The organism is Bacteroidia bacterium, assembly GCA_027493955.1.
Lineage (GTDB): Bacteria > Bacteroidota > Ignavibacteria > SZUA-365 > SZUA-365 > JAOSJT01.
The window spans coordinates 3,171,935-3,402,620 of sequence record JAOSJT010000001.1; the positions used below are offsets into that span (position 1 = coordinate 3,171,935).

Here is a 230,686-nt window from a genome sequence, read left to right on the forward strand (position 1 = left end):
AGTTTGCCGCGTTCGTCGAAGCGGCGCATCGCCTGGGCATGCGTGTGGTGATGGAGTTCGTGTTCCGCACCGCCTCGAAAGACAGCGACTGGATTCCCGAGCATCCGAACTGGTTTTACTGGATAGACGAAGCCATTCCGGATCGCGACGGGGGCGCCGGGCATGAGGATGGCTACGGCAATCCGCGCTTCAGCAGCGAAGAGCTGAACGTGATCAACTTGCGCGTGAAGCGCAACGACACCAGCAGTCTGCCGCCACCGGGCATGGCGTACAGGCAAATGTTCCGCAGCGCTCCGGAGGAAGTCGTCAAGGAAGGCGACCGCTACATCGGCATACTCGGCGACGGCACACGTGTGCGCATACCGGGGGCTTTCGCGGACTGGCCACCGGACGACGTGCAGCCGCCCTGGAACGACGTGACCTATCTCAAGCTCTTCGATCATCCGGGCTTCAATTACATCGCCTACAACACGATTCGCATTTACGATTCCCGGCTGGCGACGGTGGAACATGAAAACCGGGGCTTGTGGAACAACATCATCAACATCATTCCGCATTTTCAGAAAAATTTCGGGATTGACGGCGTGATGATTGACATGGGCCATGCGCTTCCCAAGAGACTCAAACAGAGCATGGTGGAGCGGGCCAGGAAAATCGATCCGGACTTCGCGTTCTGGGAAGAGAACTTCGCCATCTCCGTCAAAAGCCGTCAGGAGGGATACAACGCCACCGTCGGCTACTTGTGGAGCGACGAGCATATCCCGGCCAAGCTGCGCGAATTTCTGCACATGCTTCAATCGCAGGACGTACCGGTGCCCTTCTTCGCAACGCCGGAGACGCACAACACCCCGCGGGCGGCCACGCGTCCGGGCGGTCTGCATTTTTCACGCCTGGTGACGGCGGTGAACGCGTTTCTCCCGGCGGTACCGTTCATCCATCAGGGCTTCGAGCTGGGCGAGACCTTCCCGGTGAACACCGGCCTCGGCTTCACGCCCGAGGACATCGCCGCGTTGCCGTCGCATACACTGCCGCTGTTCTCCCAATCCGCATTGTGCTGGGACAACGGCGGGCAGATCAGCGATTACATCGCACGTGTGATGACGCTACGCGAAGCATGGAGCGACGTGATCGTCAATCCCTCGGCGCGCAGCATACAGGTGCTGGAGTGCGGCAATCCCTCACTGCTGTGCTTCCTGCGGATGTCGCCGGCGCGCGACAGGACACTTGCCATAGTCGCGAACATGGATGTGCATGCCGGTGCGCATGTCGCCCTTTCCCTCGATACAGATTTTACGGTATTGAAAGACGAGCTCTCCGGCGCAGAAAGTACGCGCGGGGACGGAGGGTTCCATTTCGATCTCGCGCCCGGGCAAGTCCTGGTATTCGAACTGCGTAAGCCCCACACGCAGATCGAGGAATTTCCGGTGGAGGGACACGGATAGCATGAATCCTGCGGCCAGGCGATGATCTTTTTTACATAACGGGTATCAGTATCGGATACAACACAGCGGGCGCTCCTTTCGGCAGCGCCCGCTGTGTGAAGCCGGCAAAGGAATGCCGGGACGGTATATCCCTCCCTCTGCCGTATGCACCCCGGAAATATCCGGCGGAGAGAGAGGGCTCCGGGTGTACGTCAGTCCTGTAATTCGGACACGACACCCACGGGTTTTTCATTTTTCCGCAGCACATCCGCAAAGGTCATGCCGCCCATGTCTTCGCGCGGCTGTCGCGGATTGCGCCACATCTTGTAGATGGCAAGCACCAGCGGGAGCACGCCTGCGACGATGAACACCGTGTCGGGAAGCATGCGCAGCCACAACAGCGTGTGCACCACGGGCTGATAGTAGAAATCAATAGTGCGCACGAACCAGTAGCCGTTTTCTATGCCCTGAAAGAGCTGCATAAAACCGACGGGCAGCAGGGTGATGAGAATCATACCCATCAAGCCGCCATTGAGACCCCAGAACGAGTACTTCAGCAGTTTGTCCGCTTTCTCATTGGATATGGTGCGCATGCTGAAAAGCATCAGCGCGATGCCGAGCATGCCGTACACACCCATGAGCGCGCCGTGTGCATGTGCCGAGGTGAGGAAGCTGCCATGCGAGAAGAAATTGACGGAAGGGAGATTGATCAGGAAGCCCAGAACGCCGGCACCGAAGAGATTCCAGAACGCCACGGCCACGAGGAACATGAACGCCCACTTGTACGGGAATTCCTCACCGCCGCGTTTCATGTAGCGGTAGTGTTCGTAGGCCTCGACGACCAGCAGCGTGAGGGGAATGACTTCCATCGCCGAGAACACGGAACCCAGCGCAAGCCACATTTCGGATACACCTATCCAGTAGTAATGATGTCCCGTGCCGATGATGCCGCTGCCCAGAAGAATCGTGAGCTGGAAGTACAGCGCGCGGAGCGTGGAGCGTTTGGTCACCAGGCCCATGTTCACCATAAGGAAGCCGATGACCACCACGGCGAACACTTCGAACATGCCTTCCACCCAGAGGTGAATCACCCACCAGCGCCAGAAATCGGCCATGGTGATATGCGAACCGGGGCTCATGAAGAACGCGAATCCGTAGAACAGCGGTATGGAAATGGTGGCGTAGAGCAGCAGATGCGTGAGTCCGCCCTTGTCGCTTTCTTTCCGCAGCGCGGGTTTGATGCCGCGATACACGATGACCAGCCACAGAGTGAGACCGACGACCAGGATGACCTGCCAGAAGCGGCCGAGGTCGATATACTCCCAGCCCTGATGGCCGAAGAGGAACCAGTTGTCGCCGAAATCGCCGCGAACACCGAGGTATTCGCCCGCGAGGCTTCCGCCCACGAGCGCCACCAGAGCGACGAACAGCGCGTTGATCAGCAGCTTCTGATGCTTCGGTTCGCTGCCGCTGATCATCGGCGCCAGAAACATCCCCATGGCCATCCACGCGGTGGCTATCCAGAATATTGCGAGCTGCAGATGCCAGGTGCGTGCGATGTTGAACGGCAGTATCGCCGCCATATCAAAGCCGTAGAATTTGTTGCCCTCGATGTAGGTATGGGCCATATAGCCGCCGAGCACGGTTTGCAGGAGAAAGAGCAGCGTCACGACCACGAAGTACTTCCCCACCGCACGCTGTCCCGGCGTGAGCATGAGGCGGTTCATGTTGAAGGCGGGAAAGCTGCTGAAGGCTTCCTCCGATTCGAGCCGGTATTTCTTCCACACGAAGAGCAGCACCGCGGTCATGAAAATGAGCAACGTGACGCTTACCCCGCTCCACACGAAGGAGTTGGCGGATTGCTGATTTCCCGCATCGGCGTCGAAGGGCCAGTTGTTGGAATAGCTGCTCGTTGTTTCCGGCCGTATGGCAGTGGAGAGCCAGGACGTCCAGTAGAAAAAGTCTGCCATGTGCTGGGCCTGATCGCCCGCCATGAACCATCCCTGCGTCGTTTCGCGAGTGCGGATAATCGCATTGGCCTGCAAACCCGCGCGGTCATCGGCTTTCGAAAACATCTCACGATAATGCGCGCGTACGGCTTCCAACGCCGCCGCTTGACCGTCGGTGAGCACAATGCGATCCGTTGCGGCATCGTAGCCATTGTGCTTGAGTTCGCGTTTTACCTGCGCCGCGATCGCGTCCTGCAGTGCGATGTCGAGAGCGGCATATTCTTTGCCATGGAGAGTGTGCGCATAATGGTCGCGCATGGTGGTGGTAGTGATATGCAGAGATTGCGCGGTGAAATCCGGTCCGAGATAGGACCCGTGGCCCATGGTGCTGCCGTACTGCATCAGCCCGTGGCTCTGGTACACGGCCTGTCCGGCCATGATAGCCTGATAGGTGGTGAGGACGTTGCCGTTGTTGTCCACAATTTCGGCCGGGCGCGGGGCGGCGTCTTCATAGACCCAATAGCCGCCGATGAGCAGAACGGTAAAGCCGAAGAGCATGGTCAGGAGCAGAACGTGCTTCCAAATGCCGGAGCGAGGTTCTTCGTGTTTCATATCGGAATTCCTTTGAAGTGCTTCAGAGTGTTGAGGTGGAGTGTGCGTGGATCAATGGATCGCGAACAGTGCTTCCTCCATCGCGATGGCGCGGGGATGGAGCACGTTGTTCTCGAGGTGAATGTGCATGTGCAGATCCTGTTCGAACTCACGCAGTTCGTTGTAGAGCAGTGTAAAGGTGGTGCAGGCATCGGGAGGAATTTCCAGACCGTTGGTCAACGCATGGATGCGTTCGTAGGCGCGGCCGACGTTTTCGTGTTCCGCTTCCATGACCGAGATGGGGCCCATGACGGATCCGAGTCCACCGCCGGTGTTCGGCATATCGCCGCGCTCGATGGCGGCGAGACGCTTGATGTAAGGGAAAAGGATTTGCTCCTCCTTGACCATGTGCGATTCCAGTTCCGCACGCACGGCGCGGAAAATCCCTTCGACCTCGATGGTTTCGGGATGCGATTCACCGTGACGGTAGGCCACTTTTGCCGCATGTTCGCTGATGGGCTGCAGCATCGTGCGTACGTACTGATGATGCGTATTCACGATGTAGTCAATGAGGAATTCGACGGACCAGGCGGTCACATCGGGCGATCCGTTGCGGGGAAGATTCGCAACCTCATCGAGAATCGCGCCGGCATCGAGACCCCGCTGGGCGCAGGCTTCGGCAAGGGGAATTTTTCCGCCGCAGCAGTAGTCAATCCCGTACGATTCGAACACCAGGGCTGCCTGTGTATTTTCGCGAACGATGTCGCCGACGGTTTGCGCTGTTGTATTCATGTCACATCTCCTGTGCTGATTGGTGATTGCTCCTGCATGCAATCTAGACACCAGTTGCCGGGAGAAATTTGACACAGATCAGATTTTGGAGGATTTGTATTTTTTTATGCCATCCGGCGCTACAACTGCCTTCGCACGACCAGGCGCAGGCCCTGTCCCGCTCCTGCGGGTGGTCACATATCGTTCGAATTCTGCTATTTTACCCTATGAACGACGACACCCTACTCGATATCGTCAGAACCATTCCGCTCTTTTCCGAGCTCGATCTCGACGACCTCATCGTCCTGATGGAATCGTGCACGCTGAAGGATGTGAAAAAGGGGACGCTGCTGTTCGAGGAGGGCGCGCCGTACAGGGGGATGTACGTAGTGATCGAGGGATCGGTAAAGGTGTTCCGCATGACCGCCGAGGGAAAGGAAACGGTGTTGCATCTGCTTTTCCCGACGCAGACGCTGGCGGAAATCCCCATGTTTGCCGGCAGCGGCTATCCGGCGCATGCGGAGACTCTGGAGGATTCCCGTCTGTGCTTCGTGGAGAAGGATGGCTTCCTGGCGCTGATCAACCGGGATCCGGAACTCGCACTGAAGATGCTTGCGGGTCTGTCCAAACGCCTGCGCGCCCTTGCCTCGCAACTGGAAGATCTGACGGCGCTCGATGTGCGTACGCGCCTGTTGCGGTATATCGTGGACGAGCATTCCCGGCAGTCGCACTCCGTGCTGATATCGCATATCCGACTGCCGGTATCCAAGTCCGTGCTCGCGGCAACGCTGGGTATGTCGCTGGAAACTCTGTCCCGTACCTTCCGCAAGCTCGAGGACGAAGGACTGATACACATCAAGGGGAAGATCGTCGCTTTCGACGACGCGCAGCGCCTGCGGGATGCATTGCGGTAGGAGGCGTTAAAGGAGGTGTCGCCCTTCGGGCTGAAGCCCGGGGTCAGAGGCCCCGGGCTGAAGCCCGGGGTCAGAGGAGGTGTCGCCCTTCGGGCTCGGGATCCCTTTACTCTTTACCCTTCACCCTTCACCCTTCACCTCTCCAGTGGCGCCCTTCGGGCTCTTCACCCTTCACCTCTACAGTGTCGTCCTGCGGGCTCAAGGCGTCGTTTAACTTTTAACGTTTCACGTTTAACTCTTCACTTTTCGCACTACCCCTCTACCCGTTCTTGAGGAGGTAGCGGATAAAGGGAGTCATGGCGGTGAAATGCTCGACGAGTATATCGGCAAAGCCGCCGTCGTCGAGTGATTTGCCCGGAAGTTCGGCCCATGCGAGGAATTGTTTGCGCATGAGGAGATCGGCGGCAGGGTGATCCTTATCGAATCCCTGGGGGACGCGGGTGAGAGATTCACCCGTCAATCCGCCAAACAATCGTGCGAATTTTTTATCTGCAAGAATGGCGCGGAACTCGTCGGGATTCGCGGCGATTGCGGGCCGCAGCTTTTTGAGCTGGTCGCCGGACGGTGCGTACAAGCCGCCGCCCACGCCGACCTCGCCGGGCATGATGTGGAAATAATATGCGGCGTCCACTTTTCTGTCGTAGCCGCGCAGGGTAAAGGCGGCGGCGGTGTTTGTTTTGTACGGCGATTTGTCCGCGCTGAAGCGCACATCACGGTTGATGCGGTACAGCGCTTTCCTGGGATCGATCTCGATATCGCTGTCCACGGCACGAAGACGATTTGCCAGGTCGTCGAGGAGACTGAGCATGGGCTCCCGTACGCTCTCTTCATAGCGTTTCTTGTTTTCGAGAAACCATTCGCGGGTATTATTCGCCTTCAATTCCTTGAAAAAGCGCAACATGTCCTTGGGAAATCCCGCGAACGGCGGTTGTACATGCTCATCGAACGGATTGATTTTCTTTGCCATGGAAGCTCCTCGGTGCGGTGGAAAAGTGGAAAGTAGTATTCCGGTGGGATTCGGCCAAATATGGTATTGCCTGATGGGATCTTCGCTGCGTCAGAGAACCATGCGGATGACATCGCGCAATGTGGAACGATGATCACTGTGATGGCTGGTACTTGAGCGAGTTTCGGCTTCGCTCAACTGTAGCCGAAGGGCGGTCCCTTCGGCAGTGGTCGGGCGGCCCTTCGACTACGCTCAGGGACCGCCGGAACTACCCTCATGAACCGTCGGAACTACGCTCAGGGACCAATGCGAGCAGATATCATCCACGAATTGGACCGCTACCCTCGGCGAAGGGCTGCCGGGAGAAGCGGGCATTGAAGCGTCGGTGAAGATTCTTATCCTCGTGGGGATCTTCATCGGCGGCAAGGTCGGCAGCAGTGTAGCAGGAAAACACGTCGAACACACGAACCCGTCGGTTCTCGTGCCAGAGCTCGAACGCGATGCGCCAGGTGCGGCGGGCCAGAACGTAACGGTGGTCGTCGGCATCGCCAAGCGCTTTGATGCGTTTGCGCTTGGACCGCACCGGATTGACCTCAAGCTGGAGCGTGATAAAGGGACGCAAGTCTATGCCGCCTTCCTGCCGCAGCCAATCGAGACGTTCGCGTGCAGACGGTGTGATCTCGATGGTGTACGACTCTTCGTCGTTACGCACCCAGCCTGTCGAGGCGTCCGGGAAAGCGTCGGCATACGGTAAATAGGGCTTGATATCCAGCACAGGCGTACCGTCGAGAAGATCACATTCCGCGAGACGGAGTTCGAGCCCGTCCACCGACAGAAGGCGCACACAGCTGAGTCCGATCGGATTCGGACGATAGGGTGCGCGGGTGGCGAACACCCCAACCTTATCGCGTCTGTGACGCGGGACGTTTACGCGCGGTTTCCAGCCTGTGTTCAGGTGAAAGACATAGAGCACCCACACACGTTCGACACCGAGGAGATCGCCGACCGCCTGCTCAAAATTATGACCGGGCAACAGCCGCAGTACCGCTTCACACGCGGACGACAGCACCCCCTGACGCGGCGCATCGTAGCGTGCCAGCGCGTCGGACGTGATGTAGCCGATCGGTGTAAAGCTGTACGTTTCCTGCGTGTTCATACTAACAACATAGGAAAATGCGTGCTGTGCCGCGCGATACCTCTGACAAGAATCGCGGCAGCGTGCCGTCGGGATGAGCGGGCGCTTTCCGTCCGCGTCTCGTAAATCATGCGCTTTCTTCCTAAATTCAGGAAAGGAAATCCGGCCGGGAGCTGTGCGGCGGCCGTTGAACACAGCACAGGGGTGCTATTACCGGAGAATGTCATGACGACCACTGGTCGCTTTGAATCGACCGCGCTGCGGGTCAATCTCGAGAAAACGCGGACCGAGGAGCTCACGCTCCCCGGTGAGCATCAGTTTCTCGTGGACGCCGCCGCGTCGCATTATGGCATTCAGCGGCGGCTCGTGCAGTTTCTCGCGGAGCTGCACCATCGCTTCCCGAATCGCGAGGTGCTTATCGAAGGCCTCCGGCAGATCGCGTTACAAGATCTATGGTTTTATGCCGGACATGACGATGCGCCCGCGCTGCTCCGCACCCTGCTTTCCCTTTTTCGCGAACAGCTCGCCGAGGAATATCCCCTTCCGCTACAGAAACGGAGTTTACAGACGCTGCTCGAATTTCTTGAGCATCTCCGCGAGCGTGAGGATCATGACCGCTTTCTTGGTGATATAGAAGCAGGTCTGGCGCTCATACGAGAAATGCTGGAAGGGAACGAGAAACTGCACGTAGCGGCATCGGGGTTGCTGCGCGCTCTGCTTCGTCACTTACCCGGGGATGCAAGATTCCGCCCGGGCCTGTCCGATCTGCTCAAGCGCTCACTGGAGTTGTCGCTCGATTACTGGAGCAATCAGACCGATGTCGAACGCTGGCTGACGGAGCGCTCAACCCTGTTCCCCGGCAATTATGATCACATCATTGATTTTGCCGGACAGCCGTTTTTCCAACGCGAGCGCGCCGTGCTGCGCAACGCGCGGGAGTGGGATGATCTTGTGCGCGTGGCGGACTTCAACGCCACGGCCGACCGTATCGTCGCGGCGTCGGAATTGTTTGCGTCGCCCCTCGAACGCCTGTCCTGGCTGTTCATCGTCATCCATCAGGAGAGCATGGACGGCATGCGCGAGCAGTTGCTGCGGGACATCAACCGCGCGCTGAAGCTGCTGCGCGACGCCTGTAGCGAGGACGAGCTGCTGGTGTTTTTCGGCAAACTCTTCACGATGTTCGGGGAGTTGCGGAACAGGCATATGTCCAGCATACTCGACTGCGTGCTCACGCTCGGCCGCGAAGTGCATGCAACGGAATCGCAGCGACTGATAGACGCGTTCATCGAGCATCTGGTGGATTTCGGCTTTGTCACCCCGAAACTCTCCGGGGTCACGGACGAATGGCAGGTGAGCGTCGACCGCAATCACATCAAGAACATTCGCGTGTGGCTTGCGCTTATCCAGTTGCATCCTGCGTCGTGGCGCCATCTGCTTTCGGCCCTGCTGATCAATCTGAAGCTCGGCGGCGTGTTCATTTCCGATACGGATCTGTTTCAGCGCGACGTGACCGCACTGCTGAATGCCGACATCGGTCCCGTGTACTACCTCGTCAAACAGCTCGCGATGCTGTTTCCCGTGTACTTCAACGAGATCGGCGCCGAAGGCGAGTTGCGCGACACCAGTACGGTGATTGACGAGCTGTCGCAGCGCCACGACCGCCTCATTCATTTTCTCAGAAAGCAGGTACACGCCGAGAGCAACAACCTCCATATCAAGCTCACAGACGGCATTCTGCGGTATTGGTTCGATGGCGACAGCGAGGCGCTGCTCCCGTATCTCCCGCTGGACGTGGCCGAGGGACTGGAAGCGGAGGGGCACTGGTACGACGATGTTCACCACACCGTACGCACGCTGTGCGCCACCCTGCAGCTCCCGCCCGAACTTCTCTCGACCATACCCCTCCGCCGTATCGAGGCGCTGTTGGATGCCATGACCGAGGTGCCGAGCATGCACCGCGCCCGTGTGCGGCATCTCGTGCGCATCAAGCAATTGCTGACGGAGAAGTACACCATAGACGTGCATGACATCGTGCCGCACATGGAGAAACTGGCGGTATTCCGACGTCACGATATTGACGAACTCGAACGTCTGCTTGCGTCCGGTGACGCGATGAAGGCCCTGACCTTTGTGCTCGACGCCATTCGTCGCCTGCGGAATGTGATTCTCGATGCAGAGCAGACGACCGGTATCGAAGACATCTACTACAAACGCCATATCGCGGCGGGTATCCCTTCGATGTACGGGCGCTATCTGGAGCCAAAATTCCAGGCCATGGGTCTCACCTTCCGCTTCGAGGCGCTGGCCTCGCAGCTGATCGAAAAGCTCATCGCGGAAACGAATCTCCGATACATCACCGCGCCGACGCTCAAACGTATCGCGCTCATCCTTTCGGCACTCACCGAAAGTCTCGAGATCGAGGGTCTCTCCGATGTCGGTTTCACGAGCACGCTGGAGATGTTCCGCTACAGTCTCACGACGTGGACGTTCACCATCGGGCAGTTCATGAATCTGTTCCAGTTCATGGCCTCGAACGTCACCGGTATCATCACGGAAAACTTCATTCAGCCGCATGACGCCATGCTGACACGCCTCGTGCGTGCGATGCACCAGGACATTCAGGTACAGCAGCTTCATGCCCTCTCCGAGCAGTTCTATCGGGATCTGATTGCCGGCAGTTTCCCGGTGCCGCAGCTGGACAATTTCATCAGTTCCGTGGTGGCGTCGCTGAACGAGATGATGCGGCATCTGCCTTCGGATGCGGCGCAAAGCGCCCTGACCTACGAACCGCGGCTCATCACCACGCGCTTGTATCAGCAGAACAGCGATATAGACAATCCGGTGTTTCTCGGGGCCAAGGGATACTATCTCAAGAAAATGACGCAATTCGGCTTTCCTGTTCCGCCCGGCTTTGTGCTGACCACGGAGCTGTTCCGCCGGAGGACCATGCTGACGCGTCACCCGGATATGAGTGCGGAAGTGGATGCGATAATCATGGATCGCGTGCACGATCTGGAATTGATCACCGGCAGGGGCTATGGTGATCCGGACAATCCGTTACTGCTTTCCGTCCGTTCCGGGGCCGCGATTTCCATACCCGGAGCCATGAACACCTTTCTGAATGTGGGATTGAACGACAGCATTGTCGAGCGATTGAGCACGAAGCATAATTACGGGTGGACCTCGTGGGATTGTTACCGCCGCTTCCTTCAGGGTTGGGGCATGGCCTACGGCATTGACCGGGATTCCTTTGACGGCATCATGATGCGTTTCAAGGAGGAGTATGGCGTTACACAGAAAATCATGTTCACTCCGGCGCAGATGCGGCATATCGCCTTCACCTACAAGGATGTGCTGCAAGAGCATGGTGTGCGCATCGAGGAGGATCCGTTCCGCCAGTTGATCCAGGCCATTCTCTCGGTGCTCGATTCCTGGTACACGGACCGTGCAAAGGTGTATCGCAGCAAATTGAGTATCGCCGAGGATTGGGGCACGGCGGTGGTCGTGCAGCAGATGGTACTGGGAAATCTGAACTACGACTCCGGGACCGGCGTCTTGTTCACCAGGGATCCATTCTCCCGCGAACCCGGCATACACCTCTACGGCGACTTCACCATCTGCAGTCAGGGTGAGGATATCGTGGGCGGGCTGGTGCATGTGCTTCCCATTTCCGAGCAACAGCGCAAGCGCTCCAATACCCCGCAGGAGTTGTCGCTCGAGAGAAACTTCCCGGAGATATTCGCGAAGCTGCACACGTACGCCCGGGAACTCGTGTACGACCGCGGTTTCGGACATCAGGAGATAGAATTCACCTTCGAGACGAAACAAGCGGAAGATCTGTACATATTGCAGACACGCGATCACTCTGTGTTGCACGAAAGCGAAATGCCGGTGTTCGACAGTCCCCCGGGCACCTTGCACCCTGCGGGCACCGGGCTCGGCATCGGCGGCGGCGCAATGGTCGGGATCGTCTGTTTCGATATGTCGGATCTCGAGGAGCAGCGACATGTGCATCCCGAAGAGCACATGATACTGGTGCGGCCGGACACCGTTCCGGACGACATCGGCATGATCTTCGAATGCGATGGCTTGCTGACCGCCCGCGGTGGTGCCGCTTCGCACGCGGCGGTGACAGCGGTACGCTTGCGCAAGACCTGCGTGGTGGACTGCCGTGATCTGATCGTCGACGAGACGAAAAAAACCTGTTCGATTGGTCCGCATCGCTGGGCCGCCGGCGATTCCATCGCAATTGATGGACGGCTCGGCTTTATTTTTACGGGGACGCACCCCATTTGCTATGAAAAAATCCAATTTCCCTGACAGGAGGTCAGTATGAGCAGCGATGTCCGCCGCGGGAATCTTCTCGGCATCAACGGTCTCGGCCGCATCGGCAAAATGCTGTTGTGGTTTTTTGTGCACAACAAGCACTTTGACGGCATCGTCATCAACACGGGTCGTGAAGTGGGTCGCTCCCTCGAGGATCTCGCGCATCAAATCGGGGCCGACTCCACGTACGGACCGATGGAGATGTTCCTCTTCGGCCTCTCCGGCAAACGGGACATACGCATCGTCGACGAGCAGAGCGGTGTAATGGAAATCCACGGCCTGCCGATTACGGTATTGCGCAACGCACGGAATCCGAAGGACATCGACTGGAAGGGCATGGGCGTGCAGGTCGTCATTGACTGCACCGGCGTCTACCTCGATCCCACCATCCCGATGGACGACGCGAAGGGCAGCATACGCGGCCACCTCGCCGGCGGCGCACGCGTAGTGCTGGCGAGCGCGCCGTTCAAGATCAAAGACAAGGCGGCAAGCATGCCCGACGACAGCGCGATGATGATTTACGGCATCAATCACACGAACTTCGACACGCGCAAACATGCCCTGATTTCAGCGGCATCCTGCACCACCACGGGACTGGCGCACATGATGAAGCCTCTGCTCGAAAACGAGGAAACATCGCGCATCCTTACCGCGTCGCTTTCGACCATTCACGCGGCGACGAACACGCAGAGCGTTCTCGACGCAGTGCCCAAGTCCGGTGCGTCCGACCTGCGCAAGACGCGTTCGGTGTTCAACAACATCATTCTCTCCTCCACCGGGGCAGCGAAGGCACTGGAACTCGTTCTCCCCGAGATCAAGCGCGTCGGCTTCATGGCGGATTCCGTCCGCATTCCGACCACAACGGTGTCGCTTATCAATCTCAACCTCACGTTTCACTCGCCGTTGAACGACAAAGGGGTGCCGACCATCAACCGCGCATTTCTGAACAATCTCTACAAGCAGGCGGCGGCCGGTGCGCAGAAGGATTTGCTCGTTTTCAGCGAGAAGCAAAACGTGTCGGCCGACCTGCTGGGTGTCCCGGCAGCGGTGGTGATCGAGGGCTTCGACACGCATACCCGGACGGGATTCATTGATTTGCCGACAGACATTCTCCGCACTTCCGGCGTACAGAGCGATCAACCGATTCAGGTACCCGTGACGCACGCCAAGCTGTTCGGCTGGTATGACAATGAGTTCGGGAGTTATGTGACGTCGCTGGGCAAGCTGGCCATGTATGTAGATCGCACGCTTGCCAGCTAACCACAGACCACAGACCACAGACCACAGACCACAGACCACAGAAAGAACAGAAAGAACAGAAAGAACAGAAAGAACAGAAAGAACAGAAAAGGACAGAAGGAAGAAATTCGAATACCGATGATGAGGCGGGAGAAGCAGGGCTGGAGGGGGTCGGGCGAGCTGTTGATTGTGTGTGGCAGCGCAATAGGCCTGGGCGATATCGTGCTGTTGTTTTGGCTCGACGGCGACGATCTGTTTCCGGCACACTGTTCCGGCACACGCATTTCGATTCAGCTCCGTCCATCTGTATGAAAGCGAGGAAGTGAGATGAATCCCATACTTGAGGCAGCGCAGGAAATCTGCGATTTCATTCACACGGAGGGTTGGCGATGCTGTATTATCGGCGGGCTTGCGATACAGCATTGGGGAGAGGCACGAACAACACTTGATGTTAATATTACCGTGCTCTCGGGTATCGGAATGGAGGAACAGTACGCCAACGCGCTCCATGCTCGCTTTGAGGCCCGGATCGATAGTGCGCTTGAATTCGCTGTGGCCAACCGTGTCTTGCTGCTCCGAAGCAGCAACGGTATTGATATCGATATAGCATTGGGCGCTCTGCCATTCGAGGAGGAAATGATGGACAGACTGGTCAACGTGGAATTCGCTCCCGGCATACATCTTCCTTGCTGCACAGCAGAGGACCTCTTTATCATGAAAATGTTTTCTGACCGAAGAAAGGACAGATTGGACGCCGAGAGCATCGTCATACGCACTGCGTCCCTTGACACCGGATATATTTATCGCCAACTTGAGCAGATATTTCTTATCGCGGACTCCCCAGATCTCTTACGGCAGGCGGAACAACTGCTCGGAGATTCGGCATGAAGCAGTTGAGTCTTGAGCAGCAGCGCGAACTTGTGCGTATTCGCCGGCGGGGCGAAGAAGAAGCGGCCCGGCTTCGCAGGGAGCGGCTGCACGGTATGCCGTACAATTGGGAACAGGTCGTCGCGTTGCTGGATCTGGGCCTGTTGGCAAAGCTCCCGTCCAGAAGCAGCAGCGGTCTCGTCGAAATGCAGAGGCGCCTGTGGAAAGCGTATGGCCGGAGCATCGACGACTGAATTACGAGCGGATGTTTTCATCTCATTTTCCCCTTCGCCGTACAATGTGTAAATTAGAGGCTGGGCGCAGTGTTACGCGCTGTATGAACACGAAGGAGCTGCCGTCGGGCAGTACAGCACTATGAGTCTTGCCGAAAGGATTGTATCACGGGGGGATATCCCGCGCGATTACCGGTTTGAGGAAACGCACATCACCGAGGTTCTGGCGGGCGGCCGCATTGCCTGGAAGGGCGAGACGGTTCCGTCGCAATCGCCCGTCCCCCTGCGGCGCAACGACGGTCTGGCGGCCTACGCCCTTCCGGGAAGCTTCCCGGCATGCGACGAGGAGCACGCCATGCTGGCCCTCGATGCCGCGCTGGAGGCCTGGGACGAGGGAGACGGAATATGGCCCTCGATGTCCATGGAAGGCCGCGCCATGGTACTCCATGCGTTATTGGAACGCATCCGTCCTTTGCGCGAGCGTATTGCTTCCCATATCATGTGGGGCGTCGGCAAGGCCTGGACAGAAGCGCTCAACGAGTTCGACCGGACGCTGGAGTATGCGGCGGATACCATCCGCAGCGGTATGGAACTGCAGCAGCGCATGCGCACGGATCAATCGCTGCAGCAGGTCACCGGTCGCGCTGAGCTTCAGCCCATCGGTGTGGCGCTGTGCGTCGGGCCATATAATTATCCCTTCTACGAAACACTCACCAACGTCATTCCCGCCTTACTCACGGGAAATACCGTTATCGTAAAAGCCCCGACACGAGGAGAATTACTCTACGCCCCCCTCCTCCCCATTTTCGACAAACTGCTTCCGCAAGGAGCCTTGAACATGGTGTTCGGGGACGGCGAAATGCTGCTGCCTCCGTTGATGCGCAGCGGAAAAATCGACGTGTTTGCCTTTATCGGCACGAGTCGTGTCGCGGACGCGCTCATCGCGGAGCATCCCTGTCCGCATCGCCTGCATTCCATACTCGGGCTCGAGGCCAAGAACATGGCCATGGTATTGCCCGACGCACCGATGGAGCATACGGTTGCCGAAATCGTCAAAGGCGCACTCGCATTCAACGGACAACGGTGCGCGGCGCTCAAGCTCATCGCCGTGCATGAAAGCATCGAAGCGGAATTTCTCGAACAATTGCGTGCGGCGGTTTCACCGCTCCTGCCCGGCATGCCGTGGGAAAACAGCCGTGTGACGCCGGTGATCAGCGCGGATCACGCTGAATATCTGGAGCGCATGCTCGAGGAAGCGGTGCATTTCGGCGCACGTATCGTGAACGAAGACCGACCCGAGCCGGTGATGACCCTGTATCCTCCCGCTCTGCTCGCGGACGTCACGGCGGATATGCGCATTGCACAGGAAGAACAATTCGGTCCCATCATTCCGGTGATGCGGATCACTTCGGCAGACGAAGCGGTCTCCATGCTCAAGTCCTCCCGATACGGACAGCAACTCAGCGTGTTCTCCTCCTCCGCGACGGCGCTGCGCGAGGTGACGCGTACCGTGGCCCGCTACGTGGGACGCATCAACGTCAACGGCAAATGTCAACGGGGACCGGATCACTTTCCCTTCACCGGCAGACGCGACTCGGCGCTGGCCACAGTTTCAATAGAAGATGCCTTGCTCCGTTTCTCTGTCGCGACGGTCACAGCGGTACCGGAGACGGAGGACAATCTTCGGATCTGGCAGGAGATGATGGAGGAGGAAGGGTAGGCTGGTGAAGGAAGCCCCTGTTCCGGAAGGGGTGTCGACGGTACATCCCTGGTACAGGTGTCCGGTGGTCAGCAGGACCAAGGATTCGGGAGCGCGTTGAATGATACGAGGCGATGGGCCGCGCTATAATCCCAAATGTTGCTGGATCTGGGAGATGAAGAGACCGGGATTGATGGGCTTCGCGATATGATCGGTGAAGCCATGACGCAGAAGACGGTCGCGGTCGCCCGGATTCGCGAGGGCGGTTACGGCAATGACGTGCAGGCTCTGTCCATGCGGGAGCGTGCGGATGAAGGACAGAACTTCTTCTCCGTGCATGCCGGGCAGCATGATATCACAGAGGACGACGAGCGGCTCATTTTCCCGCAGCCATTCGCAGGCGGTCTCTCCCGTATCGAACGTAGCGACCTCGTAGCCCGCTTTTCTGAGAATTATCGAGAGCAGCTTGGTGATCGAGCCGATATCCTCGATCACGACGATAGTGTTCGATTTTTTGTTGACGCTCATGAATAGTGGTCTGTCGTTGTGTGACTCTGTATGGATTCCGGTGGACGTGCTTCGCGCGAGAGTTCCGGTAGGTTCAACAACTGCCGCGAGCGGGATACCCCGACTGGCGGTTCACGGTGCGCCCGTCGCAAGGTTTTCATCGAGCGCATCCTTCGCCGGCCTGCGAAGAGGGTGAGTCTGCCGCAGCTGCCTGTGGAACAATGACATCGGCAAGGTACAGAAATCGCCGAAACGAAGGAAACCATGAGCCGTGCTTCAGAGAAATCCGAAGCGGAGGCTGTGGGTGGCACAATGTACACAGATGCGCTCATGGAAGTCGGAACTCTACGGTATAGTTTTTCGGAAGCACCAGCAGGGCCGCATCCCCGAGATCCGGACGCTCGGCATCGAAATTGAGCGTGGCCTTGTACACACCCGGCGGCATGGTTTTACCGGGAATGTCGAAGCGCTTGCTTCCCGTTTCGTACACGGAAATCGGCATTTTCTCCTTGAACAGCTCCTTCCCTTTGGCGTTGCGCACAACCAACGCGAGATTCCCGTGATAGGCGGAATTCCCGAGCTGCTGCAACTCGAAGTTCAGCCGCACGGTCTCCCCGTCCCGAATGATCTTGGTCCCCGCGAGCTGCACATCCGCATAGGTATCGCCTTTGCGATAGGCCAGGGGAATTTCGGCGACTACCGGTCGTTCCACCGTGGATCCCCCCTCCCCATTCCGTACGATAACGCGCCCCCAGTATTCTCCGTCTTTGAGGCCGGCCGGCGGGGCGGCCGTGATTTCGACGGTTGCGGATTGCCCGCGCTCGAGCTCCAGTGCGGACGGCTGACAGCGCACCCATGCGGCGCAGGACTTCGCCTGCCTTGAAGACTCCGGCGTGTCCGTGGCCGCAGGCGTCATTCCGTCAAACCCATAAATCACCGACAAATGCAGCGCAGCAGTTTGCGTTGATGCGGATGTGAATGTCACCTGCAGAGACTGTCTGCCATCATGGAGGTACACCGAAGCCGGGCTGATGCGTACACTCTCCTGCGCAAACCCGGTGGCGCGGGAGAGCAGCAACAGCATACACATGGCAAGCTGCGTGAACAGGCGGGTACTTGAGGTAGTGAAAGACGGCATGGGAACCCATACTGGGTGATCAATCAACAACATCGGATCGGCACAACGGAACGACGCGGCTTTTGCCTCATGTGTTCCGTTTCTGTACGGGAAGCTCTGCTCCGCGAGCGGGGCAATCAGGACAGGTACTGCATCATGAGTGCGCGAAGCTGTGTCCATTGAAACGGCTTCGAGACATAATCGTCGCACCCCGCATCGAGACTGCGTTTGCGATCTTCCGGAAACGCATGCGCCGTCAGAGCGATGATGGGGACGCGCGGGTCCTTCGCCGCCACACGGATGCGTCTGGTGATCTGCAGCCCATCATCCCCGTTGCGGAGTGAAAGGTCCATAAGAATGAGATCGATTTTCTGGTTCATGATGATGTCCCAGACCTGTTCACTCGTCGCGGCTATGGACACGTCGAATTCTTTCGACAGAAGTATGCTCATGTACTTCTGGCTTTGTTCATCGTCTTCAACGACCAGTACGGATTTCCTTTCATCCGCCATACATTTCTCCACCTGATTCATTCGCGGTGTCGGGAGTAACAGTGCAATATATCATGACAATAGATAAGAAACGAACTATTCGATCTTGTCATCGGACAACGGCCGGGGACAAGCAGAGGCTTGCTGCATCGTCGGCCACCGTCCGGCACCGTGCGACCTCGCATCGGCCACAGTATGCATACCGGGCCGCCGGGCCGCTGTTCTAAAGCACGGAAGACCGCACGTACTCTCTCGGTACGCGGGTATTGATCATGGTGAGCACTTCATAGGGTATCGTGCCGCACAGTGCCGCCAGGTCCTCCACCGTAATGCGCGCGTCACCCTGCGTACCGATCAAAACCACCTCATCGCCATTGTAGGCGGAATCCTGCCCGATATCCACCATGCACTGATCCATGGAAATGCGGCCGACAATCGGGTAGTGCCGCCCGTGAATGAGCACGGAACCGGCGTTCGAGAGACTGCGGGCGTACCCGTCGCCATAGCCCACCGGGAGCGTCACGACGCGCGTATCAGCCGGAGCCGTCCACGTATGGTCGTAGCCGATGGAGGTTCCGCCGCGGACGACTTTGAAATACACGACGCGCGTTTTCATGGAAAGCACGGGACGAAGTTCGACGCTGCGTTGCACATCCTCTCCGGGATACACTCCATAGAGCATGATGCCCGGACGCACCATATCGAGCCAGGAAGCGGGGTGCTGCAGTACAGCCCCGGAATTGGCGATATGGCGGGTGGGCATGGGGTGTCCGTGTTTGGGGAAATATTCGATCGTCTCGAGAAAGAGCTCGAGCTGACGCTGCGTATAGGTAAAATCCGCATCGTGCGACGAAGCGAAATGCGAGAACACGCCCGTAATTTCGCAATGTCGCGCCCGCAGCGCCGCTTCGAACAACTGCGGGGCGTGCTCGGCCCGGATGCCGATGCGTCCCATGCCGGTATCGATCTTGAGCTGTACGCGCGCCGTGCGGCCCATGCTGCGCGCGGTTTCGTCTATCTGCTGCAGTTTATAGACGGATGATGCGGTGATGTCCAGGTCGTATTCGAGAAAATGCGCGATCTGGTTTCCGATGATGCCGCCAAGCACGAGGATTGGACTCGCGATCCCCGCGCGGCGGAGAGTGATGCCTTCCTCCAGGAACGCTACGCCCAGCGCATCCGCTCCGCAGGCGAGAAGTTCCTGTGATGTACGTATCAGCCCGTGGCCGTAGGCATTCGCTTTGACCGTCGCCATGATGCGCGACGTCCCCACCCGTTCGCGTACGCGCTGAACATTCCACTGCAGCGCGTCGATATCCACCTGTATGACGGTAGGACGCAGCGCAATGGCCTGGTCATTGAAAACGGATTCGATCACGCGGTTACTCCCGCATCACGTCGCCGGCTGCGTGAAGAGCCACACTTGCTGCGCGTCGTCCGTCACATCAAAAAACAGGGTGACGTTCACGTCGCGGCCTTCGGCGTTTGTGTGGGAAAAACGTATGGCCGATTCCTTTTCCGACAACACCGTGTCCAGCAGGATCTGTGTCGCTTCATTGGCGGGAAACACCTGACGCGCAGGATTTCCGACTTCACCCTCGAGACACAGCAACTCGACAGCACCGGGACTCAGAATCTCGGTACGACCCTCGTTGAGGAATCGCTGTATGCGGGTACCGAGCTTGCTTCGCGGACCGAATTTCGGATAGGTCACGGAGACCACGCCGCATTCGTGTGGCGGCGCCTGCGTCACGCCGCCGAGAACGGCGCTCTCGCTCTGTGTCGGTATGGCAGCCGCCCCTTCGTGCTTCCAGGCAAGGTAGAGGAATTGCTCGTCGCCGTCCTTTTCCGAATGCGGCGTGAGCGACCACGACCACAGCGTCTGCTGACCCTGCCAATCCGTGAACACATCGTGCGACCGCGTAACCAGATCTCCGGCTTCCACTGCTTCGACAAGACGGTCGTACAAATCCCGATGGTAGAGTGAATAGATGAAATCGCTCAGGAGTTGACCTTCGACGCCGCGCGACCGAAAAGGTTCGTCGAGTATCTCGGAAAACGTATCATTGACGCTGACGCAGCGGAACGGCTCGCGTGCGTCGAACACCGCCACGGCAACCGCCAAGCTGGTCTGATACGCCTCCAGCAGACGCTGTTGCATGGCGGCTTCCGCGATGCGCGACTCGGCGTCCTTTATTCGACGGCGCTGTCCGATACCAAAGGCCAGAATGCGCACGATTTCCCTGAGCCTCTCGTACTCGGGTCCTATAAAATGGTTTTTGTCTCTGGCATACAACACCAGCACTCCCAACTCAGCGCCTTCGTACATCAATGGCAGCGCGGCGAGGGACTGAAAATGTGTTTTCTCGTTTTGGGCTTTCCAGGTCGCGGAATCCGGATCCGCCAGGATATCGGCTACAGTGACCGGTTGACCGGTTTTCAGGGCTTTGCCGATAGGACCACGGCCGAAGGGGCTGTCATCGTAGCGAATCTTGATTTTCCGTAAGTAGTCATGGTCCTTCCCGGCGCTGGCTGACGGGTTGACGCGCATATCATTCTCCCCTGTCACTCCGCGCCAGACGAGGGGATACCCCAGATGCTTCACAAGAATCTCGCACACCGTACGCTCAAGATCATATTCGGAATTGGCTGTGAGCGTTGCGTTCACCACCTCGGCCTGCACCTTCATAAGCGCAATTTCACGTTTCATGGCATCGTTGCGCTCGGCGCTGTCCTCGAAGAGCCGGAAACAGCCAACCGCGCCGAAGAGATCGCCATTCTGCTCGAACAACGGCGACGCGTTGATGGTGATGAAACGTTTCGAGCCATCCGGCTGCAGCATGCCGATTTTTCGATTCAGCACCGGATGCTCTTCCACGAGGGCGATCATGAGCGGGTGGCTCGAAACGGTGAGCGGCTGACCATCGGCATCGATGAAGCGCCAGCGCGGATCTATACAGGAACGGGACGAGAGATCCGCCTTCGTCATGCCCAGAAGGCGATCCGCAATCTGATTGCTTTCCACGATGGTGCCGCGCGTATCGACAATCAGGACCCCGTCGAAGGTGGTCTGCTGCAGTACCTGATCCCGGGATTTCACCGTTGAGACGTTCCCCCCCTCGGTTTCCACACCGGAGCTGCTCCGGCTGACGCAGAGGATATAGTTCTTGCCGCGCCAGGCGATGTAATTGGCGCTGATTGTTTTTGCGCGACCGACCCCGGCGGCATCGAGGAATTCGGTTTCGAACACATCCGGGATACGCTGCTGCTTGAGTTGCGATACGCGATGCAGCCAGGTTGCGCGCGTGTTTCGCGTATCGATGCGCGAAAGCGTCATGGACAACATGGTCGAAAGCGAATATCCAAGATCACGGAGCAGCGAATCGTTTGCATACACGAAACGTCCCGTTTCGGTTACGACAAACAATTCATCTCCTTCCTGTCCGCGCACCATGTCAAACAGCTCGTCTTCGTCGAATTGGCCATTGCTCTCGATTGCGACGGTACTTTCGGCGGGCTGTTCACGCAAACGTTTGAGCTCTTCAATCAGCTCGGCCTTGGTCATTTTTGAAAAATCACTCATGGGGTTTCCTGCATCCTCATTCGATGGATGTCTATGGATGAAAAATTGTACATACGCCGGCTTCTGCCGTCGTTGACCTGCGGCGCATCAGCGCAGAATGGTAAGAATACGGCCTTTGACCACTGTCGCGGTGGTATGACTCCGCATTCCCGACACGATGACGCGGCACAGATAGGTGCCGGGATTGAGAGCGGCGGCAGACCAGTTCAGAGAGTGCTGTCCCTGCTGCAGCGCACCACGAAACACCGTCGCCACGCGTGTTCCGATGAGATCGTACACGGCCGCATCCACAACCGCGTGTTCGTCCAGCGTCAGATACACCGTGCCGTTCGAGCCGTCACCGCCGATGAGGGGATTGGGCCAGAGATCCAGCTTGACGCCGCGTTCCGCCACGGGGAGAGCCTCCGCATGAACCGGACCGCTCTCGATGAGGCAGGTATGGATGGAAAGGCGCCCCTGGTCGAGCTTCGTCCAAATCGGGCGTATGCGTCCGTTGTACGCGGCGATACCGTTGTAATCGCCGAAGAACACCATCGGCGAGGGGAGAAACGCGGCCTGGCTGATACGCTCGTTGCTGAACGTCCGCCCCCCGTCGGTGGAACGCGCGAGATAGACATCGGTGGAATCGGATGCGTAATTCCTGCGATCATAGAACACCACCACGAGCTCGCCCGTGACGGGATCCACAGCGGCCCAGGTGAAAAACTGCTCCTTGCCGTTGCCTATGGCATCGTCGTTGACGCGAACCGGACCGCGCCAGGTTTCACCCTTGTCCGAAGAAGCCAGGATGAACACATCCGTATCCCCGTTGCGCTGATCCACCCAGTTGATGTACACCATTCCCCGGTAAGCCGACGGAGAAATGTCGGTGATGGTGACAGGCAGCCCATTCGAGCGGTTGATGCCCGAAATCTCGATGTCCCAGCCACCCGGCTGATCGGATATGACGCGGTCGCTGCCCCAGGTGACGCCACCGTCGAAGGAGCGGTCGAAGTAGAGACCTTGCGGGCCGGACCAGCAGAGATACACTTCACCATCCGGACCTACGGCGGGCACAGCCCCTTCCACCGTATTGTCGCTGTCGATGGCATCGCCGCCGCGGTCGCTCACGCGCACGAAAGGTTCGAAGCTCTCGCCGCGATTGGTGGAACGGGCAAAGACGATGACGCTGCTGTCGCCGGGTTCCGCGCTGCCGTATTTCGTGAAATCCGTCCAGGCCGCGTAGATATTTCCGCCATGGGGGCCGTCGCTCATATCGGCGACGATCCACTCCTTATCCTGCAGGCTGGACTCGTAGAAGCTTCCCGGTTTCGCGTTCGGAGAGCTTGGCCCGAACAGCTTCACACCGGGCGACCAGGTTCTGCCGCCGTCGTCGCTGTAGCGCACGACAATGGCATCCCACCCGTAGACCAGATTGGCGATATACGCCCGGCCGGTGTTGTCGAACGTGACGCTGGGATCGCCCCAGGTACCGTTGGGAAGCTGCTGTTGCGTCCAGGTTTCACCCCCGTCGAAGGAGTAATAGTAATACCGCAGATTCGAACCGGCGATGATATTATCCGGATTCAGGGGGTTTATGGCGATGGAGACTTCCTCGGGATTGCTGCCGGGTTTATCCATACGGACATTGCGCGGCTGCGCCTGAACCGCGGAGGCCAGACCGAGAGTGAATAGCGCAAATGCCGCCACTCTGAGAGGAAGACTTACTGTCATTGTCAGATTCCCGTAAAAACAGCCGGTTACATCTGTAGATTGTATCGCACTCCGCGGAAGCCGGCACGCGGGTGCGCAGTCAAGACCAAAGAACGGGAGAACGTCGGATTGCCCAGTCAGACGCTGCTGTGCAGATGCTGAAAGATGGTCAGCGTAAAATACACTCCGAATCCGATGATCACAAGGGCAGTAATTGATGACGCCTTGCGGATGAAGGAATCAGATATGGCGTGGCGCCTGCTGCGCATGAAGAGGATCAGGGCAAGGAACCACATCATGCTTCCCGCTCCGACAGCGAGAGAGAACAACACCTTGTGACCGGTGTCATCCACCAGAAGCCCGTGCGCGGTGATGAAGCTGAGCACGGCCACCCAGGAGAAGAACAACGTGGGATTGGCGATGGTCATGGACGCCCCGATGGCGATGTCACCGAACTTGGACGAGAGCTTGCGCAATCTGGGCGGCGTGGCCGGATTGCCTTCAATCGGCTCGTCTTCCGCTACGCCTTTGCGGTCGAAGAGAATCATTTTCAGGCCGTAGCCGATCAGGAAAACGGAAAAAACAATTTGCACCACCGGATTCTGCAGATAGGCATGCAGAAAGGAGATCAGGCCCATGGTGATGACGAGGCAGTAGAAGATATCCGTTCCCACGGCGCCGATACTGACAAGCAGCCCCTTGCGGGCTTCGCCTTTCAGTGCCGAATGAGCGATGTACAGCGATGTCGGCCCGAGCGGAACGGTGATCACAATACCGACCACGATTCCGGTGATAATCGTCATTAGGGCTTGCATGCGGTAAAAACGGCTCTGATAGGCTTGTCGGTAGTGCTCAAACAAAAAAGCTACGAAAAAGCCGGGCTCCGTCAAAACGCCGTTGGGCTGGCTGAACACTGGTTGAACACCAAAGGGAGAGCTTCGATTTTGGAGTCACTCTGTCCTATCTGCTGGAATTCGAGGTGCCCCGTGCTATCTGAATTTCTGGGCACTCGTATTCGTGATCAGCGATGCGAAGACGTTCCGGGATAAAAACAGGCGGCTCCATGAGAAGCCGCCCGCCGGTCGTTGAATATGTGACGTCCGGATTACTGCGCAAGGACTTCTTCGATTTTACCGGTAACGGCGTCGTCGAGGGGATTGACTTTGGTTTCGAAACGGGCGACGACGTTGCCGTCCCTGTCCACAAGAAACTTGGTGAAATTCCATTTGATGTCGCCGTTGAAGCCGCTCTCCTTCGTGAGCCAGCGGTACAGCGGATGCATGTCGTCGCCCTTGACGGAGATTTTCGCGAACATGTCGAAGGTGACGTTGTACGTCGTCGAGCAGAATTCCTTGATCTCTTCATTGCTGCCGGGTTCCTGCGCGCCGAAGTTGTTCGCCGGGAAGGCGAGCACGCGGAAACCACGCTCGGCGTAACGGGTGAACAGTTCCTGCATGCCCTTGTACTGCGGTGTGTATCCGCATTTCGAGGCCACGTTGACGATAAGCAGCACTTCACCCTCGTAGTGATTGAGCGCTTTCTCTTCACCGTCGATGGTCGTCATGGTAAAATGATGTACGTTCATGTCCGAAGCGGGAGCGTCGTCGTCCTGCGCCCGACAGGCGGTGGTGACGCCGATGATGAGCAGAAGCAAGAGAAACGTCTTCATGGGATTGTCCTGAAAGGTATGTTCTACAATTGGTGTTTGCTTTCGTTGTTGTGATTTCCGGGCGCAGCGGCGCGGCCGCGGGACTTGTGTACGACGGCTCGATACACCTCGAGCATGGGATGCGACCAGCCGTGGGCTATCGCGTCGAGAACATCTTCATAAAAACGCAGGGTGCGGTCGCGTCCGCGTGAGAACACACCCCACAGCGCTTCGCCCTGCTGCCTTTCCGCCTCGAGAATGGAGGACAGATTGTGAATCTTGTCCGCGCAGCACACGGCCTTGCCCTGCGGGGATGCTCCGCGTACGCCTTCAATATACGCGCTTTTTCTGGCCTCCCAGCGCAGCGCTTTGTTCTCCGTCACTTCCATGACGATGCGGTATACTTCGTCTCCGAAGTCGGCGGCAAGTTCCTCGGCCGTGTAGGCGGTGTCTTCGATGGAATCGTGCAGCAACGCGGCGATGATGACGTCTTCATCGAAGTCATGCGCGGCCACGATGCAGGCCACATGCACGAGATGTGTGGTGTACGGCAACGTGGGATCGGACTTCCGGCGCTGTCCTTCGTGCAAACGAAAAGCGGTGCGCAGAGCCTGTTCCAACCGCGGAGAATAGGTTTTCATAGGTCGCTTTCAATGTTCAACACACCCAACTTCAGTGCCGCCAGGGTCAGACCCGTCACGGTTTTTCCGTCGGTGATGCGTCCGTCGCCGCACATGCGCATTGCCTCGGCCAATGGTGTGCGCAGCAGGGCGATGCTTTCCTCACCCTGTTCCAGCGCCTGCGCGCCGTCCGTGAGTCCTGTGGCCATGAACAAATGCAGGGTCTCGCTGCAGAAGCCCGGCGTGGTGAGCATGGAGACGAGCGGCAGCATCTCGGCTGCGGTGTAGCCGGTTTCCTCGCGCAGTTCTCTTACGGCGCAGTGCATAGGATCTTCGCCGGGCGAGAGCTTGCCCGCGGGCAGTTCGATGATTTCGCGATTGACGGGATAGCGGAACTGGCGGATCAGCAGCACATCGGGACCCGGCAAAATGGGGACGATGACCGCGCCGCCGTCGTGCCGCACCACTTCGCGTATGCTTTCGTAGCCGCTGGCATGGCGCACCGTATCGCGCTCGATGGTGAAGACGCGGCCCTCGAAAAGGCGTTCATGCGTCAGGATGGTGAATTCGTCAGCCATTCCCGCCTCCGTTGCCGGAAGAACCGCTGTCGGAGCTGCGCGGCGGTTGTTGCGCGAAATGCACCACGCGTTGCGGGAAAGGGATCTCTATGCCGTGTTCACGCAGCGTGTTGTAGATAACAAGCATCAGGTCGCTGCGGCGGCGGGGGATGTTGTTCGGATTGCGGATGCGGCAGAGAAGGGTCGCGTTCACGGAGGAATCCGCCATGGCCTCGATACGGACCTCCGCATGCTCTTTGTCCACAATGTCCTCTTCACGACGGATGCGCTCGAGGATGATCGCCCGCATGGCGTCGAGATCGGTGCCGTACGCCACGCCGAATTTCACGTCGAAGCGCACCACGTCGTTGGGATAGGAAAAATTCTTGATCTGGCTTTTAACGATTTCCGCGTTCGGGGTGATGATCATTACCTGATTGTCGTCTATCACCTTGGTGGAGCGGATACCGACTTCCGTGACATTGCCGATGGTGCCGTCCGGCAGACGGATGCGGTCGCCCACGCGAAAGGGCCGGTCCAGCATGAGCACAAAACCGGCGATCATGTTGGCCAGCGTCTCCTGCGCGGCCAGCGCGATAGCCAGCGAGCCCACACCCAGCGACACCACCAGCGTGCTGATGTTCTGTCCGAAATGATCGAGAATGATGATCACCGCGACGAAGAGAATGAGCACCTTGAGCACGCGGTTGACCAGCGGGGCCAGTTCGTCGTCGAGATGCGTCTGGGTTCTGACGGCGACCGCATGGAGGTACCAGCGAATGACCGTATCGAACAGACGCGCGACGACGAGCGCAAGGTACAGCACGAGCACGATGAACAGCGCTTCCGTGAGCATCACCGCCATACGGTGGATCAGCGGCGGATCGCGGCGTATGCTGAGGAGCGCTTCGGTAAAGGCCCAATACGCGCTGCCCAGCAGCAGGAGTCCGGTAACATGCCTGGCCGCTTCGTTGAGCAGCATGTCATCGAGTTGCGAGCGGGATTTTTTTGCTATCTTTCCCGAGAACAGGAGGAGCAGTTTTTTCAGCAGCGCTCCTGCGAGCCAGGCCGTAATGATGATCACGCCGGTGCTCAGCAGCACGGCGGTATCGTTGTCGCCCAGAAGAAATTCGAAAAAATTCATGTGTTGTTTGCCGCTGTGAGATCGCGGTTAATATAGGAAAAAATCAACTGCGCCTTCGATGATGGACCTTGCCTCCATTACGCGACCGACTCTGCTGCTCGACGAACGCGTCTGCCGTGCGAATATCGCCTTCATGCGCGATCGCGCTGCGGAAGCGGGGGTGCGCTTCCGGCCGCATATGAAAACCGCGCAATCACGGCTGATCGGGCGTTGGTTCCGCGAGGCCGGTGTGAGCGGCATCACCGTCTCCTCCGTGGGCATGGCGCGTTATTTCGCCGATGACGGCTGGGATGACATCACCATCGCCTTCCCGTTCAACCTGCGTGAAAGCGACGCGCTCGACGCCTTCGCCGCAGAAGTACAACTCCACCTCCTGATCGAATCCACCGAAACGGCGAACGTTCTCGGCGGCACCGTGCGCCGGGATGTGAACGTCTGGATAAAGCTCGACAGCGGCTACGGCAGAACGGGCATTCCGCACGACGATGACGCCGCCCTCGACGCTGTGATTTCCGCAATCCGGCACTTCCCGCGTCTGCATCTGCGCGGACTGCTGACGCATGCGGGCATGACGTACACCGCCGGCAATGCGGATGAGGTGCGCGTGTTGTTCGAACAGTCGCGCGCCCGCCTCGTCGGTGCGGCACAACGGCACGGCAATCTACTGTGCTCTGCCGGCGACACGCCCGGGTGCACGCTGGCAGCGAGCTTTGAGGGCCTTGCGGAGATCAGACCCGGCAACATGACGTTTTACGACCTCATGCAGGCAAAGCGGGGAGTGTGCGGCATCCACGACATCGCGGTGGCCGCCGCCTGTCCCGTCGTTGCCGTGCATGAAAAGCGCGGCGAGGCCGTGCTGTACGGCGGCGCGGTATATTTGTCGAAAGAGAGCATCCCCGGCGACGATGGCTATCCGATCTACGGTCTGCTCTGCGAGTTGACGCCCGAGGGCTGGAGCGAGCCCATCGACGGCGGCTGGTTATGCGGCATGTCGCAGGAGCATGGTATTGCGCGACTCCCCGCACCGATACTGCACCGACTCAAACCAGGAGATCTCCTCGCTGTGCTCCCGGTGCACTCCTGCCTTACCGCCGACGCTTTCGGCGGCTATCTGAACCTGGACGGAGAGAGGGTCGACCATTACGCGGCACACATTCACTTCCCGCACGTAATCTGAGGACGACGCAATGCACATTTCGGATACCATCGCTTCCCTGCTCTCCCGCGTTCCCGTCATCGACGTGCACTCCGATTATGCGATTCAGCTGTATCGCGAAATGCGCGACGGCAGACCTGACGCACTCGCCGCGCTGCATCTTCCGATGCTGCGGGAGGGGGGGATTTCCATGGAGGTACATACGGTTGGCGGCGATTTCGATATAGGGGAACTGGATCTGTGGGATTACGAGCTGGTGAAACGCATAAGCGGATCGCTGCTGGAAAGCATTGCGGCGAGTCCTGATCTCTTTCGACTGATCCTGACCGCCGAAGACGTGCGCGGCATGCAACAGCGGGGCGCTCTCGGCCTCATGATGGCTCTTGAAGGTGTGCGCTGTCTGGAGCAGTCGACGGATCGTTTGCACGAGCTGCATGCGCTCGGTCTGCGTTCCGTCATTTTCACGCACAATCATCGCAATGGCGCCGCCGACGGCTGCAGCGAACCGGAGCCGCGCGGACTCAGCGCGTTCGGACGCACGCTCGTCGAGGAGTTGCGTTCGCTCCGCATGGTGCTGGATCTCGTGCATCTTTCGGTGCCGTCGTTCTGGGACGCGCTGGGACGGTGGAATGCCCCGGTGATGGTTTCGCATTCCAATGCCCGGGCTCTCTGTCCGCACGCGCGCAATCTGGACGATGAGCAGATACGCGCCGTCGGAGAAAGCGGCGGCGTGATCGGACTCAATTTCCTTTCGTTGTTCATTGATGAAAACCGCAGCCGTGCTGATCTGGACCGCCTGGCCGACCATGCCGTGCATATCGCGGGCATTGCCGGGGCCGAAGCGCTTGCGTTGGGCCCGGACTTCGCAGATTATTACATGGACGCGATGGACGCGTGGATACGCCGCGACAATCTTCCGGCGGATCTCATGGCCTTCGTGAAGGGTGCGGAGGATGTGCGCGGCGTCCCGGCCTTTCTCGAGACCCTGTACAACCGCGGTTTTACTCTTGAAGAAATCGAGCGTATCGCCGGCCGCAACGCGCTGCGCGTGTATGAGAACTGTTTTACACCTTAACCGGATTGTTGAATGAAATACGTTGTTGCTCCTCTCCTGTTGTTCCTGCTCCTGGTATATCCCGCCACGGCGCAGGATGACGCTACCCGCCTCCGCGAGGTGTTCCGCTCCTTCGGCTACGACGGCACGTTTATTCTTTCGCCCCTCGAGGGCGAGGCTATGGTGCGCGTGAATCCGGAGCGTTGCGGTCAAGCGGTGATCCCAGCATCCACGTTCAAGATACCGAACTCCTGCATTGCGCTCGAGACCGGCGTCATCAACGGCATACATGACACCTTGCGATGGGATGGCAAGAGGAAGAGCTTTCGCTCGTGGGAGGAGGACATGGATATGTCCATGGCCTTTCAGCGGTCCTGCGTCTGGTTTTACCAGGAGCTCGCGCGGCGCATCGGGTCACGGACGATGGGCCAGTGGCTGGACCGGCTCGATTATGGAAACCGGAGCATCGGAGGAGGCATCGACCGTTTCTGGCTGGACGGGAAGATGCGCATTTCTCCGGACCAGCAGATCGCCTTTTTACGAAAGTTGTTCACCGATGCTCTGCCATTCAAACCCGAGGTCATGCGGCAGGTACGCGACCTGATGGTGCTGGAGCGCGGCGAGCATCACATCCTGTATGGAAAGACCGGTTGGGGCATTATTGACAATGTCCACTACGGTTGGCTCGTCGGCGCGGTGGATGTCAAAGGCGGGCTATGGGTGTACGCAACCTTGCTGGTGAAACACAATGCGGACGCATCAACGTTTCCGCAGGCGCGGTATGACGTGACCCGCGCATTGTTACGCGAGGCCAGGTTGTTACCGCGCGAATGACGCACGCGGATCCGTCGCGAGCCACGATACACTTCGGTTCCGGGACTTGCGGCGAGGTTAAAAATTTCCCTTGAATCCCTTCGCCTTGAAATAGGAGGCCACTGTCTCGCGATGGTCGCCTTGAATTTCAATGGTATCGTTTTTTACCGTACCGCCCGAGCCGCAGCGCGTTTTCAGCTCGCGCGCGAATTGCTCGAGGTCGGCGGTGGTATGGAAAAAGCCCTTCACGACTGTGACCCCTTTGCCTTTACGGCCTTTCTTCTCGAGTTGTATCAGCAGCTTTGCGAGGCGCAGGGCCCGGTCAGTCTTCGCTTCAGGTATTGTGTCCGGAGATTCTTGCGGAGCTTCGTAAGCACCCTCCGAAAAAAGTTTACCGAGGTCCGCCAGATCACCGAGAGTGTGTTTCGCCATTGTCCTTATCCATGCCTTGTCCTGCAGCAAGGTAGCATTTTCGTCAGGGAATCGCGAGCGCGGGCGGCGGTGGATGCGATGCGGTATTCCTGCACGCTCACGGCATCGGCTTCGTGCAGCGGGTACTGCGGACACAAATCTCTCACCTTTTTTATGCTAACAGAATCCTGACACAGGTATAGCGGTATCCTTACAGGTCGCTAACATAGCTGTGCCATATTACCGTACCCTCCCAAAAGAGCGAAAAGGTGAGGGGTGGTGTTCAATCAGTGTTTCCTTCCTCTACGCGGCCCCCACCTCCGCACACCGCCCCTCAATTTTTACCCCTCCCTTTGTCAACGCTATTGCGTAATTTCCGGATGTATGCGGGTCAGAACACGTACACTCCACACACTCATCGCCTGTATTGCGTTGATGAGCTCCGGTGCCGCGCAGCAGCATCCGTTCACGCGTTACGGCACATCGGATGGACTCGTCCAAAATTACATCACCGGTATCACACAGGATCACCGCGGCTTTCTGTGGATAGCGACGGGCGACGCCGGATTGTCGCGTTTCGACGGCCGCGAGTTTGTATCCTTCGACGCACACAATGCCGCCGTACCGGGCGTCGTGACGGCGCTGACCACGGATGGGGGTAATCACCTGTTCGTGGCGGGGCCCGACGGCGTGCGCTGTCTCCGTCTGGGTATGGACATGAACGATCAGGCGGACTCGGCATTGAACAGATACCTGCGTCCCGTGCGGGGACCGATTCGGGAAATGTACATGCGCCCGAACCGCGAATTGTACATCGGCGGTGACGACTACGCATGGCTTTTCCGTCTGCGGGATTCCACGCTTCGCCTGACACCGGTATCGCCGCTCCGGTACAGCTATCTCACGCAGGACTATCCCGGCACCGAGGTCCGCGGAATGAGCAGAGACTGCCGCAAGCGCATCTGGCTGGCCACGGACAGAGGTCTCATCATGCATGACGACGCGGGGGGAGTGCGCTACGGCAATTCCAACGGACTTGGGAATGAGAACGTGCTCAGTGTGTTTTGCGACAATGAGGGAAACATCTGGGCCGGCACGGTGGATGGCTTGTTCCGGTTCACGCCGGACCGCATCATCAATTATCTCCCCGGAAAGGAGCTTGACGCGCGAGCGCGCGGCGTGTGGAGCGTGCTGTCCACCCGCGAGCATGTGCTGTGGATCGGCACAATTGGCGGGGGTCTGACGCGGCTGTTCAGCGGAGAGAGCCGCACCTTCAGCGTCAGAGACGGTCTTCCGTCCGATGACGTCTCCGCGCTGCTGGAACTCCCCGACGGCGGCATACTCGTGGGAACGAGCAATGGTCTGGCCCATGTCCGCGGCGACAGAATTGCCTCCATGGATGCGCTGATTCCCCTGCCGGATCACCGTGTGGAGGCAATGTATCGCAGCAGCGACGGCAGATACTGGATAGCGACGCATAGCGGCCTCGCGGTCTGGAACGGCGAGCAGACCAGAGTGTACACCAGGAATGATGGCTTGCCCAGTGATCGTATCAGTTCCATTGCGGAGGATCCCTTCGGCTTCATGTGGATAGGGACGCATTCCGGCGTGGCACGTATCAACCTGCGGAGCGGCAATGTGCTGGCGGTCCGGAGCGTCGGCAGTGTCCATGTCGTATGCCTGTATGTCGATGCACAGGATCGCGTATGGATAGGGACGGTCGGCGCTGGTATTATTTGTCACGATAACAACAGCAGTCAGATCAGCCAGATCAGTCGCGAAGACGGCTTGGCGGGGAACACCGTGTATTTCATAAGCGCCGATGCACACGGGTCGCTCTACTTCGGTACCAACAACGGAATCAGCGTGCTGCCGGCCGCTTCCATCGACTACCTCGTGAATGATGGCACGATGCGATACGGCGGCGGCATAGATCCGGCCATCGTGAAATCCATACTGCGCTCGCAGGCGCTGCATACACTGAACACACGCACCGGTCTCGCCGGGGACGAAATGAATTCCGGGGCCGTGTTTCGCGACACCAACGGCCGCATGTGGTTCGGTGCCATGGGAGGTCTCTCCTGCTTTCAGCCGCAGAAACCACCCAGATTGACAAGCTGGAGCTACCCTGACTGCCGCGAAGCAGCCGCGTCGCGCGTCGCGCAACGCATCTGGATAGTCGAAGTGCAGATCAACGATACGCTCAGCGACCGGCGAGGAAGCATCACACTCGGGCCCAACGATCGCGTGCTCCGCGTCCGCGTTCTGACGCCCGCCTTTCGCAATCCGGGGAGTGTGCGTTTCCTGTACAAACTCGAGGGCCTCGATTACACCTGGCACTCATCCAGTGACGGAGAGATACTCTTCACGGCGATACCGTCTGGCGACTACCGTCTGCTGCTCCGCGCGAACGTCGGTGAAGGACACTGGACGCCGGAGCATGTACTGTTGACGCTTTCCGTCAAGCCGCCTTTCTCCGAAACAGTCTGGTTCTGGCTTCTGCTCCTGCTGCTCGCAAGCGGCCTGGGCGCGGGGATGATGCACTGGCGTTCCCGCAAACAGCTGGAGATGGAAAGGATGCGCATCCGCATTGCATCCGATCTGCACGACGACATCGGCGCATCGCTCGGTACCATCTCGTTGCTGAGCGATCTCGAAAAGAGGCGCGGGGATGCCGACACCAGTGGAAATCTGAGCACCATCGGAATCCTTGCGCGACGCTGTGTGCAGGACATGAGCGACATCGTGTGGTCGGTGAATCCCGCACACGACAGCATGGCGGGTTTTGCCGAACGCCTGCGTGCGACAGCCGATGAACTCTCGAACGCCAGCGGCATCCCTGTCTCAACGGAAACGATGGGAATCCGACCTGATATCCGTCTCGATGCATCCGCACGTCGCGCGCTCATGTTGATCGCGAAGGAAGCGCTGTACAACGCGGTGCGCCATTCCGGGGCAAAGCACATCGCCGTCACTGTGAAAAAACAGCGGCAGCATTGGACTCTCAGCGTGACCGACGACGGGCATGGCTTCGATCCCGCTGCGCAACGGTCAGGGAATGGCTTACGCAATATCGAACGGCGCGCACATGCCGTCGGATGGGAATTCGCGATCGCATCTTCTCCTGTCGGTACAACATTGACTCTGCATTTCGTACTCTAATACCGGAATTCCTATGACACTCGACTCCATCCGCGAACACTTTCCGTATCTGAAATCCGGACGCATCTACTTGAATCATGCGGCGACATCCCCCTGGTCTTCCACCATGGAGCAGGAAGTCCTGCGTTTCATTGATCTGCGCGCCCGCGGCGATATAGAGATCTATCCTGAAACGATGCACATCATTACCGAAACCCGCGCATGGGTGGCGGAAATGATCGGCTGCGACGCAGGGGATCTCAGCTTCGCGCTGAATACCTCCGAGGGACTGAACATCCTTGCCGCGGGGCTCGACTGGAAGCACGGAGATCATATCGTCCTCGTGGATCAGGAATTCCCCGCGAACATTTATCCCTTTCTGAATCTCCGGCGTCATGGTGTTGACGTCAGTATAGTGGCGCAACGGAACGGCAGCGTCGCACTCGAGGACATCGAGGCCGCGATGACAGCGCGTACGCGCCTCGTCGCGGTGAGCTGGGTACAGTTTCTTTCCGGCTCCGTCATCGATCTGGCGCAGCTCCGGGCGCTGTGCGAGCGCCGGGGCGCCCTGCTGAGCGTGGACGCGATTCAGGGTATCGGAGCGATACGTCTCGATCTTCGGACGACACCGGTGGACTTTCTCTCGGCCGGCGTACAGAAATGGCAGATGGGTCCGCAGGGTGTGGGCATCGTGTACACTTCGGCGCGGGTACGGGACATGCTTCAGCAGGCGGTTGTGGGATGGATCAACGTCAAAAACGCCTGGGATTTCTTCGACTACACGCTCGACCTGCTGGATGACGCACGCCGATACGAAAGCGGGACGTACAACTCCATCGGCATCACCGGATATCGCGGCGCGTTGCGCTTGTTCCGTGAGGTCGGACATCATCGGGTGGAAGAACTGGTGCGGGCCAACGCGACGCATGCCTGGCAACGCGCCAGGGAAATGGGTCTCGGGCTCATCACGCCGGAGGAGCCATCACGGCGCGCAGGCATTGTCACCTTCCGGCTTCCGGACGCGGATCGCATACAGCAGCAACTTCAGCAGCGCGGGATCACCGTATCCGCCCGCGTCGGACACCTCCGCGTATCGCCGCATTTTTATAACACCACGGAGGAAATAGACGCATGCTTCGACGCGATCACTGCGTTGATGTGACGCACCGGTCGCAAAGGGAAATGGGTCCGCGGATATCACGGATTGAAGCGGATTCTCGTGGAGGAAGGGTTGAGGGAGATGTAGCAAAAGATTTCCGGTATCAGGCCCCGAACAGTTCCTCCGTGCATATCCACATTCCATCCCTGAAATCTGTGCACCAACGCGGAGCGGATCACCACGATATGTATGGATTGTCACGGATTGATTTTTCGAGACGTTACCCGCGATCGGTCATCCGGCTCTCACACAGGCTTGGCGGATGTGAGCACGTATAGCGGAATTTCTGCCGGACATCCGATGCGATACGGAAACCAGTGTCCGGCCCCCGCCGAAACGAACAACTTCGCGCCATCCTTTTCATACAGACCCCACATATATTTCTCCGGATTGAGTGCGTACAGCACGCTGCGACCGTTGAAGCCGATTTGTCCGCCGTGCGTGTGGCCGGCGAGCGTCAATTCCACGCCCCGTTTCGCGGCGGCATCGAACGCCATCGGGCGATGCGTCATCAGCACTCTGAACGCGCCATCGCCCGCATCGCGCAACGCCGCGTCAATCGAGCGCTCAAAGAACTGCGCGGGCATGCGGCGCATGGACTTCGGATCGTCAATACCTGCGATGTGCAGGCGTGCGTTTCCGACGGTGAGTTCCGTGCCGCTGTTGAACAACAGTGGAATCGGACCTCGTTCGTACGCGCGCAGTATTTCCTGAATCCCGCGAAAGTATTCGTGATTGCCGAGCGTTGCATAGCTGCCGTATGTGGAGGGAATCTGGGCCGCGATACGGAGGGCGTCGAGGTACGTAGCGGCCTCGTCGGAGAAATCGCCGGTGATGAGCACCAGATCGGGCTTCATCGCGGCTGCGTCACGCGCCATGTCCTCCAAATCCTCCAAGCCGATGAAAAAGCCAATATGGACATCCGATATATGCAGGATACGTAAACCTTCCAGCTCCAGGGGCAGAGAGGGATACGGCAATGGTACCACCGGGAAGCGTGGCGGAAGATACCCGTTCGCCAATCCCTTCGCTCCGGCGGAGATGGCAAGAGCGGGAAACACCGCCGCCGTGGTCGTCAGCAGACGCCGACGGCCCGCGAGGACCGGCTCTTCTTTCATCCGCTTGTGCGTCACCCAATGCCGTACTCTGTCCGCAACGTGCAACAATCCGGAGAAGGGCAGAGAAAGCATCAATGCCACCCCGAGCACGAAAATCGCCGCCGCCGCAGTGGCTCCGACTGCGACTATCAGTTCCACCCCGCTCAATATGCCGAGCGTCCAAACCAGCACGCTGATACTGCCCGCGACAGGTACACCCCATGACAACCGCCGCACCCACAGGTGCGCCCACCAGTCGCGGTGCAGCGCACGCAACAAGAAAATCTCGATGAGACTCAGGAGTGCGATCGTGATGGTGGTGAAGATAACCGGGAAAAAAGGACGCATCGGAACTGCTCTTCCAAACCGATAGTACAAAAGAAATGGCCCGAAATACGGGAAAAAGGCGTATTTTTCACAAAAGAGCGGCGTAGTTCTTGATTGGCACCTCTCTTATCACTACCATTGCAAGTGCCCCAAAGCTACGCCCTTCGACCACAGCTTAACGAGAGATAACATGAAACAATTCCTTTCCCTCCTCGCTCTGCTTGTTCTCATCCTCGTGCTCCTGCCTGCGCGCACTGTTGCGCAGAAAACCTACGTGTACGCGGCGCTGACGGACGAAGGCAACATCGCGAAAATTGATCCGGCCATCAATAAACTCATTCAGCGTATTCAGGTTGGTCGTGAGCCCGTCTCCGTTGCACTCAATGCGGACAAAAGCCGCCTCTACGTCAGCAACACCGGCGATATCACCGTGTCCATCGTGGACCTCAAGGACGATCGCGTCGCGCAGGTGCTTCGTCTGCCGGTCAACCGCCGCGGGATTTATTCCGGCGTGCTGATACGCAACTGGGAAGGCACGCGCATCTACGTTGCCGAACGGTCCGAAACGCCCGACACCGACGTGCGCGTGTATGTCATCGATACGCAGAAGGAACTCGTCATCGGTCAGTTCGAGGCGGGGAAAAACATCACCGCGCTCGCCGTCACCGGTGACGGTACGAAAATATACGTCACGAATGCCGGCAGCGGAATCGGTGTGTTCGACGCCCAGACGTATCAGCGCGTTGCGACCATTCCGGCTGTGGACGGTTTCGCGGGCACACTGACCGGCGTGGCCTGTAGTCCCACTGCCAACCTCGCCTATGCGTCCTACGGACCGGCAAACAAAATTCAGATCATCGACACCGGCAGCGACAAGCAGACGAGCGTTCTCGACATGCCCAAGTACCACACCGGGTCGCAGAAGGACATCATTTTCAGTCCCGACGGCCGCTATGCCTTCGTGATCAATCACAAGAATGTGTTCAAGGATATTGACGGTATCAACGTCATCGACGCCGCCAAGAACGAAGTCATCAAAATCTTCAACTCGGGCGAAGTGATGAAAGGGCTTGCAGTGACAGAGGATAACAAGATCGCCTATATCGCGTCGAAGGACCTCAAGTGGTACTCCCTCGTCACCCTCGAGCATATCCGGTCCATCTCCCTGCGCACCACCCTCGGCGGCATTGCTGTCGTCAGCAGATGATTGCTTCGTAGAATCAGCGCACCCCCGGGTACGCTGGAACCGACCATGGATTTCGCGATCGCGGCATGCATAACAGCTGCCTCGATCGCGATTTCATTTTATCCGCCGGGTGCGCGCAAGCTCCTGTTGTATGCGGTGAAGGACTGATCCTTTTTTTATTTCGTTGCGATGCATCGGAAAGCGAAAATGGGTGCTTGTTTTCCATGAGCGCGAGGCACTCCCGTGCGCTTTGGGCCCTGCATGCTTGTCGGGGGGCATGAATTGCCCACCTGTGATGCAAATGTGGAGCTTCATGGAACGCCCACCGTGATATTCAGGGAGTGGAAGCAACGCAAAGACGCAAGGGCGCAAAGACGCAGAGAAAGGATGCGATGCCTGGAATCCTGCAATTTGTGCTGAATTCCTCCCTCACTCAGGCAATATTTGTGCTCTTGCATTGAATGTGGGAGCTTCATGGAACGCCCACTTTTGCAGCATATGTGGGAGCTTCATGGAACGCCCACTTTTGCAGCACATGTGGGAGCTTCATGGAACGCCCACTTTTGCAGCACATGTGGGAGCTTCATGGAACGCCCACTTTCGCAGCACATGTGGGAGCTTCATGAAACGCCCACTTTTGCAGCGCATGTGGGAGCCTCATGAATCGCCCACTTTTGCAGCACATGTGGGAGCTTCATGAAACGCCCACTTTTGCAACACAGTGGGAGCTTCATGGAACGCCCACTAGCACAGTTCATGGAGAATATCTACTGCAGCGGATCTTTCTCAGCGTACTGGAGGATGTTGGAGGAGGTCAGCGAAAATGGGATTGCGATGTAGTACGGGACATGCTATGTTGAACTTTCATCATCGATATATAGGGAAACACTTCATGATGATCTCAAGAACATATTCCACGCATCGCTGTATATGGCATGACTACTCCTCACCAGGCTGGTACTATCTCGAGTTTCGCACGCGTCTGGGCAGGGAAATCTTCGGCGACGGACAAGATCGGAATGCAGATCAGAACGAATGCCGTAGCATCGTGGAGACTGTCGCATCTACCCTACCTGATCGGTATCCTGAGGCTCGAGTCGACACCATTACAGTGTTACCCGCATCAGCGCATATCCTGCTGCAAGTGTTAACGCACCGTAACATCGGACATTGTCAGAATTTCGCCTCGTATGACGAATGGTGGAATCACAGACGAACGATGACGGTACCGTTGATCGCTGGTTATTTCGAGACGCATACCGGAATTTCGATCAATACAATCCATGATACGCCAGGAGAGCGGGTTTGGGAGAGACGGTTTGGTGATCGCATCCTAAAGGATGAGTATTCCGTGTCTCTTGTTAGAGATCTCATGCGTGGTGATCCAGACGGTAGGATAGCCGCGATGTGTTTTAAAAGTTATCGACGAGGCAAGAGCAACAAACCGACGTTGTGGTCTGAATTGCTTGATGCTCTCGTGCGAACAAGAATATGGATACCACCTTTTACCTATGATCCGGATTTATTGGCATCGTATAAAGCCCCGCTAAAACCCTGATGATGGCAGCGATTCCAATCATCGAGCGTTTTCCTGTTGACTAGCAGTCGGTTGCTCGGTGGTAGTACTGTACCTTTCCGCGATATGCATCAACCAGTTGTGTTGGCAACACCCTCGAGGTTTCGCTCCGATATGTTGCTCAGATCGGGTGGGGATCACCGATCACTATCGTCAGAGTGCACCGTCCTCATTGTTATTATCTTTCAGGATACCCATCGTTTCCTCATGGGAGGGCGAGTCATGAAACTCCCATGTTCTTTTTTGTACCTACGTGGATGGTCACAGATGTGTGCGGAGTTTTGGCGGGCTCCATTACTATCGGAGGTTCATGGAGCTCCCACTTTTGCAGCATATGTGGGAGCTTCATGGAACGCCCACTTTTGCAGCATATGTGGGAGCTTCATGGAACGCCCACTTTTACAGCACATGTGAGAGCTTCATGGAACGCCCACTTTTGCAGCATATGTAGGAGCTTCATGGAACGCCCACTTTTACAGCACATGTGGGAGCTTCATGGAACGCCCACTTTCGCAGCACATGTGGGAGCTTCATGGAACGCCCACTTTTGCAGCATATGTGGGAGCTTCATGGAACGCCCACTTTTACAGCACATGTGGGAGCTTCATGGAACGCCCACTTTCGCAGCACATGTGGGAGCTTCATGGAACGCCCACTTTTGCAGCATATGTGGGAGCTTCATGGAACGCCCACTTTTACAGCACATGTGGGAGCTTCATGGAACGCCAACTTTTGCAGCATATGTGGGAGCTTCATGAAACGCCCACTTTTACAGCACATGTGGGAGCTTCATGGAACGCCCACTTTCGCAGCGGATGTGGGAGCTTCATGGAACGCCCACTTTCGCAGCACATGTGGGAGCTTCATGGAACGCCCACTTTTGCAGCATATGTGGGTGGTTCGTGATTCGCCCGGATCCCGCAGGATACGTGCGCGGATGGACACGGATTGGGGCGGAGCTACGCGGGGCTCTTTGATGTAGGTGGTTTATGAATCATCCACTTTTTGTGCACCCGAACGGGCCCTGCGCGATTTCGGCTACGCTCAACGAATACCGAGAGACGCTCCCTGAGCGAGTTTTCGACTACGCTCAACCTCCGCCAAAGGGTGGTCACCGGACGGGCGGCTCCGCTCATGCTCTCCGAATTTTTCCGTACATTAGGATGATGGATGCGATTGAAACACACCGTCTGCTCTCAACCGCACAGCGCGCCGCCCGCGAAGCCGGCCATGTCCTGCTCTCGCATCTCGGCCGCCTGCGCAGCATTGAAACCAAGAACGGACAGCAACTGAATCTGGTCACCGTAGCTGATCGCGAATCCGAGCAGCGGGTCATTGACGTTATCCGCGCGGAGTGGAGCGACCATGCCATTCTCGGTGAGGAAGGCGGGGCACACAGCGGCTCGGCGCCCTACACCTGGATTATCGATCCGCTGGACGGCACAACGAATTTCACGCACGCGTTTCCCCTCTTCAGCGTGTCCATAGCAGTCGAACATCGCGGCGACATCGTCGCGGGAGTCGTGTACGATCCTGTTCGCGACGAGATGTTCCATGCCGTTCGCGGCGGAGGCGCATGGCTCAACGACTCGCGCTTGCAGGTATCGGAAACCGCGGATATCGGACGCGCGATGCTCGTGACAGGCTTCCCGTACAATGTGCGGGAGAACCCGGATTACTGCCGCGAGCGCTTCATCGCCTTCCTCCAGGAGGCGCAGGCAGTGCGTCGGCTCGGAAGCGCGGCGCTCGACTGCGCCTGGGTGGCGGCGGGACGCCTCGACGGATTCTGGGAAGTGGCGCTGCAACCGTGGGACAAAGCGGCCGGTGTATTGCTCATCGAGGAGGCCGGTGGCCGCGTGAGCGATTTTCGCGGCGGACCACATTCCGTGTACGACGCGCCCTTCCTCGCGAGCAACGGCCATATTCACGATACCATGGTGCGGATACTCGCCGAGGCGACATCTATCACCATCACCTTGCAACCGCGGCCCTGAACGCCGCATCATTCCTGTTAACCGGAGAATTTCATGAGTGTTCTGATTGTCGGTTCCGTGGCATTGGATTATCTCGAAACGCCGTTCGGCGTCATGGAGCAGGCGCTGGGCGGCTCCGCCACGTTTTGTTCCGTTGCAGCCAGCTATCTCTGTGAGGAGGTGCGCTTCACCGGCATCGTCGGCGGCGATTTCCCGCAGGCGCATGTCGATTATCTCACGTCACGCGGCGTTGATCTGCTGGGATTGGTGCGCGAGAGCGAAGGGAAAACCTTTTCCTGGGGAGGAAAATATCACGAGGATATGAATACCCGCGACACGCTGTACACGGAACTGGGCGTGTTCGAACATTTCCACCCCGTGATACCCGATGCCTGGAAGCAGAGCGAATTCGTACTGCTCGGCAACATCCACCCCGCGCTGCAGATGGAGGTGCTCGAACAGATAGAGCAACCGAAACTGGTCGTCTGCGATACGATGAATCTGTGGATAAACATCAGTCTGAAAGAACTGAAAAAAGTTCTCAAACGTGTGGACGTGCTCATCCTCAACGACGAGGAGGCGCGCATGCTGACCGGCTTGCGCAACCTTCCCGCGGCGGGCAACGCCCTTCTGCGCATGGGACCGAAAGTGGCCGTCATCAAGAAGGGCGAGCATGGCGCAGTATTGATGACACGTGACTCCTATTTTTCCGCACCGGCCTATCCGCTCGAAACCGTGAAGGATCCCACCGGCGCGGGCGACACGTTCGCGGGAGGCTTTGTCGGTTGGCTTGCGCGCACGGGCGACGTCACCACCGCGAATATGCGCAAAGCTGTGGTGTACGGCAGCGTGCTTGCGTCGTTTTGCGTGGAGGAATTCTCCATCGACGGCATCCGTGCGCTCGATGACGACCGTATCGCGGAGCGCTTCAATCTGTTCAGGAAAATCACCGCCTTCTGATTCACCGGAGTGCATCCATGGCCGCCTACAGAGACAACGTCATCGGGTTGGACGGCGAGGGATTACGCTTCATCGACCAGACCCTGCTGCCGGGAGAGCTGCGCATCGTGCGCACGCGCGATTACCGCGATGTGCTGGAAGCGATACGAACGCTCCGCTTGCGGGGTGCGCCTCTGATCGGCATATCCGCCGCATACGGCGTCGCCCTCGCCGCGAGGGAAATGCATACCGCACAGGCAGTCGACAGCGAGCGCCTGCTTGCGGTATGCAACGAATTTGCGGCCACGCGCCCCACCGCCGTCAATCTCTTCTGGGCTCTGGAAATCGTGCGCACACTGATTCTCCGGAATGAGCCCTCCGCTCTTCCCGTCGTGCTCGAAGAAAACGCACGCGCCCTGCATGCGGACGACGCGCGCCGCTGCGCCGCTATAGGACTGCACGGCGCGGATCTGCTCCCGCGCAACGCCGGTGTGATCACCCATTGCAATACCGGCGCCTTCGCAACAGGCGGAGACGGGACCGCCTTTTCCGTGCTGCTCGAGGCGCATCGCCGGGGTCGCGGCATCCATGTGTATGCGGACGAAACCCGTCCCCTTCTGCAGGGCGCGCGGCTCACTATGTGGGAATTGCGCGAACACGGCATTCCCGCCACGCTGATCACCGACGGCACCGCGGCGATGCTGATGCGTCAGGGCGGCATAGGCGCTGCCATAAGCGGTGCGGATCGCATCGCGGCGAACGGCGATAGTGCGAACAAAATCGGGACCTACGCCCTCGCCATAGCGGCACACGCGCATGGCATTCCCTTTTACATTGCGGCGCCTCTGTCCACGGTGGATCTTTCCGTTTCGGATGGTTCACGCATTCCTATCGAACAGCGTGCGGCGAGTGAGGTTCTGACCTGTCACGGAACGACCATCGCTCCGGAGAACTCGGCGGTCTATGCGCCCGCTTTCGATGTCACGCCGGCGGAGCTGATCAGCGGCATCATCACCGAGCAGGGTGTGTCGTATCCGCCGTATAACGAAACTCTCGCCGGTGTCCATCCGTACAAGAGCGGCTCGGAATGATAGAAAAAACGGAAGCTGTGGTTCTGAAATCCATAAAGTACGGCGATACCAGCCGCATCGTAACCTTATATACAAGGGAATTCGGCAAGATGAGCGTCATCGCCAAGGGTGCACGCGCGGCCAAATCCCGCTTCGGCGCCGCGCTCGACGTGATGAGCCGCAGCGATATTGTACTCTATCGCAAAGAGCATCGCGAATTGCAGCTGCTCTCGCAGGCGGATCTGCTGCAGCAATACAAGAAACTGATCGCGGATCCCCCGCGCCTGATGGCCGGTTTCGCCGTGCTGGAATTCACCCATGCGGCCGTGCAAGGTGAGGAAGCCCATGAAGAACTCTACGAACTCCTCACCTCCGCGCTCGCCCGTCTGGATGAGAGCCGCGAAGACGCGCTGATCACCCTGCTGCGCTTTCTTATCGGTCTCACACACGCCCTCGGCATCGGTTTCGACATGCTGCATTGTATCAATTGCCGGACAGCCCTTTCGGAAGCGGGAGCGCTGCGCGACCGGGCGGCATTTTCCATTGCCCACGGCGGCTGTACCTGTTCGTCCTGCACACCGAAAGCGGACAGCTTCCGCATCGACCTCGGTACCGTACAGCTGCTTCAGGTTTTGCGACCGTCAGCGGAGATTCCATCCGTGAATCCGGACACGCCGCATCGCATCACACAAGAGGGTGTGTACCTGCTGCACAAGCATCTCTCCGCGCATATCGACGGCATGCGACGGGTAAAATCCATGCGCCTGCTCGATGCCTTCGACGAAGGTCGCTGAACAGCCACCGGCACACCCGAAGAGAAGGAGCAGCACGGCGCTATCGTGGACAACAGTCCCGGCATTTTTTCCGCTCCGGCAGTGTTATACAGGAAGTTTGCGATTTTTTTCATATAACGGCATATCACCGTAGTATTCCAGGAGGTAGTATCCATGTCCAAACGAGCAGTTCTCACAGCCATCGTATTAGTCACGACAGGAATCCTTTTCGGGGCGGTGCTGGTCACAAGTTTCAGCGGCATCGGGCTTTCCCTCGCCGGTCCGACGGTTCAGTTCAATACATCGGCCCCGGTGACGCCCTCGGCGAGCGTGGCGGAGCTGAATCAGGCCTTCCGCGACGTTGCCGCCGTGGTTACACCGCAGGTTGTCTTCATTTCTGTGAAGACGAAAGCCGAATCCGCACCGCAGATGGAGTTCTTCCGCCGCTTCGGCATCCCGGAACAGGAAGGGCAGGAGGAAAACCTGCAACAAGGTAACGGTTCCGGTATCATCCTCACGTCGGACGGTTACATCCTCACCAACCGGCATGTGGTTGAAAACGCGGTGGAAAACGGAATCACCGTCACACTCAACGATTCGCGCGAATTTTCCGCAACGGTTATCGGGGAAGACGAGAACACCGACATCGCCGTTATCAAAATCGAGGCCAGCGGTTTGAGCGCCGCAGCACTCGGGAACTCCGACGATGTGCAGGTCGGCGACTGGATCCTTGCCGTCGGTAATCCGCTGGGGTATCTCTCCTTTTCCGTCACCTCCGGTATCGTCTCGGCTATCAGCCGCAACATCGGCGTGATCGGCGACAGACGCAGTGGCCTGGGCATCGAGAATTTCATTCAAACCGACGCCGTCATCAATCCCGGTAATTCAGGCGGACCGATGGTCAATCTGAAAGGACAGGTGATCGGCGTCAACACCGCGATCGCCACCAGCGGTTTCGGCCGCAGCTACATCGGTTACGGCTTCGCGGTGCCTATCAATCTGGCAAAGACCATCGCCAACGTACTGATAAAAGAAGGGAAATTCGTGCGCGGCTACATCGGCGTGAACATTCGCGACATCGACGCCAAAATGGCCGAAGCGCTCGGTCTCGACCGCTACCGCGGCGTGCTCGTCGAAAAACTGGTTGACGGTGGAGCGGGCGAAGCCGCCGGCATCAAGGTGGGCGACGCAATCGTGGAAGTTGACGGTAAACCGGTGGAAAGCGCCAATCAACTCCAGGCACGCGTGGGCATGCACCGACCGGGGGAAACGATCGCTCTCAAACTGATGCGCGAAGGCGTGTACAAAACCATCAGCGTCACTCTCAAGGGTCGCGACAATGAGACCGTTGCCGAGACGAACAATGATAAAAAGGACGAAAAGAAAGACGCCAAACCCGAAACCCTCGATCCGGTGAACTTCGACAACAGCGGCTTCACCGTGCGACCGCTCAATGAGCAGCAGAAAAAGCAGTTCAAAATCGAGAGCGGAGTGCTGGTCGAGCGCGTCAAGCGCAACAGTCCCGCCTGGGACAGCGGTCTGCCGCAAGGCGTGGTGATTTTCGAGGCGATTCGCAAGGGCAAGAAAACACCGATCGAATCCGTCTCGGACCTGAAGAAATTCGTGGGAAGTCTTTCCAAAGACGAATCCGTGCTCCTGCGCGTGCAGCTCCCTGATGGCGAAGCGCGTTTCGTCCCGATGAAAGCGCCCATAGACTAACGCATCGGTGGAGAACGACGCGGGTATAAGAACCGCATCGTTCGTCCGCTCCCGATTTCGACAGAGCCAATACAGGTGGAACGGCGACATCCGTTCCACTTTTTTTTCTCGTCCTCTGCCATCATGCAGCGGAGCGGCGATTTTCTTCTCTGCCTTCCGCATCCTATTTTTTCTCGCATGAAGATACGGAACATCCTTCTCGTCCTGTTACTCTCCTGCCTCACGCGCGCGGCGCTCGCTCAGGTGCACACCGACACCATTGCGGTCAGGAAGCTCACCCACAGCACCTGGCATGCGGCAGTGGATGAAAACGGTAACGGTTTGTATTGCGTTGTCTGGACGCAACGCGGCGAAGGCGTTTCGAAGATCCGGGCACTGTTCCTGCGGCAAGGGCAGCGGGAGGAGATCCGCGTCTTCGATGTAAGCGCTCCGAATCCGGGCTTCGAAGACAGCAAACCCGCTGTCACCTTCCTCAACTGCGATACGGCGATTGTGGCCTGGCAGCGTGGCGGTGATGGGCGACAGCGTGTGCTGTATCGTCTGCTCGCCGGCAATGGTCAAGCGCTCTCCGACGAGGGGTGGATCAGTGACGCGGAGGCGGACGCCATGCTTCCCGCGTTACGACGAACGCCCGTCGGAGCCCTCGCCGTGTGGCAGGATTTTCGCAACCTCCAACTCGATATCTATGCGCGCCCGATGAATGCGGAAGGACTGCCCGAAGGTCACGCGTCCATGCTCAACGACGATGGAGGGAGAGCGCTGCAGGGCCAGCCCAAACTCTCGGCAGGGAGCTGTCCGGCCGCTCTCGCCGTCTGGTCCGACAATCGCGTGGACGGAAAGTGGAAGTTCTATTATCAACTCTGGCGCGCCGGTCCCGTCGGAGAGAATGTGCTGCTCGATTCCGCGCAGCGGAAAAACATGACCACACTGGCCGCCGCTGCGTGGATGTCGCAGGACACGGCCGTGTTCGTCTGGAAGGATTATCGCGAAGGGCATAGTAATATCTACCGGCGCGTTGCGGACATTTCGCGTTCCACGCTCACTCCCGCGCAACGCATCAACGACGACGATGGTGACCGTTGGCAGCGGCTACCCGTTATCGCCGGCGACGGCAGGGGAAATATGGTGATGTGCTGGGAGGACTATCGCAATACGGAGACAAATCAGCAGGGAGATACCTACATGCAGGTCTTCGAGCGGGACGGTTCACCGCGGGGCGGAAATCAGCGCGTGAATGACCGCGACGACAGAATTCCGCGAAAAGCGCCCGTCATCGCCATGGCCGTGGACGGCGTATACCTCATTGTCTGGCATCAGGGTGAGGAGAGCAGCTTCGATCTGGTCGGGCAATGGTTTCGGTATCCGGACGAGCGGCTCGGCGAAAATTTCTGTTTGACATGCAGGGAGAAGAAACAATGAGTATGGATCGCCGTGAATTCATGCGGCTCGGATTCCTCCGACTGCGTGACCGTGCGCATAAGACCGTGCCCGAACCCATTCGCAAGCAATTCGATCCCGTGCGTCTGGACGTGAGTATACTCACCGATCACCCCGACGACGCGGACAGAATTGCGGAGGAATCCCTGCCCGAGCATTTCAGCGGCAAGTTTTTCCGTCTGAAGCAGAGTCAGCTCACTGGTGTGTTCCCCGGCGGCGTGCTGCTCTTCGAGCAGAACACACTTCGCGACTACCGTGACGGGGCTTCGATGTTTTACTCCGCTCTGCGACAGATACACGACGACCTTGAACTGACCCGCCTGCAAAGTGACCCGACCCTGTTGCGCTTCGTGAACATCATACCCTCGTTCAGCCGCACGGCGGAGGTATTCCATAAGAATGTGCGTGTCAACGCCATTCCGTTGTATGAGGATGGTCGCTTCATTATCGAGGGGACTATCGGACAGATGCGCATCGTCGTCGCAAATCAGCGACTCGTTGTCGTGGACGCACCCTGTGCCCATGGCATCTGCAAAGCCCATCCGCCCATCATCACGCCCGGCCAGCGCATCACCTGTGTGCCCAATGAAATCAGTATCGTGATCGGAGTTGGCGATTGACGAAAGACGATTCGGGGGAAAACAGAAGAGGTGAGAAACCATCGTTTCTCACCTCTTCTCACCCTTTGGTTCTCCGTTTTCGCGGACGACGCTACACTTCCATGACCTCTTTTTCCTTGTGCTTGAGCAATTCCTCGACATGCTCGATATGTTTGTTGGTCATGTCCTGTACATCCTTTTCGGCCTTGATGCGTTCGTCTTCGGACACGTGATCATCCTTCTCGGCTTTTTTCAGCTGATCGTTCGCATCGCGACGGATGTTACGGATGGCGACGCGCGTATCCTCACCAAAGCGCTTGACAAGCTTCACGATATCCCGACGCCGTTCTTCATTGAGTGCGGGAATGGGGACGCGGATGAGATTTCCGTCGTTACCGGGATTGAGGCCAAGGTCCGCGCTGCGGATGGCTTTCTCGATGGGATTGAGCGCGGTCTTGTCCCAGGGCTGTATGCCCAGCGTGTGCGCGTCGAGAACGGTCACACTCGCCATTTGTTGCAGCGGGGTCATCGCGCCGTAGTACTCCACTTTTACGCCGTCGAGTAATGCCGTCGTCGCCTTGCCCGTGCGAATCTTGCTGAGTTCCTGCCGCAGGGCCTCGATGGATTTGTCCATACGGTCGGCGGCATCCTTGAGAATATCTTTCATCATGGCAGCAGCTCCGTGCTTGTTGAAGTCGTTGCGGTTGCAGTATCGCTCACCAGTGTGCCGACATCCTCGCCGAGCAACAGCTTTTTAAGGTTGCCTCTGGTGTTGATGTTAAAGACAATAATAGGAAGTTTGTTTTCGCGACACAATGTTATGGCGGTGAGGTCCATCACACGCAGGTCCTTTTGCAGGACGTCGAGATAGTTGATTTCCTGAAAACGGAACGCGTCGGGATTTTTTTCGGGATCGCAATCGTACACACCGTCCACACGCGTGCCCTTGAGAATCACGTCGGCTTCGATCTCGACAGCCCGCAATGCGGCGGCGGTGTCGGTAGTGAAGTAGGGATGGCCGGTACCGGCACCCATGATCACGACGCGGCCTTTTTCCAGATGTCGGATAGTGCGACGGCGAATATAGGGCTCAGCGATCTGATTCATTTCAATCGCGCTGGCGAGCCGCGTATACACGCCACGCTCTTCGAGCATATTCTGCAGGGCCAGGGAGTTGATCATGGTGGCGAGCATGCCCATCTGGTCACCCGAGGCCTTGTGAATACCCTGCGCGGCGGCGGCGACGCCGCGGTAAATGTTTCCTCCGCCGAGTACGATACCGACCTCGACACCGAGCTCGCGCGCGGAGATGATTTCGTCCGCGTACATGCGCAGCGTGTCGGGATCAATCCCGTACTCGCGATCACCCATCAGCGACTCGCCGCTGAGTTTGAGGAGAATGCGTTTGAATTTTGCTTCCATGAGGCGCCTCCGCATAAAAAGAGCCTTCTGGCGATGTCGCCAAAAGGCTCTGCTCAACAAACCGTGAAATTACGCTCCGACCTGGAAGCGCTCGAAACGGACGACGGTCAGAGTGCCGCCGACATTCTTGCCGACCTCTTCGACATGCTCCTTCACCGTCTTCGTGGTGTCGCGAAGGAAGGTCTGCTCCAGCAGGGTGTACTCCTGGAAGTACTTGTTGAGCTTCCCTTCGGCGATGCGGTCCACCATATTCTCGGGTTTACCCTGCTCCAGCGCCTGCTGGCGGTAAATCTCGAGTTCCTTCTGCGTGATCTCCGCGGGCACGGAGCTGCGATCGATGGCCACGGGGCTCATGGCGGCAACCTGCATGGCGAGGTCCTTGCCCAGTGTGGACACGGCGTCACCGGTAGCGCCGCTGATCTCGAGCATTACACCCAATTTGGCACCCGGGTGGATGTAGTCGATGAGCGCGCCGTCAGTGGCGAACGTGGCGAAACGCTTGACTTCGATTTTCTCACCGATTTTTCCGACGAGTTCCTGAAGATAATCGCCAACAGTGAGGTCACCGCTTTTCGCCTGCAGAAGAGCAGCGACATCGGCGGGGGCCTGCGATTTTACGGCTTCAAGAGCGCGATTCGCGAAGCTGAGGAAGTCCTCGCTGCGTGCGACGAAATCGGTTTCGCAGTTCACTTCCACGATAACGCCCTTGCCGTTGTCGATGCTGGTGAGCACGACACCTTCGTTTGCAGTGCGATCCGCACGTTTTTCGGCGGTGGCGGCGCCTTTTTTGCGCAGGTATTCGATGGCCTGCTCCATGTCGCCGTTGGTTTCGTTCAGCGCTTTCTTGCAATCCATCATACCGGCGCCGGTGCGCTCGCGAAGTTCCTTGACAGTGGCGGCTGTGATTTCCATGTGATGTCTCTATTGCGTGTTATAGAAAAAAAATCTTGCGTATTACAAAGAATGGCTGCGGAACAGCCATTCTGATCAACTTACTGCTGCTCTTCTTCCTCGTCTGTCGCATCGGTTTCCTTCGCGATGCGCTCTTCTTCGGCGGCCTGCTCGGCCTTCATGGTGCGGCCCTGCTCTTTGCCTTCGTTGATGGCTTCCACCAACGCTTTGGTCATCAGCTCGATGGTGCGGGCGGAGTCATCGTTACCGGGAATGACATGATCCACATTGTCGGGATCACAATTGGTGTCCACGATGGCGTACACGGGAATATTGAGCAGGTTGGCTTCCTTGACGGCGATATGCTCTTTCTTGATATCCACCACGAACAATGCGCCGGGGAGACGGCTCATATCGACAATGCCGCTCAGGATTTTGTTCAGACGCTCTTTCTCGCGGGAGATCATGAGGCGTTCTTTTTTCGTAATCTGCTCGAAGGTACCGTCGGTCTCCATTTTCTCGATATTGGTGAGACGCTTGATGCTCTTGCGAATCGTCGAGAAATTGGTGAGCATGCCGCCGAGCCAGCGCTCGACAACATAGTGCTGACCGCTTTCGGTCGCGGCCTGACGAACGATATCTTTTGCCTGTTTTTTCGTTCCGACGAACAGGATACGCTTCCCTTCGGAGATGACCTGCGCAACCTTGGCGCAGGCTTCGTCGAGCTGCTCCTGCGTTTTTTTCAGGTCGATGATGTGAATGCCATTGCGCTCCATGAAGATGTAGGGTTTCATCTTCGGATTCCAACGGCGCGTCAGGTGACCGAAATGGGTACCGGACGCGAGAAGACTTTCGAGGGATACTCTGGGCATGATGACTCCTATTGTGTTTATGCCGCTGCGCCCGTCATTCCGTCTCCGATATCCCGCGGGATACACACGGGAGGCGGTCGGAGCGCATGTGTGATAGAGGCGGAAAACGGTGCGCCGGGGCGCACCGTCCGCAGGGAATTAACGTTTGCTGAACTGGAAGCGCTTGCGTGCCTTTTTCTGTCCGTATTTCTTACGCTCGACCATACGGGAGTCGCGTGTAAGCAAACCGGCGCGACGCAGGCGGCTGCGGAATTCTTCGTCCGCTTCCACCAGAGCGCGGGCGATGCTCATGCGGACGGCACCGGCCTGACCGTGTGTGCCACCACCGCGAACGCGGATGTGTGTATCGTAACGGTCGTTTGTTTCGGTGACGGTAAAGGGCAAGCGGACTTCATCGAGCAACAGCTCGGTCGGGAAGTACTGCGTGACGTCTTTGCCGTTGACCGTCATCTTCCCGCTGCCGGGAGTGATGAACGTACGGGCGACTGCCGTTTTCCTGCGCCCGACTGTGATCTTATGATTCATGAGATACCTTGCAAGAAGAATGTATTGTTATCACTGTTCTCTGTCGAAGGTCAGGACTTCCGGCATTTGCGCCTGATGCGGGTGGTTGCCGTCTGCATAGACTTTCAACTTCTTGATGATCTGGCGCCCGAGGCGGTTGTGCGGCAGCATGCCCTTGACGGCGTGCTCGATGACGTAGCGCGGATTGCTCTTGACGAGATCCTTGAACATGCGGGTCTTCGCACCACCAGGATAGCCGGAATGCGTGAAGTACGATTTCTGTTCGAAACGCTTACCCGTCACGCGAACCTTATCCGCGTTGATCACGATGACGAAGTCGCCCGTGTCGACATGCGGCGTAAAGATCGGCTTGTGCTTGCCGCGCAGGATACGCGCGACGTTCGCGGCCAGCCGACCGAGCACAAGTCCGTCGGCGTCGACGACATACCATTTCTTGTCGACCTCGACTTCCTTTGCCTGAAAGGTTCGCTGGGTGGTACGGTTGCTCATATGTAGCCTTTGTAATTCAGTTAAGTGTCGATAAAAATAAACCGATCTACAAAGTAATATCGCTATAGGGAAAAAGTCAAGGTGCAGGAAAATCCTTTTGGCCACACTTCTGTTGCGATACTGCAAACAGGGGGCCAACGCGAGGTGGGTGTGATGAAAATAATTCTGTTCCCGTTGTGCGATTCCATGATCTGTATCGCGGTTCGCAGGAAAAATTATCTCCAAATCCTGGCAGCGTTCCGGAGAGGCCTCCCCGGCGTGAACGTGCACGAACGCGTTTCCCGCCCGATCATGCGCCCCACCCGGATGCGTCGCGCGATGTGTGTACGGGCAAAACGTTGCTGCGAACGACCGGCGCACGATCTGCGCGCAGCCCTTGTACGGCGCCACGTTTTGTTGACTCTCTTCAATCGCGTATTTTTTCAGGCACGTATCTTCAACTTCCGCGACAGGAACAGCGCATGAATCCACTCCTTACCGTCTCGCACCGATGTCACTGGACGCTCAACGACCTCCGCTCGAATATCATGGGCATAGATACCAAGGTGCCGTTGCTGGATGGAAGCAGCGTCGAATATGTGTTCCTGGACAATGGAGCGAGCACTCCGTCGTTCCGCCACGCATACGAAGTCATGGCGGAATTCATGCCGTTCTACTCCGGTGTGCACCGTGGCACCGGCTTCAAGTCACTGCTGGCCACGCATGTGTTTGACGAAGCGCACGACATTGCGGGACGCTTTGTCGGTGCGGACCTTGATCGCAACACGGTCATTTTTCTCAAGAACACCACCGAGGCCGTGAACAAACTTGCGAACCGTTGCGACTGGCGTGAAGGGGACGTCGTCATCACGACGCTCATGGAGCATCACTCCGACGACCTGCCCTGGCGCAAGCATGCGAAGGTCATTCACATCGGCGTGGACGACAAGGGCTACCTGAACATGCAGCATCTGCGAGAAACCTTCGCCGCTCATCGCGGGCATGTGCGATTTCTCGCGGTGACGGGCGCCTCCAACATCACAGGCATCATCAATCCCGTACATGACCTTGCGGCTCTGGCGCATGAACATGGCGCCTACATTTTCGTGGATGCGGCGCAGCTGGCTCCGCACCGCCCCATCAATGTGCTTCCCGACGGCGACGCGGGGCATATCGATTTTATCGCCTACTCGGCGCACAAAATGTACGCGCCATACGGCATCGGCGTGCTTGTCGGACCGCGCGACTACTTTTCGCAGGGTGATCCGGACATGGTCGGCGGCGGCGTTGTGGATATTGTTGAGGAAGATTTTGTCGCATTTTCCGCGCCTCCCGCGCGCGAAGAAGCCGGCAGCCCCAACGTGCCCGGTGCGGTCGGTTTGGCGGCCGCCATACACATGCTTCAGGCCGCGGGCATGGAAAAGATAGCGGAACACGAACATGAGATGGTGTCCTATGCGGTACGCCGTATGAAGGAGGTACCGGGTTTGATACTCTTCGGTCCGACGGAAGAACACGAGCTCGCGAATAAGGTCGGGGTCTTGTCCTTCGAAATGCAGGGAACACCGCATGCGAAAGTTGCGGCCATTCTGAGCGCGGAGGGCGGAATCGGCGTGCGTAACGGCTGTTTCTGCGCGCATCCGTACGTCAAGCGACTGCTGCAGGTGGACGAGGAATCCTCAAAAGCGCTGACGGAAGAGATTCTCGGCGGCGACAGGACCAATCTGCCCGGTATGGTACGCGCAAGTTTTGGCTGTTACAACAACCGCGAGGATGTGGACCGGCTCGTGGACATGCTGCATCGCATTGCACGAGGTGAATTTGCGGACAGTTATGTGCTGGATCGGCGCAGCGGTACGTACTGGCCGAAAGATTTCGACTACGACTTTGCGTCATACTTCCCGCACTTCCAGTTCAAGCCTACGACGGAACTTCGCGAGTTCAGCGAAGCGAGCTGAGACAATACGGATTACTTACGCAGCCTGCCTGTTGCGATAGAGCGAACCGTGTCCATCGGCGGACGGCGATGTGCCGGCGAACGACCGCACACGGCTTCTGTCCGACACGCCTTTGTACCGTCCCGTGCACACGGCACGAATCCTGATGCAACGCTGCGACTGGCCGCGCATCCGGCTCATCGTTCCGGATGATAACGGATAACCTCCACTTTTTCCCTGGTGACCAGACCGCCGCAGCCGGCGATGTCAAACAATCCGTCGAGCACGGAGAGGAAGGCCTCGATACGTTCCTCCTTGTCGACGAATTCGACAACAATCGAAAGATCCGTAGAGAGCCGCAGCAAGCGCGCGGTGTGCAAGCGGCTGGAGGCGCCGTACCCCTCGATACCCCGGAGCACCGTGGCGCCGGCAAGGCCTTCGGCGCGGGCCGCGTTCACGATGGCTTCATACAGGGGTTTCCCCTCATGACGATCGCTTTCGCCGAGAAAGATGCGCAACAGCACCGCTTCACCACTGATATGCATGGTTGCCTCCTGTGTGTCTCAGATGACGCGGGCGAGCAACATACCGAGCCAGATTCCAAGAATGCACAATCCGACGCTCCCGGCGACGTTCAGAAGAGCCTGCAGATAGACGCCGTCGGAAAGCAAGCGCATCGTTTCGTAGCTGAAGGTGGAGAATGTCGTAAAACCCCCGCACAATCCGACGCCGAGAAAGAGACGAAGCATGGGAGCGGCGCTCGTACCGTATTCGGTGGCCTCCATCAGCCAGCCCAGAATCACTGAACCGAGCAGATTTACCGCCAGCGTTCCGTACGGAAAATCCGTCCCGAGCACGCGGTATACCGCGCCGGAGAGCAGGTAGCGCAGGGCGGCACCTATTCCGCCTCCGATGGCGACAGCTAGAACAGGGTAGAATTGTGGCATGACGCGGGAATGTTGAAATCGTCCTTTGTGTTGGCTATCATGGAAAGGTACCTATTGTTTCATACTGAGCAAAGTAACGATGAAATCCATTCTCATACCGGGCGGCACCGGTGCGCTTGGCAGTGTTGTCGTTCAGCGGCTCGTGGCCGACGGCTATCGCTGTGTCGTTCCCTATAATTCCGTTGATGAGGCACAGAAGCTGCGGACGCATTTCGCACCGCAGCAACGTGATCAACTCCTGCTGATCGAAGCGGACATGCTCGACGAGCATGCCGTTGCGCTGGTATTCGACGCCGCGGTGAGCGGAGGCACTCTGTATGGACTCGTGCATCTGCTGGGTGGGATTCGCGGGTTTCAGCATATCGAGGAAACGTCCGTCGAGGACTGGGATTTCCTGCTCAATCTGAACCTTCGTTCGCTGTTTCTCACCGCGCGTCTCGCCATGAAGGAATTTTCCGGCAACGGCAGCGGCCGTATCGTCACCATCGGAGCTATGGCCAGCGTCAAGCCCGCGGCGTCGCAGGCGGGATATGGCGTGGCGAAAGCCGGCGTTTCAGCTCTGACGAAAATCCTTGCGGATGAGGGCAGAAAGAACGGCGTCACCGCCAACTGCATTCTGCCGGGAATAATCGTGACCGAGGCGAATCTGTCGTGGGGAGCGGAGGAAGATATTCCGAAATGGACGCCGCCTTCCGACATTGCCGCGGCGGTGTCGTATTTGCTGAGTGATGCCGCCGCTTCGGTGAATGGCAGCGATATAAAGCTGTTCGGCGGCCTCAACATCTGAACGAAAATATGTGCTAGTGTGAACGAATACCTTGCGGCCGTTGTTTTACTGCTGCTTTCTTCGGATGTTTGTAGAATAGTTGTCTTTTGAACATTGAATATCATCGAAACACAGCAGAACAATACAGCACCTCGCCACGGCAGCATTTCACACGACGAACGCATGAACATTGATTCGGCTGTCAGCAGCATGCCGCGTACGCGAGTCCGCATCGGGGACGTGGAATTCGGCGGTGAGGAATTCATCGTCATTGCCGGTCCCTGTGCCGTCGAGTCGCGCGAGCAGATCAGCAGCGCCGCACAATTGGTTGCCTCCCGGGGCGCCCGCGTCTTGCGCGGCGGCGCTTTCAAGGCCCGCACCTCCCCCTACACCTTCCAGGGGCTGGGCCTCGATGGCGTACATCTGATGCGCGAAGCGGCGGACCAGTACGGCATTCGCATGATCACGGAAGTGCTGTCGGAAAAAGACGTCGAAGAGATGGAACCGTATGTAGACGCGTTCCAGGTCGGTTCGCGCAACATGGACAACACGGCCCTGCTCAAGGAGCTTGGCCATGTGAGCAAACCGGTGATGATAAAACGAGGTTTCGCCGCCACGATAAAAGAGTGGTTGCTCGCCGCGGAATACGTTATCGTCGGGGGAAACGAGCAGGTGATACTCTGCGAGCGCGGCATACGGACGTTTTCCAACGAGACCCGTTTCACCCTCGATCTTGCCGGCGCGGTACTTGCGCGCCAGCAGACGCACCTTCCCGTCATAGTTGATCCGTCACATGCCACCGGGAATCCTGTGCTCATTCCGGCACTCGCCGCCGCCACGCTCGCGGCCGGTCTGGACGGTCTGATGGTGGAGGTCCACCCCGATCCCTCCATAGCGCTCTCCGATGCGGATCAGGCGTTACCGCCCGCGCTGTTTTCGGAGATGATGGATCAGCTTCACCGTGTTGCCGAAGCGACCGGCCGTCGCTTCGCCTGATGTTGTTTTCTCAGACTTTCGTGAGACCCGTATGAGTCGGCACGTGCACGACATGTTTTCGGACATTGCGGGCAGTTACGACCGCGCCAACAGCGTATTGTCTCTCGGCGTCCACCACCGCTGGCGTAAGCGCACCGTCCGTGAGAGCGGCATTTCTCAGGGAGGTGTCGTGCTGGATTGTGCGACAGGCACCGGAGACCTGGCCATAGAATTCAAACGGGCTGCGGGAAAAACGGGGCGCGTGGTCGGCACGGATTTCAACGCAGACATGCTTGCCTTCGCGCCGGAAAAATCACGGAAACTCGGACTGGACATCGAGTGGGAGGTGCAGGACGCCATGCACCTGACCTACGCGAACGACACCTTCGATGCGGCCTCCATTGCTTTCGGCATACGCAATGTGGATGATCCCGTGCAGGCCTTGCGGAGCATGGCTCGCGTGGTGCGTCCGGGAGGCTTGGTACTGGTGCTGGAGTTCGGTACGCCCGAGTGGTGGATGCGTCCGCTTTTCCGCTTCTACAGCGCCGTGGTCATCCCCTTCGTCGGTGGTTTCATTTCCGGGAAACGTGACGCGTACCGCTACCTCACCCGCACTTCGGCGGCTTTCCCTACCGGTGACGACTTCCTTTCGCTCATGGACGCCAGCGGGGGCTTTTCCTCGCGCCGCACTATCTCCCTCACCGGCGGTATCGCCTATCTGTACGTGGGTGTAGTGAAATAATTTACGACGTATGATTGACGATGCGAAGCCTGTGAAGTTCACTTGTAGAGTCGTAATTCCTTGTGATCTGGAATTGTTAATCGTGAACGCAGAATTCTCAGAAAACACAGAGCACGCAGAAACGCAGAATTCTCAGAAAACACAGAACACGCAGAAATGACAGCACCGAAGGATGAGCCGCCACATGGGGATGCTCCGGCGGGCAGGCAACTTCAAGCCGCCAAATCGGAAATCTTCAAGTCGACAATCGTAAATCGATTAGTTGCTGAACAGGGCCTTGGCGGCGAGGCGGTCGGGTTTGCCTGACGCTGTGCGCGGAATATCCGTGACAAATTTCCAGAGTCTGGGTGTTTTCAGAGGACCGAGGCGATTCCTGCACCAGGGCAGCAGTTCCTCTTCCACCGATGCCTCGCCCTGTATCACGGCGGCAAGGCGCTGCCCCCACTCTTCGTCCGGCACACCGACAACGATCGCGCCCTCGATCTGCGGATGCATGTGCAGCACCGCTTCAATCTCCGCGGGATAGATGTTCTCACCACCGCTTATCACGACGTCATCACGCCGTCCCAGCACGTTGAGCGCGCCGTTATCATCGATACTGCCGATGTCACCCGTGCGGAACCATCCGTCAACGAAGCGCTCGGAGTTCGCCGAAGGATTTCCGAGATAGCCCGACATCACCATGGGTCCCCGCACAAGAATCTCTCCCGCACCGGAAGCCGGACAAGGATTTCCCTTCTCGTCCACAATGCGAAGCTCCGCGCCGGGGATTGGCACACCTGCGGTGCCGGCGTAGCGCGCGGTATTGCTGATCGGCGCGGTACAGATTTGCGAGCAGCTCTCGGTCATGCCGTAGGTGCCGAGTACGGGCATCCCGCGTCTGACGATTTCTTCCCACAGCAGGGGACTCGCCGCCGCGCCGCCGAGCAGAATGGCTCTGAGTTTCGGACAGTTGGATCCGTTAAGTTCCGGGTCGCGTCGAAACATCCGATGCAGCATGGTCGGCACGAGCGAGGCGAGCGTTATTCCGTCCCTGCATTCGCGCGCGAGTGTCTCCGGCGTATTGTCCGCAGGCAGCACCACTGCGCTGCCGTAGAGCAGACTGCGCACGACGATGGCAAATCCGCCGATATGAAACAACGGGATGACGCAGAGCCAGGCATCGTCCGGTTGCGTTCCAAGATTCTCGCGCGATCCCCGGGAGCTTGCACGATGTTGCGCCCATGTATGCGGCACGGCCTTGGGTGCGGCTGTGCTGCCCGACGTGAACAGTATGGACAACAGATCATCGTCTGTACAGGGAGATGTTTCGAGATACGCAGCATCCCCTGGCGGTGGGGCTGCGCGCAGATCCCGCATCGGAACGGAACAGGATTCCACGTTCGCATTGTCACTGAGAAGCAGCACGGGCCGAACGAGATCGAGCTGCGCCGCGCGTTCCGCCGCGGACAGCCTCGTATTGAGTGGAACAACCGTGGCACCGAGCAGCATCAGCGCATGCAGCGCCACGACATGACGGGAGCTGTTTTCCGCGAGCGTCGCCACCCGCAGGCCTTTCCGTATCCCGAACGCGGAATGCAATTCCGCCGCTAGTGCCGAGGCCTCCCGGTAGAGTCGGGCGTAGCTCCAGATTTCCTGTCCCTCACGCAGCGCCTGGCGATCCGGAACCGCGCGGGCGAGCGCTTCAAGCGGATGCACGGGCGGCCCCCAGCTCCGGAATAATGCCGATGCCCGATTGTTTCGAAAGCACGAAGCATCCTCCGGTGATGGTGTCCCGGGCAAAATCGGTGGCGAACAAAGCGCCCGTGGCGATACCATGATGACGGGTAAGGTGCGGCATGGCGGCGCAGATATGGGCTACGGTGTTTCTTCCAATGGCCGAATCGATGAAGGAAGTAAAAACCACGTCTATGCCGAACAGGTGCGCCAGTTCGGTAAGCGCTATCGTCTGGATGATTCCGCCGAACGCCATCGGTTTGAGGACGACAATATCCGCCGCGCCTTCCATTATCACGCTTTCTGCCTGGCTATGGCGCTGCGCGCTTTCATCCGCCGCAATGGGAATGATTTGGGCATCCCGGAGCTCGAGCATTCCATCGATGTCCGCAACCGGCTGCTCGATGTACTCGATGTCGAACGGGGAGAGTTTCTCCATCATGGAGTATGCTTTCTTCAGTTTCCAGGCCCCATTGGCGTCGAGCCGGATCAGGATATCGGGACCGGCCAGTTCACGGACGGCCCGTACCCGCTCGATGTCGTCTTCGCCCGGCATGGCGCCGACCTTGAGTTTGAGGCAGGAGAAACCGTCTTCCAGTGCTGCTTCCGCACCGAGCAGCGTTGTCTGCACATCGCCGCTGCTCAGTATCGCGTTGACGGGAATGGACGTACAGACGTCTGCGTTGGCCAGGACCCTGGCGAGCGGAACGCCCGCTATCCGTGCGAGCAAGTCGAACGTGGCTGTCTCCACCGCGCAGCTTGCGGTTGGGGTTCCACGCAACCTGTCGAGGACGAGTTTACCGCAGGACTCCGAGAATTCGAGGAGATTGATATCACTCCCGTCGTACTCCCGCGCGAATTGACGCAGCGCTTCGGCGGCCTCGTCGAAGGATTCCGTGCCGAATGCTTTCAGCGGAGCGGCTTCTCCGTAGCCGCTGAGACCGGAAACAGTATCTTCGATGCGAACGATAAGCACCTCGCGCTCCAGAATGCTCCATCCCGCAGTGCGAAACGGCGCCCGAAGCGGCAACGTGTGTTGATGTACAGAGACGTTCATACAATTACCCGAATGTGATGGCCACCGACAGCAGCGTCGCGTATATCGCCAGCAGACGCCCGGTCATGGCAAGTGCGTGATTCAATGCCTGCCCGTCGCTCTGCGATGCAACAATCCTTGCAGCATAAAAGGCAAGCGGAGCGGTGAGCAAGGGAAAAACGTAGAGGAGAGAATGACCGGCCAGGAGATGAAGGGTCGGATACAGAAACGCGCCGGCCAGCAGTACGTAGTATTGCGTTCGTGTTGCGCTTTTCCCTATCCGTACGGCCAGAGTGCGTTTCCCGGTAAGCTTGTCCGTGTCAATGTCGCGATAATTGTTCACCACCAGAATGGCGGTGGAAAGCGCGCCGATGGGCAAGGAGGCCAGCAGTGCGTCGGGCGACCAGTACAGCGCCTGCACGAAGTGCGTACCTGTCACCGCCACTATCCCGAAAAACAGGAACACGAAAACGTCGCCAAGTCCGACATAGGCAAGCGGCCACGGGCCCGCCGTGTACAGCACCGCGCAGACGAGCGAAGCGATGCCGATAAGCAGCACCGGCCATCCTCCGAGATACACCAGATACAGTCCGAGCAAAAAAGTCACCGCCAGCACCCCGATCATGACATTGCGCACGGTTTCCGGAGGGATAAGACCGCTCTGGACCACGCGCACGGGACCGATGCGATGCTCCGTATCCGCTCCCTTGATGTAGTCGAAGTAGTCGTTGGCCAGGTTGGTTGCAATCTGAATCAATAACGCGCAGAGCAGCGCCATGACCGCCGGAAGCGGTGTGAAGGCGCCTTCGGCGTATGCGACGGCGGTGCCCACCATCACAGGAGCGAAGGCGGCGGGGAGCGTCTTCGGCCGCGACGCAAGAAGCCACGCTTGCGCGCGACTGATTGCGGGGGGAGCGGAGACCGGTAGGTGCGTTTGCGCTCTCACCACGGAAGCCAGGGATACTTCCGAAAATCGGGCGCGCGTTTTTCCACGTAGGCTTTCTTGCCCTCCTGCGCCTCCTCGGACATGTAATACAACAATGTCGCATTCCCGGCGAGCTCCTGTATCCCTGCCTGTCCGTCAAGTTCGGCATTGAAGGCGGATTTCAGAAGTCGTATGGACAGGGGTGATTTCTCCAAAATTTCGCGCGCCCACTGCACGCCTTCCTCCTCCAGGCGCTCCACGGGAACAATCGTATTCACCAGGCCCATGTCAAACGCCTCCTGCGCGGAATACTGCCGGCAAAGATACCAGATTTCGCGGGCGCGTTTCTGGCCGACGAGACGCGCGAGATACGACGCTCCGAAGCCGCCGTCGAAACTGCCCACTCTGGGACCCGTCTGACCGAATACCGCGTTGTCTGCGGCGATTGTCAGATCGCACACCACATGCAGGACATGTCCGCCGCCGATAGCATAGCCGGCGACAAGCGCGATGACCGGTTTGGTCATGGTACGTATGAGACGCTGCAATTCCAGAATATGCAGACGCGGCGCACCACCCTCCTGCGCCATGTAGCCGGCGTCGCCGCGTATTTTCTGGTCTCCCCCGCTGCAGAACGCCCATTTTCCGTCGCGCGAGGGTCCTTCACCCGTCAGCAGCACCACGCCGATGGAGGTATCCAGCGCCGCGATGCGAAAGGCGTCGAGGAGCTGATCCACCGTCTCCGGGCGAAAGGCGTTGCGGACTTCCGGCCTGTTGATGGCGATACGCATGATACCTTCATCGCTTTTCCGGAATGTGATGTCGGAATATTCTTTGACCGTTGTCCATGTAATTGAAGTGCTTGTCATTGTATCTCCTTGTCGTTCGGGTTCGATGAGCTTTCCTCCTGAAAACAGCAGCGGGACGCCGTCGGGTTCAACCATCGCAAGGCAGACGATGTGCGGTACCTCATGATCGTGGCTGTCCGCACATGCAATCACCGGCGCTACGGCTGCCGGTTCTCAACCCCGGTCCAGAATGTCGTCAGCGCCAGGGCCAGCGCGATTGGCTGCTCCAGAGGGAGATCGTGGCCGCAGTTCTCGAACAGGCACAGTTCCGCCTCCTTCTCTGACGCAATGCGTCTTGCCACATCAGCATATACCGGATCCTGCGTTCCTGCGGCGGCAAAGACCGGGCACGCGAGTTCCGCGAGCTGCTTCCACATGGACTCCTGGGCACCTTGTCCGCTGCCGCGCAAGGATGACGCAAAACCCCGGGAGCATCCCTTCCTCCGTTCCGCGACGGCCTTACGCCAGGCGGAGGGATGGGCATACCGCTGCGCCTCGAATAACGGCGCGATGCTCCAGGCCTGCACAAAACGCGCAAGTCCGTCTGTGAGAATGGTTTCCGCAAGCTGTGCGTCCTGCTGAGAGCGAGCGGAACGCATGGCGGCATCCTCCATGCCGGGATTTCCGCTGAGCAGCGCGAGCGAAGCAAGGCGCTTCGGATAGCCGAGGGCAAAGGTCAATGCTGTTCTGGCACCGAGAGAGTAGCCGACGATATGCGCACGGGCGATACCCAGCGTTTTCAGGACGTCCTCAATGCGCATCGCGGCGCCATCAAGCGTCCATGTCTCGGGGAAGCGCTCATACGCCGGCGAAGGCGAGGCGCCATGTCCCATAAGGTCGATGGTAATGATCCGCCGTGCTCCCAGCGCTCGATGCAGCGCGCGCCACGACGAAGCGTCGCGGGTAAATCCATGCAGCAACACCACCGGCAGACCCTCACCACCGTGATCGTTCCAGCTCAAGGGAAATGGGATGCGCAGGTCGGATGGTTGCCTGGAATGGCCTTTCATGGCGGCATCCACGACCTCTGCGACATCCCGGAGCACGGCGCGACGGAGTTCACCGCTGGATCGGATTTCCGTGCGCACTTCTATGACGGCAACACCGTCGTGCCTCAGCGCCTCCCTGAAGCTGCCGTCGAAATGCTCCCAGCTCTGCGCGACGGTGTGCTTCACCCCGAAGGCAGTGAACAGAGCCGGGAAATTCGTCGAATGTGGCGTAACAAAATGTTTCGTGAAAGCCGGTTCGAAATCTCGCACCGGCAACAGTTCGAAAATCTCGCCGCCGGAGTTGTTCAGCAGCACAACGGTCAGTTTCAGCGCGCGCAGTCCCTCGCCGGCAAGCGCATTGAGATTGTGCAGCACGGCAACATCCCCCGTAACAAGAACACACGGTCTCTCCCGCGCGACCCCCAAGGCGGTGGATAGAATTCCGTCGATGCCGTTGACGCCACGATTGAAAAACACCGCTGTATCCTTTTCACTGACGGCGAGAAAGGTCTCCGCGTCGCGAATCGGCATACTGGAAGAGAGGAAGAGCGCTCCGTCAACCGGAAGCAGCGATCTCAGACGCGCGAACACCTTCCCCTCGAAGGACTCCTCGATGCCAGCAAGTGCGGTATCCAGCCCGCTTCTTGCCGCAGCGTCGGCATCGCGGAACATCGGCAACCAGTCCGTATCGCGTCCGGCAGGAGGATAGTTGCGCATGGCTGTCGCCAGATCGCCGATAATGGCGCAGGGCTGTCCGATGACATGCAGCGTTGCGCGATGCGAAGGATCGGCGCGGTCGGCCGTGGGCGTGAGCACGACGAAGGGCACATCGTCTAGTTCATCGATGAAACGCTGCATCGCACTGTTGGTCGGCGCACTACCGATCTGCACGAGTAGATCCGGTTTCACGCGCGAGCGAAAGACACCGCTCCGCAACAGGAGATCCGAGCTCCCGAACACCAACGGCGAAGGCGGCCCGTAACGGACATTCGAGGCCGCCTCGGCCAGTACCGGCACACTGTGTTCCTCGGCGAAGGCGAGCAGCGCGTCGCGGTAGCCGTCGTCGGGAGTGTGTGGACCGGCAAGTATCAGCGGCCGCTGCGCACGCAGCAGGAGATCGAGCAATTGAAAACGCAGGGCTTCGCTGTGCGCGGAATTACCCCAGTGCATCGTCGAAGTCCAGGCCCTGCCGTCCCTGCGTCCAGCCACCTCCTCCTCGACGCTGTCAGTCCAGTCCGGAGGTAGTGCGTCGAAGGACCGCTCCGGAGGCAGCGGTTCAAGGGGTTTGCGAAACGGGATGTTCAGATGCACCGGACCGGGCAGCGGACCCAGCGCCCGCGCAACAGCGTGACAAACGATGGCTCGGAGGGCGCGCAGCTTGGCGCGGTCCGCTTCCGCCTGTGGAAGATCATGGAAGTACCGTGCGCGATTTCCATACAGCCCGGCCTGATCCATGGTTTGCGGCGCACCGGAATGGCGCAGCTCCGTCGGACGATCCGCGGTGCACACGATGAGTGGGACATGCGCGGCATCGGCCTCGCAGAGCGCGGGGAGGTAGTTCGCCGCGGCGGTACCGGAAGTGCACAGCAGCGCCACCGGTCTGCGACTCGCTTTGGCGATGCCGAGCGCATGGAAGGCAGCGGAGCGCTCGTCAATGACGGAATGGTCTTCGATGTCGGGATGCGCTGCGAAAGCCAGTACGAGCGGGGTCGATCGCGAACCGGGAGAAATCACCACATCGCGCACGCCGCTGCGCGCGAGTTCCTCGACGAGAACCCGCGCCCAGAAAGTGTTGATGTTCGCGTGTGTAATCACTGCTGTGAGCGTGAAAGGAAAAAGCCGCGCGATGCGCATGTACCGAAAATAGTGAATCCCGCGTCGTCACGCATCATCTGGGCCTGAGGACGTCGTGCACCATGCGCATTTTGGCTTCCGTCTCGGCAAGCTCCACTGCCGGATCACTGTCCCGCACAATGCCTGCCCCGGCAAACACCGTTGCGGTCCCGTCGCGCAGAAGTGCGGAACGTATGGTCACGGCGGCGTCACCATCTCCTGCGCCGTCCATCCATCCCGCCACCCCGGCGAACAGTCCGCGATCAAAGCCCTCGATCTCCGCTATTGCGGTCATGGCGGTTTCCCGTGGCACACCGGCCACCGCCGGCGTGGGATGCAGCAGCGCAACGACGTCGCCGATGCGTACGCCCTCGCACAACTGTGCGGTGATGTCGGTTTTCAAATGATGCACATGCGGCAGAGTGATCGTTTTCCGGTCCCCCACCATTATCCCGTTGCTGACGCCGGACAGCGCGTCATGAATCATATTCACGACATACGTATGCTCTTCTTCTTCTTTTCGGCTTTCCGACAGGGTTCGGCTTGCTTCGTGATCATCGGAGCCATCCGATCTTCGAAGGGCTGTCCCGGCTATGGCCGCGGTGAAGGCAGTGCCGTTTTCGACGCGCACGAGACGCTCGGGGGTTATCGAAAGAAAGACCTTCTCACCATCGGGTGAGAACAGCACGCGAAACGCATTCCGCACCGCGAGCACCCGCTGCAGAAGGTGATCGAAATCCGATGTGAAAGACCAGGTTTTCCTTCTGGACAGTACGATTTTCTGCAATCCTCCCGCGTGCAGTGTGCGCAGACCCGCCGTCACTGAATGCAGGTAGCCTTCGTCAAAGACGTCATTGCCGGAGCCGTTCGCGGGCGTATCCTGGATGAGAGACGACTCCTCAACGGTGGCCGGGATGCGAAGTATTTCTTGCGGCTCGAACGCCCACGCGCGCGGCATGCCGGCCCAGAGTCGGTCCGGCACCGCCGGAGGATCGAATGCGAGGAGGAAAAACAGTGTCCCGTCGTTTGCCGATGGTCGCAACGAAGGCAGCCATCGGCGCCATTCCGACGCTTCGGATGGCTGATGGATAGTGCGCGCACCCGCCGCGAGCAGCATGTCTTCCCCGGGTGCACTCCAGAGCAACCAGGGAGGCCCCTGCGTTTCGCGCAGTTCCCGGAAGAGTGCTATGCCGTCCGTCGGAGAACTCACCTGAGCACGACAGTTGTCACACGCGCTTCCGGCATGCCGGCATCCGACAGCGAACGCAGCACGGTGAAGTACACACCCGGGAGCAGTCCGTCTGTCGACAGCGCGATTTCCCGCGTCCCGCCCGCTTCGCCAGTCAGCGCGACGCGCTTCCGCGTACGCCCGAGCATATCGTAGAGCACGAGTTCCGCCATTGTGCCTTGCGGCATGGAAACCGAATACCAGGCCACGCTGTGCGCGTGCAGGGACACGGGATTGGGATAATTCTGCGAAAGCGCCAGACTTGCCGGAGAGGCAGGGGCTCCCGCATTGAGCGTTGTCGCTCTGCCAATGAGGCGTATGGTGTAGGTCCCATTCACCAGATCATCGGAAGAAACGAGAATCTCGGCGGATTTGGGTCCGTAGTTCGTCGGCCTCAGGGTGATGTCGAGGTTAAGGGCATCCCCCGGATTCAGCGTCTTCGCGCCGGGATTGATCCAATGGAACATCGCGGCGTCGGGTCCTGCCGGCTGCCACGCGCTGATGTGCAGCGGAGCGCTGCCGACATTGCGTATCACTGCCGTGCGCGTGCGGGACGTGTCAATGTACATCCAGTCGAAATCCACGGTTTCGGGGTCGGAGCGTATGACGGGAGTAACGGCACTGCCGCGAACGACAATGTAATAGAACGGCTCCACGATGTCGTTGCTTTCGACCAGCAGACGGGACTGAAACGTTCCCGCCCTGAGCGGACTGAAGGTGATCTGTATGGAATCCGTTTTTCCGGCGGCGTAGAAAAACGTGGACTCCAATGTCACCATGAACATGGTCGAATCCCCGCCGCGCATCTCCTGTCTGTTGATGAGCAGCGGCTGCGTGCCCCGATTGTTCAGCGTGACGAAGCGGGATTCATAGGTACCGAGCTGCAGCGTTCCGAAATCGAGCGTATCCGGCGTGTGGATCAGCGCCGAGGTGCCCTGTGGTACGCCCCGGCCTTCCAGATCGATGAACGGCACACCCAATTCCGCATTGGAGTAAACGGTGGCGAGTCCGTACACTTTTCCGGTATCCTGCGGTGCGAAACGCAACGTCAGTTCCCTGCTGTCACCGGGTGCGAGTGGGGAAAGATCGCCGCCCGCGAAGAGAAATCCGCTTCCTATGGCGGCGACGGCACTGATGTTCATATCCACTTCGCCGCGGTTGCTCACGGTGAAGTTCAATTCCCGGAATTTATTCACCGCCACGTCACCGAAGTTCAGCACCGCGGGTTGAAGATACACCGCCGCGGTCGGCGTGTAGCGCTGCACGACACCGAACTGACCGGCGATCCAGAGGTACCCATCGGCGGTTGCGTCCATGTCCTCGAGTCCGACCGCCGGATAATCGGTGCGGTAGAAACTGGCTCCTCCGTCGCTCGTTCTCGCGATGGAGCGGCTCAGCATGAAAAAGCCATGCTGGCTGTCGGTAAAATCGATGTCGTACACCACATCCAGTCCTGTGAGCACGGTGTGTTCCGTCCAGGTCTGTCCGCCGTCGCTGGTGCGCAGCAGCACCTGCTGACCGCCGGCCCAACCATCGGTGGCGGAAAGAAATTCGACGGTATTCAGATTCGTGATGGCGGGGTTCGTCTGCTCCATCCAGGTCTGACCGGCGTCGGTGGTATGGTAAATTTTTCCGCCGTTGCCCACGACCCACGCGGTAGAGGGCGACACCGCTGAAATGCCGTTGAAGTCATGATTCACGCCCGCGCTCAGCTCTTCCCAGGTGCTCCCGCCGTCTGTGGTTCGCGCGAGGGTGCCATGCGCGCCGGCGAGCCAGCCGTTGTCGGCATCGAGGAACATGATGTCCTCTATTTGTCCTGCCGCACTCAGCACTTGCGTAGTCCAGCTCGCGCCTCCATCGGTAGAAAGCATGACCTGCCCCTGCGACCCCGCGCCGATCAGGCGGGATTCTGACAGCGCCCGTCCGAAGCGGAAACCGGTGAGGGAAATCGTATCACTGCCGGTCCAGGACTGTCCGCGGTTGTTGGTGAAAAACGCGCTTTTGTCTCCGAACACCCAGGCGCTGCTGTCGCTCAGGGCATTGATCGCACGGAAGTGGGCCCGGGAAATCGCGTCGCCTTTCTGCGACCAGTTCGCTCCGCCGTCGGCGGTCATGAATACCGCTCCGCCCGTCCCGACCAGCAGCGCCTCGCTGTCGTTGAAGGAATACACACTATACATGGTCGTGCGCCGGGGGCGCTCCACTTCGACAAAATTCCAGCTCGCTCCGGCGTCGGTGGTTTTGAACACGGAGCCGGGACTGTTGCTCAGCAGCCAGCCCGTGTTGTTCCCGGAAAAGCGCACCTGCGTGAATTCGTTGACGGCAAACGATGTATCGCTCCAGCTCTGTCCGCCGTCCGTCGTGCGGAGGAGATACTTCGGCAATTGCACGGCGAGTCCGTGCGTGGCGTCGGCAAAGTCCACGGAGACGATATCCGTTCCCAACGGCGCCGCCACGCTGTTCCACTGCTGTCCTCCGTCGGTGCTCCGGAGAATGACACCTCCTCCACCCGTGGCGATAATGGTCGAAGCATCGGGAAAAGCGATATCGTAGAGCACGGTGCTGACTCCGGAGTTCATACTCGTCCATTTCGCACCACCGTCGGTGCTGCGCGCGATGATGCCCACATTCCCGCAACCCCACAGCGAACCGTCGGGTGCGAGACGCAGGGTACGCAGTGTGAAACCCGTGCGCGGCAGCAGATCCCAGGTGAAGCCGCCGTCGGTGCTGCGGAGCATCGAGCCGTTGTTCATCGCGATCACTCCGGTCATGGCATCGGTAAACGCGATGCTCAGGCCGAGGAAAGGCGTCGTGCGCAGTGGATTGCCCTGCGACTTCCAGGTCGCTCCGCCATCGGTGCTGCGCAGTACGGCGCCGTTGCCGCCCACCACCCATCCGTTATCGGCATCGATGAAGGTTGCGGCAAAGAGCTCGTTGCCTTCGGGCAGAGGATTCAGCCATTGCCATTGCGCCTGTGCGGCGTTCGCCAGCAACAGCAGGACGATTGCGAAGAGTAGTCGATGTGCGCTCATGTTGCACCCTTTCAGTTCGTATCAGACATAACGAAGAATATAATCAGAATCCACGTTCAGCGCGATACGGAAACTATGCCCGATCTTTCAGATCCTGATGTGCCGAGACCGCTGGCCGTGAAACAGTCAGATCTACCAAGCTACTCCGGATCCGGCATCAGGACGCGGTTGTCCCAGCCGGCTCCGTCAATCCGCGGAAGCAATGAGATATCCAGGAGTCGCATATTTACGTTACTTACAAGTAAAATTCGTGAAAAAAAAAGCAAACAAATTTATATTGGTAGCTGCAACCCATTGTCAGCAAATGAGTTGCAGGAATATTTTTGCAACCCAACTTTTCGAAAATTCTCGTTGGTTCTGGCTCGTCCAGGTTGGGAGTTAACATATTTAGGAGTTAACATGTTTAGGAGTTAACATATCCGAATACTTGACATTTACAGACTGAAAGGGTACATTCAGTGAGCCTGAGTTCAATCGTCAACAACCGAGTAGCCGCACATGAAACAAGTCTGTTATATCCTGATCATTCTCATTGCGCTTATCAATTCGACGCCCGCAATCTCTCAAGTTGGTGGGCAATGGCCAATCTCCTCTCCTCCGCACGATCTTTATCTCGTTGTAGAAGAACCCAATACCGGCAGTTGCGCTGATTGTTTGAAACTCCAGGGTCACGATGGTTACTACTTCACTTCTTTGAACCAAAACACGGCATGGGCGTTGCTTCGCAATCTAAGCCTGACCCTTCTCAATCGATGGCTGATTCAAGCTGAATGCACTGATGTTATCAACGTCATCCTCGTAGATGAGAATGATGCGCCACCCGTTGGGGCATGGAGCATCACAGTTGTGTGGGATCCGTATATCGGAATCAACGGTGAACCACTTTCCAAAATCGATGGATTTCCAAGCGTTTCTAAAACGCAAGTCGCCGTTCAAGTGAACTCCGATCGAACTCAGATATGGTGGACACTAAAAAGCGATGAAGCGCTGACCTCTATTCCCTCCCCGCCAGTCCTGCCTATTACTCATGCCGGGATCGAAGCCGCACTCTCGCATGAACTTGGCCATGCGTTAGGACTTGCCCATCATGCGGCAAGTTCAAACGTCATGTCTGGAACATATGGCAACAAAAGGTATCCGCAGTTCGATGAGAGAAAGACGCTGTACGAGCTCTATCACCCCGGCAATTCCTTTTACTACTGCAATGTCACCAATCAGTTTGGCGACGATCCTGCCGACCGTGGTGGATGGTTCAGGTACAACGACGAATTACGATCCGGTGGAAGCGCATCGGAGCCCGGTAGCTTCATCTACACATCCGACGACCTCCCGACTCTGACCGCTCTCGATAATCAAAAATTTCCAAATTCGAATGGGCCAACATACTACTACTACGAATGGCGGAAGGATGGAGGCGTTAATCCTCTCGCATGGTGGACACCAACGAATCAAGATTACGACATTGTACCTCCCACACCCAACAGTCTCTACATCGCGTACAACGAACTCCCTTCCAACATTCAGCTCCTGTCCGGGACGACGTGTTTGGGCACTTCGGGAGGGAGCTACCTTGTCCATGACGGCTTCGACGAGGAACTGTTGAGTGGTGCGTCCGGAGACTTCGATTTTCTCTTCAATCGCTGCAATGGCAGTTATACCATACAGGCGATTCCGGATGCCGGATATCGCTTCCTGCGTTGGAGCGACAACAACACGACGAACCCCAGAACGATCACAACGAAGGGCGACTTGACCCTGCATGCGGTGTACACACCGCATCTGCTTTCCGACGATGCCGTGAGCGATATCGAATCTATCGGTCCCACCAGCGTCAATTCGCAACGCAAACTCACGTCCAATGATTATGGCGGTGGTACGATTCTCTATCATCAGGTGTACACCGCCTGCGGAAGTGTGTTCTACAATCATTCCACAGACGATGGGCTGAGCTGGTCCGACGAGACGCAACTCTCGTTTACGGGGATGCAAGCCACGAATCCTTCCATACACGCTTACGGCGATTCCGTGTGGGTAGTGTGGAATAATCCCGGCAATGGACTCGAACTGGTCAAATTTCACTATCTCGATCCATCTGGGTTGCGACAATCCTACTATTTTTCAAACGTGACACCGCCTCGGGATGATAGTGCTCCGGTTGTCTCCGGTATGCATGCGGTGGGTGCTTCCCATATTGTCGTTGCGTATGAAGCACAGGGCACCGAAATCGAATATGTCCATTTTTGGGATGGACATATGCATGAAACCGGGCAGGTTTCACTGTACTCGGCGGCGGATATCCAACGTTTCCCCGCACTGTCGGTGTCCGGAAATTTAATCGAACTTGCGTGGCATGACGCCGGAGATGTGCGCTACAGGTGCGCGAACATCATCTGGAATCAGTACGCGCCTTCGATTCAGTTTAACGGTCCGGAGGAAATTGTGGATCTTGCCGGCGCGGTCGCGGTTGGCGCGCCGAGCATAGCTCCCAATGTTCATAATTCCGGAATTGGACTTGGTTGTGTTGTGGCCACCGAAACGGCCGGTTTTACCGGGAATTCCGGCGTAACGGTGACGATGCGTCAGTCTGCTGGATGGAGCAATCCGCAGTCCTTTATGCACATCAGCGAAGATGGCAGGTTGTGGGCTCCATCGGTTGGTCAGATTGATATTATTCCCGCAGTCAACGCATTCGAGAACTTCCGCATGGGCGTCAATTATACCCGGCCAAGCGGCAATCCCACCACCCGGGAAGCGCATCTGATTCAGGCATATCCCATGGGTGGTCAGATCCTGTATCAGACCCATATTCTTTTTCCTATAGGTGAGGCGTTGCATCCGTCGGTAACACAAACACCGACCTTCCTTTCCGGTCTTTCTATCTTTTCAGGTAATCCTGGTGGTACATTCTCGACTATCGAGTCTTCCCCATCGGGGTTCAGGAAAGTGGCAAATACGGTCGTACGGCATGAGAAGGAGCTTCAAGTGAAGCGCGACACTTCACGGATAATGTTCGGCCTCTCCGGTATCGAGATACATGGAGCCGGTGGCTGGCAATCGGTAGATTGGAAGCACAAGGCCGACACCACAGTACTTGGCCACAGCAGAAACACTCAGGAGGAATTCAGAACCAACTCGTTCACGTATCAGGGAAGCGCTCCGCTACGTTTTGTCGTCTCCGAGTCGCGCAACGGCGCAAGCACATTCCCCGCGAATCTCTCCGTGCAATTGCAACTTGTGGATGCACAGACGCATGCAGTCCTGTCGCAGGTCGCCTCGTTGGCGATGAATCAAGTGGCCACGGGAAGCAGAAGGAATCAGGTTGCTCACAATCTCTCAACTCACCCGGGACGTCAGGTGTACTTGCGTCTCTCCATGACCGGCTTGGATACTAGTGTGAGCGTGCTCGCCCACGATATCTGGGTATTCGGCGCAACGGACAGTCTCACTTCACCAAAGCAGACTGGAGACGGAAGCGAATTCGCAATCTCGATGTGCCCCACCGAGAACGCGCTGTACCAAAACTGGCCGAATCCGTTTAACCCAACTTCGACGATTCGGTACGTGCTTGTTCAGGCGGGTAATGTTACACTTGCGGTGTACGATCTGGTGGGTCGCCAACGTGCCATACTGTATTCCGGTTATGCCGAGTCGGGACTTCACAGTGTTTCCCTTGACGCGACGCAACTGGAATCGGGTACTTATTACTATCGTCTCGTGACGGCGCACGGCACACTTCAACGCAGAATGAATGTCGTGAAGTAGGAACAGTGCGCAGCGTAAGCCTCCCATCCCGCTTCCATCGATTTCTGGTCCGGGATCCCGGTTCAAGTGCCGGGATTCCAACCGGAACTCCATCCCCTGATACACTGGCAATACCGCTCGTTGCTTATAGGTCGCAATTCATTCGGCGGGAATCACCTCAATATGGAGAGTAAATAGCATGAGACCAGATATGACATATTCAGTTTATTCTTTCATTCGATTTTCACTCACCGTGTTGTTTTGTGTGCTTATATTTTCTATGTGCGACGAAAAGGAACAGGTAGTCGTGGCCCCGCTTATCGATGGAACTCAGTTAGATTCCTGGCGGATTGATACGCTACCTCCCCAAGGTAATCCTGGTGGTCTTCATCTGTTTTGCATGCTGGTTATAGATACAAACCACATAGTTGTTGGAGGCCACGGGATTGGTTCGGTAATCAAACTGATTGAATTCAAGGAGGATTCAATGATCAATTGGTCCACTTCCGCAGGTGTCTATGACTTAGCCTCCGCCGCCGACGGGTTTTACTCCTGTGAACACTTTTTTCCGGGTGCTGTTACATACAACCTCAAAGGAAATAAAATACTCTACCGAACCGACAACCTAGACGATATCGCTTATTCGATTTTCCGTCGATCAGAAGGGACATATTTCGTGGGTGTTACCAGGGCAGGCATATACCGTTTTGATGGATCAACATTTAAACGCGATACAATAATTGCGAGATTGAATGGAAGCGACAGAATGTTTTTCTTCACGGATTTCGCAGAGCATAGAGGTTCGAATTATGCTATAGCATTATATTATATCCGTGATGGCGCCGAGGAGAGGGGGTACCTTTTGAAGGAAACCAGTTCTCGACGTTGGGAGTATATCGACAGTTGCAGCTACGCCTGGAACGAGAGCTTCGATAGACCCCACTTCGGTACACAAAAACTGCATGCAACGAAGGATGGAGCACTGTTCTCCATCGGTGCCGGCGGCGCTTTCCGCATGCGCGACGACGAGACTTGGGAATCGCTGGTGCGAATGGAGCTCGGCGTAGGCATCGGAGGCACAAGCAGCAAGGACATGTACTTCGGAAGCAACAACGGACACTTTTATTACTACGATGGTACCACCGTAAAAGAAATCAGCATACCGACACTCTCACCCAAAACGATGATCGCCGAGATCGTGGTCATAGGAGGAAAAATCTTCATACTTACGCAAGACTGGGGGAACAATGTATCCTACCTGTTGCGGGGGGAGAGGAGGTAGTACGTCCGCATCGTGATCCATAGGTGCTTGACTTATAATCGCAGGAGCTGGAGAATTTCCGGCTCTCGTTTACAGACCCCAAACCACCAGCATGTTGGAACCAACTCGTGCGCGGTTTGCCCGGAGCAATGCTCGCCGAGGAGTACTTCCGCTCGCGATGGAACCTGAAGGAGCATTGCTTTACGAAACGGGCGTTGCGGTGCATTTCCCTCCATTTGTCTTTCTCTTCGCAAAACCCCACATTCCCAGTACGAAAGCCGTTACACGGCACATAGCACAGCACTTTCCATCGGGTTTGCCGCAGGAGCATTGCATGTCCTTTCCTTCGCCGTTTTATCGCTGGAGACCGCATCCCTGGCATGGCCTCAACGTCGGTCCCAACGCGCCGTCGCTGGTCCACGCCTATATCGAAATCACACCGTTCGACATGGTGAAGTACGAGTTGGACAAAATCACCGGCTACCTCCATGTCGACAGGCCGCAGCGTTCGTCCGCACTCCCGCCCACGCTGTACGGCTTCGTACCGCGCACGTACTGCGGCCGCAGGGTCGGTGCGCTCATGCCCAATGCCGGCAAAGGCGACGGCGATCCGCTGGACATCTGCGTACTCAGTGAGCGGCCGATCAATCGCTCGGATGTCGTGCTTCAGGCACGCGTAGTGGGCGGCCTGCCCATGATGGACGGCAACGAAGCCGACGATAAAATCATTGCCGTACTCAACGGCGATCATTTCTGGGCAGACGTACAGGATATCTCCGGCCTCCCGTCCGTGATGGTCGAGCGGCTCCGACATTATTTCAGCACCTATAAGCTCATTCCCGGCGAATCCCCGCATGTCCACATCGGCGAAACCTACAACCGCGAGCATGCCGAAGCCGTCATCCGCGCGGCGATGGAGGACTATCAGGAAGAGTATGGAGGATAGGGGATCAGGAAGTTCACGGCAGAAGCGAAGTGGTGCTGCGCCGTAGGGCGCCTCACCATTCGATGGTAAAAAGGCGAGACACAGCGTGCCCGCCTTTTTGCGTATCGTCTCAGTCTTTCTACCGGCGAGGCAATTTCCCGGCGATGGTCTACCGCTTGAATTGCACGAGCAATTGCCGCGTACGATCGGCCATCCCTTCACTGGTCTTGTATTTCAGGGAAGAAAAGCGATCGTCGCCCGGCGCGAGGTTCACCCAGCCGGCCTCGGAACCCAGCACCCTCCCCGTCTGAATACCGAGCAGCTCGAAAGCGTCGCCGGCGGGATAATCGGCGTTGAGATCGCAGATCAGAATCTCGGCCACAGCGGTTTTAGCATTGGTGGGAAAAATGCAGGTGATCGAATCGCAAATGCCGAAATCCCGAACCACGGGAGGATCGGTTTTGGCGAAGGTCGCGAAGAGGCGGTCGAAGTCCTCCCAGGTCATATCCTTCCAGCGTCCGAGATCCACGCCGACCGCTTCATCCGGCTGCACTTGTTGCAAAGCGGATTTGTCGGAATCTGCGTCTTTGTTGACGGGAGCATTGTCGTCCTGCCTGCAAGCAGAGAGACTCAGGAGCACGGCGAGGGTGAGCGCCGCCGCAAGCGCTGTGGAGCGTGTGGTGTGTTTCATTTTCTCATCGCTTCATACACGAGTTCCGCAATATCCTTCACAACCACTTCCTCTTGTTTTCCTTTTTCCTTGACGCCGTCCGTCATCATGGTCATGCAGAACGGGCAAGCCGACGCGATGGTTTCCGCTCCGGTCGCAAGGGCTTCCTCGGTTCTTTCGATGTTGACGCGTTTGCCTTCTGTTTCTTCCATGAACATCTGTCCGCCGCCGGCGCCGCAGCAGAAGCCCTTGTCGCGGCTGCGCGGCATTTCCACGGTTTCCGCTCCGGGGATATGCATCAACGTCTGACGCGGCTGTTCGTAAATGTCGTTGTAACGGCCGAGATAGCAGCTGTCGTGGAAGGTCACCGAGCCCTCCAGCGGCTTCTCGAGCTGAATGATGCCGAGTCCGAGCAATTCGCTGATCAGCTCGGAATGATGGATGACGCGATAATTCCCACCGAACTGCGGGAATTCGTTCTTGAGGGAATGCAGGCAATGCGGGCAGGCGGTGACGATGTTTTTCACATTGTAGGAATTCAGGCGCTCGATGTTCTCCTGCATCAGCGTTTGTGCGAGGTATTCGTTGCCCGTTCGGCGTGCGGGATCGCCATTGCATTTTTCTTCGCGTCCGAGAATCGCGAAACGCAATCCGGCCTTTTTCATGATGGATGAAAAGGCCACACTCACCTTTTTGTAGCGCGCATCGAAGGAGCCGGCGCAGCCAACCCAGAACAGGTAATCAATGTCTTTGGCGTCGCCGAGCTGCGACAGCTCGGGAATATCCATACCATCCGCCCAGGCCGCCCGGTCGTCGGGACTGAATTGCCACGGAGCGAAATTGTTCTCGAGATTCCGGTACAGCAGTTGCAGTTGCTCGGGGAATTCGCCTTCCGTCAGCGTGAGGTAGCGGCGCAGGTCCACAATCTCGTCCACATGCTCGATCATCACCGGACATTCCTGCACACAGGCCCGGCAGGTTGTGCAGGCCCACAGCTCCTGAGGAGTGATGAAATCGTGCAGAAGCTGCCTCTGCAGTTCGGGCGCATCGGTGCTGCCCGCTACGAGCAGAGGCGCCTTTTCCTCGAAGCGCGTACGCGTATCGACAATGATTTTTTTCGGTGAAAGCAGCTTGCCCGTGAGGTTTGCCGGGCAAACGGAGGTGCAGCGGCCGCAGTGCGTACAGGTGTAACTGTCAAAGAGCTGTTTCCAGGTGAGATCCTCCACATCCGAAGCGCCGAATTTTTCCGCCGTTTCATCCTCAAGATCGAGGGGCTTCAGCGCTCCGTCGCCTTCCTTGTGAATGCCCCGGTTACTGAAATACACATTCGGTACCGAGGTGATGACGTGGAAATGTTTGGAATACGGAAGGAAGTTCAGGAAGCCGAGCACCAGCAGAATATGCACCCACCAGGAAATCTCGAAGACCATATTCGTGCCCGCGCCGGGAGCGAACATGTTGGAGAGTGCCAGACTGACCGGTCGCCAATCCCCCGCGTACTGCGCGCCATCACCCATCGAAATGCGCGTCGCGTTCTGCACGAAGAGCGAAAGCATGATCAGTGCGATGGTGCAGAGAATCACGGTCGCATCCATCTGCGAGGGCTTGTCCAGTGTGCGCAGTCGGTCAGGTCCCGATATGTGCCGGCGGTACAAGGCCGTCAGCACGGCAAGCAACACCACCACGGCTATCAGATCCGAAAGTACGGCGATGATGTTGTACACCGGTCCGAGAAAGGCGAAGGAAAATCCGGGGATCAGTCCTTCACCTATCGCTTCAAGTACGGACAGCAGGAGTATGACGAAGCCCCAGAAAATGCCGGCATGCACCGGACCCGCTATCGGATCGCGCAGGATTTTCGTCTGGCCAAGAGCGATGGCCAGTACATTGGAAATACGCTTCTCGAAATGATCAAATCGGTTTTCCGCCTTACCGATGCGCAGATAACCGAGTACCTTTCGTGCGGTGAAGGCGAAGCCGCCAAAAGCAGCGAGAAGTACGGCGAGGAAAATGAATTGCTTGAGTTCCATGGGGTCCGGATGGGTATGAACGGGCATGGGTTCGGGGATCTTCCCCGTCAGACGAAATTACGGAGAGATCAGGTCAGGACCAATACAGGAAACACGGAGGACACAGAGGGAGGGAACACAGAGGACACAGAGGGAGGAGGGTTGACGAGCTCAATAAAGAAAAGGGCCACGCCTGAGCATGGCCCTCCCGGAGAAACGGGAATCGGAGAGTTGCTCTCAGCGAACGACCTGCATGATGTTCATTCCAGTGATGCGGCCGCCGTCCATGAGACGATAGGTGTACATACCGGGACGCAATCCGGAGACGTCGATGCGCGCCTGGGTGTGGCCCGGAGCTATAGTCATCGTCTGCGCAAGACGACCGGCGATGTCGTAGATCTCAAGCCGACGTTCACGCGCCGCGGCTCCCAGCTGTATCAGGGAGAACTCGCTGGCGGGATTGGGATAGTTCTGCGTCAGCGTGAGGGACGCGACGGCACCATCGAATTCCACCGAGCTGATAATACCGTGGAACCACTGCCACACCAGCTTCATCAGCTCCTCGCGCACGGTGGCGTCCGCAACCTGTTCAATACCAAAGCCAAGATTCACGGTTTTAAAGTCGTTCTTCGCTCCCCGAATCATCGCCCCCGCAGTCGGGTCGCTTCCGTAGTATGCGACGGTGACGCCCTCCGGCGTCGGTCGGAGATTGTCCGGATAGAAGTACGGTACGCCCTGAGTATTGCTGCCGTACACATTCTGCAAACGGAAGGATGGTACCTTCCCGAACAGCGGATCGCTGCCGACAACCGTGACATTGGTGTTGGTTGCCGTGCCGTCACTCACGTAATTCGAGAAGAGGTAGTTGCGGTAAAACGCGCGCGAAGCCGATGTGCCATGTCCGGCGGCATCGAAGGTATCCCAACCAAGATCCTGTCCGGCAATGAAGAGATTGCCGCCGGTATTGAGATGTGTGATGAAGGCGGATGAAAGCTCGGCCGTGAGCGCGGGGAAGGCCCAGCCGACGTTGTAGTATATATGTTTCACGTCGTCAAGCTTTCCGAGCTTCCAGCCACGCTGAAATAACGAAAGACTTGTGGAAGCGATGGTTGTGCTTCCGCCGACGCGCAACCCCCCGAGATAGGCAGCCTCAAAATCCGCTGCGTTCGTTCCATCATCCGCGCCCCAGCTGTTGTCATTGTTGATGAGCAGGTCGGTGACGTTCGATATGATGTTGGTGATGGCATGCTGTGGATTGAGCTCGGTGTTGTCGAGGTTGTGCATAGCCACAGCGTACTCGCCAAGACCCGAAAGCGCGCCCGGGACAACGGCTATACCTACCGGAACACTGGCATTGGCCGGTACCAATACATCGACATCGGCAGTGGCGGGTGTGCCATCCACACTGAAACTGGCGTTCCAGTCGGCCGGCTGCTCAGCGTTGAAACTGAGCTTCACATTCTGATCGACATCCCCGAGATTCTGTACCAACAAAGAAAAATTGGTTGGCGTCTGGGCGCTTCCTTTCACGAAAATGTCCCCTTCGGTAATCAACTCCACCGCAGGCATGAAGGCAGCTGAAGCGTTTATCACTTCCTTGGTGCTTTCGAGCTGAATCCACACGACGGTGAAAATTTTCGACGCGTCCCATTCCGTGTTCAGATCATATTCGAAATTCAGCGATGTGGTTTGTCCGATCGGCGCCGGAGTGAACGACTGACCGGCGGGAGTGTTGATAAAGCGGCGGAAGACATTCGGAAAATCCTTCTCGCCATTCGTGCCGGGCGCTGTCGCGTAACTGATGTCGCTTTCGACCACGGCACCCCGCAGCACGAGACCCGCGGTACCGATCTGACCGAGCGTGGTGACATCAACATCCACCTGGCGTGTGGTGCCATTGGTGTTTTCACGAACCCGGATGCGCAGGGGACTCGTTTCCGAAGCGGCGCGATTGACGATGTCCTGCGTCACTCCTGCGGGACCTCCACGGTACTGCCCGCCCAACATGACCATATCGGGTACGCCGGTGACGGTATAGTAGCTTACCCGTGCGGCGACGTCCTCTTTATTGTGCGCGTTCATCGGATCGCGGCCCGGCCACACAGTGTGGTAGGCGATATGCAGCATGTTGCCCTTGTTCTTGGCAAGAATGTTGTCCTGGAATGCGGGATTCTGTCCCGCGCAAGGACCGCAACTGGCATTGGTAAAATGCTCGAAAAGCACTATGCGGCGTGCCTGGGCCAGAAGCTCCGCAGGAGCGAAGGTCACGGCGATGAGAGACAGAAGCAGAAGCAGTCGTGTCATGGGGTCTCCTTGCGGTGAAATGAGCGATTCAGTGTAAAAACTTTAATATGAAACGATAGATGCTTACGGTCAATGGATTAATTGCGTACCCGTCAGCGCCGCTCGATTATTTCGGTAACGGTACAGCCGGCGGCACGAAGCAGGCTGAGAATGCCCTCTTCACCCGGTAGATGCCCCGCACCCACAGCGAACAGCGTCGACCGCTTGCCGGCGAACTCGAGTATGCGCGGGATCCACCTGTGGTTACGTTCCCGCAGCAAGGCATCGTCGTAGCGGCCGTACTCCGACTCGCTCTCCTGTGCCAGGGCGAGCAATGTGTCGAGATCGGCGCGTGCGTACGCGTCGTCAAGACGGCGGAAGGACTCGCGGGTTTTGTCCATTTCGCGAATCATATCCAGCACCATGTGTGCCTGCTCGCGCAACGGAATCGTGGCGAATGCGTGAAACTGCTCTTCCACGGTTTCGATACCGACTATCTCCTTCCCTTTCGCTTTGGCCACGGCCATGAGTCGGTCCTCATATGCGACGGGCGTGCAGCCGAGTACTTTCCCGATCAGAAGTCCTATGAGGAACAGCGGCCGCATGGACTCGACATTGGGGATGGCCATGGACACGGAGTCACGCAGATAGCTGCTGAGGGTATCGTACGCACCTTCGGAGAGGAGAACGCGCAGAGAGCTGTCCCGAGGCATGAAAGCATATTTCGCGATTCCCCCGGGCAACGCAGGATCGTCGAGGTCCAATTCCAGCGCGAGCACTTCCGCAGTGTTGACCGCTTCGAGGAGCGCATCGGAGAAGCGAATGTCCTTTGCGCAGCGCGCGTGCATGGTGCCGAATACCCACGATGGCGCGTCCGTTCCGGGTATTTCAACACGCCAGAGGAGGGATTGGGCGGAAGCAAATGCGGGAATCAGAATGAGGAGAGAGAGCAAAAGTGCGACGGTCGATCGAACGAAAGACATGGTGATCCTCGATTGAATCTTCAATCATACGAAACATGCGCACGACGATCAACGTCTCTACGCTCCAGGCCGGGCGCCGTTTGCAGGAGAACCGCAGGTGCTCTGAGCATGTCGGCAACGAAGAACCGGGGGAAACGAACGCTTGACCATGGGTGGAAGCTTCCTGTTCCTGCCGGGTTGAGCTGTTCCCGCAGATCGTCAATCCGTATATTGGAGGAATTATCAGGATGCAATGGAATGCGTATTCTTATCATAGAAGACGAGCGCAAAGTAGCGGATTTCGTTTCCCGGGGACTGTCCGAGGCCGGCCATGCCGTCCATGTGGTATACGACGGCCCGAAGGGGCTGGAACGCGCACGAGCAGACAACTACGATCTTCTCATTCTTGATGTTATGCTTCCGGGAATGGACGGTTTTGAGATCCTCGAACAATTGCGCTCGGAGGGTAGTCCTTCCCGCATTTTGCTTCTCACCGCGCTTGAGCAGACGCAGGATAAAATCCGGGGATTGAATCTCGGAGCGGACGATTACCTCACCAAACCGTTCGACTTTGAGGAGTTGATCGCCCGTGTGAATGCGTTGCTCCGCCGCGGTAACCAGGTGCAACAGGACCGCTACGAGGTGGCTGATCTCACATTGGACATACGAACCCAGGTGGTAATCCGTGCGGACAGGCGCATTGATTTAACGCATCGTGAATTCATGTTACTACGGTATCTGTTCGAGCACCGGGATCAGGTAATCTCGCGCGCGATGATCGGACGTCAGGTTTGGAATCTGGGTTACGAAACCGGCACGAATGTCATCGATGTGTACATCAATTACCTCAGACGAAAAATCGATGACGGGTTTGAACACAAGCTCATACAGACCGTCCGCGGTCAGGGATATCGGTTCGGGGACGCCCCATGAAGGCCTTATCCTTGCGAACCCGGATTGTCGGGATCTTCGTCATTTTTTACGGGACGCTTTTCGTGATGCTGCTCATGTGGATGATGTTCCATCTTCGCGAGGATTTTCTCAAGGAGGTAGACGAGGGAATCGACGCTGCCGCAGCGGACTTGAGTCTCACTCTTGAGCGGGGTGGCTCCGGGGTGGACTCCCTCGGGCGAGCTCTCGAACAAACATCCGCCCGAATTGCGCTCGCAAGGCATGTGAGTATCGAGCACGAGGGAGGGACGTTATACTCATGCACAGACTTTCCACCCGAAGCACGTGCGGTCAGGAAAGGCGAGTATGTCACTGTCTTCAGCGATCCCTTGTGGCATCGCGTTCACGTCCGGCAGGTAGGGATATACACGCTGACGATTGCAGAAGGGATAACCGCCATGGAGCACACTCTCGAAGAATCCTTTCTCCTCATTATCATCTCGATTCCGATTGTCGTTTTTCTTTCGGTCATCGGCGGTAATTATGTTGTGCGGAGATTGCTGCACCCCATCGATCAGATAATAACCAAAGCACGACGCATCACCTCGGAGAATCTCGGTGAGCGTCTGCCACTTCCCGGTGCCAACGACGAAATCGGGAGACTCGTGGACACGCTCAACGAAATGATCGAAAGACTCGAACACTCCTTCACGCAGTTGGAGCAATTCAGTGCGAATGCCGCGCACGAGCTCCGGACGCCGCTGACGATACTAAAGGGTGAGCTGCAGGTCGCGCTCGACAGTGATCTTGATGGAGATGTGGCCAAAGCCATACTCGAGAGCAATCTTGAAGAGGTAGATCGTATATCACGCACCGTAGAAAACCTGTTCATGCTCTCGCGCATCGACAATCGTCTTGTGGGGTACGAGTTCGAAGCTGTGGAGCTTCGGATGCTGCTTGAGGAAATCGTTCAGGGGTGCGCATCGCTCGCTACGCAGCGACAGATCAAACTCAGGTTGGAGGCCACCGCATCTTGCATCGTACACGGTGACGCGCTCATGCTCATGCAACTGTTTCTCAATCTTGTGGAGAACGCGATCAAGTATAATCATGAGAAAGGAAGTGTTACCGTCTTATTATCACAATCGGATGCATCCGTTCGGGTCAAGGTATGCGACACGGGAATCGGCATACCCCAAGACCAGCATGCCAGAATTTTTGAACGCTTTTACCGGGTGAACAAGCAGCTCACACGCGAACGTAGCGGGGCGGGGCTCGGCCTCAGTCTGGCGCAATGGATCGCGAACATGCACGGCGGCCGGATTGCCATAGTCAGTGCTCCTGGCGAGGGGAGTACGTTTACCGTCACTCTTCCAATACACCTCCCCACGAATTAATACTGCTCTAATTGTCCTCTAATCTTTCCGGCTTCAATTTGCTACAAGACGGGTCCGGATTAACCGGCTTTTCGTACCATGCTAGGCCTGTCAACGGTGCAGGTTGATTCCACCGATTCGATCCGGTCGGATTACCTTCAGTTTGCAGAACGAACAAAATTACTCCGGGTATCCCGAGCTGTACGAGGCACTCGATCTGAGAACGCGTATGATCTCATTTTCAGGAGAATCTATGAAAAAACAATCGCTACTGTTAGCAGCTGCAACCACCTTCTTCCTGTGCGTGTTCGTGAACGTCACGGTGGCGCAGGACTATGTCGGTAGTCAAAGTTGCGCTATGTGCCACAATGCTGTGCACACCGACTGGAAGGCCTCCGGTCATCCGTATAAACTTCAGAAACTGTCCGGCGGACAGCCTCCCGCGTATCCCGCCGGACTCTCATCGCGCAAACAGGTAGGCCCGCAGGTGGACTACACCATCCAGCCCGGTGTACCGCAACCCCCTCAAGGGTACTCGTGGGACCAGATTGGCTGGGTCCTCGGCGGTTATCACTCCAATGCGCGTTTTCTGGATACCGAAGGGTACGTGATCATCGGTCCCGCCGCTCAGTATAATCGACCAACCAACCGTTATGTGAATTACGAACAGGCAACCCCCGGCAAAAAGCGCTATGATTTCTCCTGTTATCGCTGTCATACGACCGGCGCGAGCAAGGACAAAACACCCGCTTTTGAAGCATTCCCCGGCATCGAAGGCAGCTGGGCTGAAACCGGTGTCGGCTGCGAAGGCTGTCACGGGCCCGGCAGCGCGCATGTTGCAAATCCGACCAACAAGCCTCCGAAAGATGGTCTCGCGACTTGCAACAACTGTCACGCCCGCGACAGAACAGACACGAATCAGCGTGTCGAGTGGCTTCCAATGACGGTGAACAGTATCGCGACGGGCTTTATCCGTCATCGTGAACAGGGTGATATGATGGCCGCATCGCAGCATGGCAAGGGCTCGATGACCTGCGCAACCTGCCACAATCCCCACAAAAGCGTCTATTATGAAGCCGGCGGCATCAAGGCCGCGCCGAATTGCCAAACGTGCCATCCCTCGAAGTCCATACCGGGTCACACCGCCGCGACGTGCACGGATTGTCACATGCCCAAGGCGGCGAGGAATGCAGACGGCCTCAGTCCGTATGTCTCAGAGCAAAGCGCGCACTTCTGGAAAATTCTCACTGATCCGATTACGCGTTTCGACAACCTCGATACAACCTTCGTTGCCGGCAAGAAATACATCAGTGTTGATGGCGACGGGTTATCCGGGATGACACTCGACTACACATGTCTCCAGTGTCATGTCAGTCAGGACGTGACATGGGCTTCCGGGTATGCGAAAGACATCCACACTATTGGTGTCAGCGTTGAGAACGTCCACGGCTTGCCCACAGCGTTCGGTTTGACGCAAAACTTCCCCAACCCCTTCAATCCGTCCACAACCATCGGCTACAATGTGCCCGTGCGTACCCATGTGCGTCTCGAAGTACTCGACAGCCAGGGTCGTCTGATCACAACATTGGTTGATCAGACCATGGAGCCGGGACGATACAATGCCGTATTCCACGCGGAATCCACGCCGAGCGGAATCTACTTCTACCGCATGCAATCGCAGCATGGACCCACGCTGAGCAAGAAGATGGCGCTGGTGAAATAGCATTTGCAACCCCAAAAGAGAAACCGGAGCTCGATGTTTGAGCTCCGGTTTTTTTTCTGATGAAAGTCGTTACGACATGGGAAATCCGGTACTCAGCACCCTCGCCAGCCCGTTTCAGAGCGGCCGTTACAGCGTTTCTTCAGTCCTTCCCCAAGCAGGTATTTGTCGAAGAGAAACACCTTCAGACGTGATTCGGTGCGGGCAGACTCTACGGGATTCGAAACACGAAACCATCCATGCCTTTCTCGCGCAGGGTCTTCAGCTTCCACAGTGCATCCGCCTCACTCTCGTAGCCGCCCAGTACGAGACGATGGACGAGCTTCCCGGATACCGTCGCGAGTTGCACATGTGCATCCGGGATCCCCGCTTCCTTGAGCCGATCCATGTGATGGATGAGATTCGCCATATTTTCGAACGATGCGATTTGCACACCGTAGCCCCGAAGTTGCTTGCGTTCCAGGTTGACGGCGTAGAACTCGGTATTCCCCTTTTCCTTTGCGAAGTCGGGCCGGTTATCCTGCTCGATCACTTCCAGCTTTACCTTCGCGGTCCCCGGCTTGATCATGTCTATTTTTGCGGCGGCTCCGCGGGATAGATCGATGATACGTCCTTTGAGATGCGGTCCATGGTCATTGATGCGGACAACGACGCTGAGGTTATTGGAGAGATTCGTCACTCTGACGAGGGATTGGAGCGGGATAGACTTATGAGCTGCGGTCAGTGCCCACATATTGTACACTTCTCCGCTTGAAGTTTTTTTTCCGTGAAAATCGCTTCCGTAATACGATGCGATACCGGTTTGGGTAAAACCGGATTGGGCATAACCCGTGATGGAAAGCAGCAGCGCGAAGAGCAGTGGGAGCAGCAGGCGGGAGGTGAGTCTCATTGCAATGCGCGGTAATTGAGGATTCCGTTTGGGAGAATATAGCGAGCCTCGTCGAGGGATCAAACCGCAAAACGATACCGGGCAGGGAGCGAGGCGCGTTGGGTATCGCTGCATTCCCGCAGCTGAACATGAAATGGGCGATACATGAATCGCCATAGGAGCGGGAACGCTACCGGAGGTGGGCGTTTCATGAGTCGCCCTTTTCCGGAATCCAGGTAAGAAATGGGCGATACATGAATCGCCCATTTCCCACCCCGGAAGCGATTACCATTCCGACAAATCCGCATCCGACACCATACATCCCCCACAAACGCCCCCCTCACTCGCCCTGCCGCAGCACTCGCTACCCTCTCCCCAGACCCATTTCCACGACTCACCCAAAACGCTCTCTCTCCGCTCGGCCCGCAAGGACCCGGAGTGCCTCTGTTACCATGGACGAACGCGAAATCTGTGCGCCCGATCACGCTTACTCGGAAAGATAGATCCTGCCCGGACCCAGATTCCGTATCACCCTGCCCGATCTGTCGCTAATACCACCGGCGCCGCCGCCCCGCCGCGCGCCCGTCAGCAGCAACACGCGACCGAGAAACATCGTCTCGCCGAATACTTCCGCCATGGCTCCCGCGGAGACCTGCTTCACCCTGCGCTTTCCCGCGCCGCCGAATTCCGAGCGCAACGCCGTCTGGAGCGTCGATGCCCGCTGCTCCTTCCTCCGCGACGCCGGGGAAACCACCACGTGACGCCACTCTTCCCGCAGCGCCGCACAGACCGCGGCGAACTCCTTTTCGTCTGCCAGAACGCATGAGGCGTAACGCCGTGCCCACACGTCACCACCGCTTGTACCCTGCAGTTCATTGATTCGATGTGCGCTGTTCATCTTCAAATACCCCATGAACACCGGAAGGGTCATGATCCGGCGGTAGTGCACCCATTCATCGCTGTCTCGCGGCGGCTCCTCCTGAATGTTGCGCCGCTTGGTGATTTCAAGCGCGAGTTCCACCTCTGAGGGACGAATGCTTAGCTCGTGAATACTGATGCACCGGAAATTCTGCAGCGCCTGACCGAGCACATCGAGAAATGCGCGTCCGATATCGCTGAGCGTGGTCACGCCGTTTTTCGTCGTTCCCAGGATCTCCGCATCGCCCTCGGTCTTGAAGACGACCAGATGCTTCGCGGGCTGCGAATAGTCATAATCCGGGTCGCGACGCGTGCTCAATTGTGTAAGTCGTTTCATGTTCATGCTCCCTGATGAATTCATGCAAAACGCGAAATTGAAAAGTATCGGTACTCTCGAAAAGCATGCAAGGCAGAAATCCGTAGCCGCTGATGCCGCAGAAGTTTAACGGTAGTTGTGCTCGCTCATGCGGTATCCATATCTCCATGGGAGCCGGCAACTCACTGCGCACAGTACTGAAACTCCTCTCGTGTATGTCGTCGGACCTTCCGGACTTCGCCGCTCGGGCCGGTACAACGGGATGCACACATAACTCGTGTATCGAAGCTATGGTCGTGCATCAACTGTTTTTCGTATTTGTATCTGTGTACTTTCCCATATTCACAAGTAAACCTCGTGCGAAAGGAATCCCATGGCTGAGCTTAAAACACGACCAACGGAAGTGGATGTCCACGCATTTCTTGAGTCCATCCCTGATGCGGCGCGTCGTGAAGACTGTAAAGTGCTCTACGCTCTCATGAAAAATGCGACTGGCCTGGAAGGATGCATGTGGGGTGACAGTATCGTGGGCTTCGGTACGTATCATTACGTCTACGACAGCGGGAGAGAGGGCGACTGGTTTCTGACGGGCTTTTCCCCACGAAAACAGAATCTCACGCTCTACATCATGTCCGGATTCAGAAATTATCAGGACCTCCTGAAAGGTCTTGGTCCATGCAAGACCGGTTCTTCCTGTCTCTATGTAAAACGGCTTTCCGATATCGATCAGTCGATCCTCACCAGAATGATCGACGATTCCATCCGATACCTCAGAAAAAAATATGGCGGATGACGTATCCGGATGCTTCGGGCTTTGACAGACTGAAACCCATGGCAGTTCAACACCCCGATCTCACTCGACGCCCGGCACCATTGAAACGCTACTCTGCTATCTCCTGATAACGCCTGCGCTTGTCATCACCGTACACTTTCCGAGTACCCGGAGTCACTGTACACCTCCGACTGGAACAGCGAAATGGGCAATGTTGAGGCAACAACTTCTGTAAAGCGCAGTTGCCGAAGAATGCCCGGGAATCAACGGGCTCGGCAAATGCAATGAAAAATGGATACCTGCATTTTGTTCTGCATTTGTGTACCTTTCCGCATCAATATCTTGCTCACGGCTGTTTGATTGAGGAAGTCTTCGTGTTTCATGTGCTACCGGAGTTGCCGCAGGCATCGCTCGGGAAAAGTCATACGTCTTTACTCGGCCAAAGGAGTCCGCCATGCATTACCATATGGATATTCCTGACCATGGTACCTACGTTCGTGTGATCGTGACTGGCAATATCACGCGTGAATTTGCGGGCCGCTACTCCGTCGCATCCAAGGCTCTGGCCGATCAGCACGGACTGAAGCGCTTCCTCTTCGACCTTCGGGGTGCGCGCAACGTAGAGTCGACGATTCAGAACTACCAGTACGCGTACACCGATATGCCGCGCTTCGAACTGGATCGCCTTTCGCGTGCGGCAATCATTCGTGACGTGGATGATCATAGTCATGACTTCATCGAATTGGTGGCACGCAACGCGGGATACAACGTACGTATCTTCGTATCAGAGGATACGGCCATCGCCTGGCTGCAAGAGTAGGCGTAAGGATGGTACGCTGAACTCATCCAGGCCATCCGCTTACTGTACACTGCTGATGCGATACATTGCTTGACGTTCCGGCGTTTTGTTTCGGCGAAGTTTTTCCGACGAACCTTGTCGCCTGACGCTGCCGGCTCCCCCAAGCTCTGCCAACCATGCATTCGTCTCTCATGCCCTGGACCTGGCGGAGAAAAGGTTGCACGATACCGGGCTGTCGACATTCCGTCCGCCCCTCCGCGAACAGCCTCCCTCGCAAACATCTCCTGCGTACGGAAGCCGTAGTGTTACGCAGCTCTCCCATCACCCACCTGAGCCCGGGTCCACCACCTTCCTTCGGTTTCCGGGTCCTCTTCCACCTCACCGGACCGAACGCCGGATTGTGTTTGAGCGCAACAGGTCTTGATTTTCCGCCTTCTGAATTTCAGGGAGGTTCACTATATTGTAAAATTGTAACACCCGCAGTCTCTTACGTGAATTCACCTTCCCCATTTTCAGCCACCTCTCTACTTATCACGGGCGGTGCCGGTTTTATCGGCAGCAATTTTGTGCGCCATTTTCTTGAAACCCGCGGCGAAGCCACGTCACTGACCGTACTCGATGCCTTGACCTACGCGGGGAATCTCGAGAACCTGGCCGATATTCTCGATTCCATCCATTTCGTGAAAGCGGATATACGTGATGCCGATGCAGTGGGCCGGGTCATGGAGGAGCAACGTATTGATGCCGTGGTGCATTTCGCCGCCGAATCGCATGTAGACAGAAGCATACTCGGCCCGATGGTATTCACTGAAACGAATGTGCTCGGTACACATGTGCTGCTCGAGCAGGGACGGAAGCATGGCATTCAGCGCTTTGTCCACGTTTCCACCGACGAAGTCTACGGCTCACTTGGTCCCGAAGGCCGATTCAGCGAACTCTCGCCTCTGGACCCAACCTCCCCCTATGCCGCGAGCAAAGCCGCCTCGGATATGCTCGTCCAGTCCTATGCGAAGACCTTCGCTTTCCCCGCCATGATCACGCGTTGCTCCAACAACTACGGACCCTGGCAATTCCCGGAAAAACTCATTCCTCTCATGCTCATTAATGCAATGAATGACAAACCGTTGCCGGTGTACGGTGACGGCTTGAATGTTCGGGACTGGATTCATACGCGTGACCACGTGGATGCCATCATTGCCGTGCTCGAATATGGGCAGTCGGGACGCGTGTACAATATCGGCAGCGATAATGAGTGGCCGAATATTGACATCGTGAAATTGATATTGCGTACGCTCAACAAACCGGAATCGCTCATCCGCTACGTTGCGGATCGTCCCGCGCATGATCGTCGTTACGCCATCGAATCCGAGCGTATCCGCGTCGAACTCGGCTGGTCACCAAAGATTCCATTCGAAGAAGGTATCGCGGAAACGATCGCATGGTATCAGGAACACCAGAATTGGTGGACGCGGGTGATGAGCGGCGCGTATGCGGACTACTACCAGACCCAGTATGGAAATCGATAACATGGTACTGCTTCGCCGGCCTCTGCCGGTATCATCGTTGCCAGGGTATGCGCAGGACGTCACCGTGCGCCGGACCGCGCGGCGGGGTGTCGCGGACAGTGTCGGCGACGTCGGGATACGTCAGAAGCCTGCATCGTCGTGTTCGTTGACGATGAACGCATGGAGCGCACACCATGGCTCGACGCAATTTGCGTGTACTGCGGCGCCGACGGACGGACGCCCTGCCAGATCATGAAGCCGGACAATTTTTTTGCGCACTTCTCTTAACGCGAAATACAATCCAACAACTATGACTCTCGAACAAAAAATCACTGCGAAACAGATCACGATCGGCGTGATCGGTCTCGGGTATGTCGGTCTCCCCCTTGCGGTGGAGTATGCAGCAAAAGGATTTACCACCATCGGCATTGATGTCGACAAGAAAAAGGCCGCAATGATCAACAAGGGCAAAAACTACATCGACGATGTGGACAGCGCTTTGCTCGCACAGGTGGTAGAGGCCGGCGCGTTGCGCGCCGAGGATCACTACCGAAGCGTTCCCGATCTCGACGTGCTCTTCATTTGCGTTCCGACGCCGTTTACGGAGACAAAGGATCCCGACATCTCCTATATCATCAATGCCGCGGAGGGTATCGCGGCCGGTTTGCGTAAGGACCACATCGTGATCCTGAAAAGCACGACCTTCCCCAACACCACGCAGGGATATGTGCAGCCGATCCTGGAGCGCGGCGGTAAAAAGGCCGGGAAGGATTATTATCTCGCGTTTTCTCCCGAACGCATCGATCCGGGCAACAAGGTGTGGGGCACGGCAAACACGCCCACCGTGGTCGGCGGCGTGACGAAGCAGTGCACCAGGTACACGAAGATGGTTACGGAACTCATCATCGACAACGTCGTCGTCGTTTCCAATCCGAAAATCGCCGAGATGGAAAAACTGCTGGAGAATATTTTCCGCAGCGTGAACATCGCCTTGCTGAACGAAATGGCCATGCTCTGCGATCGAATGGAAGGCATCAATATCTGGGAAGTGGTGGAAGCCGCAAGAACCAAACCGTTCGGCTTCATGCCCTTCTATCCCGGTCCCGGCATCGGCGGACATTGTATCCTGATCGATCCTTTCTATCTGTCCTGGATTGCCCGAAAGTACGATTTCCAGACCAACTTCATCAACCTCGCGGCCGAGACCAACGAGGGCATGCCCTTTTACGTCAAGAACATGATTTTCCGTGAAATCAGCATGCAGCCCATTTCCGTGAAAGACGCTCAGGTGCTCATGCTCGGCGTGGCATTCAAACGGGATGTGGACGATACCCGTCATTCACCGGCGTTACGCATCATGGAATTGCTGCTGGAGGACAATGTCCGACATTTGCATTACAACGATCCCCGCGTTCCCGAAGTGCAGGTGAATGGCAAGAAACTCAAATCCCGGCGTCTGACGCCCGCACTCCTCGAATCCATGGACTGCGTCGTGATCACGACCGATCACTCGGATTACGACTACGAGATGATTGTTGCGCACAGCAAAACCGTGATTGACACTCGCAATGCGACGAAGGATGTCAAAGGATCCAAGCGCAACGTCACTGTGTTGGGAGACGGAAAGAAATAAATGCTCACTTTCCTCTCTGTCGTCGGCGCGCGTCCCAATTTCATGAAGGTGGCGCCTCTGCACCGGGCCCTTGAAGCGCATGCAGACCGCGTCCGGCATCTCATCTGTCACACCGGACAGCATTACGACGAGAAAATGTCGAAAATCTTTTTCGACGATCTCGAACTGCCCCAGCCGCATATCTACCTTGGCGTCGGCTCAGGATCGCATGCCGAACAAACCGCGAAAGTCATGACGGCCTTCGAGCAGGTACTCCTCGAGCACAAGCCCGACCTCGTCATCGTCGTCGGCGACGTCAACAGCACGCTGGCCTGCTCCGTCACGGCAGCCAAGCTGCACATCCCGGTCGCACACGTCGAAGCAGGCCTCCGCAGCTACGACCGCGACATGCCGGAAGAAATCAACCGGCTGGTCACGGATGTCCTGTCGGATTATCTTTTCGTGACGGAGGACGCCGGACTGCAAAACCTGCACAGGGAAGGTGTAGCCGATGAAAAAGTGTTTTTTGTCGGGCATGTGATGATAGACTCCCTTGTTCACTACCGCGGCAAGGCCGCTGCATCGACGATACTGCATGAATTCGGGCTCGCACAACGTGCCTATACGCTCGTGACCCTGCACAGGCCCAGCAATGTGGATTCGCGTGAGCATCTCGAGCTCATCCTCGGCATTTTTGAGGAATTGCAGCATGAAACCCGCTTCATCTTTCCGGTGCATCCGCGTACGCGTGCCCGCATCGCCGAGTTCGGACTGCGAGATCGCGTGGAGGCGATCAGCAGTCTCGTCCTCTGTGACCCCATCGGGTATCTGGACTTCCTGAAGCTGATGGACAATGCCGCTCTTATTCTCACGGACTCTGGCGGTATTCAGGAGGAATCGACCTACCTGCAGGTTCCCTGCATCACGCTGCGTGAGAATACCGAGCGTCCCGTTACCGCCGAGATCGGCAGCAACGAAGTCGTGGGACTGAATGCCGCTCTGGCAGTGGAAAAATCCCGCGCCGCATTGAACGGGAACGCAAAACGTGGTAGTATACCTGTTTTGTGGGACGGCATGGCCGCCCAACGTATCGTGGACATTCTTCTCAACAAGCTGAACGCATGAAACACGTACTCCTCTCGCTGTGCATTGTAGCACTGCTCCTCCAATCTGCGCCGGTTGCGGCGCAAAGCGATATCGGTACGTCACCGCTGCAGTCGCTTACCGGCACCGAGCGAAGCGGACAGTCGGCCACCGCACTGCTCTCGCGTGAAGGCGTACCCGTAGCACGGACCATCGATCCCGAGTTGTATTACTGCGGCGCCGGTGACGTGCTATCACTTGTGCTGACGATGCCGCTCAACCTCGAAGCCTTGCTTCAGGTCACGGCCGACGGAGCGCTGGTAATCCCCCGTCTCGGAGCAGTGCAGACGGCGGGAAAGACACTTGCGCAGGTCAAACAGGATGTATTCACGGCAATGCGCAAAAAGTGGCAGTCGGCCGAAGGGACGCTCTCGCTGGCACAGGCCCGACCCATCATCGTTTCCATCATGGGCGAGGTCAAGACTCCCGGTCTGCTGACTCTTACCGCCGCGACTCCTGTTTCTATCGCACTGCTCATGGCCGATGTCAGTGAACAAAAGCCCGCTCCCACATCAGCGCTGCAGACGCAAGGTGAAGCAGGCAACGATCCGGGCTATCGGGCACGCCTGAGTAACCGCTACTTTGGTACAACCGATACCGAAACGCGTGCGGTACGGCGCATCGTCGTGCAACACGCGGACGGCAGCACCTCGCGTGCGGATATCCCGCTGTACGAGGCTACGCGCGACGGACGACACGATCCACTGCTTCGCGAGGGAGATGTCATCGTGGTACCGGCGCGTGATGTGTCCGCTCCGCGTATCGCGGTGTTGGGAGCGGTACGGCGCCCCGGTGTTTTCGACTTCATCGAAGGTGATAAACTGTCGGATTTGCTTCGCATGGGCTTTGGCGTGGATGAGTCCCGCATAATCGTCGGTGGGGAATTGACACGCGATGGCATGGCTCCCATGACGCTGAATACGTCTGAACTTCGTTCCGCTTCCTTCGCAGACGACATACTCCTTCGACCAGGTGACCGCCTCATCGTCCATGCGGAGCGGCGTCGCGAGCGTAACGGCAGCGCCGTTGCGGATGGTGAGGTCGCCCGGCCCGGGACCTACCCGATCACTCCGGGAAAGACCACGCTCCGCGAATTGATAGACCTGGCAGGTGGTTTCACGCAGGATGCATGGCCCGGCCTGAGCGAGCTGTACCGCAGACAGGTAGGTACCGATGGACTGCCCCTGGACCTGTCCAGAGAGAAAGAGAAAAATTTTGAGAAAAGCGGCCTCTATAGCGAGGACACTCTGAACTGGTCCGTCAGCTCCCGAATGCGCGAAGGTCAGGTGGCGGTGGACTTCTACCGTCTTTTTATTCGGCGGGATGGCGGCGCGGATGTGCCTCTGGAGGATGGTGACATTCTTCTCGTCCCGCGAAATACCGGTACGGTCTACGTGTACGGCCAGGTGAACAACGGCGGTTTTGTACCCTGGTCGGAAGACAAGGATTTTGATTGGTATGTCGAACAGGCAGGCGGATTTTCAGCCTCCGCGACAAAAAATCGCGCTTCCGTGATCAAAGCCAATACCCGGGCCTGGGTGCACGCGGATGATGCGGTGATCGAACCCGGCGACATGATTTTCGTACCGGCGGAGCCGCTCGTTGCTCTGGCGAAGACAACAGACATCCTGGCTGTCGCCGCCGCAGTCGTCGGTGGTCTCGCCGGTGTCGTGGGTCTCGTTATCTCGCTGTCGAGATAAGTCCCCCGTGTCCGACGAAAAAGATCACGCATGCGTCAGACAGCCTGTCCGACAGTACCATATCCTGGGTGGCGTGGTGATGTTCGTAGCTGAAAAGGCCACCGCGAACGACTTCTCCGGATTTACATGGTGAGCATAGATTTTTTCTGTCGGCATGGCAGTATGAGAAGGGCAGCAAGCCATCTCCTGCTCAACCAGCGCACATACAGCTAACCTCACGAAGCAATTCGCACAAAGCATCTGTACTCAGTAAAGCAACATCGTATGGCAGATCAAGCAAACGTGTCTGATAATCGCCCCTTTGTCCGCTCGGTATTCATCCTTTTGCGGCACTGGCGTTTTCTCCTCGGTGTCAGTGCGGCGGCTGCCGTACTGGGCGTTGTCTTTGCCCTGTTGATGCCCAACTGGTATAAATCGACCGCGACCTTTCTTCCGCCCAATCGTGAAGCCGGGCTGCTCGAACGTATGGCTGGAGGTTTATCCAGCACGCTCAAGACCTTCGGTATCGCGGGGAGCAAGGGCAGTGACGGATACAGCTATGTGTCGATTCTTGAGAGCCGCCGCATGGCCGAAATACTGGTGAAGGAATTCGATTTGATGAAGGTGTATGAAATCGAAGACGGGTCTATGGAGAAAACCATTAAGGCGCTGTCGGAGAATTCCGCCTTTGCGTTCGACGAAGACGGCCGCGTCGTCATCGATGTGTGGGACAAAGACCCCAAGCGTGCGGCGGAGATTGCCAACGCCTATTTCAAGCATCTCAATGAAATCAGCACGGAGCTGAACGCCACGGAAGCACGGAGCAATCGTGAATTCGTGGAGCTGCAGTACCGTACCGTACAGGACAGTCTCCGTACCCTGGAAGAGCAATTTGCCGCGTTCCAGCGACGTACAAAAATTTACTCGCTGGAAGAACAAACCAAGGCCACCATCTCCGCCGCTGGCGAGCTGTATGCCACGCTCGGTCTGCAAAAGGTACGCCTGAGTATGCTCGAACGGAGCCTTGGACCGGACGACGCCGAAGTGCGCGCCTTGCGCATCGCCGTGGCCGAGCTGGAAAAACAGGTGCCGGGATTGGGCGACAATGATCTCGCCGGCTTGTTGGGTGATAAAGTTGATGATTTGCCCAACGAGGGTTTGACCTATCTCCGTCTGTACCGCGACATAGAAATTCTCAGCAAGCTGCAGGGCTTCATGCTCCCCATGTACCAACAGGCGGTGATTGACGAACAGAAACAGCTCAATGTGCTCGTGCCCCTGGATGTTGCACAACCCGCCGAACGAAAAGACAGACCGAAGCGCTCTGTGATCGTTCTTGCCGCAGGCTTCAGCGTCTTCGTGTTGGCAATAATGTTTCTTCTCATTCGCGAGCGTTTTCGCTGGTATGCAGTTGTACATCCCGACGAGTGGGCAAGTGTACGGCGCACCCTGAAGCGCAAGAGCTAGCAGCATTCGGCAGGTGGTTTACAGTGCCGCTCCCGGATCCGGATCTGTGCAACGCTCAGCGGGCGATACTTCCCGGAATCTCACACACTCCAATGAAAGTGCGTTTTTGAGAACATCCGGCCACGGCTGGCAATCCCCTATACTGACGATCCCGCTGCCCCCGGAACCCCATCCGTTCATGTAGAACAAGCACGGCTGAAGAATGCTACGCCTGGAACAGGCACTCACCCAATCCGATGTACCCGTATCCCGCCGAGGGACACTGGTGTTCGTTGTCGCGACGTTGGGTGTAATGGCTTTGGCGTTCATGCTGCGGCTGGAATACCCATTGTTCCTCGCAGTGTGCGGACTGTTCGGCGCTTTCCTTGTCTGGCAGCATCCGGTGGTTTGGATTACTGTGTCGATACTTCTATTCCTGCCCGTGTTCTGGAATATTCAGGAAGGTCTGACTCCGGGGGAAATTCTGCACACCATGGTGTACTACGGGGGATTGCTCTGGTGGTTTTTCCATCGCCTGATTGTCGCACGTGAACGCATACGCTGGTCGGCGGGCGGTATACTGCTCGCGCTCTTACTGCTGCAGATGCTGTTGCTTGGTCCGGTCTCCATCGGCATCAACGCGGATCCCTATGTCTGGCTGCGCGAGATAGTCATTCTTTCAACTCCGCTGCTCCTCATCCCGATTTCCCATGAATGCACGACGCGCCCGCGGCAGTACTCCATCGGCGCGGCAACGGTGCTCGTGCTTACCGCACTGTCGTTGAAAAACATCTATCAGTACAAGCAAAAGGTGGTAGAGGCGGTCTGGGTCTGGCAGGTAGGCGCCAGCAGAGCATCGGAGTCGTTTTTTCTGATCTTTGCACTGGCTGTCATCGGACTCGCCGTTCTTCTCTCGATGCGCCGGCCTCTGTCGACGCTCATTTCGGCGGCTGTCGTCACCGCCGGAGTCGCTGCAACTGTTCTTTCGTTTTACCGGACCATCTGGGTAGCCGCCCTCGTGGGCTACGTGCTGATGGGTCTCATGCTCGGTGGACTTTTCTGGAAACGCGCACTGGGTTACCTCGCCATCGTGATAGTGGTTGCCGGAATCAGCTACCCGCTTTTCCTTGCCGATGTGGTTCCGCTCGATGTGATGTGGACCTCGGTCAGCAGTCGCTTCACATCCATCGGCAAGTATCGACAGGATCTTTCCGTCACAAACCGCGATGCCGAGGCCCAGACGATTCTTGACGATGTCGAAGGTCACTGGCTTCTCGGGAAGGGCATTGCCGTCACAACACCCTTCAGAAAACTGACCTCAAAGACCACAATTTACCCAACCTGGACGCACAATGGGTATGCGTGGGTACTGAAGCACTATGGAGTGATAGGTACGCTGCTGTTATTCTCTGCATGGTTGTATTATGCATTCATCGGCTTACAAATTGCACGCCGGTTTGGGAAGACACGAAACCGAAGCGACGAGGATGTGGTGCGGGTGCGTCTGCTGGCCGCAGCAGGTTCGGCGGTCATTTTGAGCACCTTCCTGGTGTCCATCACCATCAATCAGTTTTTGAGCCACGAATCCGGTTTTATTTTTGCCGTGGTATTCGGACTCTTCGAAGTCTGGTATAGGGAAGAAAAAAGCGTGACCGCCGGCGGACAGATATGAAAGAAGAACAGAGCAGCGGGGGCGTACTCTCTCAAGGTGTTGTGTCGCTGCTTGCGTATGGCGTGAATTTCCTGGCGAGTTTTGTCGCCATCATCGGCATGATACGCATCATGGGCAAGGAGCCGTACGGCGTCTTCGCTCTCGCCTTGCAGATTTCTGCGTTCACCTCCATGCTGGCGGACTTCGGAATCGGTCCTGTGATCATGCGCCGTCTTGCCATTATGCCACAGCGCGCGGCCACCATCGTGCTGGAAGCCTCTATGCTCCGTCTGCTGCTCATGCTCCCCGCATGGTTGCTGACACTCGGGATCGGATGGTTACTGGAGCCGGGATGGACCTTCTTTCTCATGCTGAATCTGATGCTTTGTAATATGATCGTCTCTTCGAAGCTGCCCGTGCTCCGCGGAACGATCGAAGCGCTGTACCGCTCTCAATCGCGCATGGGTATCCCGACCATTGCCATGGCTGTGGATTCGATCGTACTTCTCGGGATGGTTGTACTCGCACCGGCGTTGTTTCGCGACCCGGTGCAGGCCATGCTTTTGTACACGATAAGCAACGTGGTCGGAGCGGTCGCACTTGCTGCGGGCGGTTGGTCTCTGACAAAACGCATCAGTACGGAGGCCGCACGAATCAGTTGGTCAGGCATGAAGGAACTTCTCTGGAGCGCGTCTCCCCTGGCCTTGTTCCTCATGCTGAACGCGCTGCACGTCAGTATCGACACAGTCTATCTCAAAATTTTCCATGGAAACGGAGAAGTCGGTGTATTCAATGCCGCGCTCCGGTTTATGGCGCCGCTGGCGGTGTTCCCGACGATTATCGCCATTTCGGCTTCTCCCTACTTCGCGCGCGCGAGTGCCGCGGCAGGATCGGGTCAGGAAGACGCCGTGACGAGGTTGTTTGCCCAATCCGTCAAAACGCTTCTTATCGGATCAGTACTCCTTGCGGGACTTGGCGCAACCAACGCCCGCGAACTGATCGGCGCGCCCCTCAAGTACGCGTTCGAGGATGCGGTGCTACCGCTGATACTCCTGTTCATCGTGTTCTTGCCGATGTCGATGAACATGTTCCTCGTTGAAGTGAACAATGCGCGTGGTAATATCGTGACCAACAGCAAGGCGGCCGCGATTCTCGCAGTGGTAAGTGTGATAGCTGGCATTCCTCTTGTCTTCTATTACGCTTCCATCGGCGCCGCATTGAGCAAACTTCTTGCCACCTCGCTCTGTCTGATTTTTCTGTTAGCCAGGTCACGCGCAGGGATACACCTCGCGATGACTCCGCTGGTGCGGAAAAGTGCCATCCTGCTCGCACTTCTGGTGTCTTTTCGTCTCTTGCTCGATGACTTTGGCCTCATTATTTCGAACGGCCTCGCTGTTGCTGTCGTCATTTCCGGAATGTTTACGCAACAAATATTCAGCCCCGAGGAACTGCGGCAATGGAAGGAGCAAATATCGTCGATGTTCGGGAGACGACGTTGACAGGACTCGACCTGGTTACCGCCGGAATACTCAGTTATAACCGCGTAACGGATTTACGACGGACCCTTACCGCAGTACTCTCCATCGAGAACCTCGCGGTACTTGTGCTCGACAATGGTTCAAGCGATGGCTCGCGCGAGCTGCTGGAGGAGGCGGTGACGCGCTATCCAACACGACTCACCGTACAGCTGAGAAACGAGAACATCGGCATAGCCGCGCGTAACGAGATGTTTGCGCATGTTACAACCCCATTTCTTCTCTCGTTGGACGATGACAGTTGGCCGCGCTCCGCCGAGGATGTGCATGCGATGCTCCGTCTCATGCAGAGTGACGACACAATCGCGGCGGTCTGCGCGTCCTGTGTCCATCCTGACACGGGCGTTGCGGAAACGGCAGGTATCGAGCGCTTTGCCGGAGGCGGCTCTGCGGACACGGGCTATGACGTGGTGAATATTGCCGCGGGAGGGACCATGCTGCGCATGGCAGCTGTGCGTGAAACCGACGGTTATGGCGCTGATTTTTTCTGGGGTCGGGAAGAGAACGACCTCGCCTTTCAACTTCTCAGCAAGGGTTGGCGCGTCGTGTACTATCCTTCCGCCCTCGTCTGGCATGCCATGTCCCCCGTGGGTCGCGACGTGTACGGACGGCTGCGCATGGTAACGCGCAACTCTCTGTGGCTCCTCTGGAAGTACTTTCCTCTCACCGTATCCCTGCCTTTGGCGCTGCTGTTCGCGCTTCGCCGTCTTCTTCCTGTCGTAAAGGACTTCCGCCGACTGCGGCCCGTCCTCGACGGCTTGCGTGAGGGATTCGGCGGGATGGGCCGGATGCGCGCATATGCCATGGTGTTTGATACCGCTATGACGTTGCGCCTTCGCCATTGGTTTCTGAAATTGCTGTATGAGTAGTCCGCTCCGCATACTGCAAATAGCACCGCGACTGCCCTGGCCGCTGAGCATTGGGGGCAACATCGGCATTTTCAATATCACGCGTGCCCTCTCACGGCTCGGCCACGAGATTACTTTTGTATGCTTTGCCACAGATACGTCGGATCCCTCACCGATGAGTACATTCTGTGATGTGCGTATCGTCCGTCACGACACGAGCACACGGGCGCTGTCGCTGTTCACGAATCTGTTTTCGACGTGGCCGTACACAATATCCAAGTACCGTTGTGCAGCCATGCACGACACTCTCAGGAAACTCTGTCGGGAGCGCAGCTTCGACGTCGTGCATGTCGACCATATTCACATGGCGCCGTACGGCGTGATGCTGAAGGAAGAATTCGGACTGCCGCTTATCATACGCGAGCACAACTTCGAAACCACGATTTACGAACGTTTTGCGCTGCAGCAGACGTTCCCTCCCCTCGCGTGGTACATGCATATGCAGACGCGGCGTCTGCTGCGCTTCGAAACGCGGCATGTTCTTCAGGCAGATGTCGTTGCGGCGATTACCGACGAAGATGCTGCTCGCATTCGGCAGGCGGCCGTCGTGCGGCATATGGAAATCGTGCCCGCCGGCGTTGACCTCGACGCGCACAATCCCTCGGACCCTTCCCTCGAGCACAGTGCAACGATCACACTCCTTGGCAGTATGGCCTGGGAGCCCAATCTTGACGCTGTGCTGTGGTTCGTTTCTCAGATCTGGCCGCGCATCGCCGGGCAGCATACCGGTGCGCGTTTGATCATCGCAGGAGCTGCGCCACCGCGACGCATACGTGAACTCGCTTCGGAACGCATCGAAGTCCGGGGCTTCGTGGAAGATCTTTCGGGATTATTGGCGTCCAGCACGGTTCTTGCTGTTCCGTTGCGCGTGGGGGGCGGAATGCGTATCAAGTTGCTCGAGTACTTCGCACGGGCGAAAGCCGTTGTATCCACCAGCATCGGAGCGGAAGGAAATCTTGGCCGCGATGGTGCGCATCTGCTGATCGCCGACGATGCGGAGGATTTCGCAGCCGCGACGCTTCGCCTTCTGCATGACCCGCAATTACGGAGACGGCTCGGCGCCGCTGCGCGAAAGCTGACGGAAGAGGTCTATTCGTGGGAGGTTATCGGACGGAGTTTCGTGCAATGCTATCACAACGCATTGGGAGAACGGCGATGAAGCACGCAACCCTGAATGGATCCGGCGCGAAGCACTCATGCAGGAGGATGCATGGTCCCGTCGGAACATCCAATGGTATAATGCCTGCGCCGGCCGGTTTCGCACCTGTGCGACCGTTCGCACAGGTCTGTACCCGATCCGGTGATCCCATCGCCGGCAGTATTGACGTCTGCCAGCAACGGAGGCAGTGCTGACGATGAGCACACCGCAACTTCTCCTATTCCTGATCGGCACATTGAGTGCGATCGCGATTCTTACGACATACGTCGTGTATCCTTTGCTCATTGCGTTGTACGCGCGTTTCTTCCCTCGCCGATGGAAAACAGATGAGAACGCGCTCCCGCCCGTAACCATGCTCGTCGCGGCATACAATGAAGCGGAGGTTCTGGAAGAAAAAATCCGGAACTTTCTGGCGATGGACTATCCTCCGGACCGGCTCAGACTGCTCATCGGCAGCGATGGCTCCACAGACGGGACACAGGAACTACTCGATCGGCTGTGTGATGGCGAGAGGGTGCGCTATTTCGCCTTCGGTCGTGGCGGAAAAATGAAAACCGTCAATCAGCTCGCGACACAGGTCACGACGCCCTACATCATTTTTTCCGATGCCAACACGATGTATCACCCGCAAGCCGCGCGGAAACTGCTGCGCCACTTCGCGGACGACAGCATTGGCGGCGTATGCGGCAAACTGGTCTTGCGGCCCGTGAATGAAAGCTCCGGAGGACGCGGGGAGCACACCTACTGGTCGTTCGAGAATCTGATCAAGCAGTGGGAAGGCAATGCCGCAACAACGCTCGGAGCCACGGGCGGCATCTACGCAATACGGACGGAGTTTTTTGAGCCGCAGCCGGAAGAAGGGTACGTGGCGGATGACTTCCTCCTCCCTATGCGCATTCTCCTGCGCGGGAAACGCTTCGTTTTCGATGGCGAGGCGCTTGCGACGGAAGACACCATGCCCGATATGCGCAGGGAATACCACCGCAAGATCCGCGTCGCCATCAGCACCTTCAATGCCATGCGCGAGCTTCGTCCACGACTGCACGAGCTGCCTTTTTCCGTACGGCTGATGCTGTTCGGCCACAAAACGCTGCGGTGGCTGGTACCATTTTTCCTCGTCGCAATTCTGTTGAGCGCGGCGCTGCTCGCTTCACTGCCGTGGGTATGGAACTGGGTGCTTATCCCATCAGTCATATTTTCGGTTCTTGCGCTGCTCGCCTATGTGGCGGAGAGTTTCGGCAAGCGTCTGGGCGTGCTCTCGTTGCCGCTGTACTTCATTTCCATAAACGTCGCATTACTCGTCGGCTGGTGGAAATTCCTTTCGGGAGCCAAGGCCTCCACGTGGGAGCGTTCACCGAGATCGTAGTGCCGCACCCTGTTCCCGGTTTTCGCAATTGACTCCGTACAGCGTATCTTAAAAGTTTCTACCGGCGCGGACGGAAAATCCGCGACGGGCGCAACCGAAGAACGTACAGTCTCGAAGCAGCGATGGACAAAAAGCGCACAATCATTGATTTTTTCGACCGTGAAGCCCCTGCGCGCAGCAGAAAGCGGAAGCGCTTCGGCTACTTTTACCGGTTGACCGAAAATTATCTGCGCTTTTATGTGCCCGAAGGTTCGTCCGTCCTGCTCGTCGGCTGCGGCACCGGTGAGATGCTGCACGCGCTCAAGCCCTCCCGCGGCGTGGGCATTGATATCAGTGGGGGCATGATCGAGCAGGCGAGAAAGAACTTCCCGCAGTATGAATTCCACACCCAGGATGTCGAATCGTTGCATCTGGACGAGACTTTCGATGTGGTGATTTTTTCCGATGTCATCGGGTATCTTAACGACATCCAGACGACGCTTTCGCGTATTCAGAGCGTTTGTGATGAAAACACGCGCGTGATGATCACCTATTTCAGCATTTTCTGGCAATTCCCGTTGCGACTGGCGGAAAAGGCCGGGCTGAAAATGACCTCGCCGTTTTTCGCCTGGCTGGAACCGGACGACATCGCGAATCTGCTGGATCTGGCCGGCTTCGACATCATCCGGAAAAATCTGAAAGTTCTTTTTCCTCTCTACATTCCGCTGTTGTCGTTCTTCTTCAACTTTTTTCTCGCAAACCTTCCCATCATCCGGCGCCTCTGTCTGCTGGAAATCGTCTCCGCCCGCCTCCGTCCGTCCGGCGAGCGACACGAGAAGTCCGTCGCCGTTCTCATCCCCACACGGAACGAAAAAGGAAACATCGCTGCCGCTCTGGATCGTCTCCCTGCTCTCGGCAGTCACACCGAGGTGATTTTCGTGGATGGTCACAGCACCGACGGCACGCTGGAAGAGGTGGAGCGCCAGGCCGCGCTGCGTCCGCACATGGACATCAGCTGGTATTCCCAGGACGGCAAGGGCAAGGGCGACGCGGTGCGTAAGGGCTTTTCGCTCGCAAAAAGCGACATTCTGATGATTCTGGATGCGGACCTGACCGTCCCGCCCGAAGAATTACCGAAATTCTACGACGCACTCGTGCAGGGCAAGGGTGAGTTTATCAACGGCTCACGCATGGTGTATCCGATGGAAGACCGCGCCATGCGTTTTCTCAATGTGCTGGGAAACAAGTTTTTCAGCATCGTCTTCACCTGGCTGCTGGACCAGCGTTTCAAAGACACGCTGTGCGGCACCAAGGTGCTCACGCGTGAGAATTATCTCAAGGTTGCGGCGAACCGTTCGTATTTCGGAGATTTTGATCCTTTCGGCGATTTCGACCTCATCTTCGGCGCGGCCAAGCTGAATCTGAAAATCACGGAAATTCCCATCCGCTATCGCGAACGCACCTACGGCAGCACCAACATCAGCCGCTTCCGTCACGGTCTGATCCTGCTCCGTATGTGTCTTTACGCCTACAAGAAGATCAAGATGATATGACGCAACGTGCCGGCTCGGTGTACGCCATCCGCGGGGATATCCGGACCGAGATGGATGGTGTTTACTGACGGTGTTTCGCAACGGATGTGCGCAGGCATTGTGCTTCCTGGGAACCACACACGATCAGGAACGCCGACACGCTAGCTAGGTGCTCCACGTACTCTGCAACAGACACACATCCACACCATCCGAGGCGATGGCGTGTGTTGCAACAATGTGCCCGTCGCGCTGTTCCCACGCGCTGCGGGCGAAGACGGATCCCCCGTAACGCGTTTCCCGGCGATACTGAACCTGCAGCTTCGTCATGTTCCCGTGCTGCCGCATGTTTTCGGGCAATGCCTCCAGCGCCCACTCCACATAGCGGAGATTGTTCACGTGCCCGTTGTGATCGATGTCCGACATGCGCACACTGAATTCCCTTTCCTCCATGGCATGGGCAGGGGGAGGGAGGGCCGGAGGCATTGTGAGTTCCGGGGACTCGGCCGCGATGCCATAACCCGAAAACATCGCTTCATCGATGCGCCGCGGCCTGCGCCGAACCGTGTCGATGTACACCCAATGCGAAAGCGCATCGACGCAACGCGACCCGTCTTCGCTGTCAATGGCGAAGCTGCGTGTGGCAAGCATGTTGCGAAACGCGAGCGGCCGCGTGTGCACCAGCGCGGTGGAGCCCAGCGTCGGGCGCTGGTGTATGACGATATCATACTGCGTCAGCAGCCAGGCGACGTTGTTCGCGGCGTAAAAATCCAGCCCGATTCCGCATTGCTCACTCTGAATCATCGCCATGTCTTCGAAATACCGCAGCATGCTGAACACCGTCTGCCGGCGACGGGCGTCGCAATCGTAATAGTGCAAAAAGTACTCCCGCGAAAAGGGAAGCCCCGCGGTGCCGTGATCCGCTGGAAGTACGGTGTCGTCAGTTTCTGTCATAGCATAGATGGTCTGTGTGATCCTGCAGAATGCTTCCCGCCGCTCTTCGTCTCTATGCGCGTGCGTTGCCGGCGCGATCAGGAGACGCCGTCACTGCGCTCCCGCATGCGCACGAGGCAGCCCGCGCGTGTCGGATGGTCTTCAACGAAAGCGTCGGGATGCACATCGCGTATGAGCCAGAGTATGAGCATGTCACCGCCCGCCGCGAAAATGAAGAACAGCGAGAATGCCAGTAAAGCCGCATCCCCGTTGAACAATGAAATGATTGCGGGAAGCACGCCTATCGCCAGCAGCGGCGTCGCGGCACCGATGCGGTACGCCCTGGCCGTGATGGGAACGGTGCAATGCGCATACGGCGTGATGGTCTTCCAGTCGAAGCCGAAACGTATGGCGCGGAGAGGCAGGCGTGCGGCTCGCGCCCAGGCCAGGGCGTGCAATGCCTCATGGACGACGACGCCAACACCTAGCGCAAGCAGTAGGATTATGCCGGTGTCGGACGAACGAAACAAGGTCGCGATGCCGTCCAAACCCCAGACGGCATACCAAACAAGTCCCGGCAGCAGAATCGCCGGAAGCGCGAACACCACCATGACGAAATTGGCGCGGAGCAGCGAAATGGATCTGTCCTCCGCCGGATATTCTGAAGCAGTCGCAGCTCCGTGTGTCGCGGTCATCGATGTGTCAGAACCGTGATCGATCATGGGGACGGTCCGGTATCACAGTAGCGGAAGGTAGCGCTCGTTGAGCACATTCAGGTGATGCCGCTCATGCCCCGCAAGTATGAAGGGAATGGCCCGTGCGGTAATGGAATTCCCGGCCGCTGTACCGCGTCGTGCCTGCACGGCCTCGCTCCACGTACTGAAGAGGAAAATGTTGGACATGCGGAGATGCTCGAATTCACGGGCCAGCAATTCGTGGGGAATACTGTTGAAGTCCGCGCCGAGCACATAATCGTCCTGCTCGAAGCCCGGCAGCGGCGTATTGTCTCCGCGCGCGAAGCAAAGCCCGCGATAAGCGAAAATACGCTCCGTGTCGATGATGTGACCGATCACTTCCTTGATGCTCCACTTTCCGGGTGCATAGGAAAAACCCGCCTGTTCGTCACTGAGTCGGGCCAAAATACCGAGCGTCTCGCTCTTCTGCCGCTCAAGTATCTCCAGTATGTCGCCTTCAGACAGCAAACTGATGTAGGTACGGTAATACGGGGCGTATTCGTCGGACAAAGGAGTACGGAATTGCGGGCTGCCCATGGGTGACCTCCGTGAGTTATAAAAAACGCTCGTCGGCTGGAGCGCTTCCGTAATGTACACAGCGGAAGAGTTTTTCCCATGCGAATGCATCGTGTCGCTCAAGCCGACGTATCGCAGATGCGGCTGGCACGTGGCAGGTGTGCGTTGCTCATGGCCAACTGTGCCGTGACGACTGCATTGCAGAGGAGCACCGCTCGTGCAATTCCCTTGCGAACTGCGGCTCCCTCAGCTCGCACCCTTGTTCAGCCGGCGCCGGTTTGCGTCATAGCGAAGCTGCAGCAACTCGACGCCGAGCGCAAACCCCATCGGGAGATAAATGTACGCCTTGGGCACATGTTGATGCAGCCCTTCTATGAAAATTGTGACGCCTATGGTGATGAGAAAGGAGAGCGCCAGAATCTTGATCGTCGGCGTCCGCATGATGAAATCGCCGATGGGCTTGGCGAAGAACAGCACACCCACGAAGGACACCAATACCGAGGTGACGATAATCCAGACCTCATGGGTCAGGCCCACAGCGGTGATAACGGAGTCAATGGAAAACACAATGTCCAGCAGCACAATTTGCGTGATGACGGCAGCGAAGGTTGCTCCCTTCCCCGCTTGTGGATGCGCGTCGTGCATCTCCACTGTGTGATGGATTTCCCTTGCGGCCTTGTACAGCAGGAACAACCCTCCCGCCAGTAACAGCAGATCACGGACCGAAAAATCGAATAAGACTGGGTCGGTCAGACCTGTGAGCGCGAGCACGAGCAGCAGCATAAGCAAGCGCGCGACAAGCGCGAGACTCAGACCCAGGATGCGCGCGAAATTCCGCTTCGATTCTTCGAGCCGTGATACGAAAATTGAAATAACGAGAATGTTGTCGACACCGAGCACCAGTTCGAGGCCGATCAACAGGGCGAGTAGTCCCAAAGCATCTGTCATGAGTGGAAATCGTTGCTTTCTGATTCGTGCGCCGTCGCGACGACGGGCGCGCTATTTTTTTGCGGGATGCGTTCTGATGTAATTGATCGCCGTGGTCAGATTCGCCATGAAGAGTTCGGGATCCTCGAGCATTACGAAATGTCCCAATCCCGGCATGGTCGTCATTGCCGCATAGGGAAGAAGTCTCCGCAGTGGTGCAAGGTTCGTTGGCCAGTGATCCGAATTCAACAGATACGCCGGCAGTCCGATCTCCGCAAAACCCGCTTCATGATGGTACCAGGTGTACTGCCGAAAAGCGTTGACAGCAACGCGGGGATCGGCGCTGGACATGTCCTCGACGATGCGCGCCCTAAGTGACGAGTCGGCGCTCTCACTGAACATACCGCGAATCCACGGCCTCGTAGTGCCTTTGAAATCACGACGCATCGCAAGGATGAAAGAATCCACCTCGGCGCTCCGCCAACTCGCGGTGATATCGTGATACGTGTCCACACCTATCAACCCGAGCACGCGAGCAGGCATCTGCCTGGCCGCTTCGAGCACTGCGGCACCACCCATGGAGTGCCCGGCCAAAATCAACGAACGAAGACCTTCTTTCTCGATGACGGCACGAATATCCGAGCCGAACGCTTGCATCGTGAACTGCTCCCGTTCATCACCGGATTCGCCGTGTCCCGCGAGATCAATGGCTACTACTGTGTACTGCTCGGCCAATACATCGAACTGTTCGCGCCAATATGTCCTGTCGCAGGACCACCCGTGTACCAGGACAATCACGGGATAGCCGCCGCCTTTGATCTGATAGGCGATCTCCACCCCGTCCTCGGATTCCGCCATGGCGGTGTGCAGCACTGCGGGATCACGCTTTGCCTCCGCTTCAGAGTCGCCGCAGGACGTAGTGATAAAAACAAGCAGAAAAACAGCGGGGATGATTCGAAACAGGGCTGCCAGATTCGGCATGAAGACCTCATGTTGGAGAAATGCACATGCGCCACGGTGAAAAGTAACACCGTGGCGCATGAATGCAAATGCCTATCCGTTCTGCTTTTTGAGCAAATCCCGGATTTCCGTGAGCAGAACCTCTTCCGCCGGAGGAGCAGGCGGCGCCGCGGGAGCTTCCACTTCCTTTTTCTTCATGGAATTCATTCCCTTTACGACAAGGAAGATAGCGAAGGCGATGATGACGAAGTCAATCACTTTCTGAATGAAAATACCCCAGTTTAACGTCACTGCGGGTGCCTCACCCTCCGCCGCCTTGAGCATCAGACTCAATGCGGAAAAATCAACCCCGCCCATGAGCAAACCCAAAGGTGGCGTCAGGACGTCGTTGACAAAAGAAGAAACGATACCGCCGAACGCGGCACCGATCACGATACCGACAGCCATGTCAATGACATTGCCGCGCATCGCAAAATCCTTGAACTCCTTGATCATGCTCATCGAGTTGCTCCGATAATGGTGAAGACGTGATAGTTCGGACGATGGAAGAGGCTCCCTGAGTTCACACCAAGAGAACGTGTGCCCCGGGATAACCGTGTACAAAGCGATAGTCTCGTCGAAAAGATAGAAAAACTGCGGACGGGACACAATTATCAAATGTTCCGTTTCTACTCCTTTGGAGTGGGGATTTCGTACAGCACGGCGACGGCACCACCCGGATCGCGTATCACGCAGTATCGCCCTATCGAACCGCCGCCGCGTATTCCTCCGAGTATGCTGCCTCCCAGCGCTTCGCAACGCGCCACGCGCTCGTCCAGTTTGTCCACATTGATGTACACGAGCCACTGTGCAGGCAAACCCGCATTGGCGCCGCGCGCATGACAAATGCCTGCCGCACCCCGGCCCTCGACATCCTTCATCACATAATCTTCGTACTTTCCCATGCTGAGGCCCTCAAAAGTCCATCCGGCTACCTCCGCGTAAAAGTCGCGTATGCGCTCGGCATCGGGAACGGTCAGATCCGTCCAGGTAATGGATCCAGGGATCGGTGTATTGTCGGTGCTCATGGTGTTTTCTCTTTTTTGAAATGCATTCAGACAGGAACGCCCGGCACGGTCAATTGCCGGCCGTTGTCCTTTGCGGTGATGCCGAGCAGAAAAGGTGCCGACCGCTCCGCCCATTCCTCGGGCGAAGGGTAGGCTGCCGCGTTGTCCGGCCAACAGGTGCGGAGCATATCGGTGTTGATGACGCCGGGATTGAGCGATACCGCCGCGAAGCCCGGCGGCAATTCCTCCGCCAGCGCCTGTGTCAATCCCTCCACCGCCCATTTCGATGCGCAATACGGCGCCATGCCCGCGTCCGCGGAGCGTCCCCAGCCCGAGGAAACGTTGACGACAATCCCGCGCCCGAGTCGCAACATGCCCGGTAAAAATGCACGAATCGTATGAACCACCCCCATGACATTGATGCGCATGAGATCGTCGAAAGCTACGGGATCAATCTCCCACAACGGGGCGGGTTCGTTGATCACGGCGGCATTGTTGATGATGAGATCGGGAATACAACCCTCTGCCTCCAACGACTCCGCCCAGCGCTCGAGCGCGCCCGCGTCAGAGACGTCCACGAGCGCAGTGTCCTCGCCCCCGTTGCGCGCGCAACCATGTACGGTATGGCCGAGTGCGCGAAAGCGTCCAAGCAACGCAAGGCCCAACCCCCGGCTCGCCCCGGTCACAATAATGTGTCTTTGCATACTTCGATCCGCTGTGGAAGAGCAACTTAGAATGTTCGAGCATGATGTGCAAGAATCGGCTGCTTGATCCGCTGTCATGCGCCCGGCATGCTTGTTTCTGCGTTCTCTTGTGTATCCGAGCTGCCCGCAGTCCGCCTCATTGCGCGCATCATCGTATTCGATGACTCTCTGACCCGTTGCAAGAAAAATACGCTGTTCCCCTGGTCCGCCGGCGTGTGCCCGTTTCCGATTTGACCCAGACGCGCTTCGGTGTTACATTCGCGCTGTGAGCACTCAACAACAATTCACGCGGCAAGGACGCTGGCGCTGATCCTGAATTTCCTCGCATGCAAACACAAGCCACACTGCACCTCATCGTCAATCCCGCCGCTGGTAGGGGACGCGGCGGACGCGTGCATCGTGAGGTGCTGAAGAAAGCGCATGATCACGGATGGCATGTCAATGAGTACGTCACTGGCGGCCGCGGTCACGCCACCACCATCGCCGCCAAACTCCCGGATGACGAAGCACCACTGCTTGTGCTCGGGGGCGACGGAACGATGAACGAGGTGATCAACGGATTACGCCATCGCTCGCATCCCGTCGGACTCGTCCCCATTGGTACCGGAAACGACTTTGCGCGGCTGCTCCGCCTCCGCGACACGGACGATGCGCTGCATGCGTTGCGTGAAGGCAAACGTCGTGTGGTGGATACCGCGCTGGTGGACGTGGTGAACGAGGATGGAACGGTAGAGCGCCGGCGCTTTATCAACAGCATGGGTATTGGCTTCGATGCCGCCGTTGCTGTGGATGTGGCGAATGTGCGTCTGGGCAGCGGCATGCTTCCCTATCTTATTTCGGTGTTCCGCGTGCTCCGGACCTATGAAGCGGTGCCGTCAACCATCACCTTCAGTAATGTCGAAATCTCATCTACCTTGTTCCTGGCCTGCATCGGCAACGGCACCACCAGCGGTGGCGGTTTCCGACTGACACCCCACGCCCACGCGGACGATGGTCTCCTCGATCTCTGTCACGTCAGGTCTACTCCGATGCGCCGCATCCTCGCGGTACTACCGAAAGCGCTTTCTGGAACGCACGTGCATGCGCCGGAGGTGCGTATGGAACGCGCGGCACATTTCAATGTGGCACTCGATTTTCCCTTACCCGTTCATCTTGACGGCGAGATTCTCACCCGGCAGGCGCGCCGTCTCGTAGTGACCTGTCTCCCGGGCGTATTCGAGTTCTTCATCCCGCCCGATTCAGCCCTGATGTGAACGACATCCTAGCCCGACGTCGCGCCTCCGTCCACACCCTCACATTGTCGTACATCCCTGTCCACCCGCTGGCGAGCAGTGGCGGCTTTCTGCCTTGTACCGAGTGCGACCACCTATATATCTTAAAGTTCGTTCTTTTCACTGCTTAGGGAGCATTTTGTGAAACGACTTAAAGAACTCAGTACCCGCCGCGTGCGGGAGTACGACTATTCGAAGCTGTCGAAGCATCTCGTCGTGTTCAAGACCAGGAAGAATGCCGAGATCCTCGGAACGACGAAAGACGGCATCACCACGCTCAGCGACGCCGGACGCGCATTTCTCGATGTGCTCGGTCAGGCGTTGCAGAATTTCCCGTGCATTCGTCTTCATGAACTGAACATTCGTCCCTCCGAGGTGGAGCTGGCGTTGGAGATCACGGAAGTCCGGAATCCCCGGAAAGCGCCGCCGGAGGACAGTGACGAATGGCTATACTACCGGCGCATCATGACACTGCCGGAGTTCATGGGGTATCTGAAGATGAACAGCGCGCATCGCATCAACGCGTTGTTCGGCAGGAACGGCGGCGCAGTCTGGGCGCGGCGTTATGCATCATGCGTTCTGGAGGACGAGGACGTATTGACCCGCGTGTACGCGGAGTTGCGGGAGGAGTGGAGCCATGTGGTGGTGGATCCCGCGCAGCAGACGAAGAAGGGGAAGCAGGCCTCCACCTTGGCCGATGTTCTTGCATCGGAATTCGGCGGCACGGGTGCGCTGTCCGTAAATGGACGCAAAGGGCGTGCGGTATCGGATCAGCTCGCCGGGGCGATGCTTCTCGGCCGCGTACTGCTGCTGACGGGCGCGCGGAGAGATGAAGCGGTACGCACTGCATCCAAGAAGGGCGTCGCGCGTGGGGGAGGCGCCGGTGGCATGGCGGGCAGGCGAGGCTCGGTGGTCCGGTGCCTGGGTCCGGCACGGATTTTTCTTTCCGAGTAAGCGGAAGCCGAAGAGCACATTTTTTTATCGCAAGGAGACAGGGACAGCGCCCCGGGACGACAGACGTCAGGCGGAGAGGGGAAGCTCTGTGCATTTGTCTGGATTTGGGTCCGTCTGTTGAGGGATGATGGTCGGAAATGGAGGAGTGTGGTGGTTTGGGTGGTGGTTTTGAGGGCTGGGACCTGGTGTGGCGGGGGTGTTTCCGGGTCCTGGGGAGAAATTGGGCGATACATGAATCGCCCAATTTCGGATTCGGCCGTACCCGCGTGGCGATACATGAATCGCCCAATTTCGGATTCGGCCGTACCCGCGTGGCGATACATGAATCACCCAATTCTGGTTTTCAGGATGCGCTCGGATGGCAATACATGAATCGCCCGAATCGCCTCCGAGACGCTCTCGTATCGGGTATCATCGGTCGCACAAACCCACCAGCACGCATCTTCCCTCCTCCGTCAATCCTCAACCAGAGTTCTCGATCCCCGAGTACGACTTGGCTGCCTGTCAGACACCGGTATTCTCGAATGCGCGTTGTACGCCGTCATTCGACTGAGATCCAATTTTTTCGGCGATGACTCCTGTGAGAACTATTTGGATAAGATATGGATATCTCTATCCGCGTTCCGCAGTGTTCCGTGTGCTCGCTGTCGAAAGCGCACGATTTTCTGTATCTTCCTGTGTTCCGCTCTGTTCACGAATCGAATGAGGAAACATGGATCTCACTGCCATTCAATCCGCTCTTCGCGAGGCCGGTCTCGACGGCTGGCTGTTTTACGACTTTCATAACCGCGACGCCATTGCTGCGCGAATCCTTAAAATGGATACCAGCCGCTTCGCCTCGCGCCGCTGGTTCTACTTCATTCCCGCACAGGGCGAAGCACAGAAACTTGTGCACCGCATCGAACCCTGGCGCTGCGATCATCTGCCGGGCGAAAAGCATGTGTACCTGCCCTGGCCGCAACTCCGCCAACTCCTGAAGGATATGCTCGGCGATGCAAAGAAAGTGGCCATGCAGTACTCGCCGCTCAACAATATTCCCTACGTCTCCATCGTGGATGCCGGCACCGTAGACCTTATCCGCAGCTTCGGCGTCGAAGTGGTTTCCAGCGGCGACCTTGTGGGGCGTTTCGAAGCGCATCTCTCCATGGACGACTGGGATAGCCACAAAGAAGCCGGTGAGGTCATGCAGATGGTGAAGGACGAGACCTTCCGCGAGGTCGCCCGCCGTATCAAGGCCGGCCAGCGTCCGCGCGAGGTGGAGATCCAACATTTTATGCACGATCTGATGCGTACCAACGGCATGCACTGGGAAGACGGTCCCATCGTCGCTATCAATGAGCATGCCGCTGATCCGCATTTCGAGCCGACGGAGGAGAACAGTGTGGAAATGAAGGAAGGCGATCTTCTTCTGCTCGACCTCTGGGCCAAGAAAAACAAACCGGGAGCCATTTATTACGATATCACCTGGATGGGCTACATCGGTACCGATGTGCCACAGCGTATCACGGACATTTTCAACGTCGCGCGTGACGCCCGCAATGCAGGTCTGCAGATGGTACGGGAACGCTTCGCCTCCGGGACACAGCTCGCTGGTTGGGAAGTGGACGACGCGGTGCGTAAGGTGATCGTGGACGCCGGTTACGGCGAGTATTTCGTACATCGCACCGGTCACAACATCGGCCTCGAAGTACATGGAAACGGCGGCCACATTGATAACCTGGAAACCATGGACGAGCGCCTCATCCTGCCGGGCACCTGCTTCAGCATTGAACCCGGCATTTACATGGAGCATGAGAAGCTCGGCTTCCGCACAGAAATCGATGTCTTCGTTACAGACGAGGGCGCCGTCGAAGTAACTGGTGCGATACAGGAGCACGTCATCCCCATTCTCACTCTCTCGTAACATCTCACACGATTGTGCGGGGGACGGCGGCCGGCTGTCCCCCGTTTCCTTTCACACCCTTTGATGGATGCGCCTATGTACACCTACATGTTCGTGATTCTGGCCTATCTGATCGCTCTCACGGCCTACAATTTTTACCAGGCTCGCAAGGTCAAAACGCAGGACGACATGATGGTCGCGGGCCGTAGTCTCGGCGTGACCAAAATGGTCTTCACGCTTGTCTGTACCTGGATTGGTTCGGGGACTTTCATCGCCGGAGCAGAGTACGCGTTCCGCGCGGGCTGGAGCTCCATGTGGATGCCTGCCGGTGCCTGGGCGGGGATCGCCATCATCTACTTTCTCGCCGCGAAAATCCGCACCTTCGGGCAATACACTATCGGCGATATCCTCGAGGAACGGTACGGTAAGTTCGCGCGACTCTTCGGTGCCGTCGTGCTGGTCATCGCCTTCACTACTATCGTCTCCTATCAGTTCCGTGCCGGTGGGTACATTCTCAATGTTATCACCGACGGAGCAATCAGTGTGGAAATGGGACAAGCACTCGCCGCGGCCTTCGTGATTCTGTTTACCGCTATCGGCGGCATGATCGCTGTGGCACATACGGATTTGCCAAACGGCATAATCATCGTGCTGGCATGTATTATCGCGGTACCGTTTGTGGTGGTCACCGCCGGGGGATTTGGCGCGCCCGCAGAAGTGCTTCCCGCTTCGCACATGATGCTGATATCGCCGGAGTTCGGGCAGTATCCGTTCCTGAAGGGCTTCAGTTATTTCCTGGCCACGATGTTTCTGCTGCTTGGCGTGCAAAGCATGTATCAGAAGTTCTACAGTGCCAAGACCGCAGCGGACGCAAAAAAGGCGGTGGCGTTGTGGATTGTCGGAACGATTGTGGTCGAGACCGTGGTCATTGTGATCGCGATTTATGCCGCCAGTTATTTCTGGAACGATACTTCCATCGATCCCGCCGCTATCGTGCTGCACGCAGCACGGAACATGGTGCCCGCGCCCGTGGGCTTGTTACTGCTCGGAGCGGCTGTGGTCGTGGTACTCTCCACCGGCATGAATTATCTGTTGAGTCCGTCCACGAATCTCATGCGCGATATCTATCAGCGCTTCATCAATCCCGACGCGCCGCAGCAACGCATGGTGGCGTTGCAGAAAGTCCTTATCGTCGTTCTGGGCTTCGCTGCCTTTCTGATGATTTTCATACCGACGGTGCTGAAATCAGAAATCTCCGTGCTCAAATACGCGTACTTCGCGTACACCTTGTATGGGGTCGCCATCACACCGGCGCTGCTCGCCGCTCTCGCATGGAAGCGCGCCACAAAAATGGGCGGGCTTGCAAGTATCATTTCCGGTGCGTTCATGGCCATCGTATTCGACATAGTCATCCCGTACGGTTTTCCGCAGGTGATGGTGTCGGGGGATCCGTGGGGGATTCCGAGCATCTATCCCGCGCTTTTTGTTTCCATCAGCGCGCTGGTCATTGTCAGCTACATGACACCGAAACCGGACGCGAAACTTCTGGAGAAGCTGTTTCCACAGCAGACCTGACCGTGAAACTTTCTTCTTGATCATCAACCCACAGGGGTAGGCGATGCCGCGGCAAAGCGTACCCCTGTGTCTTTTTTATGAGGATGGACCGGTAGTGATAATCCGCCTCCTGCTGTGGGACGAGAGAAGCAACGACACGGGACTCAGGCCTCTATGTGTCCCGACTGGAATTCCCGGCATCTCTCGATTCACCAACACACCTGCACGTCCGCTTCTCGCATTTGTGCATTGCGCCTCTTATATTCCAATTGACCAATTTCTGGTGATGTATGTCTGCCCTTTCCCCTTTGACCCTCGCGATGCCTTTCGCGCTTCTCGTGGTGCTGCTTGCGCCTGCGATTGATGCACAGACGGATTTCACTGATGTGGAGCGCCGAAGCGGTTATGCGCTGCGCGGTGATACTGCAGTGTTTCTCTTTGATGAAATGGTCCATGGCGAGCGTCCCGGCATCGTCAGCGTCACAGGAAGTATGCGTGCTTGGTCGCAGGACATGAACGAGAGTCCCTGGCTGCTTCACTCCGTGACCGGATCCGGACTCTGGTTGCTGCGAATGCCCGGGCGAAGCGATGCGCTTCGTGACACGGAATTTAAGTTTCGCACGGATGAAGGGAAATGGATACCGCCACCACCTGCTGCGCTGAATGTGCGGTCCGGCAATCTTGTGTTCGATCCGCAAGAGCAACGCCCGGAATATCGAGCCGAAATCGTCGCGCCCCGGCATATTCGCTTCTTTCTTCTTCGCGGAGAGGCTGAACTTCAACTGGATCCGGCCGCCTACGAGATCGAAACCGCGCAGGGACGACGCATCGCCGTGCTGTCGCTGTTCTGGACCGGACGCAACACGCTTCAGATCTATCCCGCCGAGGATCTTGACATTCGCCGTGTCCATTTCCTCCGGGTGAATAGCAAAGGCCTCCGCCTGCTTTGTTCCTTCGACGGCTGGCTGCGCCATACCTACACACCGCTGGAACTGGGGGCACGCTATCATACCAATACTGATTCCACGGTATTCCGCATCATTGCTCCACGCGCAGACAGCGTCGTGCTCTACCTGTACAGCGAACGCACTGGTGCGCACACCGCCCGTCACCCGATGCGGCGCAACAGCGACGGGAGCTGGGAGCATGCACGTAATGGTGACCTGGAGGGCAGCTGGTACGATTTCACCGTGCACGGTCCGCCGGACCCGGGAAATGAGTTTTTCGAACAGATGCCGGTGCACATTAGTGATCCCTGGGCACGGGTGAGTGACGACAGCTTCGGGCGCTCCCGCGTTCGTCGTCCCGAGACTCCCCCACCTCCGGTGAAAGGCGGACGACCGAAAATGGAAGATGTCATCGCCTACGAAGTACATCTGGAAGATTTCACGCTGACGCTTCCCGGACTCGCGGGGGAAAAGCGCGGCAGCTTCGCGGGCTTCATCGAAAGCGGACTGTACAATAAACGCGGCGAAGCGGTCGGCTTCGACTATCTCGTGAATCTGGGTATCAATGTTGTCCACCTGCTGCCTGTGCAGGAATTCCTGCACTACCCCGACGACGAGTGGCGAAGCGCCTTTATGAACGACGCCTACATGCGCGAGCAAATGGTGGCCGAAAGTAATTACCAGTGGGGCTACCGCACCTCCCATGCCATGGCGCTCGAATCGCGCTACCGCACACGCGGCAGTGACTTCGGGTCCCAAAACCGCGATTTCCGAAATCTTGTCGCCGCATTCCATGAGAAAGGCATCGCCGTGATCGTGGACCTCGTCTTCAATCACACCGCCGAGCGCATGGATAGCCGGGAGATGTACTTTCACTTTCGCGTGCTGGACAGACATCTGTGGTATCGCACAGGTGATGATCTGAATTTCATCGGCGAATACGGTACGGAAACCAAGTCCGAGGATCGTCCCATGACCGCGCGCTGGATATACGACCAATGCGAACTCCTCGTGCGGGAATACGGTGTGGATGGTTTCCGCATTGACCTGGCAGGGCTCACAGACAAGCTGACCCTCCATGAATTACGTCGACGGCTGGGACCGGACATTATCATTTATGGCGAACCCTGGATAGCATCTTCCGATCCCGATTATGAGGCTAATCCCGATTGGAACTGGTACAAGGAAGATGCGCCTATCACCTTCTTCCAGGATGATACCCGAAACGCGCTCTGTGGTCCGCCGGACAATCCGCGCGATAAAAGAACCGATCGCGGCTACGCTGGTGGTAACGGGAACCGCGAAGCGGCCAAGCATGCCCTCGCCAATACCTTCGAACACGAAGACAGTCCCAACAAGGGTATCAATTACCTCGACATACACGACAACTGGGCACTTGCGGACCGCTTCGCCGAACGTGACTGGAATGGTCTGCTTGGTGTTGATGAAGGCCCGTACCGCATCGCCGCCGCGATGTTGTTCACCTCGCTCGGCCCGATAGTTCTGCATGGCGGCAGCGAATTCATGCGCAGCAAAGGCGCCACACCGCTGGTCAGTTACGTCAAGCACACAGCGACCGGACCAGTCTATATCCATGGTAAACGTGACACGTACAATTTGCGGAAACCGAATCTCTTTGACTGGGATGTACTGGGCACGAACCGCGCAGACGGGGCAGCGTGCAATTACGGACAGATGGCGGCATACTGGAAGGGACTCATCGCTTTGCGAAAAAGTTCGTGGGGGAAGGTCTTCCGCATTGATAAGGGAATTTCAAAGGATTATATTCGCTGGACAGAACCTGACAATCCCATGGTGCTCGGGTACGTTGTTGGAGGCAGCGTTGCGGTCGCTGTCAATACGGCCGATACGCCATGTATCGTAGATTCCTTTACACTGCCCGCGGGATCGTGGGAGCTTGTCGTGAACGACGAGCGGGCAGGAACTGAAACGATTTCGGGCTACCCGGAATCTTCACTCCATGGAGGATCGGTTACCCTCACCCTTCCTCCGCAATCCGTGCGTATCTGGGTACGGCGGTAGCACACACAAGGAGGCGCCATGAGTAAACGTATTGTAGTCGGCCTGGACGGTTCTCCCTACTCCAAAAGCGCGATCGAAATGGCAATCCGTCGTTCGCGTCTGTATGAAGGAACTATCATCGGCGTGGCCGTTATCGACAGACCGAGCATTGAAGGACTTGCGGCCGGTGCCCAGCCCGGGGCCTTTCAAATGTCCGAATCCGCTGTCTCGACGATGCTCAATGATGCAAAGCACCATGCCGAGGAGTTGATCGCACAATTCCGTATGACCTGTGATGTCGCGAATGTTCAACACGAAGACGTCATTTATACGGGAACGCCCTTTGAAGGTCTTCTTGACGAGGGCAAAACCGCCGATCTGATCATTACAGGTCTACGAACATTTTTCCACTATCCCACACATGAAGGTCCCGGAGACACCCTTGAGATGCTTCTCAAGGATCCTGTCTGTCCGGTGCTCGCCGTTCCGGAAAAGCTCGAACTCCCGCGCAATGTCGTCATCGCATACGATGGAACGCTCGGTGCTGCAAGGGCTTTGCAGTCCTACGCGCATGTGACTCCGGATATCCCGAATATCTATCCCGTCACGCTGCTGTGTGTGGCCATGGAATATGACAAACATAAATACGACCTTGAAAAGGCGGTCAAATTCCTGCAATCCCATGGCATCGAAGCGCGGATCATGCTGCGTACAGGTAAAGCAGCCACAGCCATACTTCAGGTGGCGAAGGAACTGCATCCGGCGCTGGTGATTCTGGGCAGACCCATCCGACGCGGCATTACCGAGTATCTTTTCGGCAGCACTTCGAAACAGATCATCAATGCAGGCAACGTGCCGGTATTCGTGTTTCATTGACGCCGGCAGCGACTCCGGCTCTCGAGCGGTGTCGATCAATATCACTGATGCACAGGAGGGGGATCCCGGTCGCTGCGGACCGTTTCAGTGTTTCCAGGAGCGCACAGAGGGGCACGTGACCGCGCTACTCCTGTGTGTTGGTATGCGCGTGTTCACGCGGCCGATCCTCTCTGATACCTCGTATGGCGGGACGGGACAATGCGAGGAAACGGATATCCCTGAAACCGTACACTGTGAGCGCAGCGGCGCATTCCCCCATCGTCGCTCCGGTGGTCACAAGGTCATCCACAAGAATGACCGGTCGCGACTGATACGAACCAGCCAGTGATTCATTCACCGCGAAGGCGTCGAGCATATTGCCCCGGCGCTGATCTCGGTGCAAGCGTGCCGCGGATTGAGAAATCGTGTACCTTCGTCGCACAAGCAGCGCAGGGAGATGCTCGAGTTCGCATTCCGCGGCAAGTCCTCGGCACAGCATCTCCGCCTGATTATAGCCGCGCTCGAGCCGTTTGACGGTATGCAGCGGAACGGGAATGAGCAACGGTTGTCCCTGCACCAGAGGCGTGTCGTGTAAACGCTCGCCCAGAAGGCGCCCCAGCCAGACACCAATACGGTGCATGCCCTGATACTTCAGCGCATGGATGCAGGCCTCGAGTGCGCCGCCCGTCTCATGTTCATAACCCACAAACATCATACTGGCATCCGAGGGAAAACTGAGTGACGACAAATGCAGGTGTGATTCGTCCAAGGTCATCGGTAACGGGAGTATCCCCGCGAGACAGCGCGGACAGAGAACATCCTGAAAATGGATGCTGTTGCCACACCCAAGACATCGTGGGGGGAACACCACATCCTGAATCGCTGTCAGACAAATCCGCAGTACCGCCGGCACGATGTGCTGTAACCGAGTCCATCCGCTACCGACATCATGATGGGACCTCGTCTCATCCCCACCCGGAAGTTCTCCGGGCACGCCCTGTGCTGTGTGCATTGCTTGCTCCCTGAAAATGTTGTGAAACGGGAAGGGTGATGTTCTCTCCCGCCTGACGAAACCCGAACCGTAATCCCTTGGCCCGGGCCGTATTTATCCCGCGTGTTCCTTGTGCTCCTCAGGAACGAATTTCAGCGCTTCCTCGTAGACGGCGTCAATAATTTCTTCTTCCTTCAATCGCCGCACTACTTCGCCCTTTCGATACAAAATTCCGACGCCTTTTCCGGCGGCGATGCCGATGTCGGCTTCACTGGCTTCACCCGGCCCATTCACGACACAACCGAGCAAGGCGATTTTTAATGGTTTTTTCAAACCCGCCAGACGTTCCTCGAGCTCGTTCGTGATTTTAAAAAGATCTACCTCCAGCCGTCCGCAGGTGGGACAGGCGATGATCTCCACATTTCTCGTGGCGAGTCCGAGCGAGCGGAGAATTTCTTTCCCGACCTCAACTTCCTTATATGGTTCGTCGGTGAGGGAAACGCGAATCGTGTCGCCTATGCCCTCCGCGAGCAGGGTCCCAATCCCAACTGCGGATTTGATCGTCCCAATTTTGGTCGTTCCGGCTTCGGTGACCCCGAGATGCAGTGGATAGTCGGTGCGTTCGGCAAGGTAGCGATAGGCCTCGATCATCAGCCGCGTATCGGTGGATTTGACGGAGATGATGACATCGCTGAATCCGAAATCTTCGCAAATCCCCGCATGGCGCATGGCGCTTTCAAACAGGGCCTCCGCGGTAGGATAGCCGTGCTTATCCAAAATGTCCTCTTCGAGCGATCCGCTGTTCACACCGATGCGGATCGGGACATTCCGTTCCTTCGCGAGCTTCAGCACCTCGTGAATTCTGTCGATGGAACCGATGTTACCGGGATTGATGCGTACTTTGGCAACGCCCGCCTTGAGTGACTCCAGAGCAAAAATATGATTGAAGTGTATATCGGCGACGACGGGGATGGGAGAGCCCTTGACGATGTCGGCCATAGCCGCTGCCGCTTGCTTGTCGTTCACCGTAATGCGTACGATATCGCAACCCGCCTCTGCGGCCATGCGGATCTGCTCCAGCGTGGCCGCGACATCGGCGGTCTTGGTTTTGGTCATCGTCTGAACGGAAATGGGAGCGTCGCCACCGACCGGGACGCCGCCTACCCACACTTTTCGGGTGCGGCGGCGGATGGTTTTTACCTGAGGGGGCTGCCAGACCGGAGCGTCGGGATTCTGTATTACTGGTATTTCAATCATGTTGTCTGTTGTCTCGTTATTGGAGCCATGAAATAACACAAGAATCCCGTCGGAGATTCCGTCGTCCGCTATTCCCCATTGCCGTCAGGATGAATCCTCTTACTCGCTTCAAGAAGAATGCGCTTCTCCCTCTCGGTGAGACTCGAATAGCCTGAAACGCTGATTTTGTCCAAAATCTCGTCTATGGTCTTTTGTGAAGCGAGAATCTCGCTTTCGTCCACGGGCTGCTTGTGGGTCGGGGTCATCTCGTAAAATTTCGCTTCACGCACGGAAGTGTTTCCGGACCAGCCACCCTGCGCGCCACCGGACCGACGCGTGTCGAACCGTCGCAGCATGCGGTCGATAACACCGCGCATTTCGAGCAACACCCACACCGCACCGATAACTGCGCCGCCAAGGTGCGCTATGTGCGCTATGCCCTGCCGCGTTCCGAACACACCGTTGAACAACTCGAGGACAACGAAAAAGGTGATCAGGTATTTGGCGCGGACGGGCACGAAGAAATACAGAAACACGTAGCGATTCGGAAACATCATGGCAAAGGCCACAAGTACCGCGTACACGCCACCGGAAGCGCCGACTGTCGGGCCGGTTCCGGTAAATATCGGAGCGATGAACAAATTGGCAAGTCCCGCCGCAACACCCGCGACCATGTAGAAAATCAGGAACTTCCGCGATCCCCACAGATTCTCTATCTCCATGCCGAACATCCACAGCATCAGCATGTTGAAAAAGATGTGCATGAGATCACCGTGCAGAAACATGTAGGTGATCAGCTGCCAGACGAAGAAATTTTCTCCGAGGGGATGCAGATAGAACAGACGGGCAAACCAATAGGATATTTCAACGCCTTGATAGGTAAGCCCACTCCCCATCACCAACCACTGCAGAATGAACACAGCGACATTGGCGATGAGCAATCCCTTGATGACTGGTGGGAAAAAGCTGAAGCCCCCGAACTGGGGTCTGTAATCTCCGCCGCCGTACGATCTTCGCAACATCAGTTTCTTCTCTTGTTTGTACGGAACACCAAACCGGTGCTCCACTAGAATATTACACCCGATCGTTGAGCGCCGCAACACCGGGAAGAATTTTACCCTCAAGCAGCTCGAGCGAGGCTCCACCACCGGTGGACACATGGCTCACCGCGTTTTCCAAGCCCGCTTGTGCTATTGCCGCGGCCGAGTCTCCGCCGCCAATGACGGTTACAGCACCCTTTCTCGTTGCCTCCACCATCGCATGGGCTATCTCCAAAGTGCCCCGTGCGAACGAAGGCATTTCAAATACGCCCATCGGACCGTTCCACACCACCGTGTTCGACGCGAGAATGTGCTCTGAGAAAAGTGAGACGCTTTCAGGGCCGATGTCAAGACCCATCATATCCGAAGGGATGTCCTGCACCGCAACAGTACGCGTTTCCGTGTCGTTGGCGAACTCGCGCCCGACAACCGTGTCCACAGGGAGAAGCAATTTCTTCCCTGTTCTTTCCGCCTCAGCCAGCAATTGCGCAGCCAGCTCAACTTTGTCTTCCTCGAGAAGACTGCTCCCGATCTCCAGGCCTTTCGCCTTGAGAAAAGTGAACATCATTCCGCCGCCTATGAGTAAGGTATCCACCTTCTGCAGCAAATTCTGTATGACATCTATCTTTCCTGAGATTTTTGCGCCCCCGAGAATAGCCGTGTACGGCCTCGCGGGATTCCCGACCGCCCGACCGAGATAATCGATTTCCTTTTGCATCAGCAATCCGGCGACGGAGGGTGAGAGGTAATGCGTCACACCTTCGGTGGATGCGTGGGCACGATGCGCACTGCCGAAGGCATCGTTCACATACGCATCACCCAACGAGGCGAGCGCGGCCGCGAAATCGGTATCGTTCGCTTCTTCCCCGGCATGGAAACGAAGGTTTTCCAGCAGCAATACATCCCCCGGCTGCAATGCCGCTGCCATGGCTTGTGCCTCGCTGCCGATGCAATCCGGCGCAAAACGTACGCTCCGACCCAACAGTGTACTCAGTCGTTCGGCAACCGGACGTAAGCTGTACTCGGTCTTGGGCTTTCCCTTCGGCCTCCCCAGATGACTCATGAGAATAACCATCGCACCGGCATCGATCATCATGCGTATGGTCGGAAGGCACGCCACGATGCGTGTATCATCCGTGATGCTCTGATGCTCGTCGAGAGGTACGTTGAAGTCCACACGCGTCAGGACCCGCTTTCCGTTGAGGTCAATGTCCTGTATGCTGAGCTTGTTCATCGAGGAATCTCCATCGCATGTTCTGTGAGAGTGGAATCGAAACAAAGCAAAAAACAAGTGGCGACCCGAAGGAGATCCCGCAGGCCGCCGGTTCCGTACTGGAGTCGATCAGCCCGCGATTTTTTTGACGAGATCAACGACACGGCAGGAATAGCCAAACTCGTTGTCGTACCAGCCGACGACTTTGACAAGATTGCCGCTGCTCATCGTGCTCTTGGCATCGAAAATCACCGAGTGGGGGTTGCCAATGATGTCGCTCGAGACAATCGGATCCTCCGTGTATTCCAGAATTCCCTTCATCGGTCCTTCGGCCGCTGCTTTCATGGCGGCATTGATCTCGTCCACCGATGCGTCGCGTTGTAGTACGGCGACGAAATCCGTGATGGAACCATCGGGCGTGGGGACGCGGAGGGCGAAACCGTCGAGCTTGCCTTTCAGCTCGGGAATGACCTTGCCGACAGTTCTCGCAGCTCCCGTGGTGGTCGGAATGATGTTCGTCGCTGCGGCACGTGCACGACGAAGATCCTTGTGCGGAAGATCGAGCAGGCGCTGATCGTTGGTATAGCTGTGTACAGTGGTCATCAGTCCGCGATCCACACCAAAGGCGTCGTGAAGCACCTTCACCATCGGCGCGAGACAGTTGGTAGTGCAGGATGCATTGGAAATGATTTTCTCATTGCCGGTCAGGATGCCATCATTGACGCCGAGGACGACCGTGGCATCGATTTCATCCTTTGCGGGTACCGTCAGCACGACGAATTTTGCTCCGTTCTTGAGATGTGTGCTTAGAACTTCGCGGGTAAGAAAAATACCTGTCGCTTCGATGACGACATCCACATCCGTCCATTCGAGATTGTTGGGATCGCGCTCGGCGGTGATGCGCAGACGGTCACCATTGATGATGAGGTCGTTGCCGTCTACCTCCACAGTCCCTTTGAAGCGTCCGTGGACCGAATCGTATTTGAGAAGGTGCGCCAGTGTCGCGGCGTCGGTCAAATCATTAATGGAGACAAAGTCAAAGCCGCCAATCTCCAACGCGCGGCGGAATACGAGTCTCCCGATGCGTCCAAAACCGTTGATGCCTACCTTGATAGCCATGGTGTTGCTTATTCCTTTATTGATCTGTGTGATGGACAGTACGAGTGCGCAATTCCAATGTGTAGACTCAACCGAAGAACGCTGACTATCGTTCCTCCACTCCCGTCGGCGTGCGCAGAAGAATTTTCTCTGCTTCCAGCGAAGCTGCGACCCGATCCGCAGCCTCCTGTTTGCCGACTTTGCGGTACGCCCGCTCGAGCAGCGACATCATCGTATCGCGCACCCCGACACGGGTCTGTACATCGCGGATCTGCAGCCAGGCACGTTGTTCCACCAGTCTTCCGATCCGGTGGATTACCTGCCCTGGTCTGGCGGAATCGGAGGCGGCTTTCCGGTTGACGTTTCGGAGAAATTTCAGGACATCTCTTCCGCCGCTTCCATTCTCTCCGAGAGAATGTTCGACTTTCGCGAGGGTGCGGTTTATCGTCACGGAGTCCGCCACCATCTCCTTGAGCCGGATGTTGTACCCTGGAAGAAGTCGAAGTCGCACGGCGTCCGGACGATGCGTGGGAAAGCCCCGCTGCTCCAGACTGTAAACAAGGCCAAGACAGAACTCCCGCGTCAGATTGGTCGTCACGAAATTGAGTCCCGCGGAGATAATCACATCACCTGTCGCCCCGGTCATGAGCGGAAACTTGTCGATGAGATTCTGCCGAAGAAATAACGCCTGATTGTGCGCGCGCTGAATGTCGCCGCCCGCGAGCGTCCTGCGAGTACGGAGAAACTGCAAGGTTTTCACCGGCTCCTTGTAGCCGAGAATTTCGAGTATACCCATCGCCTGGCTGAAACCCACTTCGATGAAGTACTTCACCGTGCCGCGCTTGGTGAGTTCACCGACCTTTTTCATCAGGTTTCCGTTTCCCGGCAGCTTCGCGTTTGCGATGATGTTGAACGACGTGGTATCCGGATATCCGAGATCACAGTAGGTGTCGCGCGGTATGGACATGATCTCGACCACGGCGGAATCCGGATTTACGGTGACCAGATGCAGCGCGTCTGCGCGGGCATCACGCACGGAAAGTCTGCTGTCGATGCCGATAATTAAAACGTTGATCAGTCGGCCGCGAACCGGTGGGAGCTTCGAAAGCGCGGACAGTTCCTTGTGCAGCGCGGAGTCTTCCGGAACGGGCAGCACCGGAAGGCGTGCGCGCCGTTCCAGACTCAGCCGCTCGGCATCGGATTTCAATGTGTCCTTTCCGTTTTCTTCTACCGCCTCCGAGCGCACCATTTCCACGGCTTCGCGCAGCTTCTCGTCGCCCACCCAGTGATACACATCGTCCGATGCGTTTTCATGACGGCGCAGCATGGATCGGGCTGCGTGCCCGGGACCCGGTATCGAAGGAATCAGGCCCGATACTATCCACCAGCTGACGAGCAGCGCCAGCATCCAAAAAACCACACGACCCGTCATGGAAAGAATTCTTCTGCCCAGGCCTTTCTTCTCTTCCAGTTCTGTACTGTTTTCCACTTCTCTGATAAACCTCGATATGATAGGCGTTTCAGCCTTTCACGTTGAAATATTTTGCTTCCGGATGATGAACGATGATGGCGCTGGTGCTTTGCTCGGGGACCAGTTGATACTCTTCGGTCAGAACGACACCGATGCGTTCCGGTTGCAAAAGAGTGAACAGCTGGCGATGGTCTTCAAGATTCGGGCAGGCAGGGTAGCCGAAGGAATACCGCGAACCCTGATACCCCTGCGAGAAGAGCTTCCGTATCTCCGGAGCGTCCTGACCGGCAATACCGAGTTCAATGCGTATTGATCGGTGCCAGTATTCCGCCAACGCTTCGGCGCATTCGACGGTCAACCCGTGCACGTACAAATACTCCTGGTACTTGTCGTCCCGGAACAGCGCTGCCGTGTACTCGCTCGCATACGCTCCCATCGTCACGAGGTGGAATGCGCAAACATCTGCGACTCCGCCGTCAACCGGACGGAAAAAGTCGGCTATACAAAGATAACGGTCTCCACTCTGACGGGGAAATGAAAATCGCTGCCATTCGACATACGTATCCAGGGCGTTGGACTGCCCGGGCCAGATGCCGTATAATTCTGCGTCGTTCAGATTCCGTGGACGAAACACCACGAGTTCGTCTCCGTCACTGGCGCAGGGGAAGTAACCGTACACGACGGCGGGACGCAGCACCGCCTCACGCTTGAGTCGCAATTTGAGCTCTTCAAATCGGGGTCTGATCACCTCCCGTAGCTCGCGTTCCTGCTCCTCGACGCTGCGACTCCCCCGACGAAATTGCCACTGACCGCGGAATAAGGCCGCTTCGTTGATGTACTCGTAGATTTTTTCCACGGCGATGTCCGTGACGACCTTCGTTCCGAAAAACGGTGCGGCAGGTATCGCCGCGTCCGGCGACACAGCGCTGCGCACCGTAAAAGTGGGATGACCTGTTTTGGTCGCCGCGATGACGGGTCGCTGACCCGCCCGGTGCTCCTGCACTTCGCGGAGGTGCATGGCCGACTCCATGGATGCACCGCCCGGCGCCTCGATGATGCTTCCCTCGGATTGCGTCTGTTCTTTCGCCTCTTCCTCCTCCGAAATGTCGACGGTGTCCAAAGCGCGCCCGTAGGTAAGGGATTCCATGAAACGAAGGCCGTCAAAAGCGTCGCGCGCATACTGGAGTTTCCCCTCGTAGAGCGGTCGCAAATCCTCCTCGACGAAGCGCCGAGTCAGCGCCGCTCCACCGAAAACAACCGGAAGATGAATGCCGCGATGCCGCATGAGCTCGAGATTCTCCTTCATAACCAGCGTGGATTTCACGAGCAACCCGCTCATGCCCAGCGCATGCGCATGATGCTCCTCCACCGCCGAGAGCATGGTCTCGATAGGGACTTTGATGCCAAGGTTTATGACGCGATAGCCGTTGTTGGTGAGAATGATATCAACGAGGTTTTTTCCGATGTCATGCACATCGCCTTTGACCGTGGCGAGTACGATGGTGCCCAGGGCCGTGTCTCCTGAACGCTCCATCAGTGGTTCGAGCCATGCAACGGCCGCTTTCATTGTCTCGGCCGATTGCAGCACAAACGGAAGCTGCATCTGCCCCGATCCGAACAATTCGCCGACGGTCTTCATGCCGTCCAGCAAGATGCCGTTGATGATGTCCAGCGCGTCGTGGGTCTTCAGCGCTTCTTCGAGGTCGGCCTCCAGGCCGATGCTGTCGCCGTCGACGATGCGGGCGGCAAGCCGCTCCTCCACGCGCATCGTTTCCCGCTCGGCCCGGACGGGCCGGGATTCGGTCGCAGCGGAGCTGTAATGCGCCATGAACGCGGTGAGCGGATCGTAGAGACAGGCACGGGAGGATTCGGAACTCATAAAAAATCTCATTAGATTTTGGTATCTGAAACTTTCAAGACTGCTCCGTATGTTGTAATTTATTGAGTCGCATTTCGACTTTCGCGAGTCTCATTCACTCGAAGCACCTCAAAAGATTTTTACGGACGTTAAAATTTTTTTTGAAAAGCCCTTGCTATTTCAAGGAAAACCCCGTACTTTTCTTACAATAAGGTAATCAAATCTTAATTTATTAATAGCCAACATCACAATCGGAGGTCCCTCCATGCTGTATTCCAAAACCGCACAGTACTCCATCCAGTCGATGCTGTTCATCGCGGCCAACTCTTCCGAGCAGAACATTCTCGTGCGCGACGTCGCCCGCGAATTGGGTCTGCCCTCGTCCTTCCTGAGCAAAATTCTCCAGACGCTCAGCCGTTACGGTTTTCTGAATTCGGTCAAAGGTCCGAAGGGCGGCTTCTCGCTGTCCGAGAAAGGCGCGAACTCGACGATTGCCGAGCTCGTTGCCGTTGTGGACGGACCGATGAATTTCGACATGTGTCTCGCGGGCTTCACGCCGTGCAGCGAAGAGAATGCCTGCCCATTCCATCATGAGTGGAAGCGCATTCGTGAAGAGATTCGTGAGCTGGTCAACAGCCGCGACATTCATGAGCTGGCTGTTGAAATGCCCGTGCGCTACCGCGTGCTGCTGACCGGCAAGGCCACCCCTGTCAAGAAGATGAAAAAGGAAGCCCCGAAAGCCGAGACCAAGCCCGCCAAAGCCGCGAAAGCTCCCGCGAAAGCTGCCAAGCCCGTGAAGGCCGCCGCGAAACCGGCACCCAAAGCTGCCGCGAAACCCGCACCCAAGGCCGCACCGAAAGCCGCGGCGAAGGCTGCGCCGAAAGCCAAAGCGGCGAAGAAAAAATAATACGTCGTTTGACGTATATCTCTGTACCGGGAGGGCCATGTGGCTTCTCCCGGTTTTTTTACTCCTGCGCCACACACTGTGGCGGCGAAGCACTATTGCTGTCCTGCTGTATGCGCTGGAGACGCTGTATTCGCTTGATTCTGCCAAACTGTCTATCTAACTTTCAATCTTGAGAAAAAATATACTTCATAAATCTGACAATTTGACATATACCACGCGATGAACAGAAAAATCTACATAGAAACGTACGGCTGCCAGATGAATGTGGCGGACACGGAAATCGTGAACGGCATTCTCAAGGAGCAAGGCTACGAGCTTTCAGCCGAGGTCGACAGCGCTGACGCGATTTTCATGAACACCTGCGCCATTCGCGACAATGCCGAACAGCGCATTTATGGACGGCTCTCCAATTTCGAGCACCTGAAAAAACGGAATCCCCATCTCGTGGTCGGAATACTCGGCTGTATGGCCGAGCGTCTGCGCAAGAATCTGCTCGAATCCAACAGCATGCTCGATATCGTCTGCGGTCCGGATGAGTACCGCAAGCTGCCGGAATTGATTGATCAGGCCTTCGAAGGGGAGAAGGGTATCCGCACGCAACTTTCACGTGTCGAAACCTACGACGACATCGTCCCGTTGCGCACCGAGGGCATCAGCGCCTGGGTGAGTGTCATGCGCGGCTGTGACAAATTCTGCACGTTCTGCGTCGTGCCCTTCACCCGCGGCCGCGAACGCAGCCGCTCTCTCCAGGGTGTCGTACGGGAGGTGGAAGAGCTGGTGGGCCACGGTTTTCGCGAGGTGACGCTCCTTGGTCAGAACGTCAATTCCTACAGCGATGAGCAGGGGGACTTTGCGGATCTTCTCGTTGCCGTCGCCGCCGTGCATCCCGCACTGCGTGTGCGCTTCACCACCTCGCATCCGCAGGATATGTCCGACAAGCTTATTCAGGCCATTGCAGACCACCAGAACATCTGCAATTATATCCATCTGCCGTTCCAGAGCGGCTCGGACAGAATTCTCGAACTGATGAACCGTACGTATTCACGGGCACATTACCTCGATCTCGTCAAACGCATCAAGCAGGCCATACCGAATGTCGCGCTTTCCACAGACGTCATCGCCGGCTTCCCCACCGAAACGGAACAGGATCATCACGATACGCTTTCTCTCATGGAGGAAGTACGCTTTGACGGCGCATACATGTTCAAGTACTCCCCGCGAGAGAACACCAAAGCCTGGAAAATGGGTGACGACATTCCGGACGATGTGAAAGGGCGCAGACTGGAAGAAATCATCGAGCTGCAGCGCCGAATATCTCTCGAGGTAAACCGCAGCAGTGTCGGACGGACGGAAAGCATATTGCTTGAGGGGCCGAGTAAACGATCGGAAGAGGAGTGGATCGGTCGCACCGACACGAACAAATCGGTTATCGTCGCTCGGGGCGATTTCTCAATCGGTGACTATGTGACAGTGCGCATCACCAGCGCCACTTCGGCGACACTCTTCGGGACGGTACTGCCGCATGCCGCCTCCGAGGCTGCCTGACACCCGGAAATACCTATGCGTGCGTCCATCATTTTTCTGGCCCTCCTCGCTCTGCTGCCATCCGTTCTCGCGGCACAGTCGGCAAACGATGTACACGCCCTCGTCGCGCGCGTACGTATCGGTGATGGACCCGAAGTGGAAAAACTGCTCCCGCAGCTCGAGAAGGCACGGCCCCGCGATCCGGGCGTTCTCTTCCTCAAGGCGCTGCTCGAGAGCAGCGCGGAAAAGGCGGTGGAGCTGTATCAGCGCATAGCCGACGAGCACGCGGACAGCGAATGGGCTGATGACGCGCTGTACCGGCTCTATCAGTACAGCTACGCGGTCGGTGCCTACCGCACGGCACGGGCACATCTCGACCGTCTCACCGCCCGCTACCCGAGATCCCCCTTCGCGGGCAGGGAAAAGAACGAAGCCGCAGCAGGAACGACTGTTCCCGTTTCCGCGAAATCCGGCACATCGGTGTCGGCAGAATCTCCAACTGCGGAGGGGTACTCCGTTCAGGTGGGAGCATACTCGAAAGCTGCCGACGCGGAAAAGCAGGTGGCGGAACTGAAGAGCAAAGGATATACCGCCGTCGTGAGGATGAAGGAAGTGAGCGGCAAACAGGTCCACGCCGTCTGGCTGGGCAGGTTCACCTCCTTCGAACAGGCTAAGGCCTTCGCGGCACGACTCAAACAGCAGCAGAATATTGATGCTCTCGTGGTGAAACGCTGAACGGAAAACGTATGACCATCACGTTCATCGGTACCGCATCCGGCGTCCCGGTCCCGCATCGGAGGCATTCGTGCGTCCTCGTCGAGCATGGGGAAGTCGCAGAACTCATCGATGCAGGCGAAGGGTGTGCCGCGGGCCTTGTATCGCTTGACCGGGACACTCAGCGTATACGCAGCGTCTGGGTTTCGCACACCCACGCAGACCATGTCAGCGGTCTCCCGCTGCTGCTGCAGCACATGCACCTCCGCGGACGCACTGAACACCTGGACATTCTGGTGCCACCTGGCCGGGAGCCCTGGTTCCTGAACTGGCTGCAGGGCATGTACATCTTCCAGGAAAAATGGTCGTTCCCGTTTTGCATCAAAGCGCTGGAACACATCACAACCGCAGGTGGATTGCGCATCCAGCCCGTACCGAACACGCATTTGGACAAGTCACGGGAGCTTGCCGCGCGGCATGGAGTTCCGGCGCAAGCCTGGTCTTTCGTGCTCATGTGCGACGAAACCTCCGTGCTCCTGTCGTCGGACATTGCGGGTATCGCGGATGTGGAGGAGTACGCACGCAACGTACAGCTGGCCATTCTGGATGTCGCGCATGTTCCGATGGACGATGTATTCCGTTTGGCGGAGCGCTGTACCGACCTCGAGATTTTCTGTACTCACATCCCGCCGGAGCTGGAAACGAAGCTCGTGTCGCTGTGCAAACGCAGCGTCCAGGACCACGGAGGGCGAATTCACTTTGCGGAGGACGGGATGCGCGTCGCTCCGGGACGCGGCTGAACGAAAAAGAAAGCACTATGGAAGCATCGCAGGTACAGGATAGAAAGGACTTTCAACGCAGACATGGTATTGTCGGCAACTCGCTCGAGCTCAGAGAAGTCGTTGAAACCATCATGCAAGTGGCACCGACGGACATCACCGTGTTGATCACCGGCGAGAGCGGAACCGGCAAGGAAGTCATGGCGAAAGCGATCCACGCGGCCAGCGCTCGCCGTAACCGTCGCTTCGTCGCCGTGAATTGCGGCGCCATTCCCGAGGGTATTCTGGAAAGCGAGCTGTTCGGTCACGAAAAAGGTGCCTTTACCGGTGCGGTGGAAACCCGCAAAGGCTATTTCGAAATGGCGGACGGTGGTACGATTTTCCTCGATGAGATCGGCGACACCCCGATTTCAACACAGGTGAAACTGCTGCGTGTCCTCGAGAGCGGTGAGTACATGCGTGTGGGAAGCGCCGAACCCCGCTTCGTGAACGTGCGCGTCATTACCGCCACAAATAAAAATCTTGAAGACGAAGTGCGGAGCAAGCGCTTCCGGCAGGATCTCTATTTTCGCCTCCGCTCGGTCAACATCCGCATTCCACCGCTGCGCAGCCGCCGGTCCGACATACAATTACTCGTACGTCACTTCCTGCGCAATGAATCCTCCGATCCCCGGGAATCCATACTGCTGACGGACGACGGAATGGATGCGCTTGTCCGGCACAATTGGCCCGGGAACGTACGAGAGCTGAAAAATATTGTAGAGAGCATTTCAGTGCTGGAACGAGGCAATGTCGTGGACGAACGCGTCGTCTCGAAATATCTCCACACCGAAGAAGAGCACGATCACCGGGCGTTGCCTGTCCATCTCGGGAAATCCCCGGATCAGGCGGAGCGTGAAGTGATATTCCGTCTGCTTGTGGAGATGCGCGGGGAAATGCTGCAGCTCCGGGCACTGATAGAATCCCTGCGTGAAAAACCTCTGCCGCAATTGCCTCCCTCCGACGAGTCGCGGGAAAGCACAAACATCGATCTGGACTCCATGACGATGCGACGCATGGAAGAGCTGCTGATAAACCACACGCTGAAGCGTCTCAACGGCAACCGGCGCCTCGCCGCCGAAGCCCTGGACATCAGCCAGCGCACGTTGTACCGAAAAATCAAGGACTACGGATTGTGATCAGAACCTTGTGTTGCTATTCGAATATCTCGTATTTTTACATTGTCTTGACCTGTGCGGCCTTGTGCTCCGGTTGCGCCTATTCGTTTACCGGAGCCTCCGTGCCCGAGCACTGGAAAAGCATTGCCATACCGCTGTTCGACGATGACAGCAACTACGGTCAGCCCTCGCTGCGTGAGAATCTGACGAACATGATGATCGAGAAAATGCAGCAGGACAATACCTTGCGGTTGGCGGACCAATCGTCGGCCAGCGTCGAACTCCGGGGCGTGATCACCTCCGTACTCCCCGACCAGCCGATATCGGTTGCTCAGGGCACTCAGGCCTCGCGTCTTCAAATTCGATTGACGGTCCGGGCAACACTGATTGACAACGCGAACAACAAGGAAGTTTGGTCGAAAAATCTCAGCGCGAGCGGAGATTACCCCGCATCCTCCGGTTTGTCCGGTCGTGAAGCCGGTTTGAGGCAGGCCATGGAAAACTTGACGGACGACTTGTTGCTGGAGACAGTTTCCGCGTGGTAACTTTGTAGATATTCTTTCCACTCCCGAGGAACAACCTTTTACTATGGAAAATTTTATACTGGGTGCATACGTGTTCTCGCTGAGCATCCTGTTCTTGTTTGGATCGCACGGATTCGTGATGATCTATTACTACTTTAAAAACAAGGACAAGCGTCCAGTCGGGAGGGAGCTATCAGACGATAAACCCATCGTCACGGTACAACTCCCCGTGTACAACGAGCTCTACGTTGTCGAGCGGCTCATCGATTCTGTCTGTGAAATGGATTATCCCAAAGACAGACTCGAGATTCAGGTCCTTGACGATTCCACGGATGAAACGGTCGAAGTAATCGCGGCCGCCGTCGCACGAAAGAGTGCGCTGGGTTTTGACATCAAGCATGTGCGCCGGGATAACCGCGTCGGCTTCAAAGCCGGTGCGCTTCGATACGGCATGGGTATCGCGCGAGGCGAATTCATTGCGATCTTTGATGCTGATTTCGTCCCCAAGCCGAGTTTCCTGAACGATACATTGCAGCATTTCACGAATGATCGAATCGGCATGGTGCAGACGCGTTGGGAGCATCTCAACAACGAGTTTTCCCTGCTGACACGCGCCCAGGGCATAGCGCTCGACGGTCATTTCGTGATAGAACAGCAGGTACGGAACAAATCCGGATTTTTCATCAATTTCAACGGCACTGCCGGTGTATGGCGCCGAAGCTGTATCGAGGACGCCGGAAATTGGGAAGACGACACGCTCACCGAGGATTTGGATCTGAGTTACCGAGCGCAGCTCAAGGGGTGGAAATTTGTGTTTCTCAATGACGTCACCTCTCCCGCCGAACTCCCCTCCGAGATAAATGCACTGAAGTCGCAGCAATTCCGGTGGACCAAAGGCGCCATCGAAACCTCGAAAAAAATTCTTCCGCGTGTCTGGAAGGCAAAACTGCCGCTTCGCGTGAAGCTGCAGTCCACCGTGCATCTGACGAATAATCTCGTGTTCCCTTTCATCCTGCTCACAGGCATTCTCAATGTACCGCTGATATTTATCAAGCAGACCGGACATCACGACACATTTTTCGCGTTCATGTCCGTCTTCGTCCTGGCCTTTATCAGTTCCTTCCTCTTCTATCTTTACTCACAGAAGGATGTGTACACGGACTGGAAGAAGAGAATTTTTCTGTTCCCGCTGTTCATGTCCGGCAGCATGGGATTTTCCGTGAACAATTCCCGCGCTGTCATTGAAGGGCTGTTCAATAAAAAGAGTGCTTTTATCCGTACACCGAAATTCAGAATCGAGACGGAAAAAGACAGCTGGCAGAATAAAAAATACCGTGCGTCCAAACGTATCAGTTTTGGGGTCATTCTTGAGCTGGTGCTCGCGTTGTACTGCCTCATCGGTGTGGGCGCATCCCTGTATTTTCTGGAAATCGCGGCATTGCCGTTTCAGCTTCTGTTCTGTCTCGGTTTCGGCTTGGTCGGTTGGCTGTCCATACGGCACGCCCTCGCCCCGCAACAATCATAGGAACAGCACGTTCCCGCTTCCCGCAACGTTTTGCGGCTGACATGGACAGTTCGCCACGGAGGTACATCGTCCGTGGCGTTCCATTTGCATTGAGCGCAGTTCTCGTATGACACAGGACAAGAATCGACAGAACGATCAGACGCTCCGACTGCTCGAGCGGCATGTTGCCGAGCATCCGGGCTCTCCTGCGTATCTTCGTCTCGCAGCATTGCTCTTGGAGATGCAGCGTCCCGAGGAAGCGCTGAAGCGTTGCCTTCTCGGCATCAAACGAACGCCCGATCATCCGACCGCTCTTCTGTTGATGGCACGCGCACAAGTGATGCTGCGTCACTATAACGATGCACGCGAATCTCTGCGCGTACTGCTCAGCGCCGTTCCCGGTGGTATCGCCGCCCGGCAGTTGCTCGAGAAAATCCCGGAACTCGAACTGGCGTATCCCCCTGCCGTGGCGTCAGCCATCGATGCCTTTTCGCTGCCCCGTCGTGAGGTTCAGGCAGAGACTCGCTGGAGCCGTCAGGAGAACATTTTACCGACGCTGCCGCGCGTCGGACCCGCAAGCCAGACGCCCGCGCCGGACGAAGGACCAACCGTCGCCGTTCCAGTGCTGGACCTGTCGGCACTGGCTGCGCGGCTGGAACATGCGCGCATTCCGGCGCTCGCGAATGACCTCGAGGAGGACATTGCAGCCGATGAAGATGACATCGAGACCGTCAATCTGCAGCTGCGACCGCAAACGGAAACTCTTGCCCGCATCTATTCTTCGCAAGGCCGCTATCGGGAAGCCATAGACGCCTTTCGCTCTCTGTCCGGTCTGCATCCCGACAGGGCAGCGGAATTCGAACAACACATCCGCGAACTCGAACGCAAGCTTGCCGAATCCTGATTGACGACGGCGCCGGATCGTTCGACCTTGAGCGTTTCCCCCGCCGCGCGTATCCTCCATCGTTTTCTCAACCATCTATTCCCGGTGCGCCATGATCGATCGTAAACACACTCTTCTGCTCGTCGTTGACATTCAGGGAAAACTCGCGGAGATCGCACACGAGTCCGCACACCTCCTGCGCAACGCCCGCATCTTGATTGAGGGGGCAAAGATCCTCGGAATTCCCATCGTATACACGGAGCAATATCCGAAGGGATTGGGACCGACAGAATCCAACCTGGCGGAACTGCTCGCAGATGCAATACGAATCGAAAAAGACAGCTTCAGCTGCTGCGGCGCGTTTGAATTTGAGGTGAAACTGACAGAGCTCCACAAAACCGACATCCTGCTCTGTGGTATCGAGGCCCATGTTTGCGTCTACCAAACGGCGCGCGATCTGATCGGCCTGGGTTATAACGTACATGTCGTATCCGACGCCGTGTCGAGCCGTACCCCCGCCAATCGCGAGCTGGGCATCCACGCGATGGAGCAGCTCGGAGCGAAGCGTACCGGCACCGAAATGGCGCTGTTTGAACTGTTACAGGTTTCGGGTACAGACGAGTTCAAGGCGATCTCCAGGTTGGTGAAATAATCCACCGATCCTGTATCGACGATGGGTGCGGCACAGGCAACGCACCCACACGGGCATACCGTGGCGCTCCCCGCAGAGAGCTACGCGCCTTTGTGAATAATCCGGAGTCTCGTCCTTTGTCGGATGTCATACCGAAGAGAAACCATCGCAGCGAGCAGCGGCAGAATTGCGGCAGCAAATCTCCAAAAAAACGGCCCCGAAATCGGGGCCGTTTTCCAAATCGGTGGCTGCTTAACGCGCGTTCTTGAACCACTCGTAATACGTCGTTTCCAGTTCATGCGCACTGGGCATGGGGAAGAACAGCATGTCGCCGCTCTGATCGAAGAACCAGAATCCGTGCCGCAGCACCCGGTAAGAAATATTGTGCAGAACGGACGAGAGACTGATGGTCTTGACTTTTTTCTCGGGCAGCTGATGCATCTCCAGCAGACAGTCGAGAAGGTGATAGGGATTGCTGTCGGGAATCGGCGATACGATGATCTCCCGATTTCTGCTCTCGGCGAGAAATTCCTCGATATTCAAATCGATCTGCGTGAAACAGAAACGCGAGGCACCCTTCGCCGAATCGGATGTGATATATTTTCCGAATTCGCGCTGATCCAGTCGCGAGGCGATGAGATTGGAAACCGGCGCGATTTCCTGGAATATGCGGATCAGACCGGGGACGTTCTCGGCAGTGTAGGGAGCGGGAGACAACTCGAGCGCTTTCCCGCTGACAGTAACGAGATAGAGTTTCTGTATCGCGGAGAAGGGAATGTGTTCCAAAACGCGGTACGATGAGATGAATTTGGTGCGTTTGGGACTCCCATCCTCGTGCGGAACCGTCTTTTCCAGATACTCCTCGATCTTGAAATAAGGATCACGGAAGTTGATGTCGATTTCCGCAAAAACGACCTTACCCTGAAAATGCCGCGCGCTGCCGATGGTATAGTGTTGTGCGAAAGCCGCAGGTTCGAGTTGCGATGAAACCAGTGCGTTGATCGGGAACACGATCATGTAGAGGTGTTTCGGATAATCTGCCATTCTCGTTCTTTTGAATATGTGGAAATGCCGGAGCTGGTAATGTATCAAATATGGCGCTGACCCGCAACCGGTCCGCACGATGTCGTATGAGATGCTTCAGCAATTGGGAGTTCGGTCGGATAGGAGTATATTTTAGTTTGTCCAAAACGGAACAAAGCGCAATGCGATTTGACGATATTGTTTCTCACCTCCAGAATGTACCCCACATCCCGCCTGATAGAGGCCGGTTGCTCTACGACTTCATCATGGAGACCAAGCCCGCACGTATTCTCGAGCTGGGCTTCGCACATGGCACCTCCGCCTGCTACATGGCCGCCGCACTCGATGAACTCGGGGCCGGGGAGATTCTGACGATTGACAATCAGGAAGCGAAGAAGCGGTCTCCGGATATTCATGACCTCATGACGCGCACCGGTCTTGCCTCCCGCATCCGACCCGTGTTTGCCCAGCGCTCGTACACTTGGGAATTATTGCACCTGCTCGAAGCGCACACCAACGAGGGACGGACGGAACCACAATTCGATTTCGTGTTCATCGACGGCGGACACACCTGGGATTCCGATGGCTTTTCGTTTTTACTTGCCGACCGTCTGCTTCGTCCGGGCGGCTGGGTGTTGTTTGACGACATGACGTGGACTCCCGCCATGTGCGCGGGCGAACCCTGGGTGGAAGCGATGCCCGAGGAGGAGCGCAATGTCGCACAAGTGGAGAAGGTGTATCAGCTGCTCGTCATCCCCAATCCCGCGTATCAGGATTTCTCATATGACGGCGTGTGGGGCTGGGCAAGAAAAAAATCCGGTCTTGCCGAAGATCAGAACCGCGCGGAACTGCTTCGTACACTGTACGCAAGATCCAGCGCGGCGCGGCGTTCCTATCTCATCAGACGCTATGTAAAGAAACTGTTCCGACTCTCCTGACCGACACCCGGACTCAACCGCGACGTCCCGCGGCAATCATCCGGCTCACTGCGGGATGTCCCTTGCATCCTTCGGGCGAAACAGGAGGTAGTGCTCGGTTGACGCGTCCGGCCGCAGACCCGGAGGTTGTACGCCGACCGGCACAAGAACCAGACCGCGTCGCTGCCACGCCTCCATGCTGTCCGGCACATTCATGCTCCCGTAGGCATCATCGTGATAGGAGGTGATAGCGGCATCGGGATAATAGGGACGGAGCTGCGGATACACGCTTCTTGGCAGTGTCATCGCTGAAGGCTTTTCCGCGGCAACCAGCTTGTGCAGGCTTATCAGCTCGGAATAGTCGGGTTTGGGGACGAGAAACAGTGCGCTGACAAAGAGCACCGTCGCTGCGACACCGATCGGCACGGGTCGCTGCAGACCCCAATTCCCGAAAATCTGCGAGACGACGAAAGGAAGGAAAAACAACATGATGCCGCTGACCGGAAACAGATACCAGCGGTACACCAGTGTCGGATTCATCTGAAGGTACAGCAGGGCAAGACTGAAACCTGTCGCGATACACACGCTCCCGTGCCGTAGCATCGTCCGCGCACGCAGCAGAACGATGATGAGCAATGTAGGGATGAGGAGCAACTCGAACGGATTGGCGTTCCATTTATCGAAGAGCAACTCCCACCAATTATCGAACGCCACCGTCTCGGACGGCAACCGAAACACGGCTATGTAGATCACGAACACCCAGTTCTTCAGAAGATTCAGTGTGAGCAGCGAAGCCGGCCACAGCAGCAGCAGAAATCCCGCAACCCAGACCACCGACCGCCCGACACGACGAAGAAAGGCAAAGCGCGATGTGCTTTTCCAGAACCGCCAGAATAAAAACAGCACCGTAAAAAACACCACGAACATGCCGTACGCTACGGTCACCAGCGTCGCAGCAAAGAACAGCTGCGTGAGTCGGAGCATGGATGCTTCTCCGCCGCGTTCATACAAATACAGGCAGAACAGAAAAAGCGTCAGCATCAGGCCGAAGGGAAGGTGCATGTTGAAACCCACCACCGCCATGGCATAGGCGGACGATGCCGGCAGCAGAAGCAGCAGCGGCGTTCGAGCGCTATCGTGTCTCCATCCTATTACGCCGATCACCGCTATCCAGAGCAACACCCAGAAGAGATTCGACAGTCGCAGTTGCCAGTGCAGCGGCATGCCGCCGGTAACGTGCGAAAGGGCAATCGCCGGATAGAAGGCGAGCGGCGGATGATAATGCCGCAGAAACATGGTGCTCCCCGACCCGCGGATATAATCGGACAGTCGCGCACGGGCTTCCGCGTCACCCAAAGCGTCCATACCCATGCGCACAAATTCGGTGAGCGGCAGATCATCATGGTCTGTCCAATTCACCCAAAAGCCCCGCTGTACCGCCAGATAGTAATCCCCTTCGTCATAGGTCAGGGGATACTCGGCCTGGTGCAGGAAAAATCCCGCCACACCGGCGGCTACGGAGAGCAGAATGATGAGCAGGAAGGAGCGCTGTGTCATGGACGACTCTTGACTGTGTGTTCATGATAAATATGCAAGAAATCGGATTAACGGTAAACGTACCTCCGGAACAGCTGCGCATGAGCGGCTGATAGCAACATTCAGCTGTCGGCTTCGTATTATGGAGTTGCATTTTCACAGTCCTGGGCCCAGGCGGAATGAATCCTGACGGTACACAACAGAGTTTGCGGGACACGCTTCGCAGCGACTTCCGCACTATGGATTTGAAGGAGGGCATTCAGCGCGATTATCGGGAGATGATGGCGCTCTTTTTAACAGAGGAACAGAAACAGGCTCTGCAGCGCATGGGGATGCTGCGGAAATTGCTGTTCATCCCGCTGTGGATTTTCCGTGCGATGCTCCTGCGTCTGACGCCGGTGCGGCGCTTCCTTCTGCTTGTCGGTGTCCTGCTGCTGATCTTTACGCAAGACGGTCAATCCTCGGGCATGAGCGGTGGACAAGTTCTCGGCGCATTTCTCTTTGTCTTCATTCTGATACTCGAGCTCAAGGACAAGCTCCTGGCACGCGACGAGCTCGAGGCCGGTCGCGCGGTGCAAATGGCGTTGATGCCGGAAGAGCATCCACGCTTCCGGGGCTGGGATATTTTCCTGTTTTCTCGTCCCGCCAACGATGTGGGCGGTGATCTCGTGGATTACATCTATGTGCATGAGAACCGTCTGGGACTCTCACTTGGCGATGTGGCCGGCAAGGGACTCGGCGCCGCCCTGTTCATGGCGAAGCTGCAGGCAACAATCCGGGCACTCGCACCGGGGCGTGAATCTGTTGCCGCTCTGGGAACCCAGCTCAGTGAGATCTTTGATCGCGATGGATTGCCGAACCGTTTCGCTTCACTCGTGTACCTGGAGGCCGTCAAAGACAGCGGCGACATCGAACTGCTCAATGCCGGTCATATGCCGCCCATGCTCTTTCGCGGTGGAGAACTCGAAATACTCCGCAGGGGAGGCCCTGCTCTGGGCTTGCTGTGTCACCGGGATTATGAAGCGCTGAAGCTCTCGCTTGAAGCAGGAGATACTCTGGTCGTCTATTCCGATGGCGTAACCGAAGCACGCAATCCGGAGGGGGAATTCTACGGGGACGAACGCTTGCAAAAGCTTCTCTCCCGCTACCGTGAACTGAGCGTCTGCGATCTCGGAAAATTGCTCGTCGAACGCGTGGATCATTTCTGCGCCGACGCTCCACGCCACGACGACCTTTCCCTGCTGCTCATCCGTCGGACGCCGGCAGACATCGTCGCCGGGTAAATCCTTCCATCGTTGCCATCGCTGCATCGAGCGTTCTCCGGGATGTGCGACCGGACAGGAAAGTCCGTTTCACCTTTTGCCTGTGTCACATATATTGTAGGGATGTTTCCGCTCCCGCGGAAGCGACTCATCCCCGACACAGCCCACCTGATGCCATGGCAATGTTCAGACAGTACCTCGCTCTCACGAGTTTCGCGCTCGCTCTTTTCTCCACCACCGCATTTTCGCAGTACACCGAAAATCAGATTCAGGAGTTGCGCCTCCGATCCGAGATTTTGGATCTGCAGTGGCAACGCGACCGTTCCGAGGCGGAAATCCGCGCTGTGCTTAGCGGAATGCCGCTTCGCATCGTGCGGGAAGATGGTCGCATCATGGAGCTTCAACGCTTTGTCAACAACCGTCCGGAGTACTTCATCACCGACAATGCCGTCTCGGCCGCAACCATCTCCTCATCGCGACTGCACCCGGGGGGAACTCTCGGTCTGTCGCTGACGGGAGCGGGGATCTCCATCGCCGAATGGGACGGCGGAAAGGTGCGAACAACGCATCAGGAATTCGGAAATCGCGTCACGCAAATGGACAACACCTCGTCGCAGTCGGATCATGCGACCCACGTGGCCGCGACCATGATTGCTGCCGGAGTGAAAGCCGAAGCGAAAGGCATGGCGCCCGAGGGTTTGCTGCTGGCGCATGACTGGAACAGCGATCTCTCGGAAATGACCGCCCGCGCCGCCGACGGGGTGCAGGTATCCAATCACTCCTACGGCAGTGTCACGGGCTGGATTAACAACTACCGCAACGACGGCCGCTGGGCCTGGTTCGGCGTTCCGGGTGATACACCGGTGGAGGACAGAAACTTCGGCCGTTACGAGGAAAGGGCGAGGCAGTGGGATCAGCTGGTCATGAGCGCCCAATACTACCTTCCGGTGAAGTCCGCCGGCAATGACCGCGGCGAGGGCCCATCGTCGCAACCCGTTTCTCACTGGATCAATCAAAACGGCAACTGGTCGCTCAGCACGACTGTCCGGCCGAAAGACGGTGGTACCGACGGGTATGACTGTGTCACCAGTTACGGCAACGCGAAAAACATTCTCACCGTGGGCGCTGTCGAAGACATCCCCGGAGGGTACCGTGCCCCGGGCGATGTGCGCATGAGCTCTTTCAGCGGATGGGGCCCCACCGACGATGGCCGCATCAAACCGGACATCGTAGCGAATGGTGTCGGTTTATATTCCGCTATCCGGTCGTCCAACACCGCCTATGCGACCTACAACGGGACCTCCATGTCCGCCCCGAGTGTGACCGGATCCATTGCCCTGCTGCTGCAGCACCAGAAAAATCTGCATGGCTCGCAGCGCCTGCGCGCTTCCACCATCAAGGGCCTCCTTCTCCATACCGCCGATGAGGCCGGTCCCGCGCCCGGACCGGATTTCATGCATGGCTGGGGTCTCATGAATACCGCATCCGCCGCAAAGCTGATGTCCGCGAAAGCGCAGAACAATCCCTCAGTGCTCATTCTGGAAGAGGATTTACGCAACGGGCAGACCATATCGAAGCAGATCTACAGTCCCGGTCGGGGACCGCTCAAGGTCACTATTTGCTGGACGGATCCCGCAGGCTCGGTACAACCCGAGAAAGTGGATCCTACGAATCGCGTTCTTATCAACGATCTCGACCTGCGTCTCATCGATCCTTCCACCGGACAGCATCTGCCCTGGGTACTGAGCGCCGCGAATCCCGCCGCTCCGGCAGGACGCGATGACAATATCGCCGACAACATCGAGCAGGTGTATATCCAGACCCCGGACGAAGGCAATTACATCATCCGCATTACGCACAAAGGGACGCTGCAGGGTGAGTCGCAGTGGGTATCGATCATCGCGAGCGTGACGAATCAGGTTTCCCTGCTGTCACCGCCCAATGGACTTGTCAATTCCAGCGTCACTCCGGCCTTACTCTGGAATCAGGCAAGAGGCGCTCAGACCTATGAGTTGCAGGTTGCGGAGACTTCGGACTTCGCGAATCCCGTTGTCAATGCCACGGGCCTGACACAATTCTGGTACGACACACCGGGATTGAAGAAGAATGCGCTCTTTTACTGGAGGGTCCGCGCACGCGATCCGCAGGGAGTGAGTGACTGGTCCGATGTGTGGACCTTCGCCACGGGGGGCAATACGACACAGGCGGGTCACGCGCTGGAGTTCGATGGTACGGACGACCACGTCGTGCGTACTGATGTTGCCGGTTTCGATGTGCTGGAGCAGCAAGACGCCGTCAGCATCGAGGCATGGGTGTATCCGCGTGGTTGGGTCAACGGCGCATTCGTCGTCGCATCCAAGCACAATAGCAACAGCGGTCAGAGCTGGTCGCTGCGCTTGAAGAGCAATGCCATCGAGTTTCATCCCGCGGGTGTGGTGAGCTGCGCCACCACCATTCCTCTGAACGCCTGGACGCACGTTGCCGTGACCTACAGCAAGGCCTCGGGTAAAGTGCGGTTCTACGTAAACGGCGCACGTCGCTGCGAGCAGAATTTCGCGGGTGACCTGCAGTCCACCGCCGGTGGACCGCTGTATCTCGGTTACGTCCCCTCCACCTCACCGGCTGCGGCCTACGGCATTATGGATGAGGTGAGAGTCTGGAGCACGGTCCGGACGGAAGAGGAAATTACTCTGGGCATGTTCGGCGGCTTGAGCGGGACGGAAGCGGGACTGCTCGCACAGTATGTTTTTGATGATGCGTCCGGACTCACGACAAACGCTATGCCCGGAAATAAAAAAGCCGAACTCGTGCAAGGACCCGCGTGGGTGGTGTCCGGAGTTCCCATGGCCCGCCCCCCCGCGCCGGTGCTCACGTATCCGGCCAATAACAGCGCGAACATTCCTATCGCCACGACGGCCGTCTGGCAGCAAGCAACGTCGGCGCTGCGCTATCGTGTGCAGCTCTCGCGTGAGGCCAATTTCTCGAACCTGCTGATGGATGCAAAGGACGTCACCGCGACGACACAGGCCTTCCCGCAGCTTTTGCCGGAAACCGGTTATTACTGGCGCGCGAATTCCTCGAATGCATCGGGGATCAGCGATTGGTCCACGCCGCATTACTTCACGACTGCCGTCGCTCCGCCGGATGCGCCCCGCCTCGTCACTCCGAAAAACGGAGCCAAGGATCAGCCGTTGCTGCTCACGATATTGTGGGATCCCCCCGCACGAACGCTGCGCTATCACGTGCAGGTCTCCACGGATTCGCTGTTCGAAGGTGGCTTCCTCGTAGACAATACCGACGTACAGTCGCCCTCGCTCAACGTCCCCGACCTCGGGAACAATCAGCCGTGCTACTGGCGTGTGCGCGCAGTCAACGCCGGAGGTTCGAGCCCGTGGTCCGAGCGCTGGGTGTTTACCACCATACCCGCCGAACCGGAAGCGCCGATACTTCTCACTCCGGAAGCCGAAGCCCGCGGAGTTTCCGTCAATCCTTCGTTCACCTGGGAGACGTCGGAAGGCGCGACCGCCTATCACATTCAGTTATCCACCGACACCGCCTTCCAGGTAAAACTGCTCGACGCGGCGGCCATTCCATTCGCCCGCTACGCCGCAGCGAATCTTGCCCGCGGGACCTGGCATTACTGGCGCGTCCGCGCAACAAATGCCGCCGGCGCCAGCGAGTGGTCCGAAGTGCGGCGCTTCCTCACAGAGCGTGATCTGCCGGAGGCGGTACAACTCGTCGCGCCACAGCATAAGGCCACGAAAGTTGAACTGCATCCGGATTTCCAATGGCTGCCGCTTGTTTCCGCCGAGACCTACACCTTGCAGCTTTCCACGGACGAGCAGTTCTCCGGCACACTGCTGAACGAGACGGGTCTTACCGGCGACAGCTGGAAGCCCGCTCAGGCTCTTCCGGCGGAGAGCGAAGTGTTCTGGAGAGTGCGCGCAAGCAATGAGCGCGGCGATGGTCCGTGGAGCGAAATATGGAGCTTCACCACCGGAACAGAACCTTTGGCGGCACCGGAACTGCGCTTGCCTCCTCATGGAAGCGTGCAAGCTCCGGAGCAGGTGGATTTTGTCTGGACAGCCGTCGCAAGTGCCGATGCGTACACACTCGAACTCGGCACCGATTCGCTCGCCGCATCGGCGTATGACGCATCGAACACGTTTGTATCCCGCACGGATCTCGCTGAAGAGCGCGAGCACTTCTGGCGTGTGCGCGCCCGACGCGGCGGCGACGAGGGGCCATGGTCCGCATGGTGGAGCTTTACCACGACGCTGCGTCTCCCGGATGTGGTAACACTGCTCGCCCCGCTGAATGGCAGCGTCATGCAAAGCGATACTGTACAGTTTGTCTGGACCCGTTCCCAGCCGCAGATTGATCGCTACTGGTTCGAGTACGCATTCGAGGGCTTCCTCGGACAAACGACCGTGGACAGCTCGCGTACCGATACGAGCCTGACCATACCGCTCGCGGCGCTTGCCTCGCCCTGCTACTGGCGTGTGCGCGCGGGTAACAGTGCGGGCTGGGGACCCTTCAGCGCATCCGGCAGCTTCATTCCGCTCGTGCTTTCTGCGGAAGGCACGCAATCGAAACCAACGACGATGACGCTGGGATCCGTCTGGCCGAATCCCGCCGGAGCCCGCAGCGTGGTGTTGCTTTCCCTGCCTAAACGATCACATGCCACGCTCGAATTGCGTGATGTGCTCGGTCGCGAAATCGCCGTCATGCACGATGGTATGCTCGATGCCGGAACACACGCCCTTCCGCTGGATCTCTCGCAGTTGCATCCGGGTCAGTATACCCTGCTGCTGCGCGGAGACGGCGCGTTGGCGACACAGACAATTATCGTCCTGCGATAATTCTCCCGACAGCAACGAACCCCGAGGAGTCCGCGCTTGGCGCGGACTCCTTCGTTTTTCTCCCACACTGCCGCACACCGAACGCCGTACACCACGGACCTTGAAGGGATTTCCCTACACAGGCCGCGGTGTTTCGGCTGACAGGATTTTCAGAGGAATTCGTATTGGACACGGTGCTCCGGTATTCTATATTCGGAGAGATCTATCCGATGCGCTTCGTCCCGGATACAACAGCGGGCGGCGCTCTGTACCTTTTTACTGGAGTAGCTATGTTCGACACCGGAAACACCGGCTTCATGCTGGTTGCCACGAGCCTGGTCATGCTGATGACGCCCGGGCTCGCATTTTTTTACGGAGGATTGGTCGGGCGAAAGAACGTCCTCAGCATTATGATTCAGAGTTTCGTGTCCATGGGTGTGACCACGGTGCTGTGGTTTGCCGTGGGCTATTCGCTCTGTTTCAGCGGAGATATCGGCGGTATCGTCGGGAATCTGGACCATGCGTTCATGCAGGGTGTTTCTGTGACCGATGTCTTCGGCAGCGAAACACACCGCATCCCACTCATGGTTTTCATCGCATATCAGATGATGTTCGCCATCATCACACCCGCGCTGATCACCGGAGCATTCACCAATCGCGTCACCTTCAAAGCATATCTGATTTTTCTGGTCGTGTGGCTGTTGTTCGTGTACTTCCCCTTCGTACACATGGTATGGGGCGGAGGATTGCTGGCACAGTGGGGTGTGCTGGATTTCGCGGGCGGCATCGTGGTGCATGCGACGGCGGGTATGGCTGCCCTGGCCGCCGTGTTCTTTGTCGGTAAGCGGCGCGTGGAAGAACAGGGACCGCACAGCATACCGCTCGTGGCACTCGGCACGGGACTGTTGTGGTTCGGATGGTACGGCTTCAATGCGGGCAGCGAACTCCGCGTGGACGAAATCACCGCCCTGGCTTTTCTGAACACCGACATCGCGGCCTCCTTTGCCGGAGTGACCTGGCTTATCCTGGCGTGGACCATCGAGAAGAAACCAAAATTCGTCGGTCTCCTCACGGGGGCTGTCGCCGGACTCGCAACCATCACTCCCGCTGCGGGCTTCGTGTCCACAAGCAGCGCCGTTATTATCGGCATCTCTTCGGGCGTTATTTGCTATTTCGCCGTCAGCATGAAAAATCGTCTCAAGTGGGATGATGCGCTCGATGTCTGGGGCGTCCATGGTGTAGGCGGCATTCTCGGCACCATTTGCCTCGGCCTCTTCGGCAGCACGGCCATCAATGCCGCCGGTGCCGATGGATTGCTTTTCGGCGGTGCGGGCTTCTTTTTCAAGCAGGTCTTCGCCGTACTCGGCGCATCAGCATACGCCTTCCTCTTTACCTATGGGGCTCTCAAGCTCATCAATTTCATCACACCGGTGCGCACGAGCGATTCTGAAGAAAGCAGTCTCGACGAATCCCTGCACGGTGAAGTCGCCTACGTCGAAGGAGTTTGACATGAGACAATGTTCACTGCTACTATTGCTGCTCACCGCATTACTGACACACAATCTGCACGCGCAGGATGCCAAATGGTATGATGGGATCACGCTGCACGGAATGGCGGCCTCGTCCTTCACCTGGAATTTCAACACTCCCGCTTCGGGCGAAAACGGCTACCGCATTTTCGATAAAAAGCACAACAGTTTTACGCCGGATGTGTTTCAACTCGCAATTGCAAAGGACGCGGAAAATAGCGGCGACGCCGGCTTCCGCGCCGATGTCATCACCGGTATGCTGCCGATGTACACGGCCTCGGCAGGCATGTTCGGCTCGACCAACATCGACCTGCTACAGGCCTATGCCAGCTATGTGGCTCCCATAGGCAGCGGACTACGGCTCGACATGGGCAAATTCACGACGCACATGGGCTATGAACTGATCGAGGGCTGCGACGGCTACAACGACAACATCAGTCGCAGCTTCCTGTTCGGTTATGCGATACCCTTCGCCCATACCGGACTCCGCGCCCGCTACGCTTTCTCCGACGCCGTGTCGGGTATGCTGATGGTGGCCAATGGCTGGGACAATGCTGTCGAGAACAACAGCAACAAGACCATCGGCGCGCAGCTCGCGGTGGCACCCATGGAGCAACTGTCCCTGTTCGCAAACGTGATTCACGGAACCGAATTCGCCGATAACAACAGCGACGCAACAACCGTCATGGATTTCGTTGCGGTGTGGTCGCTGAGCGAGTTGCTCTCCGTCGGTGCGAATGTCGATCTCGGCTCAGCCGCCGGTGCCGCCGCCGAAGGCGAGGATGCGGCATGGACCGGCTTCGCGGGCTATGTGCGTCTGAACCTGCACGAGCAGTTCTCGCTCGCGCTGCGCGGCGAGATGTTTGACGACACCGACGGGTTGCGCACCGGTATGAAGCAGAAATTGACCGAGATTACCGTGACGCCGGAGTTCCGTCCTGCGGAGCAATTCGTAATCCGCGCGGACCTACGCTATGACATGTCCGATCAGAAGGTCTTCGAAGATGGCGATTCCTTTGAGAGCGTCACTCTGGAAAACGCGGATTCCCAATTCACGTTTGGACTTCAAATGCTCTTCCTCTTCTAATCCCACCTCTCACTGAGCGCGATCACTGCGGCCGCCCCATCCCACCCGGGCGGCCGCAGTTTTTATTTCCGCTCTCCCGGTCCGATCTTGTGGTGAGCTCCGTTTCACGTACAGCCTTACAGCGACTATGAAATTCCGCGCGACACTACTGCTTCTGCTGCTGTTCACCACCGGCGCGGTGGCGCAGGACGATTTGCTCAACTCGGCGCTCAAGCGCTTCAATCGGGACTCGAGCAATGTAGGATACAGACCGCATCCCGCGTGGAATCCCACCGGTCCGGCGGATCCCTATCGCCTGCCCTGGTTCGACGCTCTGCTTGCACGTCCGCTGAAAATCCCCTCTTTCACGCGCGAGATGCTGTGGCGCTACCGTATGTGGATGCTGGGCGACAGCAGTAATTTTCCGCGACCGCTGCTCGCGCAGGTACGTCCGCTTGCCGGACTGATATTCAACTCCGGCCGAAATCTCGGATACAATATCGGACGATATGGGTTCGACTATACACCGGAGACGGCAAAAGAGCAGCCCCTGCTGCATGCCATTGAACGACTGTATCGTGAGCGCTCGCAGGATTTGGGAAACCTCATTGTGTATCCGCTGCCTACGCAACATTGGACGGACAGGGAGCAGGAGTTTGCCCGTCTGATTGCACCGCTACCTGAAGATTTGCAGCGCTCCATCGCAAGAATCGTCACCGCCATTGCCGAAGCGGCCTCCTGGCGCAACCGCTCCCTGGCGCGTATCTCGTCAGCGCAGTTTGCGCACATCTTCTCCTCCACCACGCTGGAGGAGTCACAATGCGACGCGCATACCTTTGACCAAATCGTGTACGATGCAGCAGTGGCCTTTGACGGACACTCCGCCTCCTGGGGCGCAACCATGCTGGCGCAGGCGGTGGAGAAGGAATTCGATCTCCTGCGCCGCTATGCGGGAGCGAAATACGCATTTGATATTCCCACGCCGCTCGGGCGCCTGCTCCTGCGCGACGGCGACAACAATGCCCATTATGCACAGGATTGTGCCTTGCTCATCGATCTCGGCGGAGACGATGTGTACTACGGCGCGGTGGCCGCCACCTCCCCCACATTGCCCGTTTCCGTGTGCATCGACGTCGATGGCGATGACCGTTACATCAACGAACATGCGGGTATTCCCTCGCAGGGCGCGGGCGTACTCGGCATTGCGTTGCTGGCCGATTTGCAGGGCAACGACAGCTACAGCTCCCGCACGTTTTCGCAGGGTTGCGGACGTTTCGGCGTCGGCGTGCTGTACGATACGGAGGGCGACGACCGCTACGCCTCGCTCGGCTTCAGCCAGGGCGCGGGCTTGTACGGCATCGGTGTGCTGTTCGACAGAAGCGGCGACGATGCCTATCACACCGTGTACTACGCACAGGGCTACGGCTTTTCCAAGGGGCTCGGTTTGCTGGCCGACGCGCGGGGCAACGACAAGTACATTGCGGACGATACCGATCTCATACACACCGGCGATGAAACTCCCCTGCACAACGAAAGCGACGCGCAGGGCTTTGGTTCGGGCCGGCGCGCCGATCATACCGACGGCCACGACATGTCCGGAGGGATTGGCATTCTCACCGATCTTGAGGGCGACGACGAGTATTCCGCGGGAGTGTTCGCTCAGGCCAGCGGCTATTGGTATGGCATGGGCGTGCTGCACGACGCCGCGGGCAACGACAAGTACCGCGGCGTGTTCTTCAATCTCGGGGCCGCAGCACATTACGCCATCGGCGTGCTGCTCGAGGATGGCGGCGACGACGAATCCGATCTCGTGATGACGCTGGGCTTCGGCACGGCGCATGACTGTTCGGCCGCTTTTTACATCGATGCCGGCGGCAATGACCGCTACACCATGAGCAGGGGCGACGAGCGGGCATGCAGTTTCGGCAGCGCGCTGAACAGCAGCTTCGCCTTGTTCGCCAACATTCGCGGCGACGACAGCTACGCGCCCGTGGGCAACGCCTTCGGGTACGCCACCATGCGCCGGGGCGGCGAGTGGCGCGAGTACGCCCCCTCCACCGGCCTGTTTTTCGATATCGGCGGCAAAGACACCTACAAGCATACCCGCGCGGCTGACAACAGCGAGTGGATACAGACGGAGTCCCCGGGCCAGCACGGCTACGGCGTGGATGCACCCGCGGGTATGATTCGATTTGAGCAGGAGTAGGCGGCGACGGCGGATATTACGCATGTAGGTCCGGGTATGAGTATCCCGTACCGCAGGTTTGCCATGTTATTATAAAGGATTGCCTGACTAAGAGGATCCTGCGCAGGTTCGGGGAATGGCGCATTATAACCAGACAGATCATATCCTATTTACCGATTATTCTGTCCTCTGTGATTTATTATCACTCGCGATCACTCGTGCAAAGTTGTCACGCGCATAGTGGCATTTATTCACGTATTTGCGGCATCGCAGGCTCAAGTATATTATGAGCTGTAATCCGCATATTGTTCAATATCATAATGTTACCCCCCCCATTTAGGATGTGTATTTCGTATTCTGGCCCAATATTTGCTGCTTTAATTGTATCCAGGTTAACTGGCTCTTTTTATACACATTCCAGAGAGGTGAGAATGAAACGGGTTGTGATGCGAATCGTAATCGCCATTGCCTTGATGATGGCTGGCACAATGGTCTCCGCCAATCCCCTACCTGGCGAGAGAAAGGAGGAGAAGCAATCACTGGAAAACAGCATCAGTCTGTCTACTGCTGACATGCTCGGGATTCCGGCCTCCATTGATGGTCATGCGTGGTTGAAGGGCTTCGAGGGTAATTGGACCATATGGGTATGTAAGCCTCCATATAACGTCAAGTGTGCCACGTGGGAATTCACAGCAACAGGTGTCAGAAATGTCGTCATCGACCCGGAAGGCAACACCATCGGTCCCATCTACTATCCCGTAGCACTCTATCAGGAAGTAGAAGGCGGAGCGGACGGAACCGAATATTGGTTCAATGAGGCGGATTACGTAGAATAGTGAACGAGTCACCCGGTACGGCCACATGATTGCATGCGGGCGTACCATAATGCAAGGTACCAGCATGAAAAGCTTTTCCACAGTCTTTGCAGGTCTCCTGTTTTTATTTACCACCGGAATTGCACAGGGAAACATTCAGGAGTCCCGACCGTACGACCTGCTCGTTGCGGCGATGAGGACTTCTTCGCAGAAAGAGTGCTCTGCGAATCTTGCATTCTTTGTGAAGCCCAACCGCAGTTGCGTCAAATGCAGCATTCAGCTCGAATTACTTCAGAATCGGATCACGGAGAAAGTATCGACACTGTGTATGGCGAATGTGATCGTATGCGACAGATTGGTGGAGGCCAGAAATATTTCTAAAGGAATGTCGAACAGGAGCAACGTGACGGCCATCCCCGATGACGGAACGATGCTCTCAGTGTACTTTCCCGACAGAACCCGGACGAATGTTCTTTGGTGGCTCTATATCGACGAAGCGGCGGAAATGTTCAGATCGGGAGTGATAAGCGAAATTGATTTTGATGATACTCAATTGTTATCTCTTATCGATTCCGTCGACCGCAAGCGACGCGAAGTGCAACCCGCGTCTCTTCTGACTCTTGCGGAGATACCCGGCCTGGAAATGTCTCAGCCCCGTCTCGGGAATACCATGTTCGACTCTCTCTTCCTGGTCTACGATACGAGTATACCGACGATCGCAGTGTATGAAATCGAACATGGCTCGTTGCTGCATGCGGTTTCCCTCGATACCGCCAGGATAGAGTTAGCGTGCGTATCGGGAGAGTCGCTGTACAAGGATAAGAATGGGCTGCATCCCACGGTAGAAATCGGCGGCCTGGTTGCGGATTCGGCCGGAATGATACACATATTCTTTAACGCGATGTTGCAACGCGAGCGAGACGAGGGCGGATCGAAGGTCATGGGTGTGTACCGTGCTCCCATGCATGTCGTGTATGACTATATCAGAAAAAGATTTGTATCGATTTTCAGATTCGGGGACAATTACTCCGGTGTCGAATCCAATCCATCCATTCTGGGAAGCAGTCTCTATCTGTCCGGACAGAAATACACAGGCGCCACCTTCCCTATAGAAAATTACGACAGCTTGTTTTCCGCCTTCGAGTTCAACCTGAGTGACTATACACTGAAACCTGTGCTGACCTCTGACTCAGTGTACCGCAACTGTCGATTGGGCCTTAATTTCCTCAACACGTATTCGGCTGTAAGCGGAAATTCTGTGTTCGCCGTGCAGACGCTGGGCAGCAGAATATACAATCTGTCCAAGGACAAGAGCGAAGCAATCGTGACCAAGGATTACATTCTGCCCGAAGAGCATCTGCTCGTCAACGGCATGTGCGATGACGCGAGTGTTAATATCCTGGCTGCATTAATGAGGAACCCTCCGAAAACAAGTATTGACGGACTCTTTTCAATTTCGGACACCGTACTCATGGTTATTGTCGTTGACCGGTCGTATACCGATGGTGGAAGGAAGAACACGTTTCGGTATCACCTGGAATTCCTGTCCGCCGTGACGTTGAGTGGCATCGCGACAAGGTATATAAGCACCTCCGAGGCAGACGGTCACATCCGCGGATACTGCATTGCCAGGATGCAGCAGCTGGGAGCGACGAAGCCACGCTTGTTGGCTTTGTACAAGAATAGGAAAGGACTGTTTATACGTTGCTATGATTTGTCATGGTAGGACATGTCACTCACCCGATCTTTGCGTGGTGCGAACGTACCGATTCCTGCATAGATCATATCGGTGATAGGATTCCCAAAAGAACACGCGCCGGCCGGCGCGTGTTTTCATTCAAGCTTCCGCTTCTCTTGTTCCCACAACCGTCCGCCTGACGGACTTCCTCCATCAGTCCGAAACGGCTTCCAAAAATTCTGACTATTCCATGTCGGGATACGGCGGGAATAGCTTCTTGATGAAGAGCAGCGATTCCGACGGGCTGTTTTGTGTTCGCTTGTGCTTCAGACTCCAACCCCGAAGGAAACTCCGTCAGGAGCGTTCATCTTTGCTCTCATCTCCATTGAGCCGCGTTTTCCGATGGACAGAACTTTTCGTAATATTAAAAATTGTAACCGTTTCACATTTCTCGTCTCCCGGTAAGCGTACACCATGGCAAAAGCACAGCAAGGCACTCTCGAAAAAATCGTCTCCCTGTCCAAGCGTCGGGGGTTCATCTTTCAATCATCGGAAATCTACAGCGGGTTGAACGGCTGTTGGGATTACGGTCCATTGGGCGTGGAGCTGCTGCGCAACGTGAAGGACTCCTGGTGGCGCGCGATGACCTATCGCGACGATATCGAGGGGCTGGACGCATCCATACTGATGCACCCGCGGGTGTGGGAAGCTTCAGGACATGTGGAAAACTTTACCGATCCCATGGTGGACTGCAAGCAGTGCAAAAGCCGCTATCGCCTGGATGTGCTGTACGAAAGCTACAACGAGAAGCGCCGCAAGAAAATCGTGACGGCGTGGACGGCATTGCTGACCGACGAAGCGCGCGACGGCATCGCAGCGATGAGCGAAGAGGAGAAGCACGAAGCCGCCGGCAACGCGCTGGTGGATGATGCGGCCATCTTCGAAAATCTGAACGAACAGCAGCTTCTCGTGTGTCCGAACTGCGGTGCGACGGGGACGTTTACGCTGCCGAGAAAATTCAACCTGATGTTCAAGACCTTTATCGGCCCCGTGGAGGACAGCAGCGCGACGGTGTTTCTGCGTCCCGAAACCGCGCAGGGAATTTTCGTGAATTTCTCCAACGTCCTGCAGGCCACGCGGCAGAAAGTGCCCTTCGGCATTGCCCAGATCGGCAAGGCCTTCCGCAACGAGATCAACACGAAGAACTTCCTCTTCCGCACCCGAGAATTCGAGCAGATGGAAATGCAGTTCTTCGTGCGTCCAGGCAGCGACGACGAATGGTACGAGCAATGGCGCGAGATGCGCATGAACTGGTTCGTCGAAAACGGCATGCGCAAGGACAAGCTCCGCTTCCATCCGCATGCGCCCGAGAAGCTCGCGCATTATGCCAAGGCGGCGGTGGACATCGAGTACGAGTTTCCCTTCGGCTGGGGAGAAATCGAAGGCATTCATAACCGCACGAATTTCGATCTCTCCCGCCACACCGAATATTCGGGAAAAGGCCTGGACTATTTCGACACCGAGACACAAGAAAAATACATCCCCTTCGTGATCGAGACGTCCGCGGGCGCGAGCCGTTCGCTCATGGCGTTTCTTGTGGACGCGTACGACGAAGAGGAAGTGGAAGGCGAGGTGCGCACCGTGCTGCGCTTCCATCCGAAGCTCGCTCCCTTCAAGGCCGCCGTCCTGCCGCTGGTCAATCGCGACGGCATGGACGAACTCGGCCTCGCGCTCTACCGCGATCTGCAGAAAGACCTCAAGGTGTTCTATGACGACAGCGGCTCCGTCGGCCGCCGCTACCGTCGCCAAGGACGAAATCGGCACCCCTTCGCTTTCACGATTGACTCACAGACGCTCGAAGACCGCACCGTCACCGTACGCGAACGCGACAGCATGCAGCAGGAGCGCATCGGCATGGATAATGTGCGGGCGTATTTGCTGGAGAGGTTGAAAGGGTAGGATCGTGAAAAGGTAAAAAGGAGAAAAGGTAAAAAGGTAAGAGTGCATATCGGATAGCATCTTACCTTTTCTCCTTTTCATCCCGCCGCAGCGAGTCTTCGACTGTTCACGATCCCACCCTTTTCACCTCTTCACCTTTTTTCCTTTTCACCATCTCACCTTCTCACGATCCTCCACCCTTCTCACGATCCTCCGGTACGTGCGAGGCGATTGTTCAAACTGTCGATGACTTCACGGGCGAGGGGACGGAGGTCTGGGCGGACGACGGCAAGCGACTCGGCGCTGCGTATACGACGCTCCGCGAGGATACGGGAAAATGTCAGGGAATAATCCATTCTGTCGTTGAGGTAGAGCTCCAGGGCTTCCTCCGGTGTTCGCGATTCGCGAGTGTTTTCCGAAACATGCGCAGGGCGCCAAAGAATGACGACGCCGAGAACGATGACGGACACAATGCCTGTATAGAGAAAGATTTTTTTTGCCATAACTCGCACGAGTGGAACCGCGCACCCACAGTGTGCGGATGCGTATCTACAAAATAGCGATTCGGGACGCAACTTTCGCGTTCCCCGCAGCTATCCGGAGAACACCAGTGCGTTATTGCTCGCGCCCAAGCCTCCGAACCGGAAATCACGCAGGGTTCCCACATCATGTGCGCAACGGCCTCCGTATCTCACGTGAAGTCCCGACATCCTGTACGTTGACCGTCGGTACAAGCCGGCGTTCATTGGGGATACTCGGGAATTCGGAGGATTTTGTGTATACTATGTGCATAGGCATCCTGGCCCTCCCCATCACGAATGACATCTTATGGGTAGCCATCTCATCTTTATCACTGATGATGATTATTCGTTGCGCCGTCTCCTCGAAGTGACCATCACTTCGTGGGGCTACGAAACGAAAAGTTTCAACACCGGCGAAGCGTTGCTTCGTAGTCTGGACGAGCGACCGGACGTCGTGCTCCTCGACCACATGTTGCCGGGAATGTCCGGTCTCGAAGTACTGGGTGCGCTGCGCAAGGAAATTCCGGATCTGCCCGTCATCATGCTCTCGGCACAGTCCAAGATTGACGTCGCCGTGGAAATCATGCGGTCCGGTGCCACAGATTATTTCAGCAAGCCGGTGGATCTCAAACGTCTGCAGCTGTCGCTGCAGAATGCCGTGCATCTCCATACGCTGCGCGAAAAGGTCAGGGAATTGCAGGACACACTCGAGAAGAATGTGCGCTACGACAATATCGTGTCGAGCTCGGGAGTGATGCAGGACGTATTGAAAATGGTGGAGCGGGCATCACGCAGCGACATCACCGTGCTCATCGAAGGAGAGAGCGGTACCGGTAAGGAGCTGATCGCGCGGGCCATTCACTACAACGGCGTACGCAAAGACGGTCCGTTCATCATCATCAATTGCGCGGCCATCCCGCGCGATCTGCTCGAGAGCGAGCTGTTCGGCCATGAGCGCGGCGCGTTCACCGGCGCGATTGAGAGAAAGATCGGAAAATTCGAGGCCGCGCATGGCGGAACCATTTTTCTTGATGAAATCGGTGAAATGGATGCCACGCTGCAGGCCAAGCTCCTGCGTGTGATACAGGAGCGCCAATTCGAACGCGTCGGCGGCGTTGATACCATCCGCACGGACGTACGCATCATCTCGGCGACGAACAGAAATCTGCGCACCATGGCCGCGGAGCGTCAGTTCCGCGAAGATCTGTACTACCGTTTATCCACATTTCCGATTATTATCCCGCCTTTGCGCGACCGTGCCGTCGAGATCCCGCTGCTCGCGGATCACTTTCTCAACCTCTTCGCCACGCGTGAAGGTAAGGCCCCGATGCGCATTACCCCCGCCGCCTACGACATATTAAAGACCTACCCCTGGCCGGGGAACGTCCGTGAATTGCAGAGCGTCATTGAACGCAGTGTGATACTCAGCGATGACAATGTGATCGGAGAGGACGACCTGCCGCTTTCGCTGTATCAGCCCGAGGAGAGCAGTCCGTACGATCCGGATGCACCGTTGCTTTTCCGGAGCAGGAACGACATCATTTCTCTGGAAAAAATCAAGGAGAGCGCGCTGCGCCGCGCCTTGCTGCTGTGCGACGGCAATGCGTCCGAAGCTGCGCGATTGCTGGAAATCGGTCGAACGACGTTGTATGACCTCGTAAAAAAATACGGTATTCCTCTCGAGCGCGCGTGAGTGCGCCCCTACTCCACAGAGCAAATAGTATCGGTACAGACATTTCTTTGGATGTTCGCTGCCCCGGATGCGGGACAGCCGTGCCGGGACAGTCGCTGCCGGCAACCACCCTCTCTCCTGTCAACAACCATTTTCACGAGAAGCCGACAGCGAAGCGACTGATGTACCGGCAGAGGAGATTTTATTCCGCTTCGTAGGGCAAAAGCACCGTTACCGTGGTCGAGCGTCCGGGTTGGCTTTTGATGGCCATGCGTCCGCCGTGAAGATCGACAATGGAATGCACGAGGGCCAGGCCCAGCCCGACGCCCTTCTGTTCGAAGTGCGCCCTTTCGAATTGCATGTATGCACCGATCGAACGGATTTGCTCCTCCGTCATACCGCGCCCCTTGTCGTGTACCACGATTTCATACCATCCTTCGGAACATGCGGCGGTGACCGTGATGGGAGTGCCGTCGAGACTGAACTTGCAGGCGTTGTCCATCAATTCCTCCAGCAGCTTCTCCAGATTCGGCGCGCTGATGCGCAGCGTTGCTGCTTCCGCATGGACGACGATATCCTTCGCGCGTTTTGCCCGTTCTCCCAGCACGCGCACGAGATCGGGGATGAGGAATTCCGGAGATTCCACGAACTCTTCGAGCAGAGCCGCGCGGCGAACATCATCATAACGAAGATTCTCGAGTTCCGAAAAGCGGAGATAATTCTGCACCAGGCGCAGCAGCCGCTGTCCGGCCTGATTCACATGCCGCAACATCTCGAGAACTTCATCCGGGGAGAAGTCCTTCATATGATCGTGCAGCAGATTGGAGAGACCGAGAATGGAATTGAGCGGCGTCAGGAATTCATGCGGCAAAGAGCGGCTGATGGATTCGCGCACTTCCTCCAGCGCGCCATGCAGACGCTGTTGCTGGCTTTGCTGCTTGCGCAGGCGCGCTTCCACGGCTTCGAGCAATTCTTCCTTGGAAAACGGTTTGGTGAGGTAGTCATCCGCGCCTGACTGCATTCCCTTGCGGAGATCGCTTTTTTCCGAAAGTGCCGAGAGAAAGATAAATGGAATCAGTTCCGTTGTCGTGTCTTTTCGGATGTATTCCAGCACACCGAAGCCGCCGAGACTGGGCATCATCACATCGCAGAGCACGAGATCGGGCTTGTGCTCCCTGATCAATTCAATGCCCTGCATGCCGTTTTCCGCATATACCACGTCGTAGCCGGCTTCGGTCAGCCGCTCGACTATGCTTTCCCTGACAATGACTTCGTCCTCGATGACCGCGATTTTTTTCATGCTGTCTCCAGGTGCAGAGGGTGAAGAACGAATGTAGGCATTGCGCGCTTGCCTCACAACTCGGAGTGCGGACGACAAGAAAAGCAGTGGGTTGAGAATCGGGATTCGTGAATCGGGAATCGAGAATCGGGAATCGAGAATCGGGAATCGGTCCGCCAGGCGGAGTGAATCGATCTGCGGTAGGATTTGGCACGGTGGCGGTATAGATCAGTTCCGACAGAGAGCATTCGCGCCGGCAGCGGCTCCGACGGCCAGGCTACTGTTCCTTGCGTTTCAGCATCCTCGCGCTGGTCCCTGAGCGGGCTTCGACTACGCTCAGCCACCGTCGAAGGGCTGCGCATCTGCGTTAGATTCCCCTCTTCTGTCTGTTCTGTCTCTTCTGTGGTCTCGGGAAGGATCAAACGCAGAGACGCACCTTCGACTTCGCTCAGGGTCCGTGTGGCGGTACGCAATGAGCACGTTCGTAGTACCGCGGTCGAGGTCGGGAGTCAGTACAACATCGAGAGACCCAGTAGAAACGTGCTCTCTGCTCTCTGCTCTCTGCTCTCTGCTCTCTGCTCTCTGCTCTTTGCTCTCTGCTCTCTGCCTGTACTTCATCTCTGTATCATCAACTTCATTCCGGCACTTGCACATTAATGAGCATATGCCCATATTACAACATGAAACAGTCACGCGGAAGACCGACATGCAGACGCATCGTGAGCGAAACACCCGAGCATCGCTATTTCAAGCCGGCGGGTATACCGATGCATCTGCTTCGTGAAATCACGCTCTCCGTGGATGAATTCGAGGCGCTGCGGCTTGCCGATATTCTCGGTCTGTATCAGGATGAAGCGGCGCGCAGCATGGGTGTGAGCCGGGCGACGTTCGGGCGCATCGTAGAAACGGCGCGACGCAAAACCGCGGAGGCGCTGCTGCACGGTCAGGCGTTACGCATCGAAGGAGGTAGTTATATGGAAAGCAAACATCATGCCGGAGCGGCAAAGGCACAATGCATTTGTCCGAAATGCGGAGTTACCGTCGCGCATCAGCGGGGCATTCCGTGCAGAGAGACGCGCTGCCCGGCATGCAACACCGTCATGCTGCGCGAGGGATCCGAGCACCATCAGGCCTTGCTCGACAAAAAACAGAAAAAACAAACCGGAGAAACACAATGAAGATCGCAATCGCATCAGACGATGGCATACACGTCGCAGGGCATGCAGGCAGATCGGAAGGATTCGTCGTCATGGAATACGACGGACATGCCGTGACGCAGCGCGAGTACCGCACATCCCCAATGCCGGGGCATGTCCATGCCGGAGAGCATCATCCTGACGCACATGGCCACCACCATGCACACGCGGATACGGTCAGCGGGTCTCAGCATATGCATCGCCACGGCGGCGACTTCAGCGACGCGCATGCGCAGAAACATGCGCGGATTCGCGCCGCTCTGGCCGGCTGCGATATACTGATTTGCGGCGGCATGGGACATCGCCTGCAGACGGATTTACACCAAGCCGGGATCACCGTTCGCCTGACAACGCTCGGAAACGTCGAGGACGCATTTCAGGCGTGGCGCGACGGTCGGCTGGAAGAGCAACTCCAGGGCTTCTGCCGCCACTGAGTTGGTGACCTCAGGAACGCAGCAACGTCATCTCCAACGCCGCGAGTGAGGTGTCGAAGCAATGCTGCAGTGCCGGCACCACCGCCTCTGCGCGGGCGAAGTCGCCGTCCTGCGCCGCGTGCTCGACACGCAAGCATTGCTCGGCGAAGAGCTTCGCCCCAAGATTCAACGCAGAACCCTTGAGCGTGTGCGCAGCTCTCTCGAGCGCGTCGGCGTCGCGGCGCTCCAGGGCAGCGTAGATATCCGCGAGCAGTACGGGTGATTGCGAGCGGAAAATTTCTATCAACTCGAGCAGAATTTCGTCGTTCGCGGTTTTTTTCAGCTCACGAAGCATGTCTATAGTCTGCGGCTCGAGCAGGTCGGCGACGGTGGTGGACGTTATGACGGGTGTCGTCAGCCGCGGTCGCGACTCAAACCAGTGCAGAATTCGCTCCTGCAGTTCTTCGATGCGAATGGGCTTGCTCAGATAGTCGTCCATGCCGGCGTCGAGACAATTCTGGCGATCGTCACCCATCGCATTCGCGGTAATGGCGATGATGACGGGCCCAGGATTCTCGCCATGCTCGGCACGAATCTGCAGTGTCGCTTCGAGCCCATCCATCTCGGGCATCTGCACATCCATGAGCACCAGATCGTACGGCTGCCGGTGCATGGCATCCAGCACTTCATACCCGTTGGCGGCAATATCCGGGCGATATCCCATCTGCTCGAGAATTCTGACAATGAGCCGCGAATTGATGGCATTGTCCTCTGCAACGAGAACGTGCAGAGGATAGCGTTCGGCAAGGTGCTGATCCACCTTGGGGCGTGCGCGTACTTTTTCCGGTCGCGCGGTGCCGGGTGCGAGAACGTTCACAATCGCGTCGAAAAGCTGCGAATGCTTCACTGGCTTGGTCAGGATGGCTGTGAATAACTGCGTCCGTTCGGTTCGCATATCCTGACGGCCCAGGGAAGTAAGAAGGATAATGGGTAGGTCCGCATATCCCGCCATGCCCTTGATGGATGCCGCGAGCTGCGAGCCGTCCATTTCCGGCATCAGCATATCGAGGACGGCAAGATCGAACTCCGGCGCTTCGCCAAGTGCGATAAGTGCCTCCGCGCCGGATGCCAGTACAGTACTGCGCATTTTCCAACGGTCGAACAGCACGCTGAGAATACGGCGATTGGTCTGATTGTCGTCAACGACCAGAATGCGCTTCCCGGGGAGTTCCGGAGTAGGAGGGAAGGGATCGAGATTATCGGCTTCGGCCCTGATCGTGAAAAAGAAGGAAGATCCGGAGCCGGGCACACTCTTCACCCAGATCTTTCCACCCATCATCTCCACGAGTTTCTGACTGATGGCGAGTCCCAGGCCGGATCCACCGTATTTCCGGGTGGTTGATGAATCGAGCTGCGTGAAGGACTGGAACAGGTGTCCGATTCGCTCCGCCGGTATACCGATGCCGGTATCGCGGACCTCGAACAGCAGCTCGATATGTCTGTCGTCTATCGATGAACGGGAGACGGCCACGAATACTTCACCGCGATCCGTGAATTTGACGGCATTTCCGATGAGGTTGACGAGCACCTGTCGCAGTCTCGTGACGTCGCCACGAATGCTGCGGGGTACGGCATTGTCCACGAGGTACAGCAGTTCGATGCTTTTGTCACCGATATTCGGTGAGATCAAATCGAGGGCTTCTTCGACACACGGGCGGACTTCAAACAGCAGCTGCTCGATTTCCAGACGTCCTGATTCGATTTTGGAGAAATCAAGAATGTCATTGATGATGGTGAGTAAGGAATCGCCGCTGAGGCGGATGGTTTCCACGTACTCCCGCTGCTCCTGCGTAAGCGGAGTTTCCAGGAGAAGACCGGTCATGCCGATCACCCCGTTCATCGGGGTCCGGATTTCATGGCTCATGGAAGCAAGGAACTCGCTCTTTGCTCGGTCCGCCCTTTCGGCGGCTTCCTTCGCGATTACCAGGGCATCGGAGTAATCACGACGCTCTTCTTCCACCATCTGGTCGTCAATAAAGCGACCGATGCTTCGCGCCATCAGTTCGATGATCTCGATTTCACGAGGGGAGAAATCCTGCGGCCGTAACCGGCCGGATAAAAAGCTGAGCGTACCGTAAATCTGATCCCGCACAAAAATCGGAGTGCCGAGATACGATTCGAGCTGGAGATTGATGTACACGGGATGGGTTCGCATTTCCGGATCACTGCCGACATGCGTATAGCAGACGGTGGATGCTGTGCGCACGACACGGTCGCAATAGGTATCCGCCACCGCGAAGGTACTTCCCGGTGCGAGGGCATGCAGCGGTGAAATTGCGGCGTGAATCGTGAACTTGTCCGTGTCAATCTTGCTGATGACCCCGGTTTCCATACCGAGTATGCCGATGCCGGTCTGCAGGTAATCCTCGAACAATTCCTCGAACAAGGTGTAGGACGTCGTATGCAACCGGTGGATTTGCTTGAGTTGCTCGCTGAAGCGAAGGAGGCGTTGTTCGGCAAGTTTGCGCTCACTGATATCGTAGGAAATGGCGACAATACCGGCGGGCGCTCCGTCTATCACGAGCTGTGTTGCCGTCATGTGCACCCAGAACTCTTCACCCCGGACGGAGATCAAGAGCACGTCGCCTTTCCATGTCCCCGTGGCGACAGTTGCGTACACGTCGTCGCGCAGATTTGCGGGATTGGCGGGAGAGAGCAACACCCGGCCTTGCAGACCGATCAGTTCATCCCGCGCATAGCCGAGGCGCTCCAGAACCGCGTTGTTGACATACTCGATTTTCCCGTTCAGGTCCATCATGACGATGAGATCGTTGACGGAGCTGACCACCTGCGCGAGGCGCGTGATCTGTGCGGAGATACTGCGACGTTCCGTGACATCGCGCGTCGTGACCACAATACCCTTGATACTTGGCAGATGCAGATAATTTTTTGCCACCGCTTCAAGCGTTCGCCAGCTCCCATTCACATGCGCGTGACGGAATTCAATTTTCTCCTCCCGTTCCGGAGCGGAGAGCACAAGCTTCGAGGTCCTGTACACAAGTTCCACATCATCGGGATGGATGTAGTCGAAGACCAGCCTTCCGAGGCGCTGGCGTGTGCTGAAGCCGGTCATGCGTTCGGCGGCCACGGTCTCGTACTGAATAATACCGTCGCTGTCGAGTACCGTTATGGCGTCACTGAGATTCTGCAGCAACGACCGGTAGCGCCGCTCATTCTCCTGCACCGTCTGTTCGGCGTCGTGACGCGCAAGCCGGCCGCCGAGAATGCCGCTCATGACATGGAGTATCGCTTCCTCTTGCTCTTCCCAAACGCGCATACCGTGACAGTCGTCAAATCCGATAAACCCCCAGAATTTGTTATCCGAAAACACGGGAACAACCATCATGGAGAGAATGTCCTGCGATCGCAGCATTTCATGTTCAATCTCGGGAAAAGTCTGAACGTCGCCCTTAACGGCAAGACCCGTGCTGAGGTGCTGATACCATCGCTCCAGTGTCGGCTTGTAGGGGTAGTGTTGCAGCGAGGTGTTGTCTATCTGTGGTATGATGCCCTCGGCGACCCATTCGTTGATCTGCCGCATGAACAACTCGCCACTCCCGGTATCAGAGTCGTTTTGAAAGAGATACACGCGATCCACCTTCGTCGCCTCACCGAGCACACGGAGCGCGGAGTTTATAGCGGCATCGAGATCGGGAGAGGCAAGGAGGATGTCGGAGCAGCGGGCAACGGCTTGCAGCAGTGTGTCGCGTTTCTGCAGTTGCTCTAACGCCCTCACCCGTACCGTGATATTCCTGAGGAAGATGAGGACTTGGCCTTCAACAGCAGGCACGATACTCGCCTCGAAGAGGATGTCATCCGTTCCGTCTGTGGCGCTGATCTGCCCGCTCACCGGTCCCAATATGTTACGTGCTTGTGCAAGAAGCTGCGACAGTATCGGATCGGCGACAAAGGATTGCGTCTCCGTCAAAACACGCCCGGTGACGTCCCCGGGATCGGCGGGGAGACCCGGTGACCTGCCGGCAATTTCGAGAATGGTATTCTCGCCATCCAGTCGGAGAAACACATCCGGGACGTTGTGGCTTATCGCCCGCAGATCCGCTGCGGCATGAAAGAGCTCCATCGCATTTCTTTCGATGATAGAGCGGAGGGCCGCGATTTCCTCCGCCTGGCGCGAAAACGCATTTTCGACATCCCGGAGAAAGGTTTCCCATTTCTTACCTGTCGGCGGTGCGCCCTGAAATGCCGTCTCGATCAGTGCGCGCAGCGCCAGTGCGGGATCTCTTTCAGGCATTGTTCCGGATTCACGGATATCAGGGGAAGCGTCCATCGATGCTACTCGGCTACAGAGAGGAATAACAATTAACATACGAAAATTCGCGTCCCCAATCAGGATGTCATCCGCTGCGAACCACTGCATTACCCTATGTGTAGCATACCGCGTCTATATGAGAGTGGCATATACTATATACGATGGAACGATCCGTCCGGTGCGTGTGTTATGCTGAGGGGGATGGTTCGTTTGTACCACCTGGAGCCTGATGACATGAGTTCAACCACCACACCAAAACCCTTCCGTATTATGGATTGTTCGCTGGCTGCGATCGCAACCGGCCGACGCGCGCAGAACCTGCGGGAGTTGCGTGATCACATCCGTGACGTCGACGTGGACAGCATCTACTATCATTTCTGGGGTTCGCGCCTTCGTCCCCGCTTCGACGAACCGGAATTCAATAACGATTTTGCGTCCTGGGCGCATCGGGGTCTGCACGATGACGTCACCGCAGAACGTCTGAGTATCATTGATCCCCGCGACTTTCAAACCCTTGAGGAACTGCGCCATGAAATCGTCGAGGTGATCGATGCACGGCTGGACGAACAGGACTTCATCCCCTGGTCCAAAACGGATCAGCAGTTCTCCTTTATTCGTTCGCAAATCGTCGTTCTCGACACCGGCGTAACGATTGCCACCGTGGACGAGTTGATTTCGTCCCTCCCCGTCATGAGCACGAGCAGCGTGTATTACCATTTTATTGACGCACGACGGCGTACCGAAACAGGTCGAGATGATTTTTCTACCTGGCTCGCGGATACCGGAGTCAGATCCTCAACACTCGTTGACGCGCTTGCCGGAGTGGATCCCTATTTCGTCACCCTGGCGGATTTGCGCTCACATCTTGTCGGCGTCTGCACGGACTGGGCGCAGAGAGGAGTATTCGCATGACAAACATTTTGAACTCGTATGCCGCCGTTGTCGGCCAGGACGTCATCGACAAACTTCGGCGACTTGCCGAGCCCCTTCGCGGGACCAGAGTGGTGCATGTCAATTCGACGCGCGTCGGCGGCGGCGTGGCTGAAATACTGTACAAGCTCGTCCCCCTGCTGAATGAACTCGGACTGCAAACCGAGTGGGAAATCGTCGAGGGAAACACGGAGTTCTACGCCTGCACAAAGAGCTTTCACAATGGTTTACAAGGCGACAGCGTGTCTCTTACCGACGGTCTTCTGCGTAATTACGAAAACGTGAATGTGCAGAACGCAGAGCGCCTGCGTCCAAAACTGCAGCATGCGGATTTCGTGTTCATTCACGATCCGCAGCCGGCGCCGCTGCTACGGTCCATGCCGGACAGAAAGGGAAAATGGATATGGCGCTGCCACATCGATGTCAGCAAACCCTACAGACCGGTATGGAAATATCTTCGTCCTTTCGTCGCGTCGTATGACGCCAGCATTTTCTCATTGTCGGATTTCGCTCAACCCTTGCCGCATCCGCAATATCTTGTGCCGCCCAGTATTGATCCTTTGAGTGAAAAGAACACCGATCTGGATGCGACAGAGGTTCAAGCGGTAGTGGACAGGTTCGGTCTGGACACGTCGCGGCCTCTGGTGCTGCAAGTGTCGCGCTTCGATCGCTTCAAGGATCCTGTAGGCGTCATACGCGCGTTCCAGATCGCCCGTCGGGGGATCCCCGGATTACAGCTTGTGCTGGCGGGAGGCAGCGCCGACGATGATCCGGAGGGTGCCGCGGTCCTGGATGAGGTGCGCAGTGCGGCGGGAAATGATTCTGCTATCCACGTCCTTTTACTCCCCCCCGATGCGCATCGGATTATCAACGCGCTGCAGCGCGCCAGCGATATCGTGATGCAGAAATCCACCCGCGAGGGATTCGGTCTGACGGTAACGGAAGCCATGTGGAAATCGCGTCCGGTTATCGGAGGGAACACAGGTGGGATTCGACTCCAGGTGATTGACCACCATACAGGTTTTCTCGTCTCCAGTCCGGAAGGTGCCGCTTTACGCATTCGATATCTGCTGACGAACCGCGAGAATCTGATGAAAATGGGTGCCACGGCGCATGCCTTCGCACGCGATAACTTCCTTCTCACGCGCCATATCGCGGAGTATCTGACGTTGATGCTGCTGCAGCACAACGGTGGCAATCGCGTCGAGCTTCAACGGAGTATCGCATGAAAATACTGCGTGAAGGAGTTGATGCCGAAAAATTCTTCCGTTCGCAACAAGGATGCAGGCGACGCCTGCTCATGCTCGACTATGATGGCACACTCGCTCCATTTGTTCCCGACCGGGGCCGCGCATATCCCTGGCCGGGTGTGCGAGAGCGTCTCGATGGCTTGATGAGAGACAGCAGCACCATACTCGCTATAGTCACAGGGCGTGCGGTGCAGGACATTCTATCCTTGCTTGACCTGTCTCCTCTCCCGGAGATCTGGGGCTCACATGGCTGGGAGCATCGTGACGCGACCGGCGGGTATACGCCGCCCGCTCCAACCGATGAACAGAGGAACGCGCTTGACGCCCTGCTGCTTGAACTCAGAAGCCACGTGCACGCCCAACACATTGAACGAAAACCTGCCTCCATCGCTGTCCATTGGCGCGGATTGACACCGAGTCGTCAGGAGACGCTCGCAGCACAATTATCGAGAAACCAAGTGTCACCGGAGGCGGTGCTCGCACTCCACCCATTCGACGGAGGGCTGGAGTGGCGCATACCTGGTCGGAGTAAAGGCGACGCGGTACGGGCACTGCTCTCCGCGCATCAACCATGCTCTGCGGCATATCTCGGAGACGACCGTACGGACGAAGACGCGTTCGCCGCTTTGCGAACGCACGGACTCTGCGTGCAGGTACAGAACAACGAAAGTGACACCCTGGCGGATATCAGACTCCATCCCCCGGGCGAATTGTTGACATTCCTCGATCAATGGCTGGCGGGGTCCGTATGAGTTTTTTTCAGGAAATCGTGTATGGTAATAGTATTGTCGGCTGGATCATCGCGGCGGGTATTGCCCTTGGCGTGACGGCGTCTCTGTTTCTTCTCAAGCGATTTCTGGTCGTCCGTTTCAGACGCATGGCGCAGCGGACAAGCACGGATCTTGATGACATGTTCGCGGGTTTGTTGGAGCGCGTGACAGTCTTTTTTTCTCCGGCAATCGGAATCTATGGCGCATCCTACAGTCTGACGCTGACTACAGGAATGGAGCGCGCGCTGAGCCACATGATGTATGCGGTCATTTTGCTGCAACTTGGTATGTGGGGTAACAGCGTCATCGCGTACGTCATCGGAAAAACGCTAAAGCTGGAAGAGTACAGCGATGCCTCGACACAGACCACAATGTCCGTTTTACGCTTCCTGAGCAAACTCCTGCTCTGGTCTGTGCTTCTGCTGCTCATTCTCGATCATTTCGGTTTTAACATTACCGCGCTGATCGCGAGTCTGGGTATCGGCGGTATCGCGATCGCACTGGCCGCGCAGAACATTCTGGGCGACCTGTTCGCTTCACTTTCGATCGCCATCGATAAACCCTTCATCATTGGTGATTTCATCATTATTGATTCGTACATGGGGACGATAGAGAAGATAGGTATGCGTACGACACACATTCGCAGCTTGAGCGGAGAGTTGATTGTCTTCTCCAATACTGACCTGTTGCACAGCCGCGTCAGGAATTTCAAGCGAATGACTGAGCGTCGCATCGTGTTCACTCTCGATGTGGAGTATGGTACCCCGTATGCACTGGTCGAGGAGATACCCGGGCTCGTTCGCGACGTCATCGAACAGGACGCGATGACACGGTTCGAAAGAGGTCATTTCCACAAATACGGCGCCACGTCGCTCGTATATGAATTCGTCTATCACGTGACATCTCCGGAGTACAAGGATTTCATGGATGCACAGCAGCGCATCAATCTGGAGATTTACCGCCTCTTCGAAGAGCGCGGGATACAATTCGCCTTCCCGACGCAGACCATTCATATCGCCCGGAACGCTGAGATGCATACCGCTCGGGCACTATCGGAGGTGACGCATGAACAGTCCTAATCGTATGCTGATCGTATCCAACCGGCTGCCGGTGGTTATCGAGGAGGAGGACGGGGAGTGGAGCCTGCGTCCCGGCTCGGGAGGATTGGTAACGGCAATGGCGCCGGTATTGCGAAACCGCGGCGGAGTCTGGATTGGCTGGTCCGGCCTGCCGGATGAGAACCCGGAGCACATAGCGGATCTTCTGAATCAGGCACCGGCCGACACGGGGTACCGACTGTGTTCCGTACCGCTGAGTTCTCATGACGTGGATTTGTATTATCAGGGATTCTCCAACGAAGTCATCTGGCCGCTCTTCCATGATTTGCAGTCACTTTGTCATTTTCGGCCGGAATACTGGGACTGCTACCTTTCTGTGAACAGGAGATTCGCATCCGTGATAGCCGAAGAATATCGCGCGGGTGATTATGTGTGGGTGCATGATTATCATCTCATGCATGTCGGCGAGGAGCTCCGGCGGGAAGGTATTCAAAGCCCAATCGGCTTTTTCCTGCATATCCCTTTCCCCGCACCGGATATCTTCATGAAGCTTCCCTGGCGTTTTCAGGTGTTGCAGGCGCTGCTACAGTACGATCTCATTGGGTTTCAGACGGTACGCGACCATCGCAACTTCATCCAGTGCGTCCGCATGCTGATGAAGGATATTCCGATACGCCATGCGCGCGGAATGCACATATGTGCGACGGAGCGCGCGGAAGTGCGATTGGGTGTATTTCCGATAAGCATCGATTACGGCGACTTCGAGCGGCAGGCGCGGAGCCGGGAGATTTCCGAGTCCGCGTGGTACATTCATGAAGCGGTGCAGGACAGACAGATTGTCCTGGGTGTGGACCGTCTCGACTATACCAAAGGGATACCGAACCGGCTCGAGGCATTTCACCATTTGCTGCAAACGCATCCGGAGCTGCATGAGCGTGTGACCTTCATTCAGGTCGTTGTCCCGAGCCGCGCGGACATTGCACGCTATGATACACTGAAAACCGAAATCGAGCAGCTTGTCAGTCGCATCAACGGAGAATTCACCCGATCAGGATGGATTCCTGTACACTACATCTACAGACATCTTACACCACGGGAGTTGCTCGGTTACTATCGCACTGCCGAAGTCGCCTTTGTCACACCCATCAGAGACGGAATGAATCTTGTGGCGAAGGAATACTGCGCCTGCAACATCGATGGCAACGGGGTGCTCATACTCAGTGAATTTGCGGGAGCGGTGCAGCAGCTGCATCGCTACGCGCTGGTGGTCAATCCCTATGACGTGTCCGGTGTGGCGCAGGCGTTGTTTGAGGCATTGTCCATGCCCGCCGACGAACGGCAACGTCGTATGCGGCGTCTGCGGGCCATTGTTCGACGGTATGATATTTTCCGTTGGGTGGAGACATTTCTTCATGCCGCCATCGAAAAGGATCTTCGAAATTTTCCTTTGCTCGATGAATACATCCCATCTCAGTAAGACCATCGTGTCGATGCTTCCATCACGCCCGCTACGCAGAAATCTGAAATGGTGTGTTGTCGGTACCGCATGCCACAGCTCTGCATTGTGCATTGCACCTGCCGTATTGCCGAAAATATATTAGTTTGCTACCATGAAACACATTGCATTCACCAAGGCCGAAGGAGCGCAGAACGATTTCGTCATCGTGGATGATCGCACACGCGTACTGACGGATGACGATCGGCGCCGCTTCGCACAGCTCACCGCACATCGCCGCAAAGGTGTGGGATCGGACGGTACGATTATCATCGATGCTTCCGAAACACATGATTTTACGATGCATTTTTTCAATCCCGACGGATCCGTGGGCTCGATGTGCGGCAACGGCGGACGCTGCGCCGCCCTCTTTGCCTGGAAAAAGCAAATTGCCGCAGCCAACATGTGCTTCGAGGTACTCGGTCGCAGCTATACCGCATCTGTGCAAGGAGATGAGATTACGCTCAGTTTTCCTCCCCCGAGAAGCATCGAAGGGTGGAAGGATTTGGACCTCAATACGGACACCCTGCGCATATTCGTGATCGACACCGGTGCACCTCATGTCGTCCTGCTCCATGAGCAGCTACCCGAAAGTTTCGCTGTCGACTTTGAGGAGTTGGATATGCGACGCATCGGCCGCATCGTACGACACCATCAATACTTCGCCCCCGTGGGAGTAAACGTCAATGTTCTGCGCAAACACGGGCTGGCTCTCGATATCAGAACTTTTGAAAAAGGTGTCGAGGATGAAACCGAAGCGTGCGGCACAGGCACCATTGCCGCTGCCATCGCGGCGCATATCCACTATGGCATTGCTCCTCCGCTGGAGTTACACACACATGGCGGTGACACGCTGCATGTGGGATTTTCACCCGCATCCGAGCACAATTTCCTCGACACCCGATACTACGAAAACGCGTTATTCCTGCATGGACCCGCGCGCCTGGTGTTTGACGGAGAATATGTGCTGGAATGATATTTTTTTGAGAATTCGGCGCCGACGAGGGCGAGGAGTTGTTGCCGCTCTCTGTAGAGGGGCTCTCCTTCGATCACGACAGGGGATGCGATGCAGCATCGGCTTGCGGTAGTGTAAACCAGAAGAGACAGCCTTCCCCCACCGTGCTCTCAACGCCCACGTCTCCCCCGAGGCGCTTCACGATGCGTTCAACGATACTCAATCCCAGGCCATGGCCTTCCGCTTCGTCGAGATGCAGACGGGTAAAGGGTGTGAACAATCTGGCTCTCTCGCCCTCATTCAGTCCTTTTCCATTGTCTCTAACCCAGAACCGGATCATGCTACCCTCTGATCCGGGTGAGGCGACGTTGTCCCAGCCAAGTCGTATTTCCATGCGCTTTCCGTCTGCTGTATTTCCGTATTTGAGCGCATTGCCAAGATAATTGCTCCAGACGTTTTCAATCCACACCGTATGGCCGAGCACTTCAGGACATTGGTCGAAGCCGGAGACATCGGCATTACGGCCGCGGATGCGTTCCGCATGGCTACTGAGTACGTCGGTTATGATGGATGGCATATCGAGAACGGAGATGGGGACGTCGCTGTTGCGTCGTACGTTGGCGAGCAGGAGCAGCGCATCGATGATACCCTGCATCTTTTTTCCCGCTCCGGAGATGAACGAGAGGTGTTCGCGCACCTCTTCATCACTGAGCAGGTCTCTGAGGTTTTGAAGAGAATCGCTGAAGCCGATGACTACCGACAACGGTGCGCGGAGGTCGTGTGCTACCGTGTGCGCAAAGGCATCCAGTTCGGCATTGCCCGCTTCAAGTTCTTCTGCGTAGCGTTTGAGTTCCAGCTCCGCGAGTTTACGGGCGGAGATGTCCCGGAACACGACGAGGCGTCCTCGCTGTCGGTTTTTTTTACCGTGCAACGTAGAGACCCTGACATCATACCAGTATTGCTCTTCGATGCATACTTCCGCCTGTGCTTCCGCCGCATCACGGAATTCGTCCAGCACGTCCGCAGGAATGGCGGAGAGCTGATCGATTCGCATGCCGATAATCGGACGATCGTCGCGTTGCAGCACCGCAAGAGCGGCGGGATTGACGTCCACGACACGATCGAAAGCGTCCAACACGAGTACACCGTCGGTCATACGCTCGATGGTAGTACTCCGCGCCACGGGAACGATGTCCAGCATGTGGTAACGGAACATGCCCAAAGCGACCGCTATTCCGCTCAACGCAAAGGCTATCGGTGTCAAATCCTGATCAGCCCAACGGACCAGCCGCGTGATGTAGAGCACATTCCCAAGCCACGGCAGCGACATCGCGAGCAAAAGAAGGGCGATTTGCATACGGTACAATTGCTCCGAGCGCACGACAGCCCGGAACAGCAGCACCGTCCCAAGAAACAGGTGCAGATATATCCAGCCAACGGCTAGCCAGAACACCGGGCCATGTTCATAGCGAACCAGCAGATTGGGTTCCGATTGAAAGGGTAGAACCTGCGGCCAGACCAGACCGTGCTGTTCGTTCGTCGCGGTGAGGAGCATCAACACGACGGGGACAATCCACAGCAGTATCGAACGTCTCCCGATCCATCGTGATTCAGGATGTGCGTATGAGAGCGCAAAGAGCAGCCACAACTGCGGTATGGAGAGGATGCCGAGATAGGAAATTTTGGACCAGAGGATTTTGAGCCAGATGGTCTGACTGAGGAATTCGAAGGTGTTCGTCAGAGCCCAGAAACCCACCGCACACATCAGCAGGGTAAAATGCAGACCGCCCGGTGCGGTACGTCTCCGGTACACGTACATCGCGACGCCGAAGGAAATGATAGCCGCAGCGGCGGATATCAACAGATAGGGCGTGTAGTGCCAGTCGGCCAACGCCCGGGTGGCGGTGGTCACAGTAGCGGTATCGTACGGAGCGTGAAGGATCATGCGTCGTCGTTACATCCGATCAGATACAGGCGTGCATCGAAGGTCAGTCTCTCAGCTTGAGCAACCTCTCGCCGAAAACATACAGAAAGGGACGATGGAAACGAAATGCTGATGTATCGGCTGGTGCATCTGAGGATCCAGCTTCTCGCAATCATCGCGATTAGGTGCACAGGATGTTGTTCAGCACCCGGAGGTTTGCATAGCAGCATCACAACCCCCGCGCGGGTCATGGTTTTTCGGGATTTTTCTGCACTGTCGCGATGGAAATCGTCCGGTTATGCTCACGCCCGGCCAGCACGTGCGGACACATCCTGCGCGTGTTCCGTTGTCTCACCGCAGCACGACATACCCATACGGAGGAAGACGGAACTCGGCGCGTACACCTCGCAGGGAGAATTGCCCTCGCGAAAGTAATTGTTCGCCTTTCAGTGAACCGGGAAGGACCGTGCTTACCTTCGCCTCTTTCGCAGAACAGTTCACCGCTACGACGACCACTTCACTCCCCAGTCTGCGTGCGAACAGCAGAACGGGCGTCGCTTCCTTGGGGGTCAAGGCGAGCAGTTCACCCCTTCTGGCGGCGTCATGCTCACGCCGTATGCTGTAGAGACTGCGGTAGAGATCCCTGAAACCGTGCTCATCCTTGCTCCAGTCGATCAGCACGCGCTCGAAGAGATCGAGGGAGGAAAGATTTCCCGTTTCCTGTCCGTTATACAGTAATGGAACACCCGGCAGCAGAGTCGTGATCACCGCCGCAGCCCGTGCGGCGGCAGGTCCGAACCATTGCGCAGCCGGGGCGTCGTACATGTCCTTGTCGTGATTGGAGGAAAAGCGCAGGCGGAGCGCCCCTTTCGGATAGCGCCAGGTCTCGGCCCGCAGCGAAAAATGAACGTCCTCGGGATTTAGGTCGCCATTCAACAGCGGTCGCAATATATCGTAGGTGTTCCAGGCGTATGTCATATCGAAGGCGTTGACATGCAGCTTCGGATCGGCGCCTTCCGCCAGCATCATGACGGGTTTGACGGCACGGAGAGCCGCGATGGCTTCCACCCAGAAATCATGCGGTACGAGTTCGGCCACATCGCAACGGAAGCCGTCGATGCCGACGTCGCGCACCCAAAAGAGCATCATGTCCTTCATCCATTGGCGAAGTGCCGGTTGCGTATAATCAAGATCGGCGACGTCGTGCCAATCCTCATTCGGAGAAACGATGTCGCCCTCGGCGTTGCGTGTGAACCACTCGGGATGTTGCCTGATCAGCACATTATCCCAGGATGTGTGATTCGCCACCAAATCGATGATGATGCGCATACCGTTTGCGTGCGCCGATCGTACCAGTGAGCGGAAATCCTCCATACTTCCGAATTCCGGATTGACCGCGTGAAAATCCCTAACCGCATAAGGACTTCCGAGGCTGCCCTTCCGCCGCTCCTCGCCGATCGGATGAATCGGCATCATCCACAGCACGGTAACACCGAGATCTTTCAATTCCGGTAGTCGTCGTTCGATGGCCTTGAAGCTCCCCTCGCGTGAGAAGGAGCGTGGATACACTTCATAGATAACCGCATCGCGCACCCAGTCGGCGCTGCGCACCGGCTCGGCATTCACATACTCGCCACGCATGAGCTCCTCCTCCGATTCGTATTCCATCAACGAGACGGAGCCGACAAGACCGCCAGGTCCCGCCAGATCTTCGATTCGCAGAACCAGCACATTGCCCTTTTCCAGCAGCTTTCCCGTGACGTCAATAAAAAAGCGCTGTCCGTAGCCCGCGTGTGTGCCGATTCGTGCCCCGTTCAACCACAATTCGGCATTGTCGTCCACCGCGTCTATCACGAGCGCGGTCTTTGTGCCGGCAAGTTCTTCGGCATCAAAGCGCTGCACATACCACCCAAAGCCGTCGTAGGACGAAAACTCCCTGTGCTGATCCCAACTGCCGGGGACTGCGAGCGTCATCCACGACGTGTGATCGCTCGCCGGATCGAACCAGCGCTCCGTGAACCCGACATTTTCACCATCCACACGGAAATGCCAGGTGCCGTCGAGAGAAAGCGTCCGGGGGAGGTCGCGACGTTCGTTGTCCGTACCGCCGCAAGCGGAGAGAAAGAGGAAGAGGGAAAGCACAGTAATACGAGGCAGAGTAGAGCAGAAACAGCGACCGTTGGGCATGTCATTCTCCCCCTATACCTGAAGCATGATCTCGTCGAGGGATTTCCTTCGCAAATTGGGGACTTCCGCATCTTCGGCGGCATAACCGACCGGGATGAGCACATACGGACGTTCGTTTTTCGGCCGGCCCAGAATTTCGTTAAGAAAATTCATCGGATTCGGCGTATGCGTCAGCGTAGCGAGTCCTGCATGGTGCAGGGCGGAGAGAAGAATGCCGACAGCAATTCCGACGGATTCGGTGACGTAGTAATGCTTCGTTCGCATCGGTGGACCGCCGATGGTGTTCAGCCCTACATCCTCGTAGGAAATCTGGAACACGACGATGAGGTAGGGAGCAGTGCTGAGGTACTCCTTTTTCCAATCCGTTCCCAAGGGCGCGAGCGCCTGTTTCCATTCTGTTGGAAAGCGACGCTCGTAATTCTCCTTTTCTTCCCGCTCAGCCGCGATACGAATTTTTCGTCTGATGTCCGCATCGGACACAACAACGAATCGCCAGGGTTGTTGATTTGCTCCCGAGGGCGACGATCCAGCAGCTTTGATACAGGTGGTGATGATGTCAAGCGGGACCGGGTCGGGTGAGAAGTGCCGCACCGACCGCCTTGTGCGCATGCGGTCGTAAAACGCTTCGGCGGCGGCACGCTGCGTATCCTCGGAGAGGCGCGGATAGTCAAGTGGGATAAAAGATGTGCTCATACTGTTCTCCTGTAATTCAGTCGCCAAAGCTGATGCCGAGATCCCGTGCGGTGAGGATGGTGTCGCAGTCCAGTGGAACGACCTTCATACGGCTGGTGGCCTGTTTGAGAGGGACGTAGCGCACCGTCGGAGGATCCAACGCGACCATGATGCCGTTCTCGCCCGCCTCGAGCGCACGCACCGCAGCTGCTCCGAAACGCAGTGAGAGCAGACGATCAAACGTGGTAGGTGTACCGCCGCGCTGAAGATGTCCCAGAACGACATGCCGTGCCTCCTGCCCGGTGAGTTGCTGCAGCTGCTTCGCTACTGCTTCGCCGATGCCACCGAGGCGCTCGGCACGGCCTGTTTCATGCTCGAGGACAAGACGTTCGCCGTCGCGGGGACGTGCGCCTTCCGCGACAACGACGATGGAGAAATTTTTTCCAACGGCAACGCGCTCCTGCGTTTTCGCGGCGACCTTGTGGATGTCATAGGGAATTTCAGGAATAAGAATCGCATCCGCGGTTCCAGCTACACCGGAATTGAGTGCTATCCAACCGGCATAGCGCCCCATGACTTCCACGACCATGATGCGGCGGTGCGCCTCGGCGGTGGAATGCAGTCTGTCGAGACAATCGGTCGCGAAAGAGACGGCCGTATCGAAACCGAACGTCGCCACCGTTTTATCAAGATCGTTGTCAATGGTTTTCGGGACACCGACGATGCGAAGCCCTTTTTCGAAGAGCGCTTGTGCGATACTCAGCGATCCATCGCCACCAATGGCGACCACTGCGTCAATGCGGGCTTTGCGGCACGCACGAATGATTTCACTGCTCCGATCAATAGTACGGATACTTCCGTCTTTCATCGTCACCGGATACTCCAGAGGATTGCCCTTGTTGGTCGTACCCAGGATGGTGCCGCCCAGATGCGTGATACCACGAACAGTCTGTGCATTGAGGGGGATCAGGCCTCCTTCAGGGAAATTCTCGGGCATGAGCAAGCCGTTGTACCCGTCGCGAATGCCGACCACCTCCCAGCCGCGCTGCAGAGCGCAGATGGTGACGGAGCGGATGACAGCGTTCAGTCCCGGGGCATCGCCACCTCCGGTATTGATAGCTATGCGACGAAGACGCGTGCCGACGCGTGGAGTTCGAGAGGTGCGTGTGTGAGCGGCCATGAAGAATCGTGATCATCCATTGTGTGTGGAAATGTTCTGGAAAATAGCATCCAGATCGACGGATGCCAAGTTCCGCCTTGTCCCGGGAGTTACGCTCGCTCTTCGCTTTTAATCAAGGCCAGCAGTTCCACAAACGATTTTGTCTGCAGAACGCGATCCACCACCCGATCAGATCTGAAGAGCTTGCCGACGTCCGCAAGAAGTTGCAGTTGTACTTTGAAGTCATCTTTGGGAGTGAGGATGAGCAAAACCACACGCGCGGCGTCTCCGTCGGGCGCGTTGAAATCTATGCCGTGATGCGAGAACCCAAGAGCGACAAAGGGAGACGAAATGCCATCCACACGTGCATGAGGAATAGCGACACGTCGGCCGATACCCGTAGACATGGTCTTTTCCCGTTCCAACGCCTTTGCAGCAATAAGCTCGGCGGGGATACCGGTAACGGGTCCCAAGCTTTTTGCTAATTCGAGAATGGCGTCGTCGCTGTTCTCGGAGCGCATCGCCGGAATGAAGGCCTTCGCATTCAAGAAATCCATCAACCGTGGTTGCCGCTTCTGTCCCATCACCCATTGGATCGCCGGGCCTGCAACGAGAGACGTACTCATCGCCACGATGATTAATGCGACAAACATGTTTTCCCCGATCAGACCTGCTTCCAGAGCAAGAAGGGCGAGAATGATCCCCATTGCTCCATAGGTGTTAAGACCAAAGCCGATCGCAAGAGATTCGCGCTGGGTGAAACCCATCAATCTGCTTGCGGTAAAACTTCCGAGGACTTTCCCTGTTGTCGCCATCATGAGCACAACCAACACCAGAATCGGATCGAAATGTTCGATGACATTTACCCGCAAACCGATTGATGCGAAAAACAGCGGAGCAAAAATGAATGAGATAAAGTGATCCAATATTTGTCGTGTTTTTTCGCGGAGATGCGTAGAATCACCGAATGCGACTCCGAACATGAATGCTCCCAGGATGGAATGGATACCGATCCATTCCGTGAACGCAGCGGCCAACAATCCCCCGATGATTGCGAAGCCAAGAACACCTCCCGGCCACGAGGTATACGCTTGAAGGGGTGGTAATATCGAATCGATCACGAATCTGCCGATTGTTAAGATCAGTATTGTGAATCCCACCGTCATCCCAATGGTGAGCCAAATACTCATTGAACCGCTCCCTGAATGCATCAAGCCAATTATGGTTGCGAATAACAACCAACCCGCGATGTCATTGATCACAGCGACCGCGATGAGAATCATCCCGAGATCGGACCGGTACATGTTTAGATCGATCAGGATTTTTGCGATAACGGGGAGTGCGGTAATCGATAGCGCGGTACCAAGAAAGAGCGCGAAGTAGAGGGACTCTATCTGTGTGCCACTTTCAAAGAAAGTTGGAAAGAGCATACCGCTCCCGAAACCCACACTGAAGGGAATCAGAATACCGAAGAGGCTGATGACGAGTGACGCCTTACCTTGACGAAGGATGGCCGAAAGGTCGACTTCGATACCGGCGACCATGAGGAAGAGGGTGATGCCGAGCGTTGTCACAGCCTGGAGGCCTGCCGTGAATCCCGGAGTCGACGGAAAGAGACTCGTGAACAATCCTGGGGCAAGTGCGCCGAGTACCGTGGGTCCAAGAAGAACTCCGGCGAGCATTTCTCCGAGCACCGCTGGCAGATTGACCAGCCGTGCGAGTTCGCCGAGAACGCGCGCGACAAGAAGGAGAAGGCCAAGCGCCAGAAAAAACGCGGTCAGTTCGGAATGGTCCATAGGCTCACTCCGTCCCGCCGTCGGTTTCACCGCGAAAGAGCAGCATGCCACAGGGGAGACTCGTCAATGCCGACTCGGCTGGATGCGTGAAAACCCGGTCCCAGAACGTCAGCGCACGCGAAGGTGCCTGCGTTATAACCAGGTCTGCACCAATGGAGCGCGCGTACTCCACAATGGCGATCCCTTCGGCACTCTCGTCGAGCACTTGTACCTCCACCTCGAAGTCCGTGAGATCGTACACCGAGAGATAGTCCACCAACGCTCGGTGCTGCTCGCTTTCAAATTCCTCACGTTCGCGTTGATCGATGTAGCGTGCGGCGAGGCGGTCGGCATAGTCTGTTTCCTGCACGATATGCAGTCGATGTTCTCCCGCGGCACGGAGCAAGCCCAAGGTGTATGAGAGCATGGGAGCAAGATCCTCGTCGAATCGGACACCCAGCACGACATTTTCCAGCCGCGGCACGTGATGGACGTTAAGCGGGATGAGCAGCACGGGACACCCGGCTTTCCGTGCGATTCGTCGTGCCACGCTGCCGAAAATGCGTTGGAACATCCCTTCCTCTTCGAGGGCGCCTGTTACCATCAGAGTCGCTTGCTGCTCTTCCGCGATGGCCAACAACACATCCTCCGGACTGCCGGTGCGCAGGAGTAATTCGCAATCGCTGTCCACTGCGGCGGCACGGAGCACTTCGGCGAGCCGTATCCGCGTCTCTTCCGCCTCCTCGCCAACATGTACAAACACTGTGCGCGCACCGAGCAAGGCGGAGAAGCTGCTCGCTGTTGCCGCGATAAGTTGCGCATGCGGGGAAAACGCCACACCCGCCACGACCACTTCTGTCCGATCCGACACGCTGTCCTCCAAATCTTTGCCGTACAATCGTTCGCCGAAAAGTAGTCTCTCCGGGAACATGAGGCAAGCGCCGCAGCAGAGCAGCGTGGCAGCGTGTAATGGGTGTTTCTCCAGCATTTGAATTCTATGTGTCGTCGGTCTATATTCGTACACCCTGTATCCCAATTGCCTGGTGTGTCATGAAGCCCGGAGTTCCTTCGCGACAAAAACTACCACCGATGCTGTATGGCGTTCAACGCCGTACCCGCAGTGGTTTGGATCCCTACGTTCCTTCACCGTCTCAACCCTGGAATGCGTTGCGTGCCTCACACCTACTACGACGCGCCGCACCTCTCCCGACGTGGGATGAGATAACCGCCGCAGCGGGGATGTCTCCCGGCGATGTCGTGGACCTGTTGCTGGACGTTCTCCCGGAGCCGTCACCCCCGGGTGCTTGGGTGTCGGAAATCGCGGCCAAGCCGACAACAGTTGATGAGGACAACGCCTATCGCGCTCAAAACAGCTCGAATATGAACGCCTTGCGAGCATGGTGGGCTGGACTGATGACGTCCTCTGGCATGAATATCCGTGAGGTCTTGACGTTGTTCTGGCATGGTCACATCACCAGCGAGGGTGGAATTGTGCTGGTACCACAGTTCATGTATCAGCAAAATGCCCTGTTCCGCTCTTATGCCCTTGGCAATTTCCGCGATCTGATGAAAGCGGTAAACCATGATCCCGCCATGCTTCGCTATCTCGACGGCGAAATCAACATCGGATCCAATCCCAACGAAAATTATGCGCGTGAACTCATGGAACTGTACACCATGGGCGAGGGAAAATACACCGAAGAGGATATTCGGGAGGCCGCGCGCTGTCTTACCGGTTGGCGCCTCGATGAATTCGTATCCTTCGATGCATCATTCAGCCCGTTGTATCACGACGCCGGAAACAAGACGTTCATGGGACGAACCATTCTCGGCAAATCCTCTCTCGATGGACGCTTCGAGGGAGATGAGGTTGTGGATATCATCTTCGAGGACCCCGCCGTGGCGAAATTCATTTGCCGTAAGTTGTATCTCGCTTTTGTGTACAACAACCCTGCGGCAGTGGATGGTGAGATTGTTGATGGTCTCGCACAGATTTTTCGCGAGAGCAATTACGAAATCAAGCCGGTCATTGCCGCATTACTTAAAAGCTCCCACTTTTTTGATGTCGTGAACGTGGGAGCGATGATAAAAAGTCCCGCTGTGCTGCAAGTGGGGCTCGCCCGGCAGCTCGACGCAGATCCGGGCGGGTCGCGTCTGTCCGCCGATATGAAGACTCTTGAACAGAATCTGCTCGACCCGCCGAACGTTGCCGGCTGGGAGGGATATCGTACATGGGTGGGCACAACGACGTATCCCTATCGAAAGTCCTTCGCCGAACGCTTCATCACGGGACAAGCTCCGGGGGGGGCATCGCAAACACCTATGAACGTTGTATCATGGGGAAAGAAATTCGATGAATACAACAATGCGGAAAAACTGATTGACCAGATTCTGACCTTGCTTTTGCCGGTCGCAGTTTCGGATACGCGCCGCAGCTCGTATCTGCAGACAATGCTCGGCGGGGCGCCGGTGTATGAGTGGAACATTGACGCACCCAATGCCGATACCAATCTGCGCGGCACACTGCAGCGTATCGTTTCGGCTCCTGATTTTCAGTTACACTAAACGCAGGGGGCAACATGAATCGTCGTGACTTTATCGAACGCTCCCTGTACGCTTCCCTCGGTGTGGCATCTGTCCCCCTGGTGTACGGAGGTATACCGGTACATGCCGGAACGCATCGCTCCATGTCCTCGGGCGCCTTGGCGGAGAACGACAACGTTTTAGTTGTAGTGCAGCTTTTCGGCGGTAATGACGGTCTGAATTCCTTTATACCGTACACGGATCAGCGTTACTACTCCAGCAGACCCACGCTTGCCATCCCTCCCGCGCAGGTGTTGAAGATTCCGAATCCTACCATGGGTTTTCACCCGCAGATGACGGGCATGAGCGACCTGTTTCAGTCCGGAAAGCTTGTTGCCGTGCAGGGCGTGGGATACGAAAACGCCAACCGATCGCATTTTCGCTCCGAGAACATCTGGCTTACCGCCTCGGGAGCAAATGAAGTGCGGGAAACCGGTTGGCTCGGTCGTTGGCTCGAATACGCGAATCCCAGCTTTCCGCTGAACCTCCCGCCGGATCCTTTCGCCGTGCAGATCGGTGGCACTCTATCGCTCATGCTACAAAGCGCGAAAGGAAATATGGGTATCACCCTCGCCGACCCGGATACCTTTTTCCGCCTCGGGAGGAATCAACTGGATGAGGTTGTGCAAGGCGGTACCCCCTATGGAGATGAGTACCTGTTCGTACGCGCAATCAAAGAACAGAGTGATGTCTATTCACTCCGGATAAATGATGCCTTCAACGCCGGAAGGAACATCGGCACATATGCGAATGCGGGGCTATCGCAACAATTGCGCCTCGTAGCCAGGCTGATTTCCGGCGGGCTCAAGTCGAAGGTATACATGGTGTATCTCGGCGGCTTTGATACACATGCGAATCAGGCAAACGCTCACGCGAATCTGCTACGGACACTCTCCGATGCGATTACACAGTTTACCACAGATCTGCAGAATCAGGGTCTGTCGAAAAATGTGGTGGGCCTCACCATGTCGGAATTCGGTCGCAGGAACCGCGAAAACGGCAGTCTGGGTACCGATCACGGTGCGGCGTCGGTTCAGTTCGTTTTCGGAGATCCTGTCAACAGCGGCGTGCTCGGTGCCGATCCCGATTTCGATCGAACGGAAGCGGGAGGCGACCTTCTCTACACATTCGAGTTCCGCCAGCTGTATTCCGAGCTTCTGGAAAACTGGCTTGGCGTCCCGAAAGACGATGTGACACAGCTACTTGGCGGACGCTTCACGCCTCTTCCCCTGATCCGCACAAGCACACCCGCCACGCAACCAGGTGTGATCAGCGAGTTCGAACTCGGTCAGAATTATCCTAATCCTGTCGCGGCCGCCACTGAAACCACCATTCCGTTCTCAATACAAAAAGCATCAGCGATCGATCTCGTTCTTTTCGATGCGCAGGGGCGTCAGCTCGCAGCTTTGGCGTCCGGAGTACTTCCGGCCGGCCGACACACCGCTTCCTTCACGGCACGCGATCTTCCCGCCGGTACGTATTTCTACCAGCTGCGTGTGGACGGACAGCGTGTGACGCGACGAATGCATGTGACGCGATGAACGGGATACTTTTCCGATGGCACTACACAAGGAACAGTGCCATCTGTACACCTTTACTTGCCCCAAGCTGATTCGAGCTTTTCGGCACATGCATCGGCCCGGCCCTGCAACGATCCACTACCACCTGTTGTCGTATGATTGCATCTGTCTTCCCGCGCATCACCATCGTTTGCCTCGCGCTGGCACTGCACGCCGCGCCGGTATGGGGCCAATCCACCTGCGATACGGATCGCTCGTGTACTGGCAACGCACTGCTCTTTCCCGGCGGGGATTTCGATTATGTAGACGTATTCAATTCACCCGCTCTGGGCAGAATTGACGTATCGAACGCGCTGTCGGTAACACTCTGGGCCAACGTCTCCCGGCAAAACGGAGTGCAGCAGTTCATTGGCGGCGTGTGGGGTCCACGCACCGACAGAGACGATAAGTGGTTACTCTACATCGATGAAACGGACTCACTGACTTTCGAGTTGAGCAACGGCGTCACGAGTTTCGGCCGTTTCGACAACACCGTGATCAAGGCGCCAATGACATACGATTCATGGCTGCACATCGCGGTGATGTGGGACGGGGCCACGCAGGAAGCTCTTCTTTACATTGACGGACGCCTGTCAGCATCAGGTCGAAATGCCGACTACCCCATCGCCTCGTTGCAAAGCACGGTCAGCTATTTACAGCTCGGCAGTTTCAACGGCATGACGAACGATCCGACGCGCACAAAGCCTCTGACGGGGCAGCTCGACGAAATCCGTATATGGGACAGAGTACTGTCCGAAGCCGAGCTTCGTTGTGGCCGTTCGTCATCCCTTACAGGAAATGAGCCAGGCCTCATCCTGTATTTCCGTTGCAATGAGATCGGTGGTGATATACTCTGCGATGCCTCGCGTTTCAACGGGAGAGGCAACAGACGCGGTGCGCTTCGTTTTGTCCCGGCTACACGCGTCGTTCCTCAGTCGGTGTTTGTCACGCCTCAGTCCTTCTCCTTTCCCCTCGGTTGCATTTCCGACACCACCCTCACGGTAACCCTGACGGACACCTCCGCCTGCGCACAGCAGGTGTCCTTGTCGTTGACGGGAAGGGATGCCTCATCCTTCGTACTGGCAACGAATACCCTGACGCTCCAACAGAACCAACCTGTGCTCGTTCAATTGCAGACCAACATCCGCATCACCGGAGTCATCAGCGCAAACCTGACTGTCCGTCCGTTGAATTCCTGCAATCCCGTCACCGTCATCCCGATCAGCATTACCCGCAACACGGAACTGGGCGCGGCTCCGGGCAGGGTGATCTTCGATACATTGTTTGGATGCATTGACAAGCGCACGTCCGATACCACCGTTCGGCTGTGCAACAACAGCGGGGCACCACTCACCGTCAACGCTCTCGGGCTTACTTCCCCCGCTTTCAGTGCACTGCCGTCAGGATGGTCTCTGCCCCTGACGCTGCAACCCGGAGATTGTCGCGACGTGTTGTTGCGCTTTTCGCCGGCTGACACGGGCTCCTATTTCGACACGCTGCGTATTGTCACTACGGATCCCTGCCCCGGCAGTGGATTGATCCCGCTGTCTGGCCGCAGTGTGCAGATCGCGCGGACAACTATTGCATCCATAGACTTCGACCAACCCGGTCTGCCGTGCAGACGTTCGCTGAATTTGGCAGAGGAGTTTTTTCTCCGCAATATGAGCGGCGAGAACTTCACCGTGGAGGCGATAGAGTTCTCTACACCGGAATTCAGTTCTCCCACGACGATGCCATTCACCGCGAGACCGAATACGGCGTACCGCATGTACATCCGCTTCCGCTCATCGGTCGAAGGTGTGTACGTGGACACTGCACGCATCAGAATACTTTTCCGTGGTTGTATTGTGTATCGTACGATCCCGGTGCGCGGACGCATCGTCGCGTTGCGTCTTGCGGCCCGCGACACACTTGTGGATTTCGGCAATGTGGTTGTGGGACGCACGCAAACGCTTCCCGTAACGCTTGACAATAATGGAAACGACGCGCGGGATATTTTCATGTACCTCAGCTCAGGACGCGCGTTTTCTTTCGCCGGCGGCAACCGTTTCACACTCAACGCCGCTTCTTCGTCAACGGTAAATGTGACTTTCCGTCCCCTGAACGTTGCATTCTTTCGCGACACGCTGAACTTTCAGGATGTCGGCTGCCAGGTCATCACACGTGTGCTTGTTCAAGGCAACGGTGTTGACGGATCCTTGACTTTTTCGCCCGGTTATCTACAGGCGGGCAATGTGATCAATTGCCGATGCAGACAGGATACGGTGACGGTCACGAACAACACAGCCGCACCGCTGACATTGCGCAACGTGAGTATTGCAGGATCAATAAAATTTACCTTCCTGCCTCCGCTTCCTTCGGTTAACGAGATTCTGCAACCGCTGCAGCAACGTCGCTTCGTGATTCAATACTGCCCTGCCGGTGCGCCTGATTTCGTGACGGAACGAGCGGATCTCGTATTCGACACGGATGGACCCGACGGGGAGTTGCGCATGCTGCTCACGGGGACCAACATCGAACCAAAACTCACCATTGACCCAAGCACGGATTTCGGTGACGTGGAGGTTGGCAGCACCCTCACAATGGTATTGCGCCTCACCAATCCGAGCCCGACCCCGGTGACCGTTGACAACATACCACCCTTGCCGACGGGCTTTTCCGTTGTCTCCGCCGTGCCGCCACTTGGTTCCGTTCTGCAGTATCGCGATACCATGCTCGTTACCGTGCAGTTCGCACCCACAAACAACATCACTTATAGCGGACCGATAACGGCAACCTCCACGAACCCATGCTCAGTCACTGTGAGCGGAGCGCTGCGGGGGCGCGGTATCATCGTTCCGTTGTTCGTGCCCTGGTCCACCATCGTCTTCAGCGAAGCCACACGCTGCGACAGTGTGCTTCGCATTATCGGCCTGGTCAACGACGGCAGTGTGCCGATACGCATCGATTCCATCTGGATAGCGGGTCCGGATTCACTGGCGTTTACCTGGCGGGGGCGCACATTCGCCGGTCTTCCACCGCGGGACACCCCTCCTCATAGCGCCGATAGCATCGACGTGTATTTCCATCCCCGACGCTCGCCTTCGGTGCAGACGCAAGCACAATTGCATATTATGGCCACGACACGCCTGGGCCAGCAATTGTTCATCATCAATCTGGTGGGCGGACGCATCGAGCAGTTCATACCGAGTCTGCTTGGTGTGCTCTTCCCGTCCACGCCGGTACTGAATGTCGCTACACCGGTGAACGTAAGTTTCCAGAACCCGAGTTATCTGGAAACCCTGTACATCGACTCTGTTTCTTTTATCCCGGATCAGGGGGTGTTCAGCTTTACCGGCGCTCTGCCTCTGGCCATCGCTCCCCGCCAGTCCCGCAACTTGAGTTTCGGATTCAGACCAAGAGCGGCGGTGGACTACAACGCACGCGTCCGATTGGTGACGCGGGTCGGTTGCGTTGAGGTGGATACCACGCTGAGCATTTCAGGCAGTGGGTACACACCACCATGGCTGGTGACGCTGTGTATTGACAGCACCATCGTGGCAGATATCGGTGACGTGCTGCGTTTGCCGGTCATGTTGAATCGCGATATCCCTCAAAATCCTCTGGATATTGACCTGTTCGTGAGCTATCACAGGCGCGCTCTCCAGTACCTCGGGTTCGAACCCGTATTCACAACTGCGTCCGCACGCGATACACTGCGTCCCGACGGCGTGAAGATTTCGATTCCCGCGAATCAGCATGTCAAGGCCGGGCCGATCGGCTACATCAGCTTCCGTGTGGCCGCTTCGGACTCCATGCAATTTCTGCTCCGCACGGACAGCATTTCTTTCGCATCGGATTCTGTGCTGTTCATTGCACTGTTCGGAGATGGCTGTTTCAATTCTGTCACCATCAACCCGCATTGCGGCATCAGCAGACTGGCGTTCAGCGCAAACCGGTATTCGCTCAGTGCCTGTTATCCCAATCCCGCGGTCGCTCAAACCAGCATTGAGTTCGAGACCCTCGAGGATACTCATGTACGCATCGTGCTTCGTGACGCTACGGGACGCAACGTTGCCGTGCTCACGGACGGATTCTACCAGCACGGGCGTTACGTCTTGAATGTCGACACCTCGGCGCTCTCAGCCGGAGTGTACAGCTACATCATGAGCACAGCAAATTTCTATGCCGCACGTACACTGATAATCATTCGCTAGGGTCGCGTCGCGATGCGCGTGCATATCGCGCGAACATGTTTCCTCCAGCACGAATCAAAAGACGTGCACTTGAAAGCCGATTTCCCAGCGTTCCTGCAACAGCACAGCGTCGAGCGTTACCCCGAAGTCGCAATGAACCTTCAAATGATCGAATCATGAACCTGTTTCTCCTTGTTTCAATTCTTCTCGCTCTCGTTTTAACGTCCCCTATCCTTCAGGCACAAACCGTGCTGCGTCTTGGAGCACACGGCGGCTACCTGCATTCATTTCACGATACAAAACAGAGTGCGCGGATCGGTGAGGACGGCTGCGGAGCGTTTACCTATGGCACGGGAAACGGACCTGCGTTCGGTCTTAACGGCGAAGTAGAGCTGACACCCTGGCTGCGGGGTGGCGGACGTTTGACCTACGCACGTCTCGGTGCCACTCTGTCAACAGTATGCGACAACGGCATCATAGTCCCGACCGGCAATGACAACGAATTTGCCTTGCTGGTAAGGGAATACACAAAAATCACTACACTCGATTATGGTCTGCTTGAGTTGGGGCTGCGCCTCCTGCCGCTGGATGTGCCCATATTTTTCTCCGCGGGATTCAGCGTCGGCACTCCCATGTTCGCTGCCAAGTGGGAACAGGACGAGCGCATTGTCTCACCCGAAGGCGCGCTGTTTCCGGGCTTTGTCGCCCGTCGCAGCAATGGCGGTGGGGATTTTACCGACACGCAGCTCCGCAGCGCTGTCACAGGTGGGATCGGGTATATCCTGAATTACAACGGCAATGTAGAAGTAGCTCCGGAGATCCTCGTCAGCTATCCGCTGAGCGATGCCACGACAGGATACGAGTGGAAAATCGCCACAGTCGCAGCCAGCATGCAAATCTCCTGGCGCATTGACATAATGCCGGAGCAAGAGCTGCCGCAGCCGACAGAGCCGCTTCCCCCCACCTCCGCCTCCGCAGCCCCGCCCACCCGTCGCAAGTATCGGCAGCAGCACCGACGCCGCAGTCAACATCACCGAAACCTTTGTGACGGAAACCTTTCCCCTGTTGCCGTATCTCTTTTTCGAAAAAGATTCCGATAAGCTCTCCGACAAATACATGCGAAGCACTTCCTCAGACGTCACAACCTTCTCTGAACGCGATGTTCCCCGTAAAACACTCGACATCTATTATCACCTCCTCGACATTATGGGAAGCCGCCTGAAAGGCGATGAAAGCATCCGCATCACGTTGACAGGATCGACGGATGACAAGGACAGCGAGAGAGGGAATGTTTCTCTTGCGCTCCGCCGTGCGGCTTCTGTCAGGCACTACCTGACCGATGTCTGGAAAATTGACAGCAATCGTATTACACTGGCGACGAGATCGTTACCATCAATCCCTTCCACACCGCTGTTCGCGGAAGGTGATGCGGAAAACCGTCGCGTTGAGATCTCCTCCGATTCAGATGCTCTCTTCCGACCCATCGTACATGAGCGCCTGAGTGAGTTCGACATCACTCCGCCCGTCATGGAGCTTACCCTCGGAGCTCAGACCTCATCCTCCCTGTCGCACTGGTCAATGCGAATACGTCACAACGGCGGGATTATCGCGGAGTTCAGTAGCGCCGGTGCACCGCCGCCTTCACTGCAATGGCGATTGGACGATGAACTCGCCGCACGTGTGTCGGCGGAGGACTCAGTCAGCGCCACCCTCGAAATTACCGACCAGCAGGGACTGACGGGCGAAACCAGTATTGCCATCCCCGTGCGCAAGCAGCAGAATTCTTTCGAGGTTGGCCGCCTCAGTCTGATTGTATTCGATTTCGATCGCTCGGACATTCTCCCGCACAATCAGCGCATGATCCGCCGTTTCGTCGCCGAGGCAATCAAACCGACATCTTCGGTCATAATCACCGGATCCACGGATCGTCTAGGTGAAGCGCCACACAATCTGACCTTGTCTGCCGCCCGTGCCGAAAATGTGCGCAGCATTCTTCTCTCCCAAAATCCGAGATATGAGAAGCTCGAAGCCCGCGGCATCGGTGAAGCACCGGAGCTCTACGACAATGATCTGCCCGAGGGACGTTTTTACTGTCGCACAGTGGCGGTTGAAGTTAAGACGCCTATCGAATAATCGGGTCTCGACTCAATTCACCTCTTGCGCCTCCCACTTCCAGGGTGTGAACATCCGCATGCTCAGCAACGCCGGCAGCGCTCTGGCATACATCCCGACATGCCGCAGACGGAAGCGATTGATGCGTCTTTTAAGCCAATCGATCGGCGTCTGTGGTGAGACGTAAAACTTCGCCTCCCACAAATCATCCTCCACGGAGATGATCCCCTCATCGATCGCCCGCTGTTGCAAAGGCGTGCCTGGCTGGATACGCCAGCCAATGCCGAATTCCGTGAAGACCGCTTTCAGTGATGGCGCAAGTCGCAGCGTCTCCTCGACCGTCGCTCGCGTCTCACCGGGACTGCCGAACGTGGGCATCGCCATAAAAAAGAGGCCTTCCTCGCGCATCATCGTCGTGTCCCGAAAAATCTCCGCAGTGCCGAAGGACTTCCCGAGAGCTTCGAGCACCGGATCGGAAAGACTCTCGGCAAATAACGTGAAGCCGACACCCCCGGCCTTTCGGTAAAGCCGAAAAAATTCCCGATCTGCCTCTCCCGGATCGAATACCGCATACAATCGGAGTTGAGCTCCTGTACGGATAATCTCGCGTAACACCTCTTTCGCGTGATCCAGCGGACGATTGAATCCGGCATCAACCATCCAGACCGAGCGCGCTTCTCCGAAACGTTTGAGCTTCAGCATTTCCGCGGCAATATCGGACGGTTCGCGCAGGATGAAACTTCGCCCGAACGTGGTAAATGTATCGCAGTATGCGCACTTCTCCGGACAGCCCGAACGCGTAATAATCGCTGCGTCCCAGTAGCACCGTCGATAACGGCGCCGGTCGATAAGCGTATGATAGTCGCAGTGTACTGATGCATAGCCCTCCAGGTGGAATGGATTCGTGATCACTGCACCATCATCACCCCGAAATACAAGACCCGGCGTGCTCATATCCGCCGACCCCGCTTCGAGTGAGGCAACAAAACGCGATACTGGATCCATCGCGTCCCCCGCTATCCCGTATTCAGCCCCAAGGTATTCGAGCATCCGTTCAGGGAAGGTCGTGAAGGCCGTCCCTCCGAGGAGTGCCGGAGCGCGGCATACGGCGCGCACCGCTTCGCAAATCTTCTGTATTTCGGGAAGGGGATCGTGATAATCGAGCATCGATTGATTATCCCGATTACGCACAGAATAACAGACGAGGTCAGGCTGCAATTCCGCGCTCACCTCTCCGGCAATGGAAGCGGGGTTTTTCTCGCCCATCAGATCGAGGAAGCGGACGCGATGACCATCGGTCTGCAGCGTCCGGGCTACCATCGCCGCACCGATCGGCAGTGGGACAAGCATGCGGTTGCTGTTTGTCTGGACAAAGAGAATGTTCATGCGAGCTGCCTCGCCGCTCTGAAATACGTGTGTAATAACGCAGCGGGTGTGATCGTTGTCCGCAAGGGGATGGATGTCGACACCTGCGTGTTCACAATACGGAAACATCGGCGACGCGGGACAGGACCTCGCGTCTTCGCAAGTTCCGTCCGTGCGCCGCCAGTAGGGTTTTTCTAGAGTATGCGGCGCATCGAGTCCTCATCGAAACCCACCACCATACCCTTCGGGGTGCGGACAACAGGCCGCTTTATGAGCATCGGATCGGCGACCAGCGCGCTTACGATTTCTTCATTGCTCATTCCGGCCACCTTATCCTTCCACCCGCCATCCTTGTATGAGCCGCCGGAGGTATTGAATACCTTGCGTGGGTTATCCACAACCTTGAGCATTTCCCGAATGAGCGCTTTCGGGACGACGGTCTCCCGCACATTCCGATAATCGAATGTGAGGCCCTCGCCTTCCAGAAATTTCACCGCTTTGCGTGTCGTACCGCAGCTGGGTATCCCCCATACTTCAATCGCAGCTTTTAGGGCCATGCACATGCTCCGAATCTGTTATACATGAATACTATGAGAATGTCGTTGTTACCCCGCCGGCGCAGTAGGATAGCGGCCGGAGAGGGCTTCGCGAATCACTTTCTTCGCTGTTTCCGGAAAATTACCACTGATAATCCACTCGAGGTAATCACGATGTGCGCTGACGAGCTGCTGCAATGTTTTACCTTTGTGCTTGCCGAAACTGATAACCGAGGCTCCGTTCTGCCAGATGAATTTTCCCTCATCGTCTATCCAGCTCGGATCTCGGGGATGTATTACGGTCTCGAGTTCAGCGATGTTGCGCGGGAGATCCTCGTATCGCAGGAGCTGCGCGGCAAACACCTCGGCGGTAGCAAGCACATCCGCCAGAGCTCCATGCGCTCCCGTGTGCTCCTTCGCACAGTAAAAACGATACGCCGCGGTGAGGTCGCGCGGCTCCTTGAGATGAAATATCGTCAGCGAGTCCACCACGTGCCGTCCGTCCATGTCCCATTCCATTCCGCAGCGCTTGAATTCCTCCTGCAGCATCGGTAAATCGAAGCGCCGTACATTGAAACCGCTCAGATCACAGTCGCGCAGAAAATCCTGCAGACGCGTCGCCAGTTGGGCAAATGTCGGCTCCAACGCTACATCCGCATCAGAAATTCCGTGCACCGCTGTGGCCTCCTTCGGAATGGGCATCTCCGGATTGACGCGGTACGTCAGTTCTTTCATCCCGCCTTTGGGAAGCAGCTTGACCACCGCTATCTCCACAATACGGTCCGTCTGTATGGATACACCTGTGGTCTCAAGATCGAAAAACGCGAGCGGGCGCTCGAGCGGAAAAGGCAACTGCGGAATGGATGCATTCATGTGCGCCTGATGTATCTGTGACATGGAAGGACGATGAAAAACGCTCGTGACGGCGGCGTGTTTTCATTGTGGTGTAAATTATGTAATAATGTACCTTTCATCAATGAAATGGAGCGCGCCATGGCGAAAAGAGGAAAGCAATCCAGAAAACCCGCCGGTCTCTCGCCAGGAACCCTTATCTACATAGGGAACCATGCGGATCACGCTTCCGCCCTCATGCGCATCCGTTACTCAGCCGATGGGGCACACACTTCCGCGCCTGATCAGATAGACTGTAGCAAACTGCGTGACAGCGAAACGCATTCATGGTATCAGATGACCGGCCTGAACGATGTCCAGGCTGTCAAGACCATCGGAGACTGCCTCGGTCTGCATCCGCTGCAGATGGAAGACATTGTCAACACAGGGCATCGCACCAAGGTCGAGTTGTCCGATACGCTGCTGTTCACCATCCTCAAGCATGGTAGCCGTACAGCGGAAGGACTGCGTATGGAACATGTCGTCGTCGTTCTTACTGAGGATACTGTTGTCAGTTTTACAGAGCACAACGCCGATATTTTCGAACCCGTACGGAAACGCATGCTGGCTCCGCCATCGCGCATGCACAGCCGCGGTACGGACTATCTTTTCTATGCGCTGCTCGATTGCATTGTCGATTATCATGTGGAGCTGATCGAGGATCTGGATGATGAGATCATCACATTGGAAGAAACGCTTCTGGAGGAACCCGGGCAGCAGGTGCTACGACGGATTCACCAGCTGCGCAGGGATACCCTGACTCTGCGAAAGGCGTTGCTGCCTTTGAGGGATATGATGCTCGAACTGCATCGTAGCGAGTCCGGACTCCTGACGGCTGAAACGCGCGTGTTCCTTCGCGATGTATCCGACCACATCGTGCATCTGCTCGATACGCTGGAATATGACCGCGATGTGCTCGGTGCGCTCATCGATCTTTCGATGTCGATGGAAAGCAACAGGATGAACGAGGTGATGAAGGTCCTGACGATGATCGCGACGATATTCATTCCCCTCACCTTTATCTCCGGTATCTATGGAATGAACTTTCGCACAATGCCGGAACTGAACTATCCCTGGGGTTACCCCGTAACTCTGCTGCTGATGGCAGCTATAGCCGCGGTTCTGATCCTCTATTTCAGGAAAAAGCGCTGGCTCTGATGTTCGCTCTGCGTCGTTCGAACGCGGAAACCACTCATTCCGCCGTTTCCCGCACCTTGCCTTCATGCACGTGCAACATGCGCTGCTCCACGTCGCTCGTGAGAACGCAGCGTATCAGAATGCGGTCCTCCTCATAACGCTCCTCCACGATGCGCGCCACGCGATGAAACTCGGCACTGATTTTGTAATCCGGTGGTCGTATCTCGAAGGTTTTTTCGCGATGCTGCTCCTCGATCATGAGCAGTATTGCTGTGTTCAATTCTCCGAGATTGATTCCGCGCGCCGCGGAAATGAACACGCTGTACGAGTACTCGCCTTTGAGACCCACCATCGAGCCAGGATTGTCGAGACGGTCAATCTTGTTGAAAACCATTATGGTGGGTTTGTCCGCCGCCCCGAGTTCGCGCAGGGTGTCGCGCACAACCTCGATCTGTTCGCGAAAATGCGGATGCGACACGTCCACAACATGGAGAATGATATCCGCTTCAACGACCTCGTCCAGTGTGCTCTTGAACGATGCGACAAGACGCGTCGGAAGTTTTCGGATAAATCCCACCGTGTCCGAAATCAAAACCGTCCGACCCTCCAGATCGATCCCGCGCACGGTGGAGTCGAGCGTGGCGAAGAGTTTGTCTTCGACCAGAACATCGGCACCGGTGAGTGTATTGAGCAGCGTGGATTTACCGACGTTGGTGTAACCGACAAGGGAAATGCGATGGGCATCGCTTCGCGACTTCCGCTGTGTCGCACGCTGCCGGTCGATGCGGCGTAGTTTCTCCTTGAGATGCGCGATGCGGTCGCGCAACATGCGGCGATCGGTTTCGATTTGTGTTTCACCGGGACCCTTGGTTCCAATGCCGCCGAACTGTTTGGAAAAGTGCGTCCACATCCGCGTGAGTCGTGGCAGCGTGTACTCGAGCTGCGCAAGTTCCACTTGTGTCTTTGCCGTGTTGCTGCGTGCGTGCATGGCGAAGATGTCGAGTATGAGCGTCGTACGATCAATCACTTTGCGATTGAGCATACGCTCAAGATTGCGCTGCTGCACGGGTGACAGATCATCGTCGAAAATCACCGTATGCACTCCGAGATCCTCGCATCGCTCGGCAATGAATTCCGCCTTCCCCTTCCCGATGAAGGTACGGGCATGAATCGCCTGCCGATTCTGAAAGACCTTTTCCACCACCTCGGCGCCGGCGGTCTCCGTGAGCAACTCAAGCTCCTCCAGATGCTCGTCTGTCTCGAAGCGCAACAAAGACGGCGGACGTGAAACGCCGACGAGAATAACACGCTCTTGCACAGGCGCCGTGTCGTGCAGTCGCGGGGCTCGCTCCGTGGCTTGCTCTTCCTCTTCCTCCTCATAGTACTCAAAGATCTCCTCAGAGAAAGGGAGTCCTCCTTCGTCCACAGAACCCGTGTCATCCTGGTCCGGATGCGCCGTTTCAGGGTGGTCGTCCTTGTAGCCGCCTTTATCGTACTCTGTATCTGACATTTGTGTCATTTTCCTTGAATGGTGGAATCGCGCCGTCAGCTCCGCTCCAGATGCTCGGCGTGCGTGTGTGCTTCGGGCAGCGAACGCTTGCGGTCGCGGGCTACCAGCATTTCAGCCAGCGCACAAAGTAATGCGAGCGCGATCATGTATTTCCACAGCTCCACACCGAAACGGACTTCCGTCACGGCTTGCTGTACGCTCTGTGATTGATCAAGCGTCCTGGCGTTTTCTATCCCGAGACGGGAAAAAAATGCGCGTTCTTCCTCCGTGGATGCCCTGACAAGATTGGATTCTCGGGCATCGACATTGACGACGATATTGCGCAACACGGTGTTCCCCGAGGCAAGAACATATACACCCGGTGCGTCAGGCGCTTCGATGGAAAACACCAGACCAGAGGGCAGGGCTTTCGGGACGATACGCTGCACTCCACCCTCGGGTGATCGCAATTCGAACAGATCATCACCGCCCGGAAGAGATGAGAAGCTTATCTCGGAGCTTTCACCGGCCATGAGTGAGACCGTGTTGTCGTCGCGCGAAGCGAGATAATACATGGACCGCGTCAGCAAAGGCAGGAACAAACCTTTGAACGCGAAATCGGACCAGCGTGGATCAGGCGACGCACCAAATACCAGCACGCGTCCTTTGCCGTGTTCCGCGTCGAGCAGAAAGGCGTCCCCTCCGCGCGTCCCGATTACCTGACGCGCCCTCTCGCCGGCGCGCAAACGAACGACAGCACCCAGTTCCGGTGAGTCAACTTCCGGATTCCGGCCATCCGCCCGCTGTTCGAACAATCCGCGAAAAAGCGGATGATCGAAGTCAATGCTGCCCAGTGTGGTGAAACTGCCGCGATCCTCCAACGATCCGTTTAATCCCATCGGACGCGGAATACCGAACAAGGGAAGGAGCGTTGAAGAAAAAGCTCCAAGCGACGCATCGGCATCGGGAAAAAGCAAGGCACTTCCACCCTGCTCCACCCATGATGCGACTCTCTGTAAAAACGGCTGCGGTAATCCCTCCGCACCGGTGAGAACCAGCACATCGTAACGCTCAAGGTTTTCCGCAGGCAAGCGACCGCGATCAACGCTCTGTATATTCAACACCTGCGGAGCTTCACTTTCGCCGACGAAGGGATTGAGCGCAAGCGAGACGAGCCGCGTATCGCGGCCGCCCGATGGCCCAATGAGCACACGAATCTGCTCCGGAATACTGAAGGCGAAATACCGTCGGTTGTCTTCAGGCAGAGCATCGTCCTCGAGTTCGACAAACCCCTGCACCCAGCCCGCCTCGCGCGGGGTGATGGTGAAGTCCACATCACGCCTCCCCCCCGCGTCAACGCTCACGCTGTTCTGTGTTACCCGTTCTCCGTTGAGAAACACCGATACGACCGCATCGGTCAACGCTCCCTCGGATGTATTCGATATGGTGGCCCGCAGGTCCACCGGCTTCCCTGCCTCGAACAGCGAACTGCGCAATTCCACATTTGCCACCGCGGCGTTGTTGCCGTCTTCGGCGCCCAAAGGGAGCACAAACACCCGCACAGCTTTATCAAGCACAGAGGCGACCTGCGCAGCCGCGTCGTACGCGTACTGCGAGCGCTGCCTGTCGGTAATGATGTACACTTCTTTGTTGAAGTTGCTGCTTCGCTCCATCAGAGCCCCTGCTTCCGTCAGCGCCCGCTCGTAATCCCCGTGTATGAAGCTTGTCTCCGTATCCTCGACCTCACGGCGTAATGCGCTGTGCGCTGCGGTAAATTCCTTTGCTCCGCTGCGAAAATCGGTGGTCAGCAGCACCACGGCCTCGTCGCCTGTGTCGAGAAGATCAATCAATTCATTCGCTTTGCGCTTTGCCTGCGTCAGCAGAGGTCCCTGACGGTCCGTCATCATCATACTGAACGAATTGTCCAAAATAATGATCACGGAACTCTTCGCAGCGGTCCCCGGAAGGAAGCCAAAACCGCTCCGCAACGCAGGACGTGTGAACGCCAGAACGATAAACACGATAATCAGCGTACGCAGAGCGAGCAGCAGCCATTGTTTGATCTTGAGTTTGCGTATCTGACTACGCTGCAACTCTTTTAAAAACGTGAGCGTGCTGAATTCAATGATCCGCGACTTGCGCAGATTCAGCAAATGCAAAATGATGGGAATGGCAGCGGCTGCCAAGGCGATCAGGTACAGGGGATTGAGAAAGGTCATAGGCCGCTTTCCGCCTTGTCCTCATGGTGAAACATCGTGTCCGACGCGCTGCACAAACGGTGCGTAACTATGAAACATAGAGGCACGGGGCCTCAAAATCAACACCAAAACACGGACAGTACTCAGCGCCGTACTCGGCGACGCGTTTTCACTGCCATTTCATCGGCGATACACGAAACCGCGCGATGTCCGCAGCGTTGCGCCCGAGCAACTCTGTCTCCAAACACTGCGACCTTCTGCCGCGGATGGTTTGTCACATGGGAACGGTGAACAGGGGAGAGAGAGACTGCGTCACTCCCGGTGCAAGCTCCGTGCTTCACCCCAACTCCTCCATTCCTGCACGCTGCGTCCGGCATGCTCTGAACCCCGCTTTGAGCCCGGGGGCGACTTGACATATCCGCTCTCCTTGCATACCTTTATTCTACACACCTGATATACCACCTCGCAAGCGAGACGCACCTACCCCATCGTCTGCACGCTGCCGATCCTGCGCAATGTGCAAGCGCGTTCGTGGACTCGTCTCTCATACGACGCGGCTCCAACAGCAGTTTGCTCGTTGGGACGCGACATATTCCTTTCAACACAGTTCATTGGAGGACGAATGAATACCTCGCTTCGCCTGTTGTTCGCCTGCGTCGGTGTATTCGTGCTGTTACTGCATGATAACGCACTTGCGCAAACACCGTCGCCCCCCGTGCGCCGCCAGTTTCATTATCAGGGATGCCTGACGGATGCTGCGGGTGTGAAGATCACGGGATCCCGCCAGGTGCGCTTCGATATCGTGGATCTCGATTCAAATCCGCTTGACGTATTGTTCTCCGAGACGGTACAAAGTCTCACTATCGAGAACGGAATCTTCGAACATGTCATCGGAAGTGTGGATACCAGCGGCAATCCTCTTCCACCGCTCATCTTTCAGAAACGCGTCGCGCTTGTACTCACGGTCAACGGCGAAACCCTCGCTCCTGCTATCCCGATTCATCCCGTACCCGTGGCCATGGTTGCGCTCTATGCCGACTCGCTCAAACAACCACTTCCTCCGGGGCCTCAGGGTCCCGCAGGACCGCCCGGACCCGCCGGACCGATGGGTCCCGCCGGATTGAACGGCAAGGATGGGAAAAACGGCATCAACTGCTGGGATACGAATGGCGATGGTGTGAATGATCCGGGAGAAGACAGCAACGGCGATGGTGTTTGGGACGCGAATGATTGCAAGGGTCCAAAGGGCGATCCAGGCCCGCCGGGCGGCGGCGGGGACACTGTTACCGTGAAGCGCCTGATCGTACTGGAGGGTTCACAGCATGAGGGGAACGAACATTTTCGCCGGGGAATCACCGTCGGAGGGGCGGATAGCACGGGATCCCTCCTGCAGATCGACTCGACAGGAGAGATCTACGCCCGCAGTCTCCATATCCTCGATCCGCGGCTCCCCGCCGATCACGACAGAAACCGTATCGTCGAGTTCGACAGCTCGGGCTCCGTCCACCGTAAACCGGAACGCTACATCAGCATCGATACACTCAATCCCTCCGCCTCGGACACCACCGTGATCACCGGCAACGGTGTCAGGACACCCGAGCTGGTCGTGCGCCATCCCCGGACGGGTCAACCCGTAGCGATATACGACAGCAGCGGATCGAAACATTTTCTTCCGGAGCTATTTATCCGTATTGACCCGGACGATCCCACAAAGAGGGATACGTCGGTGGTCCGCGGCGACATGCTACGAACGCCGCGATTCGAAATCCGTGATCCGGCCACCGGTACGGTGATGGCCAGGATTGATGCCGACGGAGAAGGGTATTTCCGCAGTCTGCATACGGTGGATGAACATGGCATGATAATGACCTCGTTCAACAGCGACGGCACATCAATGCACATCGGTGAAGAAACCTACCTCGGCGGCATTATCATCCCGCTCGCGAACGGCAACATCCTTCGCATCAGTCCCGAAGAGGGCATTACCATCACCGATCCGCGAACGCCGTCCAATCCCTGGAGAGCCCATATCGATCCAGTGGGTAATAGTCTCTTCGCGGGTCAGAAAAACGCCATCGTGCATACGCAACACCATGGAGTGCGGCGTATGTACGCGGAAGAAGCGACCGAGGTCTGGTTCCGCGACCGGGGGCAGGGGAAGCTGGTCAACGGCGAAATCCGTATCGCTCTCGATCCGGTCTTTCTGGAAACCGCTTGCATAAACGATGAGCATCCGATGATCGTAAAACTTACACCCACTGCCGACTGCAACGGCCTCTTCGTCGCCGAGAAGCGCGGTGATTCCTTTATCGTCAAGGAATTAATGAAAGGCTGCTCGAATGCCAGCTTCGACTGGGAGGTGTCTGTCAAGCGACGCGATCACCAGAATGTACGCATGGAACTGTACACGGGACCCGCACGGCAGGAGACGGGGCGATGAAACAGCTGTATCTTCTCTCGATCTTCTGTGTATGCCTCTCCGTCGCCGGCCATGCTCAGAGCAGCCAATCTTACATTCTGCTCTTCGACGTATTCGACAGCGGTGGCAGCGGACCCGCAACCTCTTCATCCACGTCCTTCAGGGCACTCTCCATCGTGGGCCAGGCAGCGCAGCAGCATACGTCCACGGCCGTTTCCCACATCGCTTCTTCCGGTGCTGCGTGTGTGTTCTGCGAGTTGCTCATCTCCACCGGTATCGCGCCATCGGTCATTCCGGGTGTGTCGCGGCTACATCAGAATTACCCGAATCCCTTCAATCCGACCAGCACGATACGGTATGAACTGGAACGCCCGTCGGTGATCGAGGTCGCCGTGTACACGTTGCTTGGACGCAAACTGAAGATTCTCGACAGCGGATTCCGCGATACGGGCATGCACAGCATAGATGTGGATGCGGCGGAATTCGGCAGCGGCGTGTACGTGTATCGCTTGCGTACCCCGTTCGGCGCACTCTCCCGAAGAATGGTGGTGCTGCGCTGATACGCGACAGATCCCATTTCCACATGGAATAGAATGGAGAATCGCATCAATGTCATGCAGGCAGTCCGGACACGGACTGCCTGCTTTGCCTTACTCAGAAGATGCGCTCATGTTCTCGATTTCGGCCTGCAGAATCTCCCACTCGCGGTACAAGTCGGCAAGTTGCTTTTGCACTTCAGGATACCGGGAGTTGAGCTCCTTAATCCTCGTTTCATCCCTGTACGTCTCTTCGAGGCCCAGCGCGGTCTCGATTTCCACCTTTTCCTGTTCACAGGTTTCGATCTGCTGCTCGACGCGAGCCACCTTGTTTTTCAGGGGTTTGAGCAGCTTGTACAATTCCTGTCGTCGTGCGGCTTCTTCGCGCTTGCGCTCCTTGTCGCTGTGCGCCGCGCTGCGCTTCTGTGCCTCGCGGCCCGCGGGGTCGCGCCGTTGTGTATCCTCTTCGATTTCCGAGGCACGCTTGCGCAGGTAATCGCTGACCGTGCCAAGCGTCATGCGAAGCTGGCCGTCCCGGAAATCAACGCATTTGTTCACCAGAGGCTCAAGAAAATCGCGGTCGTGCGACACGATAACCATGGATCCATCGTAACGGGACAAAGCGTCCTGCAGTACGACCTTCGAACGCATATCGAGGTGGTTGGTGGGTTCGTCGAGAATCAGCAGGTTGGATGGCGTCAACAGCATACGCGCGAGGGCGAGGCGGCTTTTCTCGCCACCGGAGAGCACGCTGACGAGCTTATTCACTGTGTCTCCCGAAAACATGAAACACCCGAGAAGTGTGCGAAGACGTTTCCGGATTTCACCGACTGCCGCATCATCCAGTGTTTGCAGCACGGTCTTGTTCGACTGCAGCTCCTCGGCCTGATTCTGCGCGTAATAGCCGATCAGGACATTATGGCCCGGTCTGCGTTCTCCCGACTGGAAGGGCTCGATACCCGCAATGATACGAGCGAGTGTGGACTTGCCCGCACCATTGACGCCAAGAAACGCGATGCGGTCGCCACGTTCAATCGTAAAATCGAGATTCTCGAAAATGTTCAGAGCACCGTAGGACTTCGCAACGCCTTGAAGTTCCATGAGAACGCGTCCCGGTGGCGGCGGGGGAGGGAAATCGAAAGAAATGCCGCCTTCCTCGTCTTCGATTTCCACGAGTTCCATCTTGTCCAGTAGCTTGATTCGACTCTGCACCTGTCGCGCCTTGGTGGCTTTATATCTGAACCGATCAATGAACTGCCTGGTCTGCTTGATCTGCTGCTGCTGATTCTCATAAGTGGAACGGAGTTGCTCGGATCGCAACGCCTTTTCGTCAAGAAAAAAGCTGTAATTGCCGCTGTATTCCGTAAGCTTCCCGAGTGAGATTTCTATCGTCCGTTTCACCAGGGTATCGAGGAATCGGCGGTCGTGCGAAATGAGAACAATGGAATGCTCGTAACCACGCAGATACTCCTCCAACCACTGCAAGGATTCGATGTCGAGGTGATTGGTAGGCTCATCGAGGAGGAGAATCGTCGGTTCACGCAGGAGCAATTTTGCGAGGGCAATACGCATCTGCCATCCACCGCTGAATTCCTCCGTTCCCCGATGAAAATCCTTCTCTGCAAATCCGAGTCCGGAGAGCACCTGCCCGACTTTCGCCTGTATGTTGTACCCCTCGCGATGCTCCAGCAAATGTTGCGCCTCCCCGAGCTCGGCAACCAATTTCTGCATTTCAGGAGCGTCCGGCGCACAGGTTGCGGATAGTCTGCTCAACTCCTCACTGATCATGTCTACCTGGTCGTGCAGCGCGATGATGTCGTCGAACGCGGTGCTCGCCTCCTCGAACAAGGTTCGTCCTGCATGCATCACGCCATCCTGCGGCAGATACCCGACGGTGTTGGATCGCGACCGGGCGATCTCTCCCGTATCCGGCTCGATATGCCCCGTGATGATATTCATCAGCGTGGACTTCCCCGCGCCATTGGAGCCCACTATCGCCACGCGCTCATTGTCACCGATGCGCAGTGAAACGTCGCGAAAAAGGTAACGTCCGTTGTATTGCTTCGAAATGCTGTTGAGAGAGATCATGGGTATCGTAATTCGTGAGTCTCACACACTGTAATAAATGGGATTTGCGCACGACCCGCAACCTCTGCCAACCGATGCGGAGTACCCTTGTGGAAGCGTCCGCACCCTTCCCAACGGAAAACAGGAATGACCGAAACGTTTACGGAAATGCGTGGTACCACGCATAAAAATAGGTGGAAACACCCATTGCGCCACAGGGGATAATTCAGCTAATTGCTATCGTCAATGTTCCATACATCCCATGGTCATGTGCCTGCGCCGGCTGACGTAACCGGCATCAGTACGCAAAGATGGTGTTTGAAGTTCGAAGCACGGATTTTCGAGATGATGTATGGCTATGCAAGATTACGCTCTGCTGACGGAGGTTGTTATGAAATGGCTCATGGTAATCACACTGCTGCTCCTGGCGTGCGTGTGCAGCGCCCAGATGACGAACGAGAGTGCGCAACCACTGACGCTGCGCACCTGTGAAGGCGACGTCGTGATTTGCGATCAGAGCATGACGTTTCGTGGATACAAATTCGTCGCCGACAAGGTGCTCGGTGATGAAAAAATCGCTCTGAAATCACAAGATGGTACGGTGACGGCGATACTGGACCTACAGGCCGATGAAAATATCTTCCTCACCATACATGAAGGAAGCATTTCCATGAAGGTCAAGTCCTGCGTACGTCAGATTCTTCGTGGAGACGAGCCGGTTGTTGCTTCATTCCTCGATCGAGCCGGTCGTTGTCGTGAGGCTAAAACCATTCTCCGGCAGGGTCTCCTGGCGGTCAATATGTAATGATGCGGCATTCTCCGGCGCTGATGATGATGAATGTATGCGCCGGATGTGAGCCGGCCCGCGGTGAGCGTACATCGTGCCGGGTAAGTGACGAAAACGAGCAGCTATGGATTCCGACACGAATGAGAAGAAGCTGTCCCGGCGCATTACGCCACCGCGGGTACAATAAAAAAAGGAGGATCGGAATAGGAAAAGGTACAGGGTACGGCAGCCCCTGTACATACGCTGCCGACGCACAATCGCCGCATCCGTGGCGTATTCCTCCGGGGATTTCCGTGAAATCCTCTGGGTGAATACGACAGAGGCCACCCGAAAGGATGGCCTCTTTTTTCTCACGATTTTCGTTCTGCTCCTGCACGCTTCTTGCGTGCCGTGTTCAGACCCGGTGCTGCAATCCTATGGCTTGAGATGCTTTGTAAACCATTTCGCAAATTCTGCATACCAGAGCTGCGAATTCTTCGGCTTCAGGACGAGATGCCCTTCGTCGGGGAAATAGAGGAACTGGCTTTCAATGCCCTGGCGCTGCAGTGTGCTGAAAAGCTGCATACCTTGCTCCACCGGTACGCGAAAATCAAGCTGTCCATGCGAAACGTAGGTCGGCGTCTTGAAATTCTTCGCAAGACGACTCGGCGACCAACGTTCGTACATCTTCGGATTGCTCCACGGGGTACCACGGAACTCCCACTCAGGGAACCACAGCTCCTCCGTGCCGCCGTACATGCTCACCAGGTCATAAACCCCGGCATGATTGAACAGCGCCTTGAAACGCGTCGTGTTACCGAGGAACCAGCTCATCATGTACCCGCCGTAGGATGCACCCGCCGCTCCGATGCGATCTTTGTCGATAAAAGGCATGTTCTTCAAAAGATGGTCGAGACCTTTCATCAAATCCTTGTATGGCGCTCCACCCCAACTGCCGTTCACACCATCGGTGAAGGCCTGACCGAAACCGACAGAGCCCCTGCAATTCACCGCCGCGACGACAAAACCGGGTGCCGCGAAAAGCTGCATGTTCCAACGATAGTGAAAATCGTCTCCCCACACGCCCTGCGGACCGCCGTGCACAAGGTAGATCATCGGATATTTTTTCGACGGATCGAAACCCGGTGGCACGAGAATCCAACCCTGCACTTCGACACTGTCGAAACTCTTGAAAGTGAACGACTCTCCCTCCGGCATGTCCAGCGTCTTGATGAGCTCGGCGTTCGTGGTCGTGAGCTGCCGCATATTTCCGATACGGTCCCCTTCGTACTCCACGGACATCACTTCCGTCGGGTAATTCATCCGCTGACCAAGAAACACGAGGGACTTGCCGTCGGGGTGCACCCGGAAATCCGTCCTGTACGTCCCCAGATCAAGATTTTTCACCGATTGACGGTCGGCATACTGCAGCGTAATGACACCCTTGAGAACGCGTAACACGTCGCCACCCTTCGCGGGAACATCGAACAACGCGATGTAGGGACCGTCATGTGCGGTGAAGAGCAAACGCTCTCCGTTCTTGTGCCATAGTACTTCGTCCACCGAACGATCAACGCCTTCAGTCAGCGTGCGGGTCTTCCCGGTTTCACGGTCATAAATCTTGAGGTCATACTTGTCCGCTTCGTAGCCGGCGCGGGCCATGCTGCGATACGCGATGTACCGCCCATCAGGTGAGTAGATCGGTTGATTGTCGTTTCCTTTGTTCGAGGTGGTGATACAACGAGGATTCGAACCGTCGATGCCCACCAACCATATGTCATTGTTCGTGCTGGCCGCCACGAGCTTGTCGGTATTTTTCACAAAAGCGACCTCGCGGCCGTCAGGCGACACGACAAAATCCTGATGGCCACCCAAATCGATGGGAGGGGTGTCGAACGCGCCCGGTGTCAGGTCCTCGGCAATTCCTCCCGCAGCCGGGATGGCGAAAACATGACTGAATTTGTCATCCTTCCACGAATTCCAAACACGATACGGCAACGTGCTTATCCGCCGTGCTTTTACAGGATCAGCCTCTCTCTGTTCGTCCCTGATGCGGTTGCACTCGTCCGTCGGACAATCCGGATAGACTTGCGATGAAAACAGGAAATGCGTCCCGGTGGGTGACCACACGAATCCGTCGATACCGGTGGAGATATTGGTAACCCGCTGCTGCCGGCTCCCGTCTGGCAGCATGGACCAGATTTGTGATCCATTCTCACGTGTTGAGATGAATGCTATGCTCTTCCCGTCCGGCGACCAGCGGGGATGGCGATCCGCTTTGGGGGTATCGGTGAGGCGCACCGCTTCACCTCCTTCGAAAGGCACCGCATAGATATCGCTGTTGGAATTATTATTCTCCAAACTGAACCAGGTCACGACATAAAGAATGGTTTTCCCATCCGGCGAGACCTGGGGATCGGAAACCCGACCCATCGCATACATGTCTTCAAAAGTGATCGGCCTCCGTGGTTCGTCAGGCACCGTGGATACACCCTGCAGTTGCGCTTGCGCCGACAGAGTGAAAACAAAAAGCAGCAGGAATAACGAGAAGGCATTCATGGCGATTCGAAAGTTGTGCATAGTCTTGAATCCGTGTTTCGTTTCCGTTGTCATTGTGAAATTCCGGCTTTTACCCGTCAACATCATCGCGGCACACACTCCCCCAGGCGACGCGGTCGGCTACTTTGCTCGTCGAACAACGAACTCCGCAAGCTCCGTGAGAGAAGCTCTGGCAGCTGAGTCGGGGACTGTCCCGAGTTGCGCGACCGCTCTCCTGCGATAATCCTCCGCAACTGCTTCGGCGTAGGTGATGCCGCCAAACTCCTGCACAAAGGCGACGATCGTGTCAATGTCGCGCCGTCCGACTCCGTTCTTCATGAGGCGGACAATACTCTTCCTGCGGGAGGCGGGAGCGTTGCCGAAGGCATGAATCAAAGGAAGAGTAAACTTTTTCTCCTTGAGATCTCCGCCTACCGGTTTCCCGATCGCGCTTTGCGTTCCGGTGAAATCCAGTATATCGTCGCGTATCTGAAATGCGATTCCCAGTGCTTCGCCGTATTCGCGCATGGCGACGACAATGCCCGTGTCGTCGGTCGCGCTCAGTGCACCGATTTCACAACAGGTGGCCAGCAGAGAGGCGGTTTTGTCTCCGATGATGCGAAAATACGTGTCCTCGTCGTTCCGGAGCTGTCGTGACTTCTGAATTTGAAGCAGCTCACCTTCGCTCATGCGTTTCACCGCCCGCGAGGTGGAATGCAGAAAGGCGACGTCGTTGTGATCGAGCGATAACAGGAGTCCCCGCGACAGAACGTAATCTCCCATCAACACGGCTACTTTATTTTTCCAGATTGCATTGATCGATGGCCAGCCGCGCCGTGTATCGGCTTCGTCCACCACGTCGTCGTGTATCAACGTGGCTGTGTGCAGCAGTTCCACAAGAGCGGCGCCTCTGAAGGTGCGTTCGGTGATGCCCCCGCTTGCAGCAGCAGCCAACATGACAAGCGCCGGCCGCAACTGCTTTCCCTTGCGCTTCACAACATAGCGGACCACTGTATCGACTATACCGATATTGGATTTCAGTGCGTTCTTGAAATGCGCTTCAAAGTCCTTGAGCTCTCTTTGAACCGGAGCGAGAATTCCGTCGAGTTTCATCGTTGCTTTCATTGCGTTATTCCGCCTCGGTCCGTCGTTTCTTCTGACTAAACCGCGAAATCCAGATACTGACTTCATAGAGAAACACCAACGGTATCGCCATCAGAAGCATGCTTATCGGATCCGGTCCGGGTGAGAGCAGCGCCGCTGCGATCGCGCTGACAACCATGGCGTGGCGCCAGTATCGCCGCATTAATTTCGGTGTCACAATGCCGAGACGGGAAAGAAAAAATGCGAGCATGGGGAGCTCGAAAACGGCCCCGGCTCCGAGCATCAGCGTAAGAATGAATTCGAAATAGTAGTCGATCGCGATTACGTTTTCGATGGTAGCCGAACCGAAACCGACGAAAAATTTGAGTGCAGCCGGCAATATCGCGAAATAGGCAAAAGCGACTCCGCCCAAGAAGCAGAGCGACGTGAACACAATGATGCGCGTCGCATATTTGCGTTCGTGCGGATACAAACCGGGTGCGACAAATTTCCAGATCTGATAGATGATGTTCGGGATGCTGATGACAATTCCACCGAATATCGCCACCTGCATGTACAGAAACACCTGCCCGAAGGGTCGCAGATTCTGAAGCTTCATATCGTACAGCTTCGCTGGTCGGAGGAGGATGTGCTCCATAACCGGATCAATGAACACCCACAATGCTATCGCTGCAACGACGATGCCGATCATCGCGTAGATGATGCGCCAGCGAAGTTCCTCGAGGTGATCGAGAAACGACATCTCGCTTTCGCCGGTCTTGGGCCGAATATCTTCTTCCTTCTGTTCCTGATCCATGGACGTAAAAACTGCGCACATGCCGCAAATATGAAAGATACGAAATTCCACTGTTCATCGTCCAGTGCGATGCGGTATTTCCGCGGCCATCCCTGTGGGACCTGCATGGCGTCCCTCGCAGCACCGGACTTATACGTTCTGTTCGTGCGTCATGCAATCTGTCGTACATTGCAGAGAGTTTCAGACGAGAGGTTTGTTCTATGTCTTTCAGTACCGTCACAAGTTCCCGCACCTATCTGCCACTGACGCTGGGGATAGTAATCCTCGCGCTGCTTCGCATGCTTCCGCTGCTGTTCCCGGAGGGACGTCTCTGGGGGCTGGATGCGGGGATATATCTCGATCCCGTCGTGCATGCCTTCCTGACGCTGTTCCTGCTCCTCCTTGCCCTTCCTGCCGTGCAACGACACGTCGCTCAGTGGGTGGACGCCGGGGATCGAAAGCGCTGGAGTGCGCGTACCCGCGTTCTCGCATCGATCCTTTTTCTGGCGGCCATACTCTTCCCTATGGGCACCTTTTTCTATGGTGACGGCGGGAACCTGGTCAGTGAAGTGTATAAAATTGGAGCCCGGAAGGAATATATAAGCGACATCCTTCTCAATCTTCAGTCCGCTCCACTGGCGGGCGGGATACTGCATGGTCTGGCCATGGGTATTCCTTCCGCCATGTTCGCGGTGGGAATGACGCCGCCGGCAACGCCCATGTTCCCATTCTTCGCCCTGGCCCTGCTCGGTGTTATCGGTGTGTATTTCGCTGTCCGGTTGCGTCAAGACCCGAAAGCGCGATTTGCCGATCTCCTGCTCATCTCGGGAAGCGCTGCTGCGCTGCTGTTTTTTTCCTATGTCGAAATGTATCTCACGGTCACTGTTGCGATAACGGCATTTTTACTGGCGGGACAACGCGCGCTCCGGGGAGAGCTCCCGCGTATCGTTGTCGTTCTCTTGTACGTGATCGCTTTGGCCGCGCACTACATGACACTCGCCTTACTGCCGGCTCTCCTTTTTCTTTTGTTCGAGAAAAGCAGCTTCGTCGCGAGATTGGCCGGAACACGACGCGCGCTGCTCACGACCTGGCTCGCGAGCGTCGGCATCTTCGCGATTCTGTACTGGTTTCTCGGCTTCGCCTCGTCGGACAGTCGCATCGTCATGCCGCTGTTCGAGCAACGTTCTGACGCCGGTACGCTTTCCTACACGCTGCTCTCTTCGGCACATCTGCTGGATTTCGTCAATCTGCTCCTCTTGCTCGGATCGCTCCCGCTGCTGATCGTACTGGCGAGCGTTATTTTCAGGAGAGGCACTATGTGGACCACGGAGCGGGGTTTTCTGCTTCTTGCTCTTCTGTATTTCGGAACTTTCATCTTTTTTTCAAACACCTCTCTCGGGTTGGCACGCGATTGGGACATCGCCGCGCCTCTCTCCATCATCTTTGTCCTGCTCGCAGCGCATACGTTGTCGGACGGCGAGACCGGTGAGCGAAGCTCCCTTCCCGTCGTTCTGGGCTGCGCATCGCTCATCGCCGTTCTGCCCTGGTTGTTCGTGAATATTGACGACGACACGGCAGCGCAACGCTTCGAGTCCGTGATACAACTCGACGACGAACATATGTACGGCGACTATGCACTGAGCGGATACGAAGCACTGCGGAAATATTATCTCCATCACGGTCGCCTCGATGAAGAAGCCCGCATCCTGTATCGCATGGTGGATCTCGTCGGATACCCCGAACAGTACCGGCTCCTGCTCGTCAACTCCATCGCGCGCTTCCATACCGATAGAAATGCCAGTCTGCAAACCCAGTTATGGATGCTCGATCGCCTCGGAAGAGCCTCCGACGCAATGATCCTCGCTGGCAAGGCTGATAGCTACGCCATCAGCCGATGGGAAATCGATTCCCTCGTCGCTGTGATTTCCGTTGAATCCATCACGAACTCCACCATGCAACAGGTTTTCACCCCGGTGAAGAACATGGTGGACCGTGGGGGACTGAAATTGGGTCACGACATTCTTATCGGTGCAGGGTGGTATCTCGACGAGCGCTTTTTCGAGGCTTCGGAGGCCTTACGGACAGTTTGGGAAAGTCGCTTTCGCGATGCGCGTGTTGACGGGATGTACGGGAGCTCCTTGTCTCTGTCTGGCCTGCCTGACATCGGCGACGCAGTATTTCAGGAGGCATCGCAATGGCATGGAGAGCATCCGCAGTTCCTGTTCTTCTTCGCCATAACCCAACTTCGGCTGGACCGGCAAGCTGGTGCCGCAAAAACGGCATTACAACTCGCTTTGACCTACAATCCGCCCGCATCCGCGCGCGAGCAAATCGAGGAGATTCTGGCCTCGATTCCGGAGGTTGCTCCCACGCCGCTCCCGTGGTCTTCAAAGCAGCCGTAGCTCGACGGGAAGCACTACCAGAGGTCTGAGAGTCTGGGCCGCAGAGTTTCTTCTACACGTGAGGGACCGGATCTTGCGGTATCGTGCGTACTGTCCTCTTCGTTCAGGCATCATAAATATTCTCGAATGTGCCTGTGACAGGTGTTCCGTCCTTGCGACAATGATATTCTGGGCGACCGCTGCGCTCTGCCAGCTTTCCAGACAACCTGAATACTCGTAGATTAGAGGTATCTCTTTCCATCGACTTTGTACAAGGATTTCATCATGAGCGAAAACCTGGACGAACGCGAAGGCATGGGCACTACTGAAGAAATGGTGTCACAATCCGAGCCTCTTTCTCTTACAGACAAATTCATCGGTGTCATCACCGAACCAGCGGACACCTTCGCCATTATCCGGGCTGCTGGACCAAAGACATCCGACTGGATCGTTCCTCTGCTTGTCATGGCGATCATTCTCGGCATTTCCATGTTCGTGCGCTTTTCCAATCCCGAGACGGCCGCGCAAATGCAGCAGCAACAAGAGATGGCGATTCAGAAACGGGTGGATGCGGGACAAATGACGCAGGAGCAAGCTGATCAGACTATCGAGCAAATGGAGCAATTCGGCGGGATGACGAAGATATTCGCACCGATTGGTGCCGTACTTGGTTATGTCGCGATATTCTTTCTCCTCTGTCTGTTTTACTGGCTGATTGTCCGTTTCATCATGAAGGGCGACACGAACTATTCTTTCATCCTCTCCGTGGTAGGATTATCCGCCTTCATTTCCGCTATTGATCAGATCATCTCCATATTGCTCATGGTCGTGACGGGTAACGCTATGGCGAATCTGAGCCCGGCGCTGTTCGTGGACAGCCAAGCTGCGGGAAAAACCTTTTACCTGCTCATGGTCCTTGCCCCGATCTCCCTTTGGGCGCAGTATGTCATCGGAATCGGATTCGCAAAGACGGCGAATATCAGCACCGCAAAAGGGGTGATCGCCTCTTTCATCGTCTGGTTGTTGTTCGCCTTGCTGACGGTGACGACGGGCTTCGGCGCCTGAGACAAGCATGCACTTTCATACACAGGCCGGTGAACGTCAAAATTCACCGGCCTGTGGCATTGTCAGCACTACGCGTAGAAAGAGTGGATGAGTCCCGTCGCGATCTATGGCGTGTGACGCGGGGAGCGAGAAGTACTCTTACTCCAGTTCGATTTTATCTATGCGTCTCTGATGACGCCCGCCTTCGAATGGTGTTTCGAGCCAGACACGTATCATTTCTTCCGCGGTTTCCCAGGAGATGAGCCGCTCTCCCAGAGCCAGCACATTCGCGTCATTGTGAAGGCGCGACATTCGTGCGGCTTCCACCACCTGGCAGGCAGCAGCTCTTATGCCTTTATGTCTGTTCGCCGCGAGACTGATGCCGATACCGGTGCCGCACACGAAGATTCCCCTGTCACATTCGCCTTGGACGATCGATTCAGCGGCGGCGTGTGCAAAATCGGGGTAATCCACGCTCTCGCCCGAGTCTGTCCCGAAATCTTTCCACAAAACACCGAGCGCATCAAGCAATCGCTTGATGCGCTCCTTGAACTCGTAACCGCCGTGGTCCGATGCCAGCGCGATCATCACACACCCGGTCCTTACGGCGTGACGCTGCGGCCTATCCAGCCGTAGCAATCTTTGTTGATCATGTAGGAGCTGCCCTTCGGTATCTTGTTCACGAAAAGGTCTTCCGAGGACGGCGTCAGTGAACTTAACGCTCCGGAGCGGCTTCTGGCCTGATCTGCAAACTGTGGATCACGCGCGGCACGGGAGTATTCGGTTTGTGCGAGCAGGTAGACCATTTTGTCAATGACCTTCATCTTGTCCCAACCGCCGCGAGTTCTTTCCACGCAGCGCTGCACAGCGGCTTCATAGGCCTGAGCGATAACCATTCTCGGGGCACCCCAGGCGGGATCAAGTTCTGATGCTTTCTCTGCGTATGTACGAGCTTCGGCGAGTTGCCCTTCCTGCACAACGGCACGTGCGAGATTCAACCACGACTCCTTGGATTCGGGATCGAGTTCCGTCATTTTCTTGTACGCTTTGCTTGCGCCTGAGTAGTTGCCGACATAGAGATAGCTCGCTCCGAGACGTTCCCAGTAATTCTTGACAGTGGCATCGATAGCGATGAGTTTGTTGAAATAGACAATAGCGCTGTCATATTCCTGCACCAGCTCATAGAAACCGTTCGCGAGCTCGTACAGCTTCTGCCTGTTGGTCTGATCGGCATAGTAGGAGTCCCGGAGTATGCCCACGTACTCTGCGGGGTCACTGATCAGATTCCTCAACACTCCCTGTGCCAGAGCATTGTTCGCGTCGAGCGCAAGAATTGCCTGACAAACGGCGATGCATTTCATCTTCATCTCCGGGATTTGCGAGGTCAGAACGGCAATACGCTCGTAATAATACATATCGGCAGCGTTGGTGTACACTCCCCCGACCCCGGATTCATAGGAAGCGATCGCGTCGCTTTCCCGGCCGGTGAACTGCCTTTCGTAATGATATCCCTTCATTTTGTAGAATTCCGCCGAGCGATCAGGAAAGGTCTTTATCGCGTGGTCAAGAATGAGCTCGATGGTGTCACCATACGCTTGCTTGAGCTCTGCGGATACTTCATTCGTGGCGAGTGTATCATATAACTCCACGAGTTTCGAGTGCAGCGTTTTGAAACGGGCGGGATCGAGATCCATAATAGCCCAGCCGGCTTTCTTGGCCGCCTTGTAATCCGCTGTTTTGAAATACTCGAGAAAAAGGCTCCAGTTGCGCCGGAGCAGACGTTCTGTTTCATCGTTTCCCCCATCCTGCTGTGCGTGCAGCACGAGGGGCTGTGCAAGCAGCGCCACAAGAATCAGCGGAAAAGTGAAACGTGAGATGTGCCGAAGCATGATATCCTCCAAGATGGAAATCGTTATGCGCTTATTCTCTGTTGCGGATGAACCAGGATTCGCCGACACTGACGCCGAGCGAAACGCGAACTACTTGTTGAGAACCCAGCGGTGCTGTATCAGAACCACGCCAACCGTAACTGATGGCCAGGTCCGCGCGACTGCTGCCGAATATCGGGAAACCGGTGCCAGTAGTAAACATGAACTCACGGTCGCGGTCATCCTCTAATGATGTATATCGCTGCGTCATCGCCACTCCGAATCTGAACACCGTTTTGCTGAGAATTCGCGCATCAACCTGTCGTAAAAATGGTTGCCACTCGAAACCCACACCAAGAGTATACGCCGCACCGAGTTGGGATTGTTTCTGATCGAATACCATTGCATCCGTCCAATCCTGTGCGCTGTACTCTGCGGCAACAAGCAATTCGTCGTTCATCTGCCATCCCGCACCGAGTCTGAATTCCAACGGAAGTTCCTGGCTGCCTGAAGCACCGCTGACAGTGGAATCGAAGGTGCTGTACGAAAACACCATGCTCCTGCTGGCGGCAAGTGACACTTTTGGTGATATGGCGGCACCGATACTGATACCTTCGGGACCACGGTAATGCAGGCCAAACGTGAATCCGGAGCCGGAATGATTTGTGGAACGGCGTTGTGAGCCCGAAAAATACCCACTGTTCTCGAAGTTCAACTCCCAGCTCTGCTCAAGCGTCCCAAAATAGTACTGATAGGCGGCACCGATACTTATCCTGTCTATGGGCGCGAAGGCAATCCCCGCCCGAAACAAAGAAAGTCCTCCGCTTCCGTTGTACAGGACGCTGTATTTCTCGTCGCCCAGAGACTGTGTCCCGATAGCCGAATACTCAGACCGACTGTAGGGCAAAACGCCTGCGGAAAGTCGCAGCCGGAAAGTCTCCTCCAGCGGAAGGACAAATTGAAAACCCTTGATTGAGCCTGTGGACACGCCATTCGATGTCTTCGACAGGGCGATGTGCTCAAAGGTCATACCTGTTGTCAGGCGCAACTGATTGATTCCTGTCCAGGTCGCCGGGTTGGCTTGACTCACGTCGTACTCCGACTGCAGCGCCACGCCGCTGCCACCCATGCCGCGCTGGCGTGCGGTGCTCAGCGAATTCAGCTCGCCGATGCCAAAACGGGACTCGACCGTACCCCCGTTTTGGGCGACTGCCGAGGCAGCGCAAAGACAAATCGCTATGGCTGTTATCCATCTCATGCGGCATCAGGGTTGTGTGGTATAGGTGACAATCAATCGAGGTCGAAGGTCTTTGGAGGCAGTCCCGTCATACACGACGAGGCGGTCGAGATCACTTAACTCCGCAGCTTTTATCAGGATCAATCCGTTGTTTCCTCTTCGATTGACCCAGTTCTGCACTGCTTGTATGAGGATGGTCCCCTGAGCAGTAAGAAGAGTAGGATCTGACACGCTCTGACTGGTCATGATTCCGCTGGACGAAGGTACGTTCCTCGCACTGTCGAGATTGATGTGAACCAGCAGAGAATCAATTCCACGGTACAGTTTCGTGCTCAGATCACGATCTATCCGGAATTGCACCGACACGTGATTGATGATACTGTTCGCCGGTATGGCGCTCACATCGAAAAAGAGTCTGCCACGAACGCTTGAGCCACCCTGAACAACGATACGGCCGGGATACGCCGGTACCGCTTTCCTGGCGACGTAGGTGTCTTCCAGGTTCTGACCAGCGAGAGTATCTTGTTTCCCGTTCTGCTCGATGACGATCTCAAGTGTCGGCGGTTTCGATCCCTCTGCCGATTGGAAGGACCGTATATTGCCACCAGAGGAGCTCTGGAGCAGCAAACCGCGAAGCTCAGTGAAGCGACCACTGTTGGCCTTGCGCAGCCACTCGCGCACCATCGTCGTATCGAGGGGAATGTCAATCGAGTCTGTATCCGCCAGACTTCGCGTCACGCTCCCTTTCACTTCCGGCAGCACCTCGAGGCGTGTCAAACTGTCGGAACTGAATGTAAAAGAACTCCAGAAGCTCGTTATCTCGCGAACCTCCAGTGCCACCGGTCCATTGTCGCCTATCCTGTAAGGGAGTGAGTGCAGACGCATGCGCGCGGAGATGATTCTCCCGCCGCCACCGACACTGTCCGCGAGATACAACCAGCGGATAAGTGCGCTCGCGTCGAAGCCGTCCGCTTGTCCCACGGAGAGCATGGACGAAGAATAGGGAAGAAGTTTCGTTTCGAATCCGTCGCTGCTGATTTGAACCGAATCGGTCTGCGAGTCGAATCGCACTGCACCGACAAGGTCTTCATCGGGAATGATTCCGACGCTGGTAGGATCCGGATCGTTCTGACACGCTGCGAGCAAGAGCAGCGGCAGGGCGAGAAGAACGGTGTGTCTGAGCAATTCGGGTAAGTGTCCTCTGTAAGGGGGAAAGCCGGCCAGTCCTGCGGCCGCCGGTACCAAGCAAGTAAAATACGTGGAACTACAGGTATCCGGCAAGGGAGAATTTTCTGCCTACGCTCAACGTGCGGCAGATTTTTGTTAGAAGTTTGTTCGCGCTCGGTCTATTTTTTCTTCAGCAGCGATTTATACAGTTCGATGTACTTGTTTGCGGATGCGTCCCAGGAATTATCCTTCGCCATGGCGCGCTTCATCGCCGATTGCCAAGCCGGCGTATCCTCATACAGCTTCAGTGCCGCCTTGATGGCTTTCATCATTTCTTTCGCACTGTATTTCTCGAACACAAAGCCTGTGCCCAGTTTCGGCTTCTGTACGAGATCCTCAACGGTATCCGCAAGTCCGCCGGTCGCACGCACAATAGGCAGCGTTCCATAACGCAGACTGTACATTTGGTTGAGACCGCAGGGCTCATACTTCGACGGCATGAGAAACATATCGCTGCCTGCTTCGATCAGATGCGCGAGATCCTCATCGAACCCTATATGCGCACCCATCTTTTTCTTGTACTTCTTCGCAGCCTTGCTGAAGAGCTCTTCGTAGCGCTTTTCACCCGATCCGAGAACCACCATTTGCAGCGGCATTCCCATGAGTTCCGGTAATGCTTCGTTGATGAGATCAAAACCTTTCTGATCCGCGAGGCGGGATACTATACCGATCACGGGAGTGGCGGGATCGTACGGCAAACCGAAATGCTTGCAGAGAGCTTTCTTGTTCTCGGCTTTCCCCTCAAGTTTTTCAGCGGAGTAGGTCTGCGCGATCAATTTGTCCACTTCAGGATTCCAGACGGTGGTATCCATTCCATTGAGTATACCGACCGTTTTCCTGGCTTTCTTCTTGAATACCCCTTCGAGGCCGTAGCCGTATTCTTCACCACTGCGGATTTCTTTCGCGTAGGTCGGACTGACCGTCGTGATCATATCCGCAAACATCAGCCCTGCTTTCATCAAGTTGATCTGGTCGAAAAATTCAACACCGTCCGCCTTGAACATTTTCTCCGAAAGCCCGGTCTTAATGAACGACGTCTTCGGGAAAATGCCCTGATAGGCCGCGTTATGCACCGTAAAAACCACCTTCGTATTTCTGAACAAGGGCTCGTCGGCGTATTCGGTTTTTATCAGCGCCGCAATCAGACCCGTCTGCCAGTCGTTGAGGTGAATGATGTCAGGCTTCCAACCGAGAAGGATCAGCGTTTCAATGACCCCGCGGCAAAAGAACATGAAGCGGTCGTCGTTGTCCGGCCAAGCTTCCTTCGTCTTGGGATCCACATAGAGGTCGGGCCGGCAGTACAGTATATCGTTGCTGATGAAATAGACCTGTACCTTTGTCTTGATATTCGTCAGAAAGGAGGACTTCACGCTTGCGAGATAGGTCTTTTCTCCCAGCTCTATCGGCATATCCGTGAGTCGCTTGATATCGTGAATCTTGAACTTACGATCACTGACAGCCGCGAACTTCGGCATGATGATACGAATATCATGACCCAGCTCGCGTACGACCTGCGGAAGCGCAGCGGAAACGTCCGCCAATCCACCGGTTTTCGCGAAGGGAACAACCTCGCTCGAAACGAACAGGATGCTCAATGGTTTCGCCATGATATTCTCCGCAACATTGTGATGAATGCCGATTCTAAAAAGTAAAAATACGAATATTATCAAAAACCTACAATTTACGCCCATTCATTGCGGTGATCCTTCCCGCTTACGGATGCTCAGATGAAAGCGGGATGATCTACTTCAGTACATCGTCCGCAACCGTGTTCCAGGAAAATAGGCCTGAAGAATACGTTCCGGGGACTGCCCTTCTCTCGACCGCGAAATGGCACCCCACTGGCACATTCCCACCCCATGTCCATTTCCCCCACCATCGATACGAATGAGGCTGATCCAGCGCTGCGCGTTCCGCTCAAGGTGGATGTCAAACAACGTGCTGCGGAGAGGTGTCCCGTCGGGTCGCCGGAGAGCCCGCCGTATTCTGTCCGCATGGACATAGTAGGATCTCTGTTGTGCCCGGTTTCCCATGACTATTTGAACGGTTGTCACGCGACCGGACTGAGACCGCTTCAGGAGATTGATGTCAAGTAAGTACCAGTTTTCTCCGGGAATGTCCGTCTCCTTGATCGCTTCATTGGCGGACGGTAACCACGTTCGCAGCACATTCTCCATAGCACTGCGGGTATAAATCTCTGTCCAGCGAAAAGAGGGAGAAATGGCACAGAAGCTCCTGCGCTTCTCTTTGTCACGGATGCCTGTCAGATGACCGGCGGACTGATGTCTACTCCAGACATTCGAGGGGTGTTCGGTACTCCCTCCGCAGGTGGAATGATAATAGCACTCTGCAGGCTGACCATTTTGCGTGACGACGAGTCCCCTCGTTTTCTGCACCGCTGCCGTGCTTGTCGGATCCTGCGCACCCTTTCCGGAGAACACCTGGTCTCTCGCGTCATCATAGACGTCAAAAAGTCTTGTGAGTGGAAGACGGATCTTATTCAGGGCATAAGTCCGTGCAAGAATTGCCTGCGCTTCCACCGCCGCAATATCAGAGGGCTTACGATTCCTGCCTATTTCGTTCGGAAGCACCCCGTACAGATAACGTTCCAACGGGAGAATATTGATGAGATAGAGACGTTCACCATCAGTGGCCAGAAGCAGAGTGTCTGAGTACTCACGTTTTTCGAAGGAAATACTTCCGTCGTGAACTTTCGTATACATTCGGAGTGCTCCCCCGACGGTTACGGTATCCCCTGAAGCGGACCGAAGTTCGATTCGCCCATCGTCGTTGACGGAGCAGCTCATTGTCACCGGGTTTTCGAACACCGCGCGCCTACCCGGTGCAAGCACAATCACAGCGCTACCTGCTTCGAACAGCAGTTCACCCGTGCTCTCGCTCAGGCACACTCGAATGGACGGTTCGACTGCTCCGGGACGCGCACGTCCACCCGGCCCGGCACAGGAGGCAAACAGTATCCCAAGCAGCAGCAACGCGACGATTCCAACACTATGCTTACACATGTACCTGAGCGTTGCTCCGAAAAAAATGGGCAAGCCATCAGGCCTGCCCATACCGATTCGTTGTTGACACGCCACGTTCAGCGAAACATCGCTTTGATACTTCCCCAAGTGCGCTTTACGCTGTTCACACTATGCGTAATCGACACTTCGTTGGAATATGATGGCGTGCCGGACGCTTCCACTATCCTGAGTCGATAAATGTAGAGACTTCCGGCATCCTTGTACGCGGAACGGTCAATATAGCTGTAGGATGAGTTCGATCCCTTGGGCGATACCGAAGCCAGCGTGATAAAATCCCCATTGTTTCCAGCTTTTCGTTGCACTTCGTATCGAAGGACGTTCGATTCGGCCCTCGTTCTCCACTCGAGCGTGACGTTATCACCATCACTGCTTCCGTTGAAGAATTCCAGAAATGCCCCGCCCGTGGCCGTCGCTGCGCACAGCAGGATGAGTATCAGGAATTTAGATGCGTGTTTCATAACGGAGTACCAGTTGTAGTCAGGGAAAAATATACCGTGAATTTCACTGGAAATCAAGGTCAATTCTCCATGGGACAAAATATCGAGTGGAGACGGGCAGCGAGTGGGTTCATCCGTCCGTCGAGACACCGCGTTCGGCGCAAAGCCCGGAAATGAAGAAATCCGAAAGACCAGGGCATTTTTTTTTCCTGTACTGCCATTGTCACTGTATCGCTTCATGTTCCTGGGTAGTTTGTTGAGCGTTTTACTTTCTATGGGAGACACATGAAACGGATTTTTGTTCCCTGGTCGGTACTGTTTCTGACATTTTTTTTCCTGCAATCGGCCTTCGCGCAGGACATCATCATCAATGAGTTCCTTTTCGCACCCGGAAGTGGCGAAGCCGAATGGATAGAGCTCTGGAACGGAAGCGGGAGCACCATCTCCTTACAGGGCTGGTACATCACGGATGCCACCCATAATCCGGTCCGGGTAACCTCCGAAACGGTGATACTGGCAGCGGATGAGTACCTTGTCCTCGCGAGCTCCCTTCCACTGGCCTCGCGCTGGGAGCAGTTGGCTGTTCGCGTGCTTGTTGTGCCGGGCTTTCCTTCCCTGAACAATACCGGTGACGAAATCATCTTGCGTGATTCCACGGGAAGGACCATTGATTCCTTGCGCTATGAAGCCTCATGGAATGCAAAAAAAAGCTCGAGCGTGGAGCGCCGACGACCACGGCTGCCGTTCGATCAAGTCAATGCCCGAGCGACGCTGCATCCAGATGGTGGCACACCTGGCGCAAGGAATTCCCAGACACCTCCGGATTTCGATCTCGCGCTCGACTCACTGATCGTCAGGGAGAACGGTTTCACTGTTCGTGTGAAAAACATCGGTTTGCGTACCCCGGAAAGCGCCGACATATACATGCTATGTTGTACCGCAGGAGGAGATTCGGCGTTGAAGCACATTCCGGTCATGCCGCCAGAATCCGATGAGACGCTTTTCCTCGACATCGAGCTGTCCTGTGAGAGGGCGGTTTCTGTACTGGCTGTCCTGCGCTGTGCGCAGGACGCCAATAACGGCAACGACAGTCTCTATCGTGAGCTGCATCCGCCCATGCGAAGGAGAGACGTGCAATTCAACGAGATCATGGCTGCGCCGCTCGGCGGCAGGGCGGAATGGGTGGAGCTCATAAACCGTGCAGAGTCGCCGATACGTCTCGACGGCTGCTCACTTGCCGGAGCCTTTGGAAGCAACGGCCTGCGCCGTCTGTTGCGACTGCCGAACAATCTCCCCTTGCTGCCTTCGGGAGGGTATCTGCTTATCACTTCCGATTCGGGTGTTTTCGTGGATTGGCCAAACCTGCGCGAAGAACAATCCTGCGTCGTGGCATCTCTTGGCAGAACGTCGCTGGATCTGGGGAATACCGGCGATGAACTCGTGTTCCTCGATGCTCTCGGGAACGTCGTCGACAGTATGGTGTATTCCGAGACATGGCATCACCCGCTTGCGGCCAGCACTGCCGGCAGATCACTGGAACTGATCCATGCGGATTTGTACACTCAAGGGGCTTCCGCCTGGACGACCTGCGTTCATTCTTCCGGAGGTACGCCGGGTCGGCGTAATTCCGTTTGGTCAGAGACCGGTGCTTCCGGTCATTCTTCGGAGCACCTTCTTTGCACTCCCAATCCGTTCTCGCCGGACGGTGATGGGTACGAAGATCACACCCTCATTTCATGGACGCTCCCTTCAACCGCCTCTCTTCTCCGTCTGCGTGTCTATGATGCCGCCGGACGCTGTATTCGGACGCTGTTGAACAACGACGTCGCGGGGAGGCAAGGTGTCACGGTTTGGGATGGATTGGACAGAGAAGGCCGAAGAGCCCGCGTGGGTGTGTATGTGGTACTCGCCGAGGCGCTCGACGCATGGACGAATACCGTCGCCGTCGCGAAAACCGCAGTGGTGCTCGCTACCAGATTGTGAGGTTACGCCGTCCCAAGCAGGTTCATCATGCTCGCTTTCAATTCCTCGATTTGAAAGGGTTTGGAGAAATACGCGTTACACCCTGCTTCAAGACTTTGGATGCGATCTTTCGGAAATGCGTGGGCCGTAACTGCGATAATCGGGACAGTGGAAAATCGCTCGTCACTGCGAATTCGCTTGGTGAGCGAAATCCCATCTTCGTCTCCCTGCAAGGAAAGATCCATCAGCACGAGATCGATACGTTCGCCCTCAATAATAGCCCAGGCGGCGGCGGCATTGGACGCCATGCGCAGATTATACTGTTTCGACAACAGTGAGGACATATATTCCTGTGTCTCCTCATCATCTTCTACGAACAGGACGGTACGGTTCCCTTCGACGTCTCTCGATGGTTGAACCGCATGCACAACCGGCATAGGCTTGCCGAAACCATCGTCGAATACATGTGCATCCTCCACGACATCCGCGAGAAACTGCAGGGTAAACGTCGAGCCTTTTCCCTTCCTGCTTTTCACCGTGATGGATCCCCGGTTCAACTCGACATAGCGCTTGGTGAGCGACAAGCCAAGCCCGAGGCCGTCAAAGGGCCGTGTATAGCCCGTGGCTTCTTGGGAAAATACGCTGAACACTTTCGGAAGATAGTCGGGGGACATTCCGATACCCGTGTCGGCGATTTCTATGCAGACACGCCGATCCACATTGTAGACGCGAACATTCACCTCTCCGTGCTTAGTGAACTTGATCGCGTTGTCAATGACATTCGACACCGCCTGATCTATGCAGTATCGGTCCGCGTACACGATCGCGGCGGGGCACTCGGTTGTGAAGTTGAGGGCAAGACCCTTTTTCTGGGCAAGCGATTGTAGTTCCTGTACAAGCTCTTCAACGCGCTCCGACACACGCACTTCCTCCGGACGCACCTGAAACGTCCCTACTTGTATGCTCGAAATATTCAGGATGTGCTCCACGGTGCGCATCAGACGCTGGCTCCCGCGCCGTATGGCCTGGAAATAGGTTTCCATCTCCGGGTACATCTTGCCGACCAACTCACCGGTAATGAGATTACCGTAACCGATGATGATGTGCAGCGGTGTGCGGATTTCATGGGAGATATTGGCAATGAATGCGTCCTTCAGTTTGTCGGACTGCTCGGCGCGCTCCTTCGCATGAATGAGTTCCGCCTTCTGCCGCTCCTGCATCGTGATGTCTCTGATCACGATATGTTTTGCGTTCATTTCATCGAACAGCATCGGCACGGCCGTCAGTTCGATATCGATGATGGAGCCATCAAGACGTTCAAGTTGTCCCTTGATATCGGCAATTTCCATATCGGATTCGAGCTGCTCCTGCATACGGTTGAGATCCGGCCTGTCGAAATTCGTCTGCATGAAGTCATACACCGATCGGGTGAGAAGATCCTCCTCGTTGATCGCGCCGAACAGTTTCATGCACGCGTCATTGACAAAGTGGATGCGACCACCGACAGTCACAATCAGTGGGAAAGGCGAAAGCTTGACCAGGCGCCGATAGCGCTTTTCGCTCTCGGCAAGCTTTTCGAGATTCTGATGCTGAATAAGAAATACCTTCCGCTGCTGGAAGATGATGACAGCAATGATTCCCAGAGCGAGTGTCAGTAGGACGACAGTCCCGCCGATGATGAGGAGATACGTGTCCGACATGCGAGAAAACCTCCGAGAAAGAGGAGATTCTTTATGACGTTGAGCAGCGAGTGCAACACCCAGATCCATTTCGAGTCTATCGTATCCTGCTGCAGCGTAGGTGCGAGGGCGAACAGAATCAGGTTTCCGGCAAAGTACACTACGAGTGCGGAAGATACCCAAAAAATTGGATTTTTCTGCACGGGTATGGTATCTCTCATCATAGAGCGGAAGAGCGTTCCCACCGCGATAATCACGAGCAGGACACTTTCCACCGTCAAAATGACGTTGTCGAGGTTGTGCGGTGTGGATATTGCCTGGGTGATGATCCAGAACAACAGAAACACAGGGATCAAAATACCGATGATTCTTTTTTCCGTTTTTCCGTCATGCCAGGTAAAAAACATCAATCCCAGAAGCAGGAATTCAACGGGCGGGAAGGCATTGTAAATCCTGGCATTCGGCTCTTTCAGAATAATTCCAACATAGTAACCTGCCAGATCGAACAGCAGGGTAATCGCCAGAAATAGAAGAAGCAAACGAAGCCAGGTTTTCTCGTTGCGGAACTGCCACAATCCGACTCCCAGTGGCAGGAGAGGGAGAAGCAGGGATATCCAGGTGACAACTTCTCTTACGTCTTGTAGTTTGTCTTGCATGCCCGCAGCCATGATTCCAGGCAGAATAGTGGATCCGATGTCACCGGCAGGCGCCTTTTCGGATCAAGGATAACATCCTACTCAAATTACAATATTTCACACCCCGCAACAAACCAGCGCCCGCACGCTGCGCGTTTTCGCAGCGAGCGGGCGACTGGCGATATCTCCAATCTTCAGGAGTTTAACGGGTTTGACTCGGCATGGAATCTCGAGATCGGGAGTGGACGACCGAAAATGAATCCTTCGTCCAGGTCCTGCCCCAATCCATTGACGCCAACGAGCACCATCTCCTGCTTTCCTTCAGCGTCAATACCGTAGTAGTAGCGAATTCCGACGGTATCTTCCTGTGCGAGCAGTTGCTCAATCGCGGCGCGACTGAAAAACTTGCCCTTAACCGATCCGTTTGCTGCGCTCTGACGGTAATTCCGTGTCAGACTGCTCGCTTCCTCCAGGCTGATCGAATGATCTTCCATCCCGGTAAACACAGGCCTGCTGCGTTCGATCCGATGAGGCTGCGCCGGAGCGATGGGAGCGTCAACATAGAGATCTGCTCCTGCGTATGGCTTTTTCGCCTCTTCACTGGCGTCTTGACGCCGAAAAATATTCTCAAACATAGTTTTTTCCTTTCATGTATTATCGGTCACTGACACACGAGAATCAGCTGTTGAGCGGGTTGAAGCTGCCACAGTACGGCGGGCACGGAACCGCGCGCTCGCACACGAAGCCTTCGTAAAGATCCTTGCCGTTCTCGTCGACGCCCACCACGATCAGCACCGGGCGATCATTGTTCTCTTTCGCGTAGTAGTAGCGAATGCCCACAACACCTTCCTGCGAGACCTGCTCGATGGCCGCGCGGCCGAAGAATCCTCCTTGATCGCGCCGGCGCCCGCCTGCATACGATAGTTGCGCGTCAGAGCGCTCGCTTCTTCGATGGAAATGCTGTGATCCTCCAGACCTGTGTATACCGGACGCGTGCGTTCGCGTACTTCCGGCTGCGCCGGGGCGACCGGGGCGTCCACATACAGCTTGTCAATGACTTGCGAGGGGATGATCTGGGTGGTTTCGTTCGTCTTCATGATATGGCTCCTGTGTATTTGCTTCGTGTGTGTGTGTGTCTGGTTGACTGTTGAAGGTTCGACGCGCTTTGGATGGATTTCAGCTGTTGAGCGGGTTGAAGCTGCCGCAGTACGGCGGGCACGGAACCGCGCGCTCGCACACGAAGCCTTCGTAGAGATCCTTGCCGTTCTCGTCGACGCCCACCACGATCAGCACCGGGCGATCGTTGTTCTCTTTCGCGTAGTAGTAGCGAATGCCCACAACACCTTCCTGCGAGAGCACCTGCTCGATGGCCGCGCGGCCGAAGAATCCTCCCTTGATCGCGCCGGCGCCCGCCTGCATGCGATAGTTGCGCGTCAGAGCGCTCGCTTCTTCGATGGAAATGCTGTGATCCTCCAGACCTGTGTATACCGGACGCGTGCGTTCGCGTACTTCCGGCTGCGCCGGGGCGACCGGGGCGTCCACATACAGCTTGTCAATGACCTGCGAGGGGATAATCTGGGTGGTTTCGTTCGTCTTCATGATATGGCTCCTGTGTATTTGCTTCGTGTGTGTGTGTCTGGTTGACTGTTGAAGGTTCGTCGCGCTTTGGATGGATTTCAGCTGTTGAGCGGGTTGAAGCTGCCGCAGTACGGCGGGCACGGAACCGCGCGCTCGCACACGAAGCCTTCGTAAAGATCCTTGCCGTTCTCGTCGACGCCCACCACGATCAGCACCGGGCGATCATTGTTCTCTTTCGCGTAGTAGTAGCGAATGCCCACAACACCTTCCTGCGAGAGCACCTGCTCGATGGCCGCGCGGCCGAAGAATCCTCCCTTGATCGCGCCGGCGCCCGCCTGCATACGATAGTTGCGCGTCAGAGCGCTCGCTTCTTCGATGGAAATGCTGTGATCCTCCAGACCTGTGTATACCGGACGCGTGCGTTCGCGTACTTCCGGCTGCGCCGGGGCGACCGGGGCGTCCACATACAGCTTGTCAATGACTTGCGAGGGGATGATCTGGGTGGTTTCGTTCGTCTTCATGATATGGCTCCTGTGTATTTGCTTCGTGTGTGTGTGTGTCTGGTTGACTGTTGAAGGTTCGACGCGCTTTGGATGGATTTCAGCTGTTGAGCGGGTTGAAGCTGCCGCAGTACGGCGGGCACGGAACCGCGCGCTCGCACACGAAGCCTTCGTAGAGATCCTTGCCGTTCTCGTCGACGCCCACCACGATCAGCACCGGGCGATCGTTGTTCTCTTTCGCGTAGTAGTAGCGGATGCCCACAACACCTTCCTGCGAGAGCACCTGCTCGATGGCCGCGCGGCCGAAGAATCCTCCCTTGATCGCGCCGGCGCCCGCCTGCATGCGATAGTTGCGCGTCAGAGCGCTCGCTTCTTCGATGGAAATGCTGTGATCCTCCAGACCTGTGTATACCGGACGCGTGCGTTCGCGTACTTCCGGCTGCGCCGGGGCGACCGGGGCGTCCACATACAGCTTGTCAATGACCTGCGAGGGGATGATCTGGGTAGCGGTTGGGTTTTTCATACCATGTTCCTTGTGATGAGTGGTAGATGTTGATAGTCGTTCATATCTGTCGCTTCGAAAACGCTAACTTTAGTAAATACAATACGTTAAATTACAAAAATACCGACCATTAATTCTGCAAATAGAATTTTACTTTCCGTTGCTCGGCTCCCACTTGCACCGCAACCGCATCCGAAGCGCGGCATATCAGGAGAGCAATATTTCTGTTATAGTGGTTGTTCGCTGAAACATATGCAGGCATACGCGAACGGTTACCCGTCCGCGCAACAGTACTCTCTCTCCTGCGAACAGCGATGATGTACGATGTGACCAATGCGGAAATCACCCATTGCCGCCTCGCCAGGCGACGGGCTTCGTCCGGATGATCAATCCTCCTGCGATTGGTGATACAATAGAGACCGAATCGTCAGAATATTTCGAGCAAGACTCACAATCGGAGTTGGACAACCTCTGCTACACCGATTGCCGAGAATATACTAAATTTTTTCTTACAACAACATTAAAAATAAGTAACATGGGCCATGATGCAGGGAGCCGACGCCTTATATCCGTTAGATTTCACTTTATATTGTATTGATATAATACACTTGCGAGAAGGCCAAAAAACCTGCAAAGCATTGATATATACGATGTTACGAGAGACGTTTAAAGATGTACATCTTTAGTACACCAATCAGAATTTTTCATATGGATCAGCCCTCCCTTGTTTGAAGATTTTTTTCCCTAAGTGGATACAAACGATCTACTTACCGCCTGAAGTGACGGATAACGTGCTCTCCGGGCGCAGCGGACAGACGAAAGGGACCGTTGATACCGGTCAGGAGGGTGAGCCGCTCACGGGAAATATCCTTACGCATTGGAAGTTATACCCTGCGGACGTAGTTTCATTTTTATGAAAAGTATCGTGTTTCTGCTCCTCTCTTTTCAAGCGATAGCGTCGTTCGCGCAAGCGCAGCCGGATCCGTGCCCGACTCCGCCATTCATTCGGGGCCTTCGCGTGTTCGGCGGAAGCGATGAACGAAACCTACCCGTACTCGCGAAAGCGGACAGCGGAAGAACGACCGCCTCCTCAACCCTGCCTGATTTCATCACGATTCGATTCGATGTGGAGGAACAGGCACCACCACGATTGAAGATCCGCTTCCGGCATTGCGACAAGGATTGGAACATCGATACCGACCTGTTCGTCCGCGACGATTTTTTTACGTTCACGCGTACGCTGTTTTACGAGCCATCAATTGCCGGCGATAGAGGGTTTTCCTGGAGATTTGAGAATCGTTTCCCGAGCGTGGATCATCCTTTCGTCCGCTTTCTGTATTCGGGAAACTGGATCTTTGAGATCACGGATGAATTTGACGATTCACAGGTCTACGCCTCGGGGCGTTTCATTTGCGTCGAACCCATTGTTCGCTGCGGGCTGCAGGTCTACAACGATTTCTGGACGGACTTCGATTCGCCTCTGGATCAGGTGCACCGGCTACGGCTCCACATCGATGTGCCGGACCGGTTATTTGCTGATTTTGTACGGACTGCGGATTTCTACAAGAATTTTAACCTGTTCGACGCCGAACGCGTGGACAGTTACGACTTCAAACCTCATACCTTCGTTGAAGGCCTCGGTCTGAAGCAAAAGGTGCTTACCCTGCGAAACATGTTGCCGGGCAACAGCCCCCGCAATTTCGATTTCAGTCGTCCCGCCGTCTATCCCTCTTCAACAGTGATTACCCGCTTTGGTGGCCCCGACGTAACCCGATATCTTTTTTCCGCAGATCCCGCTGTGCATTTCGGATCTGCCATAACACCGCCGTTACGATCCTGGGATACCGAGTACCTGTGTGTGCGCTTTGAATTGGAACATCCGCGCATTCGTGGGAGGGACGTGTTCGTCGCAGGGATTTTCAATAACTGGGATCCTCAGCCGGCGGACCGTATGACGTACGACGAAAGCTCCGGTCATTATTTGCTGGATCGTCGTCTGCTTCGCGGATCGTATGACTATCTGTATGTGCTCGGAAATTACGACGAGGAAGCACGTTACGTCCGCGATGCCGACTGGATCTCTCTGGAGGGCAATTCCTGGGCAGCACAGAACCTGTATTGGGCCGTCGTGTATTACGACGACGATCAGTTCGGTGGTGTAACCCGCGCGGTGGGATTTGCGCGGGTCATTTCAGGGCAATAATCGAAGCGAAGGCACATCAGCATGTCCGCCTACCCTATCAGTTCAAGCCGACAAGCGCTGGCACTCTCGGCGGGCGAGATAGTCGCCAGGATTCTCGGCTTCGCCGGTATGGTCGTGATTGCGCGCGCATTCGGTGCCGATGTCCTGGGCATCATCGCTCTTGGAAGCACGCTCTTGACGGTTTTCTCCGCGATCATTGTCTTCGGTCAGGACACGTACGGCATTCGGCGTGTCGCATCCGAGCCGGACAATGTACGCTTGATCACCTCAGAGGTCATCAGCACCAAGCTGATGCTCTCGATTCCGGTCGTATTCCTGTATGTTGCGTTTGTCGCCATGTTGTTCGGTTCAACCGGCATTCATGACACAGTCTTGTATCTCTTCGGCCTTCCGCTGATTTTCAGCGTCTTCAGCCTCGATTTTCTCTTCATCGGACAGGAGAGGAATCATCTTATCGGCGCCCGCATGCTTGTGCAGGCTACGTGTTACTTCCTCTGTCTCGGCGCAATCTCCCTCTTGAGCGGCACCGTGGTCCTGATTCCTGTTTCGCTTGCCGGGGCAGTCCTGGCCGGCACGATATTCTCGCACAGCAGGGGACGTCCGGATTTGCACCTGCGGATAGCGGGGATTCTTCAACGGTCGCGACAAGCACTGAAAGCGTCGACGATACTCGGCATATCACAGATCTCCGTCATTCTCTATTTGCAGCTGAACGTCCTCGTTGTAGGTGCGATAGTCGCGGCGGAGCAACTCGGCATCTATGCGGCGGGGCAGCGGGTCACGGCTGCGCTGGCTTTCGTTCCGGGGATCCTTTTACAGGTACACATGGCGCGCATCGGCAGCGCCTCCTCCGCGGGAGAGCGCCGGCGTTGCATCGGCACACTCTTGCAGTCCATGTCTTTCATCGGCGGCCTGCTCTGCGGGAACCTGTTTATACTCGCGCCTGTCGTACTGCCTGCCGTGTTCGGCCTGGCATACTCCGGCGGTATTGTACCTCTGAGGATCCTTTCTGTAGCGCTGTGGGTTGTGTTTTTCAACATGAGCTTCGCGAACCCCCTTCTTTTGTGGAACGAAGAGCGCAAGTATCTCACCATCGTGGTATCCGCCGGACTATTGAATCTTGCAGCAAGTGTTGTCCTGAGCCATCGATGGGGTATTACCGGCGCGGCAATCGCTACATTGATCACTGAGACCTACGTTCTCGCCATGAGTGTCCGCGCGTATATGCGGGTCGTTGGTCGGCAATCTCCGGTCCAGTGGAAGGTTCTCCTCGCACCTGTCCTCTTTGCAGTGGCTCTCGCGTCGGGCAGCATGGCTCCTCCCGCATGGAGTTCAGGAGTAGCGGCTTCACTTTTCACAGCGGCAATGTTCTTATCCATATTTGTGTGGCGGCTTCCGATTCCCGGATTGCGCATTCCCGATGCCTCTCACGAATAGCGTTGTATCATAGTATGGCCTACGATGTAGTAATTGTTGGTGCGGGATTCGCCGGTGCGGTGCTGGCGGAACGGCTGGCATCACAGCTTGATAAGACGGTACTCATCATCGACAGACGCGATCATATCTGTGGTAATGCGTACGATACGACAGATGACATGGGTGTACGGATTCATGCGTATGGACCGCATCTCTTTCATACAAATGATTTGAATGTTGTCGAATACCTGTCACAATTCACCGCATGGCGTCCGTACGAGCACAAGGTACTCTCCTCTGTTGACGGGAAACTCGTTCCCATGCCGGTCAACCGTACGACAATCAATACGCTCTTCGATCTCGATCTGCGATCCGAAGAAGAAATTTCTGCGTTCCTGGATCGTGAACGCGAGCACATCCCCCATATCCTCACTTCGGAAGACTTCGTGCTGGCCAAAGCCGGACGGCGCCTCTACGACAAATTATACCGTGGATATAGCCGTAAGCATTGGGGTGTGGATCCCGCGCACCTCTCCCCTCAGGTATGCGGCCGGCTTCCCATCCGCGCGAATGAGGACGACCGGTACTTTGACGATCGGTACCAGTGTATGCCGCGGGACGGGTATCACGTCCTGTTTCAAAACATGTTGGCCCATCCTCTGATCGAGGTGCAGACTGGTGTGGATTTTCGTTCTCTGAACGGAGTACGCTGGAAGCATCTCATCTATACAGGACCGATTGATGAATATTTCGATTACCGCTTCGGGAGGCTCCCGTACCGCTCTCTGTATTTCACCTACGAGTCTCATCGTGCACATCTGTTGCAGGAGGTTGCGCAGATAAACTATCCGAACGATTTCGATTATACGCGGACGATCGAGTACAAGCATATCACCGGACAAACTGCCGACTTCACCACCATCGCCTTCGAGCATCCCTCGGAGGATGGCGAGCCGTTCTATCCTGTGCCTTCTTCCGAAAGCCGTTCGCTGTATGCGAAATACAAAGCGGCTGCCGAATCCGTCGCCTCTGTGACCTTCGCCGGCCGTCTCGGAACGTACAAATACCTGAACATGGATCAGGTTGTCGCCCAGTCTCTGGCAATTTTCAACAGGGTGTTTCTGTAACATGAATGACCCGCGTATCCGCGTATCCTGTATCATTCTCAGCTGGAACAGGAAGTCCGATCTCTCGCGCGTCCTTTCCAGGCTTACCGCTGCGTCGGCTTTGCCGATGCAGATCATCGTCGTGGACAATGCGTCCACCGACGGCAGTATCAGCATGGTCGCACAGGAATTTCCGGCGGTCATGTGCATATCTCTGGAAAGCAATATCGGCATCGCGGGTTGGAATGCGGGTATGGCTGCGGCCTGCGGGGACTACATGCTTCTGCTCGACGACGACAGCTATCCGATTGATCCGGAATACGATAAGGCATTACGCTATCTCGATGAGCA

Annotated in this window: 180 protein-coding genes (2 of these 180 cut by a window edge); 92 read left to right on the plus strand and 88 right to left on the minus strand. The window is 56.6% G+C overall.

Features of this window, described 5'->3' with window-relative positions:
* On the plus strand, positions 1-1,442 hold the 3' portion of the coding sequence (locus tag M5R41_12145) for an alpha-amylase (GenBank protein ID MCZ7557140.1). Its footprint begins 526 nt before the window's first position; 1,442 of the gene's 1,968 nt are visible here — the last part of the coding sequence; its start codon lies beyond the left edge, outside the window; its stop codon occupies positions 1,440-1,442.
* 191 nt (positions 1,443-1,633) lie between these two features.
* Here M5R41_12145 and M5R41_12150 read toward each other — a convergent pair whose 3' ends face one another.
* Together M5R41_12150 and ric are read right to left on the minus strand one after the other, a co-directional pair.
* The gene (locus M5R41_12150) at positions 1,634-3,982 is read right to left on the minus strand and encodes a nitric-oxide reductase large subunit (GenBank protein MCZ7557141.1); all 2,349 of its coding nucleotides are present in this window, start codon (positions 3,980-3,982) and stop codon (positions 1,634-1,636) included.
* A gap of 51 nt (positions 3,983-4,033) precedes the next feature.
* A complete protein-coding gene (ric, locus tag M5R41_12155) occupies positions 4,034-4,753 on the minus strand; it encodes an iron-sulfur cluster repair di-iron protein (GenBank protein ID MCZ7557142.1) in 720 nt (239 codons plus the stop codon).
* Positions 4,754-4,959: 206 nt separating this feature from the next.
* Here ric and M5R41_12160 point away from each other — a divergent pair, with 206 nt between their 5' ends.
* Positions 4,960-5,646: a Crp/Fnr family transcriptional regulator gene (locus M5R41_12160; GenBank protein MCZ7557143.1), complete on the plus strand. Its 687-nt coding sequence runs from the start codon at positions 4,960-4,962 to the stop codon at positions 5,644-5,646.
* Positions 5,647-5,905: 259 nt separating this feature from the next.
* Here M5R41_12160 and M5R41_12165 read toward each other — a convergent pair whose 3' ends face one another.
* Both M5R41_12165 and tsaA read right to left on the minus strand, forming a co-directional pair.
* The gene (locus M5R41_12165) at positions 5,906-6,613 is read right to left on the minus strand and encodes a DUF2461 domain-containing protein (GenBank protein ID MCZ7557144.1); all 708 of its coding nucleotides are present in this window, start codon (positions 6,611-6,613) and stop codon (positions 5,906-5,908) included.
* Positions 6,614-6,911: 298 nt separating this feature from the next.
* Entirely contained in the window at positions 6,912-7,748 is an 837-nt protein-coding gene (gene tsaA, locus M5R41_12170; GenBank protein MCZ7557145.1) for a tRNA (N6-threonylcarbamoyladenosine(37)-N6)-methyltransferase TrmO, read from the minus strand.
* A gap of 204 nt (positions 7,749-7,952) precedes the next feature.
* Between tsaA and M5R41_12175 the strand changes: the two genes are divergently transcribed.
* From M5R41_12175 to M5R41_12195, 5 genes are all read left to right on the plus strand, one after another.
* Positions 7,953-12,047, plus strand: a complete 4,095-nt coding sequence (locus M5R41_12175) for a PEP-utilizing enzyme (protein MCZ7557146.1) — start codon at positions 7,953-7,955, stop codon at positions 12,045-12,047.
* Between the two features lie 12 nt (positions 12,048-12,059).
* Entirely contained in the window at positions 12,060-13,313 is a 1,254-nt protein-coding gene (locus tag M5R41_12180; protein ID MCZ7557147.1) for a glyceraldehyde-3-phosphate dehydrogenase, read from the plus strand.
* Positions 13,314-13,619: 306 nt separating this feature from the next.
* Positions 13,620-14,180 carry a hypothetical protein gene (locus M5R41_12185; protein MCZ7557148.1) on the plus strand — a complete coding sequence of 187 codons (561 nt, stop codon included), beginning with the start codon at positions 13,620-13,622 and terminating at the stop codon, positions 14,178-14,180.
* Positions 14,177-14,413, plus strand: coding sequence for a hypothetical protein (locus M5R41_12190; protein ID MCZ7557149.1), 237 nt, complete (start codon positions 14,177-14,179; stop codon positions 14,411-14,413). Before M5R41_12185 ends, M5R41_12190 begins: the two co-directional genes overlap by 4 nt.
* A gap of 121 nt (positions 14,414-14,534) precedes the next feature.
* Positions 14,535-16,112, plus strand: coding sequence for an aldehyde dehydrogenase family protein (locus M5R41_12195; GenBank protein MCZ7557150.1), 1,578 nt, complete (start codon positions 14,535-14,537; stop codon positions 16,110-16,112).
* A gap of 123 nt (positions 16,113-16,235) precedes the next feature.
* Here the strand turns inward: M5R41_12195 and M5R41_12200 are convergent, their stop codons facing one another.
* The 11 genes from M5R41_12200 to M5R41_12250 form a co-directional block, all read right to left on the minus strand.
* Entirely contained in the window at positions 16,236-16,619 is a 384-nt protein-coding gene (locus M5R41_12200; GenBank protein ID MCZ7557151.1) for a response regulator, read from the minus strand.
* Between the two features lie 307 nt (positions 16,620-16,926).
* Positions 16,927-17,736 (minus strand): hypothetical protein, encoded by an 810-nt coding sequence (locus tag M5R41_12205; GenBank protein MCZ7557152.1) that lies wholly within the window; start codon positions 17,734-17,736, stop codon positions 16,927-16,929.
* A gap of 116 nt (positions 17,737-17,852) precedes the next feature.
* A complete protein-coding gene (locus M5R41_12210; GenBank protein ID MCZ7557153.1) occupies positions 17,853-18,227 on the minus strand; it encodes a response regulator in 375 nt (124 codons plus the stop codon).
* Positions 18,228-18,429: 202 nt separating this feature from the next.
* Positions 18,430-19,584, minus strand: a complete 1,155-nt coding sequence (gene alr / locus M5R41_12215) for an alanine racemase (protein ID MCZ7557154.1) — start codon at positions 19,582-19,584, stop codon at positions 18,430-18,432.
* A gap of 15 nt (positions 19,585-19,599) precedes the next feature.
* Positions 19,600-21,789, minus strand: a complete 2,190-nt coding sequence (locus M5R41_12220; GenBank protein ID MCZ7557155.1) for a GAF domain-containing protein — start codon at positions 21,787-21,789, stop codon at positions 19,600-19,602.
* An 87-nt stretch (positions 21,790-21,876) separates the two neighbouring features.
* Positions 21,877-23,502: a glycosyl hydrolase gene (locus tag M5R41_12225; protein MCZ7557156.1), complete on the minus strand. Its 1,626-nt coding sequence runs from the start codon at positions 23,500-23,502 to the stop codon at positions 21,877-21,879.
* A gap of 116 nt (positions 23,503-23,618) precedes the next feature.
* Complete coding sequence (locus tag M5R41_12230) at positions 23,619-24,296, minus strand: LysE family translocator (GenBank protein ID MCZ7557157.1); 678 nt, start codon at positions 24,294-24,296, stop codon at positions 23,619-23,621.
* 290 nt (positions 24,297-24,586) lie between these two features.
* Positions 24,587-25,066: a glutathione peroxidase gene (locus M5R41_12235; GenBank protein ID MCZ7557158.1), complete on the minus strand. Its 480-nt coding sequence runs from the start codon at positions 25,064-25,066 to the stop codon at positions 24,587-24,589.
* 107 nt (positions 25,067-25,173) lie between these two features.
* Positions 25,174-25,770: an HD domain-containing protein gene (locus M5R41_12240; protein MCZ7557159.1), complete on the minus strand. Its 597-nt coding sequence runs from the start codon at positions 25,768-25,770 to the stop codon at positions 25,174-25,176.
* Positions 25,767-26,327, minus strand: coding sequence for an NUDIX hydrolase (locus M5R41_12245; protein ID MCZ7557160.1), 561 nt, complete (start codon positions 26,325-26,327; stop codon positions 25,767-25,769). The genes M5R41_12240 and M5R41_12245 overlap by 4 nt, the downstream gene beginning before the upstream one ends.
* Positions 26,320-27,450 (minus strand): mechanosensitive ion channel family protein, encoded by a 1,131-nt coding sequence (locus tag M5R41_12250; protein ID MCZ7557161.1) that lies wholly within the window; start codon positions 27,448-27,450, stop codon positions 26,320-26,322. The genes M5R41_12245 and M5R41_12250 overlap by 8 nt, the downstream gene beginning before the upstream one ends.
* A gap of 58 nt (positions 27,451-27,508) precedes the next feature.
* On the opposite strand from M5R41_12250, the gene M5R41_12255 reads away from it, so the two are divergent.
* From M5R41_12255 to M5R41_12265, 3 genes are read left to right on the plus strand one after another with little or no spacing between them, the layout of a single operon-like run.
* Positions 27,509-28,627: an alanine racemase gene (locus M5R41_12255; protein MCZ7557162.1), complete on the plus strand. Its 1,119-nt coding sequence runs from the start codon at positions 27,509-27,511 to the stop codon at positions 28,625-28,627.
* 10 nt (positions 28,628-28,637) lie between these two features.
* A complete protein-coding gene (locus M5R41_12260; GenBank protein MCZ7557163.1) occupies positions 28,638-29,681 on the plus strand; it encodes a dipeptidase in 1,044 nt (347 codons plus the stop codon).
* A gap of 12 nt (positions 29,682-29,693) precedes the next feature.
* On the plus strand, positions 29,694-30,494 hold the full coding sequence (locus tag M5R41_12265) for a penicillin-binding transpeptidase domain-containing protein (GenBank protein MCZ7557164.1): 801 nt from the start codon (positions 29,694-29,696) through the stop codon (positions 30,492-30,494).
* 57 nt (positions 30,495-30,551) lie between these two features.
* On the opposite strand, the gene M5R41_12270 is transcribed toward M5R41_12265, so the two are convergent.
* The gene (locus M5R41_12270) at positions 30,552-30,905 is read right to left on the minus strand and encodes a translation initiation factor (protein MCZ7557165.1); all 354 of its coding nucleotides are present in this window, start codon (positions 30,903-30,905) and stop codon (positions 30,552-30,554) included.
* Between the two features lie 363 nt (positions 30,906-31,268).
* Here M5R41_12270 and M5R41_12275 point away from each other — a divergent pair, with 363 nt between their 5' ends.
* On the plus strand, positions 31,269-34,046 hold the full coding sequence (locus M5R41_12275; protein MCZ7557166.1) for an ATP-binding protein: 2,778 nt from the start codon (positions 31,269-31,271) through the stop codon (positions 34,044-34,046).
* A 13-nt stretch (positions 34,047-34,059) separates the two neighbouring features.
* Positions 34,060-35,187: an aminotransferase class V-fold PLP-dependent enzyme gene (locus M5R41_12280; GenBank protein ID MCZ7557167.1), complete on the plus strand. Its 1,128-nt coding sequence runs from the start codon at positions 34,060-34,062 to the stop codon at positions 35,185-35,187.
* Positions 35,188-35,429: 242 nt separating this feature from the next.
* Here the strand turns inward: M5R41_12280 and M5R41_12285 are convergent, their stop codons facing one another.
* A complete protein-coding gene (locus M5R41_12285) occupies positions 35,430-36,629 on the minus strand; it encodes a metallophosphoesterase (protein MCZ7557168.1) in 1,200 nt (399 codons plus the stop codon).
* 169 nt (positions 36,630-36,798) lie between these two features.
* On the opposite strand from M5R41_12285, the gene M5R41_12290 reads away from it, so the two are divergent.
* The 8 genes from M5R41_12290 (at position 36,799) to M5R41_12325 (ending at position 47,901) form a co-directional block, all read left to right on the plus strand.
* On the plus strand, positions 36,799-37,815 hold the full coding sequence (locus M5R41_12290) for a YncE family protein (protein ID MCZ7557169.1): 1,017 nt from the start codon (positions 36,799-36,801) through the stop codon (positions 37,813-37,815).
* Positions 37,816-40,533: 2,718 nt separating this feature from the next.
* A complete protein-coding gene (locus tag M5R41_12295; GenBank protein ID MCZ7557170.1) occupies positions 40,534-41,364 on the plus strand; it encodes an inositol monophosphatase in 831 nt (276 codons plus the stop codon).
* A 33-nt stretch (positions 41,365-41,397) separates the two neighbouring features.
* Positions 41,398-42,303: a PfkB family carbohydrate kinase gene (locus M5R41_12300; protein MCZ7557171.1), complete on the plus strand. Its 906-nt coding sequence runs from the start codon at positions 41,398-41,400 to the stop codon at positions 42,301-42,303.
* Positions 42,304-42,320: 17 nt separating this feature from the next.
* Positions 42,321-43,373: an S-methyl-5-thioribose-1-phosphate isomerase gene (mtnA, locus tag M5R41_12305; GenBank protein MCZ7557172.1), complete on the plus strand. Its 1,053-nt coding sequence runs from the start codon at positions 42,321-42,323 to the stop codon at positions 43,371-43,373.
* Positions 43,370-44,146 carry a DNA repair protein RecO gene (gene recO / locus M5R41_12310; protein ID MCZ7557173.1) on the plus strand — a complete coding sequence of 259 codons (777 nt, stop codon included), beginning with the start codon at positions 43,370-43,372 and terminating at the stop codon, positions 44,144-44,146. The genes mtnA and recO overlap by 4 nt, the downstream gene beginning before the upstream one ends.
* A gap of 153 nt (positions 44,147-44,299) precedes the next feature.
* On the plus strand, positions 44,300-45,844 hold the full coding sequence (locus M5R41_12315; protein MCZ7557174.1) for a trypsin-like peptidase domain-containing protein: 1,545 nt from the start codon (positions 44,300-44,302) through the stop codon (positions 45,842-45,844).
* 177 nt (positions 45,845-46,021) lie between these two features.
* Positions 46,022-47,263 carry a hypothetical protein gene (locus tag M5R41_12320; GenBank protein ID MCZ7557175.1) on the plus strand — a complete coding sequence of 414 codons (1,242 nt, stop codon included), beginning with the start codon at positions 46,022-46,024 and terminating at the stop codon, positions 47,261-47,263.
* 2 nt (positions 47,264-47,265) lie between these two features.
* Entirely contained in the window at positions 47,266-47,901 is a 636-nt protein-coding gene (locus M5R41_12325; GenBank protein MCZ7557176.1) for a NusG domain II-containing protein, read from the plus strand.
* 91 nt (positions 47,902-47,992) lie between these two features.
* Here M5R41_12325 and frr read toward each other — a convergent pair whose 3' ends face one another.
* The 6 genes from frr to rplM all read right to left on the minus strand — a co-directional run bounded on the left by frr (position 47,993) and on the right by rplM (position 52,079).
* Complete coding sequence (gene frr / locus M5R41_12330) at positions 47,993-48,550, minus strand: ribosome recycling factor (protein MCZ7557177.1); 558 nt, start codon at positions 48,548-48,550, stop codon at positions 47,993-47,995.
* On the minus strand, positions 48,547-49,302 hold the full coding sequence (gene pyrH, locus M5R41_12335; protein MCZ7557178.1) for a UMP kinase: 756 nt from the start codon (positions 49,300-49,302) through the stop codon (positions 48,547-48,549). The genes frr and pyrH overlap by 4 nt, the downstream gene beginning before the upstream one ends.
* Before the next feature lie 69 nt (positions 49,303-49,371).
* Positions 49,372-50,214, minus strand: coding sequence for a translation elongation factor Ts (gene tsf / locus M5R41_12340; protein MCZ7557179.1), 843 nt, complete (start codon positions 50,212-50,214; stop codon positions 49,372-49,374).
* A gap of 80 nt (positions 50,215-50,294) precedes the next feature.
* Positions 50,295-51,065, minus strand: coding sequence for a 30S ribosomal protein S2 (gene rpsB, locus M5R41_12345; GenBank protein MCZ7557180.1), 771 nt, complete (start codon positions 51,063-51,065; stop codon positions 50,295-50,297).
* 138 nt (positions 51,066-51,203) lie between these two features.
* Positions 51,204-51,590 carry a 30S ribosomal protein S9 gene (rpsI, locus tag M5R41_12350; GenBank protein MCZ7557181.1) on the minus strand — a complete coding sequence of 129 codons (387 nt, stop codon included), beginning with the start codon at positions 51,588-51,590 and terminating at the stop codon, positions 51,204-51,206.
* A 30-nt stretch (positions 51,591-51,620) separates the two neighbouring features.
* On the minus strand, positions 51,621-52,079 hold the full coding sequence (rplM, locus tag M5R41_12355) for a 50S ribosomal protein L13 (protein ID MCZ7557182.1): 459 nt from the start codon (positions 52,077-52,079) through the stop codon (positions 51,621-51,623).
* Positions 52,080-52,540: 461 nt separating this feature from the next.
* Here rplM and M5R41_12360 point away from each other — a divergent pair, with 461 nt between their 5' ends.
* Complete coding sequence (locus M5R41_12360; GenBank protein MCZ7557183.1) at positions 52,541-54,016, plus strand: aminotransferase class V-fold PLP-dependent enzyme; 1,476 nt, start codon at positions 52,541-52,543, stop codon at positions 54,014-54,016.
* 176 nt (positions 54,017-54,192) lie between these two features.
* On the opposite strand, the gene M5R41_12365 is transcribed toward M5R41_12360, so the two are convergent.
* Positions 54,193-54,540, minus strand: coding sequence for a DUF190 domain-containing protein (locus M5R41_12365; protein ID MCZ7557184.1), 348 nt, complete (start codon positions 54,538-54,540; stop codon positions 54,193-54,195).
* An 18-nt stretch (positions 54,541-54,558) separates the two neighbouring features.
* Positions 54,559-54,942, minus strand: coding sequence for a fluoride efflux transporter CrcB (gene crcB / locus M5R41_12370; protein ID MCZ7557185.1), 384 nt, complete (start codon positions 54,940-54,942; stop codon positions 54,559-54,561).
* Between the two features lie 79 nt (positions 54,943-55,021).
* Between crcB and M5R41_12375 the strand changes: the two genes are divergently transcribed.
* From M5R41_12375 to ubiE, 3 genes are all read left to right on the plus strand, one after another.
* Positions 55,022-55,729, plus strand: coding sequence for an SDR family oxidoreductase (locus M5R41_12375; GenBank protein ID MCZ7557186.1), 708 nt, complete (start codon positions 55,022-55,024; stop codon positions 55,727-55,729).
* 162 nt (positions 55,730-55,891) lie between these two features.
* Positions 55,892-56,704, plus strand: a complete 813-nt coding sequence (gene aroF, locus M5R41_12380; GenBank protein MCZ7557187.1) for a 3-deoxy-7-phosphoheptulonate synthase — start codon at positions 55,892-55,894, stop codon at positions 56,702-56,704.
* 31 nt (positions 56,705-56,735) lie between these two features.
* Positions 56,736-57,425, plus strand: a complete 690-nt coding sequence (ubiE, locus tag M5R41_12385; GenBank protein MCZ7557188.1) for a bifunctional demethylmenaquinone methyltransferase/2-methoxy-6-polyprenyl-1,4-benzoquinol methylase UbiE — start codon at positions 56,736-56,738, stop codon at positions 57,423-57,425.
* A gap of 258 nt (positions 57,426-57,683) precedes the next feature.
* Here ubiE and menE read toward each other — a convergent pair whose 3' ends face one another.
* The 7 genes from menE to M5R41_12420 form a co-directional block, all read right to left on the minus strand.
* Positions 57,684-59,123, minus strand: a complete 1,440-nt coding sequence (gene menE / locus M5R41_12390; GenBank protein ID MCZ7557189.1) for an o-succinylbenzoate--CoA ligase — start codon at positions 59,121-59,123, stop codon at positions 57,684-57,686.
* A complete protein-coding gene (menC, locus tag M5R41_12395) occupies positions 59,110-60,198 on the minus strand; it encodes an o-succinylbenzoate synthase (GenBank protein ID MCZ7557190.1) in 1,089 nt (362 codons plus the stop codon). The genes menE and menC overlap by 14 nt, the downstream gene beginning before the upstream one ends.
* Positions 60,199-60,202: 4 nt before the next feature.
* Positions 60,203-61,123 (minus strand): 1,4-dihydroxy-2-naphthoate polyprenyltransferase, encoded by a 921-nt coding sequence (locus tag M5R41_12400; protein MCZ7557191.1) that lies wholly within the window; start codon positions 61,121-61,123, stop codon positions 60,203-60,205.
* Positions 61,120-61,971 (minus strand): 1,4-dihydroxy-2-naphthoyl-CoA synthase, encoded by an 852-nt coding sequence (gene menB, locus M5R41_12405; protein MCZ7557192.1) that lies wholly within the window; start codon positions 61,969-61,971, stop codon positions 61,120-61,122. Before menB ends, M5R41_12400 begins: the two co-directional genes overlap by 4 nt.
* Positions 61,972-62,108: 137 nt before the next feature.
* A complete protein-coding gene (menD, locus tag M5R41_12410) occupies positions 62,109-64,793 on the minus strand; it encodes a 2-succinyl-5-enolpyruvyl-6-hydroxy-3-cyclohexene-1-carboxylic-acid synthase (protein ID MCZ7557193.1) in 2,685 nt (894 codons plus the stop codon).
* A gap of 34 nt (positions 64,794-64,827) precedes the next feature.
* The gene (locus M5R41_12415; GenBank protein ID MCZ7557194.1) at positions 64,828-65,982 is read right to left on the minus strand and encodes a chorismate-binding protein; all 1,155 of its coding nucleotides are present in this window, start codon (positions 65,980-65,982) and stop codon (positions 64,828-64,830) included.
* A complete protein-coding gene (locus tag M5R41_12420) occupies positions 65,979-69,032 on the minus strand; it encodes a YCF48-related protein (protein ID MCZ7557195.1) in 3,054 nt (1,017 codons plus the stop codon). The genes M5R41_12415 and M5R41_12420 overlap by 4 nt, the downstream gene beginning before the upstream one ends.
* A gap of 1,107 nt (positions 69,033-70,139) precedes the next feature.
* Between M5R41_12420 and M5R41_12425 the strand changes: the two genes are divergently transcribed.
* The 3 genes from M5R41_12425 to M5R41_12435 all read left to right on the plus strand — a co-directional run bounded on the left by M5R41_12425 (position 70,140) and on the right by M5R41_12435 (position 74,980).
* The gene (locus M5R41_12425) at positions 70,140-72,794 is read left to right on the plus strand and encodes a T9SS type A sorting domain-containing protein (protein MCZ7557196.1); all 2,655 of its coding nucleotides are present in this window, start codon (positions 70,140-70,142) and stop codon (positions 72,792-72,794) included.
* A gap of 178 nt (positions 72,795-72,972) precedes the next feature.
* Positions 72,973-74,055: a hypothetical protein gene (locus tag M5R41_12430; GenBank protein MCZ7557197.1), complete on the plus strand. Its 1,083-nt coding sequence runs from the start codon at positions 72,973-72,975 to the stop codon at positions 74,053-74,055.
* Between the two features lie 313 nt (positions 74,056-74,368).
* Positions 74,369-74,980: an inorganic pyrophosphatase gene (locus M5R41_12435; protein MCZ7557198.1), complete on the plus strand. Its 612-nt coding sequence runs from the start codon at positions 74,369-74,371 to the stop codon at positions 74,978-74,980.
* Between the two features lie 148 nt (positions 74,981-75,128).
* On the opposite strand, the gene M5R41_12440 is transcribed toward M5R41_12435, so the two are convergent.
* From M5R41_12440 to M5R41_12455, 4 genes are all read right to left on the minus strand, one after another.
* The gene (locus tag M5R41_12440; protein MCZ7557199.1) at positions 75,129-75,650 is read right to left on the minus strand and encodes a hypothetical protein; all 522 of its coding nucleotides are present in this window, start codon (positions 75,648-75,650) and stop codon (positions 75,129-75,131) included.
* Positions 75,647-77,686 (minus strand): heterodisulfide reductase-related iron-sulfur binding cluster, encoded by a 2,040-nt coding sequence (locus tag M5R41_12445; GenBank protein ID MCZ7557200.1) that lies wholly within the window; start codon positions 77,684-77,686, stop codon positions 75,647-75,649. Before M5R41_12445 ends, M5R41_12440 begins: the two co-directional genes overlap by 4 nt.
* Positions 77,687-77,875: 189 nt before the next feature.
* Positions 77,876-79,942 carry a T9SS type A sorting domain-containing protein gene (locus M5R41_12450; protein ID MCZ7557201.1) on the minus strand — a complete coding sequence of 689 codons (2,067 nt, stop codon included), beginning with the start codon at positions 79,940-79,942 and terminating at the stop codon, positions 77,876-77,878.
* A 92-nt stretch (positions 79,943-80,034) separates the two neighbouring features.
* Positions 80,035-80,904, minus strand: coding sequence for a TraB/GumN family protein (locus M5R41_12455; GenBank protein ID MCZ7557202.1), 870 nt, complete (start codon positions 80,902-80,904; stop codon positions 80,035-80,037).
* A 237-nt stretch (positions 80,905-81,141) separates the two neighbouring features.
* Here M5R41_12455 and M5R41_12460 point away from each other — a divergent pair, with 237 nt between their 5' ends.
* The 3 genes from M5R41_12460 (at position 81,142) to M5R41_12470 (ending at position 84,873) form a co-directional block, all read left to right on the plus strand.
* Positions 81,142-81,816 (plus strand): response regulator transcription factor, encoded by a 675-nt coding sequence (locus tag M5R41_12460; protein ID MCZ7557203.1) that lies wholly within the window; start codon positions 81,142-81,144, stop codon positions 81,814-81,816.
* Positions 81,813-83,171, plus strand: a complete 1,359-nt coding sequence (locus M5R41_12465) for an ATP-binding protein (protein ID MCZ7557204.1) — start codon at positions 81,813-81,815, stop codon at positions 83,169-83,171. Before M5R41_12460 ends, M5R41_12465 begins: the two co-directional genes overlap by 4 nt.
* A 232-nt stretch (positions 83,172-83,403) precedes the next feature.
* Positions 83,404-84,873: a multiheme c-type cytochrome gene (locus M5R41_12470; protein ID MCZ7557205.1), complete on the plus strand. Its 1,470-nt coding sequence runs from the start codon at positions 83,404-83,406 to the stop codon at positions 84,871-84,873.
* Between the two features lie 208 nt (positions 84,874-85,081).
* Here M5R41_12470 and M5R41_12475 read toward each other — a convergent pair whose 3' ends face one another.
* Both M5R41_12475 and M5R41_12480 read right to left on the minus strand, forming a co-directional pair.
* Positions 85,082-85,759, minus strand: coding sequence for a septal ring lytic transglycosylase RlpA family protein (locus M5R41_12475; protein ID MCZ7557206.1), 678 nt, complete (start codon positions 85,757-85,759; stop codon positions 85,082-85,084).
* Positions 85,760-86,225: 466 nt separating this feature from the next.
* Positions 86,226-86,993: a hypothetical protein gene (locus M5R41_12480; protein MCZ7557207.1), complete on the minus strand. Its 768-nt coding sequence runs from the start codon at positions 86,991-86,993 to the stop codon at positions 86,226-86,228.
* A 352-nt stretch (positions 86,994-87,345) separates the two neighbouring features.
* On the opposite strand from M5R41_12480, the gene M5R41_12485 reads away from it, so the two are divergent.
* From M5R41_12485 to M5R41_12545, 13 genes are all read left to right on the plus strand, one after another.
* On the plus strand, positions 87,346-87,765 hold the full coding sequence (locus M5R41_12485; protein ID MCZ7557208.1) for a DUF1801 domain-containing protein: 420 nt from the start codon (positions 87,346-87,348) through the stop codon (positions 87,763-87,765).
* Positions 87,766-88,198: 433 nt separating this feature from the next.
* Entirely contained in the window at positions 88,199-88,564 is a 366-nt protein-coding gene (locus M5R41_12490; GenBank protein MCZ7557209.1) for an STAS/SEC14 domain-containing protein, read from the plus strand.
* A gap of 470 nt (positions 88,565-89,034) precedes the next feature.
* Positions 89,035-90,069, plus strand: a complete 1,035-nt coding sequence (gene rfbB / locus M5R41_12495; protein ID MCZ7557210.1) for a dTDP-glucose 4,6-dehydratase — start codon at positions 89,035-89,037, stop codon at positions 90,067-90,069.
* Positions 90,070-90,358: 289 nt separating this feature from the next.
* Positions 90,359-91,681: a nucleotide sugar dehydrogenase gene (locus M5R41_12500; GenBank protein MCZ7557211.1), complete on the plus strand. Its 1,323-nt coding sequence runs from the start codon at positions 90,359-90,361 to the stop codon at positions 91,679-91,681.
* A complete protein-coding gene (gene wecB / locus M5R41_12505; protein ID MCZ7557212.1) occupies positions 91,682-92,785 on the plus strand; it encodes a UDP-N-acetylglucosamine 2-epimerase (non-hydrolyzing) in 1,104 nt (367 codons plus the stop codon).
* Positions 92,782-94,503: an SLBB domain-containing protein gene (locus M5R41_12510; protein MCZ7557213.1), complete on the plus strand. Its 1,722-nt coding sequence runs from the start codon at positions 92,782-92,784 to the stop codon at positions 94,501-94,503. Before wecB ends, M5R41_12510 begins: the two co-directional genes overlap by 4 nt.
* A gap of 264 nt (positions 94,504-94,767) precedes the next feature.
* On the plus strand, positions 94,768-95,949 hold the full coding sequence (locus M5R41_12515) for a Wzz/FepE/Etk N-terminal domain-containing protein (GenBank protein ID MCZ7557214.1): 1,182 nt from the start codon (positions 94,768-94,770) through the stop codon (positions 95,947-95,949).
* Between the two features lie 202 nt (positions 95,950-96,151).
* Positions 96,152-97,600, plus strand: coding sequence for a hypothetical protein (locus M5R41_12520; protein MCZ7557215.1), 1,449 nt, complete (start codon positions 96,152-96,154; stop codon positions 97,598-97,600).
* Entirely contained in the window at positions 97,597-99,078 is a 1,482-nt protein-coding gene (locus M5R41_12525) for an oligosaccharide flippase family protein (protein MCZ7557216.1), read from the plus strand. The genes M5R41_12520 and M5R41_12525 overlap by 4 nt, the downstream gene beginning before the upstream one ends.
* Positions 99,036-99,983: a glycosyltransferase gene (locus M5R41_12530; protein ID MCZ7557217.1), complete on the plus strand. Its 948-nt coding sequence runs from the start codon at positions 99,036-99,038 to the stop codon at positions 99,981-99,983. Before M5R41_12525 ends, M5R41_12530 begins: the two co-directional genes overlap by 43 nt.
* Positions 99,976-101,181 carry a glycosyltransferase family 4 protein gene (locus M5R41_12535; protein ID MCZ7557218.1) on the plus strand — a complete coding sequence of 402 codons (1,206 nt, stop codon included), beginning with the start codon at positions 99,976-99,978 and terminating at the stop codon, positions 101,179-101,181. Before M5R41_12530 ends, M5R41_12535 begins: the two co-directional genes overlap by 8 nt.
* Before the next feature lie 196 nt (positions 101,182-101,377).
* Positions 101,378-102,547 (plus strand): glycosyltransferase family 2 protein, encoded by a 1,170-nt coding sequence (locus tag M5R41_12540; GenBank protein ID MCZ7557219.1) that lies wholly within the window; start codon positions 101,378-101,380, stop codon positions 102,545-102,547.
* Between the two features lie 122 nt (positions 102,548-102,669).
* Positions 102,670-104,079: a bifunctional class I SAM-dependent methyltransferase/glycosyltransferase family 2 protein gene (locus tag M5R41_12545; GenBank protein MCZ7557220.1), complete on the plus strand. Its 1,410-nt coding sequence runs from the start codon at positions 102,670-102,672 to the stop codon at positions 104,077-104,079.
* A gap of 144 nt (positions 104,080-104,223) precedes the next feature.
* Here the strand turns inward: M5R41_12545 and M5R41_12550 are convergent, their stop codons facing one another.
* The 8 genes from M5R41_12550 to M5R41_12585 all read right to left on the minus strand — a co-directional run bounded on the left by M5R41_12550 (position 104,224) and on the right by M5R41_12585 (position 109,875).
* A complete protein-coding gene (locus tag M5R41_12550; GenBank protein MCZ7557221.1) occupies positions 104,224-105,009 on the minus strand; it encodes a thioesterase in 786 nt (261 codons plus the stop codon).
* 77 nt (positions 105,010-105,086) lie between these two features.
* A complete protein-coding gene (locus M5R41_12555; GenBank protein ID MCZ7557222.1) occupies positions 105,087-105,710 on the minus strand; it encodes a DUF3267 domain-containing protein in 624 nt (207 codons plus the stop codon).
* Between the two features lie 15 nt (positions 105,711-105,725).
* On the minus strand, positions 105,726-106,259 hold the full coding sequence (locus M5R41_12560) for a DinB family protein (protein MCZ7557223.1): 534 nt from the start codon (positions 106,257-106,259) through the stop codon (positions 105,726-105,728).
* A gap of 225 nt (positions 106,260-106,484) precedes the next feature.
* The gene (locus M5R41_12565) at positions 106,485-107,186 is read right to left on the minus strand and encodes a TerC family protein (protein MCZ7557224.1); all 702 of its coding nucleotides are present in this window, start codon (positions 107,184-107,186) and stop codon (positions 106,485-106,487) included.
* 51 nt (positions 107,187-107,237) lie between these two features.
* Positions 107,238-108,146 (minus strand): alpha/beta hydrolase, encoded by a 909-nt coding sequence (locus M5R41_12570; GenBank protein ID MCZ7557225.1) that lies wholly within the window; start codon positions 108,144-108,146, stop codon positions 107,238-107,240.
* A gap of 72 nt (positions 108,147-108,218) precedes the next feature.
* The gene (mscL, locus tag M5R41_12575; protein ID MCZ7557226.1) at positions 108,219-108,620 is read right to left on the minus strand and encodes a large-conductance mechanosensitive channel protein MscL; all 402 of its coding nucleotides are present in this window, start codon (positions 108,618-108,620) and stop codon (positions 108,219-108,221) included.
* A 173-nt stretch (positions 108,621-108,793) separates the two neighbouring features.
* A complete protein-coding gene (locus M5R41_12580; protein MCZ7557227.1) occupies positions 108,794-109,192 on the minus strand; it encodes a VOC family protein in 399 nt (132 codons plus the stop codon).
* A gap of 26 nt (positions 109,193-109,218) precedes the next feature.
* The gene (locus M5R41_12585) at positions 109,219-109,875 is read right to left on the minus strand and encodes an SDR family NAD(P)-dependent oxidoreductase (protein MCZ7557228.1); all 657 of its coding nucleotides are present in this window, start codon (positions 109,873-109,875) and stop codon (positions 109,219-109,221) included.
* 326 nt (positions 109,876-110,201) lie between these two features.
* On the opposite strand from M5R41_12585, the gene M5R41_12590 reads away from it, so the two are divergent.
* From M5R41_12590 to M5R41_12615, 6 genes are all read left to right on the plus strand, one after another.
* A complete protein-coding gene (locus M5R41_12590; GenBank protein MCZ7557229.1) occupies positions 110,202-111,128 on the plus strand; it encodes a diacylglycerol kinase family lipid kinase in 927 nt (308 codons plus the stop codon).
* Between the two features lie 159 nt (positions 111,129-111,287).
* Positions 111,288-112,100 (plus strand): hypothetical protein, encoded by an 813-nt coding sequence (locus tag M5R41_12595; protein MCZ7557230.1) that lies wholly within the window; start codon positions 111,288-111,290, stop codon positions 112,098-112,100.
* Positions 112,101-112,812: 712 nt separating this feature from the next.
* Positions 112,813-114,003 carry a M24 family metallopeptidase gene (locus M5R41_12600; GenBank protein MCZ7557231.1) on the plus strand — a complete coding sequence of 397 codons (1,191 nt, stop codon included), beginning with the start codon at positions 112,813-112,815 and terminating at the stop codon, positions 114,001-114,003.
* Positions 114,004-114,078: 75 nt separating this feature from the next.
* The gene (locus M5R41_12605) at positions 114,079-115,557 is read left to right on the plus strand and encodes a sodium:solute symporter family protein (GenBank protein MCZ7557232.1); all 1,479 of its coding nucleotides are present in this window, start codon (positions 114,079-114,081) and stop codon (positions 115,555-115,557) included.
* A 269-nt stretch (positions 115,558-115,826) separates the two neighbouring features.
* Positions 115,827-118,526 (plus strand): alpha-amylase family glycosyl hydrolase, encoded by a 2,700-nt coding sequence (locus tag M5R41_12610; GenBank protein MCZ7557233.1) that lies wholly within the window; start codon positions 115,827-115,829, stop codon positions 118,524-118,526.
* Positions 118,527-118,544: 18 nt separating this feature from the next.
* Complete coding sequence (locus tag M5R41_12615; GenBank protein ID MCZ7557234.1) at positions 118,545-119,381, plus strand: universal stress protein; 837 nt, start codon at positions 118,545-118,547, stop codon at positions 119,379-119,381.
* A gap of 124 nt (positions 119,382-119,505) precedes the next feature.
* Here the strand turns inward: M5R41_12615 and M5R41_12620 are convergent, their stop codons facing one another.
* The 7 genes from M5R41_12620 to M5R41_12650 form a co-directional block, all read right to left on the minus strand.
* On the minus strand, positions 119,506-120,372 hold the full coding sequence (locus M5R41_12620; GenBank protein ID MCZ7557235.1) for a hypothetical protein: 867 nt from the start codon (positions 120,370-120,372) through the stop codon (positions 119,506-119,508).
* Between the two features lie 93 nt (positions 120,373-120,465).
* Positions 120,466-121,608 (minus strand): flavodoxin-dependent (E)-4-hydroxy-3-methylbut-2-enyl-diphosphate synthase, encoded by a 1,143-nt coding sequence (ispG, locus tag M5R41_12625; GenBank protein ID MCZ7557236.1) that lies wholly within the window; start codon positions 121,606-121,608, stop codon positions 120,466-120,468.
* Between the two features lie 68 nt (positions 121,609-121,676).
* Positions 121,677-122,609: a rhomboid family intramembrane serine protease gene (locus tag M5R41_12630; GenBank protein MCZ7557237.1), complete on the minus strand. Its 933-nt coding sequence runs from the start codon at positions 122,607-122,609 to the stop codon at positions 121,677-121,679.
* 52 nt (positions 122,610-122,661) lie between these two features.
* The gene (locus M5R41_12635; GenBank protein ID MCZ7557238.1) at positions 122,662-123,861 is read right to left on the minus strand and encodes a phosphoglycerate kinase; all 1,200 of its coding nucleotides are present in this window, start codon (positions 123,859-123,861) and stop codon (positions 122,662-122,664) included.
* A 108-nt stretch (positions 123,862-123,969) separates the two neighbouring features.
* Complete coding sequence (gap, locus tag M5R41_12640; protein ID MCZ7557239.1) at positions 123,970-124,959, minus strand: type I glyceraldehyde-3-phosphate dehydrogenase; 990 nt, start codon at positions 124,957-124,959, stop codon at positions 123,970-123,972.
* Positions 124,960-125,044: 85 nt separating this feature from the next.
* Positions 125,045-126,427, minus strand: a complete 1,383-nt coding sequence (locus M5R41_12645; GenBank protein MCZ7557240.1) for an LCP family protein — start codon at positions 126,425-126,427, stop codon at positions 125,045-125,047.
* A 31-nt stretch (positions 126,428-126,458) separates the two neighbouring features.
* Positions 126,459-128,288: a B12-binding domain-containing protein gene (locus tag M5R41_12650; GenBank protein ID MCZ7557241.1), complete on the minus strand. Its 1,830-nt coding sequence runs from the start codon at positions 128,286-128,288 to the stop codon at positions 126,459-126,461.
* A gap of 244 nt (positions 128,289-128,532) precedes the next feature.
* Between M5R41_12650 and M5R41_12655 the strand changes: the two genes are divergently transcribed.
* From M5R41_12655 to M5R41_12695, 9 genes are all read left to right on the plus strand, one after another.
* A complete protein-coding gene (locus tag M5R41_12655; protein ID MCZ7557242.1) occupies positions 128,533-129,174 on the plus strand; it encodes an Rrf2 family transcriptional regulator in 642 nt (213 codons plus the stop codon).
* Positions 129,175-129,393: 219 nt separating this feature from the next.
* A complete protein-coding gene (miaB, locus tag M5R41_12660) occupies positions 129,394-130,719 on the plus strand; it encodes a tRNA (N6-isopentenyl adenosine(37)-C2)-methylthiotransferase MiaB (protein MCZ7557243.1) in 1,326 nt (441 codons plus the stop codon).
* Between the two features lie 15 nt (positions 130,720-130,734).
* Entirely contained in the window at positions 130,735-131,433 is a 699-nt protein-coding gene (locus M5R41_12665; protein MCZ7557244.1) for an SPOR domain-containing protein, read from the plus strand.
* An 11-nt stretch (positions 131,434-131,444) separates the two neighbouring features.
* A complete protein-coding gene (locus M5R41_12670; GenBank protein ID MCZ7557245.1) occupies positions 131,445-132,212 on the plus strand; it encodes an MBL fold metallo-hydrolase in 768 nt (255 codons plus the stop codon).
* A gap of 17 nt (positions 132,213-132,229) precedes the next feature.
* Positions 132,230-133,369 (plus strand): sigma-54 dependent transcriptional regulator, encoded by a 1,140-nt coding sequence (locus M5R41_12675; protein MCZ7557246.1) that lies wholly within the window; start codon positions 132,230-132,232, stop codon positions 133,367-133,369.
* 101 nt (positions 133,370-133,470) lie between these two features.
* Positions 133,471-133,893: an LPS assembly lipoprotein LptE gene (gene lptE / locus M5R41_12680; protein MCZ7557247.1), complete on the plus strand. Its 423-nt coding sequence runs from the start codon at positions 133,471-133,473 to the stop codon at positions 133,891-133,893.
* Between the two features lie 43 nt (positions 133,894-133,936).
* Positions 133,937-135,397, plus strand: a complete 1,461-nt coding sequence (locus M5R41_12685; protein ID MCZ7557248.1) for a glycosyltransferase family 2 protein — start codon at positions 133,937-133,939, stop codon at positions 135,395-135,397.
* A 106-nt stretch (positions 135,398-135,503) separates the two neighbouring features.
* Positions 135,504-136,280, plus strand: a complete 777-nt coding sequence (locus M5R41_12690) for a tetratricopeptide repeat protein (protein ID MCZ7557249.1) — start codon at positions 135,504-135,506, stop codon at positions 136,278-136,280.
* Positions 136,281-136,371: 91 nt separating this feature from the next.
* Positions 136,372-136,911, plus strand: a complete 540-nt coding sequence (locus tag M5R41_12695; GenBank protein MCZ7557250.1) for a hydrolase — start codon at positions 136,372-136,374, stop codon at positions 136,909-136,911.
* 231 nt (positions 136,912-137,142) lie between these two features.
* On the opposite strand, the gene M5R41_12700 is transcribed toward M5R41_12695, so the two are convergent.
* Entirely contained in the window at positions 137,143-137,907 is a 765-nt protein-coding gene (locus M5R41_12700) for a hypothetical protein (GenBank protein ID MCZ7557251.1), read from the minus strand.
* A 188-nt stretch (positions 137,908-138,095) separates the two neighbouring features.
* On the opposite strand from M5R41_12700, the gene M5R41_12705 reads away from it, so the two are divergent.
* Entirely contained in the window at positions 138,096-138,851 is a 756-nt protein-coding gene (locus M5R41_12705) for a class I SAM-dependent methyltransferase (GenBank protein ID MCZ7557252.1), read from the plus strand.
* A gap of 45 nt (positions 138,852-138,896) precedes the next feature.
* On the opposite strand, the gene M5R41_12710 is transcribed toward M5R41_12705, so the two are convergent.
* On the minus strand, positions 138,897-140,387 hold the full coding sequence (locus tag M5R41_12710) for a hypothetical protein (protein MCZ7557253.1): 1,491 nt from the start codon (positions 140,385-140,387) through the stop codon (positions 138,897-138,899).
* Positions 140,388-140,545: 158 nt separating this feature from the next.
* On the opposite strand from M5R41_12710, the gene M5R41_12715 reads away from it, so the two are divergent.
* The 8 genes from M5R41_12715 (at position 140,546) to M5R41_12750 (ending at position 155,701) form a co-directional block, all read left to right on the plus strand.
* On the plus strand, positions 140,546-141,649 hold the full coding sequence (locus M5R41_12715; protein MCZ7557254.1) for a serine/threonine-protein phosphatase: 1,104 nt from the start codon (positions 140,546-140,548) through the stop codon (positions 141,647-141,649).
* Positions 141,650-141,804: 155 nt separating this feature from the next.
* Positions 141,805-146,490 (plus strand): S8 family serine peptidase, encoded by a 4,686-nt coding sequence (locus M5R41_12720; GenBank protein MCZ7557255.1) that lies wholly within the window; start codon positions 141,805-141,807, stop codon positions 146,488-146,490.
* Between the two features lie 269 nt (positions 146,491-146,759).
* Positions 146,760-147,977 (plus strand): ammonium transporter, encoded by a 1,218-nt coding sequence (locus tag M5R41_12725; protein MCZ7557256.1) that lies wholly within the window; start codon positions 146,760-146,762, stop codon positions 147,975-147,977.
* 1 nt (position 147,978) lies between these two features.
* A complete protein-coding gene (locus tag M5R41_12730; protein MCZ7557257.1) occupies positions 147,979-149,085 on the plus strand; it encodes a porin in 1,107 nt (368 codons plus the stop codon).
* Between the two features lie 127 nt (positions 149,086-149,212).
* Positions 149,213-151,270, plus strand: coding sequence for a hypothetical protein (locus M5R41_12735; GenBank protein MCZ7557258.1), 2,058 nt, complete (start codon positions 149,213-149,215; stop codon positions 151,268-151,270).
* Between the two features lie 422 nt (positions 151,271-151,692).
* Positions 151,693-152,085, plus strand: a complete 393-nt coding sequence (locus M5R41_12740; protein ID MCZ7557259.1) for a hypothetical protein — start codon at positions 151,693-151,695, stop codon at positions 152,083-152,085.
* 64 nt (positions 152,086-152,149) lie between these two features.
* Positions 152,150-153,790 (plus strand): hypothetical protein, encoded by a 1,641-nt coding sequence (locus M5R41_12745; GenBank protein ID MCZ7557260.1) that lies wholly within the window; start codon positions 152,150-152,152, stop codon positions 153,788-153,790.
* A 426-nt stretch (positions 153,791-154,216) separates the two neighbouring features.
* Entirely contained in the window at positions 154,217-155,701 is a 1,485-nt protein-coding gene (locus tag M5R41_12750) for a glycine--tRNA ligase (protein MCZ7557261.1), read from the plus strand.
* A 182-nt stretch (positions 155,702-155,883) separates the two neighbouring features.
* Here M5R41_12750 and M5R41_12755 read toward each other — a convergent pair whose 3' ends face one another.
* Positions 155,884-156,183: a hypothetical protein gene (locus tag M5R41_12755; GenBank protein MCZ7557262.1), complete on the minus strand. Its 300-nt coding sequence runs from the start codon at positions 156,181-156,183 to the stop codon at positions 155,884-155,886.
* A 325-nt stretch (positions 156,184-156,508) separates the two neighbouring features.
* Between M5R41_12755 and M5R41_12760 the strand changes: the two genes are divergently transcribed.
* Positions 156,509-157,894: a sigma-54 dependent transcriptional regulator gene (locus tag M5R41_12760; GenBank protein ID MCZ7557263.1), complete on the plus strand. Its 1,386-nt coding sequence runs from the start codon at positions 156,509-156,511 to the stop codon at positions 157,892-157,894.
* A 181-nt stretch (positions 157,895-158,075) separates the two neighbouring features.
* Here M5R41_12760 and M5R41_12765 read toward each other — a convergent pair whose 3' ends face one another.
* A complete protein-coding gene (locus M5R41_12765; GenBank protein MCZ7557264.1) occupies positions 158,076-159,173 on the minus strand; it encodes a response regulator in 1,098 nt (365 codons plus the stop codon).
* A gap of 659 nt (positions 159,174-159,832) precedes the next feature.
* Between M5R41_12765 and M5R41_12770 the strand changes: the two genes are divergently transcribed.
* Together M5R41_12770 and M5R41_12775 are read left to right on the plus strand one after the other, a co-directional pair.
* Positions 159,833-160,330, plus strand: coding sequence for a DUF134 domain-containing protein (locus tag M5R41_12770; protein MCZ7557265.1), 498 nt, complete (start codon positions 159,833-159,835; stop codon positions 160,328-160,330).
* Positions 160,327-160,782, plus strand: a complete 456-nt coding sequence (locus tag M5R41_12775) for a NifB/NifX family molybdenum-iron cluster-binding protein (GenBank protein MCZ7557266.1) — start codon at positions 160,327-160,329, stop codon at positions 160,780-160,782. The genes M5R41_12770 and M5R41_12775 overlap by 4 nt, the downstream gene beginning before the upstream one ends.
* Positions 160,783-160,792: 10 nt before the next feature.
* Here M5R41_12775 and M5R41_12780 read toward each other — a convergent pair whose 3' ends face one another.
* Positions 160,793-165,073, minus strand: a complete 4,281-nt coding sequence (locus tag M5R41_12780) for a response regulator (GenBank protein ID MCZ7557267.1) — start codon at positions 165,071-165,073, stop codon at positions 160,793-160,795.
* Between the two features lie 252 nt (positions 165,074-165,325).
* Here M5R41_12780 and M5R41_12785 point away from each other — a divergent pair, with 252 nt between their 5' ends.
* The 6 genes from M5R41_12785 (at position 165,326) to dapF (ending at position 171,570) form a co-directional block, all read left to right on the plus strand.
* Positions 165,326-166,003: a DUF5752 family protein gene (locus M5R41_12785; GenBank protein ID MCZ7557268.1), complete on the plus strand. Its 678-nt coding sequence runs from the start codon at positions 165,326-165,328 to the stop codon at positions 166,001-166,003.
* Positions 166,000-167,250 carry a glycosyltransferase gene (locus M5R41_12790; GenBank protein MCZ7557269.1) on the plus strand — a complete coding sequence of 417 codons (1,251 nt, stop codon included), beginning with the start codon at positions 166,000-166,002 and terminating at the stop codon, positions 167,248-167,250. Before M5R41_12785 ends, M5R41_12790 begins: the two co-directional genes overlap by 4 nt.
* Positions 167,247-168,023 (plus strand): trehalose-phosphatase, encoded by a 777-nt coding sequence (otsB, locus tag M5R41_12795; GenBank protein ID MCZ7557270.1) that lies wholly within the window; start codon positions 167,247-167,249, stop codon positions 168,021-168,023. The genes M5R41_12790 and otsB overlap by 4 nt, the downstream gene beginning before the upstream one ends.
* Positions 168,020-169,120, plus strand: a complete 1,101-nt coding sequence (locus M5R41_12800; GenBank protein MCZ7557271.1) for a mechanosensitive ion channel family protein — start codon at positions 168,020-168,022, stop codon at positions 169,118-169,120. The genes otsB and M5R41_12800 overlap by 4 nt, the downstream gene beginning before the upstream one ends.
* Positions 169,107-170,576 carry a trehalose-6-phosphate synthase gene (locus M5R41_12805; protein ID MCZ7557272.1) on the plus strand — a complete coding sequence of 490 codons (1,470 nt, stop codon included), beginning with the start codon at positions 169,107-169,109 and terminating at the stop codon, positions 170,574-170,576. The genes M5R41_12800 and M5R41_12805 overlap by 14 nt, the downstream gene beginning before the upstream one ends.
* 133 nt (positions 170,577-170,709) lie before the next feature.
* Positions 170,710-171,570 (plus strand): diaminopimelate epimerase, encoded by an 861-nt coding sequence (gene dapF, locus M5R41_12810; protein MCZ7557273.1) that lies wholly within the window; start codon positions 170,710-170,712, stop codon positions 171,568-171,570.
* Positions 171,571-171,643: 73 nt separating this feature from the next.
* Here the strand turns inward: dapF and M5R41_12815 are convergent, their stop codons facing one another.
* From M5R41_12815 to M5R41_12840, 6 genes are all read right to left on the minus strand, one after another.
* Positions 171,644-173,494: an ATP-binding protein gene (locus tag M5R41_12815; GenBank protein MCZ7557274.1), complete on the minus strand. Its 1,851-nt coding sequence runs from the start codon at positions 173,492-173,494 to the stop codon at positions 171,644-171,646.
* Positions 173,495-173,824: 330 nt separating this feature from the next.
* The gene (locus M5R41_12820) at positions 173,825-175,660 is read right to left on the minus strand and encodes an alpha-amylase family glycosyl hydrolase (GenBank protein MCZ7557275.1); all 1,836 of its coding nucleotides are present in this window, start codon (positions 175,658-175,660) and stop codon (positions 173,825-173,827) included.
* Positions 175,661-175,672: 12 nt separating this feature from the next.
* Positions 175,673-176,353, minus strand: a complete 681-nt coding sequence (locus M5R41_12825; protein MCZ7557276.1) for a nitroreductase family protein — start codon at positions 176,351-176,353, stop codon at positions 175,673-175,675.
* A 16-nt stretch (positions 176,354-176,369) separates the two neighbouring features.
* On the minus strand, positions 176,370-177,512 hold the full coding sequence (locus M5R41_12830) for an ATP-dependent 6-phosphofructokinase (protein MCZ7557277.1): 1,143 nt from the start codon (positions 177,510-177,512) through the stop codon (positions 176,370-176,372).
* An 89-nt stretch (positions 177,513-177,601) separates the two neighbouring features.
* Positions 177,602-179,287 carry a cation:proton antiporter gene (locus M5R41_12835; GenBank protein MCZ7557278.1) on the minus strand — a complete coding sequence of 562 codons (1,686 nt, stop codon included), beginning with the start codon at positions 179,285-179,287 and terminating at the stop codon, positions 177,602-177,604.
* Positions 179,288-179,291: 4 nt separating this feature from the next.
* Positions 179,292-180,137 (minus strand): universal stress protein, encoded by an 846-nt coding sequence (locus M5R41_12840; protein MCZ7557279.1) that lies wholly within the window; start codon positions 180,135-180,137, stop codon positions 179,292-179,294.
* A 218-nt stretch (positions 180,138-180,355) separates the two neighbouring features.
* Between M5R41_12840 and M5R41_12845 the strand changes: the two genes are divergently transcribed.
* The 5 genes from M5R41_12845 (at position 180,356) to M5R41_12865 (ending at position 189,716) form a co-directional block, all read left to right on the plus strand.
* Positions 180,356-181,831, plus strand: a complete 1,476-nt coding sequence (locus tag M5R41_12845) for a DUF1800 domain-containing protein (protein ID MCZ7557280.1) — start codon at positions 180,356-180,358, stop codon at positions 181,829-181,831.
* A gap of 14 nt (positions 181,832-181,845) precedes the next feature.
* Positions 181,846-183,390 carry a DUF1501 domain-containing protein gene (locus tag M5R41_12850; GenBank protein MCZ7557281.1) on the plus strand — a complete coding sequence of 515 codons (1,545 nt, stop codon included), beginning with the start codon at positions 181,846-181,848 and terminating at the stop codon, positions 183,388-183,390.
* Between the two features lie 134 nt (positions 183,391-183,524).
* Positions 183,525-187,604, plus strand: coding sequence for a choice-of-anchor D domain-containing protein (locus M5R41_12855; GenBank protein MCZ7557282.1), 4,080 nt, complete (start codon positions 183,525-183,527; stop codon positions 187,602-187,604).
* Between the two features lie 155 nt (positions 187,605-187,759).
* Positions 187,760-188,683, plus strand: coding sequence for a hypothetical protein (locus M5R41_12860; GenBank protein MCZ7557283.1), 924 nt, complete (start codon positions 187,760-187,762; stop codon positions 188,681-188,683).
* A gap of 16 nt (positions 188,684-188,699) precedes the next feature.
* Complete coding sequence (locus M5R41_12865) at positions 188,700-189,716, plus strand: OmpA family protein (protein MCZ7557284.1); 1,017 nt, start codon at positions 188,700-188,702, stop codon at positions 189,714-189,716.
* A gap of 12 nt (positions 189,717-189,728) precedes the next feature.
* On the opposite strand, the gene M5R41_12870 is transcribed toward M5R41_12865, so the two are convergent.
* From M5R41_12870 to M5R41_12880, 3 genes are all read right to left on the minus strand, one after another.
* Complete coding sequence (locus M5R41_12870; GenBank protein MCZ7557285.1) at positions 189,729-191,081, minus strand: cobalamin-dependent protein; 1,353 nt, start codon at positions 191,079-191,081, stop codon at positions 189,729-189,731.
* A gap of 173 nt (positions 191,082-191,254) precedes the next feature.
* Positions 191,255-191,617 (minus strand): Spx/MgsR family RNA polymerase-binding regulatory protein, encoded by a 363-nt coding sequence (locus M5R41_12875; GenBank protein ID MCZ7557286.1) that lies wholly within the window; start codon positions 191,615-191,617, stop codon positions 191,255-191,257.
* A gap of 48 nt (positions 191,618-191,665) precedes the next feature.
* Positions 191,666-192,469 (minus strand): 3'-5' exonuclease, encoded by an 804-nt coding sequence (locus M5R41_12880; protein MCZ7557287.1) that lies wholly within the window; start codon positions 192,467-192,469, stop codon positions 191,666-191,668.
* Between the two features lie 120 nt (positions 192,470-192,589).
* Here M5R41_12880 and corA point away from each other — a divergent pair, with 120 nt between their 5' ends.
* Entirely contained in the window at positions 192,590-193,645 is a 1,056-nt protein-coding gene (corA, locus tag M5R41_12885) for a magnesium/cobalt transporter CorA (GenBank protein MCZ7557288.1), read from the plus strand.
* 34 nt (positions 193,646-193,679) lie between these two features.
* On the opposite strand, the gene hflX is transcribed toward corA, so the two are convergent.
* On the minus strand, positions 193,680-195,134 hold the full coding sequence (gene hflX / locus M5R41_12890; GenBank protein MCZ7557289.1) for a GTPase HflX: 1,455 nt from the start codon (positions 195,132-195,134) through the stop codon (positions 193,680-193,682).
* 35 nt (positions 195,135-195,169) lie between these two features.
* On the minus strand, positions 195,170-197,332 hold the full coding sequence (locus M5R41_12895) for a BatA domain-containing protein (GenBank protein ID MCZ7557290.1): 2,163 nt from the start codon (positions 197,330-197,332) through the stop codon (positions 195,170-195,172).
* Positions 197,333-197,933: 601 nt separating this feature from the next.
* On the opposite strand from M5R41_12895, the gene M5R41_12900 reads away from it, so the two are divergent.
* Entirely contained in the window at positions 197,934-199,751 is a 1,818-nt protein-coding gene (locus M5R41_12900) for a hypothetical protein (GenBank protein MCZ7557291.1), read from the plus strand.
* Positions 199,748-200,290 carry a T9SS type A sorting domain-containing protein gene (locus M5R41_12905; protein ID MCZ7557292.1) on the plus strand — a complete coding sequence of 181 codons (543 nt, stop codon included), beginning with the start codon at positions 199,748-199,750 and terminating at the stop codon, positions 200,288-200,290. The genes M5R41_12900 and M5R41_12905 overlap by 4 nt, the downstream gene beginning before the upstream one ends.
* Before the next feature lie 90 nt (positions 200,291-200,380).
* Here M5R41_12905 and M5R41_12910 read toward each other — a convergent pair whose 3' ends face one another.
* Positions 200,381-202,354: an ABC-F family ATP-binding cassette domain-containing protein gene (locus M5R41_12910; GenBank protein ID MCZ7557293.1), complete on the minus strand. Its 1,974-nt coding sequence runs from the start codon at positions 202,352-202,354 to the stop codon at positions 200,381-200,383.
* Between the two features lie 370 nt (positions 202,355-202,724).
* Between M5R41_12910 and M5R41_12915 the strand changes: the two genes are divergently transcribed.
* Entirely contained in the window at positions 202,725-203,138 is a 414-nt protein-coding gene (locus M5R41_12915; GenBank protein ID MCZ7557294.1) for a hypothetical protein, read from the plus strand.
* Between the two features lie 396 nt (positions 203,139-203,534).
* On the opposite strand, the gene M5R41_12920 is transcribed toward M5R41_12915, so the two are convergent.
* The 3 genes from M5R41_12920 to tatC all read right to left on the minus strand — a co-directional run bounded on the left by M5R41_12920 (position 203,535) and on the right by tatC (position 207,537).
* Positions 203,535-205,679 carry a S9 family peptidase gene (locus M5R41_12920; protein ID MCZ7557295.1) on the minus strand — a complete coding sequence of 715 codons (2,145 nt, stop codon included), beginning with the start codon at positions 205,677-205,679 and terminating at the stop codon, positions 203,535-203,537.
* A gap of 99 nt (positions 205,680-205,778) precedes the next feature.
* Positions 205,779-206,762, minus strand: a complete 984-nt coding sequence (locus M5R41_12925; GenBank protein MCZ7557296.1) for a polyprenyl synthetase family protein — start codon at positions 206,760-206,762, stop codon at positions 205,779-205,781.
* Between the two features lie 4 nt (positions 206,763-206,766).
* Positions 206,767-207,537, minus strand: coding sequence for a twin-arginine translocase subunit TatC (gene tatC, locus M5R41_12930; GenBank protein ID MCZ7557297.1), 771 nt, complete (start codon positions 207,535-207,537; stop codon positions 206,767-206,769).
* Between the two features lie 200 nt (positions 207,538-207,737).
* Between tatC and M5R41_12935 the strand changes: the two genes are divergently transcribed.
* Positions 207,738-209,918: a hypothetical protein gene (locus M5R41_12935; GenBank protein MCZ7557298.1), complete on the plus strand. Its 2,181-nt coding sequence runs from the start codon at positions 207,738-207,740 to the stop codon at positions 209,916-209,918.
* 264 nt (positions 209,919-210,182) lie between these two features.
* Positions 210,183-210,962 carry a YckD family protein gene (locus tag M5R41_12940; GenBank protein ID MCZ7557299.1) on the plus strand — a complete coding sequence of 260 codons (780 nt, stop codon included), beginning with the start codon at positions 210,183-210,185 and terminating at the stop codon, positions 210,960-210,962.
* Positions 210,963-211,100: 138 nt separating this feature from the next.
* Here M5R41_12940 and rpiB read toward each other — a convergent pair whose 3' ends face one another.
* From rpiB to M5R41_12975, 7 genes are all read right to left on the minus strand, one after another.
* Positions 211,101-211,532 carry a ribose 5-phosphate isomerase B gene (gene rpiB, locus M5R41_12945; GenBank protein MCZ7557300.1) on the minus strand — a complete coding sequence of 144 codons (432 nt, stop codon included), beginning with the start codon at positions 211,530-211,532 and terminating at the stop codon, positions 211,101-211,103.
* A gap of 11 nt (positions 211,533-211,543) precedes the next feature.
* Positions 211,544-212,830 (minus strand): tetratricopeptide repeat protein, encoded by a 1,287-nt coding sequence (locus M5R41_12950; protein ID MCZ7557301.1) that lies wholly within the window; start codon positions 212,828-212,830, stop codon positions 211,544-211,546.
* Between the two features lie 31 nt (positions 212,831-212,861).
* Positions 212,862-214,067, minus strand: a complete 1,206-nt coding sequence (locus tag M5R41_12955; GenBank protein MCZ7557302.1) for a hypothetical protein — start codon at positions 214,065-214,067, stop codon at positions 212,862-212,864.
* Between the two features lie 6 nt (positions 214,068-214,073).
* Positions 214,074-215,231: a hypothetical protein gene (locus M5R41_12960; GenBank protein MCZ7557303.1), complete on the minus strand. Its 1,158-nt coding sequence runs from the start codon at positions 215,229-215,231 to the stop codon at positions 214,074-214,076.
* Positions 215,232-215,392: 161 nt separating this feature from the next.
* Entirely contained in the window at positions 215,393-216,880 is a 1,488-nt protein-coding gene (gene glgA, locus M5R41_12965) for a glycogen synthase GlgA (GenBank protein ID MCZ7557304.1), read from the minus strand.
* Between the two features lie 141 nt (positions 216,881-217,021).
* A complete protein-coding gene (locus tag M5R41_12970; GenBank protein MCZ7557305.1) occupies positions 217,022-218,296 on the minus strand; it encodes a SpoIID/LytB domain-containing protein in 1,275 nt (424 codons plus the stop codon).
* Positions 218,297-218,373: 77 nt separating this feature from the next.
* Positions 218,374-218,775 (minus strand): hypothetical protein, encoded by a 402-nt coding sequence (locus tag M5R41_12975; protein ID MCZ7557306.1) that lies wholly within the window; start codon positions 218,773-218,775, stop codon positions 218,374-218,376.
* 264 nt (positions 218,776-219,039) lie between these two features.
* Between M5R41_12975 and M5R41_12980 the strand changes: the two genes are divergently transcribed.
* Positions 219,040-220,737: a lamin tail domain-containing protein gene (locus M5R41_12980; GenBank protein MCZ7557307.1), complete on the plus strand. Its 1,698-nt coding sequence runs from the start codon at positions 219,040-219,042 to the stop codon at positions 220,735-220,737.
* A gap of 2 nt (positions 220,738-220,739) precedes the next feature.
* Here M5R41_12980 and M5R41_12985 read toward each other — a convergent pair whose 3' ends face one another.
* From M5R41_12985 to M5R41_13020, 8 genes are all read right to left on the minus strand, one after another.
* Positions 220,740-222,416 (minus strand): ATP-binding protein, encoded by a 1,677-nt coding sequence (locus tag M5R41_12985; protein ID MCZ7557308.1) that lies wholly within the window; start codon positions 222,414-222,416, stop codon positions 220,740-220,742.
* The gene (locus tag M5R41_12990) at positions 222,368-223,051 is read right to left on the minus strand and encodes a hypothetical protein (protein ID MCZ7557309.1); all 684 of its coding nucleotides are present in this window, start codon (positions 223,049-223,051) and stop codon (positions 222,368-222,370) included. Before M5R41_12990 ends, M5R41_12985 begins: the two co-directional genes overlap by 49 nt.
* 173 nt (positions 223,052-223,224) lie before the next feature.
* Complete coding sequence (locus tag M5R41_12995; GenBank protein MCZ7557310.1) at positions 223,225-223,665, minus strand: hypothetical protein; 441 nt, start codon at positions 223,663-223,665, stop codon at positions 223,225-223,227.
* 43 nt (positions 223,666-223,708) lie between these two features.
* On the minus strand, positions 223,709-223,870 hold the full coding sequence (locus tag M5R41_13000) for a hypothetical protein (protein MCZ7557311.1): 162 nt from the start codon (positions 223,868-223,870) through the stop codon (positions 223,709-223,711).
* Complete coding sequence (locus tag M5R41_13005) at positions 223,819-224,127, minus strand: hypothetical protein (protein MCZ7557312.1); 309 nt, start codon at positions 224,125-224,127, stop codon at positions 223,819-223,821. The genes M5R41_13000 and M5R41_13005 overlap by 52 nt, the downstream gene beginning before the upstream one ends.
* A 79-nt stretch (positions 224,128-224,206) precedes the next feature.
* Positions 224,207-224,629: a hypothetical protein gene (locus tag M5R41_13010; protein ID MCZ7557313.1), complete on the minus strand. Its 423-nt coding sequence runs from the start codon at positions 224,627-224,629 to the stop codon at positions 224,207-224,209.
* A 77-nt stretch (positions 224,630-224,706) separates the two neighbouring features.
* Positions 224,707-225,129, minus strand: coding sequence for a hypothetical protein (locus tag M5R41_13015; protein MCZ7557314.1), 423 nt, complete (start codon positions 225,127-225,129; stop codon positions 224,707-224,709).
* Positions 225,130-225,208: 79 nt separating this feature from the next.
* The gene (locus M5R41_13020; GenBank protein ID MCZ7557315.1) at positions 225,209-225,631 is read right to left on the minus strand and encodes a hypothetical protein; all 423 of its coding nucleotides are present in this window, start codon (positions 225,629-225,631) and stop codon (positions 225,209-225,211) included.
* Positions 225,632-226,523: 892 nt separating this feature from the next.
* Here M5R41_13020 and M5R41_13025 point away from each other — a divergent pair.
* The 4 genes in view from M5R41_13025 to M5R41_13040 are tightly spaced (at most 21 nt apart) and all read left to right on the plus strand, a layout consistent with a single transcriptional unit that may run on beyond the window.
* Positions 226,524-227,813, plus strand: coding sequence for a DUF5103 domain-containing protein (locus M5R41_13025; protein MCZ7557316.1), 1,290 nt, complete (start codon positions 226,524-226,526; stop codon positions 227,811-227,813).
* A 21-nt stretch (positions 227,814-227,834) separates the two neighbouring features.
* Positions 227,835-229,250, plus strand: a complete 1,416-nt coding sequence (locus tag M5R41_13030) for an oligosaccharide flippase family protein (protein MCZ7557317.1) — start codon at positions 227,835-227,837, stop codon at positions 229,248-229,250.
* A gap of 14 nt (positions 229,251-229,264) precedes the next feature.
* Positions 229,265-230,356, plus strand: coding sequence for a UDP-galactopyranose mutase (gene glf / locus M5R41_13035; GenBank protein ID MCZ7557318.1), 1,092 nt, complete (start codon positions 229,265-229,267; stop codon positions 230,354-230,356).
* A gap of 1 nt (position 230,357) precedes the next feature.
* A protein-coding gene (locus tag M5R41_13040; protein ID MCZ7557319.1) for a glycosyltransferase family 2 protein crosses the window boundary here: on the plus strand, positions 230,358-230,686 show its 5' end (the start). 625 nt of this gene lie beyond the right edge of the window; 329 of the gene's 954 nt are visible here — the first part of the coding sequence; its start codon is at positions 230,358-230,360; the stop codon falls past the right edge of the window.

Coding starts and splice junctions, on each gene's coding strand:
- M5R41_12150 (MCZ7557141.1), bottom strand. CDS start 3,982: ATGAAACACGAAGAACCTCGCTCCGGCATTTGGAAGCACGTTCTGCTC.
- ric (MCZ7557142.1), bottom strand. CDS start 4,753: ATGAATACAACAGCGCAAACCGTCGGCGACATCGTTCGCGAAAATACA.
- M5R41_12160 (MCZ7557143.1), top strand. CDS start 4,960: ATGAACGACGACACCCTACTCGATATCGTCAGAACCATTCCGCTCTTT.
- M5R41_12165 (MCZ7557144.1), bottom strand. CDS start 6,613: ATGGCAAAGAAAATCAATCCGTTCGATGAGCATGTACAACCGCCGTTC.
- tsaA (MCZ7557145.1), bottom strand. CDS start 7,748: ATGAACACGCAGGAAACGTACAGCTTTACACCGATCGGCTACATCACG.
- M5R41_12175 (MCZ7557146.1), top strand. CDS start 7,953: ATGACGACCACTGGTCGCTTTGAATCGACCGCGCTGCGGGTCAATCTC.
- M5R41_12180 (MCZ7557147.1), top strand. CDS start 12,060: ATGAGCAGCGATGTCCGCCGCGGGAATCTTCTCGGCATCAACGGTCTC.
- M5R41_12185 (MCZ7557148.1), top strand. CDS start 13,620: ATGAATCCCATACTTGAGGCAGCGCAGGAAATCTGCGATTTCATTCAC.
- M5R41_12190 (MCZ7557149.1), top strand. CDS start 14,177: ATGAAGCAGTTGAGTCTTGAGCAGCAGCGCGAACTTGTGCGTATTCGC.
- M5R41_12195 (MCZ7557150.1), top strand. CDS start 14,535: ATGAGTCTTGCCGAAAGGATTGTATCACGGGGGGATATCCCGCGCGAT.
- M5R41_12200 (MCZ7557151.1), bottom strand. CDS start 16,619: ATGAGCGTCAACAAAAAATCGAACACTATCGTCGTGATCGAGGATATC.
- M5R41_12205 (MCZ7557152.1), bottom strand. CDS start 17,736: ATGCCGTCTTTCACTACCTCAAGTACCCGCCTGTTCACGCAGCTTGCC.
- M5R41_12210 (MCZ7557153.1), bottom strand. CDS start 18,227: ATGGCGGATGAAAGGAAATCCGTACTGGTCGTTGAAGACGATGAACAA.
- M5R41_12220 (MCZ7557155.1), bottom strand. CDS start 21,789: ATGAGTGATTTTTCAAAAATGACCAAGGCCGAGCTGATTGAAGAGCTC.
- M5R41_12225 (MCZ7557156.1), bottom strand. CDS start 23,502: ATGACAGTAAGTCTTCCTCTCAGAGTGGCGGCATTTGCGCTATTCACT.
- M5R41_12230 (MCZ7557157.1), bottom strand. CDS start 24,296: ATGCAAGCCCTAATGACGATTATCACCGGAATCGTGGTCGGTATTGTG.
- M5R41_12235 (MCZ7557158.1), bottom strand. CDS start 25,066: ATGAACGTACATCATTTTACCATGACGACCATCGACGGTGAAGAGAAA.
- M5R41_12240 (MCZ7557159.1), bottom strand. CDS start 25,770: ATGAAAACCTATTCTCCGCGGTTGGAACAGGCTCTGCGCACCGCTTTT.
- M5R41_12245 (MCZ7557160.1), bottom strand. CDS start 26,327: ATGGCTGACGAATTCACCATCCTGACGCATGAACGCCTTTTCGAGGGC.
- M5R41_12250 (MCZ7557161.1), bottom strand. CDS start 27,450: ATGAATTTTTTCGAATTTCTTCTGGGCGACAACGATACCGCCGTGCTG.
- M5R41_12255 (MCZ7557162.1), top strand. CDS start 27,509: ATGATGGACCTTGCCTCCATTACGCGACCGACTCTGCTGCTCGACGAA.
- M5R41_12260 (MCZ7557163.1), top strand. CDS start 28,638: ATGCACATTTCGGATACCATCGCTTCCCTGCTCTCCCGCGTTCCCGTC.
- M5R41_12265 (MCZ7557164.1), top strand. CDS start 29,694: ATGAAATACGTTGTTGCTCCTCTCCTGTTGTTCCTGCTCCTGGTATAT.
- M5R41_12270 (MCZ7557165.1), bottom strand. CDS start 30,905: ATGGCGAAACACACTCTCGGTGATCTGGCGGACCTCGGTAAACTTTTT.
- M5R41_12275 (MCZ7557166.1), top strand. CDS start 31,269: ATGCGGGTCAGAACACGTACACTCCACACACTCATCGCCTGTATTGCG.
- M5R41_12280 (MCZ7557167.1), top strand. CDS start 34,060: ATGACACTCGACTCCATCCGCGAACACTTTCCGTATCTGAAATCCGGA.
- M5R41_12285 (MCZ7557168.1), bottom strand. CDS start 36,629: ATGCGTCCTTTTTTCCCGGTTATCTTCACCACCATCACGATCGCACTC.
- M5R41_12290 (MCZ7557169.1), top strand. CDS start 36,799: ATGAAACAATTCCTTTCCCTCCTCGCTCTGCTTGTTCTCATCCTCGTG.
- M5R41_12295 (MCZ7557170.1), top strand. CDS start 40,534: ATGATGGATGCGATTGAAACACACCGTCTGCTCTCAACCGCACAGCGC.
- M5R41_12300 (MCZ7557171.1), top strand. CDS start 41,398: ATGAGTGTTCTGATTGTCGGTTCCGTGGCATTGGATTATCTCGAAACG.
- mtnA (MCZ7557172.1), top strand. CDS start 42,321: ATGGCCGCCTACAGAGACAACGTCATCGGGTTGGACGGCGAGGGATTA.
- recO (MCZ7557173.1), top strand. CDS start 43,370: ATGATAGAAAAAACGGAAGCTGTGGTTCTGAAATCCATAAAGTACGGC.
- M5R41_12315 (MCZ7557174.1), top strand. CDS start 44,300: ATGTCCAAACGAGCAGTTCTCACAGCCATCGTATTAGTCACGACAGGA.
- M5R41_12320 (MCZ7557175.1), top strand. CDS start 46,022: ATGAAGATACGGAACATCCTTCTCGTCCTGTTACTCTCCTGCCTCACG.
- M5R41_12325 (MCZ7557176.1), top strand. CDS start 47,266: ATGGATCGCCGTGAATTCATGCGGCTCGGATTCCTCCGACTGCGTGAC.
- frr (MCZ7557177.1), bottom strand. CDS start 48,550: ATGATGAAAGATATTCTCAAGGATGCCGCCGACCGTATGGACAAATCC.
- pyrH (MCZ7557178.1), bottom strand. CDS start 49,302: ATGGAAGCAAAATTCAAACGCATTCTCCTCAAACTCAGCGGCGAGTCG.
- tsf (MCZ7557179.1), bottom strand. CDS start 50,214: ATGGAAATCACAGCCGCCACTGTCAAGGAACTTCGCGAGCGCACCGGC.
- rpsB (MCZ7557180.1), bottom strand. CDS start 51,065: ATGCCCAGAGTATCCCTCGAAAGTCTTCTCGCGTCCGGTACCCATTTC.
- rpsI (MCZ7557181.1), bottom strand. CDS start 51,590: ATGAATCATAAGATCACAGTCGGGCGCAGGAAAACGGCAGTCGCCCGT.
- rplM (MCZ7557182.1), bottom strand. CDS start 52,079: ATGAGCAACCGTACCACCCAGCGAACCTTTCAGGCAAAGGAAGTCGAG.
- M5R41_12360 (MCZ7557183.1), top strand. CDS start 52,541: ATGAATCCACTCCTTACCGTCTCGCACCGATGTCACTGGACGCTCAAC.
- M5R41_12365 (MCZ7557184.1), bottom strand. CDS start 54,540: ATGCATATCAGTGGTGAAGCGGTGCTGTTGCGCATCTTTCTCGGCGAA.
- crcB (MCZ7557185.1), bottom strand. CDS start 54,942: ATGCCACAATTCTACCCTGTTCTAGCTGTCGCCATCGGAGGCGGAATA.
- M5R41_12375 (MCZ7557186.1), top strand. CDS start 55,022: ATGAAATCCATTCTCATACCGGGCGGCACCGGTGCGCTTGGCAGTGTT.
- aroF (MCZ7557187.1), top strand. CDS start 55,892: ATGAACATTGATTCGGCTGTCAGCAGCATGCCGCGTACGCGAGTCCGC.
- ubiE (MCZ7557188.1), top strand. CDS start 56,736: ATGAGTCGGCACGTGCACGACATGTTTTCGGACATTGCGGGCAGTTAC.
- menC (MCZ7557190.1), bottom strand. CDS start 60,198: ATGAACGTCTCTGTACATCAACACACGTTGCCGCTTCGGGCGCCGTTT.
- menB (MCZ7557192.1), bottom strand. CDS start 61,971: ATGACAAGCACTTCAATTACATGGACAACGGTCAAAGAATATTCCGAC.
- menD (MCZ7557193.1), bottom strand. CDS start 64,793: ATGCGCATCGCGCGGCTTTTTCCTTTCACGCTCACAGCAGTGATTACA.
- M5R41_12420 (MCZ7557195.1), bottom strand. CDS start 69,032: ATGAGCGCACATCGACTACTCTTCGCAATCGTCCTGCTGTTGCTGGCG.
- M5R41_12425 (MCZ7557196.1), top strand. CDS start 70,140: ATGTCTGGAACATATGGCAACAAAAGGTATCCGCAGTTCGATGAGAGA.
- M5R41_12430 (MCZ7557197.1), top strand. CDS start 72,973: ATGAGACCAGATATGACATATTCAGTTTATTCTTTCATTCGATTTTCA.
- M5R41_12435 (MCZ7557198.1), top strand. CDS start 74,369: ATGTCCTTTCCTTCGCCGTTTTATCGCTGGAGACCGCATCCCTGGCAT.
- M5R41_12440 (MCZ7557199.1), bottom strand. CDS start 75,650: ATGAAACACACCACACGCTCCACAGCGCTTGCGGCGGCGCTCACCCTC.
- M5R41_12445 (MCZ7557200.1), bottom strand. CDS start 77,686: ATGCCCGTTCATACCCATCCGGACCCCATGGAACTCAAGCAATTCATT.
- M5R41_12450 (MCZ7557201.1), bottom strand. CDS start 79,942: ATGACACGACTGCTTCTGCTTCTGTCTCTCATCGCCGTGACCTTCGCT.
- M5R41_12455 (MCZ7557202.1), bottom strand. CDS start 80,904: ATGTCTTTCGTTCGATCGACCGTCGCACTTTTGCTCTCTCTCCTCATT.
- M5R41_12460 (MCZ7557203.1), top strand. CDS start 81,142: ATGCGTATTCTTATCATAGAAGACGAGCGCAAAGTAGCGGATTTCGTT.
- M5R41_12465 (MCZ7557204.1), top strand. CDS start 81,813: ATGAAGGCCTTATCCTTGCGAACCCGGATTGTCGGGATCTTCGTCATT.
- M5R41_12470 (MCZ7557205.1), top strand. CDS start 83,404: ATGAAAAAACAATCGCTACTGTTAGCAGCTGCAACCACCTTCTTCCTG.
- M5R41_12475 (MCZ7557206.1), bottom strand. CDS start 85,759: ATGAGACTCACCTCCCGCCTGCTGCTCCCACTGCTCTTCGCGCTGCTG.
- M5R41_12480 (MCZ7557207.1), bottom strand. CDS start 86,993: ATGAAACGACTTACACAATTGAGCACGCGTCGCGACCCGGATTATGAC.
- M5R41_12485 (MCZ7557208.1), top strand. CDS start 87,346: ATGGCTGAGCTTAAAACACGACCAACGGAAGTGGATGTCCACGCATTT.
- M5R41_12490 (MCZ7557209.1), top strand. CDS start 88,199: ATGCATTACCATATGGATATTCCTGACCATGGTACCTACGTTCGTGTG.
- M5R41_12500 (MCZ7557211.1), top strand. CDS start 90,359: ATGACTCTCGAACAAAAAATCACTGCGAAACAGATCACGATCGGCGTG.
- wecB (MCZ7557212.1), top strand. CDS start 91,682: ATGCTCACTTTCCTCTCTGTCGTCGGCGCGCGTCCCAATTTCATGAAG.
- M5R41_12510 (MCZ7557213.1), top strand. CDS start 92,782: ATGAAACACGTACTCCTCTCGCTGTGCATTGTAGCACTGCTCCTCCAA.
- M5R41_12515 (MCZ7557214.1), top strand. CDS start 94,768: ATGGCAGATCAAGCAAACGTGTCTGATAATCGCCCCTTTGTCCGCTCG.
- M5R41_12520 (MCZ7557215.1), top strand. CDS start 96,152: ATGCTACGCCTGGAACAGGCACTCACCCAATCCGATGTACCCGTATCC.
- M5R41_12525 (MCZ7557216.1), top strand. CDS start 97,597: ATGAAAGAAGAACAGAGCAGCGGGGGCGTACTCTCTCAAGGTGTTGTG.
- M5R41_12530 (MCZ7557217.1), top strand. CDS start 99,036: ATGGAAGGAGCAAATATCGTCGATGTTCGGGAGACGACGTTGACAGGA.
- M5R41_12535 (MCZ7557218.1), top strand. CDS start 99,976: ATGAGTAGTCCGCTCCGCATACTGCAAATAGCACCGCGACTGCCCTGG.
- M5R41_12540 (MCZ7557219.1), top strand. CDS start 101,378: ATGAGCACACCGCAACTTCTCCTATTCCTGATCGGCACATTGAGTGCG.
- M5R41_12545 (MCZ7557220.1), top strand. CDS start 102,670: ATGGACAAAAAGCGCACAATCATTGATTTTTTCGACCGTGAAGCCCCT.
- M5R41_12550 (MCZ7557221.1), bottom strand. CDS start 105,009: ATGACAGAAACTGACGACACCGTACTTCCAGCGGATCACGGCACCGCG.
- M5R41_12555 (MCZ7557222.1), bottom strand. CDS start 105,710: ATGATCGATCACGGTTCTGACACATCGATGACCGCGACACACGGAGCT.
- M5R41_12560 (MCZ7557223.1), bottom strand. CDS start 106,259: ATGGGCAGCCCGCAATTCCGTACTCCTTTGTCCGACGAATACGCCCCG.
- M5R41_12565 (MCZ7557224.1), bottom strand. CDS start 107,186: ATGACAGATGCTTTGGGACTACTCGCCCTGTTGATCGGCCTCGAACTG.
- M5R41_12570 (MCZ7557225.1), bottom strand. CDS start 108,146: ATGCCGAATCTGGCAGCCCTGTTTCGAATCATCCCCGCTGTTTTTCTG.
- mscL (MCZ7557226.1), bottom strand. CDS start 108,620: ATGATCAAGGAGTTCAAGGATTTTGCGATGCGCGGCAATGTCATTGAC.
- M5R41_12580 (MCZ7557227.1), bottom strand. CDS start 109,192: ATGAGCACCGACAATACACCGATCCCTGGATCCATTACCTGGACGGAT.
- M5R41_12585 (MCZ7557228.1), bottom strand. CDS start 109,875: ATGCAAAGACACATTATTGTGACCGGGGCGAGCCGGGGGTTGGGCCTT.
- M5R41_12590 (MCZ7557229.1), top strand. CDS start 110,202: ATGCAAACACAAGCCACACTGCACCTCATCGTCAATCCCGCCGCTGGT.
- M5R41_12600 (MCZ7557231.1), top strand. CDS start 112,813: ATGGATCTCACTGCCATTCAATCCGCTCTTCGCGAGGCCGGTCTCGAC.
- M5R41_12605 (MCZ7557232.1), top strand. CDS start 114,079: ATGTACACCTACATGTTCGTGATTCTGGCCTATCTGATCGCTCTCACG.
- M5R41_12610 (MCZ7557233.1), top strand. CDS start 115,827: ATGTCTGCCCTTTCCCCTTTGACCCTCGCGATGCCTTTCGCGCTTCTC.
- M5R41_12615 (MCZ7557234.1), top strand. CDS start 118,545: ATGAGTAAACGTATTGTAGTCGGCCTGGACGGTTCTCCCTACTCCAAA.
- M5R41_12620 (MCZ7557235.1), bottom strand. CDS start 120,372: ATGCACACAGCACAGGGCGTGCCCGGAGAACTTCCGGGTGGGGATGAG.
- ispG (MCZ7557236.1), bottom strand. CDS start 121,608: ATGATTGAAATACCAGTAATACAGAATCCCGACGCTCCGGTCTGGCAG.
- M5R41_12630 (MCZ7557237.1), bottom strand. CDS start 122,609: ATGTTGCGAAGATCGTACGGCGGCGGAGATTACAGACCCCAGTTCGGG.
- M5R41_12635 (MCZ7557238.1), bottom strand. CDS start 123,861: ATGAACAAGCTCAGCATACAGGACATTGACCTCAACGGAAAGCGGGTC.
- gap (MCZ7557239.1), bottom strand. CDS start 124,959: ATGGCTATCAAGGTAGGCATCAACGGTTTTGGACGCATCGGGAGACTC.
- M5R41_12650 (MCZ7557241.1), bottom strand. CDS start 128,288: ATGAGTTCCGAATCCTCCCGTGCCTGTCTCTACGATCCGCTCACCGCG.
- M5R41_12655 (MCZ7557242.1), top strand. CDS start 128,533: ATGCTGTATTCCAAAACCGCACAGTACTCCATCCAGTCGATGCTGTTC.
- miaB (MCZ7557243.1), top strand. CDS start 129,394: ATGAACAGAAAAATCTACATAGAAACGTACGGCTGCCAGATGAATGTG.
- M5R41_12665 (MCZ7557244.1), top strand. CDS start 130,735: ATGCGTGCGTCCATCATTTTTCTGGCCCTCCTCGCTCTGCTGCCATCC.
- M5R41_12670 (MCZ7557245.1), top strand. CDS start 131,445: ATGACCATCACGTTCATCGGTACCGCATCCGGCGTCCCGGTCCCGCAT.
- M5R41_12675 (MCZ7557246.1), top strand. CDS start 132,230: ATGGAAGCATCGCAGGTACAGGATAGAAAGGACTTTCAACGCAGACAT.
- M5R41_12685 (MCZ7557248.1), top strand. CDS start 133,937: ATGGAAAATTTTATACTGGGTGCATACGTGTTCTCGCTGAGCATCCTG.
- M5R41_12690 (MCZ7557249.1), top strand. CDS start 135,504: ATGACACAGGACAAGAATCGACAGAACGATCAGACGCTCCGACTGCTC.
- M5R41_12695 (MCZ7557250.1), top strand. CDS start 136,372: ATGATCGATCGTAAACACACTCTTCTGCTCGTCGTTGACATTCAGGGA.
- M5R41_12700 (MCZ7557251.1), bottom strand. CDS start 137,907: ATGATCGTGTTCCCGATCAACGCACTGGTTTCATCGCAACTCGAACCT.
- M5R41_12705 (MCZ7557252.1), top strand. CDS start 138,096: ATGCGATTTGACGATATTGTTTCTCACCTCCAGAATGTACCCCACATC.
- M5R41_12710 (MCZ7557253.1), bottom strand. CDS start 140,387: ATGACACAGCGCTCCTTCCTGCTCATCATTCTGCTCTCCGTAGCCGCC.
- M5R41_12715 (MCZ7557254.1), top strand. CDS start 140,546: ATGAATCCTGACGGTACACAACAGAGTTTGCGGGACACGCTTCGCAGC.
- M5R41_12720 (MCZ7557255.1), top strand. CDS start 141,805: ATGGCAATGTTCAGACAGTACCTCGCTCTCACGAGTTTCGCGCTCGCT.
- M5R41_12725 (MCZ7557256.1), top strand. CDS start 146,760: ATGTTCGACACCGGAAACACCGGCTTCATGCTGGTTGCCACGAGCCTG.
- M5R41_12730 (MCZ7557257.1), top strand. CDS start 147,979: ATGAGACAATGTTCACTGCTACTATTGCTGCTCACCGCATTACTGACA.
- M5R41_12735 (MCZ7557258.1), top strand. CDS start 149,213: ATGAAATTCCGCGCGACACTACTGCTTCTGCTGCTGTTCACCACCGGC.
- M5R41_12745 (MCZ7557260.1), top strand. CDS start 152,150: ATGAAAAGCTTTTCCACAGTCTTTGCAGGTCTCCTGTTTTTATTTACC.
- M5R41_12750 (MCZ7557261.1), top strand. CDS start 154,217: ATGGCAAAAGCACAGCAAGGCACTCTCGAAAAAATCGTCTCCCTGTCC.
- M5R41_12755 (MCZ7557262.1), bottom strand. CDS start 156,183: ATGGCAAAAAAAATCTTTCTCTATACAGGCATTGTGTCCGTCATCGTT.
- M5R41_12760 (MCZ7557263.1), top strand. CDS start 156,509: ATGGGTAGCCATCTCATCTTTATCACTGATGATGATTATTCGTTGCGC.
- M5R41_12765 (MCZ7557264.1), bottom strand. CDS start 159,173: ATGAAAAAAATCGCGGTCATCGAGGACGAAGTCATTGTCAGGGAAAGC.
- M5R41_12770 (MCZ7557265.1), top strand. CDS start 159,833: ATGAAACAGTCACGCGGAAGACCGACATGCAGACGCATCGTGAGCGAA.
- M5R41_12775 (MCZ7557266.1), top strand. CDS start 160,327: ATGAAGATCGCAATCGCATCAGACGATGGCATACACGTCGCAGGGCAT.
- M5R41_12780 (MCZ7557267.1), bottom strand. CDS start 165,073: ATGCCTGAAAGAGATCCCGCACTGGCGCTGCGCGCACTGATCGAGACG.
- M5R41_12785 (MCZ7557268.1), top strand. CDS start 165,326: ATGAGTTCAACCACCACACCAAAACCCTTCCGTATTATGGATTGTTCG.
- M5R41_12790 (MCZ7557269.1), top strand. CDS start 166,000: ATGACAAACATTTTGAACTCGTATGCCGCCGTTGTCGGCCAGGACGTC.
- otsB (MCZ7557270.1), top strand. CDS start 167,247: ATGAAAATACTGCGTGAAGGAGTTGATGCCGAAAAATTCTTCCGTTCG.
- M5R41_12800 (MCZ7557271.1), top strand. CDS start 168,020: ATGAGTTTTTTTCAGGAAATCGTGTATGGTAATAGTATTGTCGGCTGG.
- M5R41_12805 (MCZ7557272.1), top strand. CDS start 169,107: ATGAACAGTCCTAATCGTATGCTGATCGTATCCAACCGGCTGCCGGTG.
- dapF (MCZ7557273.1), top strand. CDS start 170,710: ATGAAACACATTGCATTCACCAAGGCCGAAGGAGCGCAGAACGATTTC.
- M5R41_12815 (MCZ7557274.1), bottom strand. CDS start 173,494: ATGATCCTTCACGCTCCGTACGATACCGCTACTGTGACCACCGCCACC.
- M5R41_12820 (MCZ7557275.1), bottom strand. CDS start 175,660: ATGCCCAACGGTCGCTGTTTCTGCTCTACTCTGCCTCGTATTACTGTG.
- M5R41_12825 (MCZ7557276.1), bottom strand. CDS start 176,353: ATGAGCACATCTTTTATCCCACTTGACTATCCGCGCCTCTCCGAGGAT.
- M5R41_12830 (MCZ7557277.1), bottom strand. CDS start 177,512: ATGGCCGCTCACACACGCACCTCTCGAACTCCACGCGTCGGCACGCGT.
- M5R41_12835 (MCZ7557278.1), bottom strand. CDS start 179,287: ATGGACCATTCCGAACTGACCGCGTTTTTTCTGGCGCTTGGCCTTCTC.
- M5R41_12845 (MCZ7557280.1), top strand. CDS start 180,356: ATGCTGTATGGCGTTCAACGCCGTACCCGCAGTGGTTTGGATCCCTAC.
- M5R41_12850 (MCZ7557281.1), top strand. CDS start 181,846: ATGAATCGTCGTGACTTTATCGAACGCTCCCTGTACGCTTCCCTCGGT.
- M5R41_12855 (MCZ7557282.1), top strand. CDS start 183,525: ATGATTGCATCTGTCTTCCCGCGCATCACCATCGTTTGCCTCGCGCTG.
- M5R41_12860 (MCZ7557283.1), top strand. CDS start 187,760: ATGAACCTGTTTCTCCTTGTTTCAATTCTTCTCGCTCTCGTTTTAACG.
- M5R41_12865 (MCZ7557284.1), top strand. CDS start 188,700: ATGCGAAGCACTTCCTCAGACGTCACAACCTTCTCTGAACGCGATGTT.
- M5R41_12870 (MCZ7557285.1), bottom strand. CDS start 191,081: ATGAACATTCTCTTTGTCCAGACAAACAGCAACCGCATGCTTGTCCCA.
- M5R41_12875 (MCZ7557286.1), bottom strand. CDS start 191,617: ATGGCCCTAAAAGCTGCGATTGAAGTATGGGGGATACCCAGCTGCGGT.
- M5R41_12880 (MCZ7557287.1), bottom strand. CDS start 192,469: ATGAATGCATCCATTCCGCAGTTGCCTTTTCCGCTCGAGCGCCCGCTC.
- corA (MCZ7557288.1), top strand. CDS start 192,590: ATGGCGAAAAGAGGAAAGCAATCCAGAAAACCCGCCGGTCTCTCGCCA.
- hflX (MCZ7557289.1), bottom strand. CDS start 195,134: ATGTCAGATACAGAGTACGATAAAGGCGGCTACAAGGACGACCACCCT.
- M5R41_12895 (MCZ7557290.1), bottom strand. CDS start 197,332: ATGACCTTTCTCAATCCCCTGTACCTGATCGCCTTGGCAGCCGCTGCC.
- M5R41_12900 (MCZ7557291.1), top strand. CDS start 197,934: ATGAATACCTCGCTTCGCCTGTTGTTCGCCTGCGTCGGTGTATTCGTG.
- M5R41_12905 (MCZ7557292.1), top strand. CDS start 199,748: ATGAAACAGCTGTATCTTCTCTCGATCTTCTGTGTATGCCTCTCCGTC.
- M5R41_12910 (MCZ7557293.1), bottom strand. CDS start 202,354: ATGATCTCTCTCAACAGCATTTCGAAGCAATACAACGGACGTTACCTT.
- M5R41_12915 (MCZ7557294.1), top strand. CDS start 202,725: ATGAAATGGCTCATGGTAATCACACTGCTGCTCCTGGCGTGCGTGTGC.
- M5R41_12920 (MCZ7557295.1), bottom strand. CDS start 205,679: ATGCACAACTTTCGAATCGCCATGAATGCCTTCTCGTTATTCCTGCTG.
- M5R41_12925 (MCZ7557296.1), bottom strand. CDS start 206,762: ATGAAAGCAACGATGAAACTCGACGGAATTCTCGCTCCGGTTCAAAGA.
- tatC (MCZ7557297.1), bottom strand. CDS start 207,537: ATGGATCAGGAACAGAAGGAAGAAGATATTCGGCCCAAGACCGGCGAA.
- M5R41_12935 (MCZ7557298.1), top strand. CDS start 207,738: ATGTCTTTCAGTACCGTCACAAGTTCCCGCACCTATCTGCCACTGACG.
- M5R41_12940 (MCZ7557299.1), top strand. CDS start 210,183: ATGAGCGAAAACCTGGACGAACGCGAAGGCATGGGCACTACTGAAGAA.
- M5R41_12950 (MCZ7557301.1), bottom strand. CDS start 212,830: ATGCTTCGGCACATCTCACGTTTCACTTTTCCGCTGATTCTTGTGGCG.
- M5R41_12955 (MCZ7557302.1), bottom strand. CDS start 214,067: ATGAGATGGATAACAGCCATAGCGATTTGTCTTTGCGCTGCCTCGGCA.
- glgA (MCZ7557304.1), bottom strand. CDS start 216,880: ATGGCGAAACCATTGAGCATCCTGTTCGTTTCGAGCGAGGTTGTTCCC.
- M5R41_12970 (MCZ7557305.1), bottom strand. CDS start 218,296: ATGTGTAAGCATAGTGTTGGAATCGTCGCGTTGCTGCTGCTTGGGATA.
- M5R41_12975 (MCZ7557306.1), bottom strand. CDS start 218,775: ATGAAACACGCATCTAAATTCCTGATACTCATCCTGCTGTGCGCAGCG.
- M5R41_12980 (MCZ7557307.1), top strand. CDS start 219,040: ATGAAACGGATTTTTGTTCCCTGGTCGGTACTGTTTCTGACATTTTTT.
- M5R41_12985 (MCZ7557308.1), bottom strand. CDS start 222,416: ATGTCGGACACGTATCTCCTCATCATCGGCGGGACTGTCGTCCTACTG.
- M5R41_12990 (MCZ7557309.1), bottom strand. CDS start 223,051: ATGCAAGACAAACTACAAGACGTAAGAGAAGTTGTCACCTGGATATCC.
- M5R41_12995 (MCZ7557310.1), bottom strand. CDS start 223,665: ATGTTTGAGAATATTTTTCGGCGTCAAGACGCCAGTGAAGAGGCGAAA.
- M5R41_13005 (MCZ7557312.1), bottom strand. CDS start 224,127: ATGAAGACGAACGAAACCACCCAGATCATCCCCTCGCAAGTCATTGAC.
- M5R41_13010 (MCZ7557313.1), bottom strand. CDS start 224,629: ATGAAGACGAACGAAACCACCCAGATTATCCCCTCGCAGGTCATTGAC.
- M5R41_13015 (MCZ7557314.1), bottom strand. CDS start 225,129: ATGAAGACGAACGAAACCACCCAGATCATCCCCTCGCAAGTCATTGAC.
- M5R41_13020 (MCZ7557315.1), bottom strand. CDS start 225,631: ATGAAAAACCCAACCGCTACCCAGATCATCCCCTCGCAGGTCATTGAC.
- M5R41_13025 (MCZ7557316.1), top strand. CDS start 226,524: ATGAAAAGTATCGTGTTTCTGCTCCTCTCTTTTCAAGCGATAGCGTCG.
- M5R41_13030 (MCZ7557317.1), top strand. CDS start 227,835: ATGTCCGCCTACCCTATCAGTTCAAGCCGACAAGCGCTGGCACTCTCG.
- glf (MCZ7557318.1), top strand. CDS start 229,265: ATGGCCTACGATGTAGTAATTGTTGGTGCGGGATTCGCCGGTGCGGTG.